Source organism: Nitrospirillum iridis, assembly GCF_014205765.1.
GTDB classification, from domain to species: domain Bacteria; phylum Pseudomonadota; class Alphaproteobacteria; order Azospirillales; family Azospirillaceae; genus Nitrospirillum; species Nitrospirillum iridis.
Window position 1 is genome coordinate 1 of the sequence record NZ_JACIIZ010000014.1, and the last position, 207,605, is coordinate 207,605.

Here is a 207,605-nt window from a genome sequence, read left to right on the forward strand (position 1 = left end):
CAGAACTCAGGGATCGCTTCGCCGTCGCGCCGTTCGTTGTCGCCCGCCGCGTCGGTGAACGGGGTTATAGAGAGACCAGCCGGGGCTGTCTACAGCTTTTTTCACCCCGCCCTCACTTTTTTCGAAACGCGGCGTAGCCCCAATCGCCCGCCCGTCGGAAAGCCTGGAAAAGCGCGGGGAAACCGGGGATTAGGCCAGCCCCAATTGCCGCAGCTCCGCCAGGATATGGGGAGGGAGGTCCTGTCCACCACCGCCCGCCTGGTCCAGATCGGGCGGCGCATCCTCCGGCTTCAGATAGCGCCAGCCCTGGAAGGGACGTTTGGGCTCGGGCACCGTCTCCACCAGCTCCGTATCCAGCAGCATGCGGCAAACCTCGTCCCCTTCCGCCGAGCGCATCAGGTCGAACCCGACGAACCGGGCGCGGCAGCACAGCACGCCCTTCACCACCCAATAGAGGGAACCGCCGTCCAGCAGTTCCGCCGTGCGCGTGGGCATGCGGCGGGTATAGGTGGGCACCACCCGGTGGCCGTGCCAATCCATCTGGTTGCGATTGCGCCAGTCGCGCATGTCGGCAAGATCGGGGGCACCCACGGCGAGGCGCAGCATATGTAGGGGCATGGGTCTCACAAACCGGATCAATCAGGGTGTGTGAGACTACGAACTTAAGCCCGGGGGTCAAGGCGCCCGATCACAGCGGTGGGGATAAGCACCGCCGGGAGCCTGACGGGTCTGGTTGAATCAGGCGGTGGCGGTGGCGTTCAGGGCGCGGCAGCGGGCCTCGAACCCCTCAGAGATGAATTCTGGCCGTTTGAACATGCCCTTCAGCCAAGCGGCCAGCAGGCAGAGTTCCTCCAGCTTCAGCACCTCATCCAGGGTGCCCGGGGGGAAACGGATGGCGAAGCTGTCGGCGACGATCTCGAGCACCTCTTCCACCTGTTCGATGTTCAGCCCGCAATCCGTCTCCAGCACGGCGGTGCGGGTGAGGATCTTCTCATCGACGCCATAGTCGTCGCGGATAAGCTTCACGATCCAACGGAACAAATGCATCCAGTTGGTGACGCCTTCGATCGACCGGCTCACGGCATCCAGCCCCTCAAGTTTCAGGCCCCGCGTCAGGGGGTACGCCCACCCCACACGGCTTTCAGCACCCACCCCTACCAGAGAAGCGTTAAGACTTTTTTGACGCCGGCACCAGTCCTGTTTGAATGGCCATGCGCCCGAACACCGGCGGAAGGCGCCCGAGGTCTTGGCGCTTCAATGTTCCGGGGGCCGGCGGGTGCTGGAGTAGCTGAAGATGGCGTTGAAGCCGAACAGCAGCAGCAGCATGCCCACCACCACCTCCGCCGCCACCACGACGCGGATGAAGCTGCCCACCGGCACGATGTCGCCATAGCCCACGGTCGACAGGGTGACGACCGAAAAATAGAGGCTTTCGGCGAATCCGATCTTCTGCGGCACGCCGCCAATCATGAACTGGCTGACGGGGGAGAAGCGATCGACCACCGTGTAGAGGGCGGCGAAGATGATCACCAGCAGGGAATAGAAGGTGAAGAAGGCGAAGGCCGGCTCCGCCAAACCCGCCACCTGTTCGAAGAACTCCTCAAACAGCAGGCCCGTCTCCAGCAGGAGCAGCACCACATCGTAGCTGACCAGCAGCACGACGAAGGCGATGAAGCCCATGGCCGCCACGAAAGCGTCGCGCACCACCGGCAACGGCGTCTGCGGCGTCAGCAGGAAGGTGGCGGCCGCGACCAGCCCCAGCGGCACCACCCAGCCGAAGGCCCGGCCGAACCGGCGCAGATCGCGCCGGCGGCGATCCCGCTCCGGCTGGGCTTGGACGATGGCGCGGATACCCGCCCGGCGCATCACCACGCCGCCAAGGAAGGCCGCCAGCGGCAAAATGAAGCCGAACCCCAGCAAGGGGGGAGGCAAGTGCGAGAAGTGCGCCTCGACAAAGAACTGGAAGATGATGGCGTAGATGCCAACGAAGTTGGCGAGGCCGATGGTGAAAAAGCGGCTGCCGGGAAACAGCAGGTGGCAGCTGCCCACCACCACGACCACCGCCCCCAGCAGCACCAGGAAGAGCCCGGGATCGACCCCCTGGATGGTGAGCGCGATCAGGCTGAGCAGCCCCACCGTCAGGACGATGGACGTGAGCACCGACCGCTTCCGGCGGCGGCGCGAAGCGGCGGGTCCCGTCATCACCAAGCACCCTGGGCCAGCCAACGCTCCACCTGCACCAGCCGGTCGGCCCCCCAGAACCCCTCCCCGTCCACGAAAACGAAGGGCGAGCCAAAGACGCCACGGGCCATGGCGGCGTCGGTCGCCGCCCGCAGCGCGTCCTTCACCGCCGGCTCCTGGACACCGGCCATCAGCGCCTCGGCATCCAGGCCGATGCCGGCGGCCACATCCGCGACTGTCGCGATCCCCGAAATGTCCCGACCCTCCTGCCAGTGGGCGCGGTAAAGCGCCTTCGCCAAGGCCCGCGCCCTATCGGCGTCCTCAGTCGCCGCCCAGTAGTAGGCGCGAGACGGCGCGACGGCATTGATCGGCATCACCGCCGGCCAAGTCAACGGCAGCTGGTAATAGCGGGCGGAACGGAGGACGTCATGGCGCAGATAGTCGCCTTGCAACGGCCGCAGCACGTTGGCCGTGACGCCCGTGTTCTTGAACACCGCCCCCAGCAGGATGGGGTGCCAAACCACGGCGCGGCCGTGGCGGGCCGCCAGCTCATCAATCGCCATGGCGGCGAAATAGCCGTAGGGCGAGGCGAAATCGAAATAGAAATCCAAGGGCTGCGCTGCCATCACGGGGGCCCTCCCCTCTTGTCATTCGGGCGGCCGCACCCGCTGGCACGGCCGCCCGCCAGTATGCCCACTCGCCGGACCAGGTCCAGCGGATGCGCGTGATAAAAACGGCATTTGATCGTGACCGCTCAAACGCCCCCTCAATCGCCGGGCGCCGCCATCCGGCGGCTGGGCTGATCCTCGATTTCCAGTCCGCCTTCGGCTCCCCGGAAATCTCCGGCGCCCGCAGTCGCGGGCTACAGCGGCACGAGTCAGACTCTCGTGCTGCTGGTATCAGTTCAAACGTTCAACGGCCATGGCCGTGGCTTCGCCGCCACCGATGCACAAGCTGGCCACGCCGCGGCTCAGGTCATAGCGCCGCAGGGCCGCCAGCAGGGTCACCAGGATGCGGGCGCCCGAGGCGCCGATGGGATGACCCAGGGCGCAGGCGCCGCCATGGACGTTGACCTTGTCATGGGGAATGTCGAAGTCCCGCATCGCCGCCATGGGCACCACGGCGAAGGCCTCGTTGATCTCGAACAGGTCGACATCGCGGGCGGACCAGCCGGTCTTGGCGAACAGGGTCTCGATGGCGCCGATGGGGGCGGTGGTGAACCAGTTGGGCGCGCGGGCGTGGCTGGCATGGCCGACGATGCGGGCCAAGGGCGTCAACCCCCGTCGCTCCGCCACGCTGGCGCGGGTCAGCACCAGGGCGGCGGCCCCGTCGCTGATGGAGGCGCTGCTGGCCGCCGTGACCGTGCCGTCCTTGCGGAACGGCGTCTTCAGGGTCGGGATCTTCTCCGGCTTGCCCTTCAGCGGCTGTTCATCGCGGGCGATGACGACATCGCCGCCCTTGCCCTTGACCGACACGCCCACCGTCTCGCCATCAAACCAGCCGCCTTCCACCGCGGCCTTGGCCCGGCGCAGGCTTTCGATGGCGTAGGCGTCCTGCATCTCGCGGGTGAACTGGTAATGGCTGGCCGTGTCCTCGGCGAAGGTGCCCATGGCGCGGCCCCGGTCATAGGCGTCCTCCAGCCCGTCCAGCGCCATATGGTCGTAGATGGTGGCGTGGCCGTAGCGATAGCCGCCCCGCGCCCGGTCCAGCAGGTAGGGGGCGTTGGACATGCTCTCCATGCCGCCGGCCAGCGCCACGTCGACGCTGCCCGCCACCAGCAGGTCGTGCGCCACCATGACGGCCTTCATGCCGCTACCGCACATCTTGTTCAGCGTGCTGCAGGGCACCGACTGGGGCAGGCCGGCGGCCAACGCCGCCTGGCGACCCGGCGCCTGGCCCTGGCCGGCCTGCAGCACGCAGCCCATCACCACCTCATCCACGGCGTCGGGCGCCAGACCGGCGCGCTCCACCGCCGCCTTCACGGCGGCGGCGCCCAGCTGGGCCGCGGGCAGGCTGGACAGGTCGCCCATCATGCCGCCCATGGCGGTGCGGGCGGCGCTGACGATGACAATCGGATCAGTGCTCATGGCTTGTCTCTCCCGTTTGATTGTGTGTGCCTTGGGCATCCGTCACCTGGGCGCGCCAAGCGCGACGGACGAAATCCAGCCCCTCCGGCTCGCCCAGCAGCCGGCAGGTCATGGTCTGGGCGAAGGCGATGCCCACCATCTGAAAGGCGAACAGGGTGCAATCCAGGTCCGGGCGGAAATGCCCCGCCGCCACCGCCATGCCGGCACCCTGCTGGATGAAGGCGCGCAGGCGGCGCTGGGCCGCCGCGATCTCATCCCGCAAAGGCCCCGGCCGGTCGTCCAATTCCAGGCTGGCCGCCTGGATGGGACAGCCACCGGGAAAGGGCGGCGACCGGTTCCACGCCCACCAGCCCTCGGCGAAGGCCTCCAGCCGCGGCAGGCCACGCGGCAGGTCCAGCACCGGCCGGATGACGTGGGCGGTAAAGGAGGCCTGGGCCTCCTGCAGCGCCGCGACCTGCAACTGTTCCTTGGAGCCGAAATGGGCGAACAGCCCGCTTTTCGACAGGCCGGTACGCTCCGCCAACAGGCCGATGGTCAGGCCCGACAGGCCATCCGTGCTCATGAGGCTCAAGGCCTCATCCAGGATGGCGGCGCGTGTGCGTACACCCTTGCTCATGGCGGCAGAAAATAAACGAACGATCGTGCTATTGTCAAGACGGCGGCAGAGGGCGCAAAGCGAAAGGCCCGCCCCGGATCGCTCCGGCACGGGCCTTTCTTAAAACCTTACGGGGACGACAGGAGACCTGCCCTATACCCCTTCCCCCGCCTCATGCATCTGGGCATCGACCACGGCCAAGGCCGACATGTTGACGATGCCGCGCACGGTGACCGAGGGGGTGAGGATGTGGGCCGGCTGGGCGGCACCCAGCAGCACCGGCCCCACCGGCTGCCCTTCACCCAAGGTCTTCAGCAGGTTGAAGGCGATGTTGGCCGCGTCGCGGCTGGGCATGATCAGCAGGTTGGCCGTGCCCTTCAGGCGGCTGTTGGGGAACACCCGCTGGCGGATGTCCTCGGAGATGGCGCTGTCGGCGTGCATCTCGCCCTCCACCTCCAGCGTCGGGCACTGCGCCTCGATCTTGGCCAGCGCCGCGCGCATGGTCAGGGCCGAGGCATCGCCATGGCTGCCGAAGTTGGAGTGGGACAACAGCGCCACCTTGGGCACGACGCCGAACCGCCGCACCTCTTCCGCCGCCAGCGCCGTCATGGCGGCGATCTGGTCCGCCGTCGGCTCCGGCGTGACATAGGCGTCGGCCAGGAAGAAGGTGCCCTTGGGCAGGATCAGCACCGACAGCGCCGCCGGGATCGTCGTCCCCGGCTTCAGGCCGATGACATCCAGGACATGCTTCAGATGCCAGTCATAGAGGCCGACGGTGCCGGCGATCATGGCGTCGGCGTCGCCCTTGCTGACCATCATCGAGCCGATGACGGTGGTGTTGTTGCGCACCACCTGGCGGGCGCGGTCGGGGCTGACGCCCCGGCGCTCCATGACCGCGTGATAGCTTTGCCAATAGTCGGCGTAGCGGGGATCGTTCTGCGGATCGACCAGTTCGACGTCGCGGTCCAACTGAAGGCGCAGGCCCAGCTTCTCGATGCGCCGTGCCACCACGTCACGCCGGCCGATGAGGATGGGCCGGGCCAGGCCATCATCCACGACGAACTGCACGGCGCGCAGCACCCGCTCCTCCTCGCCCTCGCAATAGACCAGGCGCTTGGGCGCCTGCTTGGCGCGGGAGAACACCGGCTTCATCAGCAGGCCGGAGCGGAACACGAACTGCGACAGCCGCTCGCGATAGGCGTCGAAATCGGTGATGGGCCGCGTGGCCACGCCGCTGTCCATGGCGGCCTTGGCGACGGCCGGCGCGATCTCCAGGATCAGGCGGGGATCGAACGGCTTGGGAATGATGTTGTCGGGGCCGAAGCCCGCCGACTGGTCGCCATAGGCCGCGGCCACCACGTCATGCTGTTCCGCCATGGCCAGGTTGGCGATGGCCTTCACCGCGGCGATCTTCATCGCCTCGTTGATCTGGGTGGCGCCCACATCCAGGGCGCCGCGGAAGATGAAGGGGAAGCAGAGGACGTTGTTGACCTGGTTGGGATAGTCGGAGCGGCCGGTGGCGATGATGGCGTCGGGCTGCGCCGCCCGCGCCTCCTCCGGCATGATCTCCGGCGTCGGGTTGGCCAGCGCCAGGATGACGGGTTGGCCCGCCATCTTCGACACCATGGGCTTGGTCAGCACGCGCGGGGCGGAAAGGCCCAGGAAGATGTCGGCCCCCTCGATGATGTCGTCCAGCGTGCGGGCGTTGGTCTTCTTGGCGTAGCGGGCCTTGCGCGGATCCATCAGCTCGGTGCGGCCGTCATAGACCACACCCTTGATGTCGCTGACCCAGATGTTGTCGACCGGCATGCCCATGTCGACCAGCAGGTCCAGGCAGGCCAGCGCCGCGGCACCGGCGCCGCTGGCCACCAGCTTGACCTCGTCGATCTTGCGGTTGCGCAGCTTCAGGGCATTGGTGATGGCGGCGGCGACGATGATGGCGGTGCCGTGCTGATCGTCATGGAAGACCGGGATCTTCATGCGCTCGCGCAGCTTGCTTTCCACGTAGAAGCATTCCGGCGCCTTGATGTCCTCAAGGTTGATACCGCCGAAAGTGGGCTCCAGCGCCGCGATGATGTCGACCAGCTTGTCGGGGTCCTTCTCATCGATCTCGATGTCGAAGACGTCGATGCCGGCGAACTTCTTGAACAGGACGCCCTTGCCCTCCATCACCGGCTTGGCCGCCAGGGGGCCGATGTCGCCCAGGCCCAGCACGGCGGTGCCATTGGTGATGACGGCGACCAGGTTGCCGCGCGAGGTCATCTGGCTGGCCTCCGCCGGGTCGGCCACGATCGCCTCGCAGGCGAAAGCCACGCCGGGGGAATAGGCCAAGGCCAGATCGCGCTGGGTCGCCAATGGCTTGGTCGCCTGGACGGCGATCTTACCCGGCGTCGGCAGCCGGTGATAATCAAGGGCGGCTTCGCGGAACTCGTCGGACATGGGGCCGGTCTCTTCTGCGGGGGACTGGAACGGCGAACGGCTTAAAGGCGCCAGCGTTCAGACCGCCGCCACAACCGTTCAGGTCTCTTCCTGCTTAGGCCCCAGCCCCCGGCGTTGTCCAGAGGCGATGGGCAATCAGGTGCCATTCGGCGCCGGCGCGCCAGGCAGCCATGCGTTTGGCCGGGCAAAACCCCCGCCCGGAAACGCGAAAGGCCGAACCAAACGGTCCGGCCTTTCAGGTGAATGGTGCGGTCAAGAAGACTCGAACTTCCACGGGTTGCCCCACAGCGACCTCAACGCTGCGCGTCTACCAATTCCGCCATGACCGCATCATGTCTGGAAATCATCGGCAAAGGCTTGCCAACGGGTGACCGGGGGAATAGCAAATCGCCGATCCCATAGCAAGCCCCCGTGTGGCCCCTTTGGGATCAGAGCACCATATAACGGTCGGGTCATGAGTTTGTTGAGACCCGAACCGCCTTCGCACGACAGGTAAGCCGCCGCCCATGTCCCAGAACCCACCGGATTCGTCCGCCGTCTTCGCCCGCGCGCCCGCTGACCCCGCCCCCGCTAAGCCCGCTGCCGGCGGCCCCGAGTGGCGGTTCAGCGACCAGCCCGTGCCCTATCCCGAGGCCGTGGCCGCCATGGAGGAGCGGGTGGCCGCCATCCGCGCCGGCCAAGCCCCGGAACTGGTGTGGCTGCTGGAGCATCCGCCGCTCTACACCGCCGGCACCAGCGCCAAGGACGAGGACCTGCTGGACCACGGCCGCTTCCCCGTGTTCCAGACCGGGCGCGGCGGCCAGTTCACCTATCACGGCCCCGGCCAGCGCGTGGCCTACGTCATGCTGGATCTGATGAAGCGGGGCCCCGACGTCCACGCCTATGTCACCAACCTGGAGGAGTGGATCATCCGCACGCTGGCCCTGTTCAACATCAAGGGGGAGCGGCGCTGCGGGCGGGTGGGCATCTGGGTCGACAAGCAGCCCTATGGCGGCCTGCCCGGCCAGGAGGACAAGATCGGCGCCATCGGCGTGCGGGTGCGCCGGGGCGTCACCTTCCACGGCATCTCCCTGAACGTCGACCCGGACCTCAGCCATTTCACCGGCATCGTCCCCTGCGGCATCACGCAATACGGCGTCACCTCCATGCATGCGCTGGGTCACCTGGCCAGCCTGCATGAGGTCGACGCGGCCTTGCGCGACGCCTGGGACGGCGTGTTCGAGGCCCCCGCCACCATGCCGCAGACCTGCGCCCGTTAGAGTGCTTCTCCCGTCGCGCGATCTGCTTGAGCCGCGTCAGCCCTTGGCCTTCAGCAGATCGCGGATTTCCTCCAACAGCACCTCCTGCCGGGGCGGGGCCGTCACGGCCTTGGTGCGGAAGCGGTTCACCTGCTTGACCAGCAGGAACACGGCGCCGGCGACGATGAAGAAGCGGATGACGACGTTGATGAAGACGCCGTAATTGATGGTGGCGACGCCGGCATCCTGCGCCGCCTTCAGGTTGGCGTAGTGCTCGCCATTCAGGGCGACGAAATAGCTGGAGAAGTCGATGCCCCCCATGACATAGCCGATGGGGGGCATGATCAGGTCATTGACCAAGGAATTGACGATGCCGGTGAAGGCGGCGCCGACGATGATACCCACCGCCAGGTCAACGACGCTGCCCCGGCTGATGAACGACTTGAATTCTTCCCACATGCGCTCAGACCCCTTTTTCGGCGCGCCCCGATTGACCGGGGCGCTTCATGGCTTGGTCGGCACAGTATGCAGGCTCGGACGCGGCAGGATCACTACCCACAGGATGTATATGGCCCGGCCGCCCCAACGGCCAAATGGCAAGGGCCGGTCCCGTCGCCGGGCCGGCCCTTTCCCATTTTCATCGTGTAGCCGCGCGATGGCGCCTCAGGGCAGGACGTACAGGCCGCGCTGGCCCTCCATCGGCTTGAACCGGTCGGTGATGCCGAGGACCGTTTCAGCGCCGCCCAGGTACAGCACGCCATCGGACGGCATCTGCTTGGCGATGGCTTCCAGCACCTTGGTCTTGGTCGGCTGGTCGAAATAGATCAGGACGTTACGGCAGAACACCACATCGAACTGGCCCAGCGGCGACAGGTCGGTCAGCAGGTTGTATTCGCGGAAACTGGCCATCTGCCGGATCTGCGACGACAATTGCCACTTGTCGCCCGTCTGCTTGAAATACTTGACCAGCAAGGTGATGGGCAGGCCGCGCTGCACCTCGAACTGGGTGTAGATGCCGGCGCGCGACTTCTCCACCATTTCCGAAGACAGGTCGGTGCCGACGATCTCGATGCGCCAGCCGGCCAGCCGGCTGCTCTCTTCCGCCAGCATCATGGCCAACGAATAGGCCTCCTGCCCGCTGGAACAGGCGGCCGACCAGATGCGGATGGACTTCTTGGCCGCGCGGCTTTCCAGCAAGGCGGGCAGGACCACCTGCTTGAACTGGTCGAACGGCTTCTGGTCACGGAAGAAGGACGACTCGTTGGTCGTCATCGCCTCCGTGATGTCCTTCAGCAGGTTTTCGTCCTTGCGGGTGCGGACCGTGGTCGCCAGCTCATCCAGCGTCTTCAGGTTCCATTTGCGGGCCACCGGCATGAGGCGCGATTCCAGCAGGTAGGCCTTGTCCTTGGTCAGGACCAGGCCCGAACGCTGCCTCAGCATCGTGCAGAACATGTCGAAGTCTTCGACCTTCATGCCGCTGTCCTCAATGCGATCTTGCGGATAAACGGACCGATCTCCTTCAAGGGTAGGATGGAACTGCACAAGCCCGCCGTCGCGACGGCACCCGGCATGCCCCAAACCACGCTGCTAGCCTCGTCCTGACCAACAACCATCCCCCCGGCCTGGACCACGTGGTCGCAGCCACCGCGACCGTCATGCCCCATGCCGGTGAGGATGACCGCCAACACCTTACGCCCATAAATCTTAACAATACTGCGCAACATGGGATCGACCGCCGGCCGACAGAAATTTTCCGGCGGGTCCTTGGTCAGTTGCACGGTGGGCACGCCGTTGCGCGGCACCAACAGGAAGTGGTTGTCGCCGGGTGCCACGTAGGCACGGCCGCCGACGATGGGCTCCCCGTCCTTCGCCTCAGCGCACTCGATCCCGCATTGGCGGGAAATATGCTCGGCCAGGATGGTGGTGAATGTCGCCGGCATGTGCTGGGTGATGACGATGGGCTGCTGCAACCCGCCGCGGAAATTGGACATCACCTCGAACAGCGCCTGGGGCCCACCGGTGGAGCTGCCGATGGCGATGATATCCGGTCGGATATCGGGCGCCGGACGCAGGGTGACCGGACCCGTCTCATACAAACGGACCCGTGCGGGCGCCACCGCCCCCGCAGCGGCGGCCGGTGTCGGGGCCGCAGCTGGGCGCGGGGCCACCGGCCGGGCCGGCGTTCCCTTGGACGGGTCCGCCCGGCGCGCGGCCTCGCCAAAGGCGCGGACCTTGCCCACCAGTTCGGCCTTGAAGCTGTCGGCGCCCGTGAGCTCCCGTGTCGAGGACGGCTTGGTCACATAGTCGGAGGCGCCGGCGCGCAACGCCCGCAGCGAGATGTCGGCGTTTTTGGCCGTCAACGTCGAGGCCATGATGATCTTGACGTTGGGGTCGGCGGCGATCAGCTGGGGCAGCGCCGTCAACCCGTCCATCACCGGCATCTCGATGTCCAGGACGATGACATCCAGGGTCTGGCGCCGCAGCGTGTTGACCGCCATCTGACCGTTGGCGACCGACGCCACGACACGGATGTCGTTGTCACTTTCCAGGGTGCGGGTCAACAGGCCACGGATGACAGCCGAATCGTCCACCACCATAACCCGGTACGGCTCTGTCGTTGCGGCCGCCGGGGGCGCGGCCTGGGATCGTCCGGGGATGTCATTCATGATCTTATGGTTCCCGGGCGTCAGAGAAGCCCGACCTGCTGGAACTTGGTTTGGATGATCTCGCTGTCGAAGGGCTTCATGATGTACTCATTGGCCCCCGCCGACAGCGCCTCCTGAATGTGGGCCAGATCGTTTTCGGTGGTGCAGAACACCACCTTGGGCGACTGGCCCCCCGACATCTTGCGCAGACGACGCAGGAATTCGATGCCGGTCATGACCGGCATGTTCCAATCCAGCAGGATGGCGTCCGGCATGGACACCGCGCACAGGTCCATCGCCTGCTTGCCATCCTCGGCTTCTGAACAGACGAAGTTCAGCTCTTCCAGGATTTTGCGAGCGACCTTGCGCACGACGCGGCTGTCATCGACGACCAGGCAGGACTTCATGCAAAGAACCTCGGTTGCTAAGCGCTCGAAAGCACCAGTGGTTGAGCCCAGGCTCAGGCGGCTTCGGTATTAGCGAAATTCAACAACCGCGACACGTCAAGCACAACGAGAAGATTTTCCCGAAGACGATAAATACCCGTGGACACCTCGCGCCAACGCGCATCCATGGTCGCCGGCTGACGCTCGAAGTCGTCGGACGTGAGGCTCAGCACCTCACCGACGCTGTCGACCATCAGGGAGTATAGCTCACCCTTATGGTCCACGACGATGCTCATGCCGGGCTTATCCTTGTCGCGAAGGGGCAAGCCCAGACGCAGGCGCACGTCGATGGCGGTGACGATGCGGCCGCGCAGGTTCAGCGAGCCGGCGACCTCTGGCGGGGCCAGCGGAATGCGGGTGATGCGCTGCGGCCCCAGCACGTCCTGGACCTGCAGGACGGGGATGCCGAACACCTGCTCGGCGATGGTCATGGTGACGAAGTCTTCGTTCTTGACGACCGCGACTTCAGTGCCAGCGGTGCGCTTGGCAGGCAGGTTCGTACTCATGCGGCACCTTTGGTCTCGGAGATGGTCTGCTGAAGGGTGAAGAGCAGCGCGTCACGGTCGAACTTCGCCACATAGTCGGTGAAGCCGGCCTGGCGGCCGCGGTCAAGATCACGCGGCGTGGCATGGCTGGACAGGGCCACCAGCGGCACATTCTGCCACCGGCTGTTGCCGCGAACGGCCTGCGCGAACTCCAGCCCGCTCATGCCGGGCATCTCGATGTCGCTGACGATGACATCGAAGTTCTCGCCGGATTCGCAGAGGCCCAGGGCCTCGTCCGCGCTCTGCACCGCCGTGACGTCATAACCCGACACGGTCAGCAGCGGGGTCAGCAGGTTGCGGAAGAAGGGGCTGTCGTCGACCAGCAACACCTTGTGCAGGCGCTCGTCCTCGAAACGGTCGGTGGCGTTGCCGAACCAGTCGCGGAAGGCCTGGGTCAGGTAGAAGCCCGCGTCGATGACGTCGGTCGCCTTGTCGGCGATGATGGCGCTGCCCATGAAGCCGGCGCGTTCCGTGCCCAGCTCCACCTGCAGGCGATCCTCGACGATGTCGATGATCTCGTCCACCACCAGGCCCATGGAGCGGTCGCCGTCGGCGAACACCAGGACCGGCTGGCGCTTGTCGCGCTGGACCTTCCAGTTGGGGTCGATCGGCACCAGCGGCATCAGCTTGCCGCGGTACTGAACCACGGGCTGGCCGTTGGACGCCTCGACCTGGTTGAGGTCGACGTCCTCCAGGCGGGCCACCAGCGACAGCGGCACGGCCTTGGGGGCGCCTTCGCCGGCGCGGAACAGCAGCAGGGCCATGCGGTCGTCCTGGCGGGTGGCCTGTTTGGTCTCCGCCGCCGCGGCGGCGGTGTCGTGGACCGCCATTTCGCCGGAGAAGGACGCGATCCCGTTGGGATCCAGGATCATGATGACCGAGCCGTCACCCAGGATGGTGTTGCCCGAGAACAGCTCGATATGGCGCAGGATGGGCGCCACCGGCTTCACCACGATTTCCTCGGTGTCGAAGACGCGGTCGACGATGATGCCGAAGGTGTAGTTGCCGACCTGGGCCACCACGATGAAGGTCTCGCGGTTGTACTGGTCGCCGTCGCCCAGCTTCAGCAGCCGTTCCAGGCTGACCAGCGGCAGCAGGCGGTTGCGCAGACGCAGCACCGGGGTGCCGTTGATCCGCTCGATCTTGTGCTCGCTGTCCTGGGCGGCGCGCACCAGCTCGATCACGCTGATCTGCGGGATGGCGAAGCGCTCGCCGCCGCATTCCACCACCAGGGCCGAAACGATGGCCAGGGTCAGCGGGATCTTGATGGTGAAGGTGGTGCCGCGGCCTTCGATGGACTTCAGCTCGATCGTGCCGCCGATCTTCTCGATGTTGGTCTTGACCACGTCCATGCCGACGCCACGGCCCGAAACGCTGGTGACCTTGGCGGCGGTGGAGAAGCCGGCCTTGAAGATGAACTGCTGGATCTGCTGATCCGACATGCTGGCCAGTTCGGCCTCGGTGGCCAGGCCGTTCTGCAGGATCTTGCGCTTGATGGCCTCGATCGCCAGGCCTTTGCCGTCGTCGGCGATCTCGATGATGATGTGGCCGCCTTCATGGAAGGCGTTCAGGGTGATGCGGCCGGTTTCGGACTTGCCCTTGGCGGCGCGGTCCGCCGGCATCTCCAGCCCATGGTCGGCGGAGTTGCGGACCATGTGGGTCAGCGGGTCCTTGATCAGCTCCAGCACCTGACGGTCCAGTTCCGTCTCGGCGCCCAGCATCTGCAGGTCGATCTTCTTGTGCAGTTCGTGCGCCAGGTCGCGCACCAGGCGCGGCAGCTTGGCCCAAGCGTTGCCGATGGGCTGCATGCGCGTCTTCATGACGCCTTCCTGCAACTCCGACGTCACGTGGTTCAGGCGCTGCAACGGAACCGCGAACTCGCTTTCCTTCTGGCTGCGCAGGATCTGCAGCAGCTGGTTGCGGGTCAGCACCAGCTCGGAAACCATGGTCATCAGGTTTTCGAGCAGGTCGACGTTCACGCGAATGGTCTGGTTGGCCAGCGACGACTCGCCATCGCCAGCGGAAGGCGGGGGCGGCGGAGGGGCCTGGGCAGCGGCGGGCGCGGGCGCCGGGGCCGGCGGAGCGGCCTCCGCCACGGGAGCCACCTCACGGGTGGTGCTGGCGGCCGGCACCGACGACGCCGAGGCGACGGGCGCGGGCGGCGGCGGGGCCACGGGTTCCGGCGGCGGGGGAGGCGGCGGCGGAGCGGCGGCGACCGGGGCAGCCGCAACGGGCGCCTCCCGGCCTTCAGCCAGCGCGTTCAGACGGTTGATCAGGTCCTCATCGTTGCCGGCGGGCTCCGCCTCGGTCTTTTCCAGGACCAGCAGGATGGACTTGATGGCGTCCAGGGATTCCAGAATCAGCGTGACCGCGTAGGGGCTGACGTTCAGCTCGCCGTCGCGGAAGCGGCCCAGCACGTTCTCCGACGCATGGGCCACGGCCTCAAGCCGGGGCAGGCCCAGGAAGCCGCAGGTGCCCTTAATGGTATGAACCAGCCGAAAGATGTTGCTCAGCAGGCTGGGGTCATTCGGGTTCTGCTCAAGCCGCACCAACTCGACGTCCAAGACCGCGATGTTTTCATTGGTCTCGGTCAAAAATTCGCTAAGCAGATCATCCATGGTCCACGTCCCGTTGCCATGCGCGTATCGAAGCCGTCCCGGCGGGCAGCCCCGTAGGAATAAGGCGTAAGCCCCTGCCCCCGCCTCTCATCAAGGCCACCCGACCGAACCCCGTCCGGTCACGATGGCCTCCTGATGGTGACAGGAGGAGCCACTCCCTGCACCCCTCTTTGCCAGAAAGACGATTAAGAACACGTTACTCCTGCGAGATTGATGGCGTGCCCTGGACGACATGACAAGCGATAAACGCGTTAAGCCCGGCGTTCCCCGCGAAAGATGCCGAAAGGCCCGTCAGGCCCCCCGGCGCTCCAGCCAGAAACGCAATGCTTCCGCACCCTTGGCCTCGGTGGCGATACGCCAGCCGCACTGTTCGGCGAACCTGCCGGTGACGTAGGCCTGCACGCTGCGCGGCGTCAGATCGGCCTGCGCCACCGCCCCGTCCAGCGCCCCCCGGACCTCGTTCCGCAGGTTGATCGTGGGCCCTTCCGCCGTGACCGCCAAGGCCACACCCGCCCCCGCCGCGATGGCGACGACGCCGCCGTGGGGCAGGGCCTCCTCCGCCAAAAGCCCCAGATTCAGCGCCAGTTTCAGCACGCCGTTGTCAGGCTTGGGCATGACGTCGGCCGGCCAGTCGAGGCGCACGCGCCCCCCCCGGAACCAGGCGCCCAGCACCGTCCGCGCCTCGGGCGCGGTGAAGGCGCCGCTGTTGCCGGCGGAGCCATAGGCCAGGCGGAACAGGCGCAGGCGGCGGGCGGCCTGGTCCGCGCTGTCGGCGATCAGCGACATGGCCTCATCGGCCATGGACTTCCCCATTTCCTCAATAAGTTCAACGCCGTTGGCGATCGCACCCACCGGACTGATCAGATCGTGGCAGAGACGGGAGCACAGCAGCTCCACAACGTGCAGTTCCAGGGAGACCGTCATTGTTGGGGCCTTGTCTTGCCGGCGCGGCGGTTCATAGTGGGGGGGGGACAGCATAGTGGACGTCCGCCCCGATGACAGGGGTTTAGCGAAGCAGGCGGCCCAGAACAAACGGATAAGGGCAAAAGGATAGGTGAGGTTTTTTTCCGCGTCCGGCAGCCCGATTCCACCCCTAGCCCAAGGATATACACCCCATGGCCTGCCCCACCCCCGAATCAGGGGGCGTCGCCGCCCTGCTGACCCCCGGCACCTACGTGATCCATCCGGGCCAGCCCGATTGGGGCCTGGGCCAGGTGCAATCCGCCGTGGGCGCGCGCGTCACCGTCAACTTCCCCCATGCCGGCAAGCAGCTGATCGACGCCAGCGTCGTGCCCCTGCGCGCGGTGGAGCCGGAAGACTGGATGCCCTGACCGGCGGACGGCGGGAACCCTGAGCCCATCAGCCGCCCCACCCGCCAGCCGACCAGGAAGGCGCGCCCCTCCCTGGGGGCTTTATTGCGATGGTCCCCACACCATATTTGCCCTACATGAAGAGGGGGATGGTTGGCCGGCCCGATCGGCCAGTCGCCCCGGCCTATCGATGAGGACGGTTGAGAGATGGCGGACGGCGCCCTGACTTCCCTGGCGAACAGCGCCCCCCTGCCGCTGGTCGACCCCTATGGCCGCTCCATCCGCTATCTGCGCGTCTCGGTCACCGACCGTTGCGACTTCCGCTGCGTCTACTGCATGGCGGAGGACATGACCTTCCTGCCGAAGGCGCAGGTGCTGACGCTGGAAGAGTTGGAGCGGTTGTGCGGCGCCTTCATCCAGACGGGCGTGCGCAAGCTGCGCCTGACCGGGGGCGAGCCGCTGGTCCGTCGGGGCATCATGGATTTGATCCGCCGCCTGGGCCGCCACCTGGACACGGGCGCGCTGGATGAGCTGACGCTGACCACCAACGGCAGCCAGCTGACCAAGTACGCCGCCGAGTTGCACGCCGCCGGCGTGCGCCGGGTGAACGTCAGCCTGGACACCCTCGACCCCGACCGTTTCCAGGCCATCACCCGCCGGGGCGAACTGGCGTCGGTGCTGGATGGCATCGCGGCGGCCAAGGCGGCGGGCCTGCAGGTCAAGATCAACTGCGTTGCCCTGCGCGGCGTCAACGACGGCGAGGTGCACGACCTGGTCGCCTGGTGCGGACGCGACGGGCACGACCTGACCTTCATCGAGGTCATGCCCCTGGGCGACATGGACGAGGGCGGCCAGGGCGGTTCCGTCCGCGCCGACCAGTACTGGCCCCTGTCCATGCTGCGGGCGGAACTGGCCAAGCGCTGGACGCTGACCGACCTGCCCATCAGCACGGGCGGCCCGGCCCGCTATGCCCGGGTGGGGGAAACGGGGGGCCGCGTCGGCTTCATCACCCCCATGACCCATAATTTCTGCGAGAGCTGCAACCGGGTCCGCCTGACCTGCACCGGCATGCTGTACATGTGCCTGGGCCAGGACGACGCCGCCGACCTGCGCGCCGTCCTGCGCGGCGCGCCGGACGATGACGCGGCCCTGTTGGCCGCGATCAAGGAGGCGATCGCGCGCAAGCCCAAGGGCCACGACTTCATCATCGACCGCCGGCGCAAGGCTCCGGCCGTCGCCCGGCACATGAGCGTCACCGGCGGCTGATTCCGGCGACCATTCCGACACCGGTTTCCCCTGCCCGGCATTCCTTTGCCTGGACCAATCCGTTAAGGTGGCCATCCATTCCGGTTAACGGGACTGGCCAGCCGGCCACCCGCGCCCTGGCCCAAGATGAAAGCGCCATGCTCGATCAATCCAAGCGGCCCCCCCCCCGGATCCCGGCGGAAACGGCGAGCCCGGCTTCTGCCGTGGGGGATGCGGCACCCCGGTGTGACACGCCACCCCTGCCCGCCAAGCCGGCCTTCTGTATCGTCGCCGCCGAGACACCGGAGGCGGAGACCGCGCGCCAAACCCTGTCGGACCGCTACCGCGCCGTCCAGGCGGAAGACGCGGACGTCATCGTCGCGCTGGGCGGCGATGGCTTCCTGCTGGAAACGCTGCACCGCTATCTGCCGCTGTGCAAACCGGTCTACGGCATGAATCGCGGCTCCGTCGGCTTTCTGCTGAACACCTTCAGCCCGCGTGGCCTGACCGACCGCGTGCGGCGGGCACAGCGGGTGGCGCTGAACCCGCTGCGCATGGTGGCCGTCAACGCCCAGGGCCGGCACGAGGCGCTGGCCTTCAACGAGGTGTCGCTGCTGCGTGAGACCCGCCAGGCCGCCAAGCTGCGCATCAGCGTGGACGGGGTGGAGCGCCTGTCGGAACTGGCCTGCGACGGGGCGCTGGTGTCCACCCCCGCCGGCAGCACCGCCTACAACCTGTCGGCCCATGGCCCCATCGTGCCCCTGGGCGCCGGCATCCTGGCGCTGACCCCCATCAGCGCCTTCCGTCCCCGGCGCTGGCGCGGCGCCCTGCTGCCCCATACCGCCAAGCTGCAGTTCGACATCCTGGAAGGCGCCAAGCGCCCGGTCAGTGCTGTCGCCGACTTCACTGAAATCCGCGACGTGGCGCGGGTGGAAGTCAGTGAGGACCGCACCATCGCCAGCATCCTGCTGTTCGATCCGGAGATGAACCTGGAGGAGCGGATCCTGAAGGAGCAGTTCACGCCTTAAACGGGCGCCTCAGACGCCTGCAGGCCCGGCCCCGCTGAAAATGGCTACTCCGCCGCCAGGCGCCGATCGCCCACGCGCGCCAGCGCGAAGGCGTGGATGGCGCGCATCAGGCTGTCCAGGTCGTGGGACAGGCGCCAGTAGCCGTCGTGGCGTTCCAGGGTTTCCTCATCCATGTACAGGCGGCGGTCGATTTCCAGCTGCAGGCTGTGGCGGCCGCGGGTGGGGGCGCCGTAGCGGCGCACCAACTCCACCCCCTTGTAGGGATCATTGTGGCGGACGCGATAGCCCATGGCCCGCAGCGTCGCCGCCACGAAGCGGCTGAAGGACGGGTCGCAGCAGACGCCATCGCGGTCGCCCAGCACGAAGTCGGCCCCGGCATCGCCCGTGCCCAAGGTGGGCATCGAGTGGCAATTGATATGCCAGACCTGGCCGAAGCGGGCATGCAAGCCGTCCAGCGCCGCCTTGAGCTGGGCGTGGTAGGGGCGCCAATAACGCTCGATCCGCCCCTGCACCTCACGCGCCGTCAGCTTGGCCGCGTACAGCGCCTCGCCCGGACGGCTGACCGTGCGCACCAGGCCCATGCCGTGACGGCTTTTCTCCGACGGGTTCAGGGGGCCCGGCCAGGCGTCGGCCAGGCAGGCGGGGTCGATATCGTCCTCCGCCCGGTTGACGTCGATATAGCTGCGCGGGAACAGGGCCTGCAGCAGCGTGGCGCCCAGGGCCGGCGCGCCGGCGAACAGTTCATCGACATGCGCGTCTTCGGACTGGCGCAACAGCATCAGCGGGCAGCGGGGCGTGAAGCCCAGGGGATAGGCTGAGCCACTGTGGGGCGAGTCATAGACGACCGGGACGGGCGTGCCTTCGGGGTCGTGGCGCACCAGAACGTCATCTATGGTGAATTTCATACAACCCTCACAACCACCAGCGGCGCCCGGGCGAAACCCAGGCGCCCTGGAGCGGATCAGGCGCAAGCGAAATCGCCTTCGCGTATGGAACCGCTCCCGGACAGACTCAGCAAGAGCCGGCTGCGCGTCCGATTAGCCGCAGCCGGCCATGGGAGTTTACCATAGCGTAGGCCGAGGCATCGCGTCCCTTTCCATGACGCTTCGGACCCGGCACTATTATCAATATGGCGCAATGCGCAGCCCGATAGGACACGGCAGTCATGGTTCCAACAAACGCAAGGGGTCGGCCGGTCCCCGCCGACCGCCGCGGGGATGGCCGCTGATGTGGGACCGGCCTGGCCTGTCCGGGTCCGGGACGCCTCTCGCCATGCCCGACCTGCGCGCGCACCGGGCCGGCAACATGGGCGTCCCCCATGTCTGGCGGTTCGAGGCCAAGATCGAAGGCCCCCATGTGGCCGTGGTCGCGCTGATGCACGGCAATGAGCCCTGCGGCGCCGTCGCCCTGGACCGGCTGCTGCGCCGGGGGCTACGGCCGGCCCGGGGCACCTGGACGCTGGCGTTCGCCAATCCCGACGCCGCCCTGGGCGGCCGCCTGTTCGGCCCCGCCGGTCCGCCGGTCCGCTATCTGGACCGGGACATGAACCGTCTCTGGGCGGGGGCTCGGGCTGATGGGGCGCCCGGCACCTCATCCGCGATCTTTCCCCAGGGGCGCGAACAGGCCCGCGTCGCGGCCTTGGCCCCCCTGGTCCTGACGGCCGACCTGCTGCTGGATCTGCATTCCATGCAGGTCCCCTCCCCGGCCCTGACCCTGTGCGGACGGTCCCCCCGGGCGCGGGACCTGGCGGTGCGCCTGGCCGATCCCGGCTGGGTGGTGGCGGACGACGGCCATGCCGACGGCATGCGTCTGATCGACCATCCCCGCTTCTCCGCCATCAACGGCACCGGCACCGCCATCCTGATGGAATGCGGCCAGCACACGGTCCAGACCGCCGGCACCCAAGCCTGGCGCGGGCTGATCCGCTTCCTGGCGCTCTCGGAGACCCTGGATGCCGCCACCGCCCGCACCCTGCTGGCGGAGATCAACGCCCCCGTCACGCCCCCGGCCGCGCCGGTGGTGGTGGACGTGACCCATCTCATCCAGGCGGAAACGGATGAGTTCACCTTCGTGCGGCCGTTCCAGGGACTGGAGAGGGTCGCCAGCGCCGGCACCCTGCTGGCGCTGGACGGCAAGCGCGCCATCGAGACGCCCTACGACGATTGCGTGCTGGTGATGCCCACGCGCGCGCCACGACGGGGACAGACCACCGTACGGCTGGGACGCATCGGGTGATGGCGCTGCCGGCCGCATCGCGCGGCCACGGACAGCCTCAGCTCATGAACTGCGCGCGGTTCAGCAGGTCATAGAAATTGCGCAGGACCGCCGCCTTCTCCGCCTCGGTGGTCAGCCCCTCGACAAACTTGATGTCGAAATTGGGCTGGCGCAGATGGCTGATGATCTGGTCGCGCACGATGCGCCGCGCCTTCGGACTGGCCAGCACCTCGGCCGCCGCGAACTGGACCAGGCGGGTGGCGCGCACCCGCAGCGTGGCGACGGGATCGTCCAACCGCTCGATCACCCGGCCGTCCACGATATAGGCGGCGACCAGATCATCCAGCCGGCTGCCCAGCCGGTCGCCCAGGTCGTCCGGCAACGCCGGGCCTTCCGTCAGCAAGCGGTAGAGGGCGGCGCTGGCCTCCATCTTCGGCTTCAGCGGCAGGGCGCGGTCCACCAGGTCGTTCAGGTTGTCGGCGCGGTTGGCGATTTCCATGGACTGGGCGGCGATGGCGGCGGCGTCCTTGGCGCCCACATCCGAGCGGGCCAGGCTGGCAAGATAGACCAGCCGTTCCGCCCCGGTGGGCAGCAGTTGCAGCACCGCGTCCAGCGCCAGACGACGCCCCTCCGCCCCGCCCTGCTCGACAAAGCGGTGGTAGCCCATCAGCACGGCCTCGGCCATGCCGGGGCCGCCCAACAGGCCATCGGGCCGCATCAGCCGGTTCACCAAGGCGCGGTATTTGCCGATTTGCTGCGGCACCTCGCCATGTGACAGGCGCTGGGTGCCCCGTACCTGGCGGCGCAGAAAGTCCAGCAACACGGCGCGCGTCTCATTCCCATGGGGGCCCGCCACCCAACGGCTGATGGCCGCCGTGCAGGGGGGCGACATCTCGGCCGGCTGCGGCTCGAAGGCTCCGCCCACCAGGTCGATCATGCGGTTCAGCGCCGTGACCAGATCCGGCTGGCGGCCCAGCATGTCGCGCACCATGTCCGGCGCGCCCAGCACATCGGCCAGCAGTTGATCGAGCAAAGCCGCATCGTCCGCCGGCAGGGTGTCATCAGACGCCAGATCCATCAACCATTCGGCCTTGCCCAGCAAGCCCCGGATGTTCACCAGATCACGGCAGACGATGACCTTGCCCAGGTAGGCCGCCTCTTCCGCCGCCGTCTCCGGACTGGCTTGGGCGGTGGCGGCCGTGATCTCATCCACCTGGCGCATGGTGGCGGCGAAGCCGATTTCCTTGGGATAGGGCAGCACGCGGTTGGCCACCGCCCGTTCGGCGCGTTGGCGCAATTCCTCCAGCACCGCCAGGATGACATCGCGCCGGGCGCGGCTGTCCTCCCCCGTCTCCTTGCTTTGCAGGGAGGCGATGCGGGTGACGGCGTTGGGGACCAGCGCCTCGAAATTCAGGACGCGCTTGGCCTCGTTGGCGTTGTGCAGCAGTTCGGACGCGGTGACGCCCTTTTCATCCAGATACTGGCGCAGCACGCGGGAGATCAGCACCCGGCTGTCAAACGACAGGAATTCCCGCTGCACCCGGCAATAGTGCGCCTCTTCCACCGGGACGGGCGCGATGGCCCGCTTCGGCTCCTGCCGGTATTCGGTGTAAATGATGGTGTCGACGGTCTCGCCCCCACGGCCGGGCCGAGCGAATTCCCGGATGATACGCACACCGGGGCGGGTGGGCAGGATGCGCGCCGCCAGGGCGCGGGCGTCCTCCTCCTTGCGGCAGACCTGTTCGGTCAGCCAGTGATCGTCCTTAAGGTACTGCACCTCAAAGGAAAGGCCGCGCGGCTCGCTCAATCGCGGCGGCGGCTCTTTGCCAGCCCTGTCCTTTAGCAATCCCAAGACCATCATCCGCCCCAACCGGCAATAGCACCCGCTGGGCGGGGAAGCCCATCCCCGCCCGCGAAGGCCAATAACCCGGCCTGCCGGCAGCCCCGCCGCTAAGCCGAACGCACCACCGATGTATGGATGCTGACCAAAGGGTGACGCCACGCAATCAGCTAGTCAACCGAATGATGTATATCGCCTGGATGAGACTTTCGCTTTTTCATCCATTTGAACAGGAAGTTAACGGTCTGGGCGCCCCTTGGTCCAGGTAGGGTTTGCGGAGAACAGCGGCACCGTGGAAATGGCCATCTTGGCGGACGCGTCCTTCACCTGCCGGCTGTAGACTACGTAGATCAGCGTGTCGTTGGCGCGATCATAGATTCGCCGCACGGCGATGGATTTGAAGATCAGGCTTTTACGTTCGGAGAAGACCTCCTCCCCATGGCGGGAGGTGTCGATCTTGCCGATGACGATGGGGCCGGTCTGACGGCAGGCGATCGAGGTGTTGGATGGATCCTCGAACCAGTTGCCCTTGCGCAGCCGGTCGATGACGCTGCGCGAAAAGCTGACGATGTGGCAGGTCACGCCCTGGATGTCGGGATCGGGCACGGCCTCCACCGACAGCTCATTGCCCGTCCAGTCATTGCTGAACGACCCCACCTCATCGGCACGGGCCGCACCGGACGCCAGTCCGGCCGCGATGAGACAGGCGGCGAGCAGCAGCCCCCTCAATTGGTCAGGTCTTCCATGGTCTGGCGCACGATCTGAACGATCTGTCCGCCGCGGCCGGACACGTCGAAACCCGCGGCGCCGCTGATGACCGACAACTCGATCTCCGTCGTGGGGGCATAGCGGGCGATTTCCGCCACCACCACGTTGGACAGGATCTCCTCCTTATCCACGCCCAGGGACTTGGCGACCTCAGTCCGCCAGCCGTTGATGGCGGATATGATGGCCGATTCGATCTGGGCGGTTTCTTCCTTGCGGCGCAGGTCGCGGTACTGCACCAGCACACGCCAGGCCCCTTCGGCATAGGCGGTGTCGATGCGTGAGACCTCCACCGTGCGCAGGAATGAGGCCAGGCGGGTCTCATCCTCCTCATGCGAGGCGTCGCGGATGGAGAAAGTGCGGATTTCCAAGTTCATGCGCAATCCCGGTCAGAGATGCCCGGATGGTCCGGCCGGCGGCGAGCGCGGCAGATCCTCGTCCGTGGATAAGCCCCAATATAACCGAGCCCGGAGCGCTTGACAGGGGGGCACGACCCTAGTCACGACGGTTTTTCGGGATGGGCCTGCCGATTTTCGCCTCGCGCGGGTCCCCGGATTTCACTATCACCTGCCGATGGTTTCCCAACCGACGCGAGGTGCCATTCCATCCGGCATCTGCCGGGGAACAGGTTCCTTCGCCCACCCTTTCGCCGCCAAAAGGAAATCGACCCATGCCCACCATCCACGTTATCGATGCCGATGGCGCGGAGCACATCATCGACGGGGATGTGAAAGCGTCCCTGATGGAAAACCTGTGCGATCACGACCTGCCGCTGGACGCCGACTGCGGCGGTTCCTGCGCCTGCGCCACATGCCACGTCTGGCTGGATCCCGACTGGGCCGCCCGCCTGCCCCAGCCCGGCCTGGATGAACTGGCGCTGCTGGAGGAGGAGCCCACCTATCAGCCGGGCCGGTCCCGCCTGTCCTGCCAGGTGGACTTCAAGGCGGACCTGGATGGCCTGCGCGTGACCCTGCTGCCCCGCCGCTGAACATCCCGGCGCCGCTTGAGCATCCGCCGTCCCCCCGGGGAGGGCAGTGCCCCCCTTTGGGGGCCCAGTGGGGCCAAATGGGGCAACGAAAAAGGCGCCGGCGGTTCCCCGTCGGCGCCCTTCCACTATCTGCTGGCTGATGCCGGCTCAGGCCTTGGTGGCCAGCACCCGCTCAGACGCCAGTTCCGCCAGGATGTTCCAGCGGGACAGCGAGATGAAGTGGGCGTAGACCAGGCCCAGATAGCCGCGCTTGCGCCAATCCAGGAACACGTCGTCGGGCAGCTCGTTGAACTTCTTCTCATCGATGATGGTGAAGCCGGTCAAGGTCATGCGGCTGTTGTCGTGCGACAGCGTCAGGTCCAGGCGCTGCTCGGTCAGCATCCCGCGGTCGAACAGCTCCTTGCAGAAGGCGCTGGTCGCGACGGCGGACTGGTTGAAGGTCGCGCAGAAGTTCAGGGCGTCGTTGCCGGCGGGGCCGGCCTTCTCACCCTCGAACAGCGGGACGTCGCCATCGGGACCCACCAGGTTGGTGTCCTCTTCCAGGCACAGCACCAACCGCTCGCGGTCCGGGGTTTCCATCATCAGGAAGGGATAGCGGCGGACATAGGCCGGAATCGGCGTGTTCTTGCGCCAGTTGCCTTCGGCGTCCACGAACAGGTTCTCATCCGGGCGCACGCCCGTCAGCACCACGGCGGCCGGGTTGTTGCCAATGGTGAAGACGATCGGATAGTGGCCGTTCAGCGAGATGAACTCTTCACCGACAATCGGAATGGCGTTGGCATTGGCGGCATAGGAGAACGTACGCTGCTGCTTCAGCTTCCAATCCCGGTGACGGCTGAGATCAACGGGAACGGGCTCCCGGTAGAAGGGGGGCATCTGGCCGGCATCTTTGGCGGCGGCGGCGTCGGTCATGGCAAAAGGTCCTGGTGTTACCGGTTAAATTACCACTGGTCGGGAATTGGACCCTGAAGCGCGCGCCCTCTCCCCCGACAGGATGGGCTAGGGAGTGCCGGAATTGTATGCGCAAGTCAACAGCGCCGCGACCCAGCCATGATCAGGGCGCGTGACAGATTGTGACGCCGGGGCGTCACGCCCGGTCATCGGGTGCGGACGGTGGATTTGCGCTTGGCCACAACCACCTCCTGCTCCCCCAGCCAAATGACCAGGGTGGCGGCGCCGGAAATGACCTGCAGCACCTTCTCCGCCTTGGCCGGCAGACGGATCTTCCGCGCCATGCAGTAGTTGACCAGGGCCGCCGCCACTTCCATCTCGGCGAAGCTGGCCTCGTGCATCTTGCCGTAGTCGTCCTCGATCGGCAGTTGGACGATGATGGGCGGCCCCTCGACGATGATCGGATCCTTGACCGTGCCCACGGGCAGCGGGCGGTTGAGCCGGCCCGTGAACTCCACGATCGCCGTCATCAGCTCCCGCTCGGTGAAGCTGATCGCGCGCAGCTCCTGCATGCCCCGTCCCCTCGACTACGCCGCCCGCCTGGCGGTCGGGCGCATCATATAGGCCGGGCCAAGGCCAAGTCACCCCACCGTAAGGATCATGCCGCACGCATTCACAACGAATAGGGCCAGCGGCATGAGGTTTTGACTCATGCCGCTGTAGCCCGCGACTGCGGGCGCCGGAGATTTGCGGGGAGCTGAAGGCGGACTGGAAATCGAGGATCAGCCAAGCCGCCGGATGGCGGCGCCCGGCGTTTGAGGGGGCATTTGACCGGCCACGATCAAATGCCGATGGTATAAGGCCAGCGCCGCCCCAAAGGGCACGCCGGCCTTGCCCGTCACACGGGTCAATCAGGACCGTAGCCAGGACCGCAAGCGAAGCCTCAGGCCACCCTGGCCATGCCGACGGCCCGTCCGCCCGCCAGACGCTCCCGCGCCATCTGGTCGGCCACCTCGTTGGTGGGGCGGTCCTCAGCGTCGGCGCGACGGAAGATATCCGTCAAGGTGCCGCCTATGGCCTCCACCTTCGCCAGGATGGCGTCCTTGCTGTAGGCGCCGCCGACCTCGCCCGCGACGTTGATGATGCCGCCCCCGTTGATGACATAGTCGGGAGCGTACAGCACACCCAGGGCGCGCAGTTGCCGGCCCACGGCGTCCACCGCCAGCTGGTTGTTGGCGCCGCCGGCCACCACCTTGGCCTTCAGTTGGGCCAGGGACTGGTCGTTCAGGACGCCGCCCAGGGCGCAGGGGGCGAAGACGTCCACATCCTGGGCATGGATCAGGGCCGGGTCCACAGCGGTGGCGCCGAACCGGTCGACCATGCGGGCCACCTGGTCGGCGAAGATATCGCTGACGGTCAGGATGGCGCCATCGTCGGCCAGACGCTGGCACAGGTGGCTGCCGACGTTGCCCAGGCCCTGGACGGCGACGCGCACGCCCTTCAGGCTGTCGGTGCCCAGGCGATGCCGCACCGCCGCCTTGATGCCCAGATAGACACCATAGGCGGTGAAGGGCGACGGGTCGCCGCTGGCGGCGGCACCATGGTTCAAGCCGGCGACATGCTTGGTCTCCCGCCCCATGACCTGGACATCGGCCACGGTGATGCCGACGTCCTCGGCGGCGATGTAGCGCCCACCCAGGCTTTCCACCATGCGGCCGAAGGCGCGGAACAGCCCCTCCGACTTGGCGGTCTTGGGATCGCCGATCAGCACCGACTTGCCCCCGCCCAGCGGCAAGCCCGCCATGACGTTCTTGTAGCTCATGCCCCGCGACAGGCGCAGCACATCCTTGACCGCGTCCGCCTCGGTGGCATACGGCCACATGCGGCAGCCGCCGCAGGCGGGCCCCATCGTGGTGTCGTGGACGGCGATGATGGCCTTCAGGCCACTCTCCGGGTCACGGCCGAACAGGACCAGCTCGTGATTGTCGAAATCCGGAGCGTCGAACAGCATGGGGGCACTCTCCTGCCTGGGGCCCCCGCGCCTTCCAAAGACGCGCCGGGCCAGCGATCCAGCCCTTCTCCACAAGCGATGGGGGCGGAACTGTCTGCGGGACGCAGCTTAGGGGCGCGTCCCGGCCCGGTCGATTTCGTTGTTTTATTGCGCGGCGCAGCTTTGGCGAACCCAGGACACCCCGACGCGTAATGTCCTGTCGCACGATGTCCCGTCGCACGCGGGGCCGCGTACCGAAGGGCGGCGACGGCGGGGCGCCGCGCCGTTGGGGGGCCCCTGTTTCAGCGGCCCACGCGCAGTCCCGGCGAACGGGTGGAACGGGCGGGCTCCCCCAGGCGGGGCATGACCCGGCCATCGGGCAGGCGCGCGTCCTCCCCCCCCAGGGACGGTTCGCGGCGGGCGTCCGCCGGACGGCCCCGCTTGGGCGCCTTGCGGCTGGGCCGGCGGCCACTCCACCACCAGATGCCGCCCATCATCAGCAGCAGGGCGGCGATGAAGCCCATCAGGGCGTTGCGCGCCCAGTCGGGCGCGGTGATTTCCATCGGCGCGGCGGGCGTGTCGCCGGTGGATTGGGTTTCAACCGCGATGCGGCCGGCACCGGTGGTGCCCTCGCCGGAATCCTGGCGGGGGGCCGCCGGGGCGGCGGCACCGCCGGGACGCTGCGTCACCGAGGGCGGCGGCAGGTCGGCCGATCCACCCGTGGGCGCGACCGGCGCGGATGCCGCGCCGGGGGTGCGCGATACGGACAGCACGGTGCTCTCCTCCCCTTGGGCACCCTTCTCCACCCCGACGGCGGCGCGGGCGGCCTTGGGCTGCACATCCTCCTCCCGCAGGCGCGGTTGCGAGGCCCGGGCGCGGCTGCCGGGATCGGCGAGGTTGCCCACCGTCTTGTCCACGGGGCGGCCTTCCATCATGTGGGCGATGGTGTCCTGGTCCAGCTTGCCGGTAACCTTCAGGCCCTCCGCCTTCTGGTATTGCCGCAGCGCCGCGACGGTGGGAGGGTCCATGCGGGAGCTGGCGCGCCCCTCATAGAGTTCCTTTTCCTTCAAGATGTTCTGCGCCCACTGGATGGTCGCGCTGTTGGGCTCGCCATCGGCGGCGTGCACCGGGGCGGCGCCCGCCGCGGTCAGCATCACCGCCGCGACGGCGCAGGCGAAGAGGGGCCGACGGACGTTGAACATCACAAAGCTATCCTTTTTCCAGATCATACCCAACCGGACAAGGCCCCGGGGAAGGCGCGCATGGCGACCGTTTCCGCGAGGGCGGTCCAGGGTCAGCGTGGTACAAATCACGCCGCTTTGCCATGCGCAATTTAGCCGCCGGCCCCCGTGCATGCTGCATTGCGACACAAAAAGGGGGTATCTCTTCGGGCGACGTCAGGGGACCATACGCACAACCGTCCCAAAATCGCCCGGCATTGTGGAAAAATAAGGGCGCCGGGTGGATTTCGCCATCCGACGGCACGACCAAGAACACGGCACACCAGATGACAACGGAAGCACGCCCATGACCGCCCACCCTGAGGCCGACAGCTGGCAACCCGACACGACGCCCGTCCTGGACCGCGGCGCGCTGACCAGCCACATCAACGACCTGGGCGTGGAGCTGGTACGCCAGATCGCGGAGAAGTATCTGGATGACGCCCCGTCCAGCGTGGCGGCGGTGCGCGCCGCGCTGGACGCGCAGGACCTGCCCCTGCTGCAGCGGCTTATCCACCGCCTGGGCGGCGGCGCCCAGACCGTGGGACTGGAGGCGCTGTCCCAACAGGCCCGGAAGGCGGAACACGCCTTGCGCGCGGGCCGGGATGACGAGGGCAAGCTGGAAGCGGCGCGGCTGCTGGCCCGGGTCGATGGCGACCTAGCCGCCCTGGAGGAATTCCGCGCCAGCCTCAAGGGCTGAAAATACGCCCTACCCAGGCCGGCCCAAACGCGCACGGGCCCGATCCGGCTGGATCGGGCCCGTGGGGTTCATGGCGTCGCCCGGGTGGGGCGTGGGACCTTTACGAGGGTCCGGTGACGTCGGCCCCCAGGCGATAGCCCAGGCCCTTTTCCGTCAGGATCAGGCGCGGCTGGACACCACCGTCATTCATCTTGCGGCGCAGACGGCTGACCAGCACGTCGATGGTGCGGTCACTGGGGTTGCGGTCGGTGCCGCTGACCGCGTCGATCAGCTGGTCGCGGGTGACCACCCGCCCGCCGGAGCGGACCAGCAGAGCCAGCAGCTCGAACTCACCGCGCGTCACCCGCACCTCCACGCCCTGCGTGTCGATCAGGCGGCGGCGCGCCAGATCGATGGTCCAACCCCCGAAGCGCCGCACCGTGCCTTCCGCCCGGCGCATCTTGCTGGGATGGGTCCGGCGCAGCAGGTTGCGCGCCCGGGCCAGCAATTCGCGCGGGTTCGGCGGCTTGGTCACATAGTCATCGCCACCGGTTTCCAAACCGAAGACGCGGTCGTCCTCATTGGCCCGGCGGGTGACGATGATGATGCCGACATTGGAGATCTCGCGGATATCGCGGGCGATGGAAAAGCCATCCTCATCCGGCAGCTCGATATCGAGCAGCACCAGATCGGGCGGCTGCCGGACGATGGCTTCCCGCGTCTGCTTGCCGTTGGACGCCTCCGCGATCATGAAGCCGGCCTGATGAAAATACCCCGCCAGCAAGGCCCTGGTCGCCGGCTCGTCCTCAACGATCAGGACCAGCGGCGCTTCCACACTCTCCGTCATGACTCTTCCAACCCCCCTGCCGGCCATTGCCCCAAATGCACCGCCGGACGTTGGCGACAGAATGTCCTTCACGGCCCGACAACGCAAGTCCCTGACGGACCAGGGCCAACACACCCCACCCATAGGGGGAAAGGCCAGGATGGACTCGGGGTGACTTCCCCCAAAAGAAGAGGGGCGGGCCCCCGTGGCCCGTCGCCACAAGGTCCCGCCCCTTTCCGAACCCAACTGCCTGAGGGTCATACTCCCCCCGAGTCTTGGAGCCGCCCGGGGTGGATCGATAGTCGCCTCGGGCTTAGCCCCCCAGGCCCAACAGATCGGCGTTGCCGCCGAAGGCGGTGATGTTGACGGTCAGCGTCTTCTCGGTGGCGAAGCGCAGCAGGTAGTGCGGACCACCGGCCTTGGGGCCCGTGCCGGACAGGCCGTGGCCGCCGAAGGGCTGCACGCCCACAACCGCCCCCACCATGTTGCGGTTGATGTAGGTGTTGCCGCAGTTCAGACGCTGGAAGATCTCCTGCGCCCTGCCCTCAAGGCGGCTGTGGACGCCCAAGGTCAGGCCATAGCCGGTGGCGTCGATGTCGGCCAGCACTTGGTCCAGGCTGTCGGCCTTCCAGCGCACGATGTGCAGGATGGGGCCGAACACCTCGCGCGGCAGGCGCTTCAGGCTGTCGATCTCATAGAGGCGGGGGCCGAAGAAGGTGCCGTTGGCGTGGGTCCCGTCCGTGGGGCAGGCGTGGACCAGCTTGGCCTCGCGGTCCATGCGCTCGGCATGGGCGACCAGGATCTTCCGCGCGTCCTCGTCGATGATGGGGCCGACATCGGTCGCCAGATCCAGCGGATCGCCCAGGGTGATCAGCTGCATGGCGCCCTTCAGCAGGTGAGCCAGCTGGTCGGCCACGTCATCCTGCGCGAACAGCACCCGCATGGCGGAGCAGCGCTGGCCCGCCGACTGGAAAGCGGAGGTGACGCAATCGTCCACCACCTGCTCCAGCAGGGCGGTGCTGTCGACGATCATGGCGTTCTGGCCGCCGGTCTCGGCGATCAGCGGGACGATGGCGCCGTCGCGGGCGGCCAGCGCCCGGTTGATCAGACGCGCGGTCTCGGTGGATCCGGTGAAGGCCACGCCGCCGATGCGGGCGTCGGCCACCAGGGCCGCCCCCACCGTCTCTCCATCGCCGGGCAGCAGGTGCAGGATGTCGCCCGGTACGCCAGCGCGATGGAACAGGCGCACGGCGCGGGCGCCGACCAGGGTGGTCTGCTCGGCCGGCTTGGCCACCACGGCATTGCCGGCGGCCAGCGCCGCGGCCACCTGGCCGGTGAAGATGGCCAGGGGGAAGTTCCACGGGCTGATGCAGACGAAGGTGCCGCGGCCGTGCAGCGACAGCTCGTTGCTTTCGCCCGTCGGGCCCGGCAGGCGGGTAGGCGCACCGAACTGGGCGCGGGCCAGGCCGGCGTAATAGCGGCAGAAGTCCACCGCCTCACGCACCTCGGCCACGGCATCGCCCCAGGTCTTGCCCGCCTCGCGGATCAGCAGGCCCATCAGGGCCGGGGTGTCGGCCTCCAGCGCGTCGCCCATCGCGTCCAGGATGCGGGCGCGGCCCTCGCCACCCAGGGCGTCCCAGGCGGGCTGCGCCTTGGCGGCCAGCGCCAGGGCGCGGTCGATATGGGCCGGCGTGGCATCGGCGGTGGTGCCCACCTGGCGGGTGCGGTCGGAGGGGTCCAGCACCGGGCGGACCTTCTGCCCGGCCTGATCGGCACCGCCGACGATGGGGCAGGATATCCAGCTCTGGGCCAGGGCGGCGTCGATGCCAGCGCGCAAGCTGCGCACCGTGGCCTCGTCCGTCAGGTCGACACCGCGGGAGTTGGTGCGGTCGTCACCATAGAGCTTGTCGGGGGTGGGGATACCGGCATGGCGCAGCACAGGCAAAGCCTCCAGAAGGGCGATCGGGTCGGCAACCACCTGGCCCACGGGGATGTCCGGGTCCATGTAGGCGTTGACGAAGTTGCTGTTGGCGCCGTTCTCCAGCAGACGGCGGACGAGATAGGGCAGCAGGTCCTCATGCGTGCCGACCGGCGCATAGATGCGCACGCGCGGCACGTTCTTCAGACGGTCACGGGCGGCGGCGTAGAGCAGGTCGCCCATGCCGTGCAAGCGCTGGAACTCCAAATCGCGGTTGTCGCCCGCCAGGTGCAGGATGGCGGCAATGGTGTAGGCGTTGTGGGTGGCGAACTGCGGATAGATGGCGTCCTTGGCCGCCAGCATCCGCCGCGCGCACACCAGGTAGCTGAGGTCCGTCGCCGCCTTCTTGGTGTAGACGGGATAGTCGGCGTGGCCCTGGGTCTGGGAGAACTTGATCTCCGTATCCCAGTAGGCGCCCTTGACCAGGCGCACCATCAGCCGGCGCCCGGCGGAGCGGGCCAGCGCCGCCAGCCAGTCGACCAGATGCACGGTGCGCTTCTGATAAGCCTGGATGGCCAGGCCCAGGCCGTTCCAGCCGGCCAGGTCCGGGTCCCGCGCCAGGCCTTCCAGCAGGTCCAGCGAGATGTCCAGGCGGTCGGCCTCCTCGGCATCGATGGTCAGGTTGATGTCCCAGCGCTTGGCGGCCAGGGACAGGTCCTTCACCCGGGGCAGCAGCTGGGCCATGACGTCGGCGCGCTTGGCGAAAACATAGCGCGGGTGCAGGGCCGACAGCTTGATGGACACGCCGGGCGCGGCATAAGGCCCACGGCCGCCGGCGGCCTTGCCCACCGTGTCGATGGCGTTGAGGTAGGAGGCCTGGTAGCGATCCGCCTGTTCCCAGGTGCGGGCACCCTCGCCCAGCATGTCATAGGAATGGACGGTGCCCTCGGGCTTCGCCTTCCGCGCCTCGCCCACCGCCTCGGCGATGGTGCGGCCCATGACGAAATGTTCGCCCATGACGCGCATGGCCTTCATCATGGCGGCGCGGATGACGGGCTCGCCAGAGCGCTGAATGAGGCGGCGCAACAGGCCGGGGGCGTCGCCCTGCTTGCTCGTGTCGACCTCCACGACCCGGCCGGTCAGCATCAGGCCCCAGGCGGCGGCGTTGACGAAGGCGCTGTCGGACTGGCCCAGATGCTGGTCCCACTGGCCCTTGGTGATCTTTTCCGCGATCAGCCGGTCGGCCGTGGCCGGATCGGCGATGCGCAGCAGGCATTCGGCGATGCACATGAGGGCGATGCCCTCCTGGTTGGACAGGCCGAATTCCTGCATGAAGGCGTCCAGGGGACCCAGCTCGGACCGGCGGGCGCGGGCCGCCTCCACCACCCCGACCGCCCGGGCGTCGATGGCCCGGCGCTCCTCCGCCGTCAGGCCGTGGGCGGCCAGCAGGCCCCGCACCGCCATATCCTCATCCAGGTGCTTGGCCCGGCGCAGGGCGGCGCGCGGGCCGTCGAGATCGGGGAACGCGGGAGACGGGGCGGTCGCCTGGGACATGATGCTGCCTAGCGCTGGGGTGGGCGGTTGATGTCGCGGATTATGGCGACATCACCGGCATATTTCCCGCCGATTTGCGCCTTTTTTCAGTATATCATCTGGTGTTGACGCCCTTCGGACGATGAAAATATGACCCGCCAAACCGCCGACCAGTTGGACCGCATCGACCTGAACATCCTGCGCATCCTGCAAGAGGATGGGCGCCTGTCGAACGTGGAGCTGTCACGCCGCGTGAACCTGTCCCCCACGCCCTGCCTGGAGCGGGTGCGGCGCCTGGAACGCGACGGCTATATCCAGGGCTACGCGGCGCGGCTGGACCCGGAACGGCTGGGCCGCAGCCTCATGGCCTTCATCGAGGTGCGGCTGGACCGCACCAGCCCCGACGTCTTCCAACTGTTCGCCGACGCCGTGGCGCGCATGGACGAGATCCAGGAATGCCACATGGTGGCCGGGGGCTTCGACTACCTGATCAAAGTACGGGTGGCCGACATGGCGGCCTACCGCGCCTTCCTGGGCGACAAGCTGTCCAGCATCCAGGGCGTGGCCCAGACCCACACCTATATGGTGATGGAGGAGGTGAAATCGACGGCGGCCATACCGGTGCCGGTGCGGTAGGTCCATTTTGGCCCTTTTAGACCCGGGACGCACCAGGGAGCCGCACCGCCGCCCCAGGTGACCGGCGCCAGGGCGGCATTGCCGGATCGGCACATAACTGCGAAGGTCGCAATTATTTAATCATTTTTAAATAATAACTGTGCCGGGGATTGCTATCAGCTCACCGCATCGCACCCCCTCCTCGCCACAGGATAAATTGACGATGTTCCGGAGCATTTTGCTGCGCCGCACTGCCGTGCCACTGGTCCTTTGCCTCGTGCCGCTTATTGGCCGCGCGAATGAGGCTCCGTCATCGGAGCCGATCCAGGAAGTGATCGTCACCGGCTATGGCCATAGCCTGCAAACGGCCAGTGAGGTGAAGCGCCAGGCCGAACAGGTGGTCGATTCGGTCTCGGCCGAGGACATCGGCAAGTTCCCCAACCAGAACGTGGCGGAGGCGCTGCAACTGGTCACCGGCATCACCATGACCCGCAGCCGCAGCGAGGGCCTGGACATCGCCGTCCGGGGCTTCGCGTCCAACTTCCAGACCACGCAGCTGAACGGCCGCAGCATCGCGGTGAACGAGAACGTGGAAAACGGCGGCGTGAACGGCCGGCAGTTCCGCTATGACGTCCTGCCGTCCGAGCTGGTATCGCGCATCGACGTCCAAAAGTCGCCCACCGCCGACATGAACGAGGGCGCCATCGGCGGCAACATCAACGTCCTGACCTTCCATCCCTTCGACCTGGGAACCACCGCCAGCGTCAACGCCCAGGGCAGCTATTCCGACCTGCGTGACCGGGTCGACCCGTCCGTGTCCGGCATCGCCTCGTGGGTGAACGCCAACCGGGATCTGGGCGTGTTGCTGGCCGCCTCCTACATGGAGCGGTCGGTGCGACAGGACCGCGAATACAGCACGGGCTGGCAGATCACCAAGGCCTGGGATCCCTATTTCGGCGGCGACACCTGGACCCCCACCCGCATCCGCCCCACCATCGAGCAGGAGGATCGCCGCCGCTACACGGTGGACGGCGCCGTGCAGTGGCAGCCCAACGAGCATTGGGAAACCAATGTCGACCTGCTGTTTTCCCGCCTGAAGGACAATTACGACGAATACGGCATCGACTTTTATCCGGGCGACAGCGCAGTGAAGCCGGCGGCCGGCACCTTCACCGTCAGTGACGGCACCATGGTGCGCGGCACCTTGAACAACGTCTTCACCATGGCCTCCCGCGAGACCTCCGGCCAGCGCCACGACCTGTTCGTCGCCGGCCTGAACCAGAAGTGGACCGACGGCCCCTGGACCGTGGACGGCGACTTCTCCTATTCCTCCGCCCACAGCGTCACCGACGACCCCATCCACCGCACCCGTCTGCAGACCTACCTGCCGCTGACGATGGATTTCACCCGGGGGTATGAGGCCGCCTATGACCTGATCACCCCGGTCAACCTCAACAGCCCCGGCAGCTATGTCGGCCGCCGCCTGGAATACCGGGATGAGGACAGCAAGGACTACGATTGGGGCGGACGGCTGGACATCACCCGGGACCTGAACATCGGCCCCCTGTCCAGCCTGGTGCTGGGCGGTGAATACCGGGAGCGGGAGCGCGACTATTTCCGCCGCGACCTGGTGAGCGAAGCGGGGGTCAAGGGTGTGGCCGGCGGGGCCTTCCCCTCCTCGCTGTTCCAGTCCTTCCCCTATTCCGACTTCATGAGCGGCTTCAGCGGCAATTTCCCGCGCACCTGGCTGGTGCCGAACGGTCGCGCCTTCTTCGCCAACTACTTCGACAATTCGCTGCTGAACGCGCCGTTGACCGCCGCCGACCTCGCCAACGGCTTCAAGGTGACGGAGGAGACGACGGCGGGCTACGGCCGCCTGAACATGAAAGCCGACTTGGCCGGCATTCCGCTCAGCGGCAACGCCGGCCTGCGGGTGGTGGACACCAAGCAGGTTTCCAGCGGCTACGCCACCAACGGCGTCACCGCGACGCCCGTGCGCTACGAGAAGAACTACACCGACCTGCTGCCCAGCATGAACCTGAAGGCCGACCTGACCGACGATCTGGTCTCGCGCTTCAGCGTGGCCCGGGTGCTGACCCGGCCGAACCTGGGCGACATCGCGCCCCGTCTCAGCATTTCCAACGACGCGCCGACAGGCAGCGGCGGCAACCCCAACCTGTCCCCCTATATGGCGACCCAGTATGACGCCACGCTGGAATGGTACTTCCGCAAGGACGCGTCGCTGACCGGCGGCGTGTTCTATAAGCAGCTGGACAGCTACATCACCGCCAAGAACACCCAGATCAACATTCCCGGGCGCGGCGATATCCGCATCACCACCCTGGCCAACGGCGGCAACGCGGAGGTCCGGGGGTTCGAGCTCGCCTACCAGCAGGTCATGACCTTCCTGCCCGCCCCCTTCGACGGGCTGGGGCTGCAGGCGAATTTCACCCACGCCGACGTCACCACCCTGTTCGTCACCGGCACCCGCACCGTCCGGGACCAGCTGCCCGGCCTGTCCAACAACAGCTACAATCTGGTGGGCTTCTACGACTACGGCCCGTTCGGCGCCCGGCTCAGCTATTCGTGGCGTAGCGCCTATATGAGCGGGTTCGGCAACGAGGTCAGCTCGGACACCAATGTTGACGCCTACGGCACGCTGGACGCCAGCCTCAGCTACGCCGTGACGGACAACATCACGTTGACCCTGGAAGGCACCAACCTGCTGGGTGCCGCCCTGTACAACTACGGCAACACCCCCACCCAGGCGCGCGAAATCTACTACTACGGCCGGCGCTACACCGCCGGGGTGCGCGCCAAGTTCTGAGTCCCCCCGTCAGGCCGGCCCGCATGTCGGGGCCGGCCTGACGCCTATCCCAAGAAAGTGGCGACGCCCTCCGCCGCCGCCAGCGCCCCGCTGAAGCAGGCCTGCAGCAGATAGCCGCCGGTGGGCGCCTCCCAATCCAGCATCTCGCCCACGGCGAAGACGCCCGGCAGGCGGCGCAGCATCAGGTGCTCATCCAGTTCGGTGAGCGTGATGCCGCCGGCGGTGGAGATGGCGCGGTCCAGGGGACGGATGGCGGACAGGGTGATGGGCAGGGCCTTGAGGCGGGCGGCCAGCGCCGCAGGCGTTGCCAAGTCGGCGGGCGTGGCACCTTCGCGCAGCAGGGCGGGAATGACACCCTCCAGGCCCAGGGCCTTGCGCAGGCGGTTCTTCAGGCTCTCGGACGGCGGCGCCTTGGCCAGACGCGCCATAAGGGCGCCCAGGTCCAGGTCGGGCTTCAGATCGATATGCAGGACCGCCTGGCCGTCGCGGGCGATGGCCTCGCGCACGGCGGCACCCAGGGCGTAGAGGGCGCCGCCCTCCAGGCCGGTGCGGGTCACCACCGCCTCCCCCCGGCTGGTCTGGCCGGCGAAGGACAGGGCGATGCGCTTCAGCGGCTGGCCCTCCGCCCGCTCAACGAAGGTGGGGGACCAGGCGACGTCGAAGCCAGCGTTGGCGGCGCGGAACGGCGCCAGGTCCACGCCCTTCGCCGCCAGCAGGGGCGCCCAGCCGCCGTCGGAGCCCAGGCGCGGCCAGCTGGCGCCGCCCAGGGCCAGCAGGGTGGCGTCGGCCGCCACCGCCAGCGGGACCCCTGACCTTCCAAAGGCCGGCGTCTCGAAGGTCAGGGCGCCGTTGGCGTCCCACCCGGTCCAGCGATGGCGGGCCTTTAGCGTCACGCCCAGGCCGTCCAGGCGGCGCAGCCAGGCGCGCAGCAGGGGGGAGGCCTTGAGCCCCACGGGGAAGACCCGGCCGCTGCTGCCCACGAAGGTCTCGATGCCCAGACCATGGACCCAGGCGCGCAAATCGGCGGGGGTGAAGCGGTCGAGCCAGGGCTTCACCACCGGGGCGGCCCCGCCATAGCGGGTGATGAAGCGGTCCAGCGGTTCGGAATGGGTGATGTTGAGGCCACCGCGCCCGGCCATCAAGAACTTGCGCGCCGGTGACGGCATGGCGTCGTAGACCGTGACGGCGATGCCCCGGGCGGCTAGCGCCTCGGCCGCCATCAGGCCGGCGGGCCCCGCGCCAATGATGGCTACCGTCGGGCACTGCCCGATGACGGCCCCCGTCGGGCCCTGCCGCCCCTCCTGCTCCGCCGCCTGCGGCACCATCTGTCCCCCTCGACACAATCCGTCGCCGCTTCTAGGCATGGGGCGGCGGTGGCGTCAATCCGCGCCACTCGGAAAGGCGGGCGGCGGGCGCGCCCAGCGCATCACATAAAGACATCTTTATGTTTGCATCTGTATCCCCACATGACTAGGGTGACGCACGTTTCCTTCCAAAGTGCCGGCGCGGTGGCCGGCGGAGCACGCGATCATGGCCCTGACCCGTTCCGAACGCTTGGCCCTTCTGCCCGAGCTGCTGAAACAGCGCATCCTGGTGCTGGACGGCGCCATGGGCACCATGATCCAGGGCTACAAGCTGGACGAGGCGGGCTATCGCGGCGACCGGTTCAAGGATTGGCACCGCGACGTGCGCGGCAACAACGACCTGCTGAATCTGACGCAGCCGCAGATCGTGCGGGAAATCCACCAGCAGTATTTCGACGCCGGCGCCGACATCGTCGAGACCAACACCTTCAACTCCACCAGCATCAGCCTGGCCGACTACGGCATGGAGGATCTGGCCTATGAGTTCAACAAGGCCGGCGCCGCCCTGGCCCGCCAGGCGGGCGACGCGGCGGAAGATGCCGATCCGTCCAAGCCGCGCTACGTCGCCGGCGCCATCGGCCCCACCAACCGCACCGCCTCCATCAGCCCGGTGGTCACCGACCCCGGCTTCCGCAATGTCGACTTCGATGAATTGCGCCTGGCCTACCGCACCCAGACGGAAGGCCTGATCGACGGCGGGGTGGACATGCTGCTGGTCGAGACCATCTTCGACACCCTGAACGCCAAGGCCGCCCTGTTCGCCGTGGAAGAGGTGCTGGAGGAAAAGGGCCTGGAACTGCCGGTCATGATCTCCGGCACCATCACCGACCGCTCCGGCCGCACCCTGTCCGGCCAGACGACGGAAGCCTTCTGGAACAGCCTGCGCCATGTGAAGCCGCTGACCATCGGCCTGAACTGCGCCCTGGGCGCCGACCTGATGCGCCCCTATGCGCAGGAGTTGAGCCGGGTGGCCGACACCTTCGTCAGCGCCCATCCCAATGCCGGCCTGCCCAATGAATTCGGCGGCTATGACGAGTCACCGGACCAAATGGCCGAGCAGTTGCGCCACTGGGCCGGCGACGGCCTGGTCAACATCCTGGGTGGCTGCTGCGGCACCTCCCCCGCCCACATCCGCGCCATCGCGGCGGCGGTGAAGGGCATCACCCCGCGCCGCCCGGCCGAGCGCCCCGCCCGCATGCGCCTGGCGGGGCTGGAGCCGTTCGAGATGCCGGCCTTCTGACCAACCCCATCATCCGTCTTTTCAGCGCCTTCCCTTCATCGTTTCGCTTCCGGAACCAGCCGCCATGACCGAGCCCCGCACCGCCGTCTTCATCAATGTGGGTGAGCGCACCAACGTCACCGGATCGGCCAAGTTCAAGAAGCTGATCCTGAACGGCGACTATGAGGCGGCCCTGGCCGTCGCCCGCCAGCAGGTGGACGGCGGCGCCCAGATCATCGACGTCAACATGGACGAGGCCATGCTGGACAGCGAGGCGGCCATGGTCCGCTTCCTGCGCCTGATCGCCTCGGAGCCGGACATCGCCCGCGTGCCGGTGATGATCGACAGCTCCAAATGGAGCATCATCGAGGCCGGCCTGAAGAACGTCCAGGGCAAGGCCATCGTCAATTCCATCAGCCTGAAGGAGGGCGAGGCCGCCTTCATCGCGCAGGCGAAGAAGGTGCGCCGCTATGGCGCCGCCGTGGTGGTCATGGCCTTCGACGAGAAGGGCCAGGCCGACACCGAGGCCCGCAAGGTGGAGATCTGCCGCCGCAGCTACGACGTGCTGGTCAACAAGGTGGGCTTCCCGCCGGAAGACATCATTTTCGACCCCAACATCTTCGCGGTCGCGACGGGCATCGAGGAACACAACAACTACGCCGTCGACTTCATCAACGCGACGCGACGCATCCGTGCCGAGTTGCCGGGCGCCCATGTCTCCGGCGGCCTGTCCAACGTCTCGTTCAGCTTCCGCGGCAACGAGACCGTGCGCCAGGCCATGCATGCCGTGTTCCTGTACCACGCCATCGCCGCCGGCATGGACATGGGCATCGTCAACGCCGGCGACCTGCCGGTGTATGAGAACATCCCGGCGGAACTGCGCGAGCGGGTCGAGGATGTCATCCTGAACCGCCGCGAGGACGCCACCGACCGCCTGCTGGAAGTGGCGGAGAAGTACAAGGGCGGCAGCGCCCGCAAGGAGGCGGACCTCGGCTGGCGCGAGGCGCCGGTGAACCAGCGCCTGACCCACGCCCTGGTGCATGGCCTGACCGACTGGATCGACCAGGATGTGGAGGAGGCCCGCGCCGCCGCCGACCGCCCGCTGTCGGTCATCGAAGGCCCGCTGATGGACGGCATGAACGTGGTGGGCGACCTGTTCGGCGCCGGCAAGATGTTCCTGCCCCAGGTGGTGAAATCGGCCCGCGTCATGAAGAAGGCGGTGGCCTATCTGCTGCCCTACATCGAGGCGGAGAAGGACGGGGCGGCCGCCAAGAACAACGGCAAGGTGCTGATGGCCACCGTGAAGGGCGACGTGCACGACATCGGCAAGAACATCGTCGGCGTCGTCCTGCAGTGCAACAACTACGAGGTGGTGGATCTGGGCGTCATGGTGCCCTGCGCCAAGATCCTGGAGGTGGCTCGGGCGGAGAAGGCAGACATCATCGGCCTGTCCGGCCTGATCACCCCGTCGCTGGATGAGATGGTCTTCGTCGCCAAGGAGATGCAGCGGGAGGGCTTCCAAGTGCCGCTGCTGATCGGCGGCGCCACCACCAGCAAGGTGCATACGGCGGTGAAGATCGACCCGTCGTACGCCGGCCCCATCGTCCATGTCATCGACGCCAGCCGCGCCGTGGGCGTGGCCGGCAACCTGCTGAGCGAAAGCGGGCGCGCGGCCTACGCGGAGGGCGTCAAGGCCGAGTACGCCCGCATGCGCGAGGCCCACGCCCGGACCCAACTCAACCGCGCCCGCCTGCCCATCGCCGATGCCCGCGCCAACCGGGCCAAACTGGATTGGGCGACATACCAACCGCCGCGGCCGCTGACGCCCGGTCTGACGGTGTTCGAGGATTACGACCTGGCGGAGCTGGTGTCGCGCATCGACTGGCGCCCCTTCTTCCAGGCCTGGGAACTGGCCGGCACCTTCCCCGCCATCCTGGAGGACGCCGTGGTGGGTGAGGCGGCGCGCAACCTTTACGCCGACGCCCAGGCCATGCTGCAACGGATCATCGGCGAGAAGTGGCTGACCGCCCGCGCCGTCGTCGGCCTGTGGCCGGCCAACAGCGTCGGCGACGACATCGAGGTTTACACCGACAGCGGCCGCACGGCGGTGCTGGCCACGCTGCACACCCTGCGCCAGCAGATGGCGCGTGAGGCCAGCCGCGACCGGGCGCACCTGGCGCTGGCCGACTTCGTGGCGCCGAAGGAGACGGGCGTGGCCGACTGGATCGGCGGCTTCGCCGTCACCGCCGGCATCGGGCTGGAGGAGCGCGCCAAGGCCTTCGAGGCGGCCCACGACGACTACAGCGCCATCCTGCTGAAGGCCCTGGGCGACCGCCTGGCCGAGGCCCTGTCGGAACGCCTGCATGAACGCGTCCGCACGGAGATCTGGGGCTACGCCGCCGGCGAGGCCCTGAGCAATGATGAGCTGATCGGCGAAAAGTACCGCGGTATCCGCCCCGCCCCGGGCTATCCCGCCTGCCCGGATCACACGGAGAAGGCCATCCTGTGGCGGCTGCTGGACGCGGAGGCCAACGCCGGCGTCACGCTGACGGAAAGCTTCGCCATGACGCCCACCGCCGCCGTCAGCGGCTTCTACTTCGCCCACCCCGACGCCAAGTATTTCGGCCTGGGCAAGGTGGAGCGCGACCAGGTGGCGGACTACGCCGTGCGCAAGGGCATGGACCTGGCCACCATGGAGCGCTGGCTGGCCCCCAACCTGAACTACGACCCCAGCCCGGCGGAGGGGGCGGCGGCGTAAGCCAGACGTTCGGGCCTCAGCGTTCCGGCCAGATGTCGATCTGGCGGTAGGCGCAGTGATAGCCCCAGGGTTTGCCGCCCCAGGTGAGGGTTCCTTCGACCTCATCGCCGGCCAAGTCACCCTCACCGGCAGAACCAAAGCGCTCGACGAAAGCGGCGCGGATATCCGGCCGGCAGTCGATCGCGCTGGTCATCGACCACATCGACCGTGGCTTGTCGTCGTTCCAGACGATGGGGATGCCGACGGAGGACGTCTGGCGCGGCGCCTGGGGGCGGTCGATCTGGCGCAGGGAGGAAATCGCCTGGTCCAGGCCAATGCGGGAGAGGTCGTCGACATCCTCCCACGCGCTGAGGGTCACGCAATCGCGATAGCCCGCATGGCGGCACACCTCCCACCTGCCGGACATGACGACCAGCGACCGCGCCCGGTCATTCCAGGTCGTGAACCCCAAATTCTCGGTGTCCTCCGTGATATCGAAGGCACCGCCCTTACGGTCACGGTCGGAGTAGAGCACCACATGCCCGTCACCGGCCAGGGCGGGCGCTGGAACCGGCATGGCCAGGAGAACGCAAACCAGGACCGGCCACCGCTTCCCCATGCGCGCCTCCACCCGTGCTGCGACAGGGACCGGGCGGCTCCGTCGCCACCCGGTCAACCTTGGTTACTGCCAGATGTTGATCTGCTCATTGGTGCAGCGGTAGTGCCACCGCTCGCCATTCCAGTGGATGCGGCCTTCCCATTCATCGCCCCGGAAGTCGAAGTCGCTTGGCCGGCCAAAGCGCTGAACGAAGGCATCGAAGATCCGGTGGCGGCATTCCCCCATGGGCGGCGGCCCGTCGCGGCGGTCGTCGTTCCAATCGATGCCGCCCTGCGGCGCCGGCTGATAGCCCGGCGGCGGACCCGAGGGGCCGTTATTCCAGGTGATATCCCCGCCCCCGCCATAGCTGGGCGGCGGCGCGTAGACCGGCGGAGGGGCGTAAACCGGCGGCGGCGGGGGTGGTGGCTCCGGCTGGTAATAGCGGCCGTCGATCTGGCGGGCGGAGGAAATGCTGGCGAACAGCCCGATCTCACCCAGATCGCCGATACGGGTGCCGCGCCCCACGCGCTTGCAGTCCCGGAAGCCGGAATTCCTGCACACTTCCCATTCGCCGGAACGCACGATCATGGACTTGGCGCGGTCGTTCCAACGCCCCATGTCGGCCAAATTCTCCACCCCATCCCGGATGGTCAGGGCATCCCCCCGGAAGTAGGCCTCGGAGAACAGGGTGATCTCACCCGCCAGCGCGCCGCCAGCGGTCAGCAGGGTGCCGGCCAGCACGGCGGCGCCCATCAATCGGTGCAATGATCCAGTCATGACGGTCCACCCTGTCATCCGGCCGGCGGCTCGGGGCCGCCCGCCATTCCCGTTGGTACATTCCCGCAAGGAAACACGTTCCCCGGCGGATTTAACCTAAACAGCGGAGAATGGCGAGCCCATGGCGGACGGGTGACCGCATTCGGATTTCGCGGGGATGCCCGCTCACACCGGCTGGGGCGCCCGCACCCCCAGCATATGGCAGATGGCGACCGTCAGGTCGGCGCGGTTGAGGGTGTAGAAGTGGAAGTCGCGCACCCCTTCCCGCTCCAGCCGCAGGCATTGCTGCACGGCGACGGTCGCCGCCACCAGCTGCCGGGTCTCGGGTTCCGCGTCCAGGCCGCCGAACAGGTCGTTCATCCAATCAGGCACGGCACAGTTGCACTTGGCGCCCAGATCCACCGCGCGGCCGAAATTGGTGATGGGCAGGATGCCGGGCACGATGGGGATGCCGATGCCGGCGGCCGCCACCTTGTCGCGGAAGCGCAGGAACGCGTCGGTGTCGAAGAAGAACTGGCTGATGGCCCGGGTGGCGCCGGCATCCACCTTGCGCCGCAAATTGTCGATGTCGGCCGCCGGGCTGGCCGCCTCCGGATGGGTTTCCGGGAAGCAGGCCACCGAAATCTCGAAGTCCGCCACCCGCTTCAGCCCCGCCACCAGGTCGGTCGCGTAGGCATAGCCGCCCGGATGGGGAACATAACCGCTGCCGCCCAGGCCGCCGCTGCCGTCCGCCGCCTGGGGCGGATCACCGCGCAGCGCCACGATGTGGCGGATGCCGGCCTCCCAATAGGCCCGGGCGATGGTGTCGATCTCCTCCCGCGTGGCGGCCACGCAGGTCAGGTGGGCGGCGGCGGGAATGCCGGTCTGCTGCTGGATGGCGGTGACGGTGGCATGCGTGCGTTCGCGCGTGGTGCCACCGGCGCCATAGGTGACCGAGACGAAGGAGGGCGACAGGGGGGCCAGGCGGCGGATGGCCTGCCACAGCGTCTGTTCCATCTTCTCCGTCTTGGGCGGGAAGAATTCGAAGCTGATGCGCAGCCCCCGCGGCACGGTCACCAGCGGCTCCCCACCGCCCAGGCCCTTTTCCAACCCTTCGGTCATCTCGGTCATCGTCGTCATGCTCGTTTCTGAAAATCGCTGGTCTGCAGGGCGTCGGTATCGGCGCCGGATGGCCGGCGGCCCGTCCACAGGGTCACGGTCAAGGGGTTGCCCGGCAGGTGTACGGGCGCCGCCATCTCCAGGCCGGCCAGCGCGAACCACTGCGCCATTTCGGTGTCGGTGAAGCCCAGCCGGCGGTGGGCATGGTCTATGCGCAGGTTTTCCAGGTCATGGCTGGCGAAATCGACGACCACCAGCCGGCCACCGGGGCGCAGCACGCGCGCGGCCTCCGCCACCACCTCTTGCGGGACCTCGGCGTAATGCAGCACCTGGTGGACCAGCACCATGTCCTGGCTGCTGGTGGGCAGCGGCACCTGGTACATGTCGGCCAGGCGCACCTGGCACTGACGCAGACCCGCCTTTTCCAGGTTCACCCGCGCCACCGCCAGCATCTCGCGCGAGGCGTCGATGCCCAGCGCCCGATTCACATGGGGACCGAACAGCTCCAGCATGCGGCCGGTGCCCGTGCCGATGTCCAGCAGGTCACCGATGCCGCCGGAGGGCACCAGGCCCAGCAGCGCCTCCTCCACCTCGCGTTCCGGCACGTGCAGACTGCGCACCTCGTGCCAGCGCGCGGCGTTGTCGCGGAAATACTGGGCCGCCGTCTCCTGCCGCGCGCGCTTGATCTGGTCCAGCCTCTCCAGGTCCAGCGCCAGGCCGGGATCGTCGGCTGGGATGGCATCCACCAGGGTCCGGGCCAATTCGGCGACGCCGCCGCGCTCGGCCAAACGGTAGTACGCCCAGATGCCCTCCCGGAAGCGATCCAGCAGCCCGGCGTCACATAGAAGCTTGAGATGGCGGGACACGCGCGGCTGGCTTTGCCCCAGGATCTGGGTCAACTCACTGACCGTCAGCTCGCCATGGGCACAGAGGGCCAGCAAGCGCAGGCGCGTCGGTTCAGCCGCCGCCTTCAGTGCCCCCAGCAGAAATTCCATGGTCCCAAAATCCCTACGCCATCACGATCAGATCGTTTGTACATATAAAGATGTCTTTATGCGAGCGAATAATGGCCTAAGACGCTGCGCCGAGCCGGCGGCCCGGGAAACGGGTCACCCACTCGTCCGATGGCCGCACCCTATATCGAAGGTCAGATAGAAAATGGCACCCTGCTGGCCCACCTCTTAGTGGTGCCTGGATTTGGCCACAAAGTATGTCAATCATCCTCCAGTAACCAATCTAACCGTGGGTTGACGCATGCGCCTCATGACGCTGACCTTGCCGGGCGGTCCCTTGGTTTCTTTCCCGCCCACGCGTCTGGGCGGGCGGCTGGCCTCCACTATACTTGTCGTGGCCGCGTTGCTGGGCACTTCGGCCTGCGCCACACGGCCAGACGGCACGCCCATGCGGCCCGCCCTGGCGGGAACGGAGCCCAACGACCCGTTGGAAGGAATGAACCGCGGCGTCTTCTGGTTCAACGACAAGGTCGACCAGAACGTCCTGCGCCCCGTCGCCCAAGCCTATCGCTGGGCCCTGCCGCCCGCCCTGCGCGACGCCGTGTCCAACGTGCTGAACAACGTGCGCTCCCCCCTGACCCTGACCAACAAGCTGTTGCAGGGTGACTGGAACGGCGCGGGCGTGGCGGTGGAACGCTTCGTCATCAATTCCACGGTGGGCATCGGCGGCCTGGTGGACGTGGCCGCCGCCAACGGCCTGCCTTATGAGTATGAGAGCCTGGACCAGACCTTCGCCGTCTGGGGCATCGACGAGGGGCCCTATCTCGTCCTGCCCTTGCTGGGCTCATCCTCGGTGCGCGACGCCATCGGTTTCGGCATCGAGTCCTGGGGCGATCCCGTCACGCGGGTCTCCGCCAACACCGACAACGACTGGGCCACCTATACCCGTGTGGGCCTGACCGTGCTGGATGCCCGGTCGACCTATTTCGAGGCGCTGGACGATATCCGCAAGAACAGCGTGGACTATTACGCCGCCATGCGCGCCCTCTACCGGCAGCAGCGTGATGGCTACGTCCTGAACGGCAAGGCAGATCCGCGCCAGTACCCCACTATTCCCGACTACTCCCAGAACCCTGACCCGTAATAGAAAGGCGTCGGGCGGCTTGGTGCCGCCGGGACCGGCCAGGCCACACGGGCCGGCTGAAACTGTACTGACCCGCCGTGACCCCCGTCACTGCACCCGCCCCTGTCCACAAAGGACAGTCCTGACACACGACGAGATCAACAAGGTCATGACCAACATGCTGACCCGCCGCACCCTTTTGCTCGGCACCGCCACCCTGGGCCTTGCCCTGTCTCTGGGGCTGCCCTTCGCATCACCCGCCCTGGCCGCCGCCGACGCGGGCGCCGCGGTGAAGTTCGTTCAGGGACTGGGCGACAAGGCCATCGGCGTCCTGTCCAAGAACGGCGCATCCAAAGCGGAAGTCCAGTCCACCTTCACCCAGCTGCTGGAACAGAATTTCGACCTGCAGACCATCGGCCGCTTCGTCCTGGGCCGCTACTGGAACGTCGCCAACGACGCCCAGCGCCAGGAATACATGAAGCTGTTCCAGACCATGATCGTTTCGGTCTATTCGGAGCGCTTCAGCCAGTACGCCGGTGAGACCTTCAAGGTCGGCAACGCCCAGCCGGACGGCGAGAAGGACGCCATCGTCAACAGCCAGGTGGTGCGGGCCAACGGCCCCGCCGTCAACGTCGACTGGCGCATCCGCTCCAAGGACGGCGGTTTCCGCATCATCGACGTGGTGGTGGAAAACGTCAGCATGAGCCTGACCCAGCGGTCGGAATTCGCCTCGGTGATTGAAAGCCATGGCGGCGACTTCAACGCCCTGCTGGAAGCCCTGCGCGACCGTATCCAGAAGGCCAATGCCGGCGTGGCCCAGTAACAAGCCCGGCAAACGACGAGAGAATTGGCAGTTGGAATGCCGCTCCGGGGGTAACGCCCCCGGGGCGGCATTTCTTTTGGGCGCCGGGAATCCTAAGCTGGCGCCATGCTTTGGGAATGGATCACCAGCGCCCTCACCGCCTGCCCGCCCGCCGCCCGGCGGCTGGGCCATCACCGGGAGCCGGCGGCCATCCGGGCGCGAGCCCGGCGTCAGCGCGCCGCCTGGGCGCCGCACCTGGCCAATAGCCGGCGCCTGGTGATGGATATGGCGGAACGGTTCGGCCGGGGCGGCACCCTGCTGGTGCTGGGCTCCGGCCCCCTGCTGGACCTGCCGCTGCGCGCCCTGCTGCCGCGCTTCGGCCGTATCGTCCTGGCCGACATCGCCCATGACCCCGGCGTGCGCTGGCAGGCCTGGCGCCACCCCAAGCTGGCCCTGGACCTGGTTGACCTGACCGGCCTGACGGCGGACATCGTCGCCGGCCGCCCCCTCATCCCCCACTGCGACGCCTATGTGGGCCACGCCGCGCCGGACTTGGTGCTATCCCTGAACGTGCTGTCGCAATTGCCGCTGACGGCCCGCGACCGGGCGGCGACACAGGCGGGAAGCGAGGTGGCGGACGCCTTGGCCGCCAGCGTCGTCCGGGCGCATCTGGACCACCTGGCCCGCCTGGCCGCCCCCTGCCTGATGCTGGTGGATGTGGAGCGCCGCTGGATACGGAGCGATGGCGGCTTGCCCAAGCGGGAGGATCCCTTGTTCGGCCAAACGCTGCCGGGACAACGGCTGGCCACGTGGCCCTGGACGGTGGCGCCGCCTGGCGAAATCAGGCGCGACATCGCCTTTGAAACCACCGTAGCCGCCCACCTGATGCTGCCGCCGGAGCAGGGCTGAGGCGGGCCGGTCATGAGAATGTCATACGCCCGGGGTCGCAACCGGCAGTCGTTGATGATAGACGCCGCGCCATCGAAGGCCAGGGGCGCACGCCATGACCGAGGATTCACTGCCTGAACGCACCAGCCTCTACCGGTTCATCATGCGCCGGGTCGGCGACCCCTGGGTCAGCGAGGACCTGGTGCAGGAAACCTTCATCCGGCTGTTCACCTATCGCCTGAAATGCAGCGTGGGCGACAGTGCCGCCCTGTGCTTCCGCATCGCGCAGAACCTGGTGCGCGATCATTTCCGCGCCAGCCACCGGGCCGCGACCGAGGAACTGGGCGACGATCTGGCATGCGACGCGCCCCGGGCGGAGGAAGTGATCATGCACCGTCAGCGCGTCGTCGCCTTCCAGCGGGCCTTGAAGGCCATGCCCCCCTTGCGCCGCGACGTCTTCGTCCGCCGCCGCCTCAAAGGGGAAAGCCTGCGGGACATCGCGCGGGCCCTGGACATCAGCGAGGCGGCGGCCGAAAAACACGTGGTGCGCGCCTTGGAGTGGCTGCACCAGGAAATGTCCCGCAGTGAACGCGCCCGCCCCCACACCGCGCGGCAGGAGGAAGTGCCGTGATGGCCGACCGTAGCGATGTCTGGAGCCCCAACCCGATGGAAGAGGCGGCCCGCTGGGCGCTGCGTCGTGCCACCGCGCCCCTGACACCAGAGGAGGAAGCCGCCTTCCAGGCCTGGCTGGCGGCCGACCCCGGCCATGGCGACAGATATCAAGCGCTGAACGCAACGCTGGAGGACCCCGCCCTGACCGAGGCGCTGGCCGGCCTGGACTCCGCCGCGCGCTTGCCCACCCGGCCCATGCCCCGTGCAATTCCCCGTGCGCGGCGCCTGCTGGTCGGCGGCCTGACCCTGGCGGCCAGCGCCGCAATGGTGCTGGTCATCGCCTGGCCCAACATAGACCGCACCCTGGCCACGCCGCTGCGCTATGAAACCGCGGGCGGCCAAGGCCGCACCGTCACCTTGCCCGATGGCACGGCCCTGAACCTCAACGGCGACACGGCGGTGGAGGCGCGCCTGGGACACGGCCATCGCTGGCTGACCCTGAGCCGGGGGGAGGCCTATTTCGACGTTGCGCACGACACGGACCGGCCCTTCGAAATAGAGGCCGGCGGCCGCGCCGCCATCACCGTTTTGGGCACGGCCTTCGATGTCGACCTGACGCGCGACGTGGTGGAACTGTCGGTCTATCGCGGCCGGGTGCGCTTCACCGCCGCCGGTGCGGACCCAGGCCGCGAACTGACCGCTGGCCAGCGGGCCGGCGTGCACAACGGCCAGGTCCAGCCCCTGGCGGACTTCAACCCCGCGGCGGAGGACTGGCGCCAAGGCTGGCTGGAAACCGAGGGGATCACCTTGGGCCGATTGGCGGAGAGGTTGAGCCGCCGCTCCGCCCTGCCCATCGTCCTGACCGACAGCCGGCTGGCCACCCGCCAGGTCTCCGGCCGCTTCCGCCTCGACGATCCGGCACGGCTGTTGGCCACGCTGGGCCGGGTGCACGGCTTCACCGTGGACCACCAGGCCGACCGTCTTGTGCTGGTTCCGGCCGCCTGACGGCCCCACCCCCGAAGAGCGCGTCCCATGGCCGCGTCTCATAAGCTTCACAAAATTCACTGTCCGGTTCCCCGCCCCCGGGTCGTCTTCCGGCCCGAGGACGCGCCCACGGGGGGACGCGCTCACGGGATTGGGGACAAGAATGAAGAACCTGGACACGGCATTGCGGCATACCCTCAGGGGCCTGCGCGCCTCGGCCTCCGCCCTGGCGCTGGCGGCGGCGGCCCTGACGGTCACCGCCCCCACGGCACGCGCGGCGCAGAGCGTGACGCAATTCGCCATCGCCGCCGGCGACCTGCGCGCGGCGCTGAACGCCTACTCCCGCGCCACGGGCCTGCAGGTCCTGGCCGATCCGGCGCTACTGGACGGCAAGCGCACCGATGGCGTCACCGGTGGGTTCAGCGCCCAGGAGGCGTTGCTCCGCCTGCTGGCTGGCACGGGCCTGGACTACACCCAGGACGGTGACAGCATCGTTCTGAAGGTCGGGGTGACCAAGACCGCCGCGCCAACGCCCAGCAAGGCGCTGGCGGCCTCCCCCCTGGCGACCAGTGACACCAGCCCGCTGGAGGAGATCGTCGTCACCGGCTTCGCCGGCAGCGTCACCCGCGCGCTGGACACCAAGCGCATGGCCAACAATGTGCTGGACGCCATTTCCGCCGAGGATATAGGCAAATTCCCCAGCCAGAACGTGGCCGAGGCGATGCAGCACATCCCCGGCGTCAGCATCTCGCGCGACCGGGGTGAGGGTCTGTTCGTCCGCATCCGGGGCCTGGGCCCGGACTTCGAGGTCACGACCCTGAACGGTCGCAGCATGGCGGTGAACGAGAATGTGCGCGACAGTGGCCAGTCGGGGCGCAACTTCCGCTTCGACACCCTGCCGTCCGAATTGGTCTCGGGCATCGAGGTGGTGAAAAGCCCTCTGGCCAGCCAGGATGAGGGCGCCATCGGCGGACTGGTCAACATCCGCACCTTCCGCCCCCTGGAACTGGGCGATGTCACCTTCGCCGGCTCCGCCAGCGGCAGCTACGCCCAGCTGGCCGACGCGGCCGACCCCCACGTCTCCGCCCTGACCAGCTGGACCAATGACACCAAGACCTTCGGCGCGCTGCTTTCGGCCGTCTATGACGAGCGCACGGTGCGGCAGGACCGCGTGCTGAGCACCAACTGGACCCTGTATCCCAACGGCATCGACACCAATGGCGACGGCAAGGCCGACAGCGGCCCCGTCATCGACGCCAGCGGTGTCCGCCCCACGCTGGAGCTGCAGCACAGCCGCCGGGTGGGCATGAACGCGGCCGCCCAATGGGCGCCCAATGACAACCTGGAAATCGGCCTGGACGTCCTGTTCACCCGGCTGAACATGCACTACGACGAAAAGACCTACTCCGCCGACTGGACCATTTCCAAGGCCGTGCCCGGCAGCGTGGTCATCAAGGACGGAGCGGTCGTGGCCGCCACCGCCCCGGTCAGCGTACAGATCGGACGCGAGGAGTCCGACCTGCTGCACACCAATTACCAGGTGGGGCTGAACGGCAAGTATCGCATCGACGGTTGGACGCTGTCGGCCGATGGCGCCTACAACCGCGCCGACAGCGGCACGCCCACGCCCATCCGCCGGTCGCGCATCCTGGGATCCGCCGGACAGGTCAGCTTCAGCATGCCGTCCTCCGACGACGGGGTTCCCAGCCTGAACTATCTGACGGCCGACCTGAATTCGATCACCCTGCTGCCCGGTCGCCGGCTGGAATGGCGGACGGAGAACGCCAAGGATACGGAAGGCGCCGTGCAGGTGGACGCCGAGCATGACCTGGACTGGGGACCCCTTTCCAAGATCCGGATCGGCGCGAAGTATCGCGACCGGGGTCGCGATTATGACCGCCGCGACCTGATCATCACCCAGAACATCGCCGGGCAATATTTCCCGTCCAGCTATTATGACACCTTCCCGGTCAGCGGCTTCCTGTCCAGCGCGTCCGGCACCCTGCCCCGCACCTGGTTGGTGCCCGACACCAACGCGTTCTTCAGCCGCATGGATCAGAGCCTGCTGAACCAGGCGCTGACCGCCGCCGACCAGCGCAACTCCTACAAGGTGACGGAGACCATCGGTGCTGGCTATGTCATGGCCGACATCGCCACCACCCTGTTCGGCCTGCCGCTGCGGGGCGACGCCGGCGTGCGCGTCACCAACACCGATCAGGTGTCCAGCGGCAGCGCCGCCAGCGGCACCAAAGCCATCCCGGTGCGGTATGAGCGCGTCTACACCAACGCCCTGCCCTCGGCCAACCTGGTGCTGGAGGTGCGGCCCGACCTGCAACTGCGCGTGGCGGCGTCCAAGGTCATCACCCGGCCATCCCTGTCCAGCCTTGGGCCGCAGATCACCTTGAATTCATCCAACACCATCTTCACCGCCACCGGCGGCAACCCGCAGCTGCGCCCCTATGAGGCCTGGCAGTACGACGCCTCGGCCGAATGGTACTTCACCCGCAGCAGCGCGCTGATCGCGGACTTCTTCTACAAGGACATCGGCACCTTCACCTTCAACCAGGTGACGCCCCTGGTGGTGGACGGGCAGAGCTACCTGTTGACGGCGCCGGTCAACGGCGGCGGCGCCCACGTCATCGGCGGGGAGATCGCCTACCAGCAGCTGTTCACCTTCCTGCCCTCGCCCTTCGACGGCCTGGGCTTCCTGGCCAACATGACCATCACCAATTCGGCCGCGACCTACCACGACATCACCAGTGGCCGCTTCTTCGAGGCCGATCTGGCCGGCGTGGCCCGTCACAGCTACAACCTGACGGCCTTCTACGAGAAGGGCCCGATCGGCCTGCGCGCCGCCTACAGTTGGACCGGCAACATCCTGAACCAGGTGGGCACCAACGGCCTCTCCTCGGTCAACGACCGCGCCTTCGGCACCCTGGACCTGAACGCCACCTACGCGGTGGACGATCACCTGACCTTGACGGCGGAGGCCATGAACGTCACCGGCACGGCGCAAAGCCAATATGTGAACAACGGCCTGTTCGCCACCTACACGGACTTCGGCCGGACGTTCCGCGTCGGCATCCGGGCCAAGTACTGATGCGGAAGCGCATCCTGCGGGGGCTGGCGGCGGCGACGTTGCTGCTGGCCCTGGCGCCGCCGGTTCGCGCCGACGCGGCGCCGGCCGAGCGGCTGGAACGCGTGGTCATCCTGACGCGGCACGGCATCCGCGCGGCCATGTCCACGCCCGACCAGTTGGGCCAGTGGTCGGCGGAACCCTGGCCAGCCTTCGCCGTCCCGGCCGGCCACCTGACAGCCCACGGCTTCCAGGCCATCACCCTGTTCGGCCGCTATTACCGGGACCATTATCGCGCCCTGGGCCTGCTGCCAGCGGGCGACTGCGCCGCCGCCCAGGTGCACGCCAACCTGCCCCAGCGCACGGTGGAGACGGGCCGCGCGCTGGTCCAGGAGCTGTTGCCCGGCTGCCCAGCCCACGTTGACACGGTGACCACCAAGGCCGACCCGCTGTTCGACCCCGTACCGGCCGGCGCCACCCGCCTGGACCCCGACCTGGCCCTGGCCGCCGTACGCGGCCGCATCGGCGACGCGACGGCCTGGACGGCGGCGCATGCCGACACGGTGGAAGCCCTGCAGCGCCTGCTGCTGAACTGCGCTCCGGCGGACTGCCGGACCCAGGTCCAGCCGGGCGGCAGGCTGGCGGGTCGCCGGCTGCTGACCGACGTGCCCTCGGCGCTGGACCGGGGCCAGGATGATGAGGGGCTGAACCTGCAAAGCCCGCTGGCCACGGCGTCAGGCCTGACGGAAAGCCTGATCATGGCTTATGCCGATGGGGCGCCCCTGGCCAACCTGCTGGGTGGGCGGGTGAACGCGGACGCGCTGAATCGCGCCGGGGCCGCGCACACCGCTGATCTGGACGCGCGGCTGCGCACGCCCTACATCGCCCGCGTGGGCGCCGGGCCGTTGGCCCAGCATCTGGTGGACCTACTGGCCGGCGATGGCCCCGCCGTCACCGTGCTGGTGGGCCACGACGGCACCATCCTGCTGTTGGCCGGCCTGCTGCGCCTGGACTGGGTGCTGCCGGGTTACCAGCCCGACCAGGTGCCCCCGGGATCGGCGCTGGTGCTGGAACGCTGGCGCCGGGCGGACGGCCAAGTCGTCATCCGGACCCGTTTCACGGCGCAAAGCCTGGACCAGCTGCGCGCCCTGACCCCGCTGACGGAAGCCCAGCCCCCCCTGTCGGCGCCGGTCTTCATTCCCGGCTGCAGCCAGGCGGGACCGGCGATGGATTGCCCCGTGGATCGGTTCCGCCATGTCGTGGAGGGCGCTACGCGGGATGGTTGATAAAGGGTTTTGAAGATCCCACCTCAACAGGGATCGTTCACCGCCCAGAGGTCTCCGATGTCATCCATCGTCGTCTGCTATGGCCTATTGGGTTTGGCCTTGGTGATCGCCGTGACTTTCCCCAACCTGCCCGTCGGCCAGGCCATACGGCGACTGCTGGTGGAGATACCGGCCCAGGCCTTGCCCTGGATATCACCACAGCAGATGCTGGTGGTGCTCGCGATGGCCGCCATCTGCGGAATGGCCTGGTATATGGCCAAAGGCGAAGGAGTCGTTATGGTGGCCAGCGGCCTGCCGGAGGGCATCGCCTGGCTGGGCATGCTGGACCTGGCCAGCGTCCTGGATCTGACGATCCTGGGGGTGATGCTGGGCGCCACCCTGCGTTTGCGGATCGCCCGCGACGCCGTTATGGCCAAGGTTCGCAACGCTTGGCGCGCGCTGCCCCGCGCCTTGATCGGTCGAATGGCCTCATCCCGCCGGCCGCGACGGCACCGGACGCGCCTACCGCCCCGGCGTCCCTCCACTGACGCGGACGGATGGGCCTGCGCTTAAGTCGATGAAAATGAAAACGGGGAGCGGCATAACCGCTCCCCGTTTCCCGTTCCTCTGACCCCAACCGCTCAGTTGCGCACCAGCGGGCGGTACTTGATGCGGTGCGGCTGGTCGGCCGCAGCACCCAGGCGGCGCTTGCGGTCGGCTTCATAGTCCTGGTAGTTGCCCTCGAACCAGACCACCTGGCTTTCGCCTTCGAAGGCCAGGATATGGGTGGCGATGCGGTCCAGGAACCAGCGATCATGGCTGATGACGACCGCGCAGCCGGCGAAGCCGGTCAACGCCTCTTCCAGGGCGCGCAGGGTTTCCACGTCCAAATCGTTGGTCGGTTCGTCCAGCAGCAGGACGTTGGCGCCGGACTTCAGCATCATGGCCAGGTGCACGCGGTTGCGCTCACCGCCCGACAACTGCCCCACCTTCTTCTGCTGGTCGGAGCCGCGGAAGTTGAAGGCGGAAACGTAGGCGCGGCTGGGCATGGACCTCTTGCCCAGCTCGATGATGTCAAGGCCGCCGGAGATTTCCTCCCACACCGTCTTGTTGGGATTGAGCGCGTCGCGGCTCTGGTCGACATAGCCCAGCTTCACCGTCTCGCCCACCTTGAAAGTGCCGGCGTCCGGCGTCTCCTGCTCGGTGATCATGCGGAACAGGGTGGTCTTGCCGGCGCCGTTGGGGCCGATGATGCCGACGATGCCGCCCGGCGGCAGGCGGAAGGACAGATCGTCGATCAGCAGGCGATCGCCAAAGGCCTTCTTCACGTGGTCGGCCTCGATGACCACGTTGCCCAGCCGCGGCGGCACGGGGATGACGATCTGCGTGTCGGTGATCGCCTCCTTCGTGCTCTGGGCCAGCAATTCCTCGTACGCCTGGATACGGGCCTTGGACTTGGCCTGGCGCGCGCGCGGGCTCTGCCGCACCCATTCCAGTTCCTGGGACAGCTGCTTCTGGCGGGCGTCCTCGGTCCGGCCTTCCTGGGCCAGGCGCTTTTCCTTCTGCTCCAGCCAGCTGGAGTAGTTGCCCTCGTAGGGGATGCCGGAGCCACGGTCCAGTTCCAGGATCCAGCCGGTGACGTTGTCCAGGAAGTAACGGTCATGGGTGACCATCACCACCGTGCCCTTGTAGTCGGCCAGGAAGCGCTGCAGCCAGGCGACGCTTTCGGCGTCCAGATGGTTGGTCGGTTCGTCCAGCAGCAGCATGTCGGGCTTGGCCAGCAGCAGCTTGCACAGCGCCACGCGGCGCTTCTCACCACCCGACAGCTTGGTCACGTCGGCGTCGCCCGGGGGGCAGCGCAGGGCGTCCATGGCGATGTCCACGGTGCGCTCGATGTCCCAGGCGTCGGCGGCGTCGATCTTCTCCTGCAGCTCTGCCTGCTCGGCGATCAGCGCGTCGAAGTCGGCGTCCGGGTCCGCCATGGCGTTGCTGACCTCGTTGAACCGGTCCAGCAAGCCCTTGGTGGAGGCCAGGGCGTCCATGACGTTCTCCTGGACGTTCTTGGCCGGGTCCAGCTGCGGCTCCTGGGGCAGGTAGCCCACGGACACGCCGTCGGCGGCCCACGCCTCGCCACTGTAATCCTTGTCCATGCCGGCCATGATCTTCAGCAGGGTGGACTTACCCGAGCCGTTCACGCCCAGCACGCCGATCTTGGCGCCCGGGTAGAAACTCAGCCAAATATTCTCGAACACCTTACGGCCGCCGGGGTAGACCTTGGTCACACCCTTCATCACGTATACGTATTGGTACGACGCCATGGGCTGTCTCTTCACAAAGGGTGGCAACAAAGGCAGGGTCATCACCCAGCCGGCGACGCCTTTTACCCCACCATCCCACCCCCGCGCAACGCGGGTGGCACTCACGCGAAAGCCTTAAGTCCCATGCTCGATCTCTATATCGACGCCGACGCCTGCCCGGTGAAGGAAGAAGTGTTCAAGGTGGCGGAACGCTATCAGCTGAAGACCTATCTGGTGGCCAACGGGCCCTTGCGGGTGCCGCCGGGCGGGCTGGTCCAGCTGGTGGTGGTCAGCGACGGGTTTGACGCCGCCGATGACTGGATCGCCACCCATACCGGGGTGGGCGACATCGTCATCACCGCCGACATCCCCCTGGCCGACCGCTGCCTGAAGGCCGGCAGCCGGGTCATCGGCCACCAGGGCCGCCCCTTCACGCCGCAATCCATCGGCACCGCCATCGCCACGCGGGCCCTGATGAGCGACCTGCGCGCCATGGGCGTGGTCCAGGGCGGCAACGCCCCCATGGCCAAGCGCGACAAGTCGCAGTTCCTGCAGGCCCTGGACACCGCCATCCAGGCCATCAAGAAGACGGGGAAATAGCGAACCGCTCAGCCGTGATAGCTGAGATAGAGATAGCTGGCGTCGCCTACCTGCCCCACGCTTTGGGTCACGTGGTTCTTGATGTCGTCCAGGCTGAGGCCGGAGAAGGTGACCGACGCGTTGACGGCCGTGCCGGCACCGGCCAGGGCCGCGTGCAGCGTCGCCCCCTGGAAGCCGGTGGCCCCTTCGCTGGCGGCCCAGTTCGCCACCGAAGCGTCGGTATAGCCCCAGATGGTGACGGCATCACCGGCGCGGAAATTGACCACCGTGCCCCAGGTGGTCTGCCCGCCCCGGCCGTCAATGAAGAAGGTGTCAGCGCCGCCGTCCTGCGCCGTGGAGCCCACCAGGAAATTGGAGCCCCGGCCGCCGTCCAGCACGTTGCTGCCTGCTGACACGGCCAGCGCGTCATCACCGTCGCCGCCCTTGAGGAAAGCGCTGGGACCGTTGGCGGCCAACGCGACACCGTCGCTGCCGGACCAGATCTTCTGGCTCTTCAAATAGGTCACCGGCCCGGTGTAGGCCATGAGGCCGCTGGACGCCTGGGCCTGGCCTGTCACGGTATCGGTCCAGACAAAGGCGGGCCGGTTCACCGTGACGCTGTCCGCATTCATCGCGTTGGCGGAAAGCGCCGCGCCAGCGGCATCGACGATCCCCGTCCTGGTATCGTTGAGGCCCAACCGCAACGTCCCCATGCCAGTCAGACCGCCGACCGTGACCGTGTAGGTGGCGCCCTGCCCCTGCACGGCCGTGACGACGCCGCCAGCGGTACCGGTGGTCAGGGTGTGAAAGTCGTCGGCGCTGACGCCGGTGACGTTCTCATTGAACGTGACGGTGTAACGGACAGCGGCGGCGCTGCCATCCACCACGCCGCCGTCGACCCGCCCGCTCATGATATAGGGGCCGTTGGCGACGGTGGTGACCTGGGCCTGGGGAGAGATGCTGGTGGTGCCGTCGAAAGCGCTGACGCTTAGGATGTCGCTTGCAGGGCTCGCGCCCGCGACGAATTGCAGGCGTTGGAATTGATCCCAGGTGTAAAGGGTGCCGTACGTCTGGGTCACCCCATCCAACCGCAAACTGCCCGAGCCGATATCGTAAACCCTCAGCGAAGAAAGGGTGCCGCCGCCAAGCAGCTTGATTGAAAACAGCGACGCGACGGAAACGCTCCCTGAAACGGGCAGTGAGACGGCCCCGCCGGTGGCGATGTCCGCGAGTTGCACCAAACGATCGTTGAACGCCGCATACTGGACATCGCCCACGGTATCCGTGCCGTCGTTGGGTGTCGTGATGGTGATAGCGCCATTGCCGGCCTTGCCATACACCGCCTGATCACTGTTCGTGTCATAAACGGCCGTGGTGACGTGATTCAAGACGCCATGAATGGTGTCGTTACCAGCGCCACCGATGAGCAAGGCGTTGCCATTGCTCTGAAGAGTGTCGTTGCCATCCCCACCATCCGCGCGGCTGCCATCCGCCAGAGCAGTGATGATATCGTCACCGGCACCGCCAAAGACGGTCACTGGCGCAAAAGCGCCGGAAGATATTTCGGCAATGTTGTCGTTGCCATCGCCACCATCGATATAAGCGCCGCCGAACGCGTTGATCGTGTCATTGCCGGCGCCACCGGTGAGGGTGTCGGCGCCACCGTTGCCATAGATGAAATCATTGCCCGCGCCCCCGTTGATGTTGTCGGCGGAGGAGCTGCCATAGATTGTATCGTCGAACAGCGTTCCGGTGATCTGCTTGCCGCCACCAGCCAAGGCTGTCGACGTCACCACCAGGCTCACCGTGCCGTCGGTGAACTGTAGGCTTTCGATGGAATGCAGCGTGTCGGTGCCACCTTGCGCGGCGGTCACGGTCACCGTGGTGCCGCTTCTTGTGATGGTCGCCTGACTGCTGGCGACCCCATAGACCACCGTGTCCATACTCCCGTATCCGTAGACGGAATCGTTTCCCCCCAAGGGCTTGAACACGTCCTGCAGATTGGTCCCGATCAACACGTCGTCGCCGCTGGTCCCGGTCTGGGTCAGGACCAGCTTGCTGGAATCCCAGCTATAGGTGATGCCGGACTGCGCCAGGGATTGGGAATCGCCATAGAAGTACTGGACGGCGGCGATATCCACCGGCCCCAGGCCGGTGACCCCGGAAGAGAAGTAGTAGGACATCACCGTGTTGGTGGTGTTGTCCATGCTGGACGACAGGTAAGGCGGGCTGGCCCCGCCGCCCGACGCGTTGTAATTGCCCGAATGCTTGAAGCCCAGGGCGTGGCCGATCTCATGCACGGCGGTCAGGACGCCGTCGCCAAGCCGTAGGTCTTGAGAGGCCTTGCCCCCGGTGTTGAAGGCGATTTCCGCGACCACCGGGGCCACGCTGGATGAAAAGGTCTTGGCGGTATAGGCGGCGGCGGCGCTCTCGGACGTGCCGGTGAAGTTGTAGGTGTCGAACTGGACTTCGCCCTGGCCGTCGGGCGCTTCCAGGAAAACCACCCCGGAAACCTTCTGCCAGGTGTCCAGGGCCTGCCGGATGGCCGCCTTTTCGTCGCTGGTCAGCGCCCGGAAACCGGGATAATCCGACGTGCTGGCACCGGCCGGCAGAGTGTCCGCGAAACTGTAGGTGATGAACGCGGGATGGCCCAAAGGGGCCACGGCGTTGGCGCGATTGCCGTAGACCCCGTTCACGCCATAGCCGATGAGCGCCAGCTTGGGATCGTCGTCAGCATAGAGCGAGGCGGCAGCCTCGGTCCCGCTGGTGCCGCCGCTCGTCGCCGCCTGCGGGATCACCGTGTCGTCGTCCTCAAAGGCTTCGGAATACCGATTGGACAGCTCCTCGCTCATCACAGCCCCCCCTTTGACGAGGAAGGGGTCAGCCCTCCGCACTTCGACGCGATCGACATTGGAATTCCCCCAGGCCAGGCGCTCTTTGCAAACAGCATAACGTTTGTGGGTGCATTTTTGCCAAGACAATCCCCAGTTCGGCCGTCACCGTCCCGCGATGCCGGGCGATATGGTCACAGGCTGATCACAGGCCGCCCGCGCCCCCGCCCCTTTCCCGCCCCAATGGGACCGCACGCTGCGGGTGGATAAAAGGGGGACGGTCCAGCCCATGGCCGGGCCTGCCGGCCACAGCGGGAAGGGGTAAGGCATGCACTCTGGTTCCTGGCGCAGAGCCGCCGTGCTGGCGATGGTGTTGGGTTCCCTGCTCCATCCCGCCCTGTGGGCTACCGCCCGCGCCAACACGCAGACCGGCATCAGCGCGTTCGAGCGCAAGGACTATGCCGCCGCCCTGGCCGAACTGGCGCCAGCGGCGGACAAAGGCGACGCGGAGGCGCAGACCTATCTGGGCTGGATGTATGAGAAGGGCCTGGGTGTGCCCCTCGACTACGCCCGCGCCCGAACCTGGTACGCCCAGGCGGCCGGCAAGGGCCATGCCCACGCCCTGAACAATTTGGGCTCCCTCTACTACCTGGGCAACGGCGTGCCCAAGGATGCGCCCAAGGGCATCGGCCTGTTCCGCAAGGCAGCCAAGAGGGGCGACGCGCAGGCTCAGATGAATTTGGCCATGATCTACTACATCGGCCAGGACGCCCCCAAGGATGACGCCGAAGCCGCGCACTGGGCCCGCCAAGCCGGACGCCACGGCGACCCCCACGCCCAGAATCTGCTGGCCCGCCTGTACGACACCGGCGCCGGCGTGCCGCGCAACCCCGTGCTGGCCTACACCCTGGCCGTGCTGTCCGGCGACAACCCCGACGCCCAGGCCCTGCGCGTCCGCCTCGACGGTGAGTTGACCAGCGCCCAGAAGACGGAGGCGCGAACCCTGGCCCAGACTTGGAGACCGGGCCAGCCCCTGCCGACGGCGACGCGGACGTGACGGGCCGCCATTATCCCGCCTTAGTTGTTTAACATCGTCCCCTGACACGCCTGGCAACAGACCAAAGGATAGGGACATAAGATGGGAAACGGCTTGGCGGGATGGTCTCGCACGTCGCGCGCTTTGATCATGGCGGTGTGGGCCGCCGCCGGGCTGACCGCGTCGGCGGGAACAGCCGGCGCCACGACGACCGGGACGGGCACACCGCCCTCCTCCAGCACACTCGTCGCCCAGTCCACCGCCCAATCCCCCTTGGACCAGGGCATCGCGGCCTTTGAGGCGGGACGTGAAGCCGATGCCGTGGCGCTGTTGACGCCGCTGGCGGAGCGGGGTGACGCCGAGGCGCAGACCTATCTGGGCTGGATCTACGAAGAGCCGTCGGTGACCATCGCGGGACAGGGCTCTCGGCCCAGGTTCATCCACGACAACACCAAGGCCCGTGCGTGGTACGAGAAGGCGGCCGCCCAGGGCCAAGCGCATGCCCTGAACAATTTGGGATCACTTTATTTCCTGGGACGGGGCGTCCCCCAGGACCCAGCCAAGGGCCTCGCCCTGTTCAAGCGGGCCGCCGCCAAGGGCGACCTTCAGGCGCAAAAGAACCTGGCCGCCATCTATTCTTACGGCTTCGGCGTATTGAAGGAGCCTCAAGAGGGATTCAAGTGGGCCGTCAGGGCCGCCGAACAGGGGGATGAAGACGCCATGTACAATCTGAGCGTGCTCTATGACGCGGGCGAGGGGGCGCCCCATGATCCTCTGGCCGCCTACATCCTATTGGGGCTGAGCCATGTGAAGACATCGGACGCCGCCATTTTGAAGGCCCGACTGGAGCGGCAACTGTCAGCGGAACAGCGTGACTCGGCCTGGGCCAAGGTGGCTGACTGGCATGCTGGCACGCCCCTGCCCCTCCCCCTTCACGCCCAAGGATTGTTGCACCCGGCAGGGGATTGAGATCGCGCATTGCGCTTCCGCCGATCGGCGGCGAACGCCCCGATGCGCATCATAGGAAAAGGGCCGCACCCCGGCAGGGATGCGGCCCTTCGCTTTACTCAAGCACTCGGTCGCCTCAGGCGGCCGGCTGCTCCGTCGAGGCGTCCGCCGGCAGGGCCGGGGCTTCGCCGGCCTGCAGCGCGGCCATGACCTTGTCACGCTCGGCGGCGATCAGCTTCAGGCGGTTCACGACACTGCCGGTACCCGCCGGGATCAGGCGGCCGACGATGACGTTTTCCTTCAGGCCTTCCAGGTTGTCCGACTTGCCCTGGACGGCTGCTTCCGTCAGGACGCGGGTCGTTTCCTGGAACGAGGCGGCCGAGATGAAGGACCGCGTCTGCAGGCTGGCCTTGGTGATGCCCTGCAGCACCGGACGGCCACGGGCGAACCGCAGACCACCTTCGCCTTCGTCCATCCGGGCCTGAACCTTGCGGTTTTCGGCCTCGAACTCCTCTCGGTCGACCTGCTCGGCGATCAGCAGAGTGGTGTCGCCCGGATCGTCGATCTCGACCTTCTGCAGCATCTGGCGAACGATCACCTCGATGTGCTTGTCGTTGATCTTCACGCCCTGCAGACGATAGACGTCCTGGATCTCGTTGGTGAGGTAGGAGGCCAGAGCCTCCACGCCCATGACGGCCAGGATGTCGTGCGGGACGGGGTTGCCGTCCATCAGCAGGTCGCCCTTCTGGACATAGTCACCCTCCTGCACGGAGATGTGCTTGCCCTTCGGGATCAGGTACTCGCGCTGATTCTCGGCCTCGTCGTTGGGGACGACGACGATACGACGCTTCGTCTTGTAGTCCTTGCCGAACTCGACCCGGCCATCGATGTCCGAGATGATGGCGAAGTCCTTGGGACGACGGGCTTCGAACAACTCGGCCACGCGCGGCAGACCGCCGGTGATGTCGCGCGTCTTGGAGCTTTCGCGCGGGATACGGGCCAGCACGTCGCCGGCCTTGACCCGCCCACCATTTTCCACCGACAGGATGGCGTCCACGCTGAGGTAGTAGCGGGCCTCCACGCCGTTCGGCAGCTTGATGATGTCGCCGTTGGCGTCGCGCAGCGTGATGCGCGGACGGAGATCCGCGCCGCGCGGCTGCTGACGCCAGTCCACCACCACCTTGGAAGAGATGCCGGTGGCCTCGTCGACCACCTCACGAATGGACACGCCCTCGACCAGGTCGACGTAGTTGGCGATACCCTCGCGCTCGGTGATGATCGGCAGGGTGTAGGGGTCCCAATCCGCCAGACGATCGCCCTTCTTCACCAGCACGCCATCCTCGACCAGCGCCTTGTTCAGCTTGGCGCCGTAGGGGATGCGGTGGCGGGCGCGCTCACGGCCCTGCGGGTCGAACAGCGCCAGTTCGCAGTTGCGGCCCATGATGACGGGCACGCCCTCGCCGTTCAGCACCATGTTGCGGTTCTTCACCACGACCTTGGCGTCGATGCTGCTGTCCACGGACGACTGCTCGGCACCGCGCTGGGCGGCACCGCCGATGTGGAAGGTACGCATCGTCAGCTGCGTGCCGGGCTCACCGATCGACTGGGCGGCGATGACGCCGACGGCCTCACCGATATTCACGGTGGTGCCACGGGCCAGGTCGCGGCCGTAGCAGCAACCGCACACACCCTCGCGGGTCTCGCAGGTCAGCACCGAACGGATGGAGACCGTGTCGATGCCGGCGCGCTCGATCACCTCGACCGCCTGCTCGTCAATCAGGCCAGCGGCCGGGACGAGGACCTTGCCGCTCAGCGGGTCGACCACGTCAACGGCGGCGCAACGGCCCAGGATGCGCTCGGACAGGGGCGAGATCACCTCGCCGCCGTCGATGACGGCGCGCATGGTCAGGCCCTTGGTGGTGCCGCAATCGTTCTCGACGACGATGGCGTCCTGGGCGACGTCGACCAGACGGCGCGTCAGGTAACCGGAGTTCGCCGTCTTCAAGGCGGTGTCGGCCAGACCCTTACGGGCACCGTGGGTGGAGTTGAAGTACTCCAACACGGTCAGGCCTTCCTTGAAGTTCGAGATGATGGGCGTCTCGATGATCTCGCCCGAGGGCTTGGCCATCAGGCCGCGCATGCCGGCCAGCTGCTTGATCTGGGCGGCGGAGCCACGGGCACCGGAGTGCGCCATCATGTACACCGAGTTGACGCCGAAGCCGGGCTTCGGCTGCTCGATGACCTTCATCATCGCGGTCGCGACCTTTTCGGTCGTTTCCGACCAGACGTCGACCACCTTGTTGTACTTTTCGCCCTGGGTGATCAGGCCGTCCAGGTACTGCTGCTCGTATTCCTTGACGCGCTCCTGCGCCTCGCGGATCAGCACTTCCTTCTCGGCCGGGATGACCATGTCGTCCTTGCCGAAGGAGATGCCGGCGCGGCAGGCGTGGCTGAAGCCCAGCTTCATCAGGCGGTCGGCGAAAATCACCGTCTCCTTCTGACCGCAATGGCGGTAGACGGCGTCGATGATGTTGCCCACGTCCTTCTTGGTCAGCAGCCGGTTGATCATCGAGAAACCGATCGCCGGATGGCGCGGCAGGATCTCGGACAGCAGCATGCGGCCGGGCGTACTCTCCACACGGGTGATGATGGGGTTACCATCCTGGTCGACCGTGTGGTAGCGGGCCTTCACCTTGGAGTGCAGGGTGACGACCTTGGCGGCCAGGGCCTGCTCGATCTCGCCGATGTCGGTGAAGGCCATGCCCTCGCCCACCGAGCCCGGCAGTTCCATCGTGATGTAGTACAGGCCCAGGACGATGTCCTGGCTGGGAACGATGATGGGCTTGCCGTTGGCGGGCGACAGGATGTTGTTGGTCGACATCATCAGCACGCGCGCTTCCAGCTGGGCCTCAAGGCTCAGCGGGACGTGCACGGCCATCTGGTCGCCGTCGAAGTCGGCGTTGAAGGCGGTGCAGACCAGCGGGTGCAGCTGGATGGCCTTGCCTTCGATCAGGGTCGGCTCGAAGGCCTGGATGCCCAGACGGTGCAGCGTCGGCGCGCGGTTCAGCATCACCGGATGCTCGCGGATGACCTCTTCCAGGATGTCCCAGACCTCGGGACGCTCCTTCTCCACCATGCGCTTGGCCGCCTTGATGGTGGAGGCCATGCCGTACAGTTCCAGCTTGGCGTAGATGAAGGGCTTGAACAGCTCAAGCGCCATCTTCTTCGGCAGGCCGCACTGGTGCAGCTTCAGCTCAGGGCCCACCACGATGACCGAACGGCCGGAGTAGTCGACGCGCTTGCCCAGCAGGTTCTGACGGAAGCGGCCCTGCTTGCCCTTCAGCATGTCGCTGATGGACTTCAGCGGACGCTTGTTGGCGCCGGTGATGACTCGGCCACGGCGGCCGTTGTCGAACAGGGCGTCAACCGCCTCCTGCAGCATGCGCTTTTCGTTGCGCACGATGATGTCGGGCGCGCGCAGCTCGATCAGCCGCTTCAGGCGGTTGTTGCGGTTGATGACGCGGCGGTACAGGTCGTTCAGGTCCGACGTGGCGAAACGGCCGCCGTCCAGCGGGACCAGCGGGCGCAGTTCCGGCGGAATGACCGGGACGACGTCCAGGATCATCCACTCCGGGCGGGAGCCGGACTCAAGGAAGGCCTCGATCAGCTTCAGGCGCTTGACCAGCTTCTTGCGCTTGGCCTCGCTGGCGGTTTCCTTCAGCTCCTCGCGGACGGTCTTCATCTCCTCTTCCATGTCGATGGCGGAGAGAAGGACCTTGATGGCCTCGGCGCCGATGGACGCGGTGAAGGCGTCCTCGCCGTATTCGTCCTGGGCCTGGATGTACTCTTCCTCCGACAGCAGCTGGTGCAGCTTCAGCGGGGTCAGGCCAGGCTCGGTGACGACGTAGTTTTCGAAGTACAGGACCCGTTCCAGATCCTTCAGCGTCATGTCCATGAGCAGGCCGATACGGCTCGGCAGGCTCTTCAGGAACCAGATGTGCGCGACGGGGGAGGCCAGCTCGATATGGCCCATGCGCTCACGCCGGACCTTGGCCAGCGTCACTTCGACGCCGCACTTCTCGCAGATGATGCCGCGGTACTTCATGCGCTTGTACTTGCCGCACAAGCACTCGTAGTCCTTGATCGGGCCGAAGATGCGGGCGCAGAACAGGCCGTCGCGCTCCGGCTTGAAGGTACGATAGTTGATGGTCTCGGGCTTCTTGATCTCACCGAACGACCAGGAACGGATGCGTTCCGGGCTCGCGATCGAGATGCGGATCTGATCGAAGCTCTGCGGCCCTTGCACCTGGCCGATAATGTTCATCAACTCATTCATAAGCCGTCTCCCCTGGGAAGGGCTGGGAATTCTGTGGGCTGCAAACCGGAATGGGCAGGCGCCCCCAGGGATATCCCCCAGGGGCGCCACCGACGATCAACCGGCGATCAGTAGGTCCGCTCGTTCAGCTCGACGTTCAGGCCCAGGGACCGCAGTTCCTTGACCAGCACGTTGAAGCTTTCGGGAATGCCGGCCTCGAAGTTGTCGTCGCCGCGGACGATGGCTTCGTAGACCTTGGTACGGCCGGACACGTCGTCCGACTTCACCGTCAGCATTTCCTGCAGCGTGTAGGCGGCGCCGTAAGCTTCCAGCGCCCAGACCTCCATTTCACCGAAGCGCTGGCCACCGAACTGGGCCTTGCCGCCCAGCGGCTGCTGGGTGACCAGGCTGTACGGGCCGATGGAGCGCGCGTGGATCTTGTCGTCCACCAGGTGGTGCAGCTTCAGCATGTAGATGTAGCCGACGGTGACCTTGCGGTCGAACGCCTCACCCGTGCGGCCATCGGTCAGGACCATCTGGCCGGAGCTGTCGATGCCGGCTTCCGTCAGCATGTGGACGATGTCGTCCTCCCGCGCGCCGTCGAAGACGGGGGTCGCGAACGGGATGCCGCGGCGCAGGTTGCCCGCCAGTTCCAGCACCTCACCATCGGTCAGGTCGCTCACCTCCTCGGTGTAGGCGGCCTCGCCGTAGATGTGCTTCATGCGATCCTTGATCTCGTCAAGGACGGGGGCCTTGGCCTCCGGCTCGGCATGGCGCATGCGGTCCAGCATGGCGCCGATCTGCTTGCCGAGGCCGGCGGACGCCCAGCCCAGGTGGGTCTCAAGGATCTGACCGACGTTCATGCGCGAGGGCACGCCCAGCGGGTTCAGAACGATGTCCACGGCCTGGCCGTCGGCCAGGTAGGGCATGTCCTCGATGGGCAGGATGCGGCTGATCACACCCTTGTTGCCGTGACGGCCGGCCATCTTGTCGCCGGGCTGCAGCTTGCGCTTCACCGCCACGAAGACCTTGACCATCTTCATGACGCCGGGCGGCAGCTCGTCGCCGCGCTGCAGCTTCTCGACCTTGTTCTCGAACCGCTCCTGCAGCTTCTGGATGCTCTCGTCGAACACCCGGCCGTAGGCCTCCACGTTCTCCATGATCTGGTCGTTGCCGACCGCGATCTGGCGCCACTGGCCGCGCGACAGGCCGGACAGCAGCTCCTCGGTGATCAGCTCGCCCGACTTGATGCCGCGCGGGGCGGACAGGACGGTCTGGCCGACCAGGGTTTCCCGCAGGCGGGTGTAGAAGCTGCGCTCCAGGATCCCCTTCTCGTCGTCGCGGTCCTTGGCCAACTTTTCGATCTCGGCCCGCTCGATCGCCAGCGCGCGCTCGTCCTTGTCGACGCCGCGGCGGGAGAAGACGCGGACCTCGACCACCGTGCCGGTGACGCCCGGCGGCAGGCGCATGGACGTGTCGCGCACGTCGGAGGCCTTTTCACCGAAGATGGCGCGCAGCAGCTTTTCTTCCGGCGTCATCGGGCTTTCGCCCTTCGGCGTCACCTTGCCGACCAGGATGTCGCCCGGCTTCACCTCGGCACCGATGTAGACGATGCCCGCCTCGTCGAGGTTCTTCAGAGCCTCTTCGCCGACGTTGGGGATGTCGCGGGTGATTTCTTCCTGGCCCAGCTTGGTATCGCGGGCCATGACCTCGAACTCCTCGATGTGGATCGAGGTGAAGACGTCATCGCGCACGATGCGCTCGGAGATCAGGATCGAGTCTTCGAAGTTGTAGCCGTTCCAGGGCATGAACGCGACCAGCACGTTCCGGCCCAGGGCCAACTCACCCAGGTCCGTGGAGGGACCGTCGGCGATGATGTCGCCCTTCTCCACCCGGTCGCCCACCTTCACCAGCGGACGCTGGTTGATGCAGGTGTTCTGGTTGGAGCGCTGGAACTTCAGCAGGTTGTAGATGTCGACGCCGGGGGCCGCCGCGTCGGTGTCGCCGGTGGCGCGCACGACGATGCGGGTGGCGTCGATCTGGTCGATCACGCCGGCGCGGCGGGCGGCGATGGCCACGCCCGAGTCACGGGCGACCGTCGCTTCCATGCCGGTGCCGACCAGGGGCGAGTCCGCCTTGATCAGCGGCACGGCCTGACGCTGCATGTTGGAGCCCATCAACGCGCGGTTGGCGTCGTCGTTCTCCAGGAACGGGATCAGCGCCGCGGCGACGGACACCAGCTGCTTCGGCGACACGTCGATCAGGTCGATCATGTCCGAGCGCGTCATCATGTACTCGCCACCCTTACGGCAGCTGATGAGCTCGTCCATGAAGCGGTTGTCGGCGTCCAGCGTGGCGTTGGCCTGCGCCACCATGTAGCGGCCTTCCTCCATGGCGGAGAGATAGACCACCTCGTTGGTGACGCGCTTGTCCACCACCTTGCGGTAGGGGCTCTCGATGAAGCCGTACTGGTTCACGCGGGCGTAGGTCGCCAGCGAGTTGATCAGACCGATATTCGGACCTTCGGGGGTCTCAATCGGGCAGATGCGGCCGTAGTGGGTGGGATGCACGTCGCGGACTTCGAAGCCCGCGCGCTCACGGGTCAGACCGCCCGGCCCGAGGGCCGAGAGACGCCGCTTGTGGGTGATTTCCGACAGCGGGTTGGTCTGGTCCATGAACTGCGACAGCTGCGAGGAGCCGAAGAATTCACGCACCGCGGCCGCCGCCGGCTTGGCGTTGATCAGGTCATGCGGCATGACCGTGTCGATCTCGACCGAGCTCATGCGCTCGCGGATCGCGCGCTCCATGCGCAGCAGGCCGACGCGGTACTGGTTCTCCATCAACTCGCCCACGGAGCGGACGCGACGGTTGCCCAGGTGATCGATGTCGTCGATTTCGCCGCGACCGTCCTTCAGCTCGACCAGGAGCTTCAGGATGGCGAGGATGTCATCCTTGCGCAGGACGCGCATCTGGTCGTCGGTCTGGAAGCCCAGGCGGGCGTTCATCTTCACGCGACCGACGGCCGACAGGTCGTAGCGCTCGCTGTCGAAGAACAGGCCGCTGAACAGGGCCTCGGCGCTTTCCAGCGTCGGCGGCTCGCCGGGGCGCATGACGCGGTAGATGTCGATCAGCGCGTCTTCACGGCTGGCGTTACGGTCCGCCGACATGGTGTTGCGGATGTAGGCGCCGACGTTCAGATGGTCGATGGCCAGGACCGGCACCTCGTCCACGCCGAACTTCTCCAGCTTCTCCAGGGCGGCGGTGGTGATCTCGTCACCCGCCTCGAAGATCACTTCGCCGGTCAGCTCGTTGATGATGTCGATGGCGAGGTAGCGGCCGGCCAACTCCTCCGTCGGCACCTTGACCTCTTCCAGACCCTGTTCCTGCAGCTTCTTCAGCACGCGGGGGGTCATCTTGGTCTCGCGCTGCAACAGCACCTCGCCCGTACGGGCGTCGATGAGGTCGGAGACGAGCTTCACACCCTTCATGCGCTCGGCGACGAAGGGGGTCTTCCAGCCCTCGCCGGCGCGGGAATAGGTGATGGTGTCGTAGAAGGCGGCGAGCATCTCCTCCTTGGACATGCCCTGGGCCTCGTACGGGGCCAGGCCGCGACCTTCCTTGGCGCGCTCCGCTCGCAGCTTCTGCGTCTCAGCGCCGTCCAGCGCGAACAGCAGGGTGGTGGCGGGCAGCTTGCGGCGGCGGTCGATGCGGACGTAGACGAGATCCTTGGCGTCGAACTCGAAGTCCAGCCAGGAGCCGCGATAGGGGATGACGCGGGCGGCGAACAGGTACTTGCCCGACGAATGGGTCTTGCCCTTGTCGTGGTCGAAGAACACGCCCGGCGACCGGTGCATCTGGCTGACGATGACGCGCTCGGTGCCGTTGATGACGAAGGTGCCGTTGGCCGTCATCAGGGGCATGTCGCCCATGTAGACGTCCTGCTCCTTGATGTCGCGGATGGACTTCAGGCCCGTGTCTTCGTCCATGTCGAAGACCGTCAGGCGCAGGGTCACCTTCAAGGGCGCCGCGAAGGTCATGCCGCGCTGCTGGCATTCCTCGACGTCGTACTTGGGTTGTTCAAGCTCGTACTTAACGAAGTCGAGCACGGCACGGTCGGAAAAGTCCTTGATCGGGAAGACCGACTTGAACACTTCCTGAAGGCCCAGATTGGCGCGCTTCTCGGGCGCCGTGTCCATCTGAAGGAAGTGGTCGTAGGAACTCCGTTGAACCTCGATGAGGTTCGGCATGCGGGTCACTTCGGGGATGCGTCCGAAGCTCTTACGAATACGCTTACGTCCCGTGAACGACTTGGCCATGAAATGCGCCTCTCGTGAACTAGGCCCGGGTCAACTGCGCCGGCCGATGTAGGATGCGACGGCAAGCGACACAAACACAAATAGGCGCGTCCGGCACCACCCCTCACGGGCGGCGGCCGTCCGGCGCCACACTACTCAATCTGCCCTTCCCGACACCAATCCCCTGCATGGAACCTTCTTCGGGAAGAAACTGGAGGATCACCATACGCCATCCTCCAAAAAAAGGCGACAGCGCCGGGCGGCGGTCCCCCATATGGGGAATGCCACCGTCCAGCGCCATCTTTTTTCAGAAACGCCCACAGGGGATCGTTTCTTACTTCACCTCAACCTTCGCGCCGGCGTCTTCAAGCTGCTTCTTAATCTTAGCAGCTTCGTCCTTCGTGGCGGCTTCCTTGACGGTCTTCGGCGCACCCTCGACCAGGTCCTTGGCTTCCTTCAGGCCCAGGCTGGTGATGGCGCGGATTTCCTTAATCACGTTGATCTTCTTGTCGCCGGCGTCGACGAGGATCACGGTGAATTCGGTCTGCTCTTCAGCGGGGGCGGCGGCTTCGGCGGCCGGGCCGGCAACGGCGGCAACGGCGACCGGAGCAGCGGCGGAAACGCCCCACTTCTCTTCCAGCAGCTTCGACAGTTCGGCGGCTTCGATGACGGTCAGAGCGGACAGCTCTTCAACCAGCTTTTCCAGCTTGGACATGGATGGTCTCCTAAATCAGGTCTTGTCTTGATAAAACGAAAGTACGCGAGGCTCAGGCCGCCTCGCCCTTCTTGGCGTAAGCCGACAGCACGCGCGCAACCTGGCCACCGGGCGCCTGCAGCACACCGGCGATGCGGGTGGCGGGCGTCTGGATCATGCCAAGCAGGCGACCACGCAGTTCGTCGATCGACGGGAGCTTCGAGAGAGCCTCGATGCCCTTGTCGTCCAGGACGACACTGCCCATACCGCCACCAATGATCTTGAACTTGTCATTGGTCTTGGCATACGCAATGGCCACCTTCGCAGCCGCCACCGGATCGCTTGAGTAAGCGATGGCGGTGACGCCGACGAAGAGGTCGTCCAGCTTTTCGAACTGGGTGCCCTTCAGGGCGATGCGGGCGAGCCGGTTCTTGGTCACTTTGAAGCTTGCGCCAGCGGCCCGCATCTTGCGGCGCAGGTCCGTCACTTCCGCGACCGTCATGCCCGACTGGCGGGTCACAACGACGAGGGAAGTGGCGGAGAGCGCCTGATGCAGGGCCGCGATCGTCGCTTGCTTTTCTGTGCGATCCACGGTTCGCCTCCTACACAACTGGGACGGATCGGCGCGAGCGCCCACCCTCCCGGTCCAAAAGTGGCCTCGCCGCCGCCCGCGAACGGGCATTGATCGAGACCGGTGAACCTGCCCCAGAAGCGACAAGCCTGACCAAGCGCGGGCGGAAACCGTCCAGCCTGGATGTTATGCTTGCTACTCCCGTCTATGCCGGCGTTGCATTAAGCCTCCCCGGTCGTCACCCATTCCTGGGATCGGTCCCGGCTTGGCGCCCGCAGTCTCGGACAGGGTTGGAAAGTCGGATCGCTCCGCCTCTCCGCCGCCGTCACCGCCCGGCCACAAGGACCGGGCGGATCGGACGGAAACTCAAAAGCCTCAGCCGGCCAGCGTCGCGACCAGCGCCGAAACGTCGAGCTTCAGGCCCGGGCCCATGGAGGAGCTCAGGCTGACCTTCTCGATGTAGGTGCCCTTGGCACCCGTCGGCTTGGCGCGGTTGATCGCGGAGACGAAGGCGCGGACGTTCTCGGCCAGGGCTTCCTGGCTGAAGCTGGCCTTGCCCACGCCGGCGTGCACGATGCCGGTCTTCTCGGCGCGGAACTCGACCGAGCCGCCCTTGGCGGCCTTCACGGCCTCGCCCACGTTCATCGTCACGGTGCCCAGCTTCGGGTTCGGCATCAGGCCGCGCGGGCCCAGCACCTTACCCAGACGGCCGACCAGGGCCATCATGTCCGGGGTGGCGATGCAGCGGTCGAAGTTCATCTCGCCCGCCTGGATCTTCTCGGCCAGGTCTTCCGCACCCACCAGCTCGGCACCGGCGGCCTCGGCCTCGGCGGCCTTGGGGCCACGGGCGAACACGGCGACGCGCACGGTCTTGCCGGTGCCGTTGGGCAGCTGGACCATGCCGCGGACCATCTGGTCGGCATGACGCGGGTCGATGCCCAGGTTCATGGCGATTTCGACGGTCTCGTCGAACTTGGCGGTGGCGTTGCCCTTCACCGTCTGGACAGCCTCGTCCAGGGCGTAGAACTTGTTCCGGTCGACGGTGGCGTTAGCCTTCTTGAGACGCTTGCCGGCCATGATCAATCCTCCACCACTTCCAGGCCCATGGAACGGGCCGAGCCGACCAGCATGCTGGCAGCCGCCTCGATGTCGTTCGCATTCAGGTCCGGCATCTTTGTCTTGGCGATTTCGCGGATCTGCGACATCTTCACCTTGCCCACCGCAGCGCCCTTGCCCACCTGGACGGCGCCCTTGGTGATGCCGGCGGCCTTCTTCAGGAAGTAGGTGTTCGGCGGGGTCTTGGTGACGAACGTGAAGGTGCGGTCACCATAGGCGGTGATCACGACCGGGATGGGCATGCCCTGCTCCAGGTCGGCCGTCTTCGCGTTGAAGGCCTTCACGAATTCCATGATGTTCAGGCCGCGCTGACCCAGCGCCGGCCCGATGGGCGGCGACGGGTTGGCCTTGCCGGCCGGCACCTGCAACTTGATATAACCGACGATCTTCTTCGCCATGATACGTCCTCAACAACAATCCGGACGGAACCCTTTTTCAGAGGGCGCCACCCGGATCTGCGGGATGCGCGGTACGGCTTGCCCCATGGACTTTGGGCCGGGCTTGCCTCCCGCGCGGGGAATGGGATGGCGCCCCCCTCAATAAGGAGAGGAAGGCGCCGTCCCGCTTAAATCTTTTCGACCTGCGCATACTCGAGTTCGACGGGGGTCGCCCGGCCGAAGATGGACACCGCCACCTTGACCCGCGCCTTGTCCTCGTCGACCTCTTCGATAAGGCCGGTGAACGAGGTGAAGGGGCCGTCCGTGACCCGGACCTGCTCGCCCACCTCGAAGTGGATGGAGGGCTTCGGCCGCTCAATCCCCTCCTGGACCTGGCTCATGATACGCAAGGCTTCCGCCTCGCTGATGGGCTGCGGCTTGCCGCCACCGCCCAGGAAACCCGTCACCTTCGGCGCGTTCTTCACCAGGTGCCAGCTCTCGTCCGTCAGCTCCATCTTCACCAGCACGTAGCCCGGGAAGAACTTGCGTTCGGAGTTGATCTTGGCGCCGCGGCGCACCTCGACGACCTCTTCGGTCGGGACGAGGATTTCCTCGAACTGATCTTCCAAGCCCTTCTGAGCGGCCTTCTCACGGATAGACTGAGAGACCTTCTTTTCGAAGCCGGAATAAACGTGGACGACGTACCAACGCGCGGCCATGACTTTTAGCCTCCGATACCGAAAACGAGGCGGACAGCGAACGCGATGATCTGATCGACCGCCAGGAAGAACAGGGACGCGACGATGACCATGAGGAACACCATCCAGGTGGAAATAACCGTCTCCTTGCGGGACGGCCATGTCACCTTGGTGATCTCACGCCTTACTTCGCGCACAAACTGGGCAGGACTGGTCTTCGCCATAAGGGCTACGCCACCACGTTCAGAGCTACTCGTCACACTGCTTCGGCATTCCTGCCGTCACCCGGCCCGCGAGGCCGTCCGTACGCGATATTCAGCGCGGCGACGTGGCAGGAGTGGAGGGGATCGAACCCCCAACCCCCGGTTTTGGAGACCGGTGCTCTACCAATTGAGCTACACTCCTACGTCGCCGTCGGCGGCTTGCCGCGTCACGGAGCGCCGGTTTATTCACTAATCCCGACCTCTTGTCCAGAAAAATAAATCAGGCGGGGGAAGGCGCTCCCGGCGCGGGAAGCGGCTGGTCGTGGCATGACGCCCGGCGCGCTCCCGGGCCGGCGGCGCCCAGCCGCAACGGAAGGCCCCGATTTCCCCGGGCCGTCCGCCGCCGGGCATACTATTAGCCCGGCAGGATGCCCTGAGTCACGAAATGTCCCAGCACCTCGTCCAGGTCGATGACGGACACCCCGACGTCGGGCCTCACCCCAGCCCGCGACACGATGGGGTGCAGGCATGACCAATAGGCATAGGGCTGGACTGTGCCGAACAGCGCGTGGGTGGGCACGCCCAGCGACGCGGCGACGTTCATGATTCCCGAATCGGTGCAGAACGCCATGTCGCACGCGGCGAGCAGCCCCATGACCTCCCGCAGCGGCTGACCGATCAGGGGCAGCGGCCGGGCGGTCCGGCACGCCCGGATCACCCCCTGCACCAAGGGCGCCTCGGCCTGGGTGGCGACGATGAACTGCGTGGTCCGTCCCGCCCCATGCAGCCGATCCAGCACCGCCGCCATGCGGTCGGCCGGCCAGACCCGGTTGGGATCGGCGGACCCCACCGCCACGGCCGTCCAGGGGCGCGGCAGGTGGGCGTAAGGCGCGGCGGCCAGGGCCGCGGCCTCGGGCGGCAGCACCAGCTCCGGCGCCCCCTCCAGGGCCAGGCCCAGGCGGTCGAGCAGGATGGCGGCGCACCCCAGCCGCTGGGCATGGAGATGGCGGATGCTGCGGCCATCAGGAATGAGGCCGTCATTCAGGAAAAGGGTTTGCAGGCGGGAGCCGTAGCCGGCCACGTCCTCGATGCCCGCCAGACGGGCCGCGGCGGCGTAGCGCCAGGAGGCGCCCAGGATGACGGCGCGCTTATACCGGCCCGACCGCATCAGGCGCGCCATGTCGAACAGCACCAGGGCCCGCCGGACGTTCTCACGGACGACGTTCCGGCGGGCCTTGCCGGAACCGCCGCCTCCGCCGTCGCCCCCCGTGCGGCCGCCGCCTTGGTCCCCCTTGGTCAGGGCGGCGCTGGCGTAGCCGTGGCGCAGAATGGCACCGGCATGGCGGAACACGTAGTCGGTGCCGGCGAACACCGCCTCGGTCGGAAAGTTTTCAAGGGTGATGAGATCGACGCCGCCGTTCTCATCACCCCGCGCCAGTCCTTTGAGCGCGGGGATCAGCTGGATCATGTCGCCCAAACCGGGCAACGGCTGGACAACCACGGTCCGGGCCGGGCCCCGCCGCCGGCCGTGAGTCGACAAACTCTTCCACTCTGTCATTCGTCATAATCCCAAAGACCTAAGTCGATTTGGAGTTCTCACGGAACAGTGGGCCGCGAGCCGTCGCGAATAGGACCGGGAATAAGGGGGTGCGACAAGGAGACCCGGGAGACATGCCGGGAAAGCTTGGCGCCAAGCACCATGACGAAAAAGGCGGCCGAAACGGCCGCCTTTCCCAAAAGCCGAACAGGCGGCGCCCCGGGGGACGCCGCCTGACGGTACTCAAAGCCCGTTTGAAGGCTTAGGCGATGATCTTGGCGACCACGCCGGCGCCGACGGTACGGCCGCCTTCACGGATGGCGAAGCGCAGGCCTTCGTCCATGGCGATCGGGGCGATCAGCTCCACGGTCACCTGCACGTTGTCGCCCGGCATCACCATCTCGGTGCCTTCCGGCAGCGAGACCATGCCCGTCACGTCCGTGGTGCGGAAGTAGAACTGGGGACGGTAGTTGGTGAAGAACGGGGTGTGACGGCCGCCTTCTTCCTTCGTCAGGATGTAGGCTTCGGCCACGAACTTGGTGTGCGGGGTGATCGAGCCGGGCTTGGCCAGAACCTGGCCGCGCTCGACGTCTTCACGCTTGGTGCCGCGCAGCAGCGCGCCGATGTTGTCGCCAGCCTGGCCCTGGTCCAGCAGCTTGCGGAACATCTCGACGCCGGTGACGGTCGTCTTCACCGTGGCCTTCAGGCCGACGATCTCGATTTCCTCACCCACCTTCACGATGCCGCGCTCGACACGGCCGGTCACCACGGTGCCACGGCCAGAGATCGAGAACACGTCTTCGATCGGCATCAGGAAGGGCTTGTCAACCGGACGCTCCGGCTGCGGAATGTAGGCGTCGACCGCCTTCATCAGCTCCAGGATGGCGTCATGGCCGATCTCCGGGCTCCGGTTCTCCAGCGCGCACAGCGCCGAGCCCTTCACGATCGGAATGTCGTCGCCAGGGAAGTCGTAGCTGCTCAGCAGCTCGCGCACTTCCAGCTCCACCAGTTCCAGCAGCTCGGGGTCGTCGACCATGTCGACCTTGTTCATGAACACCACCAGGGCGGGCACGCCGACCTGGCGGGCCAGCAGGATGTGCTCGCGGGTCTGCGGCATCGGGCCGTCGGCGGCCGACACCACCAGGATCGCGCCGTCCATCTGCGCCGCACCGGTGATCATGTTCTTCACGTAGTCGGCGTGGCCGGGGCAATCCACGTGGGCGTAGTGACGGTTGGCCGTCTCGTACTCGACGTGCGCCGTCGAGATCGTGATGCCGCGCGCCTTCTCTTCCGGCGCCTTGTCAATCTGGTCGTACGCGGTGAACGTGGCACCACCGCTTTCCGCCAACACCTTGGTGATCGCAGCCGTCAGCGACGTCTTGCCATGGTCAACGTGACCGATCGTGCCGATGTTGCAGTGCGGCTTGGTGCGCTCGAATTTCGCCTTGGCCATGGTCTTATCCGCCTTTGCGTGACAGTCTGAAGTTTAAGCTTTTAGGTTCCGCGAGAAGCAACGAACTGGAGCGGGTGAAGGGAATCGAACCCTCGTCGTAAGCTTGGAAGGCTTCTGCTCTACCATTGAGCTACACCCGCCTAAGTCTGGCGCCTAAGTCTGGCCGCTCTCGCCCCGAACTGCTTCGCGCACGCGGGGAGCCAGTAAACCCACCCCTCATTGTCTGGGGGGCGGCTTTACCGGCAAAATGGTGGAAGGGGTAGGATTCGAACCTACGTACGCTAACGCGGGCAGATTTACAGTCTGCTGCCTTTAACCACTCGGCCACCCTTCCGTGCGCCGCGTGTCCGACCGGGGTCGAAAACGGTGGACAGGTGGGTAGGCGTTTCGACCCCCTCCTGTCAACGGGGAAATGTTGGTCCGGTGAAAAGACGTGGAAGCAACCGTGCCATGCTCCGCCGAAAGCAGTGGCAAGCCTGCACCGCTTGGCGCTAAGGATGGCATCATGAAGCGATCTGGATTCTCAAACCAGGGCGGTTCCCGCACCGGCGGCAACGGCCCCACCCCCTCATCCCGCCAGCCCCGCGATGGCGGCCGACCGGGTGCCGCCGCACCCAAGGCGGCCCCTCATGGCGGCGGCGAGCGCCCGCGCGCGCAAGCCCAACGCCCGCCGGCCGAACGCCCGCCACAGGACCGCGCCGACGCGCGCGGCGCGGGCAAGAAGCCAGCGCCCAAGCCCGGACTGTTATATGGCCAGCATCCGGTGGTGGCGGCCTGGACCAATCCCGAGCGGCGGTGCAAGGCCCTGCTGGCGACGCCCGCCGGGTTGGAGTTGATGGCCGAAGCCCTGGCCCACGCCGCCCGGGCCGGCCTCACCCGCCCCGCCCCCACCATGGTGGATCGCGAGGCGCTGGACCGCCTGCTGCCCGCCGGCGCCGTGCATCAAGGCCTGGTGCTGGACGCCAGCCCCCTGCCCGAGTTGGACGTGCCCGACGTGGTGCGCGCCTGCGGGGAGACGGACATGGTGGTGGTGCTGGACCAGGTCACCGATCCGCACAATGTCGGCGCCATCCTGCGCTCCGCCGCCGCCTTCGGGGCCAAGGCCGTCATCGTCCAGGACCGGCACGCGCCGGAGGTGACGGGCGTGCTGGCCAAGACGGCGTCGGGTGCGCTGGAGGTGGTGCCCCTGGTACGGGTCACCAACCTGTCCCGGGCGCTGACGGAACTGCAGGACGGAGGTTTCTGGTGCGTCGGCCTGGCCGAATCGGGGCCCAAGGCCCTGCACGCGCTGGACTTCCCCGGTCGCGTCGCGGTGGTCATGGGCTCGGAAGGCGACGGCCTGCGCCGCCTGACCATGGAGCGTTGCGACGCCCTGGCCCATCTGCCGACCCGGCCGCCCATCGGCAGCCTGAATGTGTCCAACGCGGCCGCCGTAGCACTTTACGAGGTGGCGCGGCGACGCTAAGGTCTGCCCGCGCCGCGCCCCGGATGACCGGGGCCGACCGGTCGCCGGCTTAGCTCAGTTGGTAGAGCAACCGCCTTGTAAGCGGTAGGTCGCGAGTTCAAGTCTCGCAGCCGGCACCAGTTCCTTGGCGCGTCCCAAGCGATAGTTCCCGGAGAGCCCGCCAGCCGCGAGGCGGCGGGCGTCAGCGAATCACATAGGGCTTGTGGGCAAGGTCCAGGCCGATATTGCCCTCCGGCACATCGTTGAAGCTGCGGTAGCGGCCGCTGGCCCCGGGCCCGGGCCCGGGCCCGCCGAGATATTCGGCCAGGGCGTCGTCGTCAACGTAGTAGACCGCTTGCGAACGGTAGATGAAATAGCCGTCCCGGCTGATGGACACGGTCAGCATCAATTCCGTGTTGGTCTCGTCCACCGTGGCCCGGGCGGTATCCAGCGCCAGGCCGGCGGCCGCGGCGGTGATGCCCCAGGGCACGGCGTCCCACATGAGCCGGCCCACCGCCACCCCGGCCCCCAGCGCCGTCAGCGGGCCGGGCACGCTGTGGTTGGCGCCGTAGATTCGCGGATGGGCCATGGGCAGCACGTCGATGGCCACCATGACGACATCGGGCTTGGGTTCCATGGCGACGGCATGGCCGTTCTGGACGAAGGCGGTGGTCACGGCCTGCTGGAAGGCGTCGGCGAACAGTGTGTCGCCATGCCGGGTGAGGTAGACCTGCACCGGCGGTTTTTGCCCCGTCTGTTCCTGCAAGTAGGCGGAAACTGCCGAGGACACGTCCTTGGCCACCAGCACCCAGTGGGCCGCCGTCTCCATCTTGTACTGGGGCGCCGTCAGGAAGCTGGTCGCCACCGGGCGTTCCGCGCAGCCGGACAGCAGGCCCGCCGCCGCCATCGGGCCCCAGAGCGCCGCCGCGCGCAGGGCCCTGAGGAGGAAAGGCGGGCGGGAGAAGACAGGGGTGCGGAGCTGGGGGCGGTTCATCATTGGCGGCTCGATTCTAACCCGAAGGCCACCACCGGGCGGCCCCGACAATGAGAGAAGCAAACCGCGTGCCGTTTCCATTCCGCGCCGGGCCCGCGCCAGGCCCGCGCCAGGCGGCCCCGCCCGCCTCGCTCAGGCGCCGGGGGTGACGATGGTCAGGGCGCTGTCATCACCTTTGGTCCGTTCCTCACCCGGGGCCTGACCCAGGATTTGGAAGCACAGCGTCTCGGCGATGTTGGTGGCATGGTCACCGATGCGCTCAAGATTCTTGGCCGCGAACATCAGATGGGTGCAGGCGGTGATGCGCTGGGGCGATTCCATCATGTAGGTCAGCAACTCGCGGAACAACGCGGTGTAGGCCAGATCGACCTCGCTGTCGGCGTCGCGCACGGCCAGCGCGGCGGCGGCATCGCCATCGGCGTAGGCGGTCACCACCCGGGTCAGCATGTCGTTCGCCGCGTCACCGATGCGGCGCAGCGACCGGGTCAGCTCCACCTCCGGCATCTGGTTCAAGGCCAGGGAGCGCTTGGCGACGTTGGCGGCGAAGTCACCGATGCGCTCCAGGTTGTTGGAGATTTTCAGCGCCGCCACCACCTCGCGCAGGTCACGCCCCACCGGGGCCCGCAGCGCCAGCAGCTTCAGCGTCTGGTTCTCGATCCGTTGCTCCAAAGCGTCGACACGCGCGTCATCCGCCATCACCGAAGCCGCGAGGTCGCCGTCCCGGTCCAGCGTCGCCTTCAGCGCCCGGGTCAGCTGGGTGGAGGCCAGCCTGCCCATTTCCGTGATGGCACTGTGCAACTGCGCCAGTTCATCGTCATAGGACGCCACGATATGACCGGTCGACATAAGCTCACGTTCCTTAACTGATGAAGGGCGGCGTCCAAGCCCAATTCTCGGCAGGGGGCCCGCCTACCCCAATAGCCCTAGCTTGGCCAATGCGCCGCCACCGTCAATGTTTTCTTAGCAAAGGAGTAGGATGCTGAGTTGTAACCAGTCCAAAAGAAATACAAACTGCCTCACAAATTCTCGGAATTCAGTTGAAAGGCCCGGCCTGGGCATGACACCGCACGAATTAATCGCCGTCCTGGAAAAGCACGACCGCTGGCTCAAGCGCAAGACCGGCGGGGCGCGGGCCATGCTGCCCCTGATGGACTTGCAGGGCGCCAGCTTCGTCGGCATGAACCTGCAATCGGCCAAGCTGTCCGGCGCCAACCTCACGGGCTGTGATTTCACCGCCGCCAACCTCAGCATGGCCGACCTGTTCGCCGCCCGGCTGACCCGCGCCGTGCTGATCAACGCCAACCTCTACCGCGCCGACCTGCGCGGCGCCCACATGCGCGGCGCCCGGCTGAAGGGCGCCATCCTGCGTGAGGCCGACCTGCGCGGCGGCGCCCTGCTGGACCGCCGGGGCCCCGGCCAGGTCAGCGTGCAGCAATCCGACCTGCGCGGCGCCGACATGGACGACGCTCTGCTGTCCAGCGCCAATCTGGCCGGCGCGGACCTCAGCGAGACCAGCATGGTGGGGGCCGACTGCTCCGGCGCGCAACTGTCGGGCTGCAACATGTCCAAGTCGGTGCTGAAGTCCGCCAACTTCACCAACTGCGACATGCGCGGCGTGAACCTGTCGGGCAGCAATCTCACGGGTGCCGTGCTGCGCGACTGCCGCCTGGCCGGCGCCTCGCTCAGCGGCGCGATCCTGACCAACGCCGACCTGACGGGCGCCAACCTGGAAGGCGTCGACCTGACGGGCGTGGACACCACGGGCGCCAATCTGGCCCGCGGCTCGGAAAACTTCTCGCAGAAGATCCAGTCGGCGCTGGACCGCCACCGCGCCTGGATCCTCAGCAACGGCGCCAAGGGCGTGCGGGCCGAACTGGTGGGCGAGGATCTGAGCCATATCGACCTGAAGGGCGTGAACCTCAGCGGTGCCGACCTGAAGAGCGCCAAGCTGGTGGGCGCCAAGCTGCGCGACGCCCTGTTCATCATGTCCGATCTGGCGGGCGCCGACCTGCGCGGCGCCGACCTCACCGGGGCCACCTTGGATGGTGTCAGCCTGCGCGGCGCCGACCTCACGGGCGCCAAGCTCGACGGGGCGGAAATCGGCTCCGTCGATATCAAGGGCCCGGATGGGCGCCCCATCGGCCGCATGTGGCCCGCCAACCTGGCCGACGCCCTGCTGATCAGGGCCAGCCTGCAACGGGCCAACCTGCGCAGCGCCAACCTGTCGGGCGCCGACCTGCGCGGCGCGGATTTGAGCGGCGGCAACCTGATCGACGCCAACCTGCGCGGCGCCGTGTTGGAGGGTGCCATCCTGGACGGCGCGACGATGCCCGCCCAAATCGACGACGACGACGAGTGATAGGCCCAACGCCCTTCCCAGAACATCGCCCCGCCGCTAACCATTAGCGCGGCCGGTGGCATGTGGCCGGCTTTTGTCGCAGCGGGGGCAGGGTGATCGCGAACAGGATGGGGCGGCTGGCGGCGGCCATGACCCTGGTGCTGGCCATGGCTCCGGCGGCGGCGGCGGCGTCGCTGGCGCGGGCGGGGGAACCGCCCCGTCGCGTCGTCTCCCTCAATCTCTGCACCGACCAGCTGGCGGCCCTGCTGCTGCCGCCGGGACGCATCGCCGCCTTGTCGCGCCTGGCCCGGGACCCGGAACTGTCCTATGTCGCGACCCGCATCGAGGGCATAGCCGTCACCGAGGGCGGGGCGGAGGAACTGTTGGCGCTGAAGCCGGATCTGGTGCTGGCCGGCACCTACACCGCCCAACCCGCCGTGCGCATGGCCAAGGCCCATCATATCCCAGTCGTACAGGTGGGCCTGATCGCGGATTTCGACGGAATCCGGGCCCAGGTGCGCACGGTGGCCGCCGCCTTGGGCGAATCGGCCAAGGGGGAGGACCTGCTGGCCGACATGGACCGGCGGCTGGCGGCGGCGGCCCCTGGCGACGGCCGGCGGCCCACCGCCCTGTCCCTGGCGCCGGGCGCCTTCACCTCCGGCGCCGGCACGCTGACCGCCGCCGTGATGCGGGCGGCGGGCCTGGCCAACTATCCCGAGGCCAAGGGCATGACCGGCTATGGCTACCTGACGGTGGAGGGCATCGTGGCCGATCCGCCCGACCTGCTGATCACCGGCGCCCCTTCGCCGGGAAGGGGCGTGAAGGACCGCCCCTCGCTCGCCGGCGCCTTGATCAGCCATCCCGCCCTGGCGCGGGCGATACCGCCCGACCGCCGCCCGGCCCTGGACGAGAACCTGCTGGGCTGCGGCGGTCCCTACACGGCCGCCGCGGTGGAGGCCCTGGCCCACGCCCGGGCCGACTGGCTGGCCCGCCAGGATGGGGGCCGGTCGTGACCGTCCTGACGCGGCGCCATCCCCTGGCCCTGTTGCTGCCCCTGATGGCGGCCCTCTTCGTCGCCTCCCTCTCGCTGGGGGCCAGCGGCGTGTCGCTGGCGGGCGTGCTGGCCGACTGGCGGGCCAATGGGGGGACTGGCGGCGGGGGCGGCACGGCCTGGGTGATCTTCACCGAGATCCGCCTGCCCCGCGCCCTGCTGGGCCTGCTGGTGGGCGGGGCGCTGGGCATGGCGGGGGCGGCCTTGCAGGGCATGCTGCGCAACCCGCTGGCGGAACCCGCCGTGATCGGCGTGTCGCCCTGCGCGGCCCTGGGCGCGGTGATCGCCTTCTACAGCGGGTTCGCCAACCGTTTCGCCCTGGCGCTGCCCCTGGGCGGCATCGCCGGCGCCCTGGTCGCGGTGGCCCTGCTGTTCGCGCTGGCCGGCCGCTCCGTCGGTGTCCTGACCCTGATCCTGGCCGGCATCGCGCTCAGCAGCTTCGCCGGTGCCGCCACCTCGCTGGCCCTGTCCCTGTCGCCCAATCCCTACGCCCTGGCGGAGATCGTGTTCTGGATGATGGGGTCGCTGGCCGACCGCACGATGGACCAGGTCTATCTGGCCGCCCCCTTCGTCACTGCGGGCGCCGCCCTGCTGCTGAGCGTGGGCCCGGCCCTGGACGCCCTGTCCCTGGGCGAGGACACGGCCCAATCATTGGGCTTTCCGGTGGGTCGGGTGGGCGCCCGGGTGGTGCTGGGCACGGCCCTGGCGGTGGGGGCGGCGGTGGCCGTCACCGGCGCCATCGGCTTTGTCGGCCTGGTGGTGCCCCACCTGCTGCGCCCCCTGGTCGGCCATCAGCCGCGCCGCCTGCTGCTGCCCTCCTTCGCCGGCGGCGCCTGCCTGGTGCTGGCGGCCGACACCGCCTTGCGCCTGGGCGGACCACGGCCCGAGCTGAAGCTGGGCGTGGTCACCGCCCTGCTGGGCGCGCCCTTCTTCCTCGGCCTGGTGCTGTCCACCCGACGGAATCTCGCATGACCCTGCTGGAAGCCCATGACATCCGCCTGGTCCTGGACGGCCGCCCGGTGCTGGACGGCGTGTCGCTGAGCTTGCGCGCCGGCGAGGTGTGCGGGCTGATCGGCCCCAACGGCGCCGGCAAATCCAGCCTGATGCGCATCCTGGCCGGCCTGCGGCGGCCGGATGGCGGCACGGTCACCCTGGACGGGCGGCCCCTGCCCACCCCGCCCGACGGCGCCACCGCCCGCCGCCTGGCCTACTTGGCCCAGGACCGTGACATCCACTGGCCCCTGACGGTGGCGGCCGTGGTGGCGCTGGGTCGCCTGCCCCACCGGGGCCCCTTCCGCGACAATGGCGCCCGCGACAGCGCCGCGGTGGAACGGGCGCTGACCGCCGCCGACTGCGCGCACCTGCGCGACCGGGTCGCCACCACCCTGTCGGGTGGCGAGCGGGCGCGGGTGCTGCTGGCCCGCGTGCTGGCCGGGGAGCCGGACATCCTGCTGGCGGACGAGCCGGCGGCCAGCCTGGACCCCCTGCATCAGGTTCAGGTCATGGCCCTGCTGCGCCGCCTGGCCCATGACGGGAGAAAGGGCGGGAGTGACGGACGCGCGGTGCTGACCGTCCTGCACGACCTGAACGCGGCGGCGGCCTGGTGCGACCGCGTGGTCATGCTGCATGCCGGCCGGGTGGTGGCGGACGGCCCACCGCACGCCGTGCTGGAACCCGATCTGCTGCGCACCATCTATGGCGTGGGCATCGCCCGGGGCATGGTGGACGGCCAGCCGGTTTTCGTGCCCAAACGATAGCGACTGTCACGAAGGTCGCTATCATGGGCGGCTTTGGCGTTTTCATGGAGGAGGGCGAGCGATGCGACAGGTGACGGTGGCGGCCACGCAGACGTGGTGCGACTGGAACAAGGGCGGCAACATCGACCGGGTGGAGGCGCTGGTGCGCCACGCCGCGGCGGCGGGCGCCCAGATCATCCTGCCGCAGGAACTGTTCGAGACGCCCTACTTCTGCATCAACCAGAAGGCGGCCCATTTCTCCCATGCCGCACCGGCGGAGGACCATCCCGTGCTGGCGCGCATGTCGGCCCTTGCCCGCGAGCTTCAGGTCGTGCTGCCCACCAGCTTTTTCGAGCGCGCGGGCAACGTCTACTTCAACTCCCTGGCCATGATCGACGCCGACGGCGCCATCCTCGGCATCTACCGCAAGAGCCACATCCCCGACGGCCCCGGGTATCAGGAGAAGTTCTACTTCAGCCCGGGCGACACCGGCTTCCAGGTCTACCGGACCCGCTATGCCGCCATCGGCACCGCCATCTGCTGGGACCAGTGGTTCCCCGAGACGGCGCGCGCCATGGCCCTGGCCGGCGCGGAGATCCTGTTCTATCCCACCGCCATCGGGTCGGAGCCGCAGGACCCCACGCTGGACAGCCGCGACCATTGGCAGCGGGTGATGCAGGGCCATGCCGGCGCCAATCTCATGCCGCTGGTGGCCAGCAACCGGGTGGGGACGGAGACGGATGACGACCGGTCCATCACCTTCTATGGCTCCTCCTTCATCGCCGGCCCTAAGGGTGAAAAGGTCACGGAAGCGAATCGCGCGGAGGAAACGGTGCTGACCGCCACCTTCGATCTGGACGCGATCGCGGCCATGCGTTCGTCCTGGGGGGTGTTCCGCGACCGCCGGCCGGAGCTCTATGCGTCGCTGTTGACCCTGGATGGACGCACACGCAGGGGTTGACCGCCAATTCTTTGAGCAAATGACGCATTAACCAACAAATAGACATGACAATTTTGTCATGCATTGGCCTTGGCGGCTGCTTTCACCGATAAATCCTTTTGCCTGGGGCGATTCTGCGATAAAGGAGGGGCGGCAGTTGTTAAATCGAGGTCAATACAAATGGGTGCTCAAAAGAGCTCTGTGACCGGTGCCCTTGCGTCCGCGTACTCGCTTTCGAAGCGCGGCGAAGGTCCCAATCCTATCGATATCCACGTCGGCAATCGCTTGCGCTTGCGCCGTACTTTGCTGGGCCTGAGCCAGGAGATCCTGGGCGAGGCCGTGGGCATCACCTTTCAGCAGCTTCAGAAGTATGAAAGGGGCATGAACCGCATCAGCGCCAGCCGGCTGTTCAACCTTTCCCAGGTGCTGGGCGTGCCCGTCGGGTTCTTCTTCGAAGACCTGCCGGCGACCGAGCAGGCCACGCGCATCGCGCTGGGCAGCGAGGAAGGCGAGACCATGGCCCGCCGGGAAACGCTGGAACTGGTGCGCGCCTACTACCGCGTGCCGGACGGCGCCGTGCGCCGCCGCGCCTTCGACCTGCTGAAGGCTCTGGGTGGCGACGTTCGGGAAGCCGAGGACGCCTGATCCCCGGATCGCATTGAAGGGCCTGCCGCCGGATGTTCATCATCCGGCGGTTGCCTTATGCCCCGGCTGAAGTGTTAATACCCGCATGCCGCACACCACCGAAGACATCCTGTTGGACCATGGCTTTCCCGGTACCCGCCGGGGGGTGACGGTTCATCGCTTCGGTCCGGTCGACACGGCGGGCGCCCGCCCCAAGGCCTACATCCAGGCGGCGTTGCACGCCGACGAGATCCCTGGATTGCTGGTGGCCCAGCACCTGTTGGCCCGCCTCAGGGCCGCCGACGCCGAGGGCCGAATCCGGGGCGACATCGTCCTGGTGCCCTACGCCAACCCCATCGGCCTGTCGCAGGCCGTGCTGGGGACGGCCATCGGCCGCTTCGCGCTGAGCAGCGGCGTCAATTTCAACCGCGACTTCCCCGACCTGGCCGCCCCCGTGGCCGATCGCGTGCTGGGCCGCTTGGGCCCCGACCCGACCGCCAACGTGGCCTTGGTGCGCGCCGCCGCCTTGGCCGCCATCGCGGCATGGGAAACGGCGACCGAAGCCGACAGCCTGCGGAAAATCCTGCTGGGCCTGGCCATCGACGCCGACCTGGTGCTGGATCTGCATTGCGACAGCGAGGCGCTGCTCCATGCCTATACCGGCACCGAATCCTGGCCCGACGCCGCCGACGTGATGACGGAGTTGGGGTGCCGCGCCGTGTTCCTGGCGCTGGAATCCGGTGGCAATCCCTTCGACGAGGCCTGTTCCAGCCTGTGGTGGCGTCTGCGCAACCGCCTGACGGCCGGCCTGTCGGGGGCAGCCCCGCCCCTGCCCGCCGCCTGCCTGGCCACCACCATCGAGCTGCGGGGCCGCCGCGACGTTGATGATGCCCAGGCGACCGCCGACGCCGAGGCGCTGATGCGCGTCCTGACCCGTCGCGGCCTGCTGGCCGGAGAGGTGGGTCCGCTGGGCGCCCCCGCCGGCCAGGCGACGCCCTTGGCCGGGGTCGACCGCGTGCGGGCCCCCGTGGCCGGCGTTGTCCTCTACGCCGTCGCCCTGGGCGACACGGTGGCCGTGGGCCAGACGGTGGCGGAGATCGTGGATCCCGTCACCGGCGTCCGCCATCCGGCCCGCGCCCGCACCCCCGGCATCGTCTGGGCTCGGGCGGAGCAGCGCTACACCGCCGCCGGCGCCATCATCACCAGCATCGCCGGTGAAAAGCCCCTGGCCGAGGAAGGCAGCGGGCTGCTGACGGCGCGGTAGGTGTTTAGGGGGCCCTCAGGTGCCGGGCGCCGACATCCCCCCGTCATATTGGCCCCCCGCCCCGTCATGCGGGCGGCCCTTGCCCCGGACCTCGCTTACAGTGGACAGTGCGCCTGACAGGTCCGCCGCCCCGCGGGGGGACGGCGCCTGGAGCGCGGGGATTGCGATATCATGGTGCGGGAAATTCGGGCGGCCTTGACGGCCGTCATGCTGGCTGGGCTGCTGACGGTCCTGCCGGGCGCGGCCGGGGCCACCGGCTGGCACACGGGGCGCAACGTCACGGTCAACCAGCCGGCGGATGACACGGTTATCGCCCTGGGCCGCACCATCCAGTTGGACAGCACCGTGGCGGGCAGCGCCATCCTGGTGGGCTCCTCCGCCACGGTCAGCGGCACGGTGGCCGACAGCCTGATCGTGCTGTCGGGCAGCACCACCCTGTCGGGCCAGGTCGGTGGCGACGTCGTGCTGGTGGCGGGCAGCATCGACATGCAGAAAAGCTCGGTCGTGTCCGGCGACGCCACGCTGCTGGGTGGCGAAGTGACCATGAGCGGCATGGTGGCCGGCGACGTGGCGGTCAAGGGCGGGGAACTGAACCTGGCCGGCACGGTCATGGGCGACGTGGACGCCACCTCCGGCAAGCTGACCCTGCTGCCCGGCGCCCACATCATGGGCGACGTGACCTTCAGCGGCAACCGCGCCCTGGAACTGCCGGCAGGCGCCCGCATCGAGGGCAAGGTGGAATACAAGGGCGACGGCATGGCCCACCACCGCCACCGTGACGCGGACGCGGACGAAAGCGGCGACAACACCGACACCCGCAGCCACCGCCACAACGGCTGGCACATCTGGATGCCGTGGTTCGGCGGCATCGGCATGATCAGCTTCGCCGTCGGCATGCTGCTGGTGGGCGCCGTGCTCTACATCCTGTTCCCCGGTGCCGTGACCAACGTGGCGACCGGGATCGCCAGCGATCCCGGGCCGGCGGCGGTGAAGGGCCTGGTGGTGCTGATCCTGGTGCCCCTGCTGTGCCTGATCTGCCTCATCACCATCATCGGCATCCCGGTCGCCCTGGTCCTGGGCTTCGCCTACGTGCTGATGCTGATGGTGGCCATGCCGCTGGCCGGGTTCGCGGTGGCCGACATGGTGACCCAGCGTCGCGGGCCGCCGGTCAGCCCGGGCGACCGCATCCGCCGCTATGCCCTGGTGGTGCTGATCCTGGCCGTGCTGCAGCTGATCCCCCTCATCGGCGGCCTGGTCAAGTTCGCCCTGGTGCTGATGGGTGTCGGCGGCCTGGTCAGCCATCTGCGCCGCCGGGGGCCGGTGCCGGCCTACTGACGGCGGTATAGACCCACCCGTATGAGCGAGTGCCCATGCGGCTGTAACCCGCGGCTGCTTCCGACGATTTCCATGCAAGTCGGAAACACGCTATAGCCGGCTATAGCTGAGTCTGTCCGCGAGCAGCGTCACGCCCAGAGGCGATTCCGCCTTTGGGCGATCTGCTCTAAAACGCGAGGACGCCAAGGCCCCGGATGGGGCCGCCCGGCGCCCAGGGGGGCGTTTGATCGATCAAGACCAAGCGCCCCTGGCAGTATTGGGGCATACATGCGGACCGTCGGCATCCCGGGCCGCCCGCAGCGCCTGCCCTTCCGCCAGGATGTCCGACAGCCGGACCTGCGCCAGTGCCGCTTCCAACGCCGTGCCGGCCTGGGCCAAGGCACCCACGATGGCCTGGTTGGCCAGATGCTCCACCGGGCATTCCGGATGATCGGCGGTGGGACCGATGGTGAAGACGGAGACCGTCTCCAGCGCCCGGTGCACATCCAGCAGGGTCAGCTCTTCCAAGGGCCGCGTCAGGCGCCAGCCGCCGCGGGGCCCCTTTTCCGAGGTGACGATGCCCCGGTCGCGCAGACCCGCCATGGTCCGGCGCACCACCACCGGGTTGGTGCTCAACATGCGGGCGATGACGTCCGACGTGGCCGCGCCATGGTTGCAGGCCATGTGGACCAGGACATGCGCCATGCGCGCCAGCCGCGAATCCCTGCTCAAAACCCGATCCTTTCCCGGTGACGACCCAGACTAACGGGCCGCATCCTTATTCGCAACTGTCACAGTGGCATGTCTCTTGACGCCCCGGATTGAATCGTAACAGTGAAAGTTACGAACAAATCCGGAGAGCCATCATGCCTTATGACGTGATCATCATCGGCGGCAGCTACGCCGGCCTCTCGGCCGCATTACCGTTGGGCCGCGCCCGCCGCCGCGTGCTGGTGGTCGACGCCGGCCAGCGCCGCAACCGCTTCGCCGCCGCCTCCCACGGCTTCCTGGGCCAGGATGGCGCTGCACCCGGCCAGATCGTGGCCACCGCGCGCGACCAGTTGGCGCGCTACGCCACGGTGGAGATGCTGCAGGGCGCGGCCATCGCTGTGGCCGGGGATGAACAGGGATTCGTGGTGCAAACCACGGGCGGCCCCGTGGCCGGCGCCCGCCTGATCCTGGCCAGCGGCGTGACCGACAACCTGCCCGAGGTGCCGGGCCTGGCGGAGCGCTGGGGCCGGCACGTGTTCCACTGCCCCTACTGCCACGGCTATGAGTTGAACCAGGGTCCCATCGGCGTGTTGGCCACCGGGCCGATGTCATTGCACCACGCCCAGATGCTGCCCGACTGGGGCGCCACCACCCTGTTCCTGAACGGCGCCTTCGAACCCGACGCCGCCCAATTGGCGGAGCTGGACCGGCGCGGCGTGGTGGTCGAGCGCACGCCCGTGGCCGGCTTCTTCAGTGAGGGCGCCGACATCCGCCTGGCCGACGGCCGCACCGTGCCCCTGGCTGGCGTCTTCACCCTGGCTCAAACCCGCATCACCGGCCCGCTGGCCGCCGAGCTGGGCGTCGACATCGAGGACGGCCCCCTGGGCCAGTGCATCCAGGTGGATGCCATGCAACAGACCAGCGTCGCCGGCGTCTTCGCCTGCGGCGACGTGGCCCGCCTGGCGGGTTCGGTTCCCCTGGCCGTGGCCAGCGGCGCCATGGCTGGCGTCGCCGCCCATCGCTCGCTGATCTTCACGGCATGATACGGCGATCGGCTTTTCCCCGAGCGGCGGGGCGGATGCCCTGCGGTGGTCAGTATAAAGGCCGCTTGCCCGGCGGGCGGCGCGGCAGGGCGGTTTCCTGGCGCAGGGTGGCGTAGGCGACGGCGATCTGGGCCGCCACACCGGCGTTGTTCAGCAGCAGGGCGCGGTTGGCCACCAGGCTGGCGCCCTCGGTCAACTGTTCCAGGCGAGCCAGCAGGAAGGGCGTCAGTTCCTTGCCGCGCACGCCCTGGCCCTCGGCCTCGGCCACCGCCAGGCGGATGGCCTGTTCGGTGGCCTCGGCGTCCAGCGCCGCCTCCTCCGGGATGGGCACGGCGATGAGGACGCCGCCGGTCAGGCCCAGCTGCCATTTGGCGCGCAGGACGCGGGCCACGTCGTCGGCCGAATCGCAGCGGCTGTCGACCGGCAGGTTGCACTGGGCGGTGTAGAAGGCCGGGAAGTTGTCGGTGCCGTAGCCCACCACCGGCACGCCCCGCGTCTCCAGATATTCCAAGGTCTTAGGCAGGTCCAGGATGGCCTTGGCCCCGGCGCAGACCACGGCCACGTCGGTGCGGGCCAGTTCCTCCAGGTCGGCGGAAATGTCCAGGGTGGTCTCCGCCCCCCGGTGCACGCCGCCGATGCCGCCGGTGGCGAAGACGGCGATGCCGGCCAGGCGCGCGCCGATCATGGTGGCGGCCACGGTGGTGGCGCCATCGCCACCAGCCGCCAGCACCAGGGGCAGGTCGCGCCGGCTGACCTTGCGGATGCCGCCGGCGGCCAAGCGCTCGAAATCCTCCGCCTCCAGGCCCACGCGGATGCGGCCGTCCAGGATGGCGATGGTGGCGGGCACCGCGCCATTGGCCCGCACCGTCGCCTCCATGGCCTTGGCCGCCTCGATATTGGCGGGATAGGGCAGCCCGTGGCTGATCACCGTGGACTCCAGGGCCACGACGGGCCGGCCGGCCTTGATGGCGGCCCCGACCTCACCCTTGATCACGCAGTAGTCCAGCATACCCGCCCCCATTGTCTTGATGCCCTCAATCGCCGGGCGCCAGCATCCGCTGGCTTGGCTTCCTCGGTTTCCAGTCCGCTACGCTCCCCGGAAACCTCCGGCGGATGCAGTCGCATCCTACAGCAGCACCAAGGAAATCCCATGCCGCTACCGAGGGGCGTTACAGTACCGCCGCCAGCCGGCGGATCAGCTCAGCCGCCCCGGCCGCCGCCGCCCGGCAGAAGGCGGGGAAGTCCATGTGGCTGTCGGCGCCGGCCAGGTCGCTGAGACTGCGCACCACCAGATAGGGCACGCCCCAGCGCGTCGCCACCTGGGCGACCGACGCGCCCTCCATCTCCACCGCCTGCGCCGCGAAGGTGCGGAACAGGCGGTCGCGCGAGGTCTCGCAGTTCAGGAACTGGTCGCCCGTCAGCACGGTTCCGAAGTGGATGCCGGGCACCCGCGCCTCACCGCCCGTGGCCGCCGCCGACAGGGCCGGCAGCACCAGGCCATCCAACGCCGCCCGGGCCTTGGCCTCAAGCCCGCTGTCCAGGTCATAGCCATGAGCGTCATCAAAGCCCGGCAAGGGTGGCACGCCCGGCTGGTAAACCTTCATCTCGCCGCCCGCCAGGGCGCCGTAATCATGCTGCACCAGGCGGGTCGCCACCACCACGTCACCGATGGCCAGGGCCGGATCGACACCACCGGCCACACCGGAGAACAGCAGCGCCCGGACGCCGAACACCTGCAACAACAGGGTGGCGACGATGGCGGCGTTGACCTTGCCGATACCAGCCTCCACCAGCACCACGGCGCGGCCGTCCATGTCGCCCTGCTGGAAGGTGAAGCCGGCGATCTGGCGTTCGGAGTCCGCCCGGAAATGCGCCCCGAAATGGGCGATCTCTTCCGGGATGGCGCAGATCAGGCCCAGCGGGCCGCCCTTGGTCTCGGTCATGCCTGAATTTTCCCGTCAGTCGCGTGCGCCCGGCAGCATGTGATGGGCACCGGGCCCGAACCTCATATATCCTGAGGGCATGCCGCCTGTCGCGCTCTTCCCTGATCCCGACCTTCTGCCCGCCAACATCGCCGGCTGGTTCGCCCATCGCGGCTGGACGCCCCACCCCCACCAGGTGGCGATGCTGGGCGCGGCCCGGCGGGGGGAGCATACGCTGCTGATCGCCCCCACCGGCGGCGGCAAGACCCTGGCGGGCTTCCTGCCCAGCCTGATCGACCTGTCGGAACGACCGCGCGAGGGGCTGCACACCCTTTATATCTCGCCGCTCAAGGCCCTGGCGGTGGACATCGCCCGCAACCTGGAACAGCCGGTGGCGGAGCTGCGCCTGCCCATCCGCGTGGAGACCCGCACCGGCGACACGCCGGAGGCCAAGCGCCGCCGCCAGCGCGCCCACCCGCCGCAGATCTTGATGACCACGGTGGAGAGCCTGGCCTTGCTGCTGTCCTACCCCGAGGCGGCGACGCTGTTCGGCACGGTGCGCACCATCATCGTGGATGAGCTGCACGCGCTGGCCGGGTCCAAGCGCGGGGATCTGCTGGCCCTGCACCTGGCGCGGCTGGCCAGCTTGGCGCCCGATGCCCGCCGGGTGGGCCTGTCGGCCACCGTGGCCCATCCCCAGGCCCTGGCCGACTATTTGGCGCTAAGCGGCCACCCCGTCGCCCCCGCCACGCCCGTGGGCATCGTGCGCGGCGCCCCCGGCGCCCCGGCGGAGGTCGGCATCCTACTGACCAGGGAAATCCCCTGGGGCGGGCACATGGCGCTGCAAACCATGCCCGACGTCTACGAACAGGTGAAGGCCTGCGGCACCACCCTGATCTTCGTCAACACCCGTGCCCAGGCGGAGTTGGTGTTCCAGGAACTGTGGCGGGTCAACGCCGACGCCCTGCCCATCGCCTTGCATCACGGCAGCCTGTCGACCGAGCAGCGCCGCAAGGTGGAGGCGGCGATGGCGCGCGGAAGCCTGCGCGCCGTGGTCGCCACCAGCTCGCTGGACCTGGGCATCGACTGGGCGGCGGTGGACCTGGTGGTGCAGATCGGCGCCCCCAAGGGGGTGAGCCGCCTGTTACAGCGCATCGGCCGCGCCAACCATCGCATCGATTTGACATCGCGCGCCCTGCTGGTGCCGGCCAACCGGTTCGAGGTGCTGGAGTGCAAGGCCGCCATCGACGCCGTGCGCGCCGGCACGCTGGACGGCGACCCGCCCCGGCCCGGCGGGCTGGAGGTTCTGGCCCAGCACGTGGTGGGCACGGCCTGCGCCGGCCCCTTCGATGCGGACCATCTCTATGCCGAGGCGCGCAGCTGCGCACCCTACGCCGGGCTGACACGGGAACGCTTCGACCAGGTGATGGATTTCGTCGCCACCGGCGGCTACGCGCTGCGCGCCTATGACCGCTTCCAGCGCCTGCGCCGACGCGAGGATGGGCTGTGGCAGCTGGCCAATTACCAGGTGGCGCGGCAGTACCGCCTGAACGTCGGCACCATCGTCGAGGAACCGACGGTCAAGGTGCGCATGGCCAACGGCGGCGCGCTGGGCGATGTCGAGGAATACTTCATCCAGGGTCTGGTGCCGGGTGACACCTTCGTCTTCGCCGGCCAGCTGCTGCGCTATGTCGGCATGCGCGACAACGCCGCCATCGTCGCCAAGGGCGGCCAGGGGCAACCCAAGGTGCCGGTGTTCGCCGGCGGCCGCCTGCCGCTGACCACCCACCTGGCCGACCGGGTGCGCGCCATGCTGGCCGACCCCGGGCAGTGGCGCGAGCTGCCGGCGGAGGTGGCGGAGTGGCTGCGCATCCAGCGCCATGTCTCAGCCCTGCCCGACCGCACCGGCCTGCTGGTGGAGACCTTCCCGCGCGGTGGCAAGGAGTTCCTGGTGGCCTACACCTTCGAGGGCCGCAACGCCCACCAGACCCTGGGCATGTTGCTGACCCGCCGCATGGAGCGCATGGGCCTGCACCCGCTGGGTTTCGTCGCCACCGACTATGTGTTGGCCATCTGGTCGCTGAATACGCCCCAGGACATGGACGCCCTGTTCGCGCAGGACATGCTGGGCGACGACCTGGAGGAATGGATGGACGAGTCCAGCATGCTGCGCCGGACCTTCCAGACCGTGGCCACCATCGCCGGCACCCTGGAGCGCCGCCACCCGGGCGAGGAGAAGACCAAGCGCCAGATGACGGTCAGCGCCGACCTGATCTACGACGTGCTGCGCCGCCACGACCCCGGCCACCTGTTGCTGCAGGCGACCCGGGCCGAGGCCGCCGCCGGCCTGACCGACGTGCGCCGCCTGGCCGACATGCTGGCGCGGGTGAAGGGCCACATCCGCCACATGGCGCTGGACCGCATCTCGCCCCTCGCCGTGCCCGTGCTGCTGGAGATCGGCCGCGTCATGGTCGGCGGCCGGGCGGATGAGGTGCTGTTGCAGGAGGCGGCGGAGGAAATGGCGGCGGAGGCCCTGCCCAACACCATGCGGCAGGGCCAGGGTCTGCTGCCTTTCTGAGGTCCTCAAATTCCGGCCGACACGGATGGGCGCCCGCGCTATCGGACCTCTTGAAAAACGACGGTGTAGCCGTCGGGGTCCTTCGTGCTGAACTGTTTCAACCCGTAAGGCGCCATGGTCGGGGCATCGGCCTGGAGGCCGCGCCGCGTAAGTTCATCAAAGGCTTCATCGACATCGGAGCAACCGATGTACAGGACCGTGTCTCCATGGGCGGCCACCCGCGCCTGATCATTTTCTTCTGGTCGTTCGTTCGAGTCGAACTGGGTGTTCAGCATGAGTTCGACAGGTCCGCGCCGCAGCCAAACCCAATGTGAAAAGGTGCCTTCGCGCGTCTCCACTTCCGGCGAAGCGGATACGAGGTCGAATCCGAGAATCTCCCGGTAGAAACTCACGGCACTCGGCATGTCGAAGACGCTGATCAACGGCGTCATTCCCAGCGCGGCGAAGGTCATGGCGATGATCCCTGAAGGCCCCCAACACTATGATGTCCACGAACAGACGGCGCAATCGCCCCGATCAGTTCCCGGCATCGCAGTGAGAAAGCCCCAGATGCCAAAGCGGCGCGGGATCGCTCCCGCGCCGCTTTGGGAAAATGATCCTATCAGCCCTGTGTGGACGGATGCTGGTTGTACGCGTCCATGACCCGGGTGGTGTAGACTAGGGCCGCGCCGGCCCCGATGGCGATGGCCACGCTCAGCGCCTCCGCGATCTCATCCTTGGTGGCGCCGTGGCGGATGGCGGCGTCGGTGTGGACGGTGATACAGCCGTCGCACTTGGCGGTCACCGCCACGGCCAGCGCGATCAGCTCGCGCGTCTTGGCGTCCAGATGGTTGGTGGCGTTGGCCGCGTTGCTCAGGGCCGCATACCCCTTCACCGTTTCCGGGGTGATCTTCGCATACTCGCCGACGCCGGCCTTAATCTGCTGACGATACTGGTTCCAATCGAGCATCATGGTGTCTGTCCTTTGACCGCTGGGGGAAGGCCGCTTGGCGGCGCGTCCCGGTGTGAACCGATGGACAGAAGGTACCGCCGGATCCGCGAACGCTGAATGCCCGAGCGGATCGAGATTGTGACCGCGCGGATCAAGTCGACCGGGTGAAACGAACGCCATGAACGCCAGTGACGACGACGTGCTGAGCCAACTGGCCCCCCTGATCCAGGTGCGCCCGCAGGTGGAGCAGCACTGCCTGTTCGGGCCCGGTTGGTCAGCGCCGCATCGGCGGGAAGCCCCTGGCTGGGCGCCGTTCCACATCGTCATGGCGGGCGGCGCGCGGGTCCACCTGCCCGACACCGGGCGGACGCTGACGCTGACGGCCGGTGACGTGTTGCTGCTGCCCCACGGCGCCGCCCACACCGTGCACAGTCCCGGGCCTGGTCCCGGCGCCCATGCGCCGGCGGCAACAACGCTGCACAGCCACGACAACGGCGTGGTGACGGTACGCCGTACCAGCAACCTTGAGGACGCGCCGGCGCTGGAGCTGATCTGCGGGCGATTCGCCTTCGAACGGGTCGCGGACAACCCGCTGCTCGCGCTGCTGCCCGACGCGGTGCACCTGAAGGGGGGCGCCCAGCGCCTGGCCCGGCTGGTGGAGGTGATGCGGGAGGAGGTGGCGGAACCGCGCCCCGGCGGCCGCGCGGTCACCACGGACCTGGCCCGCGCCCTGTTCACCCTGATCCTGCGCGGCCATCTGGAGGACCATGGCGCGGGGACGGAAGCCGCCGGGCTGCTGGCCCGGCCGGCGACGGCGCGCGTGGTGGCGGCCCTGGTGCGCGATCCGGCGCGGGCCTGGATCCTGGACGACCTGGCGGCGACCGCCCATCTTTCCCGCGCCAGCCTGGTGCGCGCCTTCCGCGCCGCCGATGCGCCAGCGCCGCTGGCTTTTCTGGCGCAGGTGCGCATGGCCCTGGCCGTGCGCCATCTGGTGACCGAGGGGCTGTCGCTGGCCGAAACGGCGGCCCGCATCGGCTATGAATCGGAAAGCGCGTTCAGCCGCGCCTTCAAACGGCATTACCATGCCGCCCCCGGGGACTACCGGGATGCGGCCCGCACCTGAAGATTGGGGGATTTCGCTTCGCATGAACGCCCGTTTCGGCACCGGCACCGCCGGGGACCAGACCGCCTTGACCCTCAACGGGGCCGTGCTGCAGGCGGATGCCAGTGGCGCCCTGTTCTGGCCGGAGCGCGGCCTGCTGGTGGTGGCCGACCTGCATCTGGAAAAGGGCACCGCCTTCGCCCGGCGCGGCACCTTGCTGCCGCCTTATGACACCGCCGCGACCTTGGCCCGGCTGGAGGCCACCTGCCGCCGCCTGGCGCCCACTCGGGTCCTGTGCCTGGGGGATAGTTTCCATGACGGCCACGCGGGCGACCGGGTATCGGACGAGGACGGCCGGCGGCTGGCGGCCCTGATCCAGGCCCATGACTGGCTGTGGGTGGCCGGCAATCATGACCCCGCCCCGCCACCGGCGTGGGGCGGCCGGGTGGTGGCCGATTGGATGGAGGGGCCGCTGGTCTTCCGGCATGAGGCGGAGGACGGCATGGCGGTGGGCGAAGTCTCCGGCCATTACCACCCCAAGGCCACCGTGCCGACACGGGCACGGCGGGTGGGCGGCCGCTGCTTCATCACCGACGGGCGGCGCCTGGTGCTGCCGGCTTTCGGCGCCTATACCGGCGGGCTGGACGTGCGCGAGCCGGCGCTGCGCCGCCTGTTCCCCGGCGCCTTCAGCATCGTGCTGTTGCACCGGGACCGCGGCTACGCCTTCCACTCATCCCATATCCTGGGGGCCCATACCCTGGGGGCGGACATGGCAAGCACCGGCACATTTTAGGGGCCCCAAAAAGGAAACGGGCGGCCCGGGGATGGGGGGACCCGGGCCGCCCTTAGGTCGTCCGCCGAACGCGCTTTGGGGGGTGCGCAACCAGGCCGGGATGGGGGAACCGGTAGACTGGATCATCGAGCGGACATAGTTTCAGATAGGGTGGCCGCCGGCGAAAACAAGCACGCCAATACATCAGTATAGGGTGGGGAATAGATTTCGCCGGGGGTGATCCACCGGAAGGACGGGTACGTATCTTTTGTCATACGCGGTTCGTCCTGCGGCATATCGCCCATCATCCTGCTGAAATTGGCGCGGAAGCCCATGATCGGCAGGGTGTCCGACATTTCTTCTTGCCCGCTATTGTAGTGCCCTCCGGGCCCCCACCCCGCCGGGGGATACCGGTCCATGTGAAAAATTCTAGGGTTCGCCTGATGTCCACCGTCCCGTCCGCCGCCCCCGTCATCGTCTGGTTGCGCCAGGACCTGCGTCTTGCCGACAACCCCGCCCTGACCCACGCGGCCCAATCCGGACGGCCGGTCGTGGCGCTGTACATCCTGGACGACCAGACGCCCGGTCCCTGGGCGTTAGGCGGGGCGTCCCGCTGGTGGCTGCACCACAGCCTGTCGGCGCTGGGCGACGCGCTGGCCGCGCTGGGCTGCCCCCTGGTGCTGCGCCGGGGGCGGGCCGACGTGGCGCTGCGCGCCCTGGCGCGGGAAACGGGGGCCACCGCCGTGGTGTGGAACCGCTGCTATGAGCCCCACGCCATCGCCCGGGACAGCGCGCTCAAGGCCGACCTGAAGGACGAGGGCATCAGTGTCGACAGCTTCAACGCCGCCCTGCTGGCGGAACCCTGGACCGTGAAAACCGGCAGCGGCGGACCGTACAAGGTCTTCACCCCCTTCTGGCGGGCGGTGCGGGAGGGGCTGGACCCCGGCCCGCCGCTACCGGCGCCCAGGAAGCTGTTCGCGTTGCCCACCCCGCCCGACGGCGACCGGCTGGCCGATTGGGGCCTGCTGCCCTCCCGGCCCGACTGGGCCGGCGGCCTGCGTGACGCCTGGACGCCGGGCGAAGCCGCCGCCCAGCGTCGCCTCGCCGATTTCCTCGCCCAGGCGGTGCGGCGTTACCCGGAGGGGCGCGACTATCCCGCCCGGCCGCTGACCTCCCGCCTGTCGCCCCACCTGCATTTCGGCGAGATCTCACCCCGCCAGATCTGGGCGGCGGTGGATCATGACGGCGATGGTGTCGCGGAATTCCTGCGCGAGCTGGGCTGGCGCGAGTTCTGCCACCACCTGCTCTACCATTTCCCCGATCTGCCCCAGCGCCCGCTGAACCCCCGGTTCGAAGCCTTCGCCTGGGGCGATGACCCGGCCGCGCTGGCCGCGTGGCAGCGGGGCCGCACCGGCTATCCCATCGTCGATGCCGGCATGCGTGAGCTGTGGGCCACGGGCTGGATGCACAACCGGGTACGCATGGTGGTGGGTTCCTTCCTGGTGAAGCATCTGCTGCTGCCCTGGACCGCCGGCCAGGCCTGGTTCTGGGACACGCTGGTCGACGCGGACCTGGCCAACAACGCCGGCGGCTGGCAGTGGATCGCGGGCTGCGGTGCCGATGCCGCACCCTATTTCCGGGTGTTCAACCCGGTGCTTCAGGGACAGAAGTTCGACAGCGGGGGCGACTATGTGCGCCGCTGGGTTCCGGAGCTGGCGGGCCTGCCCGACAGCGTGCTGCACCAGCCCTGGACCGCCGACCCGCTTACCCTGCGGGCCGCCGGCGTACGCTTGGGTACCGACTATCCCCATCCGGTGGTGGACCATAAGGCGGCGCGGCAGCGGGCCCTGGACACCTTCGGGGCGATCAAGGGCGACAACGATTGACCTCTGAGGTTAAATGTCGATGGCAAATCAGATGGAAAACCAGGTCCCCGGAAGGACCGGCAGCGGGAGCACACGCATGAAGATCGCCGTCATCGGCGCCGGCATCACGGGCATGAGCTGCGCCTGGCTGCTGACGCGCCAGGGCCACGACGTGACCCTGTTCGAACAGAACGGCTATCTGGGCGGCCACTCCAACACCGTGGACGTGCCCGGACGCGGCGCCCACCCCCTGCCGGTGGACACGGGCTTCATCGTCTACAACGCCGCCACATATCCCAACCTGGTGGCGATGTTCGAGCATCTGGAGGTGCCGACGCAGGCGTCGGACATGTCCTTCGCCGTGACGCTGGATCGGGGCAAGCTGGAATATTCCGGCACCAACCTGGCCGGCATGTTCGCGCAAAAGCGCAACCTGCTGTCGCCCACCTACCATCTGATGCTGCGCGACATCCTGCGCTTCTACAAGACGGCACCAGCGCTGCTGGACCAGCCCTCGGCCGCGGCCATGACGCTGGGTGAGTATCTGGTGGCGCAGCGCTACGGCCACCGCTTCATCTATGACCATCTGCTGCCCATGGGCGCCGCCATCTGGTCATCCACCATCGGCGAGATGCTGTCCTTCCCGGTGCAGAGCTTCGTGCGCTTCTTCTGCAACCACGGCCTCCTGAAACTGAAGGAGCGGCCGCAGTGGCGCACGGTGACGGGCGGCAGCCGCAGCTACGTCACCCGCCTGACCCGGTCGCTGGAAGGCCATGTGCATACCGGCCGCGCCATCTCGGCCGTGCGCCGCACCGCTGGCGCCGTGCACATCCAGGACGCGCAAGGCTGGAGCGGCAGCTTCGACCAGGTGGTGGTGGCCACCCATGCCGACCAGGCGCTGGCCCTGCTGACCGACCCGTCAGAGGAAGAGCGCCGCGTCCTGGGCGCCTTCCGCTATCAGATGAACCGGGCGGTGCTGCACCGCGATCCCTTGCTGATGCCCCGGCGCGCCAAGGCCTGGTCCAGCTGGAACTACAGCGCCATCTCCACCCGCGACCGCGATGCCAAGGTCTCGGTCACCTACTGGATGAACCTGCTGCAGGGGCTGGACAAGCGCGTGCCCCTGTTCGTCACCCTGAACCCCATCGTCGAACCGCGCGCCTCGCTGAAGGTGCGTGAGTTCATCTACGACCACCCGCTGTTCGACCTGGCCGCCGCCACCGCCCAGCAGGAGCTGGGCCTGATCCAGGGCACACGCCGTACCTGGTTCTGCGGCGCCTATTGCGGCTTCGGCTTCCATGAGGATGGGCTGTCGGCCGGTCTGGCGGTGGCGGAATCCCTGGGCGCCCAGCGCCCCTGGCAGGTGACCGACGCGTCGCCCGCCGGCCGCAACGCCCGCCCGCGCGGCAGCGCGCATCTGGCCGCCGCCGGCTAGAGCAGATCGCCCAAAGGTGGAATCGCCTTTGGGCGTGAAGCTGCTCGCGGACAGACTCAGCTATAGCCAGCTGCGGTTCCGATTAAACGCAGCCGGCTATAGAGCAGCTTCCCGCGCGAAGTGCGAATTACCACCCCGGCCTGACCGTCAGGCCGGGCATGTGGCGTGCGGCAAGAACGCGGCTGGCAAGTCAACGCTTGAGAGGATCAGCCCGCCAGGAAGTCGGCAATGGCCAAGCCCAGCTCGGGCTTGGTCACGGCGCTCATATGGTCACCGGGGATTTCCACGTGGCGCGCCTGGGGCAAGGCGTCGGCCAGTTCCTGGGCGGAGCCGTTGTCCCGATCCTGCGCGCCGGAAGTGACCAGGACCGGAAGCGTCAGCCCGCGCAGGACCTCCAGCGGCGTATCGACAAAGGTCTCCAGCACGTTCAGCAAGGCCACGGGGTCGCCGCCCACCGTCTTCAGGAAAGCCTCCGCCATCCATTCCGGCGTGCCGCGCTGGAAGGTGCCAAGGTTGGTCAGGATGCGGCGGAAATGCTCCCCCCGGCCGGCGGTGTGCACCAGGCCGGCCAGGCCCATGCCGGCGCAGATGGCGCGGCCGGGGGTGGCGCCCCGGGCCAGCATGCGCATGGTGGTGCGCCCACCCAGCGAATAGCCGCCCAGGTCATAGTCGGTGAGGCCCAGATGGTCCACCAGCGCCAAGCCGTCCTCGGCCAGCACGTCGGCCGGGTAGGCGGAGACCTCGTGCGGCTTGGCGCTGTCACCGTGGGCACGCAAATCCGGCATGATGACGCGGAAGCCGCGCTCCGCGATCCTGGCGGCATGGCCGTACTTCAGCCAGTTGATCGTGGCGGTGGAGAAATAGCCATGGATCAGCACCAGCGGCCGCCCCTGCCCCAGTTCCCGAAAGGCCAGGCGCTGGCCGTCCCGGCCATGGAAATACTGGGGGGCGATGTCGACGGCGTTGGCCACGGTGATCAATCCGGCGTTGGGGAAACTGACGCCGCCGAGGGTAGCGCCCAACCTGCGGATTGGAAAAGATTTCGGCAGCTTAACGGCTGAGCGCCTTGCGCATGCCCCAGGCGGCCAGCTGGGTGCCGCACGCCATGGTCATCAGCTTCGGCCCCTGGCGCTGATAGCCCATGGCCTCATAGAACCCGACCGCGTTCATGGAGGAGGTGAGGGAGAGGGCGCCGGCACCGCGGCCGCGGGCCAGGTCCTCGATCTCCGCCAGCAGGCGCCGGCCGGTGCCCTTGGCCGCCACCGGATCGACATAGACGGCCCGGACCTCCGCGCTGTACAGGGCGGAGAAACCCACCACCCGGCCGGCCTGGTCGGCCACCATCACATGCTCCCCCCACTCCGTCATGGCGGCGCGGTAGTCCGCCGCCTCGCGCCCGCCCAGCAGGGCGATGAGTTGCTCGGGGGAGTAGTGCCCGGCGCAGAAGGCGTGGACGGACCGGATGTGGACCTGGCGGATGGCCTCGGCATCCGCGGTCGCCGCGGGACGGATCGCCGGCGTGGGCGCGTCGACGGGGGGTGTGCGTATGCTCGACCGGTACATGCCGCCCAATTCCAATCCTCACCCACAGGCGCCCTGGCCCCACCCGCCAGCGCGCTGGCGCCAACCGGGCCCTGGGGCGATCTAGCCGCGGTCCATTCAAACGGGGCGCGCAGGCCCTCCCGCCCCCAACGGGGACGCCTGCACGTTACCCGAGTATGCACGGGACGGAGAGGGAAAGCGAACGCCCCATCCTTTTTCCCTGCCATTTTCACGATTATTGTAACAGCCCGCAAGCCGTCGCACCGACGCGGCCCTGGGCATTAACGGTGAGGCGTGATGCCCGGGGCCTTCCATCCGGCGCCAGGGCCGCTATCTTGAAGACATCCTTCCCTGCCATGGGCCGCCCTCTTTGGACACCCCGCTGACTTCCGCCCCAGGCGCCTTCCTTGACGCGGCCGAGCCGCCGGCCGCCACCGTGATCAACCCCCGGGGCGGCGCCCCGGCGGTGTTGGTGTGCGAACACGCGTCGCGCCGCGTCCCCGCCCGCCTGGGCACCCTGGGCGTGCCCGCGGCCGACATGGAACGGCACATCGCCTGCGACATCGGGGCGGAGGCGGTGACGCGCGCGCTGGCCCGGCTGTTGGACGCGCCGGCCATCATCGCCGGCTATTCCCGCCTGGTGGTGGATTTGAACCGGCCGTTGCACAGCGCCACCCTGATGCCGGCCGTCAGCGACGGCACCCCCATCCTGGCCAACCAGGGGCTGACCGAACCGTGCCGCCAGGCGCGGCTGGAGGCCCTGTTCCATCCCTTTCACGACTCGGTGCAGGCCAGCCTGGCCGCCAAGCGCGCGGCGGGACTGGTGCCGGCCGTCATCTCCATCCACAGCTTCACGCCGATCATGGATGGCTTCCGGCGTCCCTGGCACCTGGGCGTGCTGTGGGACCAGGATGGCCGCCTGGCCCTGCCCCTCCTGGACCTGTTGCGGGCCGAGCCGGGTGTGGTGGTGGGCGACAACGCCCCCTATTCGGCACGGGATGGCGAAGGCTATACCCTGGATACGCATTCCACCCGGCCGGGATTGCCCGGCGTGCTGATCGAGGTGCGCCAGGACCTGATCAGCAATCCGGCCGGGGCGGACCAGTGGGCCGGCCTGCTGGCCCGCGCCCTTGGACGGCTGCTCGGCCGTCCCGATATACACCACGTGCTGGCCGGCACCTGAACCGGCCGCCCTTCCGCTTTGAGGATGATCCATGGTTCCCGAAATCGACGACGCCACCCGGGTGCAGCTTGAGGCCGCCGCCTTCCGTCGGCTGGTCGCGCATTTGCGTGAGCGCACCGACGTCCAGAACATCGACCTGATGAACCTGGCGGGATTCTGCCGCAACTGCCTGTCCAAATGGTACCGGGCCGCGGCGGAGGAGAAGGGCGTCGCCCTGGATTACGAGGCCGCGCGGGAAATCGTCTATGGCATGCCGTATGACGACTTCAAGCGCCTGCACCAGCGCGAGGCCACGCCGGCGCAGCAAGCGGCGTTCGAACGGAACAAGCCGACGGACTGAGACTTGCCCGCGTGCACGGGCGCGGGTAAGGTCGCGCCCTCACCATTCAGACCACCCACTTAAATGAAGAGGCATTCCCCATGTCGGACGCCCCGGTAACGGATGTTGGCGGCATCGCCGGCGAACGCCTGCGCTCCATCATCGAGCGCATCGAGCGCCTGGAAGAGGACAAGAAGGGCATCGCGGACGATATCAAGGACATCTACGCGGAAGCCAAGGGCACCGGGTTCGAGACCAAGATCCTCCGCCAGATCATCCGCCTGCGGAAGATGGAAAAGAACGACCGGCAGGAGCAGGACGCCCTGCTGGAACTCTACAAGGCCGCTCTCGGCATGGAGTGAGGCACCGGGCGTCGAGCCCTGTGACCAGTGGAACAAAGGCCGGGACGCCCCCACGGGCGCCCGGCCTTTTCCATGCCCTCAGGGCGCCGCCGCGTCCGGCTTGAAGCCAATCTCGGCACTGACCGCGTCATACAGCACGGCCGCATGCTGATAGGCCAGCACACCGGTGAGGATGCCCGGCGGGTCCCCCGCCACGCCGGAAAGATCAGTGCGCGAGGCGACGTCGGCCCCAGCGGTGTAGGACAGGCGAACGGCATCCGCGCCGGCGCCGATGGTCAGCACCGCCGGGCCCGACGCGCCACGACGTGACGGCCCGGCAGCGCCCAGCGGCACCACGCCCGCAGCGCCGCTGTCGATCACCACCGGGGCGCAGACGGGCGCGTCGTCACCGACGGTGACGCAACCGGGCAAGGCGTCGTTCATCCCCATGCCCCGGCCACGTAGGGCGGGATCCAGGGGGAATCGAGTATAGCCCGCCACCTCATCCGCCGACGGGTTCAGGACCAGGCGACCGTGCGCCCCGCCGGCACGCGGCACGTCGATGATCCAGCGGCGCGCCAGGAAGGTCAGGGGGTTGGGCAGCGGCGGTCGCCCGCCAGGGTGGGGCAGCGACACACCGATGATGGCCAGGAAACCGGCGCGGGGAATGCCGTCGCCGCCGATGCGGTAGTCGGCCGGGGACAAGGCGCGCGCGGGACAATCCGGCTTGGCCGTGATGCAGCCGACATGGCCGACCCACTGCACCGGCAGGGAGGCGGCCAAGCCCCCGATGGCAACCGAGGCGCCGCGCGCCGGGCCCTGCAAGTCCACCCCGCTGCCGTAGGGATAGTGCATCGGCGTGCCCTCACCCGCCCCTTCCGGTCCGGCCAGCAGGCGCAGGCCGAACGACCCGCTGTCCAGCATGGCCTCGACCACGCGCCCATCCACCGTCACCGGGATGGAATAGCGGGGGGTGCCATCCGGCAACCGGGTCAAGGTGATGGGAACTTCTGCCCGGGCGTCCGGGGCGTCGTCCGCCAGGGCTGGCCCCGACGCGAAAGCCAGAAGGGCCGCCATGCCCACGCGATGCAGCATTCCCATCCCGCCGTTCCCAATCCACCGTGCTCGTGCGGCGCCATTGGGACAGAAGGCGGCGACCCTGGCTAGGGGAGGTGCTTCACTTCGCCGCCACCGGCTTCAATCGAAACGGTAGGCGTCCATGGCCAGGGCCCCCAGTTGCACGCTGGCGTGCAGGCGGTGGCCGGGTTGGCCGGGGGACGCGGCGCCCACGGCGGCGAACAGCGGCAGCAGATGCTCGTCGCGCGGGTGGTTCTGGCGGGCGAAGGGCGCCCGGGCGCGGTAATCGTCCAGCGCCGCCACGTCGGCGCCGCTGACCTTGTCATGAATCCAGGACTGGAAGGCGGCGGCCCAGGGCGCCACCTCGTCCGTCCCCTCCCAGGTCAACGCCCCCAGATTGTGGGTCAGCGAGCCGGAGGCGACGATCAGCACCCCCTGGTCGCGCAAGGGGCGCAGCGCCGCCCCCAGGCGGCGATGGTAGCCGGCCCCCAGGTGCGGCTGGATGGACAGTTGGGCCACGGGGATGTCGGCTTCCGGGAACATCAGGATCAGCGGAACCCAGGCGCCGTGGTCCAGGCCCCGCGCCTGCCCGGCGGTGACGGTGATGCCGGCCGTGGCCAACGCCGCCAACGCCGTCCGCGCCACCTCCGGCGCCCCGGGCGCCGGATACCGCATCTCGAACAAGGCGCGGGGGAAGCCGCCGAAGTCGTGAATGGTTTCGGGCTGGTCCGCCACGGAGGCGGTGGGGGCCGCCGTCTCCCAATGGGCGGACAGCACCAGGATGGCGCGAGGGGCCCCCGCCGCCCGGACGTCGCGTCCCAGATCCTGCAGGAAGCGCCGCGCCGCGCTGTCCTGCAGCGCCAGCATGGGCGACCCGTGGGAGATGAAATAGACCGGCTGGCGCACCGCCGCGCCGGACGCGGGGACGGACGGGGCGATCGCGGAGGCGGGCGACATGGGCGGGGACCTTGGTTCGGGAGGACGTGACCCTGCCAACATGGCCCTGATCACGCCATTTGCCAAATCACTGGTCTTGAACATCACCATTCATGATAATGATGTCATCCCCCGCCCAGGACGCGCCCCATGGATATCAGCCAGATCGACCTGAACCTGCTGCACGTCTTCGACGCGCTGTACCGCGAGCGGCAGGTGACGCGCGCCGGACGGGCGCTGGGCCTGTCGCAGTCCGCCGTCAGCAACGCCCTGGCCCGCCTGCGCCAGCATACCGGCGATGAACTGTTCATCCGCACGCCCGCCGGCATGGTGCCCACCACCGTCGCCGACGCCATGGCCGGCCCCCTGCAGGGCGCCTTGGAGCAGGTGCGGACGGCGCTGGCGGCGCGGCGCCCCTTCCAACCCTGCGAGGCGCAGGACGCGGTGACTGTGGGCCTGTCCGACCATGCCGAGTTCGTGCTGGGCCCGCCCCTGGTGGCGGCCTTGCGGGCGGAGGCGCCCGGCCTGTCGCTGGTGTTGCGCCATGCCGACAAGGACAACGCCCTGCCGGGGCTGGAATCGGGCCTGTTGGACCTGGCGCTGGGCATCCTGCCCGATCCGCCGACCCATATGACGCGGCAGATGCTGGTGCGTGACAGCCTGTCCGTCCTGATGCGCCCAGGCCATCCGGCGCTGGACACCCCATGGACCCTGGAGACCTATCTGGCCTATCCGCACCTGCTGGTGTCGGCCACGGCGTCGCGCGTGGGGGCTGTGGACCGGATGCTGGAGACGCTGGGCCGGCAGCGCAGCTTGGCGGTCGTGGCCTCCCACCTGCTGGCGGCGGCCCCGATGCTGCGCGACAGCGACTTGTTCTGCACCATGCCGGCCCGGGTGGCGCACCCCCTGGCGTCGGCCTTCGGCCTGGCGGCGCGGCCGCTGCCCCTGGAGGGGACGCCCGGCATGCGCCTGTCCATGGTCTGGCACCGCCGGCTGGACAGCCACCCGGCCCACGCCTGGCTGCGCCGCCGGGTGGCGGAGGTGGCGCGGGGCCTGCCGCCCATCCCCGGAATGGCCGAGGCGGTGGCCGCTTGACCTGTCTCATTGGCCGTACCCCATCCCCGATGTAAAGTGCGGCCCTCGATTCTTCCCTGCTATCCGGTGACGACGCCTTGGCCGAGCCCAACTTTTTCCTGGACGACATCTGGTACTTCGCCCTGAACGGCGGCAGCCTGGCGCCCGGCGCCATGCAGGCCGTGACCCTGCTGGGCCAGCCCATGCTGTTCGGCCGCACGACGGATGGTGCCGTCTTCGCCCTGCGCGACATCTGCCCTCACCGTGGCATCCCGCTGTCCTGCGGTCGATTCGACGGGACGGAGGTGGAATGCTGCTATCACGGCTGGCGCTTCGACCGGGAAGGCCAGTGCACCGACATCCCCTCGCTGGTGGAGGGGCAGGATTTCGATCTGGCCCGCATCCGCGTGCGCAGGTACCCGGTGCGGGAGATCAGCGGCAACGTCTGGGTCTGGATGGGCACGGGTGAGCCCGACCAGGAACCGCCGCAGCCGCCAGGCCTGCCCGCCGACAAGCAGCCCGACATGGTCATGACCATGGATTTCCCCTGCCACCTGGACCATGCGGTGGTGGGCCTGATGGACCCGGCGCACGGCCCCTTCGTCCACCAGTCCTGGTTCTGGCGCACGCCCAAGTCCATTCACGCCAAGGAAAAGGCCTTCGGCCCCGGCCCCTTCGGCTTCGTCATGAAGAAGCACCGGCCCTCCAGCAACTCCCGCGCCTACGCCATCCTCGGCGGGGTGCCTGAGACGGAGATTTCCTTCCGCCTGCCGGGTATCCGGACCGAAACCATCGAGGCTGGCCAGAACCGGGTGTGGAACCTGACGGCGGTGACCCCGTTGGATGAGCAGAACACCCGCATCACCAATATGTTCTACTGGACCATGCCGTGGGCCAATCTGCTGAAGCCGGTGTTCCGGCCCATCGCCCGGCGTTTCCTGGGCCAGGACCGGGACGCGGTGGTCATGCAGCAGCAGGGCCTGCGCCACAACCCGACACTGATGCTGATCAAGGACGCCGACACCCAGGCACGTTGGTACTATCAGCTGAAGAATGAGTTCCGCCGCGCGCGCGAAGAAAAGCGCCCCTTCGAAAATCCCGTGCGCGATACCGTCCTGCGCTGGCGCAGCTAAGGGGACGATCCGGTATAGAGATCACCCAAAGGCGGCATCGCCTTTGGGCGTGAAGCTGCTCACGGAAAGACTCCGCTATAGCCGGCTATGGTTCCGATTAAGCGCAGCCGGCTATAGTCTCATCCGACATTTCGCTGGATGAGACGCCGGACCCCATGACCGCGACCACCGACACCGTTTCCCTGGGGCCTCTGCCCACCTGGGACCTGTCCGACCTGTACGCCGGGCCGGACAGCCCGGCCCTGAACGCCGATTTGGACCGGGTGGCCAGGGAGGCGCAGGCCTTCCACCAGCGCTATGCCGCCAAGCTGCCCAAGCTGTCGGGACGGGAGCTGGGCCAGGCCGTCGAGACATACGAGGCGCTGGATGAGACGCTGACGCGGATCATGAGCTACGCCGGCCTGCTCTATGCCGGCGACCAGAGCAACGGCGCCATCGCCCGTTTCCACCAGTCCATGCAGGAGAGGGTGACCGCCATCTCCGTCCACCTGCTGTTCTTCACCCTGGAACTGAACCAGCTGGAGGACAAGGACATCGCCGCCAAGCTGAAGGCGCCGGAGTTGCGGCGCTATGCCGCCTGGCTGCGCGACGTGCGCATTTTCCGCCCCCACCAGCTGTCGGACGAGGTGGAGCGTTTCCTGCACGAGAAGGCGGTGGTGGGCCGTACCGCCTGGACCCGCCTGTTCGATGAGACGATGGCATCGTTACGCTTCCGAATCGATGGCCGGGACCTGACCTCGGCGGAGGCGCTGAACCTGCTATCCGCGCCGGAGACCGCCACACGCCAGGCGGCGGCGTTGGAAATCGGCGCGGTGCTGGGCCGCAACATCAAGCTGTTCACCCTGATCACCAACACCCTGGCCAAGGACAAGGAGATCGAGGACAAGTGGCGCCGCTATGACCAGCCCTGGTCGGCGCGCAACCTGTCCAACCGGGTGGAGGACGGGGTGGTGGAGGCGCTGGTCGGCGCCGTCAAGGACAGCTACCCCCAGCTGTCGCACCGCTATTACACCCTGAAGGCCAAATGGTTCGGCGGCGACACCCTGGACTATTGGGACCGCAACGCCCCCCTGCCCGACGGGACGGAGCCCACCATCCCCTGGGAGGAGGCGCGGGAGATCGTGCTGTCCTCCTACGCCCGTTTCAGCCCGGATCTGGCCGCCGTGGGCCGGCGCTTCTTCGACAATGCCTGGATCGACGCGCCCGTGCGGCCAGGCAAGAACCCCGGCGCCTTCGCCCACCCCACCGTGCCCAGCGCCCACCCCTATCTGCTGGTCAACTACATGGGCAAGACGCGGGACGTCATGACGCTGGCCCATGAACTGGGCCACGGCGTGCACCAGGTGCTGGCGGGCGCCCAGGGCCACCTGCAGTCCGACACGCCCCTGACCCTGGCGGAGACGGCCAGCGTGTTCGGGGAGATGCTGACCTTCCGCGGCCTGCTGGCGGCCGAGACCCACCCCGCCCGCCGCCGCGCCCTGCTGGCCGGCAAGGTGGAAGACATGCTGAACACCGTCGTGCGCCAGACGGCGTTCTACGATTTCGAGCGCCGGGTCCATGCCGAACGCCGCCAGGGCGAACTGTCGGAGGACCGTCTGGGCCAACTCTGGCAGGCGGTACAGACGGAGAGCCTGGGGCCGGCCCTGCGATTCGATGAGGGATACGCGACCTACTGGTCCTACATCCCCCACTTCATTCATTCACCCTTCTACGTCTACGCCTACGCCTTCGGCGACTGCCTGGTGAACAGCCTCTATGCGGCCTTCGAGGAAGCGACTACCCACAATGGGTCCGACGCCTTCGCCCGGCGCTATCTGGAGATGCTGGCGGCCGGCGGCACCAAGCGGCATAAGGAACTGCTGGTGCCCTTCGGCCTGGACGCCACCGACCCCGCCTTCTGGCACAAGGGGCTGGGCATGCTGAAGGGCTTCATCGATGAGTTGGAGGCGCTGGGCTGAGCGCCTTTTCAGCTGTTATGGTTCCGATTCGGGCATTCTTTTCATACGAAGAACAACAACCATGAACCACCGCATTTCCCGCCTCCTCTGCCTGCTGGCGGTCCTGGCTTTCAGCGCCGCCCCGGGCACGGCGCTGGCGGCCGCCAAACCGAAACACGAATCGGCCAAGCCGCCGGCGAAGGCGAAGGACCTCAACGGCTGGGGCCAGGTGACCTGGGGCATGACCCACAAGCAGATCATGGCCGCCTACCCCAAGGCGCGGGAGTTCGAGATGACCCCCAAGGACGACAAGGGCGGCGCGCACGTCCGCTACCTGTTCGGCCTGGAAAGCGTGCGCCTGGGCGGCTGCGCCTATGCCGTGGATTTCGAGATGAAGAAGAACGCCCTGCGCCGCGTCACCCTCTATGGCCAGGAGGCGTCCAAGGACTGCGGCGACGGGGTCGACGCGCAACTGGTGAAGCAGCTGGGCGCCCCCGCCGGCCGGCAGAAGGACGCCGACTCGGCCAGCGCCGAGTGGAAGGCCGGCCACACCAAGGTCACCCTGCGCCGGGGCATCGGCAAGGCCGCGCGCAAGGTGGCGCCAGTGGTGGAGTATCAGCCGAAGTAGGTGATGCCGGCGGCTCCGGAATCAAAAAGGGCGGCCCCGATGGGACCGCCCTTTTTCATGTCGACTGACCGGACCCCGGCGGGGATCAGTGCAGCTTGGCCGGCAATTCGTCGATCGCGGCGGCGACCATGGCGTCGCTGCGCGACTGGTCGATGCTCTGGGCCAACAGACTCTCGGTGGCGGCCAGCGCCACGTCCACGGCCAGGCTGCGCACCTGCTGCAAGGCGGCGGCCTCGGCCTGGGCGATCTTCTCCAGGGCCTGGGCCTCGCGGCGCTTCAGCGTGGCTTCCAGGTCCGCTTCCGCGTGCTGGCGGATGCGGTCGGCCTCTTCACGGGCCGACGCGATGATGGCGTCGGCTTCCTTCAGGGCGTCCCGCTGCTTCTTCTGATAGGCGGTCAGGGCCGCCTCGGCGTCCTGGCGCAGCTTGTTCGCGGTCTCGATTTCCAGGCGGATCTTCTCCGCCCGGGCATCCAGGCTCTTGCCCAGGGCGCCCAGGCCGCCCTTCCAGACGACCAGCGCCACGAAGACGACGAAGGCGACGCCAACCCAGAAAGTGGGATTCTGCAGATCGAACATCACGCACGCTCCTTCAGGGCGGCATCCACGGCGCCATCGACACCGGCCTGGTCAGGCTCGACACCCGCCAGCTTGATGACGGCGGCGGCGGCGGCCTCGGCGGCCACGGCGCGGACATTGGCCAGCGCGGTCTGCTTCTGGCCCTCGATGCGGGCCTCGGCGTCCTTCTGCTTGGCGGCCAGGCCGGCAGCGACATCGGCCGTGCGCTGGGCGGCGGCGGCATCGGCGGCGACGGCGGTCTCGTTCAGCAGCTTGTGCGCGCTGGCGCGGGCTTCGGCGACGGCCTTCTCATAGGCGGCGACGATGGCGTCGGTTTCCGCCTTCAGCTGCGTCGCCTTGTCCAGATCGCCGGAAATCTTGGCCTCACGGGCCTCAAGAACGGCGCCGACGCGCGGCAGGCCGACCTTGGCCACCAGCAGGTACAGCGTGCCGAAGGTGAGGGCCAGCCAGAAAATCTGTGAGGGGAAGGTCTTGGCGTTGAGCTGGGGCAGGCCCTTCTCATCATGCACGCCGGTTTCCTGCTCCACACCGGGCTCGGCATGGGTGGCTTCTTCACCCGACCGCGCGAACGACGGCGTGCCGCCCAGGGCCACCGTCAGGACGGCGGCGGCGGCAAGGCCCTTCAGCCACACCATGAGCCTTGGATTCACCATGAAGATCACCTTGATTGCGAGATCGCCCGGATCTGGAGTCTGGCGCCAAAATCATCCAAGAGCATAAACCCTGGGACACCCAGCACCGGGCCATCGCCGGAAATCGGATCGAAACCTGGGAACGGGATCGGCGAAACGGCGGGCCTGGCGGCCGTGAACATGGGTACAGGGGCGCCACCGGGTATACCGGAAGCGCCCCCTATGCCCACTTCAAACGCGGGCGGCCTTCCCCGGATGGGGCGGACCGCCGCGACCGTTCCATCAAGCCCAGGGGCAGGCTTAGGCGAACAGGATCAGGAAGGCGATCAGCAGCGCGAACAGCGCGACGGCTTCGGTCAGCGCGAAGCCCAGAATGCCGATCGGGAACACGGAGGCGCGGGCGGCCGGGTTACGGCCAACGGCGGCGATCAGGTTGGCGAAAATGTTGCCGATGCCGATGCCGACACCAGCCAGGGCGAACATGGCCAGACCGGCGCCGATGAACTTAGCGGCTTGCGGATCCATTATAGACTTCCTCTGTGATGGAACGGTTGAAAGGTGAAGACGGGCTCTACCGATAGACGACCGGTATCAGTGCAGCTCGATCGCGTCGCGGATGTAGAGGCAGGTCAGGACGGTGAAAACGTAGGCCTGCAGGAAGGCCACCATGATCTCAAAGCCGATCAGGGCCACGTTGATGGCCACCGGAACGGCGCCGGCCAGCCACCCGACCGCGCCCAGCGCGCCGATCATGGTGATGGTGAAGCCGGCGAAAACCTTCAACATGGTATGGCCCGCCATCATGTTGGCGAACAGACGAATGGACAGGCTGACCGGACGCATCAGGTAGGAGATGACCTCGATGAGGACCAGCAGCGGCGCTAGGGCCAACGGCGCGCCCGGCGGCAGGAAGAAGCTGAAGAAGTGGAAGCCGTGACGGATCACCGCGACGATGGTCACGAACACGAACACCATGGCGGCCAGCGCGAAGGTGACGATGATATGGCTGGTGAAGGTGAAGGTGCCCGGGATCATGCCGATCATGTTTCCGAACAGCACGAAGGCGAAAACCGAGAACACCAAGGGGAAATAGGGCCGCGCCTCGGCGCCGGCATTGTCCCGCACGATACCCGCCACGAATTCGTACAACAGCTCCGCCACCGACTGCAGCCGGCCGGGGACCAGCGCGCGGGCGGCGGTGCCGACGGTCAGCAGGGCGGTGACAAGCACGGCCGCGACCACCATGTAAAAGGAGGAATTGGTGAAGGAGACGTCGTGCCCGGCGAGATGCAGAGGAACGATCTGCTCAATGCGAAACTGATGCAGCGGATCAGTGGCCACGATTCCCCTCACCTTCATCCTTGGCGGGGGTGGAGTTGGTTCCGCCCCCTGAGTTGGCGTCCGCATCCGGCCGCCGGTATCCTACCGCGTATCCCATGCCGTTGACGGCCCGGTATACGTTCAACATCGCGGCCGCCGACCCCAGGACGAACATGCCGATCAGTCCCCAGGGCGACGTGCCCAGCCAGCGATCGATGACCAAACCGCCACCGACGCCAACCACCATCGCCGCGACCAGCTCCGCCCCTATGCGAAACGCGACGCCAAGCAAACCATTCCCAGCCTCATCCTTCCGCCGTGACGGAGAGGAGGAGGAGGCGTCGGCGCCGCGTCGCGCTTCCCGCAGCCGGGCTTCAAGCTCATCCAAGGAAGGCGGGGGTGTCTGGTCCGTCAAGGTCTGAACCCCTGGAGGTATGCCCCTTCCGCCGCAGTGGAGTCGTCGCCATGCGAAAGCGGCGGCACCATACGGGGCGGCCCACCCCCTGTCAAGTCGCAAAAGTACAGTGCCAAGTATCTGATTCTAAAGAACTATTTTGACCCCCTGCGTGGCGCGCACAGGGGCGATGCCACAAGCTCAGCCCGGCCCGTGTCCGCCACCCTGCGTAGCACCGCCGCCCATGCCCGGCTCCGCCCCCGGCGCCAGCACCGTCGCCTCGACCGTGAGAGGCGCCGCGACCTTGAATCGCAGGGTCAAATGGACGCGCTCACCCACCCGCAGCGGCTGGGTCAGGCCCATCAGCATGATGTGCGCGCCCTCGGGCTTCAGCGTCACCGTGCCGCCCGCCGGCAGGGCCACCCCGTCCGCCAGCGGCCGCATGCGGGCGATGCCGTCCACCACCTCCGCCAGGTGGATTTGCGCCATCTTGGCCACGTCGGCCTCCACCGCCACCAGCCGGTCGGCCGGCCCCTTGTTGCGCAGGGTGACGAAAGCCACGCCGGCCCTGGCCCCCCGGATGGTGGGCCGGGACCAGGCGGCGGAGGCCTCGACGGTGGACGCGGCATCCTGGGCATCGGCGGGGCCGGGTGTGACAGCCGCCAGCGCCGCCGCCATGAGGAGCGGCGCGAGGATGGAGCGGACGCGGATCATGGTTTCATTCCTGTCGAACACGGCCTTGTCATTTCCCCGCTGGAATCACTTCCCCGCTGGCCCCTTGGCCATGGCCTCGCGGATGCCCTTTACCATGTCTTCCGCCGTGGTGCCCCGGGCGAAGATGGTGGCCAGGCGGTTGTCCGGGTCCATCAGGTAGACATAGGTCGAGTGGTCCATGAGATAGTTTTCCGGGTCGTCGCCGTTGACCTTGGCGGCGTAGACCCGCCAGGCCCGCGTGGCCGCCCCCACCTGGGCCGCCGTGCCGGTCAGGCCCACCAGCCGGGGATGGAACTGGGCCACGTAGTCCGACAGCTGTTGCGGCGTGTCGCGACCGGGATCAACGGTGACGAAGATGGGCTGGACCTTTTCGCCCTCCGGCCCCAGCTGGTCCATGGCCTGGGCCATGACCTGCAACTCGGTGGGGCAAATGTCGGGGCAGAAGGTGTAGCCGAAGAACATCAGCCGCCAGGACCCGGCATAGCTTTTCTCCGTGACGGCCTTGCCCGACTGGTCCACCAGGGTGAAGGGCCCACCCACGGCGACGCCGGGCACGATCTGGCCGCCGCCGGCGGTTGGCGCCGCCCCGGTGCTGCTGGCGCTGGACGCCGGGCGTGAGGACGGTGGCGCGCCCAGCCACCAGGCCACGAGGGCGGCCAGGCCAAGCGCCGGCACCAGGGTAAGCAGCAGGCGGATCAGACGTTTCCTAACAACGGCCCCACCAACAACTCGAGGTGAGAAAAGCGCTGCAATAAGAAAAACGACCACTCCCACGACAAGAGCAATCAGAGCGTGGATTAGATATCTGGGCATGGACTGCCTGCTCGGCGTGATAGTAGGTCGCCTGTAACGTAACTCGCGCCGCGCCCGAAAACAAAGGCGGGCGGCGCCACCGGCACCGCCCGCCCCCGCTTGTCAGTTCAGGAAACGCCTTACAGCACGGTCAGCATGCTGGCCACCAGGGGGTGGCGCACGATGTCGCGCTCGTTCAGGCGGACGACGGCGATACCCTCCACCGGTTCCAGCCGGTTGGCGATGTCGGCCAGGCCCGACAGGCCGTTCAGCAGGTCGGACTGGTCGGGGTCGCCGGTCAGCACCATGGTGGAATGCCAGCCCAGGCGGGTCAGCAGCATCTTGATCTGGCCGTAGGTGCAGTTCTGCGCCTCATCAATGACGATGAAGGCGTTGTTCAGCGTGCGGCCGCGCATGAAGCCCACCGGCGCGATCTCGATCGTGCCTTCGGCCATCATGGTGCGCAGGCGCTTGCCGCCCAGGCGGTCGTTCAGCGCGTCGTAGAGCGGGCGCAGGAAGGGGGCCATCTTTTCCCCCATGTCGCCCGGCAGATAGCCGATGCTCTCCCCCGCCTCGATGGCGGGGCGCGACAGGATGATGCGGTCGACGCTGCCGGCCTCCAGCGCTTCCACCGCGCTGGAAATGGCCAGGTAGGTCTTGCCCGTGCCCGCCGGCCCCAGGGCCAGCGCCAGGTTGTGCGCCTGGATCGCCTCCATCAGCACCTTCTGATTGGGGCTTTGAGGCTTGACCTTGCGTATGTAGCTCTGGTCCCGCCGTTCCTCGATGGGATCCCAGGTGCCGCTGGCGGGAGCGGGGCGGGCGGGAGCCGCATCGGGGAAAAGCGGGCGCACCTTGTCGGCGCTGGAGCCGCCGGAAGTCACCTTCACTGGACGCTTGGCCATATCTGTCTCCTCAGTCACACCGGATTGCGCCGCGGGCGCATGCCCGCGGCCTGGTTACCAGGCAGGCAGGAACCGCGCGCCGGGCGGCGGCGGGGGTTGGGACCCCAGGCGCCGGAGACCGGGCACGAAAAAACCGCATCCCCGTGCGGGGGGCATGCGGTTTGGTGGGAGCCATCGTCGGGGGCCGACAGGGCAGCGCCACGGATCGTCCACATCCCCCTCCGGGGGCCGATGCGGAAACGCAGCGATGGTCGGTGCGGGGCGATGGCGGCCTTGCGAGGGCCAACGGCGGCGGGGACATCGGGGGGAGGTTCTCCCCCCGGCGGGCACACGGCAGCAAAGGCAGCGGCGCACAGTTTGGCAATACCCCGACCCGTCATTCTTGAGTGACGACCCTGGTATGCATCCTACCGCAGGTGCGAGCGTCTGTCAGCAAGCCATGGGGCTTACATCAAAGATTCATACCCATATCTAGTGGCCGGGGCGCCACCCGAGTCGCCGCAGCGCGGTAGGCGCGGCCCTCCCGAGTCGCCATCCCCATGCCCATTCGGCATAAGGCGGCCCGTGGCTTGCGACCCACCGGCCGGCGCCGCGGCGGCGCAAACGCCCCCGTGATTCAAGAGGCTGCCGGGATACGCGCCCAACCGGGGGCCGCGCCCAACCACCCCGAAGGTGCATCCGGACTCAATAAATATTGTGTGGGTCGGCGCTTTCCGCTCAAAATATGGATCTGAGGATTCCCTTGACGCCTGTTCCCATCTGGTCTTGAAACGCGCCTTCGATGGGTTCGGCCCGTGGTGCCATCCTTCCCGCTTCGGGCAAGGCGGCGCCGCCGCATCTCAAGGACCCTCTGCCCCCCGCGGGCGGTCACCATGCTGCCCCCGGCCCCCGGTCCGGGACAGGGTGGTTTCCATTGCGCGCGGGACCGGGGCGACGGTCAGGTGGACGCGGTCAGGCGAACTAGGGACTTAAGGGGTCAAGGGCGAGATGAGCAACCAGGTGGCATTTCGGGACGCGCCGTTCCAACTGCGCGGCAGCAACTTCACCATGATGGTGCTGAAGGTTTCGGACCCGCATGCCCAGAATTTCTTTTTCGCCCTGTCGGACAAGGTGCGTCAGGCGCCCAATTTTTTCCGCAATGCGCCGGTAGTGCTGGACCTGGATGACCTTCCCCCGGGACAGAGCTTTGATTTTGAGAATTTCTGTGACCTGTTGCGCACCTTGGGCCTGATCGCGGTGGGCCTGCAGGGCGGCACCCGCGAACAGCAGGAGGCGGCGCTGGCCGTTGGCCTGGCCGTGTTTCCGCAGGGACGCGCCACGCCCGACGCCGCGCCGGCGCCCCGCCCCGCCGCCGTGGCCGACGTGCCCGCCCCCGCCGTGGTCGCGCCGGCCCCGGCCCATGACCTGCCCTACCAGAAGGCCACCCTGCTGGTGCGGGAGAATGTGCGGTCCGGCCGGCAGCTGTACGCCCAGGGTGGCGATCTGGTGGTCATCGGGTCGGTGTCGCCGGGGGCCGAGCTGGTCGCCGACGGCAACATCCACGTCTACGGCGCGTTGCGCGGCCGCGCGCTGGCGGGCATGGCGGGTGATCGCACCGCCCGCATCTTCTGCCAAAGCCTGGAGGCGGAGATGGTCTCCATCGCCGGGCTGTACCGGGTGAGCGAGGATTTGGAGAAGTCCGTCCTCCGCCGCCAGGTCCAGATCTACCTGGACCAGGGCTTCCTGCATATCGATCCGGTCACCGTCTGACGCACGGCCGGTTTTCCCAGTAACCTTCTTTTCCAAGGGAGACGTTCTTGGCCAAGATCATCGTCATGACATCGGGCAAGGGCGGCGTCGGCAAGACCACCTCATCCGCCGCCTTCGGCACCGGCCTGGCCTTGCGGGGGTTCAAGACCTGCATCATCGATTTCGATGTGGGCCTGCGCAACCTGGACCTGATCATGGGGTGCGAACGCCGCGTGGTGTTCGACTTCATCAACGTCATCAACGGCGAGGCGCGCCTCAGCCAGGCGTTGATCAAGGACAAGCGGGTGGAGAACCTGTTCATCCTGCCCACCTCGCAGACCCGCGACAAGGACGCGCTGACCGAGGCGGGCGTCGAGAAGATCCTGAACGAACTCAAGAAAGAGTTCGATTACATCATCTGCGACAGCCCGGCCGGCATCGAGCGCGGCGCACTGATGGCGCTGTACTTCGCCGACCATGCCATCATCGTCACCAATCCCGAGGTCTCCTCGGTGCGCGACAGCGACCGCATCCTGGGCGTCATCCAGGCCAAGTCGCGCCGCGCCGAGAAGGGCGAGGAGCCGGTGCAGGAGCACCTGCTGGTCACCCGCTACGATCCGGAGCGGGTGGAAAAGGGTGAGATGCTGAAGGTCGAGGACGTGCTGGAGATCCTGGCCATCCCGCTGCTGGGCATCATTCCGGAAAGCCCCGCCGTGCTGCGCGCCAGCAACGTCGGCATGCCGGTGGTGCTGGACGACAAGTCCAATGCCGGCCAGGCCTATTCCGACGCCGTCGGCCGCTTCCTGGGCGAGAAGATCGAGCACCGCTTCGTCAAGGTGGAGAAGAAGGGCTTCTTCGACCGGCTGCTGCGGAGGACGGCATGAGCATCTTCGATTTCTTCCGCACGCCCAAGAAGGCGTCCGCGGCCGACCAGGCCAAGGAACGCCTGCAGATCGTGCTGGCGCATGAGCGGGCCGGCCGCGACAGCCCCGACTTCCTGCCCCAACTGCAGAAAGAGCTGCTGGACGTCATCAAGAAGTACGTCTCCATCGACGACGACAAGGTGGCGGTGAAGCTGGACCGCGCCAGCGGCTATTCCACGCTGGAGGTCAACGTGGAACTGCCCGCCCCGGCCAAGGGTGCCGCCCGGTCGGGCGGGGCCGGCAAGGTCGCCGCGGCGGGCAAGGCCTGAGTTTCGCACGCCCTTCAACGTCTGCTTTCCGGCAAGGGCCGGTCCCTCGGGGCCGGCCCCTGTCGTTTCGGCCCCTGTCGTTTCAGACGGCGGCTTGTTTCAGGCGGCAGCGACGTGATCCGCCGCCTGCTGGCGCAGCTTGGCGGCCATGGCCGTGGCCTGGGCGTCATCGAAACCGTCCAGCGCCTCCAGCACCGCGTCGCGCAGGTCGGCATGGCGGGCGGCGCGACGCAGCGCCACCAGGCCGTCGCCATCCACGCCCACATGATCCATGACCGAGGCGAGCGCCGCCACCGTCTCCCGCGTCGGCGCCGCGGTCACCAATTGCGCCAGATCCGCCCGCACGGTGGGGCGGCCCAGACGGCCGAGCGCGCAGACGGCACCGGCGGCGACGGTGCGGTCGGGATCGGCCCGCAACTTTTCCAGCGCATCGATGACCGGGAATTCCGCCTGCCGCACGCAGCGGCAGGCCGCCGCCCGCGCCGCCGCGTCGTCAGTACCCAAGAGACGCAGCAGCACCTTGCGGTCCAGCGCCACCTCCAGCCGCACGGCGGCGGCCAGCGCCGCCACCTGCACCGGGCCGGCCAAGACGCCACCGCCCAGCAGCCCGGCGACGATGGCCGTGGCCTGAGGGCCGCCGATGGCGGCCAGCGCCTCCAGCACCGCCACCGGTTCCCGTCCGGTGAGACCGTAGCCGGCCAGTCGCTTCAACCGCACCCCCAGCAAAGGCACGGCGCCCGCCAGCCGGCGGCGGCCGACCTCCGCGATCAGGGGCAATGCCTTGCTGAGACCGGCATCAGGCAGGCGGGCCAGCAGCGCGGAATCATCCAGGTCGGCCGGCGCGGGTTCGGCCGGCGGTCGGGGGCGCAGGGGGGTGGGAGCGTTGGTGGCGGCCGGGGCTGGTGCGCCGAACAGATCCATCTGGTTCCGGGGATCCACCATCTCCGCCTTGGGTTTGCGTGCCCTGCCTGCCATGATCCTGCCCCACTAAAGAACAATTCGGGAACACCCTAAGCGCAATCGGCCCGGGACGTCAATGCACCCGCAGGAAATGGCTTGCGACCTTGGCCTTTGGATAGACGCCTCTTGCCAGACTTACCCCCTCGCCATGGTCGTGATAAGAGGGCCGACCTGCAATGTATGGGGGAGTTGACCCGTGACCGTCCTTTCCTGGACCCGTCTGCCGATGAGCGCGGCCTTGTTGGCGCTGGGCATGGCGCTGCACCCGGCCGCCGGCCATGCCGCCAATTGCGACCAGCCGGCTTCGGATGACGAGCAGGCGCAGTGCCTGGGCGCCGACCTGCGCCACACGGATGGGGAGATCAACCGGGTCTATGGCGAAGTGCGGGGCACGCTGGACGACGCCGGGAAGCTGGCCCTGCGTAACGAACAACGCGCCTGGCTGAAGCGCCGGGACACGACCTGCGGCCTGGACAGCAAGGAAAGCGACCGGGAGAAGTGGTTCCAGGCCATCCTGGCCAACCGGGCCAAGACGGTCTGCGTCATCCGCTTCACCAATGAGCGGGCGGCCCAACTGGCCGCCGAACAGGCGGGCAAGGCCCCGGCGCCCGAGGCGCAGGAGGGCTCCGCCTCATCCGGCGACCTGTACGAGATCTGGGGCAAGCAGCCCGTCAGCACCGGGAAATGGTATATCGAGGCCACCATCGACATGGGCGCCATCGCCCACCGCGCGGAAACGGCCCTGTTCTTGGGCGTGGAAAGCCGGGAGGGCAGCTACGGCACCCTGATGCAGCTGCGCCACAACCGCGCCAACGAGCCCAAGCACGTTGTCGGCCTGGCGGTGGATCTGGACGCGGGCTGGGTATACCTGCGGCCCGACGGCCAATGGCGCGGCGGCGCGCCTGGGCAGACCGGCGGGATTCAGACCCCACCCCGGCTGCCCACCCGAATCGGCCTGACCTCCAGCGTCGCCATGGGCGATCTGGTGAAGGATGGGCTGATCAGCGTGAATTTCGGCGAACGGCCCTTCCTCTATGCCGTGCCGGATGGCTACAGGCCGCTGAAGTAAGGTCAGTTCGTTGGCCTCTTCTCTGCGAACGTGTGTTCCGGGCCGGGGAAGCGGCGGGCGCGCACGTCCTCGGCATAGGCTTGGGCGGCGGTGCCCACCTGGCTCGCCAAGTCGGCGTAGCGCTTCACGAACTTGGGCGTGAAATCGGCGAACAGGCCCAGCATGTCGTCTGACACCAGCACCTGGCCGTCACAGGCGGCACTGGCGCCGATGCCGATGGTGACCACGGGCACGCATTCCGTCACCTGGCGGGCCAGCGGCTCCACCACCCCCTCGATCACCAGGGAGAAGGCGCCGGCGTCGGCGACGGCGCGGGCGTCACCCAGGATCTTGGCCTGTTCCGCCTCACCCCGGCCGCGGGCGCGATAGCCGCCCAGCACGTTCACCGCCTGCGGCGTCAGGCCGACATGGCCCATGACGGGAATGCCCCGGCGCACCAGGAAGTCGATGGTGGGCGCCATCTCCTCCCCGCCTTCCAGCTTCACGGCGGAGGCGCCCGTCTCGGCCAGGATGCGGGCGGCGACGCGGAACGCCTGTTCAGGGCTTTCCTGATAGCTGCCGAAGGGCAGGTCCACCACCACGGCGGCGTGACTGGACCCGCGCACCACGGCGGCGCCATGGGCCACCATCATGTCGACGGTGACGCCCAGCGTGCTGGGCAGGCCATACAGCACCATGCCCAGGCTGTCGCCCACCAGCAGCACATCGCAATGGGGGTCCAGCAGGCGGGCCATGGGGGCGGTATAGGCCGTCAGGCAGACCACGGGCACGGCCCCCTTGCGGGCGGCGATGTCGGGCACGCTGAGGCGTTTGACGGCAGTGGTGGCGCTCATCCCGGTACCGATCCTTCCAAGGATTTTGCGGGCATCCCTACACCAAAGCGCCGCGCCGCGCCAATGAATGGCGACAGGTCGCACCCGGCGCACCATAGGCGCCCTCGTTCCGGCATCAGAAGTTCGCTATGTTAATCTTTTGACCTGCCATGGTTGGCGTGAAGGGCGACGTATGCAGTCGGTGATGGAAGCGCGCAAAGGGAAATGGCCGGGCCCCGCGGGGGAACATCTGGCCGGCGTTCCCATTTCCGGGGGCTTCTGGCGCAAGCTGCTGGCGTTCTCCGGCCCGGGATATCTGGTGGCCGTGGGGTATATGGACCCCGGCAACTGGGCGACGGACATCGCCGGCGGCTCCCGCTTCGGCTATGCGCTGCTGTCCGTCGTGCTGCTGTCCAGCCTGATGGCCATGCTACTGCAGGCGCTGTCGGTACGCCTCGGCATCGCCAGCGGTCGGGATCTGGCCCAGCTGTGCCGGGAGCGCTATGGCCCACGCACCGCCGTCGTCCTCTGGCTGCTGTGCGAGATCGCCATCATCGCCTGCGACGTGGCGGAAGTCATCGGTTCGGCCATCGCCTTGAAGCTGCTGTTCGGCCTGCCGCTGATGCTGGGCGCCATCATCACCGCCTTCGACAGCCTGCTGATCCTGGCCCTGCAGAATCGGGGCGTGCGCCGGCTGGAAGCCTTCATCCTGGGCCTGATCGCCCTGATCGGCCTGTGCTTCCTGGCGGAGGTGGCGATGAGCCGGCCGGGCATGGGCGCCGTGCTGGCGGGCTTCATCCCGACCAGCGATCTTCTGACCGACCCCGGCAAGCTTTATGTGGCGGTGGGCATCCTCGGCGCCACCGTCATGCCGCACAATCTTTACCTTCATTCGGCGGTGGTGCGCACCCGCGCCTTCGTCCGGGACGAGGTGGGCCAGCGCGAGGCCATCCGCTTCGCCACGCTGGACAGCACGCTGGCGCTCTCCATCGCCTTCTTCATCAACGCCGGCATCCTGATCCTGGCGGCGGCCGCCTTCCATGGGCAAGCGCTGGTGGATGACATCGAGGAGGCCTACCGCCTGCTGTCGCCCATGCTGGGGGCGCCGTTGGCCAGCCTGCTGTTCGCCATCGCCCTGCTGGCGGCGGGCCAGAACTCCACCGTCACCGCCACGCTGGCGGGACAGGTGGTGATGGAGGGTTTCGTGGCCCTGCGGCTGAAGCCGGTATGGCGCCGGCTGGTCACCCGCCTGTTGGCCCTGGTGCCCACCCTGCTGGTGCTGGCCATCGCCGGCGACAGCGCCGCGACCGCGCTGTTGATCTTCACCCAGGTGGTGTTGAGCCTGCAATTGCCCTTCGCCGTCATTCCCCTGGTGCGGTTCTGCGGCGACCACCGGGTCATGGGCCGCCTGGTGGCGCCGCGCTGGTTGCTGATGCCCGCCTGGGCGGTCGCCGGCATCATCGTGGCGCTGAACGGCGTGCTGATCGCGCAGACGGTGGCGGGCTAAACTATGCCCCGCGCCAGGTCCGCCGCGATGGCGGCCACCGGGTCGCCCCAGTCACCGGCCCGCGTCTGGCGGAACAGCCGGGCGCTGGGATACCAGGGGCTATCCTGCCGGTGCCGCAGCCACCGCCAATCCGGCGCCGTGGGCAGCAGAATCCAGACCGGCTTGCCCAGCGCCCCCGCCAGATGGGCGACCGAGGTGTCGACGGCCACCACCAGGTCCAGCTGCATGATGGCGGCGGCGGTCTCGGCATAGTCGCCCAGGCGGCCGGACAGGTCCGTCACCTTGCCCGGGGGAAAGCGGTGAACGTCGCCCGCCCGCCCGCCCACCTGCAGGCTGTACCAGCGCACACCCGGCACCGACCACAACGGCCCCAGCGCGGCCAGGTCATGCACGGAGCGCTGACGGTCGCCCTTATGCTCGGGATTGCCGGCCCAGACCAGGCCCACCCGCAGCCCGGTGAAGGGCGCCCCCCCCTGTTCGGCCGCGAACAGGTTCCGCCAGCCGGCCAAGGCGTCGGACGGCGGTTCCATATAGGGGCAGACCGCCGGCACCGTATCCATCGCCAGCAGGTGGGGCAGGCTGAGCAGCGGGGCATGGAAATCGAACCCGTCCGGTGCCGCGTCCCCCACCAGCATGCCGTCCACCCCAGGGACGCTGCTGATCACCCGCGCCAGGGGCGTCGGCACCCGCATCAGGATGTAGGCCGGCGGACCGGACCGCCCCACCCCGTCCCACCAACGGCGATCGGCGAAGCGGCAAAACTGGATCAGGTCGCCCATGCCCTGCTCGCCGTGCACCATCAGGGTGCGGCCGGTGATGTCCTGCCCCCGCCAGGCACGGTCTGGCAACACCTCCCACGGCTTCAGCTGGTGACCGTCCTTCAAGCGCCACTCATACTCCGCCCACCCTTGCCGCCAACGACCTTCCAGCAGATGGGTCATGCCCAGGTTGACGTGGGCGGCGATGAACGCCGGCTTATGGACCAGCGCCTCCTGGAACGCCGCCGCCGCCTCTGCCGTGCGGCCCTGGCCCAGCAGCACCACACCCAGCATGTTGTGGGTCTCGGCGTTGCGGGGACTGTCGCCTAAGCTGCGGATGCAGACCGCCTTCGCCTCCTCCTCCCGATTCAGGCGATGCAGGGCGCCGGCCAGCTGCAAGGCGGCGGTCTCATGGTCCGGTCGCAGCGCCAGGGCCCGGTGGCACAGCTCCATCGCCTCCTCCGCCCGGTCCTGGGCGTGAAGGGCGCCCGCCAGGCTCACCAGGCCTTCGACGGAGGACGGGTTGCGGGCGACCGCCTCCCGCGCCACCTCCTCCGCCTCCACCCATCGCTTCTCATCCAGCAAAACGCCAACCAGGGTGACACGGGCCTCGATCAAGTCGGGATCAAGGGCAAGGGCCTGGCGGCAGGCCTCGACCGCGGCGTCAGCCTGTCCCAGGTCACGCAGGGACATCCCCAGGCAGGCATGGGCCAGCGGCAGGACCGGCGCCATGGCCACGGCCCGCCGCGCCGCCGCCGCCGCGCTCTCCGCCTGGCCATCAGCCTGCAGTATCATGCTGAGGTTGCACCAGTGCCCGACCTCGTCGGGCTGGAGGTCCGCCGCCCGGCGGTAGGCGGCGATGGCATCGTCCACCCGCCCCAGGGCGCGCAGGGCGTTGCCCAGATTGCCCTGGGCGTCGGCATAGCCCGGCCACAGGGCCAGCGCCTGGCCATAGTCGTCCGCCGCCGCCTGCCATCGCTGCGCGCCGAAGTGGGCGTTGCCGGTCCCGTTCAACGCCATGGCCGCGTCGCGCGCCCGGGCCACATCCATCAGGCGTTCAAGTTCCCGCTGGGCGGCCGCCAGGCCGGGCTGCGAGGCCAGCGCCTGGCGATAGGCCGCCGCCGCTTCCGGCAGGCGATCCAGGTCGGCCAGGACGTTGCCCAGGTTGACCTGCAGCTCGGCGTTGCCGGGCAAGGCCACCCCGGCGCGGCGATAGGTGTCGGCCGCCTCGTCCAGCCGGCCCAGGCGGCGCAACGCCACGCCCAGGTTGATCAGCGCCGGGGCATAGCCGTCATCCAGGGCGAGGGCCTGATTGAAAGCGGCGACGGCGTTGTCGGTGCGCCCCAGCTGCAACAGGGCGACACCCAGATCAGCCCAGGCGGACAGCTCACCGGGCGCCACCGCCGTGACCTGCTGATAGTGGGCCGCCGCCGCCGCCCACTGGCCATCCAGCATCAACTTCTGGCCGTCGTTCACACCCGCCCCGCTCTCCGCACTCCGCCGGTCCCGGCGGCATCCCCTTAACCTAAAACGAAAAGGCGCCGATGTTCATCACCGGCGCCTTGTCCTTTTCCCCCGCTGGTTCCCCCGCTGGCCCCGGAGGGCTCAGTCGAACGCCTCATCCCAGCTGCCACCGGTGGCGGCCTTGCTGTACTCGGTCGCGCGATTCTCGAAGAAGTTGGCGTGTTCGACGCCGTTCAGCATCACGTCCATCCACGGCAGCGGATTCTTCTCCACGCGATAGATGGGCTGCAATTCCAGCTGGGTCAGGCGGCGGTCGGCGATCCAGCGGATGTACTGCTTCACATCCTCCGCCGTCAGTCCCTGCACGCCGCCCATTTCGAACGCCAGGTCGATGAAGGCGTCCTCATGCGCCACGATGGTGGAGCAGGCGACGTACAGATCGTTCTGGAACTGCTCCGTCCAAATCTCCTGGTTCTCGGCGACGAAGGTGCGGAACAGGCGGATGGCGGACTGGGTGTGCAACGTCTCGTCGCGCACCGACCAGGTCACGATCTGCCCCATGCCCTTCATCTTGTTGAAGCGCGGGAAGTTCATGAGGATGGCGAAGGAGGCGAACAGCTGCAGCCCCTCGGTGAAGGCGCCGAACACCGCCAGCGTCTTGGCGATGTTGGCCGGGCTGTCGACCGTGAATTCCTGCATGTAGTCGTACTTGTCCTTCATCTCCTTGTAGTGGAGGAAGGCGGAGTATTCGACCTCGGGCATGCCGATGGTGTCCAGCAGGTGGCTGTAGGCCGCGATGTGGATGGTCTCGATGTTGGAGAAGGCCGAGAGCATCATCTGCACCTCGGTCGGCTGGAACACCTGCGCATACTTCTTCATGTAGCAGTTGTTCACCTCGACGTCGGCCTGGGTGAAGAACCGGAAAATCTGGGTCAGCAGGTTGCGCTCGCCGTCCGACAGCTTCTGGCGCCAATCCTTCACGTCGTCGGCCAGCGGCACCTCTTCCGGCATCCAGTGCAGGCGCTGCTGCGTCAGCCAGGCCTCATAGGCCCAGGGATAGCGGAAGGGCTTGTAGACGGGGTTGGGGGTCAGAAGCTGGCTGGGCACGGGCGAAAATCCGTTCGTCTGAAATCGTTGTCAAAAAAGGCCGGAAGACGGCTTCGTCAGCGCCTCGAAGGGCGCCATCATCGCCGTCAGGAACTCGTCGGCGGTCACCTTGCCGTCATGGTCGGCGTCCCACTTGTCGAACTTGCGCGATGACTGGGCCCGCAGTTCCTCGCGGGTCACCCGGAAATCGCTGTCGGTATCGGCCGACATCACCGGATCCAGTCCCACCTGCAGCCGCACCCGCGACCCCTGGTAGCGCTCGCCCTCCGGCGCGGCTTCCACCGAATCCGGCTGCACTGTCCGGGCCTGGGCCCCCAGCAGGGGCGTCACCGTGTGACGCCGCGCCTGGAAGGGTTGGTTCAGGCGGTACTTCTCCAGCTCGGCCGAGGTGATGCTGCCGTCGTGGTCCAGGTCGAACAGATCGAAGCTGCGGTCCGCGTCGGCAAGCACCTCGTCGCGGGTCAGCACCCCGTCGTGGTTCGCGTCCGCCTGGTGGAACCATAGCAGCAGCACCGCCTTGTACTGCAGTTGGCTTCCGGACGGCGGCCCCAGGATCTGCCCGGACGGGCTGACCGGAACCAGCAGCAGGTAGGGATTGACGGGCTGGTCATGCCCGCATCCCGCCAGGCCGCAACCCATAGCGCCAGCCAAGGCCAGCCTGGCCAGTGCCCTCATAACCCGCATACGACTTCCCCGGCAGCATCGATGGACCGATCGGACGACCGGCCCATTCCAGGCTCAACCGATCTTTCGATCGATCGGTCACTGGCAGGCCAGGCATTCCTCGTAGTTGTTCACTTCCACGCGTGGCGCGGCGTCGGCTTTCGCCTCCACCTTCTTGGCCACCACGGCGCCGATGTCGGCCTCCGCCCGCTGGATGGACATGGAGCGGAGATAATAGAGGCTCTTGACCCCCTTCTTCCAGGCCTGGAAGTGGATCTGGTGCAGATCCCGCTTATGAACGTCGGCCGGCAGGAAGATGTTCAGGCTCTGCGACTGGCAGATGAAGGGGGTGCGGTCGGCCGCATGCTCGATCAGCCAGCGCTGGTCCAGCTCGAACGCGGTCTTGAAGACATCACGCTCCAGATCGCTCAGGAAGTCCAGGTGCTGAACTGATCCGCCGTTCAGGGTGATGGACGACCAAATCTCCTCGTCATTGCGGCCATAGGTGGCCAAGGTCTGCTCCAGGTATTTGTTACGCACCGAGAACGAGCCAGACAAGGTCTTGTGATTGAAGGCGTTGGCCGCCGACGGCTCGATGCCCGGCGACGCACCGCCGCAGATAATGGAGATGCTGGCGGTGGGGGCGATGGCGATCTTGTTGGAGAAGCGCTCCTCCGAGCCATAATCGGCGGCGTCCGGGCAGGCGCCCCGCTCGCGGCCCAGCTTCAGCGAGGCCTCGTCGGCCTGGCGCTTGATGTGGGCGAACATGCGCTTGTTCCACACCTTGGCCATCACGCCCTCGAAGGGCAGGCCCTGGCTTTGCAGGAAGCTGTGATAGCCCATGACGCCCAGGCCCACCGAGCGTTCGCGCATGGCGGAATAGCGGGCGCGCTCCATATCGTCCGGCGCCTTCTCGATGAAGTCGCTCATGACGTTGTCGAGGAAGCGCAGCGCGTCCTCGATGAAGGTGGGGTGGTCCTGCCACTCCAGGAAATATTCCAGGTTCAGCGACGACAGGCAACAGACGGCTGTGCGCTCGTTGCCCAGCTGGTCCAGGCCCGTGGGCAGCGTGATCTCGCTGCACAGGTTGGACATCTTCACCGACAGGCCGGCCAGCTTGTGATGTTCCGGCATGGCGCGGTTCACGTGGTCGATGAACAGCAGGTAGGGCTCGCCCGTCTCGACCCGGGCGGTCAGGATGCGGATCCATAGGGACCGGGCCGAGATGCGGCGGATGACGGCGCCGTCCTTGGGGCTGGTCAGCGCCCATTCGCCGTCGGCCTCGACCGCGCGCATGAAGGCGTCGGGAATGACCACGCCGTGGTGCAGGTTCAGCGCCTTGCGGTTGGGGTCGCCGCCGGTCGGGCGGCGCATCTCGATGAATTCCTCGATCTCGGGGTGCGAGACCGGCAGGTAGGTCGCGGCCGAGCCGCGGCGCAGGGAGCCCTGGCTGATGGCCAACGTCAGGCTGTCCATCACCCGGATGAAGGGCACGACGCCGGAGGTCTTGCCATTGCCGCCGACCTTCTCGCCGATGGAGCGCAGGTTGCCCCAGTAGCTGCCGATGCCGCCGCCGCGCGAGGCCAGCCAGACGTTCTCGTTCCAGAGGTCGACGATGCCCTTCAGGCTGTCGTTGCACTCGTTCAGGAAGCAGCTGATGGGCAGGCCGCGCGAGGTGCCGCCGTTGGACAGCACCGGCGTGGCCGGCATGAACCACAGCTTGGAGATATAGTCGTAGAGGCGCTGGGCGTGGGCCTGGTCGTCGGCGTAGTAGCTGGCCACGCGGGCGAACAGATCCTGGAAGCTTTCGCCCGGCAGCAGGTAGCGATCGGTCAAGGTGGCCTTGCCGAACGCCGTCAAAAGATCGTCACGGGAATGATCCACAACGACCGCCGGACGGTTAGCAACTTGAATCCTGCCGAAAACGTCTCCGTCCCGCATGACTTATCCCCAGGCTGTGTATGAATTGCGCTGTGGATAACCGAGGACCGGACACCACATCTAGCGGCAACGAGCGCTGATCCTACCAAATCGTGACAGTCCGCCAACGGATTTTTTAATCTCGGAAGGCTATTTTCCCATTGCGTCCGAAAAGCCCAGGCATCCTGCGGGCGGCATGGGTTATCCTGCGTTCCGACCATGGTTAACGACGGTGCGGCACCTGTCCGAATGGGTGCCGCCCGCTACCCTGGAGGCAGCCTGATGTTCATCGCGTGCTCCAACCTCATCGTCCCGAACCCCCCCATATCTTGTGCCGGCATCGCCGTGGGGGACATAGATGGTGATGGGCGCTTTGATTTCGTCGTCACCTGCGCCGACGCGCCCAACCGGGTGCTGAGTTGGGACGGCGGCGCCCTGGTGGAGCATCCGGCCGGCCCCCTGGCCGACGCCCAGGCCTGCGCGCGGGCCGCGCTGTTCGCCGACATGGACGGCGACGGCCGCGAGGAACTCTACATATTGAATTCACCCGCGGCGGCGGGCGCCGTGCCGACGCCCGACCGGCTGTTCGCCTGCTTCGGCAACCGCTGGGTCGACCTGGCGGCCCTGCCGGAGAACTTCGCCGCCGTCAACCGCGCCGCCGGCACGGCGCTGGCCTGCCTGGACCGCCACGGCACCGGCCGCTACAGCATCGTGGTCGGCGGCCAGGGCGTGCCCCTGCAACTGTTCGAGCTGGACCGCCGCGGCCGCCTGCACGAGGTGGCGGAGGAGGCGGGCCTGGATGTGGAGGCCGACGCCCGCCTGCTGCTGGGCTCCTGCCTCACCGGCAGCCTGCCGGACCTGTTCGTCGGCTGCGCCAACGGGCCCAACCTGCTGTTCCGCAACCTGGGAGGCGGCCAGTATGAGGAGATCGCGGACGAGGTGGGGCTGGACGATCCCTTTGCCAGCGCCGGCGCCGCCACCATCCTGGACGCCGATGGCGACGGGCTGGTGGACCTGCTGCTGGGCAACAGCCAAGGCCCCCACCGCCTGTTCCAGCATCGCGCCGGCGGCGGCTTCGTCGACGTGGCCCCCGCGGAAATGACCCAGCCCGGCGACGTGCGCGCCGTCATCGCCGCCGATTTCGACAACGACGGCTATGAAGAGCTGTTCTTCAACATGCACGGCCAGCCCAACCGCCTGTTCGCCTGGCGGGAGGACCGCTGGGTGTCCATCGACGTGGGCGACGCCGCCGAGCCCGAGGGCCTGGGCACCGCCGCCGTGGTCGCCGACATCGATGGCGATGGCCAGCTGGAGCTGCTGATCGGCCATGGCGATGGCGAGGGCCAGCCCCTGTCCCTGTATCTGGCGTCACCCACCGGCAACAACTGGCTGCGGGTCCTGCCGCTGACCGCCGGCGGCGCGCCCGCCCGGGGCGCCACCGTCTGCCTGACCGCGGGCGGGCGGCGACAGCTGCGCAGCATCACCAGCGGTGCCGGCGGCCCCTGCCAGCGCGAGCCGGTGGCCCATTTCGGCCTAGGGGACCTGACCCAGGTCGACCAACTGGACATCACCTGGCCCGACGGCGCCACCCTGAAGGTGGAAATGCCCGACCTCTGCCGCCTGATGGTGGTGCACCACCCCAGCCTGGGTCCCCAATCGGCCTGCTAGGCTTTTCTCGGAGCGTGGGCAGTCGCGGTCGACTCAGCCTGCGGTCAACGCCTGGCGGCGGGTGCGCCCCAGGGTCAGGCCATAGAAACGGGCCAGCATGACGGCGTTGGCGCCCCAGCCCACGCCGTACAGGCCGACGCTGACGGCATAGCTGGCGGCGATCTCGACGGGGTCGGTCAGGCGGCTGAACACCAGGGTGATCAGCAGCGGCAGCACCGTCAGCAGATTGAGCGCCGTCAGGCGCAGGGCCAGGCCCCGGGTGGCGGTCCAGCCCTGGCGGAAGGACCCGGCCTCGCCCACCGCCACCGGCACCACCCCCACCATCAGGCGGCCGTAAACGCCGGCCATGATCAGCAGCAGCGGCAGGGCGGCGGCCACCGCCAGCGCGTTGACCACCGCTTCGGGCATTTCCATGCCCAAGGCGACCATCACACCGTTCAGGACGGCGAGCGAGGGGAACAGCAAGGCCAGGACCGGCAGCGTCGCCACCGCCGCCGCCAGGGACCAGCCGAGATAGGCCAGTTCCCGCCGTCCCAGGCTGGGACTCAAGAAGGCGACACCGTCGTCGGCCAAAAGCACCCAGCGCGCCCACCAGATCTGCATGCGGGCATAGAACCAATAATGGAAGATCGTGGGCAGGAGATAGAAGGGCAGCACCTCCTCCTCCCACGCCTGCTCCAGCGCGGGCTCCGCCGGCCGGGGGTGGGTCAGGGCGATGATGACATAGAGGATGAGCATCACCATGGCCGGCATCCCGGCGAAACGCAGGGTGCGCCCCGGGTCGGACAATACTTCACGGAAGGCGGCCACCGCCTCGTGCCAGACCATCGGCTTGCGCCGCACATCCTCCATAACCGACCAATCCTTGAAACCGCCGCCCCGCCACCATCAACAATGCCGGATCGCGCAAGCCGTGGCGAAGCGTTATGTTGCCGCGCCCCATCCCCCCTGGCCGCAACCCTGCCGAAGGTGTCGATGCCCCCGCCCACCCTCACCATCCGTGCCGAGACCTTTCCCATCCGCGGCACCTTCCGCATTTCCCGCGGGGCCAAGACCGAGGCGCACGTGGTGACCGCGCTGGTGACCGCCGATGGCCCGGACGGCCCCGTCGCCGGCCGGGGCGAATGCGTGCCCTATGCCCGCTATGGCGAGACGGTGGCGGGCGTGGTGGCGGACCTGGAAGTGCTGGCCGGTGCCGTGGCCGCCGGCCTGGACCGCGCCGCCCTGCAAACCCTGATGCCGCCGGGGGCCGCCCGCAACGCGCTGGACTGCGCGTTGTGGGACCTGGAGGCGAAACAAACCGGCATGCCCGTCTGGCGCCTGGCCGGCCTGGCCCGGCCACCGGCACCGCTGACGACCGCCTTCACCCTGTCGGTGGACACGGCGGAGAACATGGGCCGCGCCGCCCGGGCGGCCCAGCGTTGTCCCCTGCTGAAGCTGAAGTTGACCGGCGAGGGCGACCTGGAGCGGGTGGCGGCGGTGCGGGAGAACGCGCCCCGGTCGCGCCTGATGGTGGATGCCAACGAGGGCTGGACCCTGGATCAGCTGGCGCGTTATGGCCCCGCCTTGGCGGCCCTGGGCGTGGAACTGCTGGAACAGCCCCTGCCGGCGGGACAGGACGCGGACCTGGCGGGACAGGATTGCCCGATCCCGCTGGGGGCGGACGAGTCGGTGCATGGCATGGACAGCCTGGACACCCTGGTCGGCCGCTATCAGGTGGCCAATATCAAACTGGACAAGACCGGCGGCCTGACGGAGGCCCTGGCCCTGAAGTCCGCCTGCGAGGCCGCCGGGCTGAAGGTCATGGTCGGCTGCATGGTGGCCACATCGCTGTCCATGGCGCCGGCGCACCTGCTGGCCCAGGGTGCGGCCTTCGTCGATTTGGACGGACCCTTGCTGCTGGCCCGCGACCGCGACCCCGGCATCACCTATGACGGCACCACGGCCAACCCGCCGCCTTCCGCCTTATGGGGATGAGGGAATGGATGGATACCAATCCCTTAAGGTCGCTGACCTTCCCCTTTAGAGCCTCTGTCGAACGACATCCCCCTGGGGGCCTACGCCCAAGGGCGCACTTCGCTTTTGGTCTAAAACAGGATTAACTCAGGCCCTGCCAAGTAAAACGTCTGGTTGGGGCTATGTTAAATCGCATTCTGGGCCGGGACCAAGGACCGCAACGGGAAGAATTAGCCCGTCTGCGCGCGGAAATCGCCGCCCTGAAGGCTGAAAACGCCTTGCTGAACCAGCTTTCGGCACCGGCCCCGCTGCTGGCCTCCGTGCAGGACGCGGAATTGCGCTACGTCTGGGCCAAGGGGCCGGTCGCCGCCTTCGGCCCCGGCGTCCTGGGCCTGACCGACCTGGACATCCGCAACGGCCGCGGCAAAAGCGCGGAGGGCTTCACCACCCTGCACGCGATCAAAGGCCGCATCCTGGAAACCGGGCGGGGCGAACGGCATATGTTCCGCCTGGAAATCCCAGGGGAAATCGAAAGCCGGCTCTATGATCTGGTGCTGGAGCCGTGCCGCGACGACGACGGGGCCATCGTCGGTGTCATCGGTCTGGGCCTGGACATCACAGCGGAGGCCGCGCGCCGCGGCGCCGTGGCCCTGGCCGAAGCTCAGGCGGTGAAGGCCGAGGCGGAACGCGCCAACCGCGCCAAGTCCCGTTTCCTGGCCGCCGCCAGCCACGATCTGCGCCAGCCTTTCCAGGCCATGCGCCTGTTCCTGCATCTGCTGGAAACCCGCCTGACCGACGACGCCCAGCGCGACCTGGCCGCCAAACTGACGGAGTCGCTGGACGCCACCGAGGACCTGCTGAACGCGCTGGTGCAGATATCGGCCCTGGAGGCGGCGACCGTCACGCCAACGCCCACCCGCTTCCCCCTGTCGACCGTGCTGGAACGGCTGGCGGGGGAATTCCGTCCCCTGGCCGCCGCCAACGGCGTGGATCTGCGCTGCGTCCCCACGACCGCCCAGGTCAACAGCGACCCCGTGCTGATCGACCGGGTGGTGCGCAACCTGATCGTCAACGCGGTGCGCCATACCGACAAGGGCGGCATCCTCATCGGCTGCCGCCGCCGCGGCGACACGGTGCAGCTGCAGGTGTGGGACACCGGCTGCGGCATCCCCGCCGATCAATTGCCCTTCATCTTCGATGAGTTCTACCGGGGCGACGCCGCCACCGGCGCGTCGGTGGCGCAGCACAAGGGCGGCCAGACCAAGCGGGAGGCCTCGCACGGCCTGGGCCTGGGCTTGGCCATCGTCAAGAAGACGGCCACCCTGTTGGGGCTCACGGTCAGCGTCGTCTCCACCCCCAACCGGGGCTCCGGCTTCACCCTCACCTTGCCCCTGGCCGAACCGGCGCGGATTGCCGCCCCCCGCTCCCTTCAGGGCCCGGTCCTGGTGACGGCGGGGACCCGGCCGGCGGCATCACCCCGGGCGGCGACGGAAGAGCCCGCCGAGGACGGGCCCGACAGCGTGCTGGTCGCCTTACTGGAGGACGACCCGCTGCAACTGGCGGCGCTGGAGGCGATGGTCGAGGATTGGGGCTGCGTGCCCCTGGCCGCCCATACGCCCGAGGTGCTGTTCGAGGGTCTAGAGAAGTCCGGCGCGGCCCCGCGCCTGGTCATTTCCGACAACCGCTTGCCGGGCAACCGGCGCGGCATGGACATCATCGCCGAGATACGCGCGCGCTATGGCGCCGATGTCGGCGGCATGCTGGTGACGGGCGACACCGATCCGCAATTGATGGAGCAGGCCACCGCCGTCGGCGTGGTCGTGGTGCACAAGCCCATCGCCCCGCCCCGTCTGCAGCGCCTGGTCCTGGATGCCCTTCGGAACGGCACGGGGCAGCCGGACACGCCCCGCCAGGGCGGCGAGGGCGGGGGTGGCCGCGGCCCCATCCCGCCCCCGGCCGGGATCAGTCCCGGAAGTTCTCGTATTGCAGCGGCTGCTCGATCTTAAGACCCTTCACCATGCGGATGGCATCCTGAAGATCATCGATCTTCTTGCCGGTGACCCGCAGTTCATCCCCCTGGATGGCGGCCTGGACCTTCATCTTGCTGTCCTTGATGGCCTTCACGATGGTCTTGGCCAGTTCCTTGTCGATGCCCTGCCTTACCGTGACCGTCTGGCGGCGGGTGTCGCCGGCGGCCCGCTCGTCCGTGCCCCAGTCCAGGCAGCCCACATCCAGCTTGCGCCGGGTCAGGTGCACCTTCAGCATTTCCTGCATCTGGGCCAGCTTGGGGGCGTCGTCGGCCTGGATGGTGATGACGTTGTCCTTATGCTCGATGGTGCACTTGGCGCCCTTGAAGTCGAAGCGCTGGCCCAGTTCCCGCACCACCCCGGCCACGGCGTTATCCACCTCGGCTTTGTCGGTCTTGGAAACGATGTCGAAGGACGGCATGGCAGTGAGGCTCCCTGGATAAGCGATGGTCGGACGGCGCCGCGGCAAGGCGCCCTACGCGCCGGTTCTAGCATGCCCCCGGGGCGGGGCACACCCCCGGCCGGGCTGGCAGGCGCCATGCGCGGGAAGGGCTGCGCGGCAAGCGTCATCGGCCCGCAACACCTGCCCTGTTTCTGATGCGGGCACCCAAGATTTTGTTGCGATACGGGGTGTAGCGGGTCAAACATATCGGATGCGGAAAGGTCTTTTCCTTCCTGGCGCCGTCGCCCGTTCCGGACCGGTCGCGCCGCGGAACGGGGCCGCGTGTCACGGACATCATTTCAGCGGTTATTTCGGGCGGATTTAGTCTCATGGATCGCAGGGCCATACTCCGGCTTGCCGTCGGCATACCCTTCCTGGGCGTCGGCGGCCTCGTCCGCCCGGGGCAGGCCGAGCATCTGGTGAAGCCGGTCGCGGCCGGTGGCGCCGTACGCCCCCCCGCCCTGCGCAGCCCCCGCCTGGTGATGATAGACCCCGGCCATGGTGGCAAGGACCCGGGCGCCATCGGCGCCGGCGGCACCTATGAGAAGGATGTGACGCTGGACCTGGCGAAGGAACTGGCGCTGCAACTGCGCAAGACCCAGGGCTTGAGCGCCGGCCTGACGCGGGAGGACGACCACTTCCTGGAATTGGGCGAGCGTGTCGACGTGGCGCGCGAGGCCAAGGCCGACCTGTTCCTCTCCCTCCACGCCGACAGCGCCCCCAACGCCAACGCCCGTGGCCTCTCCGCCTACACCCTGTCGGAAAAGGCCTCCGACGCCTTCTCCCAGGCACTGGCCGACAAGGAGAATTACGCCGACCGCCTGGGCCTGGATCTGAAGCACACCAAGCCGGTCGTCGCCGACATCCTGATGGACCTGGCCACCCGCCACACGCAGGCGGCCTCGCTGGCGGCGCGCCAGGGCATCGTGCGGGGGGCCGGGCGTGACCTGCGCCTGCTGGAGAACCCGATGCGCTCCGCCAATTTCGTGGTGCTGAAGGCGCCGGACATCCCGTCCGTCCTGGTTGAAACGGGCTTCCTGTCCAACCGCCAGGATGAGGCCGTGCTGCGCGACCCGGCCCAGCGCCGCCGCATCGCGGGCATCCTGGCGCGGGAACTGGCGACCCTGCTTGCCTCCCCCACTTTCGCCTGATTTGGCGCCCATACTTCGCCCACATCCTCTGGCGCCGCGATTTCTCCAAACACGAATTTCTGAAAAACAGGGACCAAGGCTGAAGCCCATGACCTCCGCGACCAATCCCGCGATCCGCCGGTACCGCCCCTTCACGCGCGCCACCCTGCTGCTGTTGGCGGGCATGGGCGCGCTTCTGGCCGGCTGCCAGTCCCCGGGGCGCGAATCGCCGGAGCTGGCACGCCAGCGGGCGGAAGCGGCGGCCGAGGCGCCGGCCGTGCCCGATGGCCAGATTGACGAGCAGATTCATCGGCTTTGGAAAGAAAAAAGCCCCGACCTGAACAGCCGCGTCTACGTCACCGTGAACCGGGGCGAGGTGCTGCTGACCGGCAACGCCCGCGACCCTGATATGCGGGTGGACGCGGTGCGCCTGGCTTGGCAGGCCGATGGTGTGCGCAAAGTTATGAATGAAATCAAGATCGCGGACGAAAGCAGCCTGTCCGACAGCGCCACGGACGCCTGGATCAGCACCAAGCTGTGGGCGGCCCTGCTGCTGGACGGCAGCGTCCGTTCGAACAACTACAGCATCGAAACCGTCAACCAGGTGGTCTACATCATGGGCGTCGCCCGTAGCGGGGTGGAACTGGAAGCCGTGCTGCAGCACGCCCGTGAACTGCCCCGCGTCCGCCAGGTTGTGAATTATGTCCGTCATTGAGCGTGTTGCCGCCGTGCGTTCCTTCGCTGTTTTGGGCTCTGGTCTGGCTGGATCTTTCCTGGCCGCGTCTGTCCTGGCGCTGACCCTGGTCCTGGCGCCGGTCGCACCGGCGGGGGCGCAGCCCATCCCCGGCTTGGCGGGCACCCAGACGCTGCCGGACGCGCAGGCCATGGCCAACCGCCAGTTCGTCCAGGCGATGGAGGCGATCAAGAAAGCCGACCAGAGCTATGACCTGCAAGAGCAGACCAAACTGCTGCTGCAGGCGGACAAGCTGTTGTCCAACATCCTGGTGCAAAGTCCGGAAAGCCCGCTGGCGGTGCAGCTGTCCACCAACCAGTTCGTGGGTGATTTCGACTACAACGACTTCAAGTCGCGCATCCGCAGCCTGGCCTGCAACGACGCCCAGTCGACGGGCTGCTTCCTCTATCGTATCGAGGGGCTGATCCAGCCGGTGGACTATCCCATCACGGCCCCGCGTTGGGATTGGCTGTCCCTGGCCGTCGCCCACTATCACCTGGGCGACAAGGACCGCACCAAGCAGATCATCGCCCCCTTCATCGCCGCCTTCCGCCGTGCCCCGCCGGTGACGGAAACGGGACGCGACCTGTTCCTGGGCCGCGCCCTGTCGCTGACGGGCGAGGTGGACATGGCGCTGGACATCACCCGGCACATCAACGACTGCTCCACCCGCATCTACAATCTGACCGACATCAGCCAGGCCCTGGTGTGGAAGGGCGACAAAGGCCAGGCCGGCAAGCTGGTGGAAGAGGCGGCGGAGTACGCCCAGGCCAACAACTGCGCCTGGGAGCTGGGCCTGGTGGCCGAAGGTTTCTACCGCGCCGGCAACGAGGCCCGCGCCCACACCATGTTCCTGAACACGGTGGAGGAGCAGTTCTCCCGCTTCAAGGACCGCAAGGGCAATTGCTGCGCGCCCGAGCTGGCGGTGGCCGCCGGCGACCTGGGCGACCCGAACCTGGCCCTGGGCCTGCTGCGCACCGTGCAGCAGGAAAGCCCCTGGACCATTCCCGCCGTGCTGGGCCGGCTGGGTGCCCGGGGGGAGATGCAGCTGGCCACGACCTATGCGGAGCAGGTGCAGGACACCGACATCAAGGCGGAAACCTTCGTCCAACTGCTGGCCGACGCCCTGAAGTCCGGCGACCGCAAGCAGGCGGAGGCGCTGTCCGGCCGCATCGACCGCCTGCTGGCCGCCGGCACCGACGCCAAGCCCCTGGTGCTGGCCCAGCGCGCCCGCGCCGACCGTATGCTGTTCAAGGACCAGCGCTGGCGCAACACCTACCTGGCGGGACTGTCGGCGGCGGAGCGCAGCAACAGCGGCGACACCCAGCGCAAGGACATCGCCGTGCCCATGCTGGCGGCCCTGGTGGAGATCGAGACCGGCACGCCGATGCTGCAGTAGTTGAAAAAGGCCCCGGATGTCTTCCGGGGCTTTTTCTTGTCCCTCAGGTGCCGAAGGGGCGGCTGGCCTATGAGGCCCCCCGCCGCGCCTCATAGGCCCGCAGATGGGTGGCGGCCAGGGTCAGCAGCGGCAGGTCCAGGCCGAATTCACGGCCCCGGCGCAACAGGTCGCCGACGATATGTTCGCCCTCCGTCGGGCCCGCCTTCTCGATGTCGCGCATCATGGAGGCGGACAGGGCCGAGTCTTCCTTGTTCAGATGATAGCGGGATTCGGCGTCACGCTCGGCGCTGGGCGGGTGGCCGGCGGCCGTGGCGACGCGCGTGCATTCGTCCAGCAGGCCGTTGATGAAGGCGAGCCCGTCCGGCGCCTTCAGGATGGCGCCGATGGGGGCCCGCATCAGGGTGGTCGCCCCCGCCAGGGTGGCCAGGAAATAAAACTTCTCCCACATGTCGTGGACGATGTCCGCGCTGTTGACGACGGTGAGGGGGGTCTTCGCATAGCCCTGGGCCAGCGTGTCGGCCACCGGCGCCTGGACCGGGTGGCGGGCACCGAAGGTCAGGCGGTTGAAGGCGTTCAGATGGCGGATGGTGCCGTCCGGATCCATGGTGATGGTCAGATGGCAGAGGCCGCCCATCACCCGCTCCACCCCAAAGGCGGCGTCCAGCCGCTCCAGGTGGTTCAGGCCGTTCAGCACCGGCAGGATGCGGGTGTCCGGGCCAACCGCCGGACGTATGGTCTCGATGGCCGCGTCCAGGTCGTAGGCCTTGCACGACAGCAAGATCAGGTCGAAGGGCTTGCTGACGCGGGTCACGGCCTGCGCCGGCAGGGTGATGTTGCCCACGGGGCTGATTACCGAGAGGCCGTTTTCCATCAGCTGGGCATGGCGCTTGGGCCGCACCAGGAAGGTGACGTTCTCGCCCGCCATCATCAGGTGACCACCGTAGAAGCCACCGGTGGCGCCGGCGCCCAGCACCAGGACACGCATGGTCATCGCTCGTTTCCTCTTCCCGTCTCGGTCGCGGGCCAACACGGCCCGTTCAATCCTTGTCCGCGTCCAGCCAGCCGGCCGCTTTGATTCGTGGCAGGGCGGTGCGGCTGACGGGCACCAGCGTGCCGTCCGTCAACCGCAGCTGCGCCGCCTGGCCACGCACCGTCGCCTCGGCCACGGCCTCGCGCGCCACCCAGAAGGAACGGTGCACCTGCATGCCGTCCTCCCCTCCCAAGTCGGCGATGGCATCGCGCAGGCGCATCAGCACCAGATCCGACCCCTGGTCGGTGTGGATCCGCAGATAGTGATCCTCCGCCTCCAGCGCCAGAAGCCGGGCGCCGGAAAGACGCGGCACGGCGCGGGTCACAAAGGCCGCCGCCAGGTCGGGCGCGGGCGCCACCTGGGGGTGGGGAACGGCGGGCGGCGCGACGACGGCTTGCGGCGGAACCGGGTCCTTGCGTCCCAGGATCACGGCGAAGACCAGGCTGGTCACCATCACTTGCGGCCAAGTGTGCCAGAAGTGCAGGGCCCCCGGGGGCGCCTGGCTGAACCAACCGAACAGCAGCGCGATCCATAGCGTGGCGGGGAAGGAGGCGATCAGGGCCGATAGCCCGCGCCGCTGCCAGGCGGGCCAGGCGGCGGCGATGGGCCAGCGGCGCAGCCCGGCATGGGCCAGCCGCGTCATGGCCGCCACCCCCACCGCGGCCGCGCACCAGAAGGCCAGGCGCGAGGCAGCGTCCAGGGAAAAGAAGGTGCCGTAGGGGCCGAACATGGCCAACACCACGGACAGCGCCACGACGCCCCCCCAATTACGCACCCAGTCGGGCACGTCGACGGTGACGATACCGGCAAGACTGCCCGGCGGTCGCCGGTTGGCGTCCCCCCTGTCGGCCCCCTGCTCCACCCCGCGTTCCGTCGCCAAGTCCGGCCTCATCCGTTCGCGCTTCGTGAACGGCCTTTACCAGCCACTCACGAAATCCGTCAAGCGGGCCGCGAAGGCGGCGTTGCGGCCCCCCCGCCTCACCAGCGAAGGCTAGGCCCGTCAATCACTTGGCGCACACCGCCAGACCACACTTCCGGAGCCAGCCCCATAATGGAAATCATCGCCCCCATCGTCAGCCACACCCCCACCTGGATCTTCGTGCTGTTCGCCTTCCTGATCGTCATGGGCGCGCGGCGCCTGCGGACCAATGTGCAGCAGACGGGCCGCGTCTGGCTGATCCCCGGCGTCTTCATCATCTGGGGTCTCTACGGCCTGGTCACCCGTCCCGGCCCCCTGGGCCCGGTGCTGGCGGAATGGGCGGCCGGCGCGGTGGTGGGCCTGGGCCTGGCCAGCCTGCTGACCATCACGGTGGAGGTGGATCGGGAGCGCGGCCTGGTGCGCCAGCCCGGCAGCTGGGTCCCGCTGGTCCGCAACCTGTTCCTGATCAGCGCCCACTATATCTTGAACGTCCTGGCGGCTGTGCGCCCCGACCTGCACGACATCGCCATCGCCCTGGACATTGGCGTATCGGGCCTCAGCGTCGGCTACTTCGCCGGCTGGTCCTGGGGCTTCATCCAGAGCTACCGCCGCGCGCCGGACGTGGCATTGGCGGCCTGAACACGCGCCCCAACGGCGGCGGGAGCCAGGCTCCCGCCGCCGTCATTTTCGATCGGCCCGTCAGGCGACACTCTTGCCGGTGCAGCTGGCGTACAGCGTCTCCACCATCTGGCGGCTGACGTTACGGGTGATGAAGACGATGCGGCTGCGGTGGTCATCGGTGGGCCAGGCGTCCAGCTGCACCGGCGGGTGGAACAGGTGCTGGACACCATGGATGACGACCGGCTGGTCGCTTTCCACCACGTTCAGCACCCCCTTGACCCGCAGCACGTCCGGGCCGCGCAGGCGGGCCAGCGTCTCCAGGAAACCCACCAGCTCATCCCACACCAACGGCTCGGTAAAGGTCAGGCAGAAGGCGCCGATGGCCTCGTCATGGCGGTTGGGGTCATGGTCGTGATCATGGTCGTCATGCGCGCAATGGCCATGGTCATGGTCGCAATCGGCATGGTCATGATCGTCATGGTCGTGCCCATGCCCATCATGGTGATCGTGATCGTCGTGGCCATGGTCGTCATAGGCCTCCGCCCGCAGCCAGCGCTGCACATCCAGGCTCTTGGTCTCGGGATTGTAGAGGCCGGCATCGAACAGCAGCACGGGCAGCGCGTCTTCCGTCTGGGCGTCCACCACCAGGGCCGCGGGGTTCAATTCCTTCAGGCGGTGCCTCAGGTAATCCACCGCCGCCGGCGTGGCGATGTCGGTCTTGGTCAGCACCAGCCGGTCGGCCACGGCCGCCTGCTTCAGGCTTTCCTCCTGCGCGTCCAGCTGGCCCATGCCGTGAACGGCGTCAACGGTGGTGACCACCCCATCCAGGCGGAAGCGGGCGGCCACCAGCGGGTCGGTCATCAGCGTGTGCAGGATGGGTGCCGGGTCCGCCAGGCCCGTGGTTTCGATCACCACCCGGTCGAATTCCGGCACCTCGTCGCGCAGGCGACGCAGGTAGAGATCGCGCAGGGTGTCGGCCAAATCGCTGCGGATGGTGCAGCAGATGCAGCCCGAATCCATCAGCACCGTGTTCTCGTCCGCCTTGGCCACCAGCAGATGGTCCAGCCCAACCTCACCGAACTCATTGATGATGACGGCGGTGCGGGCCATGCGCGGGTCGCGGATGATGCGGGACAGCAGCGTGGTCTTGCCGCTGCCCAGGAAACCGGTCAGGACGGAGATGGGCAGGCGGGAGGATGAGGCGGCGGTCACGGGCTACGATCCTTGATGTCTGGGAAAAGGGGGGAAGCGGGGCGGCGCTCAGGCCGCCGCCTGGCAGGCCGGGCAGAGGCCAAGGACCTCGACCGTCTGGCGCACGGCACGGAATCCGCGGGCGGCGGCACCATTGGTGATGGCGGCGGTCACGGCGGGGTCGTTCAGCTCCGTGGCGTCGCCACAGCGTTCGCACACCAGGAACTGGCCCGAATGGACCTGCCCCGGTTCGGGGCAGCCGACATAGGCGTTCAGCGATTCGATGCGGTGGACCAGGCCCTGTTCCACCAGGAAATCCAGGGCGCGATAGACGGTCAACGGCGCCACGCGCTTACCATCCACCGCCATTTCCTCAAGGATGGCGTAGGCGCCGCGTGGCCGGTGGCTGGACCACACCAGTTCCAGCACCCGTTCGCGGAGTGTGGTCAGGCGGGCCCCCCGCGCCTCGCACAGGCTGTGCGCCCGGGTCAAGGCATCACCCACGCAGGCCTTGTGGTCGTGCCCCCCATGGGCGCCGCCGCCGCCAGGGGCAGCGGCGCCGGGGGCGTCCGCGTGGACATGCGGGCTAGGGCTTTGGATGGCCACCGACATTGTTTCCAGCCTTTCTCGAACTGCCATTCGGGCGAATTATAGCACGGAAGGAACGGGTGTCCCGCTCAGCGCCGTGATCTAATCTATGTTACCCTCTCGTATCCATGCCGGGGAACACACCCCATCGGCATGGTCGGGGCCGGGGGGCACCACCGCATCGAAGGGACGCGCGATGCCACACGACTTCCATACCCCTGTCCCGCGACAGGGTCGCCCGCGGCGGCCTCTCCCATGGCGGGGCGCCGGTTGGCAGGACCGGATTGCCTCGCGCATGGGCCCCGCCCTGCGGATGGGCCGGGCGCTGATCGTGGGCACGGCCCTGATATGGGGATCGACGGCGGTGGGTGCCAGTCCGGCACCGACCACGCCGCCCGACCTGGGCCCCGGTGCCGCGCCAGACACGGCCACCATGCCCTACACGCCCGATACAACGGTGGAACAATCGCTGGACTTCACCGCCCATTACGGTCGGGACACGCCGCTGGGCCATCACCGCGTGACGGTGGCCAAGGCCGCCAACGGCGACACCGTGGTTGATGTTGACATCAGCTTCGAAGCCAAGCTGTTGATGATCACCGCCTACCGCTATCACCACACCAGCCATGAGGTCTGGCATGATGGCCGGCTGAAATCGCTGGAAAGCAGCACCCACGACAATGGGGACACCGACTGGGTGAAAGGACACGCGGTCGCCGACGGTTTCGCGGTGGAAAGCTCCCGCGGGACGGTAATGGCGCCGGCCGACATCCTCCCCACCAGCTACTGGAACCCGTCGACGCCGCAGGCCACACGCTTGCTGGACACCATCCGGGGCGTGGTCATGGACGTGAAGGTGGACCGCAAGGGGACGGAGACCATCCAGGCGGGCAACGGCACCGTCACCGCCACCCACTATTCCCTGGGCTTCGTCACCAACCCGCCACCGGCGACCAGCCGGGTGGACTTCTGGTACGACGATTCCGGCCACTGGCTGAAGCTGGCCTTCCATGCCCGGGGCCACGACGTCGCCTATGCGCTGCAGGGCACACCGCCGGGCAGCGCCTTGGTGGCGGCCCCGGCCGGCACCACCACCATGCCGGCGCCGGAGAGATAGGGGACGACAGGGGCCAGCGGGATTAGGCCTTGCCCGACATCGGCCGCCGCCGCTAAATGCGGGGCCATGAGTACGGAGACCGCCGCCATGGCCCCGCCCCCCGCCCCACCCCTGGCCCCACCACTGGCCATCGTCCGCAGCCCGGCCGAGTTGCGCGCCCGCGTCGGCGCCTGGCGCAAGGAGGGCTTGGGCGTGGGCCTGGTGCCGACCATGGGCGCGCTGCATGAGGGGCACCTCACCTTGGTGACCCGGGCGCGGGAGCTGGCCGACAGGGTGGTGGCCAGCGTCTTCGTGAACCCCACGCAGTTCGGCCCCAATGAGGACTTCAGCCGCTATCCCCGTGACGAGGCGGGCGATGCCCGGCTGCTGGCCGGCGCCGGCTGCGACCTACTATACGCCCCAGGGGTGGAGGCGATCTACCCGCCGGGCTTCACCACGACGGTGGATGTGGGTCCGGTGGCGGTGCCGCTGGAGGGTCATTTCCGCCCCGGGCATTTCCAGGGGGTGGCCACGGTGGTGACCAAGCTGCTGCTGCAGGCCCTGCCCGACGTCGCCTGCTTCGGCCAGAAGGATTACCAGCAGCTGGCGGTCATCCGCCGTCTGGTGGCCGACCTGGACATCCCGGTGCGTATCGAGGGCGTGGCCACGGTGCGCGAGGTCGATGGCCTGGCCCTGTCGTCGCGCAACCGCTATCTGTCGGCGGAGGAGCGGCGACAGGCCGTCACCATCAGCCGCGTGCTGCGCCACCTGCGCGACACCTTGGGCGACGGCAGCCAACCGGTGGCGCCGGCCATCACCGCCGCCGCCGAGACGCTGACCGCCGCCGGCTTCACCCGCATCGACTACGTCGCCGTGGTCGACGCCGAGACCCTGGCGCCGCTGGAGCGTGTGGACCGCCCCGCCCGCGCCCTGGTCGCCGCCTTCCTGGGCCGCACCCGCCTGATCGACAACCTAGCGCTGGGGCCGGACGCCTGATCGCCCTTACGGAAGCAGCCGGCTGGTGGAGGTCGTAACCCAGCCCTGGGCCCGCATGCAGTCCAGCACGGCCTCATGCGCCGCCCCACCGGCATGCCAGTCGGAAATGGGATAGTCCCGCCCGGCATCCAGGTCGGCCAGACGGTCGGGGTCGTTGGCGGCCACGCACGCGCGCAAGGTTTCCGGAAAGTGCCGCTGCTTCTCGCGCACCAGGGCTTGCTGGGCCGCCAGCGACGGCTGGTCCCGGGTCAACAGCGCCATGTCCACGTTCCAGCGCCGCCCGCCGGCGCAGGCGCCAAGCGCGAGGCAAGTCGCCAACACCACAATCCGCCGCATTCGCTGTTTCATCCTTTTCAAACCACCGCGACATAACCCAGGGCCACCAGCCATACGGCGGCCAGCAGCAGGGATATCAGCGTCACCGGCACACCGCAGCGGGCATGGTCGCGGAAGCCCAGGGCGATGCCGGAGATCGCCGCCCGCTCCACCGTGATGATGTTGGCCAGGCTGCCCGGCAGCAGCAGGTTGCCGGCCAGGGTGGAAAACAGGGCGAGCGCGTAGAGCGCCCCCTCCGGCGGATGGGCCCACACCTTCATCAACAGCACCACGGCCGGCACATTGCCGATGGTGTTGCTGGCCAGGACGGAGAACCCCGCCACGAAGGGCAGCCGGTCCAGCGGCAGGCCCATGGCCGTCAGCTGATCCACCAGGCGCGTGGGCAAGCCGGTGTCGGCCAGGGCGCCCGTCAGGATGAACAGGCCGGCGAACAGGGCCAGCAGGTGCCAATCGACCAGCCCCAGCATGTCGCGGCTGGCGAAACGGCGGCTGATCAGCATGCAGCCGGCGATACCCAGCACCGCCACGTCGCGGGGAAAGGGCGTGGTGAACACCACCAGCAGCACGCCCACGCCGATCAGGCCCTTGGCCAACTGCCAGGCGCCGGGCGCGCCCGGTGGCGGGGTGGGCGCCCCCTGGGGCTGGCCGTCCGTCAGCCGCCCGCGCCACACCCGTGCCACCACCAGATAGACGACGACCAGGGACAGCAAGGCCGGCACGCCGCAGGCCAGCAGGAAGCGCCAGAACCCCAGATGGCCCAGCTGGCCGATCAGGATGTTCTGCGGGTTGCCGATGACGGTGGCGGCGGAACCGGCATTGGCGGCACAGGCCAGCGCAATGAGATAAGGCCGGGCGTCCAGCCCCCGCGCCCGCAAACCCGCGCACAGCAAGGGCGTCATGGCGAAGACGACGACGTCATTGGCCAGCAAGGCCGACAGACCGCCGGCCACGCCAACCACCGCGGCCAGCAGGGCCTCCGGCTTCCAGGGCACATTGGCCAGGCGCCAGGCGCACCAGTCGTAGAAGCCCGACAGCGCGAACTGCGCCGACAGAATCATCAGGCCCAGCAGGATGAACAGGGTGGGAAAGTCGATGGCCTTGATGGCCGCGCCTTCGGATACCGCGCCCGCCACCAGCAGGACGATGGCGCCCAGCATGGCGATGCCGGTGCGATCCACCTTCAGGCGCGGCAGATAGCCGATGGCCATGCCCAGATAGACGACGACGAAGGTGATCAGGATCAGCGGGGTCATGGCGCCCAGCGCTACAGCGCCCCCACCCCCGCCGGCAAGCGGCAAATGGGTCTAGGAAACCAGGCTGAGGGGGATTAGGCCGGAACCGCCGGCGCCTGGCGACGACCCTGGGGGCCCCACGAGGGGGCGGAAACCTAAGCCGCCGCTTCCGCGTCCGTCTTGGGCCGGGCCTCGACCAGCATGTCCACCTGCATGCCTTCGCGCGCGGCGAAACACTCTTGCCACTCCAGCCGCGCCTCCGCCTCGATCGCCTGCATGCGCACATCGTCATGATCGGGGTCGTGGTGGAACAGGCACAGGCGCCCCACATCGGCGGCGCGGGCCAGGCGCACGCCTTCCCGCCAGGTGGAATGGCCCCAGCCCCGGCGGCCGGCGAATTCATCATCAGTGTAGGAGCAGTCGTAGGCCACCAGATCCGCCCCCTGGATCAGGCCCAGGACGTTGGCGTCCATGCGATCGGGATCATGCTCGGTATCGGTGACGTAGCAGAAGCTGCGCCCGTCATAGTCGATGCGGTAACCGGTCCCGCCCCCGGGGTGGTTCAGCGGGGCGGTGCGCACGGTGATGCCGTCGCCCAAATCCAGCACGGCGCCGGGGCGGAAATCCTCGAACACCAGCGCTGCGCGCAGCTTCTGCAACGGCACGGGGAACAGGCAGGAATCCATGGGCTTTTCCATGACGGACTGGATGCAGTGCGCGCCTTGGCAGTGGCCCGCCATCACCCGCATGGAAAAGTCGGGGCAGTAGCACGGCTCGAAAAACGGGAAGCCGTTGATATGGTCGATGTGGGTGTGGGTCAGCAGCAAGGTGACATCATTGATGCCCCGCGCCCGCAGGCTCTTGCCCAGCGACCGCAAACCGGTGCCCGCGTCCAGTACGAGCGTGCGGGCGCCCGCCGTCACCTCGATGCAGCTGGTGTTGCCACCATACTCAAGATGACTGGCCATCGGACAGGGGACAGTCCCGCGGACGCCCCAGAAGGTAACGGTGAAACCCATAAACCACAGCCCCGAATTCCATCGCGGACAGGCTACGCTCCCCCTGGCGTACAGGTCTGTGACGGGTCGCACAGGAGGGGCGGCGCCTGCGCACAAGTGCACAGGGAATGTCAAGTGATGTTCGCCCCGCGAACGCGCAACCACACTTTAAGGGGTACCCATCCCCGCGAGGGCGGGGTCTTGAAATGGGCGGATTTCAGCCCCGACGCGGCCGCAGACGATGGTCCAGCCGCTCATCGTCCAGCCCCGCCGGCTCCTGGTGGATGGTGACATCGGCGTTGGGGAAGGCGGCGCGCACGGATGATTCGATCTCATCGGTGATGGCGTGCGCCTCCAACAGGCTGAGATGGCTGTCCAATTCCAGATGGAATTCGATGTGCTGGCCAAGCCCGGTTGAGCGGGTGCGCAGGTCATGCAAGCCCCGGGACGCGGGATGGGCATTCACCAGGTCGACCACCCGGGTCCGCTCCCCATCCGGCAATTCGCGGTCCATCAACACGTCCAGCGCCGTGCGCGAGATGCCCACCGCCCCCCACACCAGGAAGGCGGCGATGCCCAGGCCGAACAAGGGGTCCCAGAAAGCCTGGCCCGTCCAGTGACCCAGCAGCAGCGACACCATGACCGCGGCGTTCAACAGCATGTCGCCGCTGTAGTGCAGGCTGTCGGCACCGATGGCCAGGGAGGCCGTGCGGCGGACGACCCAGCGCTGGAACAGGACCAGCACCAGGGTGAGCGCGATGGCCACCGCCATGACCCACAGGCCCACGCTGATGTCGCCCACGGGCCGCGGCTCGAACAGGCGGCCCAGCGATTCGTAGCCCAGGAACAGGGCCGAACCGACGATGAACGCGGACTGGATCAGGGCCGCCAGCGGCTCCGCCTTGCCATGGCCGAAGCGGAAGGCGAAGTCCGGCGGCTTCAGGGCCCGGGCCACGCTGATCAGGGTGACGACGGAGGCCAGGGCGTCGACGCTGCTGTCGATCAGGGACGACAGGATGCTGACGGAGTTGGTGGAGAGGTAGGCGCCGAACTTGCCGGCGATCAGCAGGGCGGCAACGGTCACGCTGGCGTAGGTCGCGGCCCGGCGCAAACGGCCGTCCGGATCCCGGGCGGAGTCGCCGTCAGGCGTTTGCGCCTGCGACGCGCCGGGTTCCGGCTCGCGTTCCAGCTTGACCGACATCATCATGGATAAAGGCGTTCCGTCGTCCAGCCCGTGTCATCAGCGGCGCGACTATACGCCAGGCGGTCGTGCAAACGGAACTCCCGATCCTGCCAGAACTCCATCCGCAACGGCGTGACGCGGTAGCCCGACCAATGCGGCGGGCGGGGGATGTCGCCGTCGCCGAAGCGCGCCGTCTCTTCCGCCACCCGGCGCTCCAGGGTGGCGCGGCTGTCCAGCGGCTGTGACTGCGCCGACGCCCAGGCGCCGATCTGGCTGCCCCGGGGGCGCACGGCGTAATACTCGTCCGCCTCCCGCGCCGTCACGGGCGCCACATGGCCGTCCACTCGCACCTGGCGGCGCAGGGTCTTCCAATGGAAGCACAGGCCGGCCACCGGGTTGGCCGCCAATTCGCGGCCCTTGCGGCTGAGGGTGTTGGTGTAGAAGACGAAGCCGCCCTCATCCACCCCCTTCAGCAGCACGATGCGGGCCGCCGGGATGCCATCGGCGCCGATGGTCGCCAGCGACATGGCGTTGGGGTCGTTGGGTTCGGTGCGGGAAGCCTCCTCCAGCCAGGTCTGGAACAGCGCGAAAGGGTCGGGTGCGACAACAAAATCCATGGTGGTAATCCGTGTCATAGATATGCCGGAATTGCCGCCCACCATACGCCACACTACATCGTTGTCCACGAAGGACGCCGCATGGACGACCCGCACGAATCCGTATGAATTTGAGGCCGATCAATTGCCCCAGATCATTGGCAGCGTGCGCCGCACCGTATGCCGTTAGCACGGGCACCGGGCGGATGGGTTGGCAAGAATGCGAGACCGGGTTACGGAAGACACCAAGGCGGCCGGTGACGGCCGGCCTCAAGGAGAGGAAGAAGGACTACCAACCATGAAGAAAGTCATCGTCGCGTTGATGGCGTCGAGCGTTCTGTTGAGCGCCTGCGACACCACGGGGGGCAAGAACCAGACAGTGGGCATGCTGGGCGGTGCCGCCGCCGGCGGCCTGATCGGCTCGCAGTTCGGCCACGGCGGCGGCAAGCTGGCGATGACCGGCCTGGGCGTGCTGCTGGGTGGCCTGGCCGGCAGTTCCATCGGCAAGCGCATGGACGAGGCCGACCGCGCCGCCATGGAGCGCAACACCCAGATGGCCTACACCGCCCCGGTCGGCCAGCCCATCGTCTGGAACAACCCCAACAACGACCACCAGGTGGTTGTGACCCCGGTGCGCGACGGCACGCGCAGCGACGGCTCCTATTGCCGCGAATTCCAGCAGACCATCGTCGTCGGTGGCGAAAAGCAGCAGGGCTATGGCACCGCCTGCCGCCAGCCGGACGGCAGCTGGAAGATCGTCAGCGACTGACAGCGTTTCGGGTCCCTCCGATACCGTTCTTGAACCCCCGGCCGCCCGCTCGCGGCCGGGGGTTTGTCGTTGGGGCGGCGCGCGCCCGGAATAGCCGGGTCCCGCACGCTTGAAGCTATGCGGCGGTTGCGCATATTGTGGGGGCAGACAGGCAATAGATAGTGCGACCATGCGCGATCCCTACCAAATCCTTGGCGTCGGCCGCAGCGCCAGTGCTGAGGACATCAAGCAGGCGTATCGCCGCCTAGCCAAGCAGTTCCACCCGGACCTGAACCCGGGGCGGGCCGATATCGAGCTGAAGTTCAAGGAAGCCAACGGCGCCTACAGCCTGTTGTCGGACCCGGACAAGCGCGCCCGCTATGACCGGGGCGAAATCGACGCCAGCGGGGCGGAGCGGCCCGACCGCTCCTTCCGCCGGGCCTATGCCGGCGCCGGCCGGCCGGGCGACTTCGATTTCGAGGACGATCCCTTCGCCGACATCTTCGGCGCCGCCCGCAAACGCACCAGCGGCGTGAAGGCGCGCGGCAGTGACGTCGCCTACTCCGTCACCGTGCCCTTCACCGAAGCCTGCCTGGGTTCCAAGCGGCGCCTGGCCCTGTCCACGGGCAAAAGCATCGACATCAACATCCCCCCCGGCACCCAGGACCAGCAGAAGCTGCGCCTGAAGGGCCAGGGCTTGGCGGGATTGGGCGGGGCGGGGGCCGGCGACGCCATCGTCGAAGTCCATGTCACCCCCCACCCCTACTTCGTGCGGCGGGAGGATGACATCCATCTGGATGTGCCCGTGACCCTGCATGAGGCGCTGCTGGGCGCCACCATCAAGGTGCCGACGCTGGATGGCGCGGTGCAGGTGAAGGTGCCCAAGACCGCGAACTCCGGCACCACCCTCCGCCTGAAGGGCAAGGGTGTCGCCAATCCCGAGCGCGGCACCCAGGGCGACCAATATGTGAAGCTGACCGTCGTCCTGCCCGATCGGCCGGATGCCGAATTGCAGGCCTTCATCGAGAAGTGGGCCAAGACCCACGACTACGATGTGCGGCGCAAGGCGGGCCTGGCGTGACCGGCTGATCGCATGGAAAAGGGGCGGGCGCCATGATGGCCCCGCCCCTTTTCGTTTCCCGATCCGGCTTGGTGGATCAGGCGGCCCCGTTGGCGCGGAACAGGTCCAGCGTGCGGCGGCGCGCCAACTGCGCGTCTGCCAAGTCTGAATCCGGCCGGCCGTCATTGTTGAAGCCGTGGCCCGAGCGCTCATAGATGTGGACGGGCACCTCGGGATGGGTCTTGCCGATCACCTCGGCCACCTGGTCCGCCGGGATGTGCGGGTCCTTGCGGCCGAAATGGCAGATGACCGGGCAATTCAGGGTCAGGCCGGCCAGGGCGGTGACACCGCCACCATAGTAGCTGGCCGCGGCGGCCAGGCCCTGCACCTGCGCGGCGGCGCGCCAGGCGACGGTACCGCCGTAGCAATAGCCCACCAGGAAGACCGGCCCCTTGTCCTTCAGCGCGTCGACACAGGCCTGGACGTCCGACACCGGGTTCTCCGCGCCGCTTTCCTGGGCGAACCTGCGCCCGACCTCGAAGCCCTGGGCGTCATGGCCGGCCAGGAAGCCCCGCATCTGGCGGTCGAACATGGACGGGGCGATGACCTCGAAGCCCTGTGCCGCCCAGCGGGCCACGTCGGCCTGCACATACTCATCCAGGCCGAAGATCTCCTGGATGACGATGACGGCGCCCAGGCGCTGACCTTGCGGGTCGGCATGCAGGGCGGTGAATTCGAATCCGTCGATGCCGGACCGCAGCGTGATGGTCTTGGCCATGTCCGCTCCTTCGCTCGGGTGGGGGTGTCGGGGATTTAGCGCGCCGGGGGCGTTCCGGCCAGTCGAATGCGGTCTTCCGCCGCAGCGTGGTCATGAGCGTGGTCATGCCCCGACTCAGGGGCCAACAGATCGGACAGCGGCGCGCCCATCAATTGCCCGGCCTGACGCCGCGCGGTGTCAAAAATGGCGTGCACCTCGCGCTGCCAGGGGGCCTGAAGATGGCCGACCGACAAGAGATCGCCCCACATGCCGAAATCCAGCGCCTGGTAGAGGTCGCTCAAGGACGCCTCGTGCAGGTCCCGGGTGGCGACCCAGGCGCCATCGGCGGTGCGGATGGTCCAGTTGGCCGCGCACAGCTGTTCCAGCATGCCGTCCACCGCCACCGCGCCCACCGGCACGCGGGCGATGACGTCCGCCCGCTTCAGGACGCGGCCTTCACGCGCCGCCAGCATCAGTTCGCGCAGGATGGCCAGGGCCACGATCAGGCGCTGGGCCGGGGACAGGCCGGTGGGGCCCAGTTCGGTGATGCGGCCCGAACGCCACTCCGGCAGGGCCGCCGTCACCTCCGCCCCGAAGAGGATAAGGCACCACACCAGGTACAGCCACAACAGCACCGTGGGCAGCACCGACAGGGCCCCGTATATGGTGGTGTAGGTATGGACCTGACTGATGTAGAGGGCGAAGCCCACCTTGGAGATCTCCATGGCGCTGCCCGCCACCAGGCCGCCGATCATGGCGTCCTGCCACCGCACGGGGCGGGTGGGGATCGCCAGATAGGTCAGGCCGAAGAACAGCGTTTCCAGAATGCCGGGCAGGACGCGGCGCACCAGTTCCACCACCACCGACCCTTCCGCCCCCAGGTAGGAGACGGCGACGGAGGAGAGCGACAGGCTGACGCCCAGCAGCAAGGGCGCCATGGTCAGCACCGCCCAGAATGAGAGGAGGCGCACCAACACCGAATGCCGTTCCCGGCTGCGCCAGATGGCGTTGTAGGCCCCTTCGATGGAAAAGAAGAGCAGGATGGAGGTGACCGCCAGGCCCAACACGCCGACACCGGTCATGGTGCCCGCGTTGCTGATGAATTCACGCAAGCGGTCGTTCAGATTTTCCCCCACCTGGGGCACCAGGTTCTCCAGCAGCAGCATCTCCGCCTCCGCCCGCAGGGTCTGGAAGGCGGGAAAGGCCTGGAAGATGGCGAAGCCCACCGTTAGCAGAGGCACCACCGCCAGCAAGCTGGTGTAGGTCAGCGAACCCACCGCCTGCAGGCAGTTGTCGCGGTAGAAACGGCGCACGGCATAGCGGGTGACGCCCGCGGCGGCCAGAATGAAATGACGCACGGCCTCGGGCAGCCGGTCGGTCAGGCGGCGCCACAGCATCGACGGCGTCTGCGTATCAATCATGAAGACCTGCCAAGGAAAGACCTTTCACGCGTGTATTCTAGATGTGCGCATATGTGAGGCGCCCAGCCTTTGACCGTAAAACCGCTTCGTGTAGGATGCGCGCCTAATTTTTCCGGAGAGAGACGGATGACCATTTCGACGGCGACCCCCGCCCCCGGCCCCATCACCGGGACCCTGATGGCCGGCAAGCGCGGCCTGATCATGGGCGTTGCCAATGACCGGTCCATCGCCTGGGGCATCGCCAAGGCGGTCGCCGCCCAGGGCGCCGAACTGGCCTTCACCTACATGGGCGACGCGCTGGCCAAGCGCGTGAAGCCGCTGGCCGAGCAACTGGGCGTGCCGCACGTCCTGCCCTGCGACGTCACCGACGAAGCCAGCATGGACGCGGTGTTCGCCACCCTGAAGGAACAGTGGGGTACCCTGGACTTCGTGGTGCATGCGATCGGCTTTTCCGACAAGAACGAGTTGGACGGGCTGTACCTCAACACCTCCCGGTCCAACTTCGCACTGACCATGGATGTTTCCTGCTATTCCTTCACCGCCATCGCCCAGCGGGCGGTGCCGATGATGAGCAACGGCGGCAGCCTGCTGACCCTCAGCTATTATGGCGCCGAACGGGTGATGCCGCACTACAATGTGATGGGCGTGGCCAAGGCGGCGCTGGAAGCCAGCGTGCGCTATCTGGCCGCCGACCTGGGCCCCCAGAACATCCGCGTCAACGCCATTTCCGCCGGCCCGATCAAGACCCTGGCCGCCAGCGGCATCGGCGATTTCCGGGCCATCCTGAAGTGGAACGAGTTGAACGCGCCGCTGAAGCGCAATGTCACCATCGGCGAGGTCGGCAATTCCGCCCTCTATCTGCTGAGCGACCTGGGCAGCGGCGTCACCGGCGAAGTGCACCATGTCGACAGCGGCTACCACACGGTGGGCATGCTGGCGGTGGACAGCGCCGCCGAAACCGCGACCCTGCTGCAAAGCCTGGTCAAGTCGGAAGGGTAAGCGGTCATGGCCGGTAACGGCATCGGGACCCAGTTCCGGTTCACCACCTTCGGCGAAAGCCATGGGGTGGCGCTGGGCTGCGTGGTGGACGGCGTGCCGCCCCTGCTGGATTTGGACGAGGCCTGGATCCAGGCCTTCCTGGACCGGCGCAAACCGGGGCAGTCACGCTTCACCACCCAGCGGCGCGAGCCGGACGCGGTGCGCATCCTGTCGGGCGTGTTCGAGGGCAAGACGACGGGCACGCCCGTCTGCCTGATGATCGAGAACGAGGACCAGCGGTCCAAGGACTACGGCGACATCAAGGACAAGTTCCGGCCGGGCCACGCCGACTACACCTACTGGGAACGCTACGGCATTCGCGACTATCGCGGCGGCGGGCGGTCGTCCGCCCGGGAAACCGCGGCGCGCGTGGCCGCCGGGGCCGTCGCCCGCCGGGTGCTGGAGGCGGTGCCGGGTGGCGTCACCATCCGCGCCGCCCTGGTGCAAGTGGGGCCGCACAAGGTGGACCGCGCGCGCTGGGACTGGGGCCAGGTCGACCAGAACCCCCTGTTCTGTCCCGACGCCGTGGCCGCCGGCCAATGGGCCGACTATCTCGACGGCATCCGCAAGAACGGCTCCTCCGTGGGCGCCGTGGTCGAGGTGGTGGCGTCGGGCATCCCGGCGGGTCTGGGGGAGCCCATCTACGACAAGCTGGATGGTGATCTCGCCCGTGCCATGATGACCATCAACGCCGTCAAGGGTGTCGAGATCGGCGCCGGCTTCGCCGCGGCCGAACTGACGGGCGAGGAAAACGCCGATGAGATGCGGGCGGGCCCGGACGGCAAGCCGATCTTCCTGTCCAATCACGCCGGCGGCATCCTGGGTGGTCTGTCAACCGGTCAGGACATCGTCGTCCGCTTCGCGGTGAAGCCCACCAGCTCCATCCTCACCCCCCGCCGCACGCTGGATGTGCATGGGGTGGAGACGGACATCCTGACCAAGGGCCGCCACGACCCCTGCGTCGGCATCCGCGCGGTGCCGGTGGGCGAGGCGATGATGGCCTGCGTACTGGCGGATCATTGGCTGCGCCTGCGGGCCTATCGTTAAGCTCCGGCGTCGTGATCGCGAAAATGGCAACGGCCCCGCCTGGTGACAGGCGGGGCCGTTGTGCTTTGGACCGAACCGATCCGACCGCAGGGCTTTACTTGCCGGCGATGGTCACGGTCAGGGTGTCGGCGTAGCTGCCGGCGATGGCCTGGGCGTTGGCCGGCACGGTGACGGACATGGCCGAGGTCTTGTTGAACTGGGCGCTGGCGCGGGTGACGGTGAAGCTGCTGCCCGAGCCGCTGGTGCCGTCGTAGGACGTGGTGTAGCTGATGGCGCTGGCGCCGGTGGCCGAAGACTTCAGCGTGCCGTTGTTGGCGGAGGCGACGGTGATGGTGTAGCCGGCGCCATCGTTGCAGTTCTCGACCACGCTACCGACCTGGACGGCGCTGGAGCCCGACAGGATGTTCAGGGTGGCGCCGGCATCGGTGACGGCGACGGTGCAGGTCAGGGAGACGGTGCTGTTCAGCTGGACGGTACCCGAGGCACCGGCGGCGGCGAAGGCCGGGGCGGCGAACAGGGCGCCGGAAACCAGGGCGGTGGCGGCGACGGCGGCGGCGGTGAGGCGGCGGATCATGGCGTAATTCCTATCGGTTCGGTGGGGAGAGGCTTCAGCGGCCCGGTTGGTTCATGAGCGGTTCACTGCATCCCCCATGCCAATCCACCCACCATCGGCACGCCAAAATCAAATAGCCCGCGTTTCCCGTCACTTAAGTGAAACAACGATCAATGGTTGCAACTATGCCATTCGTATTAGACCTTGTGAAGTACTCCGGCTGATGCGCTGTGCATCACGCCTTTGGAATAGGGTCTCTCGCTGTCATTGCGTTGTCATTTGCATAATGCGTCAGGTTGCCGCCACGGCGGCGGCGGCCACCGGGCCGCACCTCCCGTCCCCCACCGGCATGCCATCCAACCTGGAAATCGACCGGACCATGAGGCTGGACGTGAGGAACATCTCCGTGGCCCGCCGGAGATCGGCTGGGTCCAGCCCCCTCTCCTCCCCGCCCAAGGCGGCCAGTACCGCCGCGCGGCGCGTGCCCGGCAAGGCCCCCGCCGCCAGGGGCGGCGTCACCAACGCCCCATCCACCACGGCGAACAAGGTGGCCGCGGTGGCGCAGGCCACCCGACCTTCCGTGTTCAGCAGCACGGCGTCGTCCGCCCCCCGCGCCGCCGCCTCGTTCCGCGCCAGGATGTGGTCCAGATAGTTCAGGCATTTGATGCCGGAGAGGGGGGAATGCTCGTTACGGCGGGTGGTGGCTGCCACCACCAGTTTAGCCGGCCCCATGGGCGCGCCCGGGGCCGCCGCCGTCACCAGGACGGTGGGTTGGGGCTGGGCCGGCCGGGCCAGCCCCCGGGCGCCCACCCCGGCGCTGACCGTCAGGCGCAACGACCCGTTGGTCAGGCCGTTGGCGACGGCCGTGTCGGCCAACCCCGCCGCCAGCACCGCCATCGGCGGCAACGGCAGGTCCAGCACCGCCGCCCCGGCGGCCAGACGGGCCAGATGGGCGTCCAGCCGCACCACGGCGCCATCCCGCCAGCACAGCGTCTCAAACAAGCCGTCGCCCAGCAGGAAGCCCCGGTCGGCCACGTCGATACCAGCCGCATCGGCCGGCCGCAGGGCGCCATTCAGCCAGACCAGGCTCATGCCGCCTCGCTTTCGACATCCGCCACTGCCGGCGGCCAGCCCATGGCCGGATCCAGCGCGGTCAGCAGGGCCCGCGCCTTCACTAGGCTTTCCTCATATTCCGCCGCCGGATCGCTGTCGGCGACGATGCCGCCGCCGGCCTGCGCCACCACGATGTCGCCCGCCACCGCCAGGGTGCGGATGATGATGCTGCTGTCCATAGCGCCATCCCAGCCCAGCCACAGGACCGACCCGCAATAGGGTCCGCGCCGCGCCGGCTCCAGTTCATGGATGATTTCCATGGCGCGGATCTTGGGCGCGCCAGTGATGGAGCCCCCCGGAAAGGTGGCGCGCAACAGGTCGATGGCCCCGAGGCCGGGCTTCAGCCGCGCCGTCACCACGCTGACCAGGTGGTGGACGGTGCGATAGCTTTCCAGCCCGCACAGGGTGGGGACGGCCACCGAGCCCACCACCGCCACCCGCGACAGGTCGTTGCGCATCAGGTCGACGATCATCAGGTTTTCCGCCCTGTCCTTGGGCGAGGCCAGCAGCTCCGCCGCCAGGGCCGCGTCCCGCGCGGGGTCGGGATCGCGGGGCCGCGTGCCTTTGATGGGCCGCGTCTCCACCCCGCCCGCCGCGTCCAGCGCCAGGAAGCGTTCCGGCGACACCGACACCACCGCCCGGCCCGCCCCCCCGGCGCCGGCCCCCAGGTCCAGCACGGCCGAGAACGGGGCGGCGGCCCGGCCACGCAGGCGGCGGTAGAGGTCCAAGGGCGTCACCCCGGGCATCAGGGCGCCCAGGAAGCGCTGGGTGATGTTGGCCTGATAGATGTCGCCGGCGGCGATGTAGTCGACAGTGCGGGCCACCGCCGCCTCATGTTCGGCACGGCTCCAGCCCGCGCGCCAGCCCGGCGCCGCCAGCAGCGGCCCGTCCCCTGTCGGGGGTGCGGCCCCGCTCAAGGACGCATCCGCCGGGGCCGTCAGCAAATCCAGCCACTCCCGCGCCCCTGCCTCCGCCCGCGCGCGGCGCAAGCCGGCGTCCGGTTCCGGCAGGCCGGACGACAGGACCCAGGCCCGGCAACCGACATGGTCGATGGCGACGACACGGTCATAGAGGCCCACCGCCATGTCGGGCAGGGCGATACCCTGGGCCCGGGGCGGTGGCAACGTCTCCAGCTGGCCGCCCAGCTCATAGCCCAGGAAGCCGACGGCCCCGCCCTTGAAGGGCGGTAGGTCCTCAGGCCAGCCCCCCTCGCCCAGCGACGCCCGCCCCGCACTCAGCACGCCGTCCAAGACCGCCAAGGCGTCGCCGTCGGCCGGCTGGCCATCCACGGTCGCGACCCCGCCCTCATACTCCACCCAGGCATAGGGGGCGGCGCCGATGTAGCTGTAACGGGCCCGGGTCGGGTCCGCCGCACCGCCATCCAGCAGGAAGGATCGCGGCAGGGTGGCCAGGCGGGCGTAGACCGCCAGCGGATCGGTCACCGGCAGGGCCAGGGCGACAATCCCGCTGGAAGGCGCGCCGGCCTGGGATGCGCCGTTGGGAAAGGAAGCGTGGGCGGTCATGACGGGCCGGACCTTACCCCGTCCCTCCCGTCTCCGCCAGCGCCGCTCGGCCAAAAGGCGGGTGCCGAAGGCGAGGGTGTCCCTCAGCCGGCCTCGGCCGCCGGCCGCCTTGGCAAGCCGCACGCGCTGTGGTGGTATGGCTGCCGGATTCTACGGCTTCCAGGACTCGCTACATGCGTTTCATCGTTCGTCTCTTCGCCCTCATCGGCCTGTTTGGCGTCCTGCTGACGGCGGGATTGGTCCTGCTGGCCATCAAGGCGAAGGACAAGCAGCCCACCCTGCCCCAGGCAGTCGTGCTGGAATTCAATTTTGAGCGTCCGCTGGCGGAAGCGCCGGGGGAGGACGGCTGGACCAGCCTCATCGGCAATCGCCGCGGCAGCGTGCGCGAGGTGGTGGACGCGTTGGAACAGGCCAGCCGCGATCCCCGGGTCAAAGGCTTGGTCGCCAAGGTCGGCAACGCCAGCCAGGGCATCGGCACCACCCAGGAACTGCGCGACGCCATCACCCGCTTCCGCGCCACCGGCCGCTTCGCCTATGTCCATGCCGAGAGCTTCGGCGACGCCGGCAGCGGCATGAGCCCCTACTACCTGGCCAGCGCCTTCGACCAGGTGTGGCTGCAGCCGGTGGGCACGGTCGGCATCACCGGCATCGCCGTCACCCAGACCTTCTTCCGCGGCGCGCTGGACAGCATCGGCGTGCAGCCGCAGATCAGCAAGCGGGCCGACTACAAGACGGCGGCCGAAACCTTCGCGGAGAAGCAGGCCACGCCCGCCAACCGCGAGATGACGGAAAGCCTGGCCGGCGACCTTTATGACCAGATGGTGCTGGGCATCGCCGAAGGCCGCCATCTGGGCCCCGACGCGGTCAAGGCCGCCATCGACCGCGCCCCCCTGCTGGACAGCGAGGCCCTGGCCGACAAGCTGGTGGACAAGCTGGGCTATCTGGACGAGGTGGAGACGGCCGCCAAGGAGCGGGCGGGCGGCAAGGCCGCCGGCGCCGACACGGTGGACCTGCTGAGCTATGGCAAGATCGCCGGGTCCGCCTTCGGCCAAGGCCCCACCATCGCCCTGATCGTGGGTGAGGGGGAGATTGTTCGGGGCGGCAAGGACAAGAGCGCCTTCAGCGACGAGGCCTCCTTCGCCGCCAACCGCATCGCCGACGCCTTCGACACCGCCACCGCGCAACCCGGCGTCAAGGCCATCCTGTTCCGGGTGAACAGCCCCGGCGGCAGCCCCGTGGGGTCGGAGGTGGTGCGCCACGCCGTTGACCGGGCGCGGGCCGCCGGCAAGCCGGTCGTCATCTCCATGGGCGACGTGGCCGGATCCGGCGGCTATTGGGTGGCCATGGACGCCGACCGCATCGTGGCCTTGCCCGGCACCCTGACGGGATCCATCGGCGTGCTGGGCGGCAAATTCGTGGCCAAGGGCCTGGCCGACAAGCTGGGCGTGGGCGTGGACCAGGTGACGCGCGGCGCCAACGCCACGATCTGGAGCCCGGCCAGCCCCTACACCGACAGCGAGGCCGCCCGCCAGGACGCCATGCTGGACGCCATCTACACCCAGTTCACCGACGGCGTGGCCAAGGGCCGCAAGCTGGACATCGACAAGGTGCGCCAACTGGCCAAGGGCCGGGTCTACACCGGCCGCCAAGCCAAGGATTTGGGCCTGGTGGACGCCCTGGGCGGGTACGACATCGCCCTGCAGCAGGTGCGCCAGGTGGCGGGCATCCCCAGCACCGCCAACCTGCACATCATCCAGTTCCCCAAGCCCAAGAGCGGGTACGAGATGGTGCTGGACCTGCTCAATGGCAACGCCGCCGCCCAGATGGCCAGTGCCGCCGAGGCGCGGGGGGCGGAAAAGGTGCTGGCCGACTACGGCCCCCTGCTGGACATGATCCAGCCGGTGGTGCGGGCGGCCAAACGCCAGGAGCAGGTGCTGATGATGCCCGACCTGGGGGTCAACGGCGCCGGCCGCTGAGGAATGGGCAAAGCCGACCCCCGGCCGGAATGTCCTGGCCGGGGGTTTTCTTTTGGGCTGGCGGGATGACGCCCCCATCCCCACCTGATACAAAATGTCGCACCCTGCGGCGCCACAACAGATGGGCTTCTCTCCGATGGACTTCCTTGCCGACCCGGGCATCTGGCTCGGGCTATTGACCCTCGTCGCGTTGGAGGTCGTCCTCGGCATCGACAATCTGGTCTTCATCGCCATCGTCGCGGACAAGCTGCCGCCGGAGCAGCGCAACCGCGTGCGGCTGGTGGGCCTGTCCCTGGCGTTGATCATGCGCCTGATCCTGCTGTTCTCCATCTCCTGGATCGTGACCCTGACTCAGCCGCTGCTGAGCGTGGCGGGGTTCGCCCTGTCGGGCCGCGACCTGATCCTGGTGCTGGGCGGCGGCTTCCTGCTGGCCAAGGGCACGATGGAACTGCATGAGCGGCTGGAGGGTGCCACCGCGCACCATTCCCCTGCCGCCGGCGCCGCGGCCACCGCCTTCTGGCGCGCCGTGCTGCAGATCGTGCTGCTGGACGCCGTGTTCTCCCTGGACAGCGTCATCACCGCGGTCGGGATGGTGGAGGAACTGCCGGTCATGGTGGCCGCCGTCTGCATCGCCATGGTGGTGATGCTGGTGGCGTCAAAACCGCTGATGGCCTTCATCTCCCGCCACCCCACCGTCATTATCCTGGGTCTGGGCTTCCTGCTGATGATCGGCTTCAGCCTGGTGGCGGAGGGCCTGGGCCTGCATATCCCCAAGGGCTATCTCTACGCCGCCATCGGCTTCTCCATCCTGATCGAGGCCGCCAACCAGGTCGGCCGGCGCAAGAAGGCCAGGCCGGTGGCCGCCGTCCCGGGCGATCCCGCCATCACCACGGTGATGACGCCGCGCGACGCGGTGGAATGGCTGGATCTGTCAGCCGGGCAGGAGGACGTGCGCGCCGCCGTGCTGGCCCTGCGGCACAGCCACGTCATCCTGGCCCGCGATGGCCTGGACACCGTGCTGGGCTTCGCCGCCAGCCATGATCTGCTGAAGCGGGTGATGGAGGGCCAGATGATCGACGGCGACGACGCCTTCGCCCCCGTGGTGGCGCGCCCGGACCAGGCGGCCCGCGCCGTGCTGGCGCTGCTGCGCGACATGGGCGCGGAGCTGGCGGTGGTCATGGACGCGCAAGGCCGGGTCCTGGGTGTCGCCACCCCGGCCGACGCGGTGAAGCTGTTGGGTTGAAAACCCTCAAGCGCCGGGCGGCCACATCCGTGGCCTTGGCTATCCTCGCTCCGTCCTGCGGTACTCGCTCCGGCGGACGCGGTCGCGTCCTACGGCGGCAGGCGTTCGTCCTGCCGCTGGTTCAGGCGCGTTGGGCCCCGATCAGGAATTCCCTGTTGCCCTCCGGCCCCAGGATGGGGCTGGGGTCCACCCCCAGGACGGTCCAGCCGGGGCGGGCCGACAGCCAGGCGACGACGGTGTCGCAGACCTCCTGGTGCAATTCAGGCTCACGCACCACGCCGCCCTTGCCCACGCGGCCCTTGCCCACCTCGAACTGCGGCTTGATCAGGGCCACCAGCTTGCCGCCCGGCTGGACCAGGTCCAGCGCCGCCGGCAGCACGGTGGCAAGGCCGATGAAGCTGGCATCGCACACCACCATGCCGATGGGGTCGGGAATGTCAGCCGCGGTCAGGTGGCGGGCGTTGGTCTTTTCCATGACCACCACACGGGGATCGGTGCGCAGCTTCCAGGCCAACTGGCCGTGACCCACATCCACGGCATAGACCTTGGCGGCACCCCGCGTCAGCAGCACGTCGGTAAAGCCGCCCGTGCTGGCGCCGACGTCGATGGCGGTCACCCCCGTCGGATCGAAACCGAAATGATCCAGGCCATGTACCAGCTTCAGCCCGCCGCGCGACACCCAGGGATGGTCCTGGCCCTTCAGCGTCAGGGTCTTGTCGGCGGGGATGGTCTGGCCCGGCTTGTCGATGCGCAGGGTGTCGGCATAGACCAATCCCGCCAGCACCAGGGCCTGGGCGCGGGCGCGGCTTTCCACCAGGCCCCGTTCCACCAGGGCTTGATCCACCCGGATCTTGCCGGGCTTCGCAGGCTTGGGAGGAGTGTCCGACATCAGGCGCCGGGCGTCCGGGCCGCCGCCTTGGCCCCCAGCGCCTTGAGCACGGTATCAACGATGCCGTTGGCGTTGAGGCCGGCCTCGTCATACTGCTTGGCCGGATTGTCGTGTTCCTGGTAACGGTCGGGCAGCACCATGGGACGGACCTTCAGGCCACGATCAAACAGCCCCTCTTCCGCCAGGAACTGCATCACCTGCGCGCCGAAGCCGCCCACCGAGCCTTCCTCGATGGTCACCAGCACCTCATGCTCAACCGCCAGCCGGCGCACAAGTTCCCGGTCGATCGGCTTGGCGAAGCGCGCGTCCGCCACCGTCGTCGACAGGCCCCGCGCCGCCAGATCCTCCGCCGCCTTCAACGCCTCACCCAGGCGCGTGCCCAGGCTGAGGATGGCCACCGTGTTACCTTCGCGGACGATACGGCCCTTGCCGATGGGCAGCACCTCGCCCTTTTCCGGCATCTCCACGCCCACGCCCTCGCCGCGCGGATAGCGCAGCGCGATGGGGCCGGCATCGTAGGCCACGCTGGTCGCCACCATGTGCACCAGTTCCGCCTCGTCCGCCGCCGCCATCACCACCATGTTGGGCAGGCAGCACAGATAGGCCAGGTCGAAGGCGCCGGCGTGCGTGGCGCCGTCCGCCCCGACTAGCCCCGCCCGGTCCATGGCGAAGCGCACGGGCAGGTTCTGGATCGACACGTCGTGCACCAGCTGGTCGTAGCCGCGCTGCAGGAAGGTCGAATAGATCGCCACGAAGGGCTTGTACCCCTCCGTCGCCATGCCGGCCGCGAACGTCACCGCGTGCTGCTCGGCGATGCCCACATCGAAGGTGCGCGTGGGGAAGGCCTGGCCGAACAGGTCCAGGCCGGTGCCCGACGGCATCGCCGCCGTGATCGCCACCACCTTGTCGTCGGCCTTGGCCTCCTTGATCAGGCTGTCGGCGAAGACCCGCGTGTATGTGGGCGCGTTCGCCTTGGCCTTGGCCTGGGCGCCCGTCACCACGTCGAACCGGCCCACCGCGTGCAGCTTGTCGGCCGACGCCTCCGCCGGGGCGTAGCCCTTGCCCTTCTGCGTCACGGCGTGGATCAGCACCGGACGGCCGTTCGGCTCATCCCGGATGTTCTCCAGGATGGGCACCAACTGGTCCAGGTCATGCCCGTCGATCGGGCCGACGTAGTAGAAGCCCAGCTCCTCGAACAGCGTCCCGCCCATGACCATGCCGCGGGCGTATTCCTCCACCCGCCGGGCGGCGTTCTGCAGCGGACGCGGCAGGTGTTCCGCCACCTGGCGGCCCAGGTTGCGCAGGTGCCGGTACTGGCTGCTGCTCACCAGCCGGGCCAGGTAGCCCGACACCGCCCCCACCGGCGGCGCGATCGACATGTCGTTGTCGTTCAGGATCACCACCAGGCGCGAGCCCAGGGCACCGGCGTTGTTCATCGCCTCATACGCCATGCCGGCCGAGATCGACCCGTCGCCGATGACGGCGATGACATGGTTGTTCCCCCCCGCCAGGTCGCGCGCCACCGCCATGCCCAGGCCCGCCGAGATGGAGGTGGAGCTATGCGCCGCGCCGAAGGGGTCGTATTCACTCTCCGACCGCCGGGTGAAGCCCGACAGGCCGCCGCCCATGCGCAGCGTCCGGATGCGCTCGCGACGTCCGGTCAGGATCTTGTGCGGATAGGCTTGGTGGCCGACGTCCCAGATGATCCGGTCCGACGGCGTGTCGAACACGTAGTGCAGCGCCACCGTCAGTTCCACCACGCCCAGGCCGGCACCCAGATGCCCACCCGTCACCGACACCGCGTCGATGGTCTCGGACCGCAGCTCGTCCGCCAGCTGGCGCAGCTGTTCCGGACGCAGCGCGCGCAAGCGCTCAGGCGTCGGACACTGGTCCAACAACGGGGTCTTCGTCGCCATTCATCGGCTCCCAATCAAACTTTCTTTAAGACCGCCGATCCACAACGAAGCGCGCCACCGCCTGCAACATGGAAGCCCGTCCCTCGAATATCTCCAGATGCCGCGTGGCCTGCTCGGCCAGCCGGCCGGCCTGGTCGCGCGCCCGTTCCAGCCCTAGGATGGAAACGAACGTGGCCTTGCCCGCCGGCTTGTCGCGACCGACCGACTTGCCGGTCTCCGCCTCCGTCCCTTCCACGTCCAGCAGGTCGTCGGCTATCTGGAAGGCCAGGCCCAAATCATGGGCGTAGGCCTGCAGGGCATGGAACTGCGGCGGGTTGGCCCGGCCCAGGATGGCGCCGGCCGTGGCGGAGAAGGCGATCAGCTCGCCCGTCTTCAGCCGTTGCAGCCGGGTGATGGCGCCAATGTCCAGGGTCTGGGTCTCGGCGATCAGGTCCAGCATCTGGCCCCCCACCATGCCCCGGGGGCCGGACGCCTTGGCCAAGGCGGAAACCAGGGCGCAGCGCACCCGGGGATCCTCATGCGTCTCATGGTCGGTCATGACCTCGAATGCCGCCGTCAGCAGGGCGTCCCCCGCCAGGATGGCGGTGGCCTCGTCGAACTGGCGGTGCACCGTGGGCCGGCCCCGGCGCAGGCTGGCGTCGTCCATGGCCGGCAGGTCGTCGTGGATCAGGGAATAGCAGTGGACGAATTCCACCGCCGCCGCCACGCGGAGCGCGCAGGCCGGGCTGACGCCAAAAAGGCGGGCGCTTTCCATGACGAGGAAGGGCCGCAGCCGCTTGCCCCCGCCCAGGCAGCCGAAGCGCATGGCCTCGTACAGCTTGGCCTCCGCCATGCTGCTGCGGGGCAGCAGGATATCGATGGCGGTTTCCACCTGTTCGACGGTATCCGCCATCGCGGTCGTGAGGGTCTTGGGCAAGCTGGGCATCAGGGTATACTCGAAATCGCTGCGGGCTTAGTCGATGCGGGCCGGCTCCATTCCCACCGTGCCGTCACCCCCCAGGGTGATGCGGTCAACCTTTTCCTGGGCCTCCCGCAGCTTGCCTTCGCAATGGCGCTTCAGCAGGGTGCCGCGCTCATAAAACCCGATGGCGTCATCCAGCTTGGCCTTGCCGTCCTCCAGCTGGCGCACGATACGCTCCAGCTCGCCCAGGGCATCCTCGAAACTCATGGCCTTGATGTCGGCCGGCAAAGTCAGGTCAGTCATGGATCATCCACATCAACGCGAAGGCGCATCACCTCAAGGCCGGGGACTGTAGGACCGGCAGGGCACCCGCCGCAAGCGTCCGTGCCCGGCGGCACCCGGTCAGGGCCCCGATCTTGGACGACCGTCACCCCGTTGCATCACAAGCGGCGGGACCCGGCTGCCCTCAAACCTCCATCAGCGTGCCCACGTGGGCGGCGACACAGGAGGCCAGCGCCATGGGATCATAGCCCCCTTCCATCGACGAGACCAAGCGGCCCTGGCAATGGCGCTGGGCGATGGCCGCGATTTCCGCCGTCACCCACGCGAAATCGTCCTCCACCAACGTCAGGTCGGCCAGCGGATCGGCCCGGTGGGCGTCGAAGCCGGCGGAAATGAGGATAAGCTGCGGGGCGAAGGCGTCCAAGGCGGGCAGCAGGCGCGACGACATACCCTCGCGGAACTCCGCCCCGCCCGACCCGGCGCGCAGCAGCACATTGACCACGGTGCCATAGTCGCCCTGGTCGCCCAGGGCGCCGGTGCCGGGATAGAGCGGCCATTCATGGGTGGAGCCATAGAACAGGCCGGGGTCATGCTCCGCCAAGGCCTGGGTGCCGTTGCCGTGATGGACGTCGAAATCGACGATGGCCACCCGGCGCAAACCATGGACGGCGCGGGCGTGTTCCGCCCCCACGCCGACATTGTTGAACAGGCAGAAGCCCATGGCCTGGCCCGGCTCCGCATGGTGTCCCGGCGGGCGCACGGCGCAGAAGGCGTTGCGCACCTCCCCCGCCATCACCGCGTCCACGGCGGCGCAAACGGCGCCGGCGGCATGCAACGCCGCCTGGAACGAGCCGGGCGACATCACCGTGTCGCCATCCAGGGACACGATCCCGGTGATGGGGACGGCGGCTTGCAGATAGGCCACCATGTCGGGCGTGTGCACCCGCTCGATCTGCTCCAGCGTGGCGGCCGGCGCCTGGCGGCGGTCCAGATACTGGAAACGCTCGGCATCCAGCGCGCGCAGCACGGCCGACAGGCGGCCGGGATTTTCCGGATGTCCCGGCCCTGTCTCGTGTTCCAGACAGGACCAGTGGGTGAACAACGCCGTCGCCATGGTGATCGTTTCCCTGATGTGCCTTTTTATTGTCGTCCGGCCATCATCACCGATACGCCCCGGCCCCCGCCAGTGCCTACACGGCGCGCGCCCGCGAGAATGATCCAGATCACCCCTGTCCCGCCCGGCGTATGGTGAAGGTGAGCACCCCGCCGGCCTCCTCCGTCGCCAGCAAGGCGTGGCCGGCGGACTGGCAGAAGGCCGGCACATCGAGCATGGCGGCGGCATCGGTGGCCAGCAGGGTCAGGACCGCCCCCGGCGCCATGGCCATCAGCGCCTTGCGCGCCCGCAGCACCGGCAGGGGACAGACCAGCCCCCGGCAGTCCAGGCCGCGATCGTCGCTCATCGGGGCACCTTCAGCGCCGCCGCCGCCAGCGCCAGCCAACCCAGGATCATGCTGAAGCCGCCCAAGGGCGCCACCGCGCCCAGCGCGCTGGGCCCCCACCAGCCCAGGCCGTACAGCGCGCCGCCGAACAGCACGCAACCCAGCAGGAACAGCCAGCCGGCCAGGGCGGCGAGGCGAGGCGCCAGCAGATGACCGCCCAGGGCGGCGGCCACGGCGGCGCCGGCGTGCATCAGCTGGTACTGGCTGGCGGTCTGCCACAGCTCCACCGCGTGGGCGTTGCGCACGGCGCCCAGGCCATGCACCGCGAAAGCGCCGGCCGACACCGCCACCGCGCCGATCACCCCGGCGATCCCCACCCGCAACCGGGCATCCGCAGCCAACATCCTTCCACCCCTTCCACGCAAAGACGGTGCGTCAGGATATGAGACGGCGGCGCCCGAACCGCAAGCGTTCCGAGACGCGAACGGGCCGCCCCCCGGCAGACGGCGCCGGGAGACGGCACCAGGGGGACGGCCCGCCGCTGAACCCCCGGCGAAAGGTCAGCCGGCCAGCTTGGCGGCGATGGCGGCGACGTGGGCCCCCTGGAAGCGCGCGCCGGCCAGCTCGTTCTCGCTGGGCTGGCGCGAACCGTCGCCGTTGGCGATGGTGCTGGCGCCATAGGGGCTGCCGCCGGTCACCTCGGCATTGTTGGTCTGGCCCTGGAAGCTGTACGGCAGGCCGACGATGACCATGCCCTGGTGCAGCAGGGTGGTGTGGAAGGACAGGATGGTGCTTTCCTGCCCGCCATGCTGGGTGGCGGAAGAGACGAACACGCTGCCCACCTTGCCGATCAGGGCGCCCTTGAACCAGAGGCCGCCGGTCTGGTCCAGGAAGTTGCGCATCTGCGACGCCATCATGCCGAAACGGGTGGGCGTGCCGAAGATGATGGCGTCATAGTCCGGCAGTTCATCCACGGTGGCGACGGGGGCGTCCTGGTCCAGCTTGATGCCGGCCTTCCGCGCCACGTCGGCCGGCACCAGTTCGGGCACGCGCTTCACCACCACCTCGGTACCCGCCACCGACCGGGCGCCCTCGGCCACGGCCTTGGCCATGGTCTCGATGTGGCCGTAGCTGCTGTAGTAGAGAACGAGAACCTTGGCCATTGCCATCTCTCCATCATGCGATAGGGCCGGCGATGCGTCTGAATGCCGCGCGGCGTTGCGATGGACAGACCATAGACGCGTTCCCAATTGCGGATAATCCGGGGACTGGGCATAAAATTGTTCCACGTGCCGCAACAATCCCCCAACACTCCCCCGAGGGACCTTCCATGGACCGTCTGGATGACATGGCCCTGTTCGCCCGCGTGGCGGAAACCCGCAGTTTCACGGTCGCGGCGGCCAAGCTGGGCCTGTCCCGCTCCGCCGCCAGCCGGCGCATGACGGACCTGGAGGCGCGGCTGGGCGCCCGCCTGCTGAACCGGACCACCCGGCGCATCAGCCTGACCGAGGCGGGGGAGACCTATCTGGTGCGGGTCCAGCAGATCCTGTCGGACGTCGACGAGGCCGACCGCTCCGTCGCCAGCCTGCAGGCCGCCCCCCGGGGGGTGCTGAAGGTGGCCGCCCCCATGAGCTTCGGCATGAAGCATCTGGGCCCCGCCATCGCCGACTTCCTGTCCGCCTTCCCCGATATCGAGGTGGAGATGGACCTGAACGACCGCTTCGTCGACCTGGTGGACGAGGGCTACGACGTGGCCGTGCGCATCGGCCAGTTGAAGGATAGCTCGTTGGTGGCCAAGCGCATCTGCCCCGCGCGGCTGGTGCACGCCGCCAGCCCGGCCTATCTGACCCGGCGGGGCGTGCCGCGCGCGCCGGAGGACCTGACCCAGCACGACTGCCTGATCTACACCAACATGCCACAGGGGACCCAGTGGCCGTTCCGCGCCACGCCGCTGACGCCGGGGGCGGCACGCGGCGGCAACCACGACATGGACGTCGCCACCCGCCTGATCAAGGTCAACGCCCGGCTGCGCGCCAACAACGGCGACGTGCTGTTGGAAGCCGCTTGCGCGGGCGTCGGCATCGTCGCCCTGCCCACCTTCATCTGCGGCAAGGCGCTGGCGGAGGGCCGGGTGGTGCCCATCCTGCAGGAATGGGCGGTGTCGCGCAGCACCATCAGCGCCGTCTTCCCCGCCAACCGCCACCTGTCGTCCAAGGTCCGCGTCTTTGTCGACTTCCTGGCCGACCGCTTCCACCCCAACCCCTATTGGGATGTCGGCCTGAAGCTGGGATAGCCCCGTCTCCCCAACCGGCCCTCTCCCAAATCGAAGCGGACCGAAAAGGGCGGACAAGCCAAGGGGTGGCCGCCCGTCGGCGCATGAGGCAAACGAAAAAACACCAATAATTAAAAACGGCGGATCAGGTTCGGGCCCCTAAGGGCATCCAACCTGGTCCGCCGTTTTTTCTCAGTCGGATGGGCACAAGCCTCGACGCCGCCCTCGGGGCGGCCGCTTTGCCGCGATAGATCCGACCGTATTTCCGGACGTCCCACCATGCAGGGGGTTTCGTTCGGTTCAAGCGCGAGCTTGTGGGCCCGCCTCCTGAAACAAATCGTGCGCCGGTCACCGGCCAGGGTCAAACGACGATCGGGCATGCTGCACGGCAATGGCCACCCGCTGGGGTCATAACGGGTTAACGCCCAGCCGCAAGACCCGGCACACCCCGGGGAAGGAGTTACCCCGGACGGCACCGTCAGCCCTGGACATCGCCCCATCTTGGCCCTATTGATATACTCTTATATCATGCGGTTGAAATTCAGTGGGAGGGTGGGCAATGGCATCGGTGCGGCGCGCTTACGTGGACGGGCCCCATGGGCAGATGCATCTGCGCCGGGCCGTGCCCCCTGGGGATGGCCGCCGCGACGCTCAGGGCAATACGCCGCTGCTGTGCATCCACATGAGCCCGATGACGGGACGCACCTTCGAGGCGCTGCTGGCCGATCTGGGCGACGATCGGGATGCCATCGCCTTCGATACGCCCGGCTTCGGCCAATCGGACGCGCCGGCGGCCCCGCCGACCATCGCCGATTACGCGCGCGCGCTGGACGCCGGGCTGACGGCCTTGGGCGTCACCGGGCCGGTCGACGTGCTGGGCTATCATACCGGATCGATGGTTGGGGTTGAGATGGCGGCCCTGATGCCCCAGCGGGTGCGCCGACTGACGATGATCTCCGCCCCCGTCCTGACGGACGAGGAACGGCGGCAGTTCAGCGCCTACTATCATGGCCTGACGATCACGGCCGACGGCGCCCACCTGGTGGCCCGCTGGAAAAGCTTCCTGTACCACCACACGCGGCCGGGCACGACGGTGGAGGACATCGCGGAGAAATTCCCCGACCTGCTGGTGGCCGGGCGCAAGGGCGAATGGGGCCACCAGGCGGCGTTCAGCCATGATTTGGCCGGACGGATGCCGGCGGTGACCCAGCCGGTGCTGATCCTGAACACCGGCGACGACCTGGACGTGCACACCCGCCGGGCGGCCGGCCTGGCCCCCAACAGCCGCATCCTGGAGGTGCCGGGCTGGGGTCACGGCTTCCTGGATCTGAACACTGGCGACGCCGCCGCCGTGCTGCGCGCCTTCCTGGACGCCGAGGGGGAGGCGCCACAGAGCCAGGTGACCGCCCCCGCCTCCGCGCTGGGGCCGCGCTACCCGCGGCAGGTCGGGCCCTTCGCCCCGCGCTGACGCATCGGCCGTGCCCCCCGAAGGGGCTGATATCCCAAGCAACGCGCGGCATGGCATGCCGCGCGCGGTGTTCGCATACCCACGCCGGGAGGCGATGGCAGGTTTGCGTCCATCTTCACCGCTTGACAGGGAAGATGGAGAGGCTACTTAAAGGGTACTGATTTGGTCCGGATTGCCCCGGGCCGGGTCGGTGACTGTGACCCGGTAGCTTCACTGAGGGATTGGGCCGTTGATCCGGTTGAGCAAAATGACCGATTACGCCGTCGTGGTCATGACCACGATGAGCCAGGGCGAGGGCGGGACGCATACCGCCACCTCGCTGGCGGAGCGTACCGGCCTGCCGGCGCCGACCGTGGCCAAGATCCTGAAGCTGCTGGCCCGTGACGGCCTGATGGCCTCGCACCGGGGGGCCGCCGGCGGCTATAGCCTGGCGCGCGACCCGGATGACATCAACGTCGCCCAGATCATCGCCGCCATCGACGGCCCCATCGCCCTGACCGACTGCGTCGACGGGGCGGAGGGCGCCTGCGGGGTGCAAAGCCTGTGCCCCCGGCGGGGTAATTGGGACCGGGTGAACCGGGCCGTGCGCACCGCCCTGGAAGGCGTCAGCCTGACCGAGATGTCGCAACCCGTTTTTCCGCAAGCCGTATCCCAGACGGCCGCGCCGCTGGCCCCCCGCCCCGCCCCCGTGGCCGAGCGGGTTGGCTGACGCCATCGAATTCGAGGAAGATCACACGCATGGCCGCCACCGAACAGACCGTCGAACAGGTCCGCGCCGTCACGGAGCAGAAGTACAAGTACGGCTTCACGACCGAGATCGAGTCCGACCTGGCGCCCAAGGGCCTGAACGAGGACATCGTCCGCTTCATCTCCGCCAAGAAGGGGGAGCCGGAGTGGCTGCTGGAATGGCGCCTGCAGGCCTATCGCCACTGGCTGACGATGGAGGAGCCGACCTGGGCCATGGTCGACTTCCCCAAGATCGACTACCAGGACAGCCACTACTACTCAGCGCCCAAGGCCGCCAAGGACAAGCCGCAGAGCCTGGACGAGGTCGATCCCGAACTGCTGAAGACCTATGAGAAGCTGGGCATCCCGCTGAAGGAACAGGCCATCCTGGCCGGTGTCGCCGGCGCCGGCGACATGCCGGCCATCGCGGTGGATGCCGTGTTCGACAGCGTGTCGGTCGCCACCACCTTCAAGAAGAAGCTGGAGGAGAAGGGCATCATCTTCTGCTCCATCTCCGAAGCGGTGCGCGAGCATCCGGAGCTGGTGCGCAAGTACATGGGCTCGGTCGTCCCCTATTCCGACAACTACTACGCCACGCTGAACTGCGCGGTGTTCACCGACGGTTCCTTCGTCTACATCCCCAAGGGCGTGCGCTGCCCGATGGAGCTGTCGACCTATTTCCGCATCAACGCGTCCAACACCGGGCAGTTCGAGCGCACGCTGATCATCGCCGACGAGGGCAGCTACGTCAGCTATCTGGAGGGCTGCACCGCCCCGATGCGCGACGAGAACCAGCTACACGCCGCGGTGGTGGAGCTGGTGGCCATGGACGATGCCACCATCAAATATTCCACCGTCCAGAACTGGTACCCGGGCGATGAGAACGGCAAGGGCGGCATCTACAATTTCGTGACCAAGCGCGGCGCCTGCCGTGGCCGCAATTCCAAGATCAGCTGGACGCAGGTGGAAACCGGCTCCGCCATCACCTGGAAGTATCCCAGCTGCATCCTGCAGGGCGACAATTCGGTGGGCGAGTTCTACTCCGTCGCCATCACCAACAACTACCAGCAGGCCGACACCGGCACGAAGATGATCCACATCGGGAAGAACACCCGGTCGACCATCGTGGCCAAGGGCATCTCCGCCGGCAAGGCGCAGAGCACCTATCGCGGCCTGGTGCGCATCCTGCCCAAGGCCGAGGGCGCCCGGAACCACACCCAGTGCGACAGCCTGCTGATCGGCGACAAGTGCGGGGCCCACACCGTGCCCTACATCGAAAGCCGCAACCGCACCGCCCGGGTGGAGCATGAGGCCACCACCGCCAAGATCAGCGAGGACCAGCTGTTCTACTGCCGCGCCCGCGGCCTGTCGCAAGAGGACGCCGTGGGCCTGATCGTCAATGGTTTCTGCCGGGAGGTCCTGAAGGAGCTGCCGATGGAATTCGCGGTCGAGGCGCAGAAGCTGGTCGCCATCAGCCTGGAAGGCAGCGTGGGCTGAGGCCGCCATCCTCGCCCCTGCCCGTTACGAAATTCGGTTTCAAGGAAGTACACGATGCTGGAAATCAAGAACCTGCACGCCACCGTCGACGGCAAGGAAATCCTGAAAGGGATCAACCTGACCATCAACCCGGGCGAGGTGCACGCCATCATGGGCCCGAACGGTTCGGGCAAGAGCACCCTGTCCTATGTGCTGGCCGGCCGTGACGGCTATGAGGTGACCGGGGGTTCCGTGACCTTCCAGGGCAAGGACCTGCTGGCCATGGAGGCCGAGGAGCGGGCGGCCGAGGGCGTGTTCCTGGCCTTCCAGTACCCGGTGGAAATCCCCGGCGTGTCCAACACCACCTTCCTGAAGACGGCGCTGAACGCCGTGCGCAAGCACCGGGGCCTGCCCGAACTGGACGCCATGCAGTTCCTGAAGCTGATCCGCGCCAAGGCCAAGTCGCTGAACATGAACGACGACATGATCAAGCGCGCCGTCAACGTGGGCTTCTCCGGCGGTGAGAAGAAGCGCAACGACATCCTGCAGATGGCCATGCTGGAGCCCGGTTTCGCCATCCTGGACGAGACCGACAGCGGCCTGGACATCGACGCCCTGAAGCTGGTGGCCGACGGCGTGAACAGCCTGCGCGGCCCCGAACGCTCCATGCTGGTCATCACCCACTACCAGCGCCTGCTGAGCTACATCGTGCCGGACCATGTGCACGTCCTGGCCTATGGCAAGATCGTGCGCAGCGGCGGCAAGGAACTGGCGCTGGAGCTTGAAGCCAAGGGCTATGCCGAATTCGGCTCGCCCGAAGCCGCCTGAGGGGTGCGATCCATGGCCGCCATCGCCACCCTGAAAGATTTGTACGAGACCCTGAGCCCCGGCCTGCCCGGCGTCGGCGCCGCCGGCCTGGACCGGCTGCGCGCCGACGGCTATGCCCGCTTCCTGGCCGAGGGCGTGCCCACGCCCAAGGTGGAGGGCTGGAAATACACCAACCTGCGCGACCTTGCCGGTATCAGCCTGGCGCCGGCGCGGAGTGCGGCCAACAGCGACGGTGCCCCCTCCGCTTGGGACCTGCCCAGCGTGGCGCCGGGCAAGACCCACCGCCTGGTGTTCGTGGATGGCGTGTTCAACGCCGCCCTGTCCGCCGTGGGCCCCCTGCCCGAGGGTGTGGCGCTGGACAGCCTGCGCGGCCTGATCGACGCCTCCCCGGCCTATGCGGCCGAGGTGCTGGACCGCTTCCCCGCGCCCAAGGCCGACTCCGGATTACGCGTCGGTCCCAACCCCGGGCGCGGCCAGACGCAAGGCCTGGTCGCCCTGAACGGCGCCTTCCTGGCGGAAGGGGCCGTGCTGACCGTGGGTGAGGGTGTCAATCTGGCCCAGCCGGTGGAGGTCGTCTTCGTCGCCACCGCCGCCGACGGCACCTGGCACCCCCGCCTGTTGATCGACGTCGCCCCCGGCGCGCGGGTCACGGTGGCGGAACATCACGTCAGCCGGGGCGGCGGCGCCACCTTCGCCAACATCGTCACCGCCATCCGCGTGGGCGAGGGCGCGACGCTGCGCCACGCCAAGTTCCAGGAAGAGGCGGAGACCGCCCTGCACCTGGCGTCGATCACCGCCACCGTGGCGGCGTCAGCGACGTATGAGACCTTCGTGCTAACCACCGGCGCCCGCCTCGCCCGCACCGACGTGCAGGTCCGCCTGGAAGGCTCGAACGCCAGCACCCGGGTTTCCGGCGCCTATGGCGTGGACGGCAACCGGCATGCCGATTTCACCAGCCTGATCGACCATGTGTCGCCCAACTGCACCAGCCGCGAGGTGGTGAAGGGCGTCATCGACGGGCACGGTCGCGCCGTGTTCCAGGGCAAGATCATCGTGCGGCCGGACGCGCAGAAGACGGACGGCCACCAGCTGAACCGCGCCCTGCTGCTGTCCGACACCGCCGAGATCGACGCCAAGCCGGAGCTGGAGATCTACGCCGACGACGTGAAGTGCAGCCACGGCGCCACCGCCGGCGAGCTGGACGAGGACGCGCTGTTCTACCTGCGCGCCCGGGGCATACCCGCCGACACCGCCCGCGCCCTGCTGATCGCCGCCTTCCTGGACGAGGTGGCGGAGGAGATCGGCGATCCCGCGCTGCGCGCCCATGCGACGTCCCGCATCCAGGATCGTATCGGCCGTCTGACGGGCATCACTGTGGACGCTGCTGACCTGGCGGTAGAGGAGTGAGCTTATGGACACCCGCCTAAGCAACGCCCCGTTTGACGTGGAGAAGATCCGCCAGGACTTCCCCATCCTGACGCGCCTGGTGCATGAAAAGCCGGGCCGCCCGGGCAAGTCCCTGGTCTATCTGGACAATGCCGCCAGCGCCCAGAAGCCGCGCGCCGTGATCGACGCCATGGCCAATTTCATGGCGCACGACTACAGCAACGTCCATCGCGGCGTGCACTACCTCTCCCAGGTCGCGACCACCCTCTATGAGGCGACGCGCGACAAGACGGCCACGTTCCTGAACGCGCCCTCCCGCGACACCATCGTCTTCACCCGCAGCGCCACCGAGGCCTTCAACCTGGTGGCCAGCAGCTGGGGCGGCACCCACCTGACGGCGGGTGACGAGATCATCCTGAGCGTGATGGAGCACCACGCCAACATCGTGCCGTGGCAGCTGCTGCGCGCCCGCACCGGCATCGTCATCAAGGTGGCGCCCGTGCTGGACGACGGCACGCTGGACCTGGACGCGCTGGCCGACCTGCTGAAAAGCCCCAAGGTCAAGCTGGTGTCCATCACCCACGGCAGCAACGTGCTGGGCACGGTGACCCCGGCGGCGGAGATCGCCCGCATGGCCCACGCGGCCGGCGCCAAGGTGCTGTTCGACGGCAGCCAGGCGGCGGTGCACATGCCGGTGGACGTGCAGGCCATCGACGCCGACTTCTACATCATGACCGGGCACAAGCTGTACGGCCCCACCGGCTTCGGCGTGCTGTACGGCAAGGCGGAGATCCTGGAGTCCATGCCCCCCTATCAAGGCGGCGGCGACATGATCCAGTCCGTCAGCTTCGAGGAGACCACCTTCCGCGAGGTGCCGCACCGGTTCGAGGCCGGGACGCCGCCCATCGTGGAAGGCATCGGCTTCGGCGCCGCCATCGACTATGTGACGGCACTGGGCATGGGCGCCATCCACGCCCATGAGCAGCGCCTGCTGGCCTACGCCACGGAGAAGCTGCGGGCCATCGATGGCCTGCGCCTGATCGGCACCTCGCCCACCAAGGCGGCCATCCTGTCCTTCACCATCGACGGCGTGCACCCCCATGACATCGGGACGCTGGTGGACCGGGCCGGCGTGGCGGTGCGGGTGGGCCGGCATTGCGCCGAGCCGCTGATGGAGCGCTTCGGCGTGGGCGCCACGGCCCGCGCCAGCTTCGCCCTGTACAACACGGAAGCCGAGGCCGACGCCCTGGTCGACGCGGTCCGGGCCGTGAGGGAGTTCTTCAACTGATGTTCGACGATCTGCGCGACCTGTACCAGGAGGTGATCCTGGACCATGGCAAGCACCCCCGGAACTTCGGCAAGCCGGAGAGCTTCAACCGCATGGCCCGGGGCGAGAACCCGCTGTGCGGCGACAAGATCAACGTCTACCTGACCATCGACGCCGACGGCCGGGTGGCGGACGCCCATTTCGACGGCCGCGGCTGCGCCATCAGCCAGGCCAGCGCCTCGCTGATGACGGAGACGCTGAAAGGCAAGACCGAGGTGGAGGCCGAGGCGCTGTTCGGCCACTTCCACGATCTGTGCACCAAGGATGACCATGAGCACACCGACCACGGGCCCCTGGATCCGGAAGCGGTGGAACGGCTGGACGTGCTGTCGGGCGTGCGGGAATTCCCCATGCGCGTGAAGTGCGCGACCCTGGCCTGGCACACCATGCACGCCGCCATCAGCGGCGACGAAAAGACGACGACGGAGTGAGCGAGATGTCTGGAGCCACGGAACGCCCCATCGCGCCGGATGTTTCCATGGGGGCGCCGGCCACCATCGCCGACGAGGACAGGCTGCCCGCCGACGCGCCCCTGGGGGACCGCGTGACGGAGGCGCTGAAGACCGTCTACGACCCGGAAATCCCGGTGAACATCTATGAGCTGGGCCTGATCTACCGCTGCGACATCGACGCGGACGGCCAGGTCCAGATCGACATGACCCTGACCGCCCCGGGCTGCCCGGTGGCGGGCGAGATGCCGGGCCAGGTGCAGGGCGTCGTCGCCGGTGTCGACGGGGTCAAGGACGTGACCGTGAACCTGGTGTGGGAACCGGCCTGGAACCCCAGCCTGATGTCCGATGAGGCGCGCGTCGCCCTCAACATGTTCTGATGAGCGGGTGGAGGTGGATATGAGCAAGATCGAACGCAAGAAGGCCATGAGCCTGACCGATGCCGCCGCGACGCGGGTGAAGGAGATCATGGCCCAGCGCGAGACGCCGGCCGTGGGCCTGCGCGTCGGCGTGAAGGCGCGCGGCTGCTCCGGCCTCAGCTACTTCGTCGAATACGCCGACGCCAAGAAGCCGTTCGAGGAGGTGGTGGAGGAAAAGGGCGTCACCCTGCTGCTGGACCCCGCCTCCACCATGTTCCTGCTGGGCACGGAAATGGATTACGTGGAGGACAAGTTCCAGTCGGGCTTCGTCTTCACCAACCCCAATGAAAAGGGGCGCTGCGGCTGCGGCGAGAGCTTCACCGTCTGACCGGCCGCCGCCGGTTCTATCCACCAATCATCCATCTTGGCGCCAAGGGCGCGGCGGGTCCCCCCCTGCCGCGCCCTTGGCGTTTACACGCCCGGCGGATCGCCGCCCAGCCCCGCCGCCGGCATTATTAAAGTTGGTTTCTTAATTACCCCCCAGAAGGCCCGATGATCACTTTTGATCACAAATGATGGATCACCATCCTATCCTTTTGGACAAGATATACTTCAGTTTTGCAGACGAACCTTTGATCAGCGCCGCGCCGCGCTCAAACTATACGGAAGATCAGCGCCAACGCCGCCGCCATTACTTCATCTTCCCGGCCACGCTAACGTCTGCTTAATCAATCCGCGTCATGGTGTCGCAGTCCGGACATAAATCCGCCGCTGGAATTGGGAGACACTGATGATCCGCTGGTTCGCTAATTTGAAGCTTATTGTGAAGCTGGCCATTCCCCTGTGCCTGATCGCGGCGGTGGCCGTGGTGATCGTCATCATGGCCCGCAACGGCCTGAACGAGCTGAACGACGCCACCAACCATGTCATTGAGGTCGACGCGCGCCGCCAGGCGCTGGCGCTGGAGACGCAAGGCCTGCTGAATGGCGCCACCGTCGACGCCAAGAACATGATCCTGGTGGAAAGCGACTTCAGCAAATTCGAGAAAACCTATCGCGAAAAGATCGCCAAGGCCCAGGGCAACGTCGACACGCTGATCAGCCTGGCCGACACGCCGGAACGCCGGGCCATCAACCAGAACCTGAAGCAGGTGCTGGAGGCGTACATCGCCGCAAATGAACCCTCGGTCGAGGCGGCACGGCGTAACGACGACGCCACCGCCGCCAAAATCTCCATGGGCACCGCCCGCGATGCCCGCGTCGCCATGATGGACGCCCTGCAGAAGCGGGTGGAGGCCAATGGTGCGGCCATGGACAAGGCCAAGGTCGACACCGACGTCATTACCGACAACGTCAGCCACACCCTGATGGTTCTGGCCGTCGTCAGCCTGACCGCCAGCTTCGGCCTGATGGCCGCCATCGTCATCTTCCTGACCGTCCGCCCCATCAACCGTATCACCACCGCCATGACCGCCATCGCCGACGGCAAGCTGGAGACCGAAGTGACGGGTGCCGACCGCCGGGACGAGGTGGGCGCCGTGGCCAAGGCCCTGCTGATCTTCAAGGACAACGCCCTGGCCGTGCGCCGGCTGGAGGCGGAGCAGGCGGGTGCCAAGGCCCGCGCCGAGGCGGAGAAGCGCCAGGCCATGGAACGGCTGGCCGGCGATTTCGAGCGCACAGTCATGGGCGTGGTGAATGGTGTCACGACCTCCTCCACCGAAATGCAGCAGGCGGCGCAGTCCCTGTCCGCCACGGCCGAACAGACGACCCGCCAGGTGACCTCGGCCGCCAGCGCGGTGGAACAGGCGTCGCAGAGCGTGCACACCGTGGCCGCCGCCGCGGAGGAACTGAGCGCCTCGATCAATGAGATCGGCCAGCAGGTGGCCCGGTCCACCGCCATCGCCGGCGGCGCCGTCGACGAGGCCCAGCGGACCCAGGCCAAGGTCGAGTCCCTGGTGCAGGCCGCCAACCGCATCGGCGAGGTCATGACCCTGATCTCCACCATCGCCGGCCAGACCAACCTGTTGGCGCTGAACGCCACCATCGAGGCGGCGCGGGCCGGTGACGCCGGCAAGGGCTTCGCCGTCGTGGCCAGCGAGGTGAAGAGCCTGGCCAACCAGACGGCCAAGGCGACGGAGGAGATTTCGGCCCAGATCAGCGCCATCCAGGCCGCCACCGGCGACACCGCCGCCTCCATCAGCGCCATCGCCGGCACCATCACCCAGATCAATGAGATCGCCAGCGCCATCGCCTCGGCGGTGGAGGAGCAGGGGGCCGCCACGCGGGAAATCGCCAGCAACGTGCAGCAGGCCGCCGTGGGCACCACCGAGATCGCGTCGAACATCACCGGCGTCACCGAAGCGGCGGTGCACACCGGTGGGGCGGCCGATCAGATGCTGGGCACGGCGGGCCGCCTGTCCAGCGACGCCGGCGCCCTGCGCACGCAGGTCGACAACTTCCTGTCGGTGCTGCGCGCCGCCTGACATCGCCATCCACCCACGGTCAGGGAAAGGGGCCCGGCTGGCAACAGCCGGGCCCTTCGTCTTTTCAGGCCTCGCCACCGGCGCGCACGGTCGGACGGTCGCATCGGAGCCATGAGCCATGCGCCGGAACGCGACACCCCCGGCACGAGATTCTGACTCGTGCCGCTGCGGCCCGCCACGGCGGGCGCCGGAGCTTGCGGGGGTGCGGAGCGGACTGGAAGGCGAGGAGGCCAAGCGACCGCATGGTGGCACCCGGCGATTGAGGGTCGTCTTGCGGGCGGGGACCTGATCGTTGACAGGCACCAAGCGGCGCCCGGATCAGGGCTGGTTGGCGCCACCCAGGTTGGTGACGGCCATGTCCACTTCCTCCAGATCGACGGGGGTGATGTCGATGACCAGATGGGTGGCGGGCGGGAAGCGGACCGCCAGACGGTTGCGGAAGTCCTTGGGACCCGCGGCGTAGCCATGAACGGCGCGGGAGCCGCCACGACCGGCGCGTCCCCCGTCCACCAGGCAAACCTGCGCCTCGAACAGGGTGTCGCCGCGCGACCAGGCTTGCGAGAACAGGTTCAGATGACGGGGAATCACCTGCTGCAGCACATCGCGGCTGGCCTGCATCTCGGCGGCGCGAGCGGTGATGTCCTCAAGCTCGCCATCCAGTTCCTGCAGGGCGGTGCGTAGTTCGCCTTCCTGTTGCCGCGCCTGCCGCAGAAGGAAGGCGGCCTGGTTCCGCTGTTCCAGCACCGCGGACACCCGGCGTTCCGTCTTGCGGATTTCCCCGATCAGCCGCTTCAGCGACCACGCCATGGCAGCACCACCCAGCGCCAAGGCGCCGACATGCAGCGGATTGGGGTTGGCGTAGGCCTCAGCGAAGGCGTCAATCAGCCGCATGGTCGCGTCTCCGGTGCTGGGACGGGGTCGCCTGGTTGGCGGCGGCCCCTTGCGGGCCGGCGGAGGGTGCCGCCCCCTGCACCGGCCGCAGATTGGTGACGGTGAAGCCGTCGGCCAAACTGAATTCCTGCTGCAAGCCGGTGCGCGCCTCCATCTCCGTCCGGGCCCAGATGCGGGCGCGATGGAGATGCCGCCAGAGCGGGCAGATGCTCTCCATCCCCGCGATCACGCCGTTCTTCAAGGCGCTGTTGGTGATGTCGGCGGAATAGAGCGTCTGGCCGGTGGCGGTGGGGCCGCCCAGATCGTGCCAAACCTCAACCCGGCGGCTTTCAAACTGCTCACGCTCCGCCTCCAGCCGCTGCAACGTGCTGGTCTCGCGAAAGCGCATGGCGATGCGCTGATCGCGCACGCGGCCCGCCTCGCGGTTGGCGGCCATCACCTTTTCCGCTTGGCGCCTGATCTGCTGGATTTCGGCCTTGGTCTTGGCATGGCGGGCGATCCATTCGTACACGTCGCCGATAACGAACCGCAGCAGTTCCAGCACAACCACGGCCGCCAGGGTGCCGCCCACGATGGTCAAGACGACCAGATCCGGCTTGTCGATCTGCACCACGCCCCCAAGGAAGTGTAACAACAGGGCTTACGAGTGAACGGCTATATCGCTTGGATAAGCGCTCTTGAGTTGTACGGTGAATTGGCTGTTAACAGGCGGGAAAAACAACGCACCTGCGTATGTCTTCCGTATAGGTGGGAATGGCCGGGCCCATGGCCCGGCCGTGCGGCGGCGGCACCCAGAGCGGGTCACGCCGCCTGGGTGTGGGCGACCTCCTTGATATCGGCGACCAATTGATCCACCCGTTCCGGCTGGGTGTCCCAGGCGAACATGAAGCGGGCGCCGCCACCGATGAAGGTGTAGAAGCGCCAACCCCGTGCGCGCAGGCCGTCCAGCACGGCCGCCGGCGCCGTCAGGAAGACGGCGTTGGCCTGGACCGGGAACATCGGCGCCACCCCCGGCACCCCGTCCAGCCCCGCCAGCAGCCGCTGGGCCCCGGCATTGGCGTGGGCAGCGTTGCGCAGCCAAGCGCCGCCTTCCAGCATCCGCACCCAGGGGGCGGACAGGAAGCGCATCTTGGACGCCAGCTGGCCCGCCTGCTTGCAGCGATAGTCGAAATCCTCCGCCAGCGCCCTGTCGAAGAACAGGATGGCCTCGCCCACCGCCATGCCGTTCTTGGTGCCGCCGAAGCACAGCACGTCCACGCCGGCCCCCCAGGTCATCTCCGCCGGGGTGCAGCCCAGGCTGGCGCAGGCGTTGGCGAACCGCGCGCCGTCCATGTGCAGGCGCAGGCCCAATTCCCGGCAGACGGCGGAAATGGCCCGGATTTCCTCCAGGCTGTAGACCTGCCCCGTCTCCGTCGGCTGGGTGATGGTGACCGCGCGCGGCTTGGGGAAATGGATGTCCGACCGGCCGGTGGCCAGCGCCCGGATGGCGTCCGGCGTCAGCTTGCCATCGGCCGTCTGGGCCACCAGCAGCTTGGATCCGTTGGAGAAGAACTCCGGCGCGCCGCACTCATCCGTTTCCACGTGGGCGGACGCGGAACAGATGACGCTGTGGTACGACTGGCATAGCGAGGCCAGGGCCAGCGAATTGGCCGCCGTGCCGTTGAAGGCGAAGAAGACGTCGCACGGCGTGCCGAACAACTGGCGGAAGGCGTCGGCGGCGCGGGCCGTCCACACATCCTCGCCATAGGCCGCGGCATGGCCGCTGTTGGCCTCCGCCATGGCGGCCCAGGCCTCGGGACAGACACCGGAATAATTGTCGCTGGCGAACTGCTGCGCCGCGAACTGAGCTTGAGGCGTATCGGATATCATCTGGAAGGCAACCCTTGTGTCTCGTGTCTCGATCAAGAGCGAAACGGACATGTGGCTGCTTCCCGTTCATTGCCGGATGGGCCACATCCTTCCCCTGGGGGAAGCGCCACCTTGCCGGGTAAGCAGGTTGGCGTTGAGCGTCAGCTCAACTCTTGATGCATGGGCAAGCACATACCCCGGGGGCGGCCCCGGCGCAAGAAGCAGATGCGGCCGGCCGGACATGGGTGACTTTCCGGGGACGGGGTCCTGAGGGGCCGCATGGATGGGCGGGGACGGCGTGACCGGCCGCCGGGACATCAACCGCCGATGGCCGGGGCGGGCGACAGGGAAAGACGTCGCCCGGCGGGGGCCGGGGTCATCGCCGGCGGGCGCACCGGCAGGGGCTTGGGCCCCACCGGCGAGTCCGCCAGGCCTGGTTCCGCCTGGCTGGAGTCCCCTGGGCCGGAGTCCCCTGCGCCGGTGTCCGCCGCGATCAGATCGACCAGCGCCTCGTCCTCGCCCGGGGGGGTCGCCATCGCCGCGCCGGCCGGGGACGCCTCATCCTCCACCAGCGCGATGGGCAGGACAGAGCTGATGACATAGCCGGCGCCGGCCGACAGGCGGTTGGTGACCATGGCGCGGAAATCGGCCTCCGTCGGGGCATAGCCGTGGATCAATCCCGCTTCCGCCATGCCACCCTGCGGGCGGCCGACCTGGCGCGGGGCCACGGTGGTGCGCAGATGCGCCTCGAACAAATGATCGCCCGGGGCCCACTCAAGGGCGACCAGGTTCAAGGGCCGGGGGGCGGTCTGGCGCAGCACTGCCATACGGTGTTGCACCTCGTCCGTCCGGCGGGCGATCTCGCGCAGCGCCTCTTCCCCCTCCTCCAGGGCCTTGGCCAGCTGTTCCTCCTGCTGGCGGGCCACCCGCAGGTCGGCGGCCACCTCGTTCTTCTCGTCCACCGTCGCGGCGATCCGCCGTTCCGTCTCGCGAATGCGCGCCAGGATGCGGCGCCCGGAGAGGACCAGGAAGACGCCGCCCACGGCCAGGATGATGAAGACCATGAAGTTGAGGTTGCTGTACCCGCCGCTCATCACCGCACCATGCGCCGATGGGGCCTGACCATGCGGGCCTGCGCCGGCGACCGGCCGGCGGCCGCGGCCTCCGCCACCGCCTTGAAGCCCTGGGCGGCCCGCAGGTTGTTGATGGTGAAGCCGTCCTTGGGGCTGAAGACCAGCAGCAGGCGGGAGCGCGCCTGGCGCTCATTGCCGGCCCAGACCCGCACCCGGTGGGTGTAGCGCCAGACCGGGCAGATTTCCTCCGCCCCCGCCGCCGCCCGCTCCGTCAGGCTGCGGTTGGTGAGATCGGCCAGATAGAGCTGGTCGTCCAAGGTGGCGTCACCCACCTCGTGCCACACCTCCACCCGGCGGCGCTCCAATTCCTCACATTCCTGTTCCATCCGGTGCAGGATGGTGTTCAGGCGGAACCGCTCGGCGTTGCGCCGGTCCCTCAAGGCGGCATTGGCCCGGTTCAGGGCCCACAGCTGCTCCGTCGTCCGGCGGGTCTGGTGGATCTCATACTTGATCTGCCGGTATTTGGCCGCCCATTCGTAGATGTCAGTGATCACCAGGCGCAGCACTTCCAGCAGCGCGATGGCGGCCAGGACGGCGCCCGCGACGGCCAAGACCACCAGATCCGACTGCGCAACGTGCACTGGCCCCTCTGACCCTGACATACCTCTATCGCTGGTGCCCAAAGGATACAGCCTAAGGCCGTAGGCGGCCCGGGGAAAATAACCGCCTAAGCCATCAGAACAGTTCCCCTGCCCAAGCGGAGAAGGCAGACGAGGGTTGCGGATGCCGGCCGGCGCGGGGAAACGGGGTTGGCGGTCCCGCCCACCGTCCCCTATCCTGCCCGGAAGCGCCATTGCCCCCCCGCCGCACACGGAACCCCCGCCCATGGACAGCCGCCAGGATACGGCCACCCCCCACGCCATCCACCTTCGCGACCACACGCCGCCGGCGTGGCTGATCGACACGGTGGACCTGCATGTCGACCTGCGGGAGGAAGCGGCCACCGTCCGCGCCACGCTCGCCGTCCGCCGCAATCCCAACGCCCAGGGGCCCAACGCCCAGGGGCCCAACACCCCGGGCCCCAACACCCAGGGCCCCGCCACCGCGCTGGTTCTGGACGGGCAGGAGCTGGAGTTGCTGGCCGTGCGGGTGGACAACCGCCTGCTGGGTCCCGACGACTACACCCTGACGCCGGACCGCCTGACCCTCACGGGCCTGCCGGACGCCGCCACGGTGGAGATCACCACCCGTACCCGGCCACAGGACAACACGGCGCTGGAGGGGCTGTACAAGTCCTCCGGCAACTATTGCACCCAGTGCGAGGCCGAGGGCTTCCGCAAGATCACCTATTTCCTGGACCGGCCGGACGTGATGGCCCGGTACACCACCACCATCGAAGCGGAACAGGCGCGCTATCCCGTGCTGCTGTCCAACGGCAACCTGACCGCCAGCGGCGCCAGCGCCACGGAACCCGGCCGCCACTGGGCGCGGTGGGAGGACCCCTGGCCCAAGCCCTGCTATCTGTTCGCCCTGGTCGCCGGGTCCTTGGTGCATATCGAGGACCGCTTCACCACCCGCTCGGGCCGCGCCGTCACCCTGCGCATCTATGTGGAGCCGGGCAACGAGGCCAAGTGCGGCCACGCCATGGAATCGCTGAAGAAATCCATGAAGTGGGACGAGGACGTCTATGGCCTGGAATATGATCTGGACATCTTCAACATCGTCGCCGTGTCGGACTTCAACATGGGGGCGATGGAGAACAAGAGCCTGAACGTCTTCAACACCAAATACATCCTGGCCCAGCCGGAGACCGCCACCGACACCGACTTCCTCGGCATCGAGACGGTGGTGGCGCATGAATATTTCCATAACTGGACGGGCAACCGCGTCACCTGCCGCGACTGGTTCCAGCTGAGCCTGAAGGAAGGCCTGACCGTCTTCCGCGACCAGGAATTCTCCGCCGACATGAACTCCGCCCCGGTGAAGCGCATCCAGGATGTGCAGCGCCTGCGCCAGGTGCAGTTCATCGAGGATTCCGGCCCCACCGCCCATTCCGTGCGACCGGAAAGCTATATCGAGATCAGCAACTTCTACACCCCCACCGTCTATGAGAAGGGGGCGGAGGTGTTGCGCCTGTACCGCACCCTGCTGGGGGCCGCGGGGTATCGCAAGGGCATCGACCTCTATTTCGCCCGCCATGACGGCCAGGCGGTGACCACCGACGACTTCCTGGCCGCCTTGGTGGAGGCCAATGGCGCCCAGGTGACGGACCCGCTGTGGGCGCAGTTCCAGCGCTGGTACACCCAGGCGGGCACCCCCACCGTGTCAGGCGAGGGCCGGCACGACGCCGCCACGGGGACCTATGCCCTGACCCTGCGCCAGACGGTGCCGGCCACGCCGGGCCAGCCGGACAAGCTGCCCATGGTCATCCCCGTGACCCTGGGCCTGGTGGGCCCGGATGGCCGCGACCTGCCCCTGACGCTGGAAGGCGAGCCGGAAGGCGCGACGGGTGCCGGCGCCACCACCCGCACGCTGGCCTTGACGGCGGCGGAACAGACCTTCCGTTTCACCGGCGTGGCCCAGCCGCCCGTGCCCTCCCTGCTGCGGGGGTTCTCCGCCCCCGTGCGCCTGGCCTTCACCCAGGACGACGCGGCGCTGACCTTCCTGATGGCCCATGACAGCGACCCGTTCAACCGGTGGGAAGCGGGCCAGACCCTGGCAACCCGCCTGATCCTGGCCGATGTGGACGCCCGCGCCCAGGGGGGGACCGCCGCCCCGCCCCAGGCCTACATCGACGCCACCGCCCAGACCCTGGCGCGTGGCGGCGAGGACCGGGCCTTCGCCGCCCTGGCCCTAGCCCTGCCGACGGAAGCCTATCTCGGCCAACAGCGGCCGCTGGTCGATGTGGACGGCATCCATGCCGCCCGCCAGGCCTTGCGCCGCGCATTGGCGACGGCGCTGAACGGCGCCTTCCTCAAGACCTATGACGGCAACCGCACCGACGGCGCCTTCACCATCACGCCCGAAGCCATGGGGCGACGGGCGCTGAAGAACGCGGCGCTGGCCTATCTGATGGCGCTGGACGACGCCCCCGCCCGCGCCCTGTGCCTGGCGCAGTACCAGGGTGCCGCGACCATGACGGACGCCATCGCGGCGTTGGCCCTGATCGCCGACAGCGACATGGCGGAGCGGGCCGACTGCCTGGCCCATTTCGCCGACCGCTGGAAGGGCGAGGCGCTGGTGATGGACAAATGGTTCGCCGTGCAGGCGCTGAGCGACCGGCCGGACACGCTGGAGCGGGTGCGGGCCCTGCTGGACCACCCGTCCTTTTCCATCCGCAATCCCAACAAGGTCTACGCCCTGGTGGGCAGCTTCGCCGCCAACCCGTCCAAGTTCCACGCGGCGGATGGCGCCGGCTACGCCTTCCTGGCCGACACGGTGCTGACCCTGGACAAGCTGAACCCGCAGGTGGCCAGCCGCATGGTCAAGCCGCTGGCCCGCTGGCGCCCCTACGATTCCATCCGCCAGCAACACGCCCGCGCGGCCCTGGAACGCATCGTGGGTACCGCCGGCCTGTCGCGCGATGTCTATGAGATCGCGTCGAAGAGTTTGGCGGGCTGAAAAAAGACAAGGCGCAAGGTGCGCCGCATCATCAATACTGATGCGGCGTTTCTTTTATTTTATTAATTCACACGCAAGACAACTGAATATATGGTGTGGGGATTATTTTACCCCCATGATGGACGCCATGACATTCATGAACATAAAGGCGCTGGCGCCACTTCCTTTTCTTCTGGTCCCCCTGCTCGCCGGTTGCGTTCCCTACAGCAGCAGCGAAGCGGTGAAAGCCTTGCCCGCTGACGTTTCCCGTGACAGCCACGTCTCCGACATCGAATTCAAAGCCTTGCCACCGGACGCCTCGCCCGAGTTCAAGGGCAAGCTGGAACTGGCTCTGCACAGCGAACTGGCGAAGTGCGCCAAGGGGAGCCGCCCGCTGCGCATGGAGGTCCGTGTCGCCCGCTTCCATGGTGAGAACGCGGGCAGAGCCGTTCTGCTCGGCGATTCCAACATCGTTCGCGGTTCGATCCAGCTGGTCGACCCCGCGACCGGCACACTGGCCGGCGACTACGACATCAACCGGTCGGTTGGCGCCGCCGGGGTGCTCGGAGCCATCGGCTTGAGTGGGGCCGAGGGTCAAATGGCTCAGGCTTTCGCCACCCAGGTCTGTGAGCAGGCCTTCAAGGCCGAACCGAAGAAGGACCATTGAGTGGAAACCGGCGGAGGCAAAGCCTGACCGCCGGTCACCACACCGTCTGATCCCGCGGTCAGCTCGTGGGGCTGGCCGTCGTGGCGGGAGCTGACACCACGGGTGCCGGCTTGCCGGTCAGCGTGGCGACGAACGCCGGGTCAGCGAACATCTTGGCAACCGCGTCGTTCAGGGCGCTGGCGACGGTTTCCGCCGCGTTGGAGCCATTGGCCATCAGGATGGTCTTCTTGGCCGTGCCGGCATAGGTCTGGGAATAGGCGGCGCCGCCGCCCACGGAAATGGTCAGGTTCACGTCGCCCGTGGCGGTGCCGGAGAAAACGCCGGCGCCATACTGGTTGTAGAACTGGTTGATGGAAACCGTGACCGGACGGCCACCAGCCTGGACATGGAAACCGCGCGCCTCCAGTTCCGTCTTGAGCGCGTCGGTCACGATGGACGGCACGTCCTTGTCGGAGCGGATGGCAGCCATCTCCGTACCGAAGCCGTTGATCTTGGCCGAAATACGGTTCCGGTCGCTCGTCCGGGCGTCCACCACGGTCAGCCCCACCGGTTTAGCGTCGGCGACCGCGACGGCGTGGGTGGGCACGTATTTCACGGTCGCCACGTCTTCACTCAGCGCGCAACCAGCCAACATCGAAATCGCCACCAGCGCAGCGAAGGCCCTGATCATCAACTAACCCCCATCTCTTGTGCGGATCGCCCATCTGACGGACCGCTCTAATCCTTCAGGGGTATGTCAAGGAGGAGGGAGAAGGCAATAATGCGTTGCATTAATGCGTTAATGGTCTGCCCTTCGGCGCGATAACTACTTTGGTAGTCGCGCCCCACAGCCCTTTGTTTCAGCAGATAGAAAGGCGGCATCCCGTCCACTGGCGACGCATGATGGGATCATGCCCTTCGCCCATCGCGACAGAATGCCGCACCCCGGTTCAATGGGCCAGCAGCACCGGGATGGCCGCGTTGTAGAGGACGTGGCGGGTGACGCCGCCCAGGATCATTTCGCGCAAGCGGCTATGGCCGTAGCCGCCCAGCACCAGCAGGTCGGCGCCGGCCGCCCCGGCCGTGGTCAGCAGCGTGGCCCCCACCGGCTGGCCCGCGCCGGCCGGCTGGCGCACCTGCGCCTTGATGCCGCGCCACGCCAGGTAATCCGCCAGATCGCGCCCCGCGGCTCCCCGGGTCTTGGAGGTTTCCACCGCGATGACGGTCACCGTCTCCGCCGCCGCCAGCAGCGGCAGGGACTGCACAACGGCCTGGGTGGATTCGCGGCTGCCGTTCCAGGCGACAGCGACATGCCGGCCCAGGACACCGCCGGGCGCGAAGGTCTTGGGCACCACCAGCAAAGGCCGGGCGCTGTCCAGCAGGATGGCTTCCAGCATCAGCAGCGCCTCGCCACCCGCCGCCTCATCAACCTGGGTCATGACGCTGACGTCCGCCAGGCGGGCCTCGCATACGGCGGTATCCTCCTGGTTGCCCAGCGCCTCACGGAATTCGCCGGTCAGGCCGCCCGGGCCCGGCGCCTGGTCGGCGGGGGTGGCCCGCGCCGCCGCCATGGCGGCGTCGAAGGCCTGGCGTGCCCGGGTGCGATGATTGGCCGATTCCTGTTCCACCATGGCCATGATCTGCTCGACCAGGGGGCCCGACACGCCCTCACCCAGCGCGGGCACGGCCTCCCGCGGGTCGGGGTTGGGCACCAGGGCCAGGATGTGGGCCCCGCCCTCAACCGGCGATGCCAGCGCGAAGGCCGCCGCCAGCGCCGCGCGATCACCGCCGCCACCGGTCAGCACCGTCAGGATTTTGCGATAGGACATGGCCTGGTTCTCTCCTCGTCTCACAGCGCCCATAGGGCCGGAACATCGTGGAGAAGCTTCACCGTTCGGGCGGGCGCCCGCATTGACGTGCCTCAAGGGTCGCCCGATGGGTGGCAACGGCGGGGCGGCGGTCAGGCGTCCGGCCGCCAGGGCTCCGGCCGCGCCAGCTGGCTCAGCAGGCGGCGGGCGACATCCGCCGCCGAGCCCAGCACCGACAGGATGTCCCAGCGCATCTCCCCCAGGCCACGGGCACCCGTCTCCCCCCTGCCCCGGGCCCCCTCCGCCGGGTGCTGCTGGTTCAGCACCAGCCACAGGCCCAGAAAGGGCACGGGTGCTGCATGGGCCACCGCCTCGATATCCATCCGCTGGTCCGGCCGGGCGTAGACGGCGTCGGCGACAACCGCGTGCCCGGCCTCCAGCACCAGGCCGGCACGACCGGCCATCTCGCCATAGACACGGGCGGTCACCGCCTCGCTATACCCGGATGCCGCCAGATCGCCGTCCTCCGGCGCATCCAGCAGGCGGCGGCGCAAGGCTTCGGATTGCAGGATGACGGCGCCGGGGATGGGGCCGATCTCCGGCGCCAGCATGCGGGCCAGCGTCGACTTGCCGGTGCCGGGCAGGCCACCGATGGCGATCAGCCGGGGCTGCCGGGGACTGAGGACGGACAGCGCCAAATCCAGATATGCCGCCGCCTCCCGCCGGAAGGACGCGCCCGCGCCCACCGGCCGCCGCGCCGCCGTGCTGGCCGTCATATGGGCGCGCATGGCGGCGCACAGGCTGATGAAAAGGGGCAGCAGGGCCAGGCCCGCGAAATCACCGGTCTGCTCCAGATAGCGGTTCAGCACCACGTTGGCCAAAGGCCGCAGGCGCCGATGCTCCAGATCCATCAGCAGGAAGGCCAGGTCATGGAAGACGTCGATGACCACCGGGCCACCCCCGGCCGTCCCGGCATGGTCTGAGAGCGGGGCACCCGACCGTGGCTCGTCAGCATCCAGCAGGATGGCGGCGCCAAACAGCGTGGGCCGGCCCCCCCAGAGGCAGATGTTGCCCAACTGCAGGTCGCCATGACAGGGCCGGACATAGCCGGAGCGCCGGCGCCGGTCGATCAGCCATTCCTGCCGCGCCACGGTGGCCATCAGACCCTGTTCAAGGCGGTCCAGCGAGGGCGCGTCGAACAGGTCCGGATGCTGGCGCAAGGCGCCGAGACAGCCAGCGACCGCCGCCCGCACCGCCTCCACCCCGCCAGCCGGCGCCCGACCGGGAGGGTGGGGTGCCTCGTCCTGCGCCGCCTCATGCAAGGCGGCCACGGCGTCGGCCACCGCCCGCATACCCTCCCGGGTCAACAGCCCGGCCTCCGCCTGACGATCGAACAAGCTGGATTCGGGGAAGCGGCGCATGACCACCACCCAATCCACCGCCGCCGTGTCAGTGGTGGCCCCGGCGGGCGCCAGCGCCAGGTGACCCTGGGGCTCCGGCAGCACCGCCAGCACCCCCTCGTACAGGCCGGGCGCCGTACGCCGGTTGACGGCGACCTCGGCCAACGCCACCCGGCGGCGACGGTCGGGCGTGGACAGGTCGAGATGGGGGAACTGGACGGCCCGGCGCACCTTGTAGGCGCGGTCGCCGGCCAGGAAGATGATGGCGCCGTCGGTATCGATTCGGTCCACCGGCAAACCCTGGTGGGTCGCCGGATCGCCCAGCAGGGCGACCGTGGCGGCCTGGTCCATGAAGGACGGGTTCGCGGGCGCCGGACATACATCCATGCCCTTATTTTACCGGCGTTTTATGACAGGCCGTCGAGTCACCCGCGCATTTTCACGAGACAGGGCGCCACGGCGCGCATCGGCCTTGCGGCCTATGCCGCTGACATCGTGCGCCCGCGAAACCATATGGGTTTGGGCAATGCGCCCATGCGGCGGCATTTCATGAAATCGTAACCGGCTGGGGGCATAAAGCGGCTGCCCGGCCTGGAATGAGGCCTTGCGCGTGTGAAGGTCCCCCGCCCGGACGCCTGCTTGTCGCATATGCGCAACAGTTGGCGGCTATGCGAGGCAAAAGGTAGCGGGGGGCGCTTTGGTCGTTGAGTTGCCTGGCCTATTCGGGAATCATCCGGAAAACTTCTTATTAAGGATCGCGGTCGTGATGCGGCGTCTTCTCAAGTCCACGGTATTGGCGTTGGGGCTGATTTCAGCCGCGGCACCGGCCTTCGCCGAGGACACCCCGAGCTTCCTCAGCCTCGGCATCGGCGCGTATGACGTGCTGCGTACCGGCCCGAAGCACAACACGACCGACTATCGCGTCGAATATCGCCCCAGCACGTCCCTGTTCTCGACCAGCTGGATGCGCATCAGCCCGTGGGTGGGTGGTGAGTTCACCGGCCAAGGTGCCGCCTATGGCGTCGGCGGCATCCTGTTCGACATCCCGCTGGGGAATTCGATCGATTTCACGCCCAACTTCGGCGTCGGCGTCTACGGCACCGGCAGCGGCAAGAACCTGGGCAGCTGGGTGGAATTCCGCTCCACCGCCGAAATCTCGTACAAGTTCGAGAATCAGAGCCGCCTGGGCCTGTCCTTCGGCCACATCTCCAACGCCGGCATCGGCGACGTGAACCCCGGTTCCGAGATCGTGACCCTGTACTACCACATCCCGACCGCCTGGCTGTTCGGCGGCTGGTAAGCCGGCGACAGCCTGAAAACAGTGCGGTGATGACCAGGGCGCCTTCGGGCGCCCTTTTCGTTTGCCGTCGCTGCCGTGGCGCGGGCGCCAACGCACGGCCGCCCTGGCCGCGCCCAAGCGAAAACGCCCTCGGTCCCGGCGGGACAGGGCGACTGGTGACAGATGATCTAATGGGATGGAGAGGAGTGGTGGGTGTACAAGGACTCGAACCTTGGGCCCGCTGATTAAGAGTCAGCTGCTCTACCAACTGAGCTATACACCCGCCCCTCAGAGCCGCCGCCGTGGCGCCGGCCGCCGGGTCTTGCGTCCCGGTGAGGGCGGCTTTTTAGCGCCCCAGCACCAGCTTGTCGACAGAAAAATGACAGGAAAAACGCCCCCGTGCCCAGCACCGCCGAATAGCACCCATGCGGGTGCCAAACCGTCCCAAACGAAGCCGGCCGTCAGGACCCGGCCGCCTCACGACATGACAAAGACCCGATCTTCGCAGATCGGGCGTCAACTTCAGATTTTCTGGAAAAGAGGAGTGGTGGGTGTACAAGGACTCGAACCTTGGGCCCGCTGATTAAGAGTCAGCTGCTCTACCAACTGAGCTATACACCCGCCCCTCAGAGCCGCCGCCGTGGCGCCGGCCGCCGGGTCTTGCGTCCCGGTGAGGGCGGTTTCATACGGTGATAGGCGGCGCTTGTCGACAGAAAAATGCAGGGTCGCCCCGACATGGCCCCCCTGCGGGAACAAGGGGGCGGCGGCCGCACCTTAAAAATCGCCCATCCCCCGCCGCGACATGCGCACGTCGCGGTGGACGTGGACACAGAGCAGCAGGCCGAAGCCGATCATCACCGTCAGGGCGGAGGAGCCACCGTAGGAGATCAGCGGCAGGGGAACGCCCACCACCGGGATCAGGCCCATGACCATGGCGATGTTGATGAACATGTAGAGGAACAGGTTCACGGTCAGGCCCATGGCCACCAGCCGGCCGTACTGGTGGCGGCAGCGCATGGCGATGACGTAGCCGTAGACCAGCAGCAGGGTGTAGAGCAGCAGGAACACCAGGGCGCCCACCATGCCCAGTTCCTCCGCCAGCATGGTGAAGATGAAGTCAGTCTGCTTTTCCGGCAGGAAGTTCAGGTGGCTTTGCGAGCCCATGAGGAAGCCCTTGCCGAACATGCCGCCGGAACCCAGGGCGATCTTGGACTGCATGATGTGGTAGCCATGGCCCAGAGGGTCGTTCTCCGGGTTCAGGAAGGTGTTCACCCGGTTCTTCTGGTAATCGTGCATGAAGTGCCAGATGACGGGGATGGCGGCCAGGACGCTGCCGATGACCAGCGCGAACTTCCACAGCCGCACCCCCACCAGCCAGAAGATGGCGCCCGACACCATCAGCAGCATGAGCGAGGTGCCCAGGTTGGGTTGCAGCAGCACCAGGCAGACGGGCGCCACGATCATGACCAGCGGCGCGATGAGGAAGGAGATGCGGCCGGTATCCTCCAGCGAGGCGCCATGGAAATAGCGCGCCAGCGCCATCACCAGCGTCACCTTCATCAGCTCCGACGGCTGCAACTGCATGAAGCCCAGATCGATCCAGCGCTGAGCGCCCATGCCGACATGGCCCATCACCTCCACCACGATCAGCAGGAAGAAGGCGATGCCGTAAAGGAAGTAGGAAAATTTCAGCCAGATGCGGATGTCGATCAGCGCCGTCACCAGCATCAGCACCAAGCCCACCGCGAAGCGCATGATCTGGCGCGTGGCCCAGGGATCGAAATTGCCATTGGCGGCGGAATAGAGCATGGCGAAGCCGACGCAAGCCACGGCCGTGATCAGCAGCACCAGGCTCCAGCTGATCTGCCCCAGCTTCTCCCCCAGGCTCATGTTGGACTGGGGGTCCAGACCCATGTCGAGATTGATCATCGCGGGGTCCCCTCCCCCGGCGCCAGGGGCGCCGAGGCCGTGGTGGTAGTCGCGGGCGGCGTGCCGGGCGCAGTGGTGGCGCCGGCGTCCGCCTGCTGCGCGCGGGCGGCCTCCATCAACTGGATCTCCAGCAGCAGGTCTCGCGCGATCGGGGCGGCGACCACGCTGCCGCCCACACCATGCTCGACGATGACGGCGCAAGCGTAGCGCGGCGCCTGCACCGGCGCGAAGGCGATGAACAGGGCGTTGTCACGGTCCTTCCACGGCCGCTCGGCCTTCAGGAGGCCGGCATTGCGTTCGGCCATGGTGATGCGCTTGACCTGGGCGGTACCGGACTTGCCGCCCATCTCCATGCCCGGCTGGGTGATGCGGGCGGCATAGGCGGTGCCGCCGGCGGAGGTCACGCCTGCCATGCCGGCCAGGACGCGCTGGATGAATTCCGGCTTCACACCGACATCGGGCCAAGTGGTCTGCTCGGTGTATTCCTGCTCCACCGCCTTGGTCAGGTGGGGCTTCACCGCCTTGCCGCCGCTGGCAAGCCGCGCGCACATCACGGCCAGCTGGATGGGGGTCGCCGTGACATAGCCCTGGCCGATGGCCACGCTCAACGTTTCGCCATCGTACCAATTTTCCTTGTAGGTCCGGCGCTTCCACTTCGTGTCCGGGATGATGCCGGCCTTCTCGCCCGGCAGGTCCAGGTCGGTCTTGTCGCCCAGACCGAAGCGCCGGGCCATGTCGGCGATGCGGTCCACGCCGATACGCCGGGCCAGGTCGTAGAAATAGACGTCGCACGACATGCGGATGGCGTCGTGCATGTCGACGGAGCCGTGGCCGCCCTTCTTGTAGCAATGGAAGGTGTGGCCGCCGAAATCGTAATGCCCTGGGCAGAAGACGCGGTGGGTGGGGTCCACCCCCGCCTCCAGCCCCGCCAGCGCCGTCATGGGCTTGAAGGTGGAACCCGGGGCATAGTGGCCGGCCACCACCTTGTTGGTCAGAGGCGACGCCTCGTTCTTGATCAGGGCGTCATAGAGATCCTGGGGGATGCCCATGGCGAACTGGTTGGGATCGAAGCTGGGATGGGAGGCCAGCGCCAGGATGCCGCCGGTCTGCACGTCCAGCAGGACGGCGGCCGCGCTCTCATGCTCCGCCAGGCGCTGCTGGGCATAGTATTGCAGCTTGGCATCGATGGTCAGGGTCACCTGATGACCGGGCTGGCCGTCATTGCGCGCCAGCTCGCGCACCACGCGGCCCACGGCGTTGACCTCCAGCTGGCTGGTGCCGGCGGTGCCGCGCAGGGCCAGGTCGTGCTTGCGCTCGATGCCGCTCTTGCCGATGCGGAAACCGGGCAGGGACAGCAGCGGGTCGCGGGCGTTCTGCAACTCCTGCTCCGACACCACGCCGACATAGCCCAGGATGTGGGCCGCTTGCTCGCCGAAGGGGTAGGAGCGCACCTGCCCCACCTCGATCGACACGCCGGGCAGGTCGGGCAGGTTGACCTCGATGGCCGAAACCTGGTCCCAGGTCAGGTTTTCGCGCAAGGTCACCGGCGCGAAGGAGCGTAGGCGGTCCACGTCGCGCAGGATGCGGCGGCGGTCGGCATCGGTCAGCGGCAGCAGCTTGACCACCTTGTCCAGCGTCTCATCCACGTCATCGGTGCGTTCGGACACCAGCACGGCGCGGAAGTTCTGCTCATTCACCGCCAGGGGCACGCCACCGCGATCGACGATGACCCCACGCGACGGCGCCAGCAGGCGCAGCGAGATGCGGTTGTCCTCCGCCAGGGTGGTGTAGTGATCGCCTTCCAGGACCTGGAGGTAATAGAGCCGCGCCACCAGGGCGGACAGCGCGCCGGCCTTCAGCCCGCCCAGCACCAGGGTGCGGCGGTTCATGACGCGCTGGCGCTCGGCGTCCCTATCGATCGCGTTGAACATACCGTCGAAAACCTTTCATGCGGGCGCCCCGGGGCGCCGCGACACGCCCTCGGATCAGCTGGCGCTCAACAGGCTGCGATGCAGCTTGCTGAAGCACCACGCCGGCACCGGAAAGACGACGATGGCCAGCAGCGCCTGGGCCACGATGTTGCCGGGGCCCACCAGATGGGCGGTCATCAGGCTGTACGCCAGCCACTGCACCGCGCCGGCCCCCACCGCCACCAGGGCGAAGCCCAGCCACAGAAACCAGAAGGAATTGCCCAGGAAGTAACGCCGTTGGGTCAGCACCAGCCAATAGGCCAGGACATACACCAGCGCGCTCATCCCCAGGGGCGACCCGGCCAGCAGATCCTGCAGCAGCCCGATGCCGAACGCCAGCAGGGGCCGCAACAGATCGGGACGATATATCGCCCAGTAGTAGATGGACATCAAGGTGAGCGGCGGCGCCACGAAGGAATAGTCCGGCAGCTGCAGGGGCATCATGCCCAGCAGCATGGCGGCGACCGTGGTGCTGAAGGGAACCAGATTCCGTCCGGCCTGGTCCAGCCGCTGCCATACCCCAACCGCCATGGCGGTGTTCACTGCATGGCGCCGGGCTGGGCCGCCTCAGCCGCCAGTCCGCCGGGAATGCCGAAATCGACCAGCTGCACGTATTCAATGCGCGAGAGGTCGACGATGGGGGTCACCCGGGTTTCGCCGTCATGGGTCGCGGCGACGATGCCCACCGGCAGGCCGGCGGGGAACAGGCCGCCGTGGCCGGAGGTGAAGACCCGCTCACCCACCGTGGGCTCCACCCCGCGGGGAATGTACATCAGCCGCGGCTGGTCCGAATTGTCGCCCGACAGCATGGCGCGCTGACGGGTGGTTTCCAGCACCACCGGGATGCGGGCGTTCAGGTCGGTGACCAACAGGATGCGCGACGACCATTCGCCCACCTGCACCACGCGGCCGATAACACCCTGGCCCGCCATGGCCGCCTGGCCGCGGCGCACACCGTCGCGTTGGCCCGCCATCACCACCAGGGTACGGACGAAGGCGCCGCCGGGGTCGGCGATGACGCGGGCGGTGATGTAGGAGGCGGCGGGGTCGGGCTTGTAGGCCAGCAGGCCGCGTAGCGAGTTGTTCTCGGCCTCCAGCCGCAGCGCCGTCTGCTGCCATTGGCGCAAGCGCTCGTTATCCTGACGCAAGCGCTCGTTCTCGGCATAAAGGGCGGTCAGCTGGCGGCCGGACTCCAGCACGCTGGCCACGGCGCCGGCGGGGCGGGCGATGAAGCCGAGGATGGGGGCGAAGGCGTCGGTGACCCGGGCGCGGGCCGCGTCGATGAAAACCGGATCGGCGCGCGTCATCATCATCAGCCCGATGGCGGCCAGCACCATGAGCAGAAACGAGAATCGCTGCAGCAACGCCCGCATGGGTGCTGCGATCCTGAGCGCGGTGCCACCGCTGCGCGTCTTCACAGGCAGTCCCCGTCTCGCTACCGGGGCCCGGCGTCGCGTCCAGTCAAAACCCGACGCCGCGGTCCCTACCTAACAATACCCTGCCGCCCATGTGGGCGGCCGAAGGCCCGTGGTCAATACATGCTGATCAGCACGTTGCGCAGGGTCTTCATTTCCTCGAGCGCCCGGCCCGTGCCCAACGCCACGCAGGACAGGGGATCGTCGGCGATGGACACCGGCAGCCCCGTGGCGTGACGCAGGACGAAATCCAGGTTGGACAGGAGTGCACCACCGCCAGTCAGCACGATGCCCTTGTCCACGATGTCGGCCGCCAATTCCGGAGCCGTATGCTCCAACGCCACCTTCACCGCTTCAATGATCTGGCTCACGGGTTCCGCCAGGCTCTCGGCGATCTGGCGTTCGCTGATGATCAGTTCCTTGGGAACCCCGTTCATCAGGTCGCGGCCCTTTATCTCCATCACCCGGCCCTCGCCGTCTTCCGGCGGGCAGGCGGACCCGATTTCCTTCTTGATGCGCTCGGCCGAGCCCTCGCCCACCAGAAGGTTATGGTTGCGACGGATGTAGCCGATGATGGCCTCGTCCATCTTGTCACCGCCCACGCGGACGGAGCGGGAATAGACGATACCCCCCAGCGACAGGACGGCCACCTCGGTGGTGCCGCCACCGATGTCCACCACCATACTGCCGGTCGGCTCGGTCACCGGCAGGCCGGCGCCGATGGCGGCGGCCATCGGTTCCTCGATCAGGAAGACGCGGCGGGCGCCGGCGGCCTCCGCCGATTCCTGGATGGCGCGGCGCTCAACGGCGGTCGACCCCGACGGCACGCAGATGATGACCTGCGGGCTGGCGAAGCTGCGACGGTTGTGCACCTTGCGGATGAAATGCTTGATCATCTCCTCCGCAACCTCGAAGTCGGCGATGACACCATCGCGCAACGGACGGATGGCCTGAATGTTGCCTGGCGTACGGCCCAGCATCAGCTTGGCCTCGTCACCGACGGCCAAGACCTGCTTTTTGCCGCGGACGCTCGCGATGGCGACCACAGACGGTTCGTTCAGGACAATACCGCGACCCTTGACGTAGACCAGCGTATTGGCCGTGCCGAGGTCGATCGCCATATCGGCGGAGAAAATGCCAAGCAAGTTCGTGGGACATCGGTTAGTGGGTTGCGGGAAGGTGGCCTGCGTTCAACGCCATCTCCGAGGGCCATGCCCAGGCAAACGACGATCGCACCGCCATACGGGTTGCATAGAACAGAATCGCTAAGCCGCTCAAGCGTAGAAAGGCGCCATCACCCATTTTATCCCCGCATTGCGGAACGCCATGGGCGATAGGGGCGCTTCCAGCGCCCCCCGGCACCTTCCCCGGTCACCCTGGCGCCCGGCGCAACCTTCGGACGCACGCGCGGCACACCCACACCGCGCCGCCACGGACGGATGCCCGGGACTCGGGATTAAGCGGTTAACAGGGCGGCAAGTCAGGCGCTGATGGCTGCCGGCGCCGTCTTCTGCCGCTTCACCAGCAGCTTGTTCAGGGCGTGCAGATAGGCGCGGCAGGTGGCGACCAGGGTGTCGGCGTCGGCCCCCTGCCCGTTCACGGTCTTGCCCCCCTCCTCCAGTCGCACGGTGACCTCGGCCTGGGCATCGGTGCCGGCGGTGACGGCATGCACCTGGTACAGCTGCAACCGGGCGTCATGGGGGAAGACCAGCTTGATGGCGTTGAACACGGCGTCCACCGGGCCGTTGCCGAAGCTGACCACCGGCGCCACGGGCTGGCCGCCCACCGTCACCTCCAGCACCGCGTGCTGCGGCCCGCGCGAGCCCGCGACCACCTGCAGCGAGACGAACTGGATATGGTCGTGCTGGCGGCCCACCTCGTCATCGATCAGGGCGATGATGTCCTCGTCGAAGACGTCCTTCTTGCGGTCGGCCAGGTCCTTGAAGCGGCGGAAGGCCTCGTTCACGGCGTTGTCGCCCATGTCCTCGTAGCCCAGCTCCTTCAGCTTGGCGCGGAACGCGGCGCGGCCGGAATGCTTGCCCATCACCAGGGTGGAGCGGTTCAGGCCCACGGACTCCGGCGTCATGATCTCATAGGTGCCGGCGTGCTTGAGCATGCCGTCCTGGTGGATGCCGGACTCGTGCGCGAAGGCGTTGGCGCCGACGATGGCCTTGTTGGGCTGCACGACGAAGCCGGTGATGGTGGACACCAGGCGCGAGGCGCGGGTGATGGCCTCCGTCCGGATGCCGGTCTTGTAGGGCAGGTAGTCGGCGCGGGTGCGCAGCGCCATGACGATCTCTTCCAGGGCGGCGTTGCCGGCGCGTTCCCCCAGACCGTTGATGGTGCACTCCACCTGGCGGGCGCCGCCGGCGACGCCGGCCAGCGAATTGGCCACGGCCAGGCCCAAATCGTTATGGCAGTGGACGGAGAAGATGGCCTGGTCGCTGTTGGGCGTCTTCTCCCGCACGGCACGGATCAGCGCGCCGTATTCCTCGGGCACGGCATAGCCCACGGTGTCGGGGATGTTGATGGTGGTGGCACCGGCCCTGATGGCCGTTTCCACGCAGCGGCAGAGGAAATCCAGCTCGGTGCGGGAACCGTCCTCCGCCGACCACTCCACGTCCTCCACATGGTTGCGGGCGAGCGAGACGCTGTCCCAGATGGCCTGGACGACGGCGTCCGGTTCCATCTGCAACTTGTATTTCATGTGCAGCGGGCTGGTGGAGATGAAGGTGTGGATGCGCTGCCGCGCCGCGCCCTTCAAGGCCTCGGCCGCCCGTTCGATGTCGTTGCGGTGGGCGCGGCACAGGCCCGCGATGGTGGCGTCGCGCACCACCCGGCCCACCTCCCGCACCGCCTCGAAATCACCGTTGGAGGCGGCGGGGAAACCCGCCTCGATGACGTCCACACCCATTTCCTCCAGCGTCTGGGCAATGCGGATCTTCTCTTCCAGGTTCATGGAGGCGCCGGGCGACTGCTCGCCGTCGCGCAGGGTGGTGTCGAAGATGATGACGCGGTCGGAAGACGGATGGGTCATGGCGAAAAATCCTGCGCTGCCGTCCCGGACGAGGCCGGGGACGGTATGGGACCTGTGAAGGGACCTGGCGTTTCGGCCCGCCGGCCAGCCTGCCGACGGAATCTGACTGATCTACGCCCCGTCGCCGCCCCTGGCAACGGCGAATGGGCGTTTTATTGCCGCAAGGCTGACCCGGACGATGCGAATGCACCGATTATGCTGCGCCCGCGAAATGAAAAAGCCGGCACCCGAAGGCGCCGGCTTTTCCCGCGTCAGAAAGACAGGGACCGCTTAGTTGCGGCTCTTGTCCACCAGCTTGTTGGACGCGATCCAGGGCATCATGGCGCGCAGCTTGCCGCCCACGTCCTCGATCGGGTGCTCGGCCTCGCGGCGGCGGGTGGCCTTGAAGCTGGGCAGGCCGGCCTTGTTCTCCAGCATCCAGTCGCGGGTGAAGCGGCCGGACTGGATGTCGTCCAGCACGCGCTTCATCTCGGCCTTGGTTTCCGACGTGACGATGCGCGGGCCGGTGACGTAATCACCGTACTCGGCAGTGTTGGAGATGGAGTAGCGCATGTTGGCGATGCCGCCCTCGTAGATCAGGTCCACGATCAGCTTCACTTCGTGCAGGCACTCGAAGTAGGCCATCTCCGGGGCGTAGCCCGCCTCGACCAGGGTCTCGAAGCCGGCCTGGATCAGCTTGGTCAGGCCGCCGCACAGCACGGCCTGCTCACCGAACAGGTCGGTCTCGCACTCTTCCTTGAAGGTGGTCTCGATGATGCCCGAACGGCCACCGCCCACGGCGGAGGCGTAGGACAGCGCCACTTCCAGGGCGTTGCCCGAAGCGTTCTGGTGCACGGCCACCAGGCAGGGGACGCCGCCGCCCTTCTGGTATTCGCCGCGCACGGTGTGGCCGGGGCCCTTCGGCGCGATCATGAACACGTCCAGGTCCGGGCGCGGCTCAATCAGGCGGAAGTGCACGTTCAGGCCGTGGCCGAAGGCGATGGCGGCACCCTGGCGCAGGTTGGCGGCCAGCTCGTCGCGGTACAGGTCGGCCTGCAGCTCGTCTGGCGTCAGGATCATGACGACGTCGGCCCACGCGGCCGCCTCCGCCGGGGTGACCACCTTGAAGCCGGCGCCTTCGGCCTTCTTGGTCGTGGCCGAGCCGGGGCGCAGCGCCACCACGATGTCCTTCACCCCGCTGTCGCGCAGGTTCTGGGCATGGGCGTGGCCCTGGCTGCCGTAACCGATGATGGCAACCTTCTTGCCCTTGATCAGGTTAACGTCGGCGTCACGATCATAATAAACGCGCATGGTCTTGGCCTTTTGTTGGTGCGCCCGCCAACCTTTGGGGGCGCGCTCTCTCATGGATGGCGTCTTACCCGTTATCCGGGAAAGGCGGTTGGGAAAAAATGGTTCAGATGCCGCCGGGGCCGCGGGACATGGCGACCACGCCGGTGCGCGACACGCCCACGAGACCCAGTTCGCTCATCAGGCCGATGAAGCGATCCAGTTCCTCCCCCTGTCCCGTCACCTCAAACACGAAGCTGGTGATGGTGGCGTCCACCACCCGGGCCTTGAAGACATCGGCCAGGCGCAGGGCCTCCACCCGCTTCTCGCCCGTGCCGGCCACCTTGACCAGCGCCGTCTCGCGCTCGACGAAGGGGCCTTCCAGGGTCAGGTCGTGCACCCGGTGCACCGGCACCAGGCGGCCCAGCTGCGCCTTGATCTGTTCGATGATCATGGGCGTGCCGCTGGTGACGATGGTGATGCGCGACAGGGTGGCGTCGCGGTCGACCTCCGCCACCGTCAGGCTTTCGATGTTGTAGCCCCGGCCGGAAAACAGGCCGATGACGCGGGCCAGCACGCCCGGCTCATTATCCACCAGGATGGAGATGGTGTGGCGTTCGATGGCGGGGGTCGGGGCCGGGGAGGCGGGACGGACGGTCAAGATGGGCTCCGGTCGATAGAGGCGGTGAAGGCGGCGGCGTGAGGAACGGGGGCGCTTATACCAGCACCATGCCGTCTTCCGGCGTCGCGTTTTCCACCTTTTCGTCCGGACCCAGCAGCATCTCGTTATGCGCCCGGCCGCCGGGGATCATGGGGAAGCAGTTTTCCTTCTGGTCCACGCACATGTCGACGATGACGGGCCGCTTGACGCGGATCATCTCGGCGATGACGTCGTCGACCTCGTCCACCTTGCTGGCGCGCAGGCCCACGCCGCCGAAGGCGTCGGCCAGCTTCACGAAATCGGGCAGCGCCTCGGAATAGCTTTCCGAGTAGCGGCCGCCATGCAGCAGTTCCTGCCACTGGCGGACCATGCCCATGTACTGGTTGTTCAGGATGAAGACCTTGACCGGCAGGCGGTACTGCAGGGCGGTCGACATCTCCTGGATGTTCATCTGGATGCTGGCTTCGCCGGCGATGTCGATGCACAGCGCGTCGGGGTGGGCCACCTGGGCGCCGATGGCGGCCGGGAGGCCGTAGCCCATGGTGCCCAGGCCGCCAGAGGTCATCCAGTGGTTGGGCTTGTCAAAGGGCATGAACTGGGCGGCCCACATCTGGTGCTGGCCGACCTCGGTGGTGATGTAGACGTCGTCGCGACCGGAAATGGCGGCCCGCAGGCGCTCCAGCGCGAACTGCGGCTTGATCACCTTGGAGGTCTTTTCGTACTTCAGGCAGTCGCGCGCCCGCCAGAACTCGATCTGCTCCCACCAGGTCGCCAGCGCCGCCTTGTCGGCCTGCTTGCCGCGCGCCTTCCAGATGCGGATCATGTCTTCCAGCACGTGGGCGGCGTCGCCGACGATGGGCACGTCCACCCGCACGTTCTTGTTGATGCTGGACGGGTCGATATCGACGTGGATCTTGACGGAATTCGGGGAGAATTCCGAAACCTTGCCGGTGACGCGGTCATCAAACCGGGCGCCGATGCAGACCATCAGGTCGCAGCCGTGCATGGCCAGATTGGCCTCGTACGTCCCGTGCATGCCCAGCATGCCCAGCCACTGCCGGTCGGACGCCGGGAAGGCGCCCAGGCCCATCAGGGTGGTGGTGCAGGGATAGCCCGTCATGCGCACGAACTGCGTCAGCAGCTGGCTGGCCACCGGGCCGGCGTTGATGACGCCGCCGCCGACGTAGAAGATGGGCCGCTTGGCCTTGGCCAACAGGTCGACCGCCTCTTCCACCCGGTTCAGGTCCGGCTTCACCTGCGGGCGGTAGCTCTTCGGCATGCTGTCGGCCGGGGTGCGGTAGCTCCCCTCCGCGAACTGCACGTCCTTCGGGATATCGATGACGACGGGACCCGGGCGGCCGTTCTTGGCCACGTAGAAGGCCTCGTGCAGGGTGCGCGCCAGGTTGTTGACGTCCTTCACCAGGTAGTTGTGCTTGGTGCAGGGACGGGTGATGCCCGTGGTGTCGCATTCCTGGAAGGCGTCGTTGCCGATCAGGTGGGTGGCAACCTGGCCCGACAGGCAGACGATGGGGATGCTGTCCATCAGCGCGTCGGCCAGGCCGGTGACGGCGTTGGTGGCACCGGGGCCGCTGGTGACCAGGACAACACCGACCTTGCCGGTGGACCGGGCATAGCCTTCGGCCGCGTGCAGGGCCGCCTGCTCATGCCGCACCAGGATGTGGCGGATGTCGTTCTGCTGGAAAAGCGCGTCGTAGATGGGAAGTACCGCACCGCCCGGATAGCCGAAAATGACCTCTACACCCTGGTCCCGCAACGCCTTCAGGACGATGTCGGCACCGGTCAGACTGGTCTCGTTCGTGGCAGCACTCATTTCCCAAAAATCCTGGTTTCTAGTCGCCCCGTCAGGCCCGCGGATCGGGCCTGCTTGGGAACACCCATAGCCCCCTTCGCAAGCGCGAAGGTCGGGCGGATCGGGACCCTAGACGGAACCGTACCTATGGTCAACCCGTTTTGCGAATTATCGCAAAGATTTCACCCGCAAGACTTTCGATTAATTTCTCATGGCCGGTATGCGTCGTATCGAATCCGGGGTCGACGCGGCGGGCGTCCGGCATCTGGTGGCGGAACCAGGTGGTCTGGCGCTTGGCATAGTTGCGGGTGTGCCGCTGCGCCAGGGCCACCGCCTCGTCCAGGGAAAGCGTGCCGGCAAGATGGGCCGCCAATTCCGGCACGCCCAGGGCCTTCATGGCCGGCAGATCGGGATCCAGGTCCAGCGCCAGCAGGGCCCGCACCTCGTCCAGGGCGCCCTGCCCCACCATGGTGGCGAAGCGGACGTCGCCGTTGGCGTAGAGACGGTCGCGCGGCGGATCGACGACGAGGGTGTGGAACACCAGGTCCGTCGGCGCCGTGGCCGCGGCCTGGCGCTGCCAGTCCCCCAGCGCGCGCCCGGTGCCCACCACCACCTCCCACGCCCGGACCAGGCGCTGGGTATCGCCGGACGCCAGCCGGGCCGCCCCCTCCGGGTCGCGCGCCGCCAGATCCTGGTGGAAGGCGGGGCCGCCGACACGGGCGTGCAGGGCCTTGGCCGCCTCCCGCACCGCCTCATCGATCGCCGGAATGTCGGCGATGCCGCTCATCAACGTGCGCAGGTAGAGCCCGGTGCCCCCCGCCAGGATGGGTAGCCGGTCGCCACAGGCGCGAATTTCCGCCAGCGCCAGGTCGCGCCAATGGGCCGCCGACATGCGCCGCGACGGCGGCACGGTGCTGTAGAGGCGGTGCGGCGCCCGCGCCAGATCGTCCGGGCCCGGCTGGGCGGTCAGCAGCCCCAGGCCCTGGTACACCTGCATGCTGTCGGCATTGATGACGATGCCGCCCAGGCGCACCGCCAGGTCCAACGCCAGGCGCGACTTGCCGGAGGCGGTGGGGCCGCCGATGACCACCACCGATTTGGCTTCATTTGTTACAAGACCGGGGCCCGCAACCGTGCTGATCGCAGGGGCCGGATGCCCCACTGCGTCTTGCCTGTCGCCGCCGCCGCCCGTATCAAGACCAGCGGAAGCCCCCTCAAACCCTTCGGACATGCCATGACCCATGTGGTGACCCTGATCGCCGGCGCCCCCCTCACCCAAGCCGAGGCGGCGCCCGCGACGCTGGAAGATAGCATGGTCCGCGCGGCCCGCGCCGCCCTGCAGGCGCTGGGGGCGGAAACGGCGACGCCCGACTGGCTGTCGCCGGCACGGGCCTGCGACATCGCCTTCACCGGCCTGCACCCCGACCAGGCCCAGGCCGCCTGCGCCCAGGCCCTGCTGGGCCGACCGGTGGACGCCATCACGCAAAGTGTGGCCGGCCGGCGCAAGGCCGTGCTGGTGGCCGACATGGAATCGACCATCATCCATCAGGAAATGCTGGATGAGTTGGGCGCCCTGATCGGCCAGCGCGACGTCATCGCCGAGATCACCCACCGCGCCATGAACGGCGAGATCGACTTCAAGGGCGCGTTGCGCGAACGCGTGGCCCTGCTGGCCGGCATGGACGCCGCCGTGATCGAGGAACTGAAGGGCATCGTCACCCTGATGCCCGGTGCCCGCGCCCTGGTCGCCACCATGCGCAAGCACGGCGCCTACTGCGCCCTGGTGTCGGGCGGCTTCAAGCCCTTCACCGCCCACGTCCGCGACCTGCTGGGTTTTGACGAGGACCAAGCCAACGACCTGATCATCCAGGACGGCAAGCTGACCGGCCAGCCGGTGGAACCCATCCTGGACAAGGACGCCAAGGCCGCGGCGTTGACCCGCATCTGCGCCCAGCAGCGCGTAGCCCTGACCGCCGCCGTCACCGTGGGCGACGGCGCCAACGACCTGCCCATGCTGCTGGCCGCCGGCCTGGGCATCGCCTTCCATGCCAAGCCGGCAGTGGCGGCATCGGCCCGCGCCCGGGTGGACCATGGCGACCTGACGGCCCTGCTGTACGCCCAGGGCTACCGCGAGGCGGAGATCGTGGCCGGCTAAAGTGAAGCGCGATCAGGTGAGAGCTATCTGTGCTGAGAGAGTATTGACCTGACAGTCCCGGCCACACCGGCCCCCGCGGGGGCCGGTGTGGCCATGCCACCTCTGGTGGGGTTTGATGGAGTT

188 protein-coding genes, 7 tRNA genes and 1 riboswitch are annotated in these 207,605 nt (G+C 67.9%); of the genes, 80 read left to right on the forward strand and 115 right to left on the reverse strand.

The features are described from left to right. Positions 1–189: 189 nt before the first annotated feature. From FHS74_RS21840 to FHS74_RS21875, 8 genes are all read right to left on the reverse strand, one after another. Complete coding sequence (locus FHS74_RS21840) at positions 190–618, reverse strand: DUF1489 family protein (RefSeq protein ID WP_184805196.1); 429 nt, start codon at positions 616–618, stop codon at positions 190–192. Between the two features lie 120 nt (positions 619–738). After that, positions 739–1,080: an acyl carrier protein gene (locus FHS74_RS21845; protein ID WP_184805199.1), complete on the reverse strand. Its 342-nt coding sequence runs from the start codon at positions 1,078–1,080 to the stop codon at positions 739–741. Between the two features lie 174 nt (positions 1,081–1,254). Continuing rightward, on the reverse strand, positions 1,255–2,160 hold the full coding sequence (locus FHS74_RS31190) for an ion channel (protein ID WP_184805203.1): 906 nt from the start codon (positions 2,158–2,160) through the stop codon (positions 1,255–1,257). A gap of 41 nt (positions 2,161–2,201) precedes the next feature. After that, a complete protein-coding gene (locus FHS74_RS21855) occupies positions 2,202–2,807 on the reverse strand; it encodes a 2-hydroxychromene-2-carboxylate isomerase (RefSeq protein WP_184805207.1) in 606 nt (201 codons plus the stop codon). 273 nt (positions 2,808–3,080) lie between these two features. Then, entirely contained in the window at positions 3,081–4,268 is a 1,188-nt protein-coding gene (locus tag FHS74_RS21860; RefSeq protein ID WP_184805209.1) for an acetyl-CoA C-acyltransferase, read from the reverse strand. Next, complete coding sequence (locus tag FHS74_RS21865) at positions 4,258–4,884, reverse strand: TetR/AcrR family transcriptional regulator (protein WP_184805211.1); 627 nt, start codon at positions 4,882–4,884, stop codon at positions 4,258–4,260. Before FHS74_RS21865 ends, FHS74_RS21860 begins: the two co-directional genes overlap by 11 nt. A gap of 132 nt (positions 4,885–5,016) precedes the next feature. Then, on the reverse strand, positions 5,017–7,302 hold the full coding sequence (locus FHS74_RS21870; RefSeq protein WP_184805214.1) for an NADP-dependent malic enzyme: 2,286 nt from the start codon (positions 7,300–7,302) through the stop codon (positions 5,017–5,019). Between the two features lie 244 nt (positions 7,303–7,546). Next, positions 7,547–7,631 (reverse strand) — tRNA-Leu (locus FHS74_RS21875). 177 nt (positions 7,632–7,808) lie between these two features. Between FHS74_RS21875 and lipB the strand changes: the two genes are divergently transcribed. Further along, on the forward strand, positions 7,809–8,561 hold the full coding sequence (gene lipB / locus FHS74_RS21880; protein WP_184805217.1) for a lipoyl(octanoyl) transferase LipB: 753 nt from the start codon (positions 7,809–7,811) through the stop codon (positions 8,559–8,561). 36 nt (positions 8,562–8,597) lie between these two features. Here the strand turns inward: lipB and mscL are convergent, their stop codons facing one another. The 7 genes from mscL to FHS74_RS21915 form a co-directional block, all read right to left on the reverse strand. Next, positions 8,598–8,999 (reverse strand): large conductance mechanosensitive channel protein MscL, encoded by a 402-nt coding sequence (gene mscL / locus FHS74_RS21885; protein WP_184805219.1) that lies wholly within the window; start codon positions 8,997–8,999, stop codon positions 8,598–8,600. Positions 9,000–9,203: 204 nt separating this feature from the next. Beyond that, positions 9,204–10,013, reverse strand: a complete 810-nt coding sequence (locus FHS74_RS21890; RefSeq protein ID WP_184805222.1) for a CheR family methyltransferase — start codon at positions 10,011–10,013, stop codon at positions 9,204–9,206. After that, the gene (locus FHS74_RS21895) at positions 10,010–11,206 is read right to left on the reverse strand and encodes a protein-glutamate methylesterase/protein-glutamine glutaminase (protein WP_184805225.1); all 1,197 of its coding nucleotides are present in this window, start codon (positions 11,204–11,206) and stop codon (positions 10,010–10,012) included. The genes FHS74_RS21890 and FHS74_RS21895 overlap by 4 nt, the downstream gene beginning before the upstream one ends. Positions 11,207–11,226: 20 nt before the next feature. Next, on the reverse strand, positions 11,227–11,592 hold the full coding sequence (locus tag FHS74_RS21900) for a response regulator (RefSeq protein WP_184805228.1): 366 nt from the start codon (positions 11,590–11,592) through the stop codon (positions 11,227–11,229). A 53-nt stretch (positions 11,593–11,645) separates the two neighbouring features. Beyond that, the gene (locus FHS74_RS21905; RefSeq protein ID WP_184805231.1) at positions 11,646–12,137 is read right to left on the reverse strand and encodes a chemotaxis protein CheW; all 492 of its coding nucleotides are present in this window, start codon (positions 12,135–12,137) and stop codon (positions 11,646–11,648) included. Continuing rightward, complete coding sequence (locus tag FHS74_RS21910; protein ID WP_184805234.1) at positions 12,134–14,794, reverse strand: hybrid sensor histidine kinase/response regulator; 2,661 nt, start codon at positions 14,792–14,794, stop codon at positions 12,134–12,136. Before FHS74_RS21910 ends, FHS74_RS21905 begins: the two co-directional genes overlap by 4 nt. A gap of 291 nt (positions 14,795–15,085) precedes the next feature. Beyond that, entirely contained in the window at positions 15,086–15,718 is a 633-nt protein-coding gene (locus FHS74_RS21915) for a histidine phosphotransferase family protein (RefSeq protein WP_246463293.1), read from the reverse strand. A gap of 191 nt (positions 15,719–15,909) precedes the next feature. Here FHS74_RS21915 and FHS74_RS21920 point away from each other — a divergent pair, with 191 nt between their 5' ends. The 3 genes from FHS74_RS21920 to FHS74_RS21930 all read left to right on the forward strand — a co-directional run bounded on the left by FHS74_RS21920 (position 15,910) and on the right by FHS74_RS21930 (position 18,377). Then, on the forward strand, positions 15,910–16,125 hold the full coding sequence (locus FHS74_RS21920; protein WP_184805240.1) for a DUF3553 domain-containing protein: 216 nt from the start codon (positions 15,910–15,912) through the stop codon (positions 16,123–16,125). Between the two features lie 186 nt (positions 16,126–16,311). Then, positions 16,312–17,370, forward strand: a complete 1,059-nt coding sequence (gene moaA, locus FHS74_RS21925) for a GTP 3',8-cyclase MoaA (RefSeq protein ID WP_184805243.1) — start codon at positions 16,312–16,314, stop codon at positions 17,368–17,370. A gap of 137 nt (positions 17,371–17,507) precedes the next feature. Then, entirely contained in the window at positions 17,508–18,377 is an 870-nt protein-coding gene (locus FHS74_RS21930; protein WP_184805246.1) for an NAD kinase, read from the forward strand. A gap of 44 nt (positions 18,378–18,421) precedes the next feature. Here the strand turns inward: FHS74_RS21930 and FHS74_RS21935 are convergent, their stop codons facing one another. Beyond that, positions 18,422–19,282: an N-formylglutamate amidohydrolase gene (locus FHS74_RS21935; RefSeq protein WP_184805251.1), complete on the reverse strand. Its 861-nt coding sequence runs from the start codon at positions 19,280–19,282 to the stop codon at positions 18,422–18,424. Between the two features lie 367 nt (positions 19,283–19,649). Between FHS74_RS21935 and FHS74_RS21940 the strand changes: the two genes are divergently transcribed. Continuing rightward, entirely contained in the window at positions 19,650–20,612 is a 963-nt protein-coding gene (locus FHS74_RS21940) for a M14 family metallopeptidase (protein ID WP_184805254.1), read from the forward strand. Between the two features lie 37 nt (positions 20,613–20,649). Here FHS74_RS21940 and FHS74_RS21945 read toward each other — a convergent pair whose 3' ends face one another. The 3 genes from FHS74_RS21945 to FHS74_RS21955 all read right to left on the reverse strand — a co-directional run bounded on the left by FHS74_RS21945 (position 20,650) and on the right by FHS74_RS21955 (position 23,573). Further along, a complete protein-coding gene (locus FHS74_RS21945) occupies positions 20,650–22,398 on the reverse strand; it encodes a hypothetical protein (protein WP_246463294.1) in 1,749 nt (582 codons plus the stop codon). Positions 22,399–22,668: 270 nt separating this feature from the next. Further along, a complete protein-coding gene (locus tag FHS74_RS21950; RefSeq protein ID WP_184805256.1) occupies positions 22,669–23,160 on the reverse strand; it encodes a CreA family protein in 492 nt (163 codons plus the stop codon). After that, positions 23,157–23,573, reverse strand: coding sequence for an HRDC domain-containing protein (locus tag FHS74_RS21955; protein ID WP_184805265.1), 417 nt, complete (start codon positions 23,571–23,573; stop codon positions 23,157–23,159). The genes FHS74_RS21950 and FHS74_RS21955 overlap by 4 nt, the downstream gene beginning before the upstream one ends. A 293-nt stretch (positions 23,574–23,866) precedes the next feature. Here FHS74_RS21955 and FHS74_RS21960 point away from each other — a divergent pair, with 293 nt between their 5' ends. Beyond that, a complete protein-coding gene (locus FHS74_RS21960; RefSeq protein WP_184805267.1) occupies positions 23,867–24,184 on the forward strand; it encodes a 2Fe-2S iron-sulfur cluster-binding protein in 318 nt (105 codons plus the stop codon). Positions 24,185–24,331: 147 nt separating this feature from the next. On the opposite strand, the gene FHS74_RS21965 is transcribed toward FHS74_RS21960, so the two are convergent. The 4 genes from FHS74_RS21965 to FHS74_RS21980 form a co-directional block, all read right to left on the reverse strand. After that, complete coding sequence (locus FHS74_RS21965) at positions 24,332–25,096, reverse strand: SapC family protein (protein WP_184805270.1); 765 nt, start codon at positions 25,094–25,096, stop codon at positions 24,332–24,334. Between the two features lie 185 nt (positions 25,097–25,281). Then, positions 25,282–25,647: a hypothetical protein gene (locus tag FHS74_RS21970; protein WP_184805273.1), complete on the reverse strand. Its 366-nt coding sequence runs from the start codon at positions 25,645–25,647 to the stop codon at positions 25,282–25,284. Positions 25,648–26,018: 371 nt separating this feature from the next. Then, positions 26,019–27,086 carry a Leu/Phe/Val dehydrogenase gene (locus tag FHS74_RS21975; RefSeq protein WP_184805275.1) on the reverse strand — a complete coding sequence of 356 codons (1,068 nt, stop codon included), beginning with the start codon at positions 27,084–27,086 and terminating at the stop codon, positions 26,019–26,021. Between the two features lie 281 nt (positions 27,087–27,367). After that, positions 27,368–28,267 carry a peptidoglycan-binding domain-containing protein gene (locus tag FHS74_RS21980; RefSeq protein ID WP_184805278.1) on the reverse strand — a complete coding sequence of 300 codons (900 nt, stop codon included), beginning with the start codon at positions 28,265–28,267 and terminating at the stop codon, positions 27,368–27,370. A 325-nt stretch (positions 28,268–28,592) separates the two neighbouring features. Between FHS74_RS21980 and FHS74_RS21985 the strand changes: the two genes are divergently transcribed. Then, positions 28,593–28,985 (forward strand): Hpt domain-containing protein, encoded by a 393-nt coding sequence (locus tag FHS74_RS21985; RefSeq protein ID WP_184805281.1) that lies wholly within the window; start codon positions 28,593–28,595, stop codon positions 28,983–28,985. 100 nt (positions 28,986–29,085) lie between these two features. On the opposite strand, the gene FHS74_RS21990 is transcribed toward FHS74_RS21985, so the two are convergent. Together FHS74_RS21990 and putA are read right to left on the reverse strand one after the other, a co-directional pair. After that, on the reverse strand, positions 29,086–29,811 hold the full coding sequence (locus FHS74_RS21990) for a response regulator transcription factor (protein ID WP_184805283.1): 726 nt from the start codon (positions 29,809–29,811) through the stop codon (positions 29,086–29,088). A gap of 292 nt (positions 29,812–30,103) precedes the next feature. Beyond that, entirely contained in the window at positions 30,104–33,262 is a 3,159-nt protein-coding gene (gene putA, locus FHS74_RS21995; protein ID WP_184805286.1) for a bifunctional proline dehydrogenase/L-glutamate gamma-semialdehyde dehydrogenase PutA, read from the reverse strand. Between the two features lie 129 nt (positions 33,263–33,391). On the opposite strand from putA, the gene FHS74_RS22000 reads away from it, so the two are divergent. After that, on the forward strand, positions 33,392–33,877 hold the full coding sequence (locus tag FHS74_RS22000) for an Lrp/AsnC ligand binding domain-containing protein (RefSeq protein WP_184805290.1): 486 nt from the start codon (positions 33,392–33,394) through the stop codon (positions 33,875–33,877). Positions 33,878–34,079: 202 nt separating this feature from the next. Further along, on the forward strand, positions 34,080–36,683 hold the full coding sequence (locus FHS74_RS22005; RefSeq protein WP_184805293.1) for a TonB-dependent receptor: 2,604 nt from the start codon (positions 34,080–34,082) through the stop codon (positions 36,681–36,683). Between the two features lie 44 nt (positions 36,684–36,727). Here the strand turns inward: FHS74_RS22005 and FHS74_RS22010 are convergent, their stop codons facing one another. After that, a complete protein-coding gene (locus FHS74_RS22010; RefSeq protein WP_184805297.1) occupies positions 36,728–38,008 on the reverse strand; it encodes a BaiN/RdsA family NAD(P)/FAD-dependent oxidoreductase in 1,281 nt (426 codons plus the stop codon). A gap of 205 nt (positions 38,009–38,213) precedes the next feature. Here FHS74_RS22010 and FHS74_RS22015 point away from each other — a divergent pair, with 205 nt between their 5' ends. Further along, positions 38,214–39,287 (forward strand): homocysteine S-methyltransferase family protein, encoded by a 1,074-nt coding sequence (locus tag FHS74_RS22015; protein WP_184805299.1) that lies wholly within the window; start codon positions 38,214–38,216, stop codon positions 39,285–39,287. Positions 39,288–39,324: 37 nt separating this feature from the next. Next, positions 39,325–42,024, forward strand: coding sequence for a methionine synthase (metH, locus tag FHS74_RS22020; protein WP_425491364.1), 2,700 nt, complete (start codon positions 39,325–39,327; stop codon positions 42,022–42,024). Positions 42,025–42,040: 16 nt separating this feature from the next. Here the strand turns inward: metH and FHS74_RS22025 are convergent, their stop codons facing one another. The 4 genes from FHS74_RS22025 to FHS74_RS22040 form a co-directional block, all read right to left on the reverse strand. Continuing rightward, a complete protein-coding gene (locus tag FHS74_RS22025) occupies positions 42,041–42,622 on the reverse strand; it encodes a beta/gamma crystallin-related protein (RefSeq protein WP_184805317.1) in 582 nt (193 codons plus the stop codon). A 63-nt stretch (positions 42,623–42,685) separates the two neighbouring features. Continuing rightward, positions 42,686–43,378, reverse strand: coding sequence for a beta/gamma crystallin-related protein (locus FHS74_RS22030; RefSeq protein WP_184805320.1), 693 nt, complete (start codon positions 43,376–43,378; stop codon positions 42,686–42,688). Positions 43,379–43,543: 165 nt separating this feature from the next. Then, positions 43,544–44,488 carry a methylenetetrahydrofolate reductase [NAD(P)H] gene (gene metF / locus FHS74_RS22035; RefSeq protein WP_425491365.1) on the reverse strand — a complete coding sequence of 315 codons (945 nt, stop codon included), beginning with the start codon at positions 44,486–44,488 and terminating at the stop codon, positions 43,544–43,546. Between the two features lie 5 nt (positions 44,489–44,493). Beyond that, a complete protein-coding gene (locus tag FHS74_RS22040; protein ID WP_184805323.1) occupies positions 44,494–45,471 on the reverse strand; it encodes an ArsR/SmtB family transcription factor in 978 nt (325 codons plus the stop codon). 259 nt (positions 45,472–45,730) lie between these two features. Between FHS74_RS22040 and FHS74_RS22045 the strand changes: the two genes are divergently transcribed. From FHS74_RS22045 to FHS74_RS22080, 8 genes are all read left to right on the forward strand, one after another. Further along, entirely contained in the window at positions 45,731–46,573 is an 843-nt protein-coding gene (locus tag FHS74_RS22045) for an MlaA family lipoprotein (protein WP_246463295.1), read from the forward strand. 148 nt (positions 46,574–46,721) lie between these two features. Further along, positions 46,722–47,375, forward strand: a complete 654-nt coding sequence (locus tag FHS74_RS22050) for an MlaC/ttg2D family ABC transporter substrate-binding protein (RefSeq protein WP_211106481.1) — start codon at positions 46,722–46,724, stop codon at positions 47,373–47,375. A gap of 105 nt (positions 47,376–47,480) precedes the next feature. Continuing rightward, on the forward strand, positions 47,481–48,263 hold the full coding sequence (locus FHS74_RS22055; RefSeq protein ID WP_184805326.1) for a hypothetical protein: 783 nt from the start codon (positions 47,481–47,483) through the stop codon (positions 48,261–48,263). Between the two features lie 94 nt (positions 48,264–48,357). Then, positions 48,358–48,873, forward strand: coding sequence for an RNA polymerase sigma factor (locus FHS74_RS22060; protein ID WP_184805329.1), 516 nt, complete (start codon positions 48,358–48,360; stop codon positions 48,871–48,873). Continuing rightward, complete coding sequence (locus tag FHS74_RS22065) at positions 48,873–49,859, forward strand: FecR family protein (RefSeq protein ID WP_184805332.1); 987 nt, start codon at positions 48,873–48,875, stop codon at positions 49,857–49,859. Before FHS74_RS22060 ends, FHS74_RS22065 begins: the two co-directional genes overlap by 1 nt. Before the next feature lie 142 nt (positions 49,860–50,001). Next, positions 50,002–52,938, forward strand: coding sequence for a TonB-dependent receptor (locus FHS74_RS22070; RefSeq protein WP_184805335.1), 2,937 nt, complete (start codon positions 50,002–50,004; stop codon positions 52,936–52,938). Then, complete coding sequence (locus FHS74_RS22075; protein WP_211106482.1) at positions 52,938–54,200, forward strand: histidine-type phosphatase; 1,263 nt, start codon at positions 52,938–52,940, stop codon at positions 54,198–54,200. The genes FHS74_RS22070 and FHS74_RS22075 overlap by 1 nt, the downstream gene beginning before the upstream one ends. Before the next feature lie 57 nt (positions 54,201–54,257). Next, a complete protein-coding gene (locus FHS74_RS22080) occupies positions 54,258–54,752 on the forward strand; it encodes a hypothetical protein (protein ID WP_184805338.1) in 495 nt (164 codons plus the stop codon). 68 nt (positions 54,753–54,820) lie between these two features. On the opposite strand, the gene ettA is transcribed toward FHS74_RS22080, so the two are convergent. Then, the gene (gene ettA, locus FHS74_RS22085) at positions 54,821–56,497 is read right to left on the reverse strand and encodes an energy-dependent translational throttle protein EttA (RefSeq protein ID WP_184805340.1); all 1,677 of its coding nucleotides are present in this window, start codon (positions 56,495–56,497) and stop codon (positions 54,821–54,823) included. 123 nt (positions 56,498–56,620) lie between these two features. Between ettA and FHS74_RS22090 the strand changes: the two genes are divergently transcribed. Then, positions 56,621–57,076: a YaiI/YqxD family protein gene (locus FHS74_RS22090; protein WP_184805343.1), complete on the forward strand. Its 456-nt coding sequence runs from the start codon at positions 56,621–56,623 to the stop codon at positions 57,074–57,076. An 8-nt stretch (positions 57,077–57,084) separates the two neighbouring features. On the opposite strand, the gene FHS74_RS22095 is transcribed toward FHS74_RS22090, so the two are convergent. Next, the gene (locus FHS74_RS22095) at positions 57,085–59,907 is read right to left on the reverse strand and encodes a matrixin family metalloprotease (RefSeq protein WP_184805346.1); all 2,823 of its coding nucleotides are present in this window, start codon (positions 59,905–59,907) and stop codon (positions 57,085–57,087) included. Positions 59,908–60,214: 307 nt separating this feature from the next. Between FHS74_RS22095 and FHS74_RS22100 the strand changes: the two genes are divergently transcribed. Together FHS74_RS22100 and FHS74_RS22105 are read left to right on the forward strand one after the other, a co-directional pair. Continuing rightward, positions 60,215–60,943 carry a tetratricopeptide repeat protein gene (locus FHS74_RS22100; protein WP_184805348.1) on the forward strand — a complete coding sequence of 243 codons (729 nt, stop codon included), beginning with the start codon at positions 60,215–60,217 and terminating at the stop codon, positions 60,941–60,943. 93 nt (positions 60,944–61,036) lie between these two features. Continuing rightward, positions 61,037–61,891: a tetratricopeptide repeat protein gene (locus FHS74_RS22105; RefSeq protein WP_211106483.1), complete on the forward strand. Its 855-nt coding sequence runs from the start codon at positions 61,037–61,039 to the stop codon at positions 61,889–61,891. Between the two features lie 115 nt (positions 61,892–62,006). On the opposite strand, the gene rpoC is transcribed toward FHS74_RS22105, so the two are convergent. From rpoC to FHS74_RS22170, 13 genes are all read right to left on the reverse strand, one after another. Continuing rightward, entirely contained in the window at positions 62,007–66,206 is a 4,200-nt protein-coding gene (gene rpoC, locus FHS74_RS22110; protein WP_184805354.1) for a DNA-directed RNA polymerase subunit beta', read from the reverse strand. A gap of 107 nt (positions 66,207–66,313) precedes the next feature. Then, complete coding sequence (gene rpoB, locus FHS74_RS22115; protein WP_184805357.1) at positions 66,314–70,501, reverse strand: DNA-directed RNA polymerase subunit beta; 4,188 nt, start codon at positions 70,499–70,501, stop codon at positions 66,314–66,316. Positions 70,502–70,814: 313 nt separating this feature from the next. Further along, positions 70,815–71,195, reverse strand: a complete 381-nt coding sequence (rplL, locus tag FHS74_RS22120; RefSeq protein ID WP_184805359.1) for a 50S ribosomal protein L7/L12 — start codon at positions 71,193–71,195, stop codon at positions 70,815–70,817. Positions 71,196–71,247: 52 nt separating this feature from the next. Continuing rightward, positions 71,248–71,766: a 50S ribosomal protein L10 gene (gene rplJ, locus FHS74_RS22125; protein WP_343067000.1), complete on the reverse strand. Its 519-nt coding sequence runs from the start codon at positions 71,764–71,766 to the stop codon at positions 71,248–71,250. A 354-nt stretch (positions 71,767–72,120) separates the two neighbouring features. Next, entirely contained in the window at positions 72,121–72,822 is a 702-nt protein-coding gene (rplA, locus tag FHS74_RS22130; RefSeq protein WP_211106484.1) for a 50S ribosomal protein L1, read from the reverse strand. 2 nt (positions 72,823–72,824) lie between these two features. Next, positions 72,825–73,259: a 50S ribosomal protein L11 gene (rplK, locus tag FHS74_RS22135; RefSeq protein ID WP_040842373.1), complete on the reverse strand. Its 435-nt coding sequence runs from the start codon at positions 73,257–73,259 to the stop codon at positions 72,825–72,827. A gap of 167 nt (positions 73,260–73,426) precedes the next feature. Then, positions 73,427–73,957, reverse strand: coding sequence for a transcription termination/antitermination protein NusG (gene nusG / locus FHS74_RS22140; protein WP_184805364.1), 531 nt, complete (start codon positions 73,955–73,957; stop codon positions 73,427–73,429). Positions 73,958–73,962: 5 nt separating this feature from the next. Continuing rightward, positions 73,963–74,160: a preprotein translocase subunit SecE gene (gene secE / locus FHS74_RS22145; protein ID WP_184805367.1), complete on the reverse strand. Its 198-nt coding sequence runs from the start codon at positions 74,158–74,160 to the stop codon at positions 73,963–73,965. Between the two features lie 105 nt (positions 74,161–74,265). Then, a tRNA-Trp gene (locus tag FHS74_RS22150) sits at positions 74,266–74,341 on the reverse strand. Positions 74,342–74,554: 213 nt separating this feature from the next. Then, a complete protein-coding gene (locus FHS74_RS22155) occupies positions 74,555–75,607 on the reverse strand; it encodes a glycosyltransferase family 9 protein (RefSeq protein ID WP_184805370.1) in 1,053 nt (350 codons plus the stop codon). 331 nt (positions 75,608–75,938) lie between these two features. After that, positions 75,939–77,129, reverse strand: a complete 1,191-nt coding sequence (gene tuf / locus FHS74_RS22160; protein WP_184797135.1) for an elongation factor Tu — start codon at positions 77,127–77,129, stop codon at positions 75,939–75,941. A 66-nt stretch (positions 77,130–77,195) separates the two neighbouring features. Continuing rightward, positions 77,196–77,269 (reverse strand) — tRNA-Gly (locus FHS74_RS22165). A 108-nt stretch (positions 77,270–77,377) separates the two neighbouring features. Continuing rightward, a tRNA-Tyr gene (locus FHS74_RS22170) sits at positions 77,378–77,463 on the reverse strand. Between the two features lie 171 nt (positions 77,464–77,634). Between FHS74_RS22170 and rlmB the strand changes: the two genes are divergently transcribed. Then, positions 77,635–78,594 carry a 23S rRNA (guanosine(2251)-2'-O)-methyltransferase RlmB gene (gene rlmB, locus FHS74_RS22175; protein ID WP_184805373.1) on the forward strand — a complete coding sequence of 320 codons (960 nt, stop codon included), beginning with the start codon at positions 77,635–77,637 and terminating at the stop codon, positions 78,592–78,594. A gap of 43 nt (positions 78,595–78,637) precedes the next feature. Continuing rightward, positions 78,638–78,713 (forward strand) — tRNA-Thr (locus FHS74_RS22180). A gap of 62 nt (positions 78,714–78,775) precedes the next feature. On the opposite strand, the gene FHS74_RS22185 is transcribed toward FHS74_RS22180, so the two are convergent. Next, positions 78,776–79,570, reverse strand: a complete 795-nt coding sequence (locus tag FHS74_RS22185) for a hypothetical protein (protein ID WP_184805376.1) — start codon at positions 79,568–79,570, stop codon at positions 78,776–78,778. Positions 79,571–79,699: 129 nt separating this feature from the next. Then, positions 79,700–80,413, reverse strand: coding sequence for a phosphate signaling complex protein PhoU (gene phoU, locus FHS74_RS22190; protein WP_184805380.1), 714 nt, complete (start codon positions 80,411–80,413; stop codon positions 79,700–79,702). A gap of 211 nt (positions 80,414–80,624) precedes the next feature. Between phoU and FHS74_RS22195 the strand changes: the two genes are divergently transcribed. The 8 genes from FHS74_RS22195 to FHS74_RS22230 all read left to right on the forward strand — a co-directional run bounded on the left by FHS74_RS22195 (position 80,625) and on the right by FHS74_RS22230 (position 88,855). Further along, positions 80,625–81,926, forward strand: coding sequence for a pentapeptide repeat-containing protein (locus FHS74_RS22195; RefSeq protein WP_184805383.1), 1,302 nt, complete (start codon positions 80,625–80,627; stop codon positions 81,924–81,926). 92 nt (positions 81,927–82,018) lie between these two features. Further along, entirely contained in the window at positions 82,019–82,918 is a 900-nt protein-coding gene (locus tag FHS74_RS22200; RefSeq protein ID WP_184805386.1) for an ABC transporter substrate-binding protein, read from the forward strand. Then, complete coding sequence (locus FHS74_RS22205) at positions 82,915–83,928, forward strand: FecCD family ABC transporter permease (RefSeq protein WP_425491360.1); 1,014 nt, start codon at positions 82,915–82,917, stop codon at positions 83,926–83,928. The genes FHS74_RS22200 and FHS74_RS22205 overlap by 4 nt, the downstream gene beginning before the upstream one ends. Further along, positions 83,925–84,713 (forward strand): ABC transporter ATP-binding protein, encoded by a 789-nt coding sequence (locus tag FHS74_RS22210; protein WP_184805389.1) that lies wholly within the window; start codon positions 83,925–83,927, stop codon positions 84,711–84,713. Before FHS74_RS22205 ends, FHS74_RS22210 begins: the two co-directional genes overlap by 4 nt. A gap of 61 nt (positions 84,714–84,774) precedes the next feature. Continuing rightward, positions 84,775–85,653 (forward strand): N-carbamoylputrescine amidase, encoded by an 879-nt coding sequence (gene aguB / locus FHS74_RS22215; RefSeq protein ID WP_184805392.1) that lies wholly within the window; start codon positions 84,775–84,777, stop codon positions 85,651–85,653. A 159-nt stretch (positions 85,654–85,812) separates the two neighbouring features. Then, positions 85,813–86,277 (forward strand): helix-turn-helix domain-containing protein, encoded by a 465-nt coding sequence (locus FHS74_RS22220; protein ID WP_184805396.1) that lies wholly within the window; start codon positions 85,813–85,815, stop codon positions 86,275–86,277. A gap of 85 nt (positions 86,278–86,362) precedes the next feature. Next, the gene (locus FHS74_RS22225) at positions 86,363–87,520 is read left to right on the forward strand and encodes a succinylglutamate desuccinylase/aspartoacylase family protein (RefSeq protein WP_184805399.1); all 1,158 of its coding nucleotides are present in this window, start codon (positions 86,363–86,365) and stop codon (positions 87,518–87,520) included. 171 nt (positions 87,521–87,691) lie between these two features. After that, positions 87,692–88,855 carry a bactofilin family protein gene (locus tag FHS74_RS22230; protein ID WP_184805401.1) on the forward strand — a complete coding sequence of 388 codons (1,164 nt, stop codon included), beginning with the start codon at positions 87,692–87,694 and terminating at the stop codon, positions 88,853–88,855. Between the two features lie 231 nt (positions 88,856–89,086). On the opposite strand, the gene FHS74_RS22235 is transcribed toward FHS74_RS22230, so the two are convergent. Continuing rightward, a complete protein-coding gene (locus FHS74_RS22235; protein WP_184805404.1) occupies positions 89,087–89,566 on the reverse strand; it encodes an Rrf2 family transcriptional regulator in 480 nt (159 codons plus the stop codon). A 134-nt stretch (positions 89,567–89,700) separates the two neighbouring features. Here FHS74_RS22235 and FHS74_RS22240 point away from each other — a divergent pair, with 134 nt between their 5' ends. Continuing rightward, the gene (locus FHS74_RS22240; RefSeq protein ID WP_184805407.1) at positions 89,701–90,588 is read left to right on the forward strand and encodes an NAD(P)/FAD-dependent oxidoreductase; all 888 of its coding nucleotides are present in this window, start codon (positions 89,701–89,703) and stop codon (positions 90,586–90,588) included. Between the two features lie 49 nt (positions 90,589–90,637). On the opposite strand, the gene FHS74_RS22245 is transcribed toward FHS74_RS22240, so the two are convergent. After that, entirely contained in the window at positions 90,638–91,597 is a 960-nt protein-coding gene (locus FHS74_RS22245; protein WP_184805410.1) for a pseudouridine-5'-phosphate glycosidase, read from the reverse strand. A gap of 160 nt (positions 91,598–91,757) precedes the next feature. Beyond that, complete coding sequence (locus tag FHS74_RS22250; protein ID WP_184805412.1) at positions 91,758–92,531, reverse strand: 5'-methylthioadenosine/adenosylhomocysteine nucleosidase; 774 nt, start codon at positions 92,529–92,531, stop codon at positions 91,758–91,760. A 79-nt stretch (positions 92,532–92,610) separates the two neighbouring features. Between FHS74_RS22250 and FHS74_RS22255 the strand changes: the two genes are divergently transcribed. Beyond that, positions 92,611–95,088 carry a ligase-associated DNA damage response DEXH box helicase gene (locus tag FHS74_RS22255; RefSeq protein ID WP_184805415.1) on the forward strand — a complete coding sequence of 826 codons (2,478 nt, stop codon included), beginning with the start codon at positions 92,611–92,613 and terminating at the stop codon, positions 95,086–95,088. Between the two features lie 38 nt (positions 95,089–95,126). On the opposite strand, the gene FHS74_RS22260 is transcribed toward FHS74_RS22255, so the two are convergent. Next, entirely contained in the window at positions 95,127–95,540 is a 414-nt protein-coding gene (locus tag FHS74_RS22260; RefSeq protein ID WP_184805418.1) for a VOC family protein, read from the reverse strand. Between the two features lie 149 nt (positions 95,541–95,689). Then, positions 95,690–96,040: a carboxymuconolactone decarboxylase family protein gene (locus tag FHS74_RS22265; protein ID WP_425491361.1), complete on the reverse strand. Its 351-nt coding sequence runs from the start codon at positions 96,038–96,040 to the stop codon at positions 95,690–95,692. Between the two features lie 157 nt (positions 96,041–96,197). Between FHS74_RS22265 and FHS74_RS22270 the strand changes: the two genes are divergently transcribed. Continuing rightward, positions 96,198–97,142, forward strand: a complete 945-nt coding sequence (locus FHS74_RS22270; RefSeq protein WP_184805420.1) for an AraC family transcriptional regulator — start codon at positions 96,198–96,200, stop codon at positions 97,140–97,142. A gap of 22 nt (positions 97,143–97,164) precedes the next feature. Next, the gene (gene pdeM, locus FHS74_RS22275) at positions 97,165–97,914 is read left to right on the forward strand and encodes a ligase-associated DNA damage response endonuclease PdeM (protein WP_184805423.1); all 750 of its coding nucleotides are present in this window, start codon (positions 97,165–97,167) and stop codon (positions 97,912–97,914) included. A 122-nt stretch (positions 97,915–98,036) separates the two neighbouring features. Here pdeM and FHS74_RS22280 read toward each other — a convergent pair whose 3' ends face one another. Further along, positions 98,037–98,249 carry a hypothetical protein gene (locus FHS74_RS22280; RefSeq protein ID WP_184805426.1) on the reverse strand — a complete coding sequence of 71 codons (213 nt, stop codon included), beginning with the start codon at positions 98,247–98,249 and terminating at the stop codon, positions 98,037–98,039. Between the two features lie 87 nt (positions 98,250–98,336). Here FHS74_RS22280 and FHS74_RS22285 point away from each other — a divergent pair, with 87 nt between their 5' ends. Both FHS74_RS22285 and FHS74_RS22290 read left to right on the forward strand, forming a co-directional pair. Next, on the forward strand, positions 98,337–99,779 hold the full coding sequence (locus FHS74_RS22285) for a cryptochrome/photolyase family protein (protein WP_184805429.1): 1,443 nt from the start codon (positions 98,337–98,339) through the stop codon (positions 99,777–99,779). A gap of 76 nt (positions 99,780–99,855) precedes the next feature. Then, a complete protein-coding gene (locus FHS74_RS22290) occupies positions 99,856–101,193 on the forward strand; it encodes an NAD(P)/FAD-dependent oxidoreductase (protein ID WP_184805432.1) in 1,338 nt (445 codons plus the stop codon). 206 nt (positions 101,194–101,399) lie between these two features. On the opposite strand, the gene FHS74_RS22295 is transcribed toward FHS74_RS22290, so the two are convergent. Next, positions 101,400–102,215 (reverse strand): alpha/beta fold hydrolase, encoded by an 816-nt coding sequence (locus FHS74_RS22295; protein WP_246463296.1) that lies wholly within the window; start codon positions 102,213–102,215, stop codon positions 101,400–101,402. Positions 102,216–102,243: 28 nt separating this feature from the next. Continuing rightward, complete coding sequence (locus tag FHS74_RS22300) at positions 102,244–102,756, reverse strand: GNAT family N-acetyltransferase (RefSeq protein WP_184805436.1); 513 nt, start codon at positions 102,754–102,756, stop codon at positions 102,244–102,246. Between the two features lie 349 nt (positions 102,757–103,105). On the opposite strand from FHS74_RS22300, the gene FHS74_RS22305 reads away from it, so the two are divergent. The 3 genes from FHS74_RS22305 to FHS74_RS22315 all read left to right on the forward strand — a co-directional run bounded on the left by FHS74_RS22305 (position 103,106) and on the right by FHS74_RS22315 (position 104,599). Beyond that, positions 103,106–103,918 (forward strand): N-formylglutamate amidohydrolase, encoded by an 813-nt coding sequence (locus tag FHS74_RS22305; protein ID WP_211106485.1) that lies wholly within the window; start codon positions 103,106–103,108, stop codon positions 103,916–103,918. 31 nt (positions 103,919–103,949) lie between these two features. Then, positions 103,950–104,258, forward strand: a complete 309-nt coding sequence (locus FHS74_RS22310; RefSeq protein ID WP_184805439.1) for a DUF1244 domain-containing protein — start codon at positions 103,950–103,952, stop codon at positions 104,256–104,258. Between the two features lie 80 nt (positions 104,259–104,338). Further along, positions 104,339–104,599 (forward strand): DUF2312 domain-containing protein, encoded by a 261-nt coding sequence (locus tag FHS74_RS22315; protein WP_044560135.1) that lies wholly within the window; start codon positions 104,339–104,341, stop codon positions 104,597–104,599. Positions 104,600–104,677: 78 nt separating this feature from the next. On the opposite strand, the gene FHS74_RS22320 is transcribed toward FHS74_RS22315, so the two are convergent. Both FHS74_RS22320 and FHS74_RS22325 read right to left on the reverse strand, forming a co-directional pair. Next, positions 104,678–105,679 (reverse strand): hypothetical protein, encoded by a 1,002-nt coding sequence (locus tag FHS74_RS22320; protein WP_184805442.1) that lies wholly within the window; start codon positions 105,677–105,679, stop codon positions 104,678–104,680. 96 nt (positions 105,680–105,775) lie between these two features. Beyond that, entirely contained in the window at positions 105,776–106,612 is an 837-nt protein-coding gene (locus FHS74_RS22325) for a DODA-type extradiol aromatic ring-opening family dioxygenase (RefSeq protein WP_184805445.1), read from the reverse strand. Positions 106,613–106,741: 129 nt separating this feature from the next. Here FHS74_RS22325 and FHS74_RS22330 point away from each other — a divergent pair, with 129 nt between their 5' ends. The 4 genes from FHS74_RS22330 (at position 106,742) to FHS74_RS22345 (ending at position 111,363) form a co-directional block, all read left to right on the forward strand. Next, complete coding sequence (locus FHS74_RS22330; protein WP_184805448.1) at positions 106,742–107,686, forward strand: LysR family transcriptional regulator; 945 nt, start codon at positions 106,742–106,744, stop codon at positions 107,684–107,686. 77 nt (positions 107,687–107,763) lie between these two features. Further along, entirely contained in the window at positions 107,764–108,798 is a 1,035-nt protein-coding gene (locus tag FHS74_RS22335) for an aromatic ring-hydroxylating oxygenase subunit alpha (RefSeq protein ID WP_184805451.1), read from the forward strand. A 155-nt stretch (positions 108,799–108,953) separates the two neighbouring features. After that, positions 108,954–110,756, forward strand: coding sequence for a M3 family oligoendopeptidase (locus FHS74_RS22340; protein ID WP_184805454.1), 1,803 nt, complete (start codon positions 108,954–108,956; stop codon positions 110,754–110,756). Between the two features lie 61 nt (positions 110,757–110,817). Further along, positions 110,818–111,363, forward strand: a complete 546-nt coding sequence (locus FHS74_RS22345) for a hypothetical protein (RefSeq protein ID WP_184805457.1) — start codon at positions 110,818–110,820, stop codon at positions 111,361–111,363. Between the two features lie 85 nt (positions 111,364–111,448). Here the strand turns inward: FHS74_RS22345 and FHS74_RS22350 are convergent, their stop codons facing one another. The 8 genes from FHS74_RS22350 to FHS74_RS22385 form a co-directional block, all read right to left on the reverse strand. Then, the gene (locus FHS74_RS22350; protein WP_184805460.1) at positions 111,449–111,940 is read right to left on the reverse strand and encodes a F0F1 ATP synthase subunit B family protein; all 492 of its coding nucleotides are present in this window, start codon (positions 111,938–111,940) and stop codon (positions 111,449–111,451) included. Continuing rightward, positions 111,940–112,593 (reverse strand): F0F1 ATP synthase subunit B family protein, encoded by a 654-nt coding sequence (locus FHS74_RS22355; protein WP_246463297.1) that lies wholly within the window; start codon positions 112,591–112,593, stop codon positions 111,940–111,942. Before FHS74_RS22355 ends, FHS74_RS22350 begins: the two co-directional genes overlap by 1 nt. Positions 112,594–112,872: 279 nt before the next feature. Continuing rightward, on the reverse strand, positions 112,873–113,097 hold the full coding sequence (locus tag FHS74_RS22360) for an ATP synthase subunit C family protein (protein ID WP_184805463.1): 225 nt from the start codon (positions 113,095–113,097) through the stop codon (positions 112,873–112,875). Positions 113,098–113,163: 66 nt separating this feature from the next. Continuing rightward, positions 113,164–113,913, reverse strand: a complete 750-nt coding sequence (locus tag FHS74_RS22365; RefSeq protein WP_343067001.1) for a F0F1 ATP synthase subunit A — start codon at positions 113,911–113,913, stop codon at positions 113,164–113,166. After that, a complete protein-coding gene (locus tag FHS74_RS22370) occupies positions 113,903–114,184 on the reverse strand; it encodes an AtpZ/AtpI family protein (protein WP_246463298.1) in 282 nt (93 codons plus the stop codon). The genes FHS74_RS22365 and FHS74_RS22370 overlap by 11 nt, the downstream gene beginning before the upstream one ends. A gap of 303 nt (positions 114,185–114,487) precedes the next feature. Next, on the reverse strand, positions 114,488–115,000 hold the full coding sequence (locus tag FHS74_RS22375; protein ID WP_184805472.1) for a copper chaperone PCu(A)C: 513 nt from the start codon (positions 114,998–115,000) through the stop codon (positions 114,488–114,490). Between the two features lie 45 nt (positions 115,001–115,045). Further along, on the reverse strand, positions 115,046–115,675 hold the full coding sequence (locus tag FHS74_RS22380; RefSeq protein ID WP_343067003.1) for an SCO family protein: 630 nt from the start codon (positions 115,673–115,675) through the stop codon (positions 115,046–115,048). A gap of 257 nt (positions 115,676–115,932) precedes the next feature. Continuing rightward, positions 115,933–116,694, reverse strand: a complete 762-nt coding sequence (locus tag FHS74_RS22385) for a PhoH family protein (protein WP_184805475.1) — start codon at positions 116,692–116,694, stop codon at positions 115,933–115,935. A gap of 987 nt (positions 116,695–117,681) precedes the next feature. Between FHS74_RS22385 and minC the strand changes: the two genes are divergently transcribed. The 3 genes from minC to minE are packed head-to-tail and all read left to right on the forward strand — an operon-like array spanning position 117,682 to position 119,614. Continuing rightward, positions 117,682–118,443, forward strand: a complete 762-nt coding sequence (minC, locus tag FHS74_RS22390) for a septum site-determining protein MinC (protein ID WP_184805478.1) — start codon at positions 117,682–117,684, stop codon at positions 118,441–118,443. 47 nt (positions 118,444–118,490) lie between these two features. After that, entirely contained in the window at positions 118,491–119,306 is an 816-nt protein-coding gene (gene minD / locus FHS74_RS22395; RefSeq protein WP_184805481.1) for a septum site-determining protein MinD, read from the forward strand. Further along, on the forward strand, positions 119,303–119,614 hold the full coding sequence (minE, locus tag FHS74_RS22400; protein WP_184805484.1) for a cell division topological specificity factor MinE: 312 nt from the start codon (positions 119,303–119,305) through the stop codon (positions 119,612–119,614). The genes minD and minE overlap by 4 nt, the downstream gene beginning before the upstream one ends. A gap of 99 nt (positions 119,615–119,713) precedes the next feature. On the opposite strand, the gene FHS74_RS22405 is transcribed toward minE, so the two are convergent. After that, positions 119,714–120,589 (reverse strand): hypothetical protein, encoded by an 876-nt coding sequence (locus tag FHS74_RS22405; RefSeq protein ID WP_184805487.1) that lies wholly within the window; start codon positions 120,587–120,589, stop codon positions 119,714–119,716. Positions 120,590–120,770: 181 nt separating this feature from the next. On the opposite strand from FHS74_RS22405, the gene FHS74_RS22410 reads away from it, so the two are divergent. Continuing rightward, positions 120,771–121,643: a lysozyme inhibitor LprI family protein gene (locus FHS74_RS22410; RefSeq protein WP_184805491.1), complete on the forward strand. Its 873-nt coding sequence runs from the start codon at positions 120,771–120,773 to the stop codon at positions 121,641–121,643. Between the two features lie 2 nt (positions 121,644–121,645). Here the strand turns inward: FHS74_RS22410 and panB are convergent, their stop codons facing one another. Then, on the reverse strand, positions 121,646–122,476 hold the full coding sequence (panB, locus tag FHS74_RS22415; protein ID WP_184805493.1) for a 3-methyl-2-oxobutanoate hydroxymethyltransferase: 831 nt from the start codon (positions 122,474–122,476) through the stop codon (positions 121,646–121,648). Between the two features lie 172 nt (positions 122,477–122,648). Between panB and FHS74_RS22420 the strand changes: the two genes are divergently transcribed. Further along, entirely contained in the window at positions 122,649–123,962 is a 1,314-nt protein-coding gene (locus tag FHS74_RS22420) for an Nramp family divalent metal transporter (protein ID WP_184805496.1), read from the forward strand. On the opposite strand, the gene FHS74_RS22425 is transcribed toward FHS74_RS22420, so the two are convergent. The 4 genes from FHS74_RS22425 to FHS74_RS22440 form a co-directional block, all read right to left on the reverse strand. After that, positions 123,959–126,196: a tetratricopeptide repeat protein gene (locus FHS74_RS22425; RefSeq protein WP_184805499.1), complete on the reverse strand. Its 2,238-nt coding sequence runs from the start codon at positions 126,194–126,196 to the stop codon at positions 123,959–123,961. The genes FHS74_RS22420 and FHS74_RS22425 overlap by 4 nt on opposite strands. A gap of 129 nt (positions 126,197–126,325) precedes the next feature. Further along, positions 126,326–127,291 carry a ribonucleotide-diphosphate reductase subunit beta gene (locus FHS74_RS22430; RefSeq protein WP_184805502.1) on the reverse strand — a complete coding sequence of 322 codons (966 nt, stop codon included), beginning with the start codon at positions 127,289–127,291 and terminating at the stop codon, positions 126,326–126,328. Between the two features lie 30 nt (positions 127,292–127,321). Continuing rightward, positions 127,322–127,975: an EF-hand domain-containing protein gene (locus tag FHS74_RS22435; RefSeq protein ID WP_184805505.1), complete on the reverse strand. Its 654-nt coding sequence runs from the start codon at positions 127,973–127,975 to the stop codon at positions 127,322–127,324. 78 nt (positions 127,976–128,053) lie between these two features. After that, positions 128,054–129,895: a ribonucleoside-diphosphate reductase subunit alpha gene (locus FHS74_RS22440; RefSeq protein WP_184805507.1), complete on the reverse strand. Its 1,842-nt coding sequence runs from the start codon at positions 129,893–129,895 to the stop codon at positions 128,054–128,056. Positions 129,896–130,156: 261 nt separating this feature from the next. Here FHS74_RS22440 and FHS74_RS22445 point away from each other — a divergent pair, with 261 nt between their 5' ends. Next, the gene (locus FHS74_RS22445; protein ID WP_184805510.1) at positions 130,157–131,542 is read left to right on the forward strand and encodes a CRTAC1 family protein; all 1,386 of its coding nucleotides are present in this window, start codon (positions 130,157–130,159) and stop codon (positions 131,540–131,542) included. A gap of 33 nt (positions 131,543–131,575) precedes the next feature. On the opposite strand, the gene FHS74_RS22450 is transcribed toward FHS74_RS22445, so the two are convergent. Continuing rightward, positions 131,576–132,394 (reverse strand): hypothetical protein, encoded by an 819-nt coding sequence (locus tag FHS74_RS22450; RefSeq protein ID WP_184805513.1) that lies wholly within the window; start codon positions 132,392–132,394, stop codon positions 131,576–131,578. A 123-nt stretch (positions 132,395–132,517) separates the two neighbouring features. Here FHS74_RS22450 and dgcA point away from each other — a divergent pair, with 123 nt between their 5' ends. Both dgcA and FHS74_RS22460 read left to right on the forward strand, forming a co-directional pair. Then, on the forward strand, positions 132,518–133,519 hold the full coding sequence (gene dgcA / locus FHS74_RS22455) for an N-acetyl-D-Glu racemase DgcA (RefSeq protein WP_184805516.1): 1,002 nt from the start codon (positions 132,518–132,520) through the stop codon (positions 133,517–133,519). Positions 133,520–133,680: 161 nt separating this feature from the next. Next, a complete protein-coding gene (locus FHS74_RS22460; RefSeq protein ID WP_184805520.1) occupies positions 133,681–135,504 on the forward strand; it encodes an ATP-binding protein in 1,824 nt (607 codons plus the stop codon). On the opposite strand, the gene FHS74_RS22465 is transcribed toward FHS74_RS22460, so the two are convergent. Further along, entirely contained in the window at positions 135,461–135,946 is a 486-nt protein-coding gene (locus FHS74_RS22465; RefSeq protein ID WP_184805523.1) for a YajQ family cyclic di-GMP-binding protein, read from the reverse strand. The genes FHS74_RS22460 and FHS74_RS22465 overlap by 44 nt on opposite strands. A 350-nt stretch (positions 135,947–136,296) precedes the next feature. On the opposite strand from FHS74_RS22465, the gene FHS74_RS22470 reads away from it, so the two are divergent. The 3 genes from FHS74_RS22470 to FHS74_RS22480 all read left to right on the forward strand — a co-directional run bounded on the left by FHS74_RS22470 (position 136,297) and on the right by FHS74_RS22480 (position 139,229). Then, positions 136,297–137,118 carry an N-acetylmuramoyl-L-alanine amidase family protein gene (locus FHS74_RS22470; RefSeq protein ID WP_184805526.1) on the forward strand — a complete coding sequence of 274 codons (822 nt, stop codon included), beginning with the start codon at positions 136,297–136,299 and terminating at the stop codon, positions 137,116–137,118. An 88-nt stretch (positions 137,119–137,206) separates the two neighbouring features. Beyond that, on the forward strand, positions 137,207–137,812 hold the full coding sequence (locus FHS74_RS22475) for a BON domain-containing protein (RefSeq protein WP_184805528.1): 606 nt from the start codon (positions 137,207–137,209) through the stop codon (positions 137,810–137,812). After that, positions 137,799–139,229, forward strand: coding sequence for a hypothetical protein (locus FHS74_RS22480; protein WP_246463299.1), 1,431 nt, complete (start codon positions 137,799–137,801; stop codon positions 139,227–139,229). Before FHS74_RS22475 ends, FHS74_RS22480 begins: the two co-directional genes overlap by 14 nt. Before the next feature lie 67 nt (positions 139,230–139,296). Here FHS74_RS22480 and panE read toward each other — a convergent pair whose 3' ends face one another. Continuing rightward, positions 139,297–140,220 carry a 2-dehydropantoate 2-reductase gene (gene panE / locus FHS74_RS22485; RefSeq protein WP_246463300.1) on the reverse strand — a complete coding sequence of 308 codons (924 nt, stop codon included), beginning with the start codon at positions 140,218–140,220 and terminating at the stop codon, positions 139,297–139,299. A gap of 46 nt (positions 140,221–140,266) precedes the next feature. Continuing rightward, positions 140,267–141,139, reverse strand: coding sequence for a LytTR family DNA-binding domain-containing protein (locus FHS74_RS22490; protein WP_184805531.1), 873 nt, complete (start codon positions 141,137–141,139; stop codon positions 140,267–140,269). A 171-nt stretch (positions 141,140–141,310) separates the two neighbouring features. Between FHS74_RS22490 and FHS74_RS22495 the strand changes: the two genes are divergently transcribed. Next, positions 141,311–141,817, forward strand: a complete 507-nt coding sequence (locus FHS74_RS22495; RefSeq protein WP_184805534.1) for a DUF6622 family protein — start codon at positions 141,311–141,313, stop codon at positions 141,815–141,817. A 60-nt stretch (positions 141,818–141,877) separates the two neighbouring features. Here the strand turns inward: FHS74_RS22495 and FHS74_RS22500 are convergent, their stop codons facing one another. Together FHS74_RS22500 and FHS74_RS22505 are read right to left on the reverse strand one after the other, a co-directional pair. Then, positions 141,878–143,011, reverse strand: coding sequence for a GTP-binding protein (locus tag FHS74_RS22500; RefSeq protein ID WP_184805537.1), 1,134 nt, complete (start codon positions 143,009–143,011; stop codon positions 141,878–141,880). A gap of 48 nt (positions 143,012–143,059) precedes the next feature. Next, positions 143,060–143,494, reverse strand: coding sequence for a Fur family transcriptional regulator (locus FHS74_RS22505; RefSeq protein WP_343067010.1), 435 nt, complete (start codon positions 143,492–143,494; stop codon positions 143,060–143,062). Positions 143,495–143,873: 379 nt separating this feature from the next. Here FHS74_RS22505 and FHS74_RS22510 point away from each other — a divergent pair, with 379 nt between their 5' ends. After that, positions 143,874–144,695 carry a DUF6134 family protein gene (locus FHS74_RS22510; RefSeq protein WP_184805542.1) on the forward strand — a complete coding sequence of 274 codons (822 nt, stop codon included), beginning with the start codon at positions 143,874–143,876 and terminating at the stop codon, positions 144,693–144,695. A 66-nt stretch (positions 144,696–144,761) separates the two neighbouring features. Further along, positions 144,762–145,670 (forward strand): pantoate--beta-alanine ligase, encoded by a 909-nt coding sequence (gene panC, locus FHS74_RS22515; protein WP_211106486.1) that lies wholly within the window; start codon positions 144,762–144,764, stop codon positions 145,668–145,670. Between the two features lie 6 nt (positions 145,671–145,676). Here panC and FHS74_RS22520 read toward each other — a convergent pair whose 3' ends face one another. The 5 genes from FHS74_RS22520 to pdxH all read right to left on the reverse strand — a co-directional run bounded on the left by FHS74_RS22520 (position 145,677) and on the right by pdxH (position 150,036). Then, positions 145,677–146,006 (reverse strand): hypothetical protein, encoded by a 330-nt coding sequence (locus tag FHS74_RS22520; RefSeq protein WP_184805544.1) that lies wholly within the window; start codon positions 146,004–146,006, stop codon positions 145,677–145,679. Between the two features lie 17 nt (positions 146,007–146,023). Next, on the reverse strand, positions 146,024–147,259 hold the full coding sequence (locus FHS74_RS22525) for an ArsB/NhaD family transporter (RefSeq protein WP_184805547.1): 1,236 nt from the start codon (positions 147,257–147,259) through the stop codon (positions 146,024–146,026). 134 nt (positions 147,260–147,393) lie between these two features. Continuing rightward, complete coding sequence (locus tag FHS74_RS22530) at positions 147,394–148,257, reverse strand: MBL fold metallo-hydrolase (protein WP_184805550.1); 864 nt, start codon at positions 148,255–148,257, stop codon at positions 147,394–147,396. A gap of 196 nt (positions 148,258–148,453) precedes the next feature. Next, positions 148,454–149,443 carry a cation diffusion facilitator family transporter gene (locus tag FHS74_RS22535; protein WP_246463301.1) on the reverse strand — a complete coding sequence of 330 codons (990 nt, stop codon included), beginning with the start codon at positions 149,441–149,443 and terminating at the stop codon, positions 148,454–148,456. Next, positions 149,440–150,036, reverse strand: coding sequence for a pyridoxamine 5'-phosphate oxidase (gene pdxH / locus FHS74_RS22540; protein WP_184805553.1), 597 nt, complete (start codon positions 150,034–150,036; stop codon positions 149,440–149,442). Before pdxH ends, FHS74_RS22535 begins: the two co-directional genes overlap by 4 nt. Before the next feature lie 277 nt (positions 150,037–150,313). Between pdxH and FHS74_RS22545 the strand changes: the two genes are divergently transcribed. Both FHS74_RS22545 and FHS74_RS22550 read left to right on the forward strand, forming a co-directional pair. Continuing rightward, the gene (locus tag FHS74_RS22545; RefSeq protein ID WP_184805556.1) at positions 150,314–150,784 is read left to right on the forward strand and encodes an RT0821/Lpp0805 family surface protein; all 471 of its coding nucleotides are present in this window, start codon (positions 150,314–150,316) and stop codon (positions 150,782–150,784) included. Positions 150,785–150,953: 169 nt separating this feature from the next. Further along, positions 150,954–151,844 (forward strand): DnaJ C-terminal domain-containing protein, encoded by an 891-nt coding sequence (locus FHS74_RS22550; RefSeq protein WP_184805571.1) that lies wholly within the window; start codon positions 150,954–150,956, stop codon positions 151,842–151,844. 76 nt (positions 151,845–151,920) lie between these two features. On the opposite strand, the gene FHS74_RS22555 is transcribed toward FHS74_RS22550, so the two are convergent. Further along, entirely contained in the window at positions 151,921–152,601 is a 681-nt protein-coding gene (locus tag FHS74_RS22555) for a dienelactone hydrolase family protein (RefSeq protein WP_184805574.1), read from the reverse strand. A gap of 35 nt (positions 152,602–152,636) precedes the next feature. Next, complete coding sequence (locus FHS74_RS22560; RefSeq protein WP_184805577.1) at positions 152,637–154,001, reverse strand: YihY family inner membrane protein; 1,365 nt, start codon at positions 153,999–154,001, stop codon at positions 152,637–152,639. A 126-nt stretch (positions 154,002–154,127) separates the two neighbouring features. Between FHS74_RS22560 and fabI the strand changes: the two genes are divergently transcribed. Then, positions 154,128–155,000 (forward strand): enoyl-ACP reductase FabI, encoded by an 873-nt coding sequence (fabI, locus tag FHS74_RS22565; protein WP_211106487.1) that lies wholly within the window; start codon positions 154,128–154,130, stop codon positions 154,998–155,000. Positions 155,001–155,006: 6 nt separating this feature from the next. Then, a complete protein-coding gene (gene aroC, locus FHS74_RS22570) occupies positions 155,007–156,086 on the forward strand; it encodes a chorismate synthase (protein WP_184805590.1) in 1,080 nt (359 codons plus the stop codon). Between the two features lie 94 nt (positions 156,087–156,180). Here the strand turns inward: aroC and FHS74_RS22575 are convergent, their stop codons facing one another. From FHS74_RS22575 to pabB, 3 genes are all read right to left on the reverse strand, one after another. Next, on the reverse strand, positions 156,181–156,660 hold the full coding sequence (locus FHS74_RS22575) for a hypothetical protein (RefSeq protein ID WP_184805593.1): 480 nt from the start codon (positions 156,658–156,660) through the stop codon (positions 156,181–156,183). 270 nt (positions 156,661–156,930) lie between these two features. Next, positions 156,931–157,731 (reverse strand): aminotransferase class IV, encoded by an 801-nt coding sequence (locus tag FHS74_RS22580; protein WP_184805596.1) that lies wholly within the window; start codon positions 157,729–157,731, stop codon positions 156,931–156,933. Next, complete coding sequence (gene pabB / locus FHS74_RS22585) at positions 157,728–159,275, reverse strand: aminodeoxychorismate synthase component I (protein WP_184805599.1); 1,548 nt, start codon at positions 159,273–159,275, stop codon at positions 157,728–157,730. Before pabB ends, FHS74_RS22580 begins: the two co-directional genes overlap by 4 nt. A 173-nt stretch (positions 159,276–159,448) precedes the next feature. Here pabB and sppA point away from each other — a divergent pair, with 173 nt between their 5' ends. Beyond that, positions 159,449–161,251: a signal peptide peptidase SppA gene (sppA, locus tag FHS74_RS22590; protein ID WP_184805602.1), complete on the forward strand. Its 1,803-nt coding sequence runs from the start codon at positions 159,449–159,451 to the stop codon at positions 161,249–161,251. A 121-nt stretch (positions 161,252–161,372) separates the two neighbouring features. Continuing rightward, the gene (locus FHS74_RS31195) at positions 161,373–162,494 is read left to right on the forward strand and encodes a TerC family protein (protein ID WP_343067006.1); all 1,122 of its coding nucleotides are present in this window, start codon (positions 161,373–161,375) and stop codon (positions 162,492–162,494) included. A 121-nt stretch (positions 162,495–162,615) separates the two neighbouring features. Here the strand turns inward: FHS74_RS31195 and FHS74_RS22600 are convergent, their stop codons facing one another. The 8 genes from FHS74_RS22600 to wrbA form a co-directional block, all read right to left on the reverse strand. After that, positions 162,616–163,383: a TlyA family RNA methyltransferase gene (locus FHS74_RS22600; RefSeq protein WP_184805605.1), complete on the reverse strand. Its 768-nt coding sequence runs from the start codon at positions 163,381–163,383 to the stop codon at positions 162,616–162,618. After that, positions 163,383–165,299, reverse strand: a complete 1,917-nt coding sequence (dxs, locus tag FHS74_RS22605; protein ID WP_184805608.1) for a 1-deoxy-D-xylulose-5-phosphate synthase — start codon at positions 165,297–165,299, stop codon at positions 163,383–163,385. Before dxs ends, FHS74_RS22600 begins: the two co-directional genes overlap by 1 nt. Before the next feature lie 25 nt (positions 165,300–165,324). Further along, positions 165,325–166,224 carry a polyprenyl synthetase family protein gene (locus FHS74_RS22610; protein ID WP_184805611.1) on the reverse strand — a complete coding sequence of 300 codons (900 nt, stop codon included), beginning with the start codon at positions 166,222–166,224 and terminating at the stop codon, positions 165,325–165,327. A gap of 27 nt (positions 166,225–166,251) precedes the next feature. Next, positions 166,252–166,503 carry an exodeoxyribonuclease VII small subunit gene (locus tag FHS74_RS22615; protein WP_184805614.1) on the reverse strand — a complete coding sequence of 84 codons (252 nt, stop codon included), beginning with the start codon at positions 166,501–166,503 and terminating at the stop codon, positions 166,252–166,254. Between the two features lie 163 nt (positions 166,504–166,666). Further along, the gene (locus tag FHS74_RS22620; RefSeq protein WP_184805617.1) at positions 166,667–167,596 is read right to left on the reverse strand and encodes a histone deacetylase family protein; all 930 of its coding nucleotides are present in this window, start codon (positions 167,594–167,596) and stop codon (positions 166,667–166,669) included. A 109-nt stretch (positions 167,597–167,705) separates the two neighbouring features. After that, positions 167,706–167,942 (reverse strand): sulfurtransferase TusA family protein, encoded by a 237-nt coding sequence (locus FHS74_RS22625; protein ID WP_184805619.1) that lies wholly within the window; start codon positions 167,940–167,942, stop codon positions 167,706–167,708. Further along, positions 167,939–168,325, reverse strand: coding sequence for a DUF423 domain-containing protein (locus FHS74_RS22630; RefSeq protein WP_184805622.1), 387 nt, complete (start codon positions 168,323–168,325; stop codon positions 167,939–167,941). Before FHS74_RS22630 ends, FHS74_RS22625 begins: the two co-directional genes overlap by 4 nt. 156 nt (positions 168,326–168,481) lie before the next feature. Beyond that, entirely contained in the window at positions 168,482–169,084 is a 603-nt protein-coding gene (wrbA, locus tag FHS74_RS22635) for an NAD(P)H:quinone oxidoreductase (RefSeq protein WP_184805625.1), read from the reverse strand. 167 nt (positions 169,085–169,251) lie between these two features. Here wrbA and FHS74_RS22640 point away from each other — a divergent pair, with 167 nt between their 5' ends. The 11 genes from FHS74_RS22640 to FHS74_RS22690 all read left to right on the forward strand — a co-directional run bounded on the left by FHS74_RS22640 (position 169,252) and on the right by FHS74_RS22690 (position 180,694). Further along, a complete protein-coding gene (locus FHS74_RS22640) occupies positions 169,252–170,214 on the forward strand; it encodes a LysR family transcriptional regulator (protein ID WP_184805627.1) in 963 nt (320 codons plus the stop codon). Between the two features lie 538 nt (positions 170,215–170,752). Next, positions 170,753–171,661, forward strand: a complete 909-nt coding sequence (locus FHS74_RS22645; RefSeq protein WP_184805629.1) for an alpha/beta fold hydrolase — start codon at positions 170,753–170,755, stop codon at positions 171,659–171,661. A gap of 229 nt (positions 171,662–171,890) precedes the next feature. Beyond that, positions 171,891–172,370 (forward strand): SUF system Fe-S cluster assembly regulator, encoded by a 480-nt coding sequence (locus FHS74_RS22650; protein ID WP_184805632.1) that lies wholly within the window; start codon positions 171,891–171,893, stop codon positions 172,368–172,370. A 29-nt stretch (positions 172,371–172,399) separates the two neighbouring features. Continuing rightward, positions 172,400–173,884: a Fe-S cluster assembly protein SufB gene (sufB, locus tag FHS74_RS22655; RefSeq protein ID WP_184805635.1), complete on the forward strand. Its 1,485-nt coding sequence runs from the start codon at positions 172,400–172,402 to the stop codon at positions 173,882–173,884. Positions 173,885–173,938: 54 nt separating this feature from the next. After that, complete coding sequence (sufC, locus tag FHS74_RS22660; RefSeq protein ID WP_184805639.1) at positions 173,939–174,691, forward strand: Fe-S cluster assembly ATPase SufC; 753 nt, start codon at positions 173,939–173,941, stop codon at positions 174,689–174,691. Positions 174,692–174,703: 12 nt separating this feature from the next. Continuing rightward, a complete protein-coding gene (gene sufD, locus FHS74_RS22665; RefSeq protein ID WP_184805642.1) occupies positions 174,704–176,098 on the forward strand; it encodes a Fe-S cluster assembly protein SufD in 1,395 nt (464 codons plus the stop codon). A 4-nt stretch (positions 176,099–176,102) separates the two neighbouring features. After that, positions 176,103–177,365, forward strand: a complete 1,263-nt coding sequence (locus tag FHS74_RS22670) for a cysteine desulfurase (RefSeq protein ID WP_184805645.1) — start codon at positions 176,103–176,105, stop codon at positions 177,363–177,365. Beyond that, positions 177,365–177,835, forward strand: a complete 471-nt coding sequence (gene sufU, locus FHS74_RS22675; RefSeq protein ID WP_184805647.1) for a Fe-S cluster assembly sulfur transfer protein SufU — start codon at positions 177,365–177,367, stop codon at positions 177,833–177,835. The genes FHS74_RS22670 and sufU overlap by 1 nt, the downstream gene beginning before the upstream one ends. A 5-nt stretch (positions 177,836–177,840) precedes the next feature. After that, the gene (locus tag FHS74_RS22680; RefSeq protein WP_184805649.1) at positions 177,841–178,233 is read left to right on the forward strand and encodes an SUF system Fe-S cluster assembly protein; all 393 of its coding nucleotides are present in this window, start codon (positions 177,841–177,843) and stop codon (positions 178,231–178,233) included. Positions 178,234–178,252: 19 nt separating this feature from the next. After that, positions 178,253–178,600 (forward strand): HesB/IscA family protein, encoded by a 348-nt coding sequence (locus FHS74_RS22685; protein WP_184805651.1) that lies wholly within the window; start codon positions 178,253–178,255, stop codon positions 178,598–178,600. Positions 178,601–179,002: 402 nt separating this feature from the next. After that, a complete protein-coding gene (locus FHS74_RS22690) occupies positions 179,003–180,694 on the forward strand; it encodes a methyl-accepting chemotaxis protein (RefSeq protein ID WP_184805653.1) in 1,692 nt (563 codons plus the stop codon). A gap of 318 nt (positions 180,695–181,012) precedes the next feature. On the opposite strand, the gene FHS74_RS22695 is transcribed toward FHS74_RS22690, so the two are convergent. From FHS74_RS22695 to FHS74_RS22715, 5 genes are all read right to left on the reverse strand, one after another. After that, positions 181,013–181,585 carry a hypothetical protein gene (locus FHS74_RS22695; protein WP_184805655.1) on the reverse strand — a complete coding sequence of 191 codons (573 nt, stop codon included), beginning with the start codon at positions 181,583–181,585 and terminating at the stop codon, positions 181,013–181,015. Beyond that, positions 181,572–182,219 carry a hypothetical protein gene (locus FHS74_RS22700; RefSeq protein ID WP_184805657.1) on the reverse strand — a complete coding sequence of 216 codons (648 nt, stop codon included), beginning with the start codon at positions 182,217–182,219 and terminating at the stop codon, positions 181,572–181,574. The genes FHS74_RS22695 and FHS74_RS22700 overlap by 14 nt, the downstream gene beginning before the upstream one ends. A 167-nt stretch (positions 182,220–182,386) precedes the next feature. After that, entirely contained in the window at positions 182,387–183,454 is a 1,068-nt protein-coding gene (locus FHS74_RS22705; RefSeq protein WP_184805659.1) for a threonine aldolase family protein, read from the reverse strand. 55 nt (positions 183,455–183,509) lie between these two features. After that, positions 183,510–183,618: riboswitch (SAM-I-IV-variant riboswitch) on the reverse strand. Positions 183,619–183,750: 132 nt separating this feature from the next. Next, complete coding sequence (locus FHS74_RS22710) at positions 183,751–184,527, reverse strand: hypothetical protein (RefSeq protein ID WP_184805661.1); 777 nt, start codon at positions 184,525–184,527, stop codon at positions 183,751–183,753. After that, positions 184,527–185,147 (reverse strand): hypothetical protein, encoded by a 621-nt coding sequence (locus FHS74_RS22715; RefSeq protein WP_184805663.1) that lies wholly within the window; start codon positions 185,145–185,147, stop codon positions 184,527–184,529. Before FHS74_RS22715 ends, FHS74_RS22710 begins: the two co-directional genes overlap by 1 nt. Positions 185,148–185,391: 244 nt before the next feature. Between FHS74_RS22715 and pepN the strand changes: the two genes are divergently transcribed. Next, the gene (gene pepN / locus FHS74_RS22720; RefSeq protein ID WP_184805667.1) at positions 185,392–188,127 is read left to right on the forward strand and encodes an aminopeptidase N; all 2,736 of its coding nucleotides are present in this window, start codon (positions 185,392–185,394) and stop codon (positions 188,125–188,127) included. 115 nt (positions 188,128–188,242) lie between these two features. Beyond that, positions 188,243–188,773, forward strand: a complete 531-nt coding sequence (locus tag FHS74_RS22725; protein WP_184805669.1) for a hypothetical protein — start codon at positions 188,243–188,245, stop codon at positions 188,771–188,773. A 58-nt stretch (positions 188,774–188,831) separates the two neighbouring features. Here FHS74_RS22725 and FHS74_RS22730 read toward each other — a convergent pair whose 3' ends face one another. The 3 genes from FHS74_RS22730 to FHS74_RS22740 form a co-directional block, all read right to left on the reverse strand. Then, entirely contained in the window at positions 188,832–189,443 is a 612-nt protein-coding gene (locus FHS74_RS22730) for a YajG family lipoprotein (RefSeq protein ID WP_184805672.1), read from the reverse strand. Between the two features lie 259 nt (positions 189,444–189,702). Beyond that, complete coding sequence (locus FHS74_RS22735; protein WP_184805675.1) at positions 189,703–190,581, reverse strand: universal stress protein; 879 nt, start codon at positions 190,579–190,581, stop codon at positions 189,703–189,705. A gap of 131 nt (positions 190,582–190,712) precedes the next feature. Beyond that, complete coding sequence (locus FHS74_RS22740) at positions 190,713–192,311, reverse strand: bifunctional aminoglycoside phosphotransferase/ATP-binding protein (protein WP_184805777.1); 1,599 nt, start codon at positions 192,309–192,311, stop codon at positions 190,713–190,715. Between the two features lie 415 nt (positions 192,312–192,726). Between FHS74_RS22740 and FHS74_RS22745 the strand changes: the two genes are divergently transcribed. Further along, a complete protein-coding gene (locus FHS74_RS22745; RefSeq protein ID WP_184805678.1) occupies positions 192,727–193,260 on the forward strand; it encodes an acyloxyacyl hydrolase in 534 nt (177 codons plus the stop codon). 186 nt (positions 193,261–193,446) lie between these two features. Here FHS74_RS22745 and FHS74_RS22750 read toward each other — a convergent pair. From FHS74_RS22750 to miaA, 12 genes are all read right to left on the reverse strand, one after another. After that, positions 193,447–193,522 (reverse strand) — tRNA-Lys (locus tag FHS74_RS22750). 262 nt (positions 193,523–193,784) lie between these two features. Further along, a tRNA-Lys gene (locus tag FHS74_RS22755) sits at positions 193,785–193,860 on the reverse strand. A 153-nt stretch (positions 193,861–194,013) separates the two neighbouring features. Continuing rightward, positions 194,014–195,168 (reverse strand): rod shape-determining protein RodA, encoded by a 1,155-nt coding sequence (gene rodA / locus FHS74_RS22760; RefSeq protein ID WP_184805681.1) that lies wholly within the window; start codon positions 195,166–195,168, stop codon positions 194,014–194,016. Next, the gene (gene mrdA / locus FHS74_RS22765; RefSeq protein WP_211106488.1) at positions 195,165–197,099 is read right to left on the reverse strand and encodes a penicillin-binding protein 2; all 1,935 of its coding nucleotides are present in this window, start codon (positions 197,097–197,099) and stop codon (positions 195,165–195,167) included. Before mrdA ends, rodA begins: the two co-directional genes overlap by 4 nt. Before the next feature lie 54 nt (positions 197,100–197,153). Further along, on the reverse strand, positions 197,154–197,669 hold the full coding sequence (gene mreD, locus FHS74_RS22770) for a rod shape-determining protein MreD (RefSeq protein WP_184805685.1): 516 nt from the start codon (positions 197,667–197,669) through the stop codon (positions 197,154–197,156). Positions 197,670–197,677: 8 nt separating this feature from the next. Continuing rightward, positions 197,678–198,556 (reverse strand): rod shape-determining protein MreC, encoded by an 879-nt coding sequence (gene mreC / locus FHS74_RS22775; RefSeq protein ID WP_184805688.1) that lies wholly within the window; start codon positions 198,554–198,556, stop codon positions 197,678–197,680. A gap of 113 nt (positions 198,557–198,669) precedes the next feature. Beyond that, entirely contained in the window at positions 198,670–199,698 is a 1,029-nt protein-coding gene (locus tag FHS74_RS22780) for a rod shape-determining protein (RefSeq protein WP_145752140.1), read from the reverse strand. A 335-nt stretch (positions 199,699–200,033) separates the two neighbouring features. Beyond that, positions 200,034–201,590 carry a 2-isopropylmalate synthase gene (locus FHS74_RS22785; protein WP_184805691.1) on the reverse strand — a complete coding sequence of 519 codons (1,557 nt, stop codon included), beginning with the start codon at positions 201,588–201,590 and terminating at the stop codon, positions 200,034–200,036. A gap of 270 nt (positions 201,591–201,860) precedes the next feature. Further along, a complete protein-coding gene (gene ilvC, locus FHS74_RS22790) occupies positions 201,861–202,934 on the reverse strand; it encodes a ketol-acid reductoisomerase (protein ID WP_184805695.1) in 1,074 nt (357 codons plus the stop codon). A 49-nt stretch (positions 202,935–202,983) separates the two neighbouring features. Continuing rightward, on the reverse strand, positions 202,984–203,517 hold the full coding sequence (gene ilvN / locus FHS74_RS22795; RefSeq protein WP_184805709.1) for an acetolactate synthase small subunit: 534 nt from the start codon (positions 203,515–203,517) through the stop codon (positions 202,984–202,986). 55 nt (positions 203,518–203,572) lie between these two features. Beyond that, positions 203,573–205,348 carry an acetolactate synthase 3 large subunit gene (locus FHS74_RS22800; protein ID WP_184805712.1) on the reverse strand — a complete coding sequence of 592 codons (1,776 nt, stop codon included), beginning with the start codon at positions 205,346–205,348 and terminating at the stop codon, positions 203,573–203,575. 130 nt (positions 205,349–205,478) lie between these two features. Further along, positions 205,479–206,420, reverse strand: coding sequence for a tRNA (adenosine(37)-N6)-dimethylallyltransferase MiaA (gene miaA / locus FHS74_RS22805; RefSeq protein WP_343067009.1), 942 nt, complete (start codon positions 206,418–206,420; stop codon positions 205,479–205,481). A 141-nt stretch (positions 206,421–206,561) separates the two neighbouring features. Here miaA and serB point away from each other — a divergent pair, with 141 nt between their 5' ends. Next, positions 206,562–207,482 carry a phosphoserine phosphatase SerB gene (gene serB / locus FHS74_RS22810; RefSeq protein ID WP_184805717.1) on the forward strand — a complete coding sequence of 307 codons (921 nt, stop codon included), beginning with the start codon at positions 206,562–206,564 and terminating at the stop codon, positions 207,480–207,482. Positions 207,483–207,605: the final 123 nt, after the last annotated feature.

Excerpts from the sequence above, each read along its gene's own strand:
- FHS74_RS21840 (WP_184805196.1), bottom strand. The coding sequence starts at position 618 with ATGCCCCTACATATGCTGCGCCTCGCCGTGGGTGCCCCCGATCTTGCC.
- FHS74_RS21855 (WP_184805207.1), bottom strand. The coding sequence starts at position 2,807 with ATGGCAGCGCAGCCCTTGGATTTCTATTTCGATTTCGCCTCGCCCTAC.
- FHS74_RS21860 (WP_184805209.1), bottom strand. The coding sequence starts at position 4,268 with ATGAGCACTGATCCGATTGTCATCGTCAGCGCCGCCCGCACCGCCATG.
- FHS74_RS21865 (WP_184805211.1), bottom strand. The coding sequence starts at position 4,884 with ATGAGCAAGGGTGTACGCACACGCGCCGCCATCCTGGATGAGGCCTTG.
- FHS74_RS21870 (WP_184805214.1), bottom strand. The coding sequence starts at position 7,302 with ATGTCCGACGAGTTCCGCGAAGCCGCCCTTGATTATCACCGGCTGCCG.
- lipB (WP_184805217.1), top strand. The coding sequence starts at position 7,809 with ATGTCCCAGAACCCACCGGATTCGTCCGCCGTCTTCGCCCGCGCGCCC.
- mscL (WP_184805219.1), bottom strand. The coding sequence starts at position 8,999 with ATGTGGGAAGAATTCAAGTCGTTCATCAGCCGGGGCAGCGTCGTTGAC.
- FHS74_RS21890 (WP_184805222.1), bottom strand. The coding sequence starts at position 10,013 with ATGAAGGTCGAAGACTTCGACATGTTCTGCACGATGCTGAGGCAGCGT.
- FHS74_RS21895 (WP_184805225.1), bottom strand. The coding sequence starts at position 11,206 with ATGAATGACATCCCCGGACGATCCCAGGCCGCGCCCCCGGCGGCCGCA.
- FHS74_RS21900 (WP_184805228.1), bottom strand. The coding sequence starts at position 11,592 with ATGAAGTCCTGCCTGGTCGTCGATGACAGCCGCGTCGTGCGCAAGGTC.
- FHS74_RS21905 (WP_184805231.1), bottom strand. The coding sequence starts at position 12,137 with ATGAGTACGAACCTGCCTGCCAAGCGCACCGCTGGCACTGAAGTCGCG.
- FHS74_RS21910 (WP_184805234.1), bottom strand. The coding sequence starts at position 14,794 with ATGGATGATCTGCTTAGCGAATTTTTGACCGAGACCAATGAAAACATC.
- FHS74_RS21915 (WP_246463293.1), bottom strand. The coding sequence starts at position 15,718 with ATGACGGTCTCCCTGGAACTGCACGTTGTGGAGCTGCTGTGCTCCCGT.
- FHS74_RS21920 (WP_184805240.1), top strand. The coding sequence starts at position 15,910 with ATGGCCTGCCCCACCCCCGAATCAGGGGGCGTCGCCGCCCTGCTGACC.
- moaA (WP_184805243.1), top strand. The coding sequence starts at position 16,312 with ATGGCGGACGGCGCCCTGACTTCCCTGGCGAACAGCGCCCCCCTGCCG.
- FHS74_RS21930 (WP_184805246.1), top strand. The coding sequence starts at position 17,508 with ATGCTCGATCAATCCAAGCGGCCCCCCCCCCGGATCCCGGCGGAAACG.
- FHS74_RS21935 (WP_184805251.1), bottom strand. The coding sequence starts at position 19,282 with ATGAAATTCACCATAGATGACGTTCTGGTGCGCCACGACCCCGAAGGC.
- FHS74_RS21940 (WP_184805254.1), top strand. The coding sequence starts at position 19,650 with ATGCCCGACCTGCGCGCGCACCGGGCCGGCAACATGGGCGTCCCCCAT.
- FHS74_RS21955 (WP_184805265.1), bottom strand. The coding sequence starts at position 23,573 with ATGAACTTGGAAATCCGCACTTTCTCCATCCGCGACGCCTCGCATGAG.
- FHS74_RS21960 (WP_184805267.1), top strand. The coding sequence starts at position 23,867 with ATGCCCACCATCCACGTTATCGATGCCGATGGCGCGGAGCACATCATC.
- FHS74_RS21965 (WP_184805270.1), bottom strand. The coding sequence starts at position 25,096 with ATGACCGACGCCGCCGCCGCCAAAGATGCCGGCCAGATGCCCCCCTTC.
- FHS74_RS21970 (WP_184805273.1), bottom strand. The coding sequence starts at position 25,647 with ATGCAGGAGCTGCGCGCGATCAGCTTCACCGAGCGGGAGCTGATGACG.
- FHS74_RS21975 (WP_184805275.1), bottom strand. The coding sequence starts at position 27,086 with ATGCTGTTCGACGCTCCGGATTTCGACAATCACGAGCTGGTCCTGTTC.
- FHS74_RS21980 (WP_184805278.1), bottom strand. The coding sequence starts at position 28,267 with ATGTTCAACGTCCGTCGGCCCCTCTTCGCCTGCGCCGTCGCGGCGGTG.
- FHS74_RS21985 (WP_184805281.1), top strand. The coding sequence starts at position 28,593 with ATGACCGCCCACCCTGAGGCCGACAGCTGGCAACCCGACACGACGCCC.
- FHS74_RS21990 (WP_184805283.1), bottom strand. The coding sequence starts at position 29,811 with ATGACGGAGAGTGTGGAAGCGCCGCTGGTCCTGATCGTTGAGGACGAG.
- putA (WP_184805286.1), bottom strand. The coding sequence starts at position 33,262 with ATGTCCCAGGCGACCGCCCCGTCTCCCGCGTTCCCCGATCTCGACGGC.
- FHS74_RS22000 (WP_184805290.1), top strand. The coding sequence starts at position 33,392 with ATGACCCGCCAAACCGCCGACCAGTTGGACCGCATCGACCTGAACATC.
- FHS74_RS22005 (WP_184805293.1), top strand. The coding sequence starts at position 34,080 with ATGTTCCGGAGCATTTTGCTGCGCCGCACTGCCGTGCCACTGGTCCTT.
- FHS74_RS22010 (WP_184805297.1), bottom strand. The coding sequence starts at position 38,008 with ATGGTGCCGCAGGCGGCGGAGCAGGAGGGGCGGCAGGGCCCGACGGGG.
- FHS74_RS22015 (WP_184805299.1), top strand. The coding sequence starts at position 38,214 with ATGGCCCTGACCCGTTCCGAACGCTTGGCCCTTCTGCCCGAGCTGCTG.
- FHS74_RS22025 (WP_184805317.1), bottom strand. The coding sequence starts at position 42,622 with ATGGGGAAGCGGTGGCCGGTCCTGGTTTGCGTTCTCCTGGCCATGCCG.
- FHS74_RS22030 (WP_184805320.1), bottom strand. The coding sequence starts at position 43,378 with ATGACTGGATCATTGCACCGATTGATGGGCGCCGCCGTGCTGGCCGGC.
- metF (WP_425491365.1), bottom strand. The coding sequence starts at position 44,488 with ATGACCGAGATGACCGAAGGGTTGGAAAAGGGCCTGGGCGGTGGGGAG.
- FHS74_RS22040 (WP_184805323.1), bottom strand. The coding sequence starts at position 45,471 with ATGGAATTTCTGCTGGGGGCACTGAAGGCGGCGGCTGAACCGACGCGC.
- FHS74_RS22045 (WP_246463295.1), top strand. The coding sequence starts at position 45,731 with ATGCGCCTCATGACGCTGACCTTGCCGGGCGGTCCCTTGGTTTCTTTC.
- FHS74_RS22050 (WP_211106481.1), top strand. The coding sequence starts at position 46,722 with ATGACCAACATGCTGACCCGCCGCACCCTTTTGCTCGGCACCGCCACC.
- FHS74_RS22055 (WP_184805326.1), top strand. The coding sequence starts at position 47,481 with ATGCTTTGGGAATGGATCACCAGCGCCCTCACCGCCTGCCCGCCCGCC.
- FHS74_RS22060 (WP_184805329.1), top strand. The coding sequence starts at position 48,358 with ATGACCGAGGATTCACTGCCTGAACGCACCAGCCTCTACCGGTTCATC.
- FHS74_RS22065 (WP_184805332.1), top strand. The coding sequence starts at position 48,873 with ATGGCCGACCGTAGCGATGTCTGGAGCCCCAACCCGATGGAAGAGGCG.
- FHS74_RS22070 (WP_184805335.1), top strand. The coding sequence starts at position 50,002 with ATGAAGAACCTGGACACGGCATTGCGGCATACCCTCAGGGGCCTGCGC.
- FHS74_RS22075 (WP_211106482.1), top strand. The coding sequence starts at position 52,938 with ATGCGGAAGCGCATCCTGCGGGGGCTGGCGGCGGCGACGTTGCTGCTG.
- FHS74_RS22080 (WP_184805338.1), top strand. The coding sequence starts at position 54,258 with ATGTCATCCATCGTCGTCTGCTATGGCCTATTGGGTTTGGCCTTGGTG.
- ettA (WP_184805340.1), bottom strand. The coding sequence starts at position 56,497 with ATGGCGTCGTACCAATACGTATACGTGATGAAGGGTGTGACCAAGGTC.
- FHS74_RS22090 (WP_184805343.1), top strand. The coding sequence starts at position 56,621 with ATGCTCGATCTCTATATCGACGCCGACGCCTGCCCGGTGAAGGAAGAA.
- FHS74_RS22095 (WP_184805346.1), bottom strand. The coding sequence starts at position 59,907 with ATGAGCGAGGAGCTGTCCAATCGGTATTCCGAAGCCTTTGAGGACGAC.
- FHS74_RS22100 (WP_184805348.1), top strand. The coding sequence starts at position 60,215 with ATGCACTCTGGTTCCTGGCGCAGAGCCGCCGTGCTGGCGATGGTGTTG.
- rpoC (WP_184805354.1), bottom strand. The coding sequence starts at position 66,206 with ATGAATGAGTTGATGAACATTATCGGCCAGGTGCAAGGGCCGCAGAGC.
- rpoB (WP_184805357.1), bottom strand. The coding sequence starts at position 70,501 with ATGGCCAAGTCGTTCACGGGACGTAAGCGTATTCGTAAGAGCTTCGGA.
- rplL (WP_184805359.1), bottom strand. The coding sequence starts at position 71,195 with ATGTCCAAGCTGGAAAAGCTGGTTGAAGAGCTGTCCGCTCTGACCGTC.
- rplA (WP_211106484.1), bottom strand. The coding sequence starts at position 72,822 with ATGGCCGGCAAGCGTCTCAAGAAGGCTAACGCCACCGTCGACCGGAAC.
- rplK (WP_040842373.1), bottom strand. The coding sequence starts at position 73,259 with ATGGCGAAGAAGATCGTCGGTTATATCAAGTTGCAGGTGCCGGCCGGC.
- nusG (WP_184805364.1), bottom strand. The coding sequence starts at position 73,957 with ATGGCCGCGCGTTGGTACGTCGTCCACGTTTATTCCGGCTTCGAAAAG.
- secE (WP_184805367.1), bottom strand. The coding sequence starts at position 74,160 with ATGGCGAAGACCAGTCCTGCCCAGTTTGTGCGCGAAGTAAGGCGTGAG.
- FHS74_RS22155 (WP_184805370.1), bottom strand. The coding sequence starts at position 75,607 with ATGATCCAGCTGATCCCCGCGCTCAAAGGACTGGCGCGGGGTGATGAG.
- tuf (WP_184797135.1), bottom strand. The coding sequence starts at position 77,129 with ATGGCCAAGGCGAAATTCGAGCGCACCAAGCCGCACTGCAACATCGGC.
- rlmB (WP_184805373.1), top strand. The coding sequence starts at position 77,635 with ATGAAGCGATCTGGATTCTCAAACCAGGGCGGTTCCCGCACCGGCGGC.
- FHS74_RS22185 (WP_184805376.1), bottom strand. The coding sequence starts at position 79,570 with ATGATGAACCGCCCCCAGCTCCGCACCCCTGTCTTCTCCCGCCCGCCT.
- phoU (WP_184805380.1), bottom strand. The coding sequence starts at position 80,413 with ATGTCGACCGGTCATATCGTGGCGTCCTATGACGATGAACTGGCGCAG.
- FHS74_RS22195 (WP_184805383.1), top strand. The coding sequence starts at position 80,625 with ATGACACCGCACGAATTAATCGCCGTCCTGGAAAAGCACGACCGCTGG.
- FHS74_RS22210 (WP_184805389.1), top strand. The coding sequence starts at position 83,925 with ATGACCCTGCTGGAAGCCCATGACATCCGCCTGGTCCTGGACGGCCGC.
- aguB (WP_184805392.1), top strand. The coding sequence starts at position 84,775 with ATGCGACAGGTGACGGTGGCGGCCACGCAGACGTGGTGCGACTGGAAC.
- FHS74_RS22220 (WP_184805396.1), top strand. The coding sequence starts at position 85,813 with ATGGGTGCTCAAAAGAGCTCTGTGACCGGTGCCCTTGCGTCCGCGTAC.
- FHS74_RS22225 (WP_184805399.1), top strand. The coding sequence starts at position 86,363 with ATGCCGCACACCACCGAAGACATCCTGTTGGACCATGGCTTTCCCGGT.
- FHS74_RS22230 (WP_184805401.1), top strand. The coding sequence starts at position 87,692 with ATGGTGCGGGAAATTCGGGCGGCCTTGACGGCCGTCATGCTGGCTGGG.
- FHS74_RS22240 (WP_184805407.1), top strand. The coding sequence starts at position 89,701 with ATGCCTTATGACGTGATCATCATCGGCGGCAGCTACGCCGGCCTCTCG.
- FHS74_RS22245 (WP_184805410.1), bottom strand. The coding sequence starts at position 91,597 with ATGCTGGACTACTGCGTGATCAAGGGTGAGGTCGGGGCCGCCATCAAG.
- FHS74_RS22250 (WP_184805412.1), bottom strand. The coding sequence starts at position 92,531 with ATGACCGAGACCAAGGGCGGCCCGCTGGGCCTGATCTGCGCCATCCCG.
- FHS74_RS22255 (WP_184805415.1), top strand. The coding sequence starts at position 92,611 with ATGCCGCCTGTCGCGCTCTTCCCTGATCCCGACCTTCTGCCCGCCAAC.
- FHS74_RS22260 (WP_184805418.1), bottom strand. The coding sequence starts at position 95,540 with ATGACCTTCGCCGCGCTGGGAATGACGCCGTTGATCAGCGTCTTCGAC.
- FHS74_RS22265 (WP_425491361.1), bottom strand. The coding sequence starts at position 96,040 with ATGATGCTCGATTGGAACCAGTATCGTCAGCAGATTAAGGCCGGCGTC.
- FHS74_RS22270 (WP_184805420.1), top strand. The coding sequence starts at position 96,198 with ATGAACGCCAGTGACGACGACGTGCTGAGCCAACTGGCCCCCCTGATC.
- pdeM (WP_184805423.1), top strand. The coding sequence starts at position 97,165 with ATGAACGCCCGTTTCGGCACCGGCACCGCCGGGGACCAGACCGCCTTG.
- FHS74_RS22280 (WP_184805426.1), bottom strand. The coding sequence starts at position 98,249 with ATGTCGGACACCCTGCCGATCATGGGCTTCCGCGCCAATTTCAGCAGG.
- FHS74_RS22285 (WP_184805429.1), top strand. The coding sequence starts at position 98,337 with ATGTCCACCGTCCCGTCCGCCGCCCCCGTCATCGTCTGGTTGCGCCAG.
- FHS74_RS22290 (WP_184805432.1), top strand. The coding sequence starts at position 99,856 with ATGAAGATCGCCGTCATCGGCGCCGGCATCACGGGCATGAGCTGCGCC.
- FHS74_RS22300 (WP_184805436.1), bottom strand. The coding sequence starts at position 102,756 with ATGTACCGGTCGAGCATACGCACACCCCCCGTCGACGCGCCCACGCCG.
- FHS74_RS22310 (WP_184805439.1), top strand. The coding sequence starts at position 103,950 with ATGGTTCCCGAAATCGACGACGCCACCCGGGTGCAGCTTGAGGCCGCC.
- FHS74_RS22315 (WP_044560135.1), top strand. The coding sequence starts at position 104,339 with ATGTCGGACGCCCCGGTAACGGATGTTGGCGGCATCGCCGGCGAACGC.
- FHS74_RS22320 (WP_184805442.1), bottom strand. The coding sequence starts at position 105,679 with ATGGGAATGCTGCATCGCGTGGGCATGGCGGCCCTTCTGGCTTTCGCG.
- FHS74_RS22325 (WP_184805445.1), bottom strand. The coding sequence starts at position 106,612 with ATGTCGCCCGCCTCCGCGATCGCCCCGTCCGTCCCCGCGTCCGGCGCG.
- FHS74_RS22330 (WP_184805448.1), top strand. The coding sequence starts at position 106,742 with ATGGATATCAGCCAGATCGACCTGAACCTGCTGCACGTCTTCGACGCG.
- FHS74_RS22340 (WP_184805454.1), top strand. The coding sequence starts at position 108,954 with ATGACCGCGACCACCGACACCGTTTCCCTGGGGCCTCTGCCCACCTGG.
- FHS74_RS22345 (WP_184805457.1), top strand. The coding sequence starts at position 110,818 with ATGAACCACCGCATTTCCCGCCTCCTCTGCCTGCTGGCGGTCCTGGCT.
- FHS74_RS22350 (WP_184805460.1), bottom strand. The coding sequence starts at position 111,940 with ATGTTCGATCTGCAGAATCCCACTTTCTGGGTTGGCGTCGCCTTCGTC.
- FHS74_RS22355 (WP_246463297.1), bottom strand. The coding sequence starts at position 112,593 with ATGGTGAATCCAAGGCTCATGGTGTGGCTGAAGGGCCTTGCCGCCGCC.
- FHS74_RS22360 (WP_184805463.1), bottom strand. The coding sequence starts at position 113,097 with ATGGATCCGCAAGCCGCTAAGTTCATCGGCGCCGGTCTGGCCATGTTC.
- FHS74_RS22375 (WP_184805472.1), bottom strand. The coding sequence starts at position 115,000 with ATGATCCGCGTCCGCTCCATCCTCGCGCCGCTCCTCATGGCGGCGGCG.
- FHS74_RS22385 (WP_184805475.1), bottom strand. The coding sequence starts at position 116,694 with ATGGCCAAGCGTCCAGTGAAGGTGACTTCCGGCGGCTCCAGCGCCGAC.
- minC (WP_184805478.1), top strand. The coding sequence starts at position 117,682 with ATGAGCAACCAGGTGGCATTTCGGGACGCGCCGTTCCAACTGCGCGGC.
- minE (WP_184805484.1), top strand. The coding sequence starts at position 119,303 with ATGAGCATCTTCGATTTCTTCCGCACGCCCAAGAAGGCGTCCGCGGCC.
- FHS74_RS22405 (WP_184805487.1), bottom strand. The coding sequence starts at position 120,589 with ATGGCAGGCAGGGCACGCAAACCCAAGGCGGAGATGGTGGATCCCCGG.
- panB (WP_184805493.1), bottom strand. The coding sequence starts at position 122,476 with ATGAGCGCCACCACTGCCGTCAAACGCCTCAGCGTGCCCGACATCGCC.
- FHS74_RS22420 (WP_184805496.1), top strand. The coding sequence starts at position 122,649 with ATGCAGTCGGTGATGGAAGCGCGCAAAGGGAAATGGCCGGGCCCCGCG.
- FHS74_RS22435 (WP_184805505.1), bottom strand. The coding sequence starts at position 127,975 with ATGCGGGTTATGAGGGCACTGGCCAGGCTGGCCTTGGCTGGCGCTATG.
- FHS74_RS22440 (WP_184805507.1), bottom strand. The coding sequence starts at position 129,895 with ATGCGGGACGGAGACGTTTTCGGCAGGATTCAAGTTGCTAACCGTCCG.
- FHS74_RS22445 (WP_184805510.1), top strand. The coding sequence starts at position 130,157 with ATGTTCATCGCGTGCTCCAACCTCATCGTCCCGAACCCCCCCATATCT.
- FHS74_RS22450 (WP_184805513.1), bottom strand. The coding sequence starts at position 132,394 with ATGGAGGATGTGCGGCGCAAGCCGATGGTCTGGCACGAGGCGGTGGCC.
- dgcA (WP_184805516.1), top strand. The coding sequence starts at position 132,518 with ATGCCCCCGCCCACCCTCACCATCCGTGCCGAGACCTTTCCCATCCGC.
- FHS74_RS22460 (WP_184805520.1), top strand. The coding sequence starts at position 133,681 with ATGTTAAATCGCATTCTGGGCCGGGACCAAGGACCGCAACGGGAAGAA.
- FHS74_RS22465 (WP_184805523.1), bottom strand. The coding sequence starts at position 135,946 with ATGCCGTCCTTCGACATCGTTTCCAAGACCGACAAAGCCGAGGTGGAT.
- FHS74_RS22470 (WP_184805526.1), top strand. The coding sequence starts at position 136,297 with ATGGATCGCAGGGCCATACTCCGGCTTGCCGTCGGCATACCCTTCCTG.
- FHS74_RS22475 (WP_184805528.1), top strand. The coding sequence starts at position 137,207 with ATGACCTCCGCGACCAATCCCGCGATCCGCCGGTACCGCCCCTTCACG.
- FHS74_RS22480 (WP_246463299.1), top strand. The coding sequence starts at position 137,799 with ATGTCCGTCATTGAGCGTGTTGCCGCCGTGCGTTCCTTCGCTGTTTTG.
- panE (WP_246463300.1), bottom strand. The coding sequence starts at position 140,220 with ATGACCATGCGTGTCCTGGTGCTGGGCGCCGGCGCCACCGGTGGCTTC.
- FHS74_RS22495 (WP_184805534.1), top strand. The coding sequence starts at position 141,311 with ATGGAAATCATCGCCCCCATCGTCAGCCACACCCCCACCTGGATCTTC.
- FHS74_RS22510 (WP_184805542.1), top strand. The coding sequence starts at position 143,874 with ATGGGCCCCGCCCTGCGGATGGGCCGGGCGCTGATCGTGGGCACGGCC.
- panC (WP_211106486.1), top strand. The coding sequence starts at position 144,762 with ATGAGTACGGAGACCGCCGCCATGGCCCCGCCCCCCGCCCCACCCCTG.
- FHS74_RS22520 (WP_184805544.1), bottom strand. The coding sequence starts at position 146,006 with ATGCGGCGGATTGTGGTGTTGGCGACTTGCCTCGCGCTTGGCGCCTGC.
- FHS74_RS22525 (WP_184805547.1), bottom strand. The coding sequence starts at position 147,259 with ATGACCCCGCTGATCCTGATCACCTTCGTCGTCGTCTATCTGGGCATG.
- FHS74_RS22530 (WP_184805550.1), bottom strand. The coding sequence starts at position 148,257 with ATGGGTTTCACCGTTACCTTCTGGGGCGTCCGCGGGACTGTCCCCTGT.
- FHS74_RS22535 (WP_246463301.1), bottom strand. The coding sequence starts at position 149,443 with ATGATGATGTCGGTCAAGCTGGAACGCGAGCCGGAACCCGGCGCGTCG.
- pdxH (WP_184805553.1), bottom strand. The coding sequence starts at position 150,036 with ATGGATTTTGTTGTCGCACCCGACCCTTTCGCGCTGTTCCAGACCTGG.
- FHS74_RS22545 (WP_184805556.1), top strand. The coding sequence starts at position 150,314 with ATGAAGAAAGTCATCGTCGCGTTGATGGCGTCGAGCGTTCTGTTGAGC.
- FHS74_RS22550 (WP_184805571.1), top strand. The coding sequence starts at position 150,954 with ATGCGCGATCCCTACCAAATCCTTGGCGTCGGCCGCAGCGCCAGTGCT.
- FHS74_RS22555 (WP_184805574.1), bottom strand. The coding sequence starts at position 152,601 with ATGGCCAAGACCATCACGCTGCGGTCCGGCATCGACGGATTCGAATTC.
- FHS74_RS22560 (WP_184805577.1), bottom strand. The coding sequence starts at position 154,001 with ATGATTGATACGCAGACGCCGTCGATGCTGTGGCGCCGCCTGACCGAC.
- fabI (WP_211106487.1), top strand. The coding sequence starts at position 154,128 with ATGACCATTTCGACGGCGACCCCCGCCCCCGGCCCCATCACCGGGACC.
- aroC (WP_184805590.1), top strand. The coding sequence starts at position 155,007 with ATGGCCGGTAACGGCATCGGGACCCAGTTCCGGTTCACCACCTTCGGC.
- FHS74_RS22575 (WP_184805593.1), bottom strand. The coding sequence starts at position 156,660 with ATGATCCGCCGCCTCACCGCCGCCGCCGTCGCCGCCACCGCCCTGGTT.
- FHS74_RS22580 (WP_184805596.1), bottom strand. The coding sequence starts at position 157,731 with ATGAGCCTGGTCTGGCTGAATGGCGCCCTGCGGCCGGCCGATGCGGCT.
- pabB (WP_184805599.1), bottom strand. The coding sequence starts at position 159,275 with ATGACCGCCCACGCTTCCTTTCCCAACGGCGCATCCCAGGCCGGCGCG.
- sppA (WP_184805602.1), top strand. The coding sequence starts at position 159,449 with ATGCGTTTCATCGTTCGTCTCTTCGCCCTCATCGGCCTGTTTGGCGTC.
- FHS74_RS31195 (WP_343067006.1), top strand. The coding sequence starts at position 161,373 with ATGGGCTTCTCTCCGATGGACTTCCTTGCCGACCCGGGCATCTGGCTC.
- FHS74_RS22600 (WP_184805605.1), bottom strand. The coding sequence starts at position 163,383 with ATGTCGGACACTCCTCCCAAGCCTGCGAAGCCCGGCAAGATCCGGGTG.
- dxs (WP_184805608.1), bottom strand. The coding sequence starts at position 165,299 with ATGGCGACGAAGACCCCGTTGTTGGACCAGTGTCCGACGCCTGAGCGC.
- FHS74_RS22610 (WP_184805611.1), bottom strand. The coding sequence starts at position 166,224 with ATGCCCAGCTTGCCCAAGACCCTCACGACCGCGATGGCGGATACCGTC.
- FHS74_RS22615 (WP_184805614.1), bottom strand. The coding sequence starts at position 166,503 with ATGACTGACCTGACTTTGCCGGCCGACATCAAGGCCATGAGTTTCGAG.
- FHS74_RS22620 (WP_184805617.1), bottom strand. The coding sequence starts at position 167,596 with ATGGCGACGGCGTTGTTCACCCACTGGTCCTGTCTGGAACACGAGACA.
- FHS74_RS22625 (WP_184805619.1), bottom strand. The coding sequence starts at position 167,942 with ATGAGCGACGATCGCGGCCTGGACTGCCGGGGGCTGGTCTGTCCCCTG.
- FHS74_RS22630 (WP_184805622.1), bottom strand. The coding sequence starts at position 168,325 with ATGTTGGCTGCGGATGCCCGGTTGCGGGTGGGGATCGCCGGGGTGATC.
- wrbA (WP_184805625.1), bottom strand. The coding sequence starts at position 169,084 with ATGGCCAAGGTTCTCGTTCTCTACTACAGCAGCTACGGCCACATCGAG.
- FHS74_RS22640 (WP_184805627.1), top strand. The coding sequence starts at position 169,252 with ATGGACCGTCTGGATGACATGGCCCTGTTCGCCCGCGTGGCGGAAACC.
- FHS74_RS22645 (WP_184805629.1), top strand. The coding sequence starts at position 170,753 with ATGGCATCGGTGCGGCGCGCTTACGTGGACGGGCCCCATGGGCAGATG.
- sufB (WP_184805635.1), top strand. The coding sequence starts at position 172,400 with ATGGCCGCCACCGAACAGACCGTCGAACAGGTCCGCGCCGTCACGGAG.
- sufC (WP_184805639.1), top strand. The coding sequence starts at position 173,939 with ATGCTGGAAATCAAGAACCTGCACGCCACCGTCGACGGCAAGGAAATC.
- sufD (WP_184805642.1), top strand. The coding sequence starts at position 174,704 with ATGGCCGCCATCGCCACCCTGAAAGATTTGTACGAGACCCTGAGCCCC.
- FHS74_RS22670 (WP_184805645.1), top strand. The coding sequence starts at position 176,103 with ATGGACACCCGCCTAAGCAACGCCCCGTTTGACGTGGAGAAGATCCGC.
- sufU (WP_184805647.1), top strand. The coding sequence starts at position 177,365 with ATGTTCGACGATCTGCGCGACCTGTACCAGGAGGTGATCCTGGACCAT.
- FHS74_RS22680 (WP_184805649.1), top strand. The coding sequence starts at position 177,841 with ATGTCTGGAGCCACGGAACGCCCCATCGCGCCGGATGTTTCCATGGGG.
- FHS74_RS22685 (WP_184805651.1), top strand. The coding sequence starts at position 178,253 with ATGAGCAAGATCGAACGCAAGAAGGCCATGAGCCTGACCGATGCCGCC.
- FHS74_RS22690 (WP_184805653.1), top strand. The coding sequence starts at position 179,003 with ATGATCCGCTGGTTCGCTAATTTGAAGCTTATTGTGAAGCTGGCCATT.
- FHS74_RS22695 (WP_184805655.1), bottom strand. The coding sequence starts at position 181,585 with ATGCGGCTGATTGACGCCTTCGCTGAGGCCTACGCCAACCCCAATCCG.
- FHS74_RS22705 (WP_184805659.1), bottom strand. The coding sequence starts at position 183,454 with ATGATATCCGATACGCCTCAAGCTCAGTTCGCGGCGCAGCAGTTCGCC.
- FHS74_RS22710 (WP_184805661.1), bottom strand. The coding sequence starts at position 184,527 with ATGAGCGGCGGGTACAGCAACCTCAACTTCATGGTCTTCATCATCCTG.
- pepN (WP_184805667.1), top strand. The coding sequence starts at position 185,392 with ATGGACAGCCGCCAGGATACGGCCACCCCCCACGCCATCCACCTTCGC.
- FHS74_RS22725 (WP_184805669.1), top strand. The coding sequence starts at position 188,243 with ATGATGGACGCCATGACATTCATGAACATAAAGGCGCTGGCGCCACTT.
- FHS74_RS22730 (WP_184805672.1), bottom strand. The coding sequence starts at position 189,443 with ATGATCAGGGCCTTCGCTGCGCTGGTGGCGATTTCGATGTTGGCTGGT.
- FHS74_RS22735 (WP_184805675.1), bottom strand. The coding sequence starts at position 190,581 with ATGTCCTATCGCAAAATCCTGACGGTGCTGACCGGTGGCGGCGGTGAT.
- FHS74_RS22740 (WP_184805777.1), bottom strand. The coding sequence starts at position 192,311 with ATGGACCAGGCCGCCACGGTCGCCCTGCTGGGCGATCCGGCGACCCAC.
- FHS74_RS22745 (WP_184805678.1), top strand. The coding sequence starts at position 192,727 with ATGCGGCGTCTTCTCAAGTCCACGGTATTGGCGTTGGGGCTGATTTCA.
- rodA (WP_184805681.1), bottom strand. The coding sequence starts at position 195,168 with ATGATCAATCTCGACATGGGTCTGGACCCCCAGTCCAACATGAGCCTG.
- mrdA (WP_211106488.1), bottom strand. The coding sequence starts at position 197,099 with ATGTTCAACGCGATCGATAGGGACGCCGAGCGCCAGCGCGTCATGAAC.
- mreD (WP_184805685.1), bottom strand. The coding sequence starts at position 197,669 with ATGGCGGTTGGGGTATGGCAGCGGCTGGACCAGGCCGGACGGAATCTG.
- FHS74_RS22785 (WP_184805691.1), bottom strand. The coding sequence starts at position 201,590 with ATGACCCATCCGTCTTCCGACCGCGTCATCATCTTCGACACCACCCTG.
- ilvC (WP_184805695.1), bottom strand. The coding sequence starts at position 202,934 with ATGAGAGAGCGCGCCCCCAAAGGTTGGCGGGCGCACCAACAAAAGGCC.
- FHS74_RS22800 (WP_184805712.1), bottom strand. The coding sequence starts at position 205,348 with ATGAGTGCTGCCACGAACGAGACCAGTCTGACCGGTGCCGACATCGTC.
- serB (WP_184805717.1), top strand. The coding sequence starts at position 206,562 with ATGACCCATGTGGTGACCCTGATCGCCGGCGCCCCCCTCACCCAAGCC.